The sequence below is a fragment of the uncultured Imperialibacter sp. genome, assembly GCF_963974565.1.
Taxonomy (GTDB): Bacteria; Bacteroidota; Bacteroidia; order Cytophagales; family Cyclobacteriaceae; genus Imperialibacter; species Imperialibacter roseus.
Genome location: NZ_CAXBCJ010000002.1, coordinates 346,030 through 529,119 on the forward strand (window position 1 = coordinate 346,030; position 183,090 = coordinate 529,119).

The following is a 183,090-nucleotide window of genomic DNA, read 5'->3' on the forward strand; positions in this document are numbered from 1 at the left end:
ATGCAGTACAGGTTGAAGAGGCTGGAGGAGTTTATCAATGTTTACATTGACAAACTCTCCGTTCATATCTAACTGTTTTTCACAAAAACCGTCAGTGCCGGAACCCAATATTATCAAGGTAAACAATCCCCTTCGACGGCTTTCCAAACTCAAAACGTATCTCAGTTAGCCCAGCCCAATTCAGCTCAGCATCACTCACGTCTATTTCCACATATTCAAACTGCGGTTCCCAAAAGACGTTGAAGCGATCTTTAGTCATCTTATCCGATTTGAAATAGTGCGATTCTGCCCTGGGTGCCAAAACATGGTAGTCCGCAAGCTGCCTTTCAAATATGTTGCCCACACTGTCTTTGAAAACAATCCTGAAATCAGGAGTCAGCTCCCCCTTGATCGAATCCAGCAAGTCTTTGTCTCCATGCGACAAGTCGAACACAAACCGGCTGGGGTTGAACGCCTCTCCTAAGCCGTTCGGGAAGCTTACTTTATAGGTCGCTGTACTCCCTGACGCTGAGTCAAGCTGCCAGCCAAGCAGGAGTGCATTGTTTTCCTGAAATAGCTTGCCCTTATATTGCATCAGCTCTTCTCTGAACACTTTGAAGCTGTCGGCTTCGGATTTTCCATTACCAAAACTTTCAATGTCAATATCAGATTCGAAGTCTTCCAGCATGGCTATCTGATTGTCCTGATATACAATACTGATATTGTTTTTGGGTAACCACTTGCCGGCAGACCATCTGTTTCTGAACACAGCCCTGTAATCGGCCTGATCAAAAAGCGCTGACTTGAGAAACGCACCGATCATCACTTTTGCGGTTTTCCGCTGTATTTCCCCATCCACCAGCGGGGTTTTGTTGAGCAGGTAGCTATAGGGAGGCCCCGCATCGTTGGCTCCCCAAATGGTGTTGAACTGCCCATGGTTGGCCCCATGAATGAGAACGCCTGCTTTGAAAGTGCTGTCTGTCAATTCCGTCCTTCTGTATTGGCGAAGTCCGTAAAAGCTATCTTCATCGCTGTCCAGCGAGCCTTGAAGCGCCAGGAAATTCACTCCTTTCAACTCCATGCGTCTCTCGTAGCGGTAGTCGGTTTGAGCCAGGGCAATCACCCCCTTAATGCCGAAATGAAAGTCAAAAGCTTCCAGTGCGTTATCGGGAAAGGCGGGAAGCTCATTGAAGGCGGCGGCAATACTTACCGCCTCTCCCCCTCTGCTGTGACCAATCAGAGCCACTCTGTTCAGGTCAACTTTTCCAAACAGCTCATGAGTTTTGTCCTCATTCCATTGTTTCCACTGCTGCAAATGCTTCAACAGCAACCAACCTCGGGCGGGCATTTCCTTGCCGCCGAAGTCTCCATCAGGTGACCCATTCAGGAAGTTTTCGTCTACCGACACCATAATGATGCCGTTAGAGGCCATCCACTCACCCAGGTAGGCATAACCGGGGTCGGAGTACTCCAGCATGGAGTGATTCCCATGCACGGTGAGTACGATAGGGAATGGCCCTGCCCCCTCCGGCATCCAAACGAGTCCGTTTACAGGAAGCTTTTTTGGCCCAAAACCCCAGTATTTTTCTCTACCCTTATGCTTGTCGCCTTTCCAGGCTGGAATGATTCGGGAGCCATCAACGGTAGGGGTAACAAACTTCACCTCCTTAGCAAACTGTTTCCGTCTCTTGCTATCTCCCGACCCATAGCTAAAAGTCTTCACTCCAAAAGTGCCATTCAATGTAGGGTCGGCCAGGGTCAACTGGGTACCCTTCTTCGGTGGAGTGGAAGGCAGCGTTGCCTCCTCCGGACTCCCGACGTAAGTAAGCCAATAGAACCCGACGACGAGAATAAGCGAACCAACCGACCCCAGCATGAACGCAAGATTGAGAAAGGTCTTCGATGATTTCTTTTTAGAAAAAGTGCCCAGCAAAAAGGCTGACAAAGGCAACGCCGTTAGCCATACGCCCACCGCTCCCAACCAGTAGTATTGGGGTGGGAAACGAAAAAAGTTACTCCCGATGAGCCAACAAACCGTTATCGAAGATACAACCAATGCACCCACTGGTGCCTGCCGCTTGTTCACCCAACGATCCAGGTGAAAATACATGAGCCCGAGACCATATTGGGCAGCTATTCCGTAGATAATTCCGAGCACCAGGTTCACCTCCCGGGGATCATAGCTTCGGAAGTAGTAAGCCGCAGTTGCAGCAAAGGCAACATTCGAAATTGCCAAACCAAACAGCACTGATTTCTTTAAACAGTCTTTTCGCTTCTTACTCGTTAAGATTTTTTTCCATGGGTTCAAAAACCCCCAAACCTTAGGTTGATTTGATTTCAAACGTATGCAGTTAAATATGAAGTCATTTATTTAAAAGGATGGGTGCGTTTACTATGCTTTTTATTGAACTGTGTTCATTCTTCAGTCGAGAATATACTTAACTTAGTGCGCTTAAAACAAGCCATAAATGGAAGAAAGGAAATTCTTCGTCATTGATTTTGACAGCACCTTTACAAAAGTTGAAGCCCTGGACGTGTTATGTGAGGTATCTTTAGACGGAAGGCCGGAAAAAGAAGAAGTACTTCAAAAAATCAAGGACATCACAGATTTAGGGATGGAAGGCAGCATCGATTTCAGAGAATCACTGAAACGCAGGCTCGATCTTCTGCAAGCACATAAAAATCACTTGCCACCCCTCATCGAACGCCTGAACAAACTCATCACTAAGTCTGTAAAGCGTAACAAAGACTTTTTTGAGACCTATAGCGACAATATTTTCATCATCAGCAATGGCTTCAAAGAGTTCATCGTCCCTATTGTGACTCCCCATGGGGTAAAGGCTGAAAACGTATTTGCCAATGAGTTCCGTTTTGACGACAAAGGAAACATCATCGGCTTCGACGAAGACAATATCTTATCGAAAAGTAACGGAAAGCCAGCCTTGATTAAGTCTCTGAACCTTGATGGCGAGGTATATGTTATCGGCGATGGATATACCGACTATGAAATAAAAGCGGCAGGCTTTGCCAAGAAATTCTATGCCTTCACCGAAAATGTATCCAGGAAAAAAGTAACTGATAAAGCAGACCATATAACACCATCCTTCGACGAATTTTTGTACATGAACAAGATGAACACCACCCTTTCTTACCCTAAGAATCGAATCAAAGTGCTTTTGCTGGAGAACATCCATCCGAGAGCCATAGAAATACTCAAAGAAGAAGGCTATCAGGTAGAGGTTCACGCAGCCGGCCTCGATGAAGATGAGCTCATCGAGCGCATCAAAGATGTTTCTATTCTTGGTATCAGGTCAAAAACCCAGGTGACTAAAAAGGTACTTGAAAGTGCTCAACGGCTTATTTCCATTGGCGCCTTTTGCATTGGCACCAACCAGATCGACCTGGAAACAGCAGAAAAGAAAGGCGTTGCAGTATTCAATGCACCATTTAGCAATACACGTTCGGTAGTGGAGCTGGCCATTGGTGAAATGATCCTTTTGATCCGCAACCTCCCTGACAAAATTGCCAAAATGCATGACGGCGTATGGAACAAGTCGGCCAACAATAGCTTCGAAATCCGTGGCAAAAACCTGGGCATTATCGGTTACGGAAATATAGGCTCCCAGCTTTCTGTTTTAGCTGAATCGATGGGCATGAAAGTGCATTTCTTTGATGTGGAAGAAAAGCTGGCACTGGGTAATGCGACCAAGTGCAATACTTTGGACGAACTGCTGGCGGTTTCAGACATACTTAGCCTTCATGTGGATGGCAGAAAAACCAACAAGAACATCATTGGCGCCGCTGAGTTCAAGAAAATGAAAGATGGCGTGATCTTCATGAATCTGAGCCGTGGCCATATCGTCGACATCAAAGCGCTGAAAGATGCCATTGTCTCCAAAAAGGTGAGTGGCTGCTCAGTGGATGTATTCCCCCACGAGCCTATCAGCAACAACGAAGAGTTTATCAGTGAGTTGAGAGGGCTGCCCAACACCATCCTCACTCCTCACATTGGCGGTAGCACGCTGGAGGCACAGGAAAACATTGCCACCTACGTACCCAATAAAATGATCGAGTATGTGAACACGGGCTCAACCAGCGGGAGCGTCAACTTCCCGAATGTGACATTACCACTGCTCAAAGAGGCTCACAGGCTTCTGCATATTCATGAGAACATACCTGGCATTATGGCCAAAATCAATCAGGTGTTTGCCAAGCATGAAATCAACGTGGTTGGACAGTACCTGAAAACCAACGAATTGACAGGCTATGTCATCGCCGACATCAACAAAAAGTACGACAAAGAAGTGCTAACCGACCTGAAAGCTATTGAGGGGACGATTAGGTTCAGGGTTTTGTATTAATATAAGGAGCCCTTTTATTAAACATGGGCTCCTTATGCTTTTCTACTTCGTAAATGTAAACTCCACCACATTGTATTCGTCGTTGAATCCTCCATCAGTGAAGGTCAGTTTCATCGTCGACGAAGTAAGCTCTTTCGGGTTAAGAGTGGCAATGCTCAAGGCGGCACCAAGTACTTTACCTTTTGAGTCGTCCATTTCAATGTAGATGCTCTTATCTTCGTCGGCGTCCCATTTGAAGGCGCCCTCGTATGTTTCAGCGGGGTGCTCTCCGCCTAAATAGTCAACTGTACCATAAGTTACCGAAAAGCTGCCTCTGTAGTAGCTGTCGTCACTGTCCTTGTCTTTTTTGAACTCAGTCCAGCCAGCTACGTCGTTGTATTCCCGCTCGTTAGTGGTTTGGGCGTTGTCTGCATTGCCGCCCGGCACAAACAAATCATAAGCCTTTACCGAAGTCAGGTTCCACTTCCCGAGGTATGGCTCTACATATTTAAATGAAGGGTCTTGCAGCTCGTTAAGCTTGTCGCAGCCGCTAAGGCACGCACCCATGATAACAGCGCAAAAGATGATTCTCGATTTCATGCTCTAAGTTTTTCCTCAAAGGTATTTTGAAGAGAGAGCCAAGAACATCACTTCAATCAGGTATTTTCTGGTAGGTGCTGGTGGGTATGGAAAAGTATCAAATGACCGGTATAGCTCTGTGGTCAATCTTTACTCTTGTCCTTCCTTTTCGGGCTTACCTGCAGCATGAACGCAGCCGAGCGGTATCCATATGCAAGCATTTGAGTTTGCTTTTTGAATACCTTCACACCAATTTGTATGGCATCATTGTAGCATAATCCTGCAAAAACATTGGATGTGTTATTAAGACTATTATTGTTTGAATATTGTGCACCAACAAACGCCCATTTGCCAATGTAGGCCGTTGCATTCAAATTCAATATTGCCGACAGTTCACCGGGGAGGGCATAAAGTGCCGATGGCGTCAACTTTAACCATTTGCTTAGCCTGAAATCTTGCTGGATAAATGCAAATAATTTCCTTCGATCTTTAATTTCCGAGAAATCATCGGAAAAATTTTCCCGATAATTGTACGGGTAATTGACAAAGCTCAGACCTGCTTTCGTCCCCTTAAAAAACGAATAGCTCGCTCCAAGGTCGTAACTAAAATAGTTTGACCTCACCACACCGGCAAGGAGAGAAGAACCACCATAAATGCCTAGTTTAGAAAAATCACTTTCTTGTCGGATGTAAAAAAAAGAACTACCCAACGCAAGCTCATTCCCTCCGGAAAATTTCCATCTATAGTTGTACATCAGCGTATACCTCCACCCAGAATGCACCCCTAATGTTTCCCTGCTCATGGCTGCGCCAATGCCACTGTTGATTTTCTTAAGGTGTTGATCGTAAGAAAAAGTTGCACTAGCAGGTGCTCCATCGACACCGCTGGAAGGCAGGTGAGAAATCAGTGTGAGTGTTGGGTCATCACTTTCGCCGGCCATGGCAGGATTGATAAAAAGAGGAGCAGAAAAATAGAAATCCTTAACTGAAAGTGTTTGGCCAGAGGCAACGTTTAACAAAAAAAGAAGCATCAGGGAAAGTGAAATTGTTTTCATCTCTTTTACCAGTTAGTAGAAAACATCATGGTTTTACTGTCTGCGATTTTTTTAATTAATTATTTACTCATGACTAGCACGGCAATATCAATAAGAGATGTAGTCAATTAGTAACCACCTGAAAGACGTATATTTAAAAATAAAATAGCCCACACAAGGCTTCCCCTCCGCTAATTATGGCAAGGTTACTCGTATTACATTTTATTATTAAAACCATATTTGAGCATTACTCCTACGTAGCTATCGCTGTACTGATTTTCCATAGACCACATGTTCAGGCGTGCCCTCATAGCTACCTGAAAAGAGTCAGTAAGATTTAGTCCAGCATATACACTCACTGGCCCGACAGGATAGTCATTGCTATAGCTTTTGTAAGGGCTGAATTTAGCTCCAATAAAGACTTTATTGCTGAACCTCAGAAGTAAATTAACATCCAGGATGCTCTGTGAGGAATAAGTCCTGGGAAGATACAGAACATACATAAGTGTAGGTTCGAGGCTAAATTTTGGCCCGAGGCGAAAAATGGTTTGGGAAAACACATTGACCTGTCTGCTGTTGTAGGCAGATAAGCCGTCTGTGAATTTGGCCTTTGATGCCGCTGCGTTCTGCATACTTAAACCCAGGAGAAATGATTTGTATTTGTAGCTCAAGCCCAGATCAACATCAGCATTGACCCCATTTACATTTCCTTCGGGCAGCTGCCCATAAGGAGTATATTGCCCATCCCAATCCGAAAATAAATAGAAAGCATACTGATTCAAATTAACTCCCATCCCAATCCCTAGTTCAGCGTCAGCTGATACTTTGTGCTGGTAAGCATACATCACTGATTGAGAATAACTGGAGAAAATATCAGAGCTATTGATACCTATTACGACTCCAACAGCGCCACCGATCCCCTCTACCTTACTGTCGCCAGACAGCATGTATCCATTTACAGAAGTAGCGTAACTTGGTTGCATGTCAAAGTCAGCTACCAGCAATAGATTTTGCTTTTCATTAAGTCCAGCGAAAGCTGGATTGGCAATTTTTGGATCAAACAAATAAAAATCAGACCAAGTACGTCCGGTGTTAAATTGAGCTGATAAGGAGCTGGCAAGACAAGATAAAATAAGAATACTAAAAATATTTTTCATAGTCTGCTGTAGTCAGGAAATGTGAAAGCACAGAAATCCTCTTGTAAAATTACCTTAAGTAAGGCAAATTATTCCATCAAACAACAAAGACTTTGAAAAATTTCTGTATGAAATAGGTGTACTTCTCAATTAAATTGCAGCGGTGTTTCTTATCTTGCCCCTACTCCCATCGCCATCATAGCCCCGAGCAACGGAATGATCAATACAAGAGTCAGCTCGATACGAAGAATCATTTTCATCTTCTTTGGAATGTCAATCACTTCTTCTGGATCGCCCTTCCTTTCTTTCAGAAAGTAAAAAGTGGGAATCAGAGAAATAGCTCCTACAATACCAAAAAGAATGAGCTTGGCATAAATAATCCATCCGTTGCTGTAGAAGTCGGCAGGCTTGCCCACTCCAAACCACAAGGTAAAGCCAGCGCCCATTACGAGCAGGGCGCCGATTCCATACACGGCATCGACAATGGAGAGCCTCTGGATAGCTTTGCGGGAAAGCCTGTCTTCCAGGAGCAGGTGCTCCCCTACCAAACTGCTGAATACAGCCAGAATACCCAGGTAGTGAAGGTACTTAACCAAAATATAGCCAGTCATCTTACTATTAGTTAGCCTTTATAGGAATGGTGAACTTTACTTTTTCAAATGCTACGTTGATATCAACGCCGCCATCTGCAGGAGATAGTGTGATGGTGTGTTGTTCTGTCAGAGAGCCATCCGTCACAACTGGAACAGTAGTTTTAAGAATATCGAGGCTATAGTCAGGTTCCATAGCTCCCCATTTTCCCAGCTCCGTGTTTACAATCACTTCAAAAGTGTTGGGGCCTGGCACGGCATATATCTTGTAAGTACCCTTCTGCAGCGGCTTTCCGTTAAAAAGCACGTCACTACTAAAAGTCACTTCTGTCGATTCATTCGCACCCAGCCTCCAGTAAACACCATAAGGCTGCAGCGCTCCTTCTTCCTTAGTTCCAAATACAACTCTATTGCGGACAGATGGGCGGCTGTAAATCAAAGAAACGTTCACCCCACCGTTGGATAGTTCAGCACTACCCGGAGGGCTAAGTGTCCTGTTGCGATTCATCATATAAAGCGTGGCAGCCGCAATCAGCACCACAAACACGCCAACTCCAATTAGTATTTTCTTTCGCATATCAATAACGGTTTATATTTAACCCACAACTTAATCAATTTTGATTGATCTATACGCAAGAGCAACTTTACCTGATGATGAATTTTAGATGCCAATCCTGCTTCGCCAGATCCGGGTTCTCAACAGTTGTATCTTCATCAAAAAGTCGTTGGAGGTTGTTGCCGGCAAGATCCTCAATGGTTGGGTCAACAACCAGCACATAGGAACCTGGCAACCACAGCTTAGCTGGCTTAAAAGTCAGTCCGGTTTCGCTAGCTGTGATTTCAAAAACGCCATCAACTATTTGCCCGTCGCCACTTTCCGTCTTCACACTAAATTTCCCATCCAATGAGCCAAAGTCCATCGGCTCGCCGAATTGAACAGTAAGTGCATCATTGCTGCCAGCAGATGGGGCCACCAGCTTCCATGTCTCAAGGTCGGGCTTCACCCTGTCATCATCACCGGTGGAAAAAGGACGACTAAATCGCTGACCTAATTGATCTCCTTTTTGGCTACTAAAGGCTCCTTTGACTACCAGCGAATATCGCTTGCCGGGTTGTAGTGGAGTGCCGTGCATTCGATTGGGTTGCAAATCCCGTTTGATTTTCCCCGGATCAAACCACAGAGTCAGCATGGTATTATCAGCGTTCCACAAGGCTGGCTGCAATGGCAGTATCGCAACAGGCAGCCTCCGTCCATTTTCGTCTGCCACGTAAATATGTTCGTAGACGCCATCTGCCCTCATGGGCTGATCAAATTTGACATACATCTTTAGCTGATTGGCGGGAACAGTATTTGAGCTTGGGTAAACGGCCAGTACAATGGGGGGTGGCTCGTTGTCGCCCTCAAAACGAAATTGGGAAAGCAACTTCTCCCCCTCCTTAATTACATATTCCTGCCCTTCGGCAAAAGGAATAGCCGCTCTGAAAATAGTTTTGTCCCCTTCTGTTAGAAATTGCCCAAAAATAGGCCTTGGGTTATTCTGGAGGGCAACTGAAAGTCTTTTTAGGTCGCCATTGTAAGTAAACTGAATGGCTACTGCCTTTCCTTTTTCCAAAATAAACTCAGGAGAACGTTGAGCAGTAGCCACATAGTAACTTAAAACCAGCAGGGGTATTAAGTAATATTTCTTCAAGTATGGATGAATTTATAACCAAAAATCATTGCCAGTGATAAGGTTAAGATCACCATTGGCTTCTCTTTTTAACATTACAAAGTTCTTGTCGCCCAATTTATCCAATTGAACAACATTGACCATAGGAAGCGCTATAAAATTAACACCGCCCGTTTTGCCAGGCTCCTCGATCGGCTCTGTAAGGCTACCTTCAAATCCGGCAATGTCAGAGAACCTCACCTTCATTACCGAACGATTACTGTTGGCCATCAAAAGAAAGCTCTCTCCACCTTTGTTAATCACTATCATATCCAGCGGCGTATTGCCAGCACCAAATTCGGCGACCGTGCGGCCTTTGATGTGCTTGCCACCTTTCAACTCATCCATTGGGAAAAGCACCAATGGCGTGCATGTGTAGCTGGCTACCAGGTAGTCTTTGCCGTTGATTGTGCTCGTGGTGAATGTCTTCACTGGTGCGTAGGTCTCAAATCGGCCATGAGCCGCATGATATATTTCAAGAGAAGCGTCGTCCTGGCTGTTTCCAAAAGGAAAGGCCATGGTTCGGAATGTCGAGCTGAACTCGGCATTGCTCAGGCCTGTCACCATTACCTTGCCATTCTTAAACTCAATGTCAGATACTGTCCACACCCGCTGAGCCCTGCCTCTGTCGTCTTTGTAGTCTTCTGCGTAGGCGTTTTCAATCCCTCTTGAAGAATAAGAAACTTTGTCGAGAGGAACCCATTCAATTTTTTCGCCAACAAGCTTCAGTAACACAGGCGTCCCGTCCTGGTTGTGAACAGCAAAATAGGGGACATTGGATATTGGATTCACCGCCATGTCCTGAATAGAAATTTTATCTGCTGTCGTTCCCAGCGCAGCCGCAATAGCCACGTCTACATTTTTCATTTCTATTTTGGCCGGAGCCTCCGTGGCTTTTGCATCTTTTGTATCAAGAGCAACAATTGAGGCCGATTTAGAGTCCCCAATAAAAAGGATGCCTTCCGGGCCAAATGTCATGGCATTGATCGACTTGATATTCGGGTTGCCGTCCTTAAAATTGGCTTTCAGGGATTTCTCTTCTGCCGAAGCGATAAAGAAGAGCATTGAAAATAAGATTGTAAGTAGTTTTTTCATAGCGTTGGGATTTAGTATACTTTGTTAACCATTTCACCACCAATAGGTTAAAAGTTAATTATAAGCGGTTAGAATTGCCAGCATTGGCCCAAAGAAAGTCCTTTAACGGACATGAAACTTAGGCTAGTCGGCATAGATGATAAATCCTTGATTCGTTAGAGCCGGTTATTTCAACCTGAGGAATCATCCGGTTCTTACAAGTGAAAGAAGCGTGCAAACCAGTCTATCCCAATTTTGCTTCGTTCCCAATATTCCGGTTATCACAAAGGTTGATTTTATGTTTTGACTTCAACTTATTAAGTGAGATATTACACTGTTGCCGCCAACAAACAACACTGGTAGCGATTGAACAAATACTGCTACATACCTAACCCTACCTCAAATGAAAAGATTTGAAGCATTGGATATTTTTCGTGGGATGACGATTTGTCTCATGATCATTGTGAACACGCCCGGCGATGGCGCCTCTACTTTCTCTTTGTTGCTTCACGCCGACTGGCATGGGTTCACCCCCACCGACCTTGTTTTTCCTTCCTTCCTTTTTGCAGTGGGCAATGCCCTGGCTTTTGTAATGCCTAAATGGCAAGACTGGGAGTTTAAAGACGTTTTTCTGAAGCTTCTAAAGCGATCCGCCGTCATCTTCCTTCTAGGCTTTATCATGTACTGGTTTCCTTTCTTCAGGCAGGATGCGTCCGGTGCATGGTCATTTATACCGTTTTCAGACACCAGAATACTTGGTGTGCTGCAACGGATTGCCATTTGCTACTTCGCCGGTGCGTTGATGATCCATTTCTTTTCCACCAAAACGCTGTACTGGGTATCCGGAGGGCTTTTGCTTGGCTACTGGGCAATTATGTCGTGGTTTGGTGACCTCTCCATGCTGGGCAATGCTGGACAAACGCTGGATCTCCTGATTTTAGGTGACGGGCACATGTACCACGGCGAGGGTGTCGCTTTTGAACCAGAAGGAATACTTAGTACACTGCCTTCTATTGTCAATGTGATTGGCGGCTATCTGCTGGGGCTGTACGTTAAGGAAGGTATCAGCTACGAAAAACTGGCCAAGGTCATGCTGTATGGTGCCTACATATTGTTGGTCGCCTATTTGTGGAACTTCATCTTCCCTTTCAACAAAAAGCTTTGGACGAGCTCTTTTGTCGTCCTTACTATTGGATTGGACTTCATCATTATTGGCATTATTATCTACCTGACGGAGTTTTCTGCCAAGCCATATAAATTCAGCTTTTTCCAGACCTTCGGAAAGAACCCTCTTTTCATTTATTTGCTTTCCGAATACCTGGCCATCACGATGTATGTGGTCAAAATAGGAGACAGGAGTCTTTTCCGTGTGGCTTATGAGAGCCTTTTCAGTTGGTTGCCCCCCTACATCAACTCGCTGGCCTTCGCCGTTGCGTTTATGATGATTTGCTGGGCTGCCGGCAAATGGCTTGAGAAAAGAAACATTTACATCAAGGTGTAAAAAGCAGAGGGATCCGGCGAAAGATCCCTCTTAGATGAACAAAACCGATGACCGGGTCAATTAACCACCGCCACCAGGTACTTTGAAGATTTCCAAAATTCTTCGGGATTGGTTATTACCAGCGTAGAAAAGTCACCAGTCTCGTCTTCTCTTACTTTGTAAGAGTCGCCAGGGTGATTTGTGACAATGTCCACTTTTTTCCCAGCAAGTAGTATTTCACTTGTTGCGGTGATGTCGATGCGTTCAAATGAATCATTGTTAAAATCAGCGTTTAGCTTCTCTACCTTACCCAATCCTAGAATTCCCCCTTCTTTGGTAACGACCTGCTCCTCCTTCAGCTTCTTATAGGTGCCTGTTGCTACATAGCCAGTGTTTAGCTGCTCCTGCTGAGTAGCCAGTAAGTCATTTTGCTCACTTATTATGGTCTCATTTTCCAGTTTAACCCCATTAAGGGTGTCCACTTTCATGGAGAGTACTGCCACATTGTCCAGGAGCTCTTTATTCGATGTATTCAAAGCCACCAACGTAACCTTCAACTCGTTCACCTCCACGTTTTTTTCTTCTACCCTGGCCTGAAGGTTGTTCACCAACTTATTAAACTCTTTCATCTTAACGGATGAGCCCTGCAGGTTTTGCTGCAATTCAGCAATTCGGGTCTTGTTGGCCGCCAAAAGCGCATTAATTGCTTTTATGTCGGCTACAATAGCCTTCTCAGCTGAGGACGAATTTTCCACTTCTTTGGACGTGGCAAGCCCTATTTTCTCTTCACGCTCCTTTATCTCCGCCAGGTTACTTTCAATCTCATTGAAAGTCTCAAGGTAGCTATTGAGCCTCTCTTCCAGCTTGTCATTCTCGCCCTTAAGCGTTACATTCTCAGTCGTCAAATTCTCCACCTTTTCCTTATTACAGCCAGCCAAAATTATCGGCACGGCCACAAACAATATCAATCTGTAATTTTTCATAGCTAATTGGTTTATGGTAAAAAACTTATCGATGTACCCGTTTTGAGTATAATACTTAAAATACGATAAATTATATAATTTATTGTATTTTACTAAGTAAAATTAGGCCTTGTTACGGGTAGATCGGGCGAAGGATGCCCGTCGTGCGTTTGAACAACGCAAAAGGATTCTTGGGTACTAGAAACTAACTAAGTGGGCGGATTGACCAGAGTAGTCCCACCCACATATAACGCAGTAAAGAACTACCTGCCAGCCGGGGCCTTTCTGCGGACTTCTTCCAGTTGATTGACAGCCGTTTGCAGCTCACGTTTCAGTTTTACCTGCTTTTCATTTGATCTTTGACGAAGTTCTTCTAATTCATCAGTGACCAGGGCCAGGTCTCTCTTAGCTCTGTTTGTGATCGAATGACTGTTTTTGAATGAAACATACATGATGCCCAGCAGCACTAGCAGGCCGCCTACAATTCCCCAAACTACAGTATTATAGAAGGTCTTATTAAGAGACATCCCAAGAAAACTTATCTCACCATTAACTTCCTCGCTTGCCTGAAGCTGCTCATTGACTACGGCCAAGCTATCGTTGGCCGCTTCCAGTGTCTTGTTGATATTCGCTATGGCAATTTTAACATCCGCTATTTCCTCTCGATAACTAACCAAACTATCTTCCACTTCTCCCCAGAAGCTGTTGAGCTGTTGAGTGGCGATTACTTTATATTTTTCATAGGTCTCCGCATCCTCCACCATTTCTTTGTACTTGGCATGCAGCGTTCTATTTTCGTCACTTTGTTTGCCAAATGCCATCCCGGCATTCAGGCCGATCAAAAGGACAAGCACCCCACCCCTCCTGATCTCCGGTAAAATCATTCCTTTCATAGCTAATCTTTTAAAATAAACACTGGTTACTAATTTTCCTTCTTCTTAAAAATGCTCTTAATTTTCGATAAAAAGCCTTTCTTTTTCTCCTCTCCAAAGTCCCTTACTTCCTGTTCCTTTCTGGTAAGCAGGCCTTTGATAAAACCTTCCTTCTCTTTATACGGCTCGCAGTCAACTAAATATAACAAATCATCCGAAAGAGCGGCAAATCTCTCTCGAGTAATGACATTGTAATGACTGTCGTTGTTGAGTTTTTCCAGGAAGAATGCAAATATAGGTAAAGCTGATGATGCTCCCTGCCCTAATATAGTACTTTTAAAGTAAATTTTAGGATTATTTGCGCCAACCCAGGTAACAGTAACCAAATTTGGCAGCATTCCCACGAACCACCCGTCCCGGTTTGACTGAGTAGTGCCGGTTTTGCCTGCCAAAGCGTTGGGGAGGTTGTACCTGGAATGAAGTCGCTTGCCAGTTCCGTCGTTTATCACTGCCTGCATCATGTCGAGCATAATTTTGCTGGTGTTTTCGCTCATGGCCGCTTGCTGCTCGTCGGCAACAAACTCTTCCAATACATTCCCTTCGCCATCCTCCACTCTTAGCAACATTTGAGGTGCAACAGGTATCCCATGATTGAGGAAAGCTGCATAAGCCCCGGCCAGCTCTATTGTCGAAATGTCTGCTGTGCCAAGTGCCAGTGAGGGCACTTCCGGCAATGTGCTCGAGATATTAAGGTTCCTGGCCAACTTTACCGTCGAGGCTATACCTGTTTCTTCCAACACTTTCACCGACACGGTATTGACGGAGTGCGTCAAAGCCCCTTTCATGGTATAGAAGTTATGGGTCTCCGCTTCGGCATTTTCGGGAGCCCAGTTCTCCATGTTTTCGTAAGTAATTTGCTTCGAAGAATAGTAGTCGCATGGTTTCACTCCCTTCTCGAGAGCGCTGGCAAAAACGAAGGGCTTGAATGTAGACCCCACTTGCCTTTTAGTGTTAACGTTTACATGGTCATATTCAAAGTACTGATGGTTAATACCACCAACCCAGGCCCTCACAGCCCCGGTTTTCGGATCCATCGCCACGAAACCGGCCTGTAAAAATTTGAGGTAATGCTGCACGCTGTCGTACACACTTGCCTTTACCTCTTGATTTCCAGCCCATTCAAAAAGCTCCATCATCCTTTCCTTATGTAATGAGTCGGCAATCTCCTTTTCTGTCAGTCCCTTTTTCCGGAGAGACAGATAAACCGGCGTTTGCTTAACTGCATGCTCTATCAGCTCTTTGTTCTTTAGCCATGGAGCGTTACTCCCCCACTCTTTTTCGAAAGCGGTTTGCAGCGCTGCCATATGCTTTTGCATAGCAAGCTCCGCTGCTTGCTGCATACCGGCATCCAGCGTGGTGTATATTTTCAGGCCATCGGTATACAAATTGTAGGGTGATCCGTCGGCTTTGAAATGACTTTTGCACCATTCCAGCAATTGCATCCGCATCTGCTCTCTGAAATACGGTGCAGGCCCTTCATGCAGGGTCATTTTGGTATAGTCCAGCTGTATCGGCAAATCATGGTAGGCATGAAGCTCCAATTCGGTCAGATAGCCGTACTTATTCATCTGCGATAAGACCACATTCCTTCTGCTCAGCGATCTCTCAGGAAACACCCGGGGGTTGTAAGCGTAGTTGCCTTTCAACATGCCAATCAGCACAGCAGCCTGGTCTATCGTTAAGTCATTCACCGACGCATTGTAGAACCGCCTCGAAGCACTTTCCACACCAAATACATGATCGCCGAAAGGAACAGTGTTGAGGTACAGCGCTATGATTTCATTCTTGCTATAGATTTCCTCCAGTTGTTCGGCAATGGCCATTTCCCTGAATTTGTTAACCGGGATGCTCAGAAGTCCGAAATCCTGCCGTGGAAAAAGGTTTTTGGCTAGCTGTTGGGTAATGGTACTGCCGCCACCCGCACTGTTGTCCTGCAAAACGATGGTTTTGAAAAACACCCGCAAAAGACTTTTGTAGTCAATGCCATGGTGTTCGAAAAACCGGGCATCCTCTGTAGCAATCAGCGCATTGACCACGTGAGTTGGAAGGTAGTTGTAATCAACCGATGTTCTATCGTAAAGGTAGTATTTGCCAAGAAGGTCGCCGTTGGAGAAATAGATTTCAGACGCCTGGTTGTTTCTTATGCTCTGAATTTCCGTCGAGTCAGGAATAGCTCCGAACAGTCCCGCCTTCACTCCCCACCAGACAAAGAATGGAGATGCAAACAATATAAATGACAAGGTGAGCAAGCCGTAAACCAGCTTCCTCGTTCGAATAGATCCCATAGCTAAATAAAACAGGTTAACAACGGAAGCCAGTTCCGAAGTTGATTCAATAAAAGGTTACCTTACAATCTGGCTGCAGAGACTTGAAGTCCTCAATTTCCCTTGCCGACACCTTCGTATTAAAGCAGGTAAGGGATTGCAAACCCTTTATGTCTACTAAACGATCTAACCGCCCCACTTTCGTATTAGAAAAATCAATTTCTTTCAGTCTGCCAAACCTTTCAATGCCCTTAAGGTTTTTCAGTTGGGTACCAGCGCAATTGAGCGACTCCAGCTCCCTGAAATATTCTATTTCCCGCAGGTCCGCAACAGCGGTATTGCTCACGTCTAATTTTGTCAGATGAATAAGGCCCTGAATAGGCAGAAGACTGGAAACAGGGTTTTTGGAGACATTTAGTGCTTCAAGGTTGTCGAGCCTCGATAGCTCCGTGAGGGATGACAGACCAATACTGCTTAAATTAAGTGCCTTTATGTCCAGGAAGGCATACAAAGGCGCCAGCGATTTAACAGACGACCCTGCGGCGTCAATACTTGTTTGCGCAATCAATCGGTGCAACTCCATGCTTGTGGGGCTTGGGCTCAACTTTTGATTTTGCCGGAACACCGTTTGCCAATCTACTGATAAGGCCTCCCACCAGGCCATTATTTCTTTAGTTTGAAAAATCACCACCGCCTCAGGGTGTGTACGTATGAAGTTGACCACCGAACCCCTGGAAACAAAGGTGTCGTCCAGGTTTAGGTATTGAAGGCGAGGCAAGCCTTGCAACACCTCCAAATCGTACACTTTGGTGTTGATCAACTCAATCTTTTCAAGGGTAACAATACCTTTTAGCCCTGCAATGTTTTCTATCGGCGTATCATTGGCCTTCAGCACTTTGATGTCGCCCAACCTCGAGAGTGAAATAAGCTCCTCTACCGGGTTTTTACTAATGTCGAGGTAGGTAAGCTTTTTGAATCGCTCCAATGGCAGCAGGTTGGACAGCATCTTGTTTACCAGCACCAATGAATCCATGTTGACCAGCTTTACCAGCTTCTCCTTGGTAGGCTTTTGTCCTTTCGGCACTTGCATCAACGACATCAGTGCAAGGCGCCACTCGCCGGTTAGCCCTGTCCACCAGGCATCCAGCTGTCGGCTGTTCATCACTATCAGCGCCTTTTTCTTTTTACTCATGAAGTCGTCGGCCTGCTTGTCCGAGACAGAGGTATTGTCGCAATAGACCTTTTCCAGAGAAGCTATCCCCAAAAGCGCATCCAGGGATGAAACGGGGCAGTCGTTGACCATTAGGTCTCTGAGGCCACCCAAACCAGATAGCGGACTGAGGTCTGAAATAAATGTACCGTTGGCCTGCAGCACACTCAGTTTGTTTAGTTTTTCCATTCCTTCAAGCGAGGTAATGGCGGTAGAAGAAATATTCAGTTCTTCCAACCTGGTAAGTTTAATGATGGGCTCGGCGGTAGCCAGACTTGTTTGAGAAACATCAAGCCAGCGGAGCTCGCTAAGCAAGCCAATGATGCTAAAGTCAGCTGTGGGAATCCCTTTCAGCAGCAAAACACGCAGGTCGGACAGACCGGCCAGCTCGCTTAAGTCATATACTGGCGTCAAAGAAGCATCCAGCATGTTTAGTTTTTCTGAGTACTTCAAAAAGGTGATGTCCTCCACCTTAGTATTTGAAATGTCAAGGTGCTGAAGATTCGACAAGCTCCTCACCGGACTAAGGTCTGTGATCCGGGTGTTGCTCATTTTCAGGTACACCAGGCCAGGCAGCATTTCAAGCGGATTGACATCTGCCAGGTATCGGTTGTCTGAAATATCGAGACTGTCAATTCTTGCTATCATCTCCAACTGGGCATTGCTTACGCTGTCGGCAGGTATGATGCCTGCTGTTTGCTGTAGCAGCGCCATCCACTCAAATGAAAGTGTATTCCACCAGGCTCTCAGCGCCTTTTCACGGCTTATTTTGGTGGTGTAAATGCTGGCGATTTTCAAGTCGTCCTTCTGGACGTCCAAATTGATCTCAATAAACCTCTTTCGGCTATTGGACACAGCATCGCCTTCAATCCCTGTTCCTTTTATCAATCGATTGGTCTCTACCTTGAAGTACCATTGACCATTGTCTCTTTTGAGTGGCTCTACTTTCAGTATCTCAAATTCGAGGGAAACATGCTTGAAAAAGAAGTCAACGTCTTTGAAGTAGGCCTGCACGTCTTTGTTGATGACTACCTGCCTGTCTGTGAGCAGATCATCTTCAATTTGTACTTTTCCATCCCTGAACACCTTCAGGTAACTTTCAGAAATGATTACCTCCTTGTCTCTGGCGGAAGTTTTCTGATCGCCGACAGTGTTGAGCATAAACTGTAGAAAAGACACCAGGTCTTTGCTCTTTTGCTCGTAAATTTTGAGGTCGTCTTCGTTGAGATTGACAGCTTGAGAAAAAACTCCGGTAATAGAGAACGCCCCAACTAATAAAAATACAATGGCATACCGAAGGCTAGTTCTTCCCATACAAATAGTTCTTGATCGCTTTTTTATTCTCCTCAGAGGTTTTTACAATATTGGAAATCAGCCAGCCTGAGTTATAACCTGACCGATTGAATTGAGACACCTCAAAATACCAGTTGTTGAGCTGAAAGAAATGAAACTTCACCTCTCTGACCGTTTTGAACTTCAAAGTTCCTCTTTTCATCTCGTAAAGAAAAAGCGTGAGATAGCTCGGTGCAAATTCATCTGGTGTATATGACTCTGGGTTTTCACTTTCCTGGAAAGCCTTGCGCAAGTTCATAAAGTCAAGCTCATGGCTCATCGGGTGCAGAAACTTCTTTGTAGCCGTGGTGTCTTTGTGGAAGTATTTTTTGAAGGGCTCAAAGTAGACTTCTTCAATTACCCATTCGTAACCCAGGCGCTGAGGTTGGAGCTTCATAAACAGCGTGACCGGCTGTTCTTTCCCCTGATAGGTAAAGAGGGCATTCACCTCAGCCATCCAATTGCCTGAGTGAAAATCGAGAAACTTCTGCCCGGACTTATCAGTCATCTCCTGGGCAAACTCCTTTTTCAGGGAGGCCGGAATCATCGTATTTTGATTGTCGAAAAGAATCCCAATGTACCTCCTTCGGATGGCCGGGTCATGGAAGTTTTTGTTGCCTTCGTAGTACCGCTCCCCTTTCTCGTCTTCCTCGCCATTAAAGCGGCGGAAAAACTGATTCACCAGCTTCGTAGAGGCATACAGCTTACTTTCGTCCCCCATTTCTTCAATCACCTGAGCGCTGACCTGCCCGGCCGACAAAATGGAGAACGAAAGAAGAAGCGCATAAAACAGCCGCTTCATCCTTATCATGCAGAAGTTTCGGTTACCCGGATATCGCCAAGCATCACATCCCAAAACTCTATGGTGCGACCGGATATTTGGGTTTTCTTTCTTTCTACGTAAATGGTGATGTCCTTTTTGGTGGTATCCTTGTAGGTCATCCCATCGTCCGAAGTACCCTCAAAGCGCTGGTAGATCGTGATTACACCCACATATCGACCGTCAGGCTGTCGCTCCAGGTCACTAATATAGTGAATATCGTACCATTTAATGGACACCTTGTCGTAGTTGAGTGCCATCAAGCGTTCGAAGTACTTTCTTACTTTGTAGTAATTGATGTCGGTGGAGCTAAGCGAAGACACGCCCATTTCGCTGTCAGGGGCAAATAGCTCTTCAGCCCTGTCCATTACCCTTACGGCCTCTGAATAGGCTGTTTTTTTGTCACCAATAATGCTGATGTACTTGCTCAGGTCTTTCACTTTTTCAAGTGCCAGTGAATCAATCGCCTGCTTTCTGCGGGGGCTGATGTCGGCGGTTTGGGCCATGGCTGTGCCCATCATCGCAACAAGCATTACTGAGAACGTATATTTGAATATCTTATGCATGGTTATTTCTTTTTTGGATGGTTATCGTACCTCTACCTTTTTATCAACTCAAGTTCTGTAATCTTTCCTGAGGCATTGGTTTTCATGTCCCGGATATTGTTCAGGTTCTTTTTTTGGTCTTTCAAATAGTTGAGGTATTTCTCCGCTGTGGTAGGCTCATCATAATCGACCTCTCCTGAAGGCGACTCATAAATGATGATAAAAATAGGGACGCCGGGAGATGCAAACAACATCAGCGCTTCGTTGATACTGCTGTTGGCCGAAGCGACCGTTGGCGCAGAAGAAATAGCGGCGAAGTATCCAGATAATTTAGATGATAGCGTAGCCGGAGGGGCAGTCTTTGCCTTGTTGGCATCGTTTTCCATTTCTTTGTTCGCATTGTCATAAGAAAAATCCTTCTCCACCTTTTCCATAGGCTCTTTATTGGATACTTCCCTCATTTTCTTCTTGCTTTTGCAGGAAGAGGCTCCCAATACAATTAATAACACAAGTAGGCCATTTAGGGTACCTGTTTTCATCCACCTGTTTACGTGTTGTAACATGATTTGTCAGTTGTTTAATTTTGCTCAAAAGTTACGGCATAACAACAAGTCATACCAATTGATTTTCATTTTCTATTAAGAGGGTTAATGAAATCATCATACACAAAATGTTTGCCATGATTTCACATAAACGCCTTCTGAGAAAAGAATATTTCTCGGAGAAACCTTAAAGGTTATTTACTTGTGGCTGGTGCATTGGCGTTGACTTCGTCACGGGCCTTTTCAAGCTTTGTAATGGAGGTGTTCACCTCAGTCAAATGCTTGCTGCTGAACGACCTGCCCTGCTCCTCTTTTCCGCCAGAAGCATAGGCTTTCATCATTTTCTCAAGGTCGGTCAGGTACCTGAGTGATTCGTTGATGTAGTAGAGGTCAAACTTGTCCGTTCCCGCCTGCTTTTCGATAAACTGATAGTCACGATCGGCATCACTGTCCAGGGCCCTGGGTAGTTTCATCCCCGACTTGGTCGACACAATACTCAGGTCGAACAACACATCGCCCATAAGGGAGGCCACGTCGTTGGCTGCCAGATAGGTGGTTCTCAACTTGGAATCCTTTCCGGCGAATACTGAGGCATTTTTGATAAACTGGGTTTTGTTCTGCACTTCAACCAGGTAGTTGGCCATTTCTTCTTTGGTACCTGTAAACTTATCCTCGTTGTAAGTAATGGCACCATAGTAGCTATTGCTTTTGCAGCTGGCGAAAAGAATGATAATTAATCCAAAAACTAATTTGGTAGAATTCATGATTTGCTGGTTTAATTGATGGTTAAACTTGTTGCACTACACAATCTTAGGTAATTGTGAAAACTACAAAAAATTATAATTTTTAGTGTATTAATACAATTATTAACGGCTCCGGCGGCAAATTGTTGCGCCAAGAGGGTATTGATTCCAATACTATCGTCCCGCTGGTTCAAACATTGGCTGCACAGAATTGCCGAAAACCCTCCGGCTGTTAATGCATAAGTGCCTATATTTCGACATTCAACAATCTGACTTATGATCCGTATATCCTTTCTCAAAACCTCAGTCTTCTTCGTCATCATTTTGGCTGCCTGCGAAACCAAACCAGTTGTGCCGCCGATGCCTGTTTTTCCTGTGCCTAGCGAAGAGCAGCTTAAGTGGCATGAACTGGAGCAATATGCCTTTATTCACTTTACAACGAATACTTTTACTGACAAGGAATGGGGATTCGGCGATGAGCCGGAAAGCATATTTAACCCAACGGGGCTGGATGTTAGCCAATGGGTAAAAGTGATCAAAGATGCGGGGCTAAAGGCAGTTATTTTAACTGCCAAGCATCATGACGGCTTTTGTCTTTGGCCCAGTATCTATACTGAACATTCCATCAAAAATAGTCCTTATAAAAATGGTAATGGGGATTTAGTGAAAGAACTTTCAGAAGCATGCAGAAAGGAAGGGCTGCTATTTGGCATCTATCTCTCTCCGTGGGACAGGAATCATCCTGAATATGGACGACCAGACTATGTTACTTACTACAGGAATCAACTGCAAGAAATCTTCACCAACTACGGGCCCATCTTTGAAATGTGGTTTGACGGAGCCAATGGCGGCGATGGATACTACGGTGGAGCCAACGAAAAGCGCCGGATTGATGGAAGAACCTACTACGATTGGCCAACTACGATTGAAATGGTGAGAAAGATGGAGCCAAAGGTGCTGTTCTTTAGCGATGCCGGCCCAAACATCCGCTGGGTGGGCAACGAAAGAGGGCTCGCAGGAGAAACCAACTGGAACACCATCAGCAACGATACTTTATACGCTGGGCAAGCTGGCATTACCGACTTGTTGAATACGGGCCACGCTGAAGGGCAACAATGGATTCCAGCCGAAGTAGACGTCAGCATCCGGCCGGGCTGGTTTTACCATGCCAAAGAGGACAGCCTGGTGAAAACACCTGAAAAGCTGTTTGAGATTTACATGACCTCGGTTGGCCGAGGCTCCAATTTGTTGCTCAATATCCCACCTGATCGCCGGGGACTGGTTCATGAAAATGATGTGGCTGCTCTGCAAGGTTGGAAGAAGCTCCTCGAAGAGGCCTTTAGTACTAATCTGGCATTAAATGCCAAAGCTTCAGCGTCAACGGTGAGAGGAGAAGCTGAGATGTACGGAGCCAGTAACCTGACCGACGGAAAAGCTGACACCTACTGGGCAACCGACGATGAGGTGACCACCGGCAGTGTGGAGATTACTTTGCCAGGCACCCCAACCGTTAGTTATGTGACTTTGAAAGAATTCATCAAGCTGGGACAAAGAGTAAAAGCATTTACCGTGGAAGCGAATGTGGATGGGACATGGAAGCAAGTGGCGCAAGGCAGCACTATCGGCTACAAGAGGATATTGAAGCTAGCTGCACCGGTGGAAGCTGAGGCTATTCGGGTGAGTATAACAGAAAGCAAGGCTTGTCCGGTGCTGGCTGAGGTGGAGGTTTATTGATACCTCACCCCTTACAATGCTAAGCATTGCTTTCTCCTCTCCTGTCTGGAGAGGGGAAGAAATCCGAAGGACTTCTAGGGGTGAGGTAAATACCCCATCTCCCTCAAATGCCTTACCCAAATATCATACCCCTGGCGATTGAGGTGCAGGCCGTCTTTGGTGAGATCCGCCGCTAATCGCTGGCGGTCGTCAAGGAACAGCGGAAATAAGTTAACGTAGGTCACTTTGGTATCCAGCGCCACTTTGTAAAGCAGCTGGTTGGTCATCAACACATGGTACTGTTTGTCGTAGTGCTGCGGAAACCTCGGGTACTCAGGGTTGACCGGCAGAATGCTTTGGATATAGATTTCCGTAGCAGGAGTTTCAGCTTTCAGGCGTTCAACAATCTTCCTGACATTGTCAGCGATGACGGCATTGGGAATATCGTTACCAATATCATTGACGCCGATCAGCAGAAACAGCTTCGATGGCTTGCGCTGAATGATCTCGTCTAGTCTGTTGAGGATGCCGTAGCTGAAGTCGCCGCCGATACCGCGGTTAACGACAGTGGGGTCACCAAGCAGCTCGCCCCAGGGGCCGCCTTCAGTAATGCTGTTGCCGAGGAAGAGTATTTTGCCAGTGCTCATGGGTTCTTTTGAAAACTTCTCCAGCCTCCGCTTGTGATGCTCCATGATAAACGGAATGGTGTCGAACACATTCTGGTGGGTGACACTTTGCTGCGCCGTGGCGGGTAAAGAGGGGGCAAACAGAGATAAAAGCAGAATAGACGGAAGGAGGTGTTTTTTCATGGAGATCTTTTAGACGAGGGTACGCAATAGTTAGTGCTAAAACTAGTTAAGGGGACTTCAAAAGTAAAGGACAAATATGTCGTGCCCACAGCCTTAGCTGGTGGCATCACCTCACCTGATCCCAAAAGTCTTCGGAGCAAAAAAAGGCACAATACTTGCTTCATTATTCCAAAACCCTGCGCCATGAAGACTTCTACTACCCTCCTATTGCTGCTGGTTGGCTCAACTGCCTTTGGTCAGCGCCTTGTACCCATCAATTTTTCCAAAGCTTACCAGGATCCATACTATATGGTGCTGGAAGCCGACAGCATCACAGCGGTGCTGGAGCATGTAGAAACGGAAAATAGATTGGTCGTCTTTGACCTTGAAATAGTCAACAAGAGTGGCCTGCCGCTCAAAGTTGACCCTAAGCTGTTTCATTATTACGCAGGGAGCAGCCCTTTTCCTGAGCTTACCGGTGAGGCCGACAATGTCCATCAGGTATCATTCCCCTACAGCCAGGTGCCCGGTTATCTGAGGAAATCGCTGACCAAGAACGTGGTGGAAGACCATTATGAAACACAGATCAAGCAGCAGCAAACATTGGCCATCATCTTCGGTGTCCTCTCAGTAGGCATGATGGTGGCTGATGTTGCAAGCGACTTGAGAGATTCAAAGAAAGAGTTTTATACCCAAAAGGACTGGAACAAATCGCAAACCAGGGATGTCCTCACGGCCACCACACTGATGACAACGGATGCAGTCATCCGCTCTTCGCAAGAAAGAAACTACTATACAAGAGAAGACCTACACTACCTTGATCAGGAAATCATGCAGCCAATGGCCTTACCCGACACATCAGCATTGAGAGGCAAGGTGTATTTTCCCAAAAATGGTTACTACCGGTACTATCGGGTGGTGGTGCCTGTAGAGGGCTACAACTTTGTGTTTGATTTTAGAAAGGCGAGGGTGAGCGATTATTGAGAAAGAATTGTCAAGAACCTGGCACCGGCGAGCTGGTAAACAGTTCCATATGAAGCACCTAGTGGCACCACCATTGCTACATAGGATCCAAGCGGACGCTTGAACCAGTTGTGCGCATCACGACACCTTCCCTCCCACTTTCTCCAGCAATGCCTTCGTTAGCTTGATGCCGTCCTCTTCCGTCGGGTAGTTTCCTTCTACGCCAAACATTTTCATAACGGCTCCCTCTGCTTCAATGCCCATATAGCCTTTGAAACCGGAATCTTTGATGATGGTGAGCATTTTAACAAAGTCCGTTTCTGTATCGTTACCCTTGGCATCAAATCCATGCGTTTTGGCACTTACGCCTTTGGCGTAGGGCATCATGGCTTTCACACTTTCGTACTTGTCAAATGTGGCAATGACTTTGGCGTTTTTGAAAGCTTCAATGGTCATTTCTTCCATGCGTTCCCTGCGAACGAAGTTACCGAAGTCAGGCAGTAGCCCTGCATAAGGGTTGTTTACCTGCTTCATTACCTCCACCAGCCATTTGGCATCGGTCGAGGGACCAAAATGGTTTTCAATGATGACATTGATGCCCGCCTGCTGGCCGAATTCGACCAAACTGCCGTAGCCATCCACACCCGCTTTGGCAATTTCCTCATCGGTGCCTGGCCCGTCCAGGTTCACCCTGATCGCATGGCAGCCAAGCTCTTTGGCAGCTTCCACCCATTTGTAATGATTTTCAACGGCTTGCTTTCGGGTAGCGGCATCAGGATGGCCTAGTTCACCTTCCGAATCTACCATGATGAGCACATTGCGCACGCCAAGGTCGTCGGTGCGGGCTTTTAATTCTTTCACATACTCCTTGTCGCCGCCCTTCCCGTTCCAAAAAGTAGACACATATTCGATATTGGAGATGCCGTAGGTATTTTTTGCGAGGGCGGGAAACTCCATATTGGTTAGCTTCTGGCTAAAGAAAGAGCCCGCCAGGGAGAACTGCGCCAGGGAGATATCGAAGAACAGCTTTTTAGCTGGTGCCTCTGCGAAAAGGTCGAATGGCAAGGTGGCAGCGAGGCCCAAACCGGCAGCCCCTGCTCCGGTCTTTTTAAGAAAATCTCTTCGGGTGTTCATAGTATATAAGAGGAATTAATAGCGTTTAATTCATCAGCGTCCCTTTTCCGGGAACACCGATCATAACGGGCCTCCAGTCGGAGTCAATCTAAGCTAGACAATGAGCTGCGGATGTCAAAACGTTTGCGTGTCTTTTTAACACAATGACAATGACGGCTCACTATTTCAGCTTACCTGCTTTCATTTCTTCAATAGCATGGTTAGCTGCCCTTGCCGCCAGCGCCATGAAAGTGAGCGATGGATTTTGAGAACCTGTGGATGTCATGGCCGCCCCATCTGTTACGTACACATTTCTGGCTAAGTGTAGCTGATTATGCTTGTTCAACAAAGAAGTCTTAGGGTCACTACCCATACGCACACCACCCATCTCATGAATATCTAATCCGGGGGCTTGTTTGGTATCGTAGGCATTGATGTTGACGCATCCTGCTGCTTCGAGCATTTCTTTGCCTTGCTCAAGAAAGTCCTGCAGCATTTTTTCGTCGTTCTCATCGTAATCGATCGAAGTGACCAGCTGAGGTATGCCCCATGCATCCTTATCAGTGTCGCTCAGCCTTACATGATTGTCGTACTTGGGAATCGTCTCGCCCTGCAGCATCATAAAAACATTCCAGATACCGGGCTTTTGCAGCTTCTCTTTGAGCGCTGCCCCGACCTCTGCTTCTCCTCTGTTCCAACCTGATCGCCCGGCGCTGAAGGCGGTAACGTATCGTCCTTTGAAGGCCGGAAACCTTTCGAGCGTGTTTCGGAACGACGGCATAAAAATGCTGGTTGGTCGGCGGCCATAGTAGTAACCATCTTCAAAGCCATCGTATTGCGCTGAAATATTGCCCCTGTAGTTGTGAAAAGCGACATACCTTCCTAATAATCCATTGTCATTGCCAAGGCCGTTGGGAAAACGATTGGATTTTGAGTTGAGCAAAATAAGGTTGGTATTGAGGCATGCGGCGTTGACAAAAATCACTTTGGCGAAATATTCCGTCACCTCCTTCGTGTTGGCGTCAATCACTCTCACGCCCGTTACTTTGCCTGGTTTATCGTCATAAATGATCGATTCGACAACGGCGTGTGTTCGCATGGTAAGATTCCCGGTTTTGGCTGCCCAGGGTAAGGTAGCGGAATTGGAGCTGAAATAGCCACCAAACGGGCAGCCACGATAGCAGAGATGGCGGGCCTGGCACTGGCCTCTGCCCTGCTCCTTATGGATGTCTTGTGGCTCGGTGAGGTGGGCACACCGCCCCATAATCACCGGCCTATCAGCGTACTTCTCGGTGATTTTTTTCTTTATCTCCTCTTCTACGCAGTTAAATTCAAAAGCTGGCTGCACTTCGCTGTCGGGAAAATGCGGGATGCCGTCTCTGTTGCCACTGATGCCTGTAAACTTTTCGACATGAGAATACCAGGGGGCTAGATCTTTGTAGCGGATGGGCCAATCTACCGCATATCCTTCCTTCAAGGGACCCTCAAATTCAAAATCGCTCCACCGCTGCACTTGCCGTGCCCATATCAGCGATTTTCCACCTTCCTGGTAGCCCCGGATCCAATCGAACGGTTTTTCCTGCACATAGGGGTGTTCTTCATCCTTTACAAAAAATTGCTTTGTGGCATCTTCATAGGCATAGCACCTATTAACCACAGGATTTTTCTCCTCGTCTCCCGCCGGGAGTCTACCCCGGTAATCGAAGTCCCAGGGGTCTTTCATGGCTGTGGGGTAGTCTTCAATGTGCTTGACCGGCCGCCCTCTTTCCAGTACCAGGGTCTTAGCTCCTTTCTCGCAAAGCTCTTTGGCAGCCCATCCACCGCTGATGCCTGAGCCGATCACGATGGCATCATACTCATTCTGTTGTTTACTCATCGCATCTTTTAGTTAAGTATTCATGAGACCAGAGAGCCTCGACATCCGCCTCCCGAGTCACTGGACAGCGGCAAACACAACCTCCAATTCTCACCTGATCAGCTTCTTTTCCCCAATCTCAAAAACATGATACCGATTTTTAAGCTCATCGTCAATCCATATTTTCACTTCTTCGGGGTAGCCTTTGGCCCAAAAACGGTTCTCCTCGCTGACTTTCACCGTGCTATGGTGCTGGGGAAAGATATAATCGGGCTGCAGCGTGTTGATGAGGATGGTGGAGCGATCGATATACATATTGTGCTCCGTTGGCGAAAAGAAAAGGACGTCAATGTCTTTGGCGAACAAATGGTCTTCGAGGAGGTAGCTATCGCCAGGCTGCAAAAACCTTTTCCCATTGATATTGAGTACATACCCACAGTCCTGCAGGTTGGCTTCATAATAGATAGCAAAATTTGCATTGCCATGAATAGCCCGGATAGGTTCAACCTTTATTCCTTTTACTTCAAAAGGCTCCCTAGGCTTGGCTACTACTATTCGCTGGTCAGGAATACCCAGCTTTTTGGCAACAGCGAGGCAGCTTTCGGGCATCACAAAAATACAGTTCGATTGTTCGAGCAAAACCTTAGATGTGTATTCGTTAAAATGATCACCGTGAGCATGGGTGACAAAGGAAATATCTATCACTGAGGCCATCTCCTCCGGTGTAATCGGTGCCGGTGCCATGCGACTGCCATTTTCCAACCACAAGTCGGTGGTCAACACGAGCCCTCCGGACTTAATGATCCAGCTATTGTGGCCCGCCCACCACACGGCCATGCCATCGGTGTGGGATTTGATATCGGCTATCATCCGACTGTTTTGAGCAAAGGCAGAAACAGCAAAGCTCAGCAATAGAAAAAAGGAAAATGTCTTTTTCATAATTAGATTGGCAACCCTCTAATCTAGGCAATGATCTCTAAACTATCATGCGAAAATTGAAGAGCGGGTCGATGGCCTCATCAATTTTGCCTTCAATAATTCATGATTTCTCTCTACCTTCCATTTTACCGACACCTACATTAGCAAACTACATGAGTCTCCTTACATGGACAGGTCAGCCTCCAGCTTCAATGCGGGCTCCATTCGTCTTCATTATTCTGGTTTTCCTTTTCGGCTGCCAGTCCGAAAAAATAGAAAATAAGAACTGGCCGGTTTACAAATCGGATGCAGCCAGCAGCAGCTTTTCATCGCTTGATCAAATCAACAGGCAAAATGTAGCTACCCTTGAAGTTGCATGGATTTTCGAACCCAATGACGCCCCGGATGGCGCAAGGGCCGTCAAGTACGAGTGCAATCCAATCATTATTGATGGGGTTATGTACCTCACATCGGCGAGACATGTGGTGTATGCGCTTGAATCGGCTTCGGGCAAAATCATCTGGTCATTCGATCCTTTTGATGGAAAAGGGGGTGCTATCAAAAGAGGCGTGACATACTGGGAAGGGCAGGATGACAAAAGAATACTATTCACTGCCGGAAACCACCTTTTCGCTTTGGACGCAACGACTGGAAAGCAAATTCCTGATTTCGGTGACAACGGAAAAGTAAATCTGAATATTGAGAACTTCTCCGGAGAGGAAGCCTGGGTAGTGCCCACTTCACCCGGCACGATTTTCCAAGACCTGATCATCCTTGGCTCGGAAGTTTCCGAATCCTATGGCGCCGCTCCGGGTTACATCCGGGCGTACGACGTGCGCACGGGGAAGCTGGAATGGACTTTCCACACGATTCCCTGGCCGGGAGAAGTTGGGTACGATACGTGGCCGCCGGACGCCTGGAAGAAGGTAGGCGGTGCTAACAATTGGGGCGGTATGAGTCTCGACGAAAAGAGAGGCATTGTTTATGTGCCGCTGGGCTCGCCCACCTACGACTATTATGGGTCGGATCGGAAGGGGATGAACCTGTTTGGCAATAGCCTTGTGGCTTTGGATGCTGGCACCGGTAAGCTCATCTGGCACTTTCAAACCACCCACCACGACCTGTGGGACTATGATCTACCAGCCCCTCCCAACCTGATCACCGTAACAAAAGACAGCAAGCAAATTGACGCAGTTGCTCAAACAACAAAAACCGGGCTTCTATTTGTTCTTGACAGGCAAACCGGCGAGCCTATTTTTCCTGTAGAAGAACGGCCCGTGCCCACCAGCAATATCCCCGGAGAGGAAACCTGGCCCACGCAGCCATTCCCTACAATGCCCGCACCTTATGCAGGGCAATACCTGACAGAACAGTACCTGGCTGATTTTTCCCCCGACTCACAGCAGAAGGTACTAGATGCCTTCCGCAGCTTCCGGTATGAAGGAATTTACACGCCACCAGACACAAGTGGCACATTGTTGACACCGGGCAGCCGTGGCGGTTCGGAATGGGGTGGTGCCGCCTGGGATCAGGAAACAGGCCTGCTCTACCTCAATGCCAATGAGTCGCCCGAAATTGCCAAAGTAAGCCGGGGCGTAGCCTGGAAAAGCCCGAGAGATCAAAGCATGTACAATGTGGGACGTTCTTTTTACAACACTTACTGCGCCTCTTGTCACGGTATTAACAAACAGGCAACCGATCCCTCTATTCCATCCCTTACCGACGTGGGGAAGCGGCTAAGCAAAAACGATATCCTTAACAGGATTAAAAACGGTAAGGGAAAAATGCCAGCCTTTGGGCAGGTGGCGACAGGCAATGAGGAAGAAATCCTTTCTTACCTGCTGGAGATCAACAGGGACAAGATTTCTCAAAAATCCCAGAACGAGTCTGACACCAGCATGGTTTACCTCAATCTGACGGCTTATGGGTATTTTAGAGACCCGGAAGGACGTCCAGCCATCAAGCCACCCTGGGGTACATTGAACGCCATCAACCTGAATACAGGAGAGTATGCCTGGCGGGTGCCGCTGGGCAATATTCCCGAAATTCAGCAGCCAGGCGATCCACCAACTGGTATCGAGAATTACGGCGGGCCGGTGGTAACGGCCGGAGGGCTGGTGTTTATAGCAGCTACCGGTGACAAGAAGATCCGAGCGTTTGACAAAGAAACAGGTGACGAAATATGGACGGCAGACTTGCCCGGTAATGGGTACGCCAGTCCGGCGATATACGAGGCAAATGGCAAGCAGTATTTAGCAATTGCCGTCACCGGCAACAGAGACAAGCCGGGCGGTTGGCTGGTCGTTTTCGCATTGCCCTGAAAGAAGCAGGAGCACCAAAGGCTTTTGAGGCAACACCGGCAAACACTGATTAGAGGTGGTTCCTCCTATTTCGGTTTCCTTTCGGCATCTATACCCGTACCTTTTTCTTATGAAGACAATCACCCTAACTGCGCTCCTTACCTCTTTCCTTTTTATCAATTGGCAGCCTTCCTCGGTAGCTGACAAAACCATGGCAGACGAGTTTATCGTCGAACCTCCTACCCTGTTGTGCGCTGGCTTCGAATGGAAAATTTTTGGTGACGACAACCGAAACGCCACGGTATCTGTGGAATACCGAAAAAAAGGAGACACGCAATGGAAACAAGGACATCCGTTGCTGAGAATAGGTGATGAAAAGGTGTATGGTCACGACCAGCGGTGGGTGTATACCGTGCCCGATATGTTTGCTGGAAGCATTTTTAATCTGGAGCCAGGCACCAGCTACGAGGGACGGTTCAGTTTGACCGACCCTGATGGTGTGGAAGGCATTTCTGAGAAATTGGTCACCTTCACAACCAGGAAAGAGCCACAGCCCTATGTTGGTGGGCAAACCTACCATGTCTACCCCATGGGCTACGACGGCCCAAAGGAAAGCCCAGCGTTTACTGGTTTGAATGCTGCCTACTATGGCGAAGGCAACCAGGGCGATTGGTGGATGGTACCAGAGCCAAGGGTGCAGCCGGGAGATGTTATTTTGGTTCACGCTGGTCTTTACAAAGGAGATAGAAGAAAATATGCGCATGAGCTGGCACTTGATTTTCACGGCGCTTACGTGCTGACACAAAAAGGCACACCGGAAAAACCTATCACCATTAAGGCAGCTGGCGACGGTGAGGTTATTTTCGATGGAGATGGGGCCTACAGGCTTTTCGATGTAATGGCCGCCGACTACCATTACTTCGAAGGACTGACTATCAGGAATACAGAGGTGGCGTTTTATGCCGGACTAAAAAGAGTGATGGGTGCCAGCGGACTGACCGTGACGCACTGTAAAATGGAAGACATTGGCATGGCTGTGATGACGCACAGTGCCGATTCCAAAGATTTTTATATCGCTGACAACACCCTCATTGGCCGTCATGAGCCCGACACACTTATCGGCTGGTATGGCTTCGAAAAACCTGCCCCGCTTACCTCCTACGTGGCCATCAAGGTTTATGGTCAGGGGCACGTGGTGTGCCACAACAGCATTTCGTTTTTCCACGATGGTGTCAGCGTTGATACGCATGGACTGCCAGAAGAAGGCAAGCCCAAGTGTGCGTCGATCGACTTTTACAGAAACGATATCTTCAACATGGCCGACGACTTTATTGAAGCTGATGGCGGCGTGCACAATATCCGGGTATTTGAAAACCGGGGCTTTAATTCCTACCACGCCTCTCTGAGTGCTCAGCCCATGTTTGGTGGCCCTGTGTACTTTATCCGCAATATTTGCTATAACACCCCGGGCACGGCGCTGAAGTACATGATCCGCCCGGCTGGTATTTACACCTACAACAACACGTTCATTACCGAGGCGGCCATCAGCGTATTTTCCAATGGCCACTTCCGCAACAATATTTTTATGGGGCCTTCCGACAGTCGTCAGGCGCTAAGTGCTACAACCCTCACCACCTACTCCACAATGGACTTTAATGGCTACCGGAAAAAAAGCAATTCCGAAAAACCATACCGACTCCGTTACCCTACCAACAATGCTCAAAACCAGGCAGATGAGAAAGAACTTACCTGGGTGGAAGCTACTACCTTAAAAGAATTGAGCAAACTCACGGGCTTTGAGACTCATGGCGTAGAACTGGATTTCGATGTCTTCGAAAATGTAACTGTACCTGACAAAAGAGGGCATATCTACGCAGTGGAAGGGGTTGACTTTTCCCTGAGAAAAGGCAGTAAGGCGATAGATGCAGGTGTAGCCATTCCCAACATCACAGATGGGTTTGCGGGCAAGGCCCCCGATTTGGGGGCTTTAGAGACGGGAGTGGCTATGCCGGTTTATGGGCCGAGGAATTAGCAGTTGGAGATTCTCATTTGTAGAAACTAAGACTTCGCACAATACGCAAAACCATATTCCCAAATACATTAATCTACTTTCGCATTAGCTGCACATCTCCACACTAGGGAAACCACGCTTTTTCTTTCTATATTGTGTCTAATTCAACAGTAAATTATCTGTGGGTATTGAGAACTAGTCTTCATTTTAAGTTTTATTTTAATTAGAATGATTGTTGGGTGCAAAGCCAAACATTTAGAGTTTTTTTCCATTTACTGGCAAAACAAACAATTTCCCTCCTCACGTCGGAAAATTATTTATTTTGCCTTCCTTAGAAGTAGTTCTCAATACCCGTTATGGGAAATGTGAAGCCAACCATAAGCCCAAAAGCACTAAGTCTGTTCAAGAAAATTATCTTGTCTAGCAAGCTTAAGTACAAATCAGAAAGTCAAATCGTATTCATTTTCGGAGCGAAGAACCAAAACAATGAAATAACCGCAAGGAGCAGTGTTCTAACGTACGCCAAAAAATACCTTCATGAGTTCCAATTCTTCCAAGCGGAAGATTTCTTCTCTTCATTTAAAAATGATCAGCATGATCTCATGTCTCTTGAAGGAGAACTCGCTACTTATTCTGATTGTATATTAATCCTTCTCGAAAGCCCTGGCACATTTGCAGAGCTGGGAGCATTCTCTCATAATGATGAATTAGTCAAAAAAATTTTAGCAGTTAACAAGCTGGAGTTTGTAGGAGAAGATTCATTTATCAATTTAGGGCCATTGAAAAAGATAGAGAGGAAGTCTAAATTCAAACCAGTCATTTACGCAAATTTCAAGAGGATTTTGAATTATATCGATATCATAGAGAATAACTTGAAGGGTAATTTGAGAAAGAATGCAAAGAGTATAAATTTCAAAACCTTTGAATTATTTACCAAGAACAAGAAGTATCGGCTTCAGTTCATCTCGGATATAGTTACGCTTTTTGGGCCGATTACAAAGGAAGAAGTTACCTTAGTGATAAATGAAATTTATAGTCAGACGGTTCACTATAAAGCTGACTTCGACATAAGTCTTTTAGAAAGTTTGAGCTTTATAAGAAGCTTTGATGGCCACTATTTTAGTGCTCCAAATAGGGAGTTCTACTTCTATTCTTACGGGCAGGAGAATATGCTTCGAATGAGATCTAACACGATAAACCATTTTGCGAAACACAATCTTTCAAGGTTGAAAATGTTGACGAAAAATGCCACTGGTTGATGAACTATCTAATACTTTAAGCGTCCCAACAGACGCAATTGAAGATATACTTAGTAAGGCTCCTAATTCTTATAAGAGATATAGTATTAAGAAAAAATCAGGTGGCTTAAGAACAATATTTCAACCCTCTTCGCAGCTAAAATCGATTCAATACGCATTCGTTACCTTATATTTAAATCGTTTCAAAATTCATCCATGTGCAAAGGCATACCGAAAAGGTCTACAATCACCTTTACTGATTAATGCAGAGGCTCATAAGAATTTTAAGTTTTCAATCCGAGTCGATTTACAAGACTTTTTTCCTTCAATTAAGCCCACGGACTTATTTATCGTATTCACCAAGAATAAATGCAACTTTTCGATAGAAGAGGAGAACATTATAACTAAAGTCTTTTTCCCGAATAGTTACATTTCTGCTGGATTGGCCATAGGGTCACCAGCCTCGCCAATTATAAGCAACATTGTCATGTATGAATTGGATGGATTAATTAATTCAATGGCAAAGAAAATCGACAGCTCGTCAGTGTATACGAGATATGCTGACGATATAATCTTTTCGAGCAATAGAAAAAACGCCTGCGAGGACTTTTATAAGCAATTAGACGACTTGCTCAAAAGTGTCAGTTCCCCGTCCCTAATCATTAATCCGAAGAAAACCATTTATATGTCGAAGGCAAATCGACGAATGGTTACTGGCTTGATCATTACACCTGATCAAAAAATTTCCCTTGGACGAAGTAGAAAGAGGTATATCAAGAGTCTAGTCTTTAGATACTCAAAGGGCAATCTGGATCAGAATGAAATCAATAGACTTAAAGGCTATTTGGCTTTCTCTCTAGATTGCGAGCCGACTTTTTTTAACACCCTTGTAATTAAATATGGCTCCATAGTTAACACAATATTGAGGACAGCGTGACAATTGGGTTTACTGACATAATTGGCTCGCATATAACGTTAAGTAAATTCTCTGATTGATGTTAAGGGCTTACACTAACTCATTTTCCAGCAGGCAATTCGCTCCCTACAACACCCTGGTGCTGTCAGGGCTTTTTGGCTTTGTCTGGGCCAGAGAGGCATGGACTACTGGGTTAATCGCCGACAATATCCTTTTTTGGCCTGGCGGCTACTTCCTTTCCCTTTGGATACTTAGCCCCTTAGCACTGTATTTCTTCAAATCGCTGGAAACAAATGGGCGGCGGGCTTTCATCAAACAACATTTGACTATAAGCACAGGCTTTGGGATGCTGCATTTTATCCTAACAGGGTTGGTCATCATTTTATTGGAACGCTTTTTTAAACTGCCCGAGCACTACAATTTTTTCGAGCCTGCGAGCTATATCCGGCAGTCCTGGCCCTATGCGGTTGATGGCATGCTCTGGTATTGGGGTTATATCTTCGTGTTTTTGTACCTACAAACCAGAGAGCGACTAGCCGTCGAAAAGCAGAAATCGGAAGCTATTCAAAAAGAGCTGGCTGCGTCTGACCTTAGCGTACTGCGAACAGAGCTCAACCCACACTTTCTTTTCAATGCTATGAACAGCATTGCCATGAAGGTGAGGCTCAAAGAGAACAAACTGGCCGTAGCCATGATCGCATCGCTCAATGATCTTCTGCGGTCGGTGTTGTCAAGGAAACGTGAAAAAACAGTACCCCTTTCAGAGGAAATTGAGCTGCTGAACAAATACCTGATGATTGAAAAGGTGAGGTTTGGCAACCAGGTAGAAGTAACACAAGATTTCAACGAGGACTTACTCCCGGCCAGCGTGCCACAAATGATTTTACAACCACTGGTTGAAAATGCCTTCAAACATGGGGTGAAAGATAGCCTGCGGCAGCAAAAGATCAGCATCACAGGAACAAAAGAGAATGGCTTCCTTGTGCTCACTGTCTTCAATACTACTGAAGAAGTGCGACGATTCGATACCGCTAACGGATCGGAAGGTATAGGCCTGCCAAATATTATACACCGACTAAGGCGTCACTATGGTACCGACTTTAGCTTCCAAAGCATGACCACAGGCGCTGGCATTGCGTTCAGAATTACTTTACCTTTTCGGTCGATATGAAGATTAAGTGTCTGGTGATTGACGATGAAGAAACAGCCCGCCGAGGATTGGCCGTGCTGCTGGAAGACTACGAAGAGGTGGAGCTCATCGGACTCTGTGTCAATGGCGTGGAAGCCATCGACCAGATCAGGGCCCTGAAACCCGACCTGATATTTCTGGATGTGCAGATGCCGGGTATCAATGGCTTTGAAGTATTGGCGAGCCTTCCGAAGCCCTGGCCGCAAGTTGTTTTCATCACTGCTCACGATCAATTTGCGCTGAAGGCATTTGAGGTCAATGCGGTCGACTATCTATTGAAACCCTTCAGTGACGAAAGATTCGACCAGGCGCTACACCGGGCGAAAGCGAAAATAAAGGCCCAGGAATTAGAAAACGGAGCAGTTAAAAACCTGATAGATCAAACTAAAGCCAGCTTGAAAGGGACGTCGTCACTTGTTCAAAATGATGGTGATCAGCAAAGGTTAGTAATCAAGGCAGACGGCAGCATTCATTTGCTGGAACTTGCCGACATCCGGTATGTGGAAGCATTTGACTACTATGTGAAAATCCATGTGGCAGATCGCTTCTTCCTGCTAAGGGAAACCATGAAAAAAATGGAAGAGCGCCTGCCCGACAGTGGCTTTACACGAATACACAAGTCATACATTGTTAACCACGCTTCTGTTAAGGCGCTGCACAAGCAGGAGAACAATGAATATGAAATAGAATTAGTAGATGGTGCCCAGCTTAAGGTGAGCCGAAACTTCAAGGCACACTTGCTGGAAAGGCTGGGTGCGTAGCCTGTTCCTGCATTCCCCCTACCTCTTGCTGCAAGCTTCAGTCGTGGAATGCCAGCATTCGTTATTTTTGGTGTAACAACTCAAAATACTTGCTCATGCTTCGCAACCACCTCATCTTCGCCATCAGGTTATTTCTGAAAGACAGCGTTTACTCCGTGCTCAACATCCTCGGGCTGGCGCTTGGTATCACCGTAGGCATCATTCTCCTGCTTTTCCTGCAGGGAGAGCTCACCTACGACCAGCATTTTGCCAAACACAAGCAGATTTATCGCTTTACCAACCACCTGAAAGCTGACGGTGCCGATTTTAATACAGCCAATACGGCCAGGGAGCTGGCACCCATCCTCAAAGCCGATCTCCCCGAAGTGCTGGAGTATGTGCGTTTTCTGGGATATGGCGAGTCGATGGTAGAGTACAAAACGCAGGATGGGGTACTTAAACAATTCTACGAGGATAAGATCTGGAGGGCGGACAGCAACATGTTTTCTATGTTTGATCATACTTTCTTTGAAGGTGATCCAAAGTCATGCCTGGAAGGCCCTGGCAAGGTCGTCATTACAAAGACCATCGCTCAAAAATATTTTGGAGACGAGGAGGCTGTTGGCAAACTGCTGATTTTTCCAGAAGGAGACACTCGCAAAGTTACTGCTGTCATTTCTGACCTTCCGGACAATACCCACCTCAAGTACGAAATCCTTTTGTCGCACATCGCCCCCCGAGATTGGATTGAAGAAGGCGATGCCACCCGAAAATCGGAAGGTTTCTGGAACCCTAATGGATACACCTACCTTCTAATGCCCGTTGACTATGACCCCAACACATTCTACGACAAATTCCCGCCCATATTTGACAAAACCTTTGGGCTTTTTGCCAAACGCATCAATGGAACTGTTACACCAAAATTACAGCCCATTGCTGATATTCATTTCAACTCTGACCTTTCCGGCGATGAGCCGGTAGGTAATATCAACTATGTTTACACATTTGCCATAGTAGGCATTTTTATCATCATTTTGGCCTGCATCAACTATATGAACATGGCCACAGCCCGCTCCGTGGTGAGGACAGGTGAAATGGGCATTCGTAAAGTGCTCGGATTCTCAAAAGCAGAACTGTTCCGTAATGTGATGCTGGAAGCCATCCTGATAGCCTTCATCGCCATGTTGATAGCAATTGTGCTTTCGTATGTCGTGCTGGAGCTTACGCCGTTCAATTCATGGATTGATAAGAACCTGTCACTCAACTTTCTCAGCAATCCATTCCTTACCATCGGCATGTTTACCATCACACTGCTGGTGGGTGTGCTTTCCGGGATCTACCCTGCCCTGTACATCCCCTCCGTGCCAGTGGTGCAGGCTCTAAAAGGCACCTTCACAGGTGACAAATCGGGCACTCTCCTAAGAAAAGGCCTCATCGTCTTCCAGTTTGTGATTTCGCTTTTTGTTATCATTTGCACCGTGCTCATGGACAAACAAATCGAGTACATGCAACACAAGGAGCTCGGCTTTGCGAAAGACAACGTGTTAGTGATAGAAGTCAAAGACACCGTTACGGCCAACCACATGGATGCGATAAGAACTGAGCTTAGGAAAAATCCTAACATATTGAGTGCTGCCACAGGCTACGGCACACCCGGTATGGGTTTCGGCGGGCAGGTTTTGTGGGTCGAAAGAGATACCGCTATGGCACAGCAAAGTATGACCATGATTTGGTCGGGGCCGGACTACATTGAAACCATGGGCATAGAACTAGTAGACGGACGTGATTTTAATCCAGATTCTGAGGCAGAGTATGTTATGAAGTTCATCGTCAACGAAACCGGTGCCAGAGAATTGGGATGGGGAGATAATGCGGTGGGCAAAAAAGTGAAGTACTTTCATGGCGAAACCTTTGGTGAGGTTATTGGTGTCGTGAAAGACTTTAATTTCGAGTCGCTGCACAACAAAATTGAACCCTTGTTCATTGTGCTGGATGAAAGTGATGGCGGCCGCATTCATATACGCATCAAAGGAGAAGATATGAAAGCAACAATTGCCGATATTGAGGAGATTTGGACTGGCTTTGATCCCAATCATCCTTTTGAATATACTTTTCTCGATCAGGAATTTGCCAAACAATACCGGGCCGACCAAATTCAACTGAAACTCATTTCAACGTTGTCCTACATCTGTATTATTGTATCAATTCTGGGCCTTATCGGTTTATCGGCTTTCACCGCAAGCCGCAAAGCCAAAGAAATCAGCATAAGAAAAGTGCTGGGGGCCAGCTCGGCCACCATAGTGTTGCTATTTTCAAAAGATTATGTCAAGCTGATACTCATCGCTTTTGTGATCTCGGTACCACTGGCTAACTACATCATCGTGGAATGGACGTCCAAGTTTGCCTACCAGATGTCTATTCAGTGGTTCTACTTTGTGCTACCGGGGGTACTGGTACTTACACTTGGGCTTCTGACTGTTGGAGCCCAATCATTGCGGTCGGCAAGGGCTAATCCGGTAGAGGGTTTAAGGAGAGAGTAGCAGGCTACGAGCTCCATTTTGGTGTATTTATGTCTTCACATCCTGCTGCTGGAAAGGTCGGCATCTGAGGCTAAGACAGAATAAGGAACACATGTGTAGTCAGTCAATCGGCTAACAACGATGACCAGATTTAGCGGTTGATTCGTGATGAAACAAACTGAGGCGACAGAAACAGGAATCCTCTGCATCTAAACTATTTTTGGTTCCCAGGCGTTGTGTATTGTATAATATAAACCGTAAAACTATGGACATAGCAACGAAAGCGAAGGAAGAAATTGAGAGCAGGTTGAAAAGTATTGAGCATTTCATTGAAGAAAAGGGGCTTGGCTCTTCCTACCTAACAAAAGCAAGACGTACCCAGCGCAACGTTAATCTCGCCATTGCTGTGGGTACCCTTATCACAGCGGCTGGCATTAGCATCTGGCTGTTCAGTAACTCTCGCAAAGATTAACTCCCTTGTCTGCAACGACCAGGTTTGTTGACTTAGTCGATTGTCCTTACAAATTTTTTGGTCTTCATAAATCTTACCCGCTGGATACACTCAGTGGATCAAGAAGTTATAACGTTCACCAATAAGAATTTTAAGCAGTTTTCGATTTGCCTGGCTCCATTCCCAAGTGAAGTGTCTTCAGCAGGAAATCAAATCGCTTGCCTCACGGGGTATAGATGATTAGTTGCAAATGCCGTCCATCAAGGGTCTAATTGCACAAATTTTCTTTTCTTTGCCCTATGAAGAAAGTGTATCACCTCTCCACCTGTTCCACTTGCCAGCGCATTATCAAAGAGTTAGGCATCGGCAAAGAGTTTATCTATCAGGACATCAAAAAGGAGGCTATTACCCCCGAACAAATCGACGAAATGAAAGCGATGGCAGGGTCTTATGAGGCCTTGTTTTCGAGAGTGGCCATGAAATACAAAGCCCTTGGGTTAAAGGACAAACAATTGAGCGAGCAGGACTACAGAAATTATATTCTTGAGGAGTATACCTTTCTAAAACGTCCAGTCTTTGTCATTGATGGAAAAATATTCATTGGGAACTCGCCAAAGAACGTGGCGGCGGTAAAAGAAGCCATTTCCTAAGGGTTATTGCTGGCGGGGTCATAATCGTTGGGCAGCATCATGGCCACCCAACCCTGGCTCATGGCGCCTGAAACCAGCAGCTGGTCGGGCTTTTGGTTAAGGCCGGTTTTAGTCACATCTACGTAGCCTTCCTTCACCTCCAGCCACGACACCTCCGCCAATGTGTCGTTGTAAATCGTGTTTTTTGGCACCCCCTGTTCCCTTTTGTAATGCACCTCTACTTTGCCGCTGAGCAATATTCTGTAAAGTCCTGTCCGATATGACGCTCCCACCAGGTTTTCCATTGGGTAGTCAATCAGGATTTCTTTTTTTGTTTTTGCAAGATCGGGGTGCCGCACAATGGGCCCTTCCCTTGGGAACTTCTCCTGAAGCAAGGCAAAGCCTTCCTGCTGCAATTGTCCCTTTTGAATATACTCATAAAGTATAGCCAAAAAGAGATGCCTTGTCGACCCTTTAAAAGCGATGACTCTATTTTTGATCCACTGGCTCTTTTGCTTCTCATCTGCGGGAGTCATTTCTTCAAACCTGGTTTCCCCAGTAAAAAAGAAATAGGTCGAATTGGCCTTGAAAAGCCGCAAATGATAAAATACCTTGTAGCCCAATGCGTGGTTTTCGATTTCCACTGGCCGACTAGCCGTTGCCACCAGCCCGTTGTCCTTGTCTTCTGCAAACTCAAGCACCCAGGGATTCAATATTTTGCAGCCCTTAGAAAATTCTGTCTCACCAAGAAACACTTTGGTGAATTTAGATAGATTTCTTTCCCACTTCTTGTCTTTTTTCGAAGTAACCTCAATGGTGCTCAGCTCTTCCAAAGCCGGTTCAAGCGATATGGCTGTGCTAAGGTTGAAGCTTTCAGTGAAATCAAAATTGAATGTTTGGTGCTTGTAGCCGACAAATGAAACCACCAACTGAACCGCACCAAAAGGTATTCGCTCGATCAGAAACGAGCCATCCAGCGCAGTGGTGGAGCCCATGGTGGTGCTACTGATAAAAACATTAGCAAATGGCAATGGTTCCTCTGTGCCAGCATCTATCACCCGACCCGACAGCGACCCAGTTTGACCCAGGACAGCTAAAGAGCACACAAGAAAAAACAGGGCAAAAAGAATTCGTTTTGATAATAATGTAGAGATCAGTTGCATACAAATACTACTTTTGTGTGTTTTGCAAGCCGAAATAAGTATAACAACCAACAAACGGTCATCGCTTAATTTACACTAAAATATCAACTAACATCATGCAAATAGCCGAGATACACACGAAGAAAGGCGTTATGAAGATCAAGTTCTTCGAAAAAGACGCTCCAAAGGCAGTAGCCAACTTTAAAGAACTGGCCAATCATAATTTCTACGACGGGCTTACCTTCCACAGGGTTATTCCTGATTTCGTTATTCAAGGCGGCTGCCCTAAAGGTACAGGAGCTGGCGGACCTGGCTACACTATTCCCTGCGAACTTGACGGCGAAAACCAATACCACGACCGTGGCGTACTCAGCATGGCGCACGCTGGCAGAAACACTGGCGGTTCACAATTCTTCATTTGCCATAGCCGCAAAAACACAGCCCACCTTGATAGAAACCACACCGTTTTCGGCAAAGTGTTCGAAGGCCTTGATGTGATAGATGCGATCAGAGAGGGTGAAGTGATGGAGAAAGTGGTGATTGTCGAGCAAGAGTAGGGAGAAGATAGAAGCTGGAAGACGGAAGACCGAAGCAGGCGTCGGTACGATGGCGCTGGCATCAGTGGTGGCAATCGTCAGACGCCTGAAAGGCTGGGAGGCAGTCGGAGGTAGACAAGTACTCAAATCTCATTTCTTTCTGTGACAGGTGGTTAATGTTTTTTTGTGACTGAATAGTAAATTTGGTCTGCACAAAAAATCACTGACCACCTGTTTCATTTTAATCCATCCAGCATCATGAAGTTCAAAATTTGCCTTCTTTTCATTCTCACTACGGCTCCGGCCCTACTATTCAGCCAAAAAGGCAAAGCACTCAAGCCATACTTCCCTCCGGCAGATAGCTGGGAAGAACGCACACCGGCCGCTATGGGCGTCGATCCCTCATTGCTGCAAGAAGCAGTAGATTTCGCTATTGCCAGCGAGTCGAAAGCTTCGAGAAACCTAAAGGAGGCTCACTACCTCAGCTTCGGGAAGGAGCCCTTTGGGGACGCCGTTGGCCCGCTGAAAGAAAGAGGCCCGGCTACAGGCATGGTGATCAAAAATGGCTACATCATTGCCAAATGGGGCGATCCTGATCGGGTAGATCAAACGTTTAGCGTTGCAAAAAGCTTTCTTTCCACCACTGTTGGCCTCGCTTACGACAAAGGCATGATCAGAGACGTAAATGACAAGGTTTATCCCTACATCGGCCCGGTGATTCCCTACGAGCCAGCCCGGATGTCGCTCAACAAAGCCGAGTCGTTTGAAGAGCCTGACGTGCTGGAACTATTTGCCTCTGAGCACAACCGAAAAATCACCTGGAACCACATGCTGCGCCAAACCAGCGACTGGGAAGGCACGCTCTGGGGAAAGCCCGACTGGGCCGACCGTCCGCCCCGTGACACCGAGGGCTGGATAGGCAGGGAAAGAAACGAGCCAGGGAGCTTTTACAAATACAACGATACCCGGGTAAACTTGCTGGCACTGTGTATTCTCAACGTTTGGAGAAAACCGCTACCAGAAGTACTTAGAGAAAGTATCATGGATCCTATTGGAGCCTCTCCTACCTGGCGTTGGCTGGGCTACGAAAACTCATGGATTGTGCTCGATGGTAAGCCGGTGCAGTCGGTCAGCGGCGGCTCTCACTGGGGCGGCGGCATGTTCATCAATGCCTACGATCAGGCCCGTTTTGGCTATCTAACGCTACGCAATGGTAACTGGAATGGGCAGCAGCTGATTTCCGAAAAGTGGCTGAGCATGGCCAGAACACCTACGCCTGTGCAGACTACTTATGGCTTTATGAACTTCTTTCTGAATACGGAGCAAATGCCTTTACCAAGCGCACCCGCATCGGCGTTTTATCACTTAGGTGCTGGTGCCAATATGATCTACGTCGACCAGGAAAACGACTTAGTCATCGTAGCCCGCTGGATTGACAGCAGCAGCATGGACGGGATTGTGGAGAGGGTGTTGAAGAGTGTGGGGAAGTGAGGTTCCCATATATCGAGTGAGCCATCGGCCTCCGCCATAGCGCTTTGCCTGAACAAGCAGATTCGGATCCCTTCTCTCGAAGGATACTTTTACCATTCGCTAACGCCTTATGTCAGCCAGGTGCGCACGTGACCTTCAGCCCCCTGACAAGGGATGATACCTGATACAAAAAAGCCCTCTTCTTTCGAAAAGAGCTAGTTACAATTGTTTCGCTTACACGCCTAACTACCTGCCTGCTGAATCTTGGCCCAATCGTCTTTGAGCGTTACGGTTCGATTGAACACCAGTTTGTCAGCCGTTGAGTATTTGGTGTCAACTGTAAAATATCCTTGTCTCTCAAATTGGTAACCAACACCTGCTTCAGCCTTAGCGAGCGATGGCTCCAGCGCAGCGGCCTCAATGATCTCAAGAGAGCCCGGGTTGATGTTCTTTTTCCAGTCCTCTCCCTCTTCTACGTCCGAAGGATCTTCTACATTGAACAAACGGTCGTAAAGACGCACTTCTGTTCTGTAGGCATGCTTAGCCGACACCCAGCTGAGGGTGCTTTTCACTTTTTTACCAGTTTGGTCTTCACCACTTTTGGTTAGTGGATCGTAAGTACAGTACACCTCCAGAATTTCCCCGGTGGCAGGGTCTTTCTTAAAATCAACGCATTCGATGATATAAGCGTACTTTAGTCTCACTTCACGGCCCGGCCCCATCCTGAAAAACTTCTTCGGGGGGTCTTCCATGAAGTCCGACTGCTCAATATAAATCTCTCGTGAAAAAGGCACCTTCCTCGTCCCACTATCAGGATCCTCGGGGTTGTTGGTGGCATCCATCAACTCTTCTTTGTCCTCCGGGTAGTTGGTAATGATGACTTTCAAAGGGCGAAGAACGCCCATTTTCCTAGGAGCAATTTTGTTGAGGTCTTCCCTCACGCTCCATTCGAGCAAGCCAACATCGATGATATTATCCCTTTTGGCCACGCCAATCCTGTCAGCAAAGGTGCGAATAGATGAAGGCGTATATCCTCTTCTTCTCAAGCCCGATATCGTTGGAAGCCGGGGATCGTTCCACCCGTCTACGTACCCCTCCTCCACCAGTTCAAGCAGCTTGCGCTTACTCATCACTGTATAATTGAGGTTAAGCCTGGCAAATTCTATTTGCTGAGGGTGGTAAACGCCCAGCTCGTCAATGAACCAATCGTACAACGGCCTGTGCACCTCAAACTCAAGTGTACACAGGGAATGCGTGATGCCCTCAATACTATCCGAAAGGCCATGTGCAAAGTCGTACATGGGGTAAATATGCCATTTGTCGCCCGTGCGGTGGTGGTGAGCATGCTTGATGCGATACATCGAAGGGTCACGCATGTGCATGTTCGGATGCGCCATGTCTATTTTTGCCCTAACTACATGCGCACCGTCGGGAAACTCCCCCTTGCGCATTCTGTCGAACAAGTCCAGGTTTTCTTCCACCGATCTGTCTCTGAATGGACTGTTCTTACCAGCTTTTGTCGGCGTGCCTTTGTAGTTTTTAGCAAAATCTTCAGAAGAAAGGCTATCCACATAAGCTTTGCCTTTTTTTATCAGCTGTTGGGCGTATTCGTATAGTTGATCAAAATAGTCGGAAGCATGATAACGCCTGTCTTCCCAGTCGAACCCAAGCCATTTTACGTCCTCCATGATGGAGTTCACATACTCGTCGCTTTCCTTGGTTGGGTTGGTATCATCAAACCTCAGGTTACAAAGCCCATTGTATTTTTTGGCTGTTCCAAAATTTAGGCAAATAGACTTGGCATGGCCAATATGCAGGTAACCATTGGGCTCCGGAGGAAAACGGGTGTGCACCTTGCCGGCAAACTTTCCCGTTTTGTTATCATCCTCAATGATTTGATGAATAAAGTTGATCGATTCTTTCTTTTCTTCCGTGTTTTCAGCCATGAGCCCAACCTGTGTTTTAAAAGCTGCAAATTAAAGCAATATTCTGCAACCAAGGTAATTTGCGCTGACTAAGATGCTGTAGAAAAAGAAAAGCCTGAAGCCGTTTGGCGACTGCCTGCACAAGACAGCTTCAGACGAACCACTTGAGGACTTAAAAACTTGTCCTGAGTGAAATAATAAAATTCCTCCCTGCACCAGCCATTCCTGACGAATAGGGCTTATAGCGTTGGTCGGTCAGGTTTTCGATACCACCGGAAATGATAATATCATCGGATATTTTCTGGCTCACCTTAAAGTTAAGTGTATACCACGATGGTGAATAAGGGTTTCCTTCCTTATCTGCCGCATAAATCTCCGTCTTGCCTTTCTCCTCCTCAGGCATGTCGGCAAAGCCAACACCCCCACTGTATTGAGCGTAAAAGTCCAGTTTCAGGTTTTTCACACCATACATAAAATGGCTGACGCCAAAAGCCGGAGCGGCATGCCTGGAAGGGCTTTTCGATCCATCATCCAACTCCTCCTCCCCAACTTGCACATTGTAGCGAGACGACAGTGTGAAACCCTCAGGCAATTTAACTTCAAGACCCGCCTGAAAACCATAAACGGTGGCCCTGGCAGCGTTTTGAATGGCCTGTACCTGGCTCAGCTCGCCGTCGTATACGATACTATCAAGACCGTTTAGCGTAAAGTCCCTGCGCACGAGGGCATTCGAAAGCACTGTGTAGAAGGCGGTAGCATCCAGCTTGAGGAAGTCACCAAATACCTTTGCCATACCCACCTCAGCATTGTAAGCATACTCTGCTTCAAGATCAGGGTTAGGCACGACCACCGCCCCGGGCTCTGAGTCGAACACCTTGCCCACGTCATCCACATTGGGCGAACGAAAGCCAGTGGAAAGGTTGGCACTGATTGACAGCTTCTCACCTGGCGTCAGCACTACGCCTGCACTTCCCGTCAAAGCACCATTCTTCAAGTCAGCCGTTGAAAACGGAAATGGGTAAAATGAATTATCGAACGTAGCATTCAGTCCAAAGCTATTGAAGCGGGCACCAGCTTGCACAAGGAGCAGGTCACTCAATCGATTCTGGTAAGTGGCATAAGCCGCATAGGACGACCAATCGGACTGTGGGTACCTTGCAGGACCAACGGCTTTCTCTCCAGTCGAAATATTCTCGTCCATTCCTTCAGAGTCCACTTTGTCGTAAATCATCTCCAGGCCATAAAAGAGTTTTTGTCCGGCTAAGAGCGATTTGGAAAAATCGAGATTGGCAGAATAGGCGTTTACATTTTCGATACGGATGGCCCGAGTCGATCCATTAATATCCCGGTCAATCCGGCTTTCTTCAAAAAACTGATGCGCCAACCTAAGTGTGACCTGGTCAAATAACCCCGTATTGGTGGTATAGGAGGTAGTCAGGTTGTTCATCATCCACTTCTGCGGGCCGTACGACCATTCCCCGTACCTGGGCAGTCCCTTTTTATAACGGATATGCCTGTCGTAACGGGCGTAGTCAGAAGTTTCAGAGTAGTGAAATGCGTAAACCACGTCCCACCTTTTGTTAGGAGCAAAACGCAGCTTCTGCATCATGTTGGTTTGCTGGTAGCCGCTTGGCCGCTGCACAAGTGGATTATCGTTGGTCACTACCCGATCGACACTATCGATTCGCTGCACGTAAAAGGGTCTGAGGTAGTCGTCGGGCCCTTTGGTACCCATTCGCAGGTCACCGTAGCCGTTGTAAGAAAAGCTGGTCACCGACGACCACTTCTTCCATCCGACATTGAAGTCCAAATGGGCCGTTTTTTCACTATTGGCAGATGAAAACCTGCTGGCAGCACTTCCTTTTGTCAGCGTTTCGTCGGTAAGGCTAAGGTGCGGGGTAAGGGTTGTGAAACTCATCACACCACCAATGGCGTCACTTCCATATATCACCGACCCGGGGCCAAAGAATACCTCAGTATTTTCAGTGGCAAAAGGATCCAGCGAAATAACGTTTTGCAAGTTTCCACCTCTGAAAATGGCGGTATTCATGCGTACGCCATCCACTGTGAGCAAAAGCCTGTTGGTGGCAAAACCCCGGATCATAGGGCTTCCTCCACCCTGCTGGCTTTTTTGGATAAAAACCTGGCCAGAGCCTCCGAGCAAATCAGCTGCAGTTTGCGGATTGAGCAGCGCAGCATCCTTGGGCGTAATGGTAGCAATGTGCACAGGCACATCCCTTGTCGACTGGCTCCATTTGCTGGCAGAAACCACAACCTGATCCAGCGAAATATTGGAAGGCTCCATCACCAAAACCCGATCACCAGCCGCCAGCTCAGCATAAGAGCTAACAATCCGATTGTAGCCTACCAGCCTGACTTCTATTTTATCAGCTCCCTCAAACTCAGAAATGTCGGCCATTCCTGACGAGTTGGTCATGGCAGTAGCCCTTGGCGCTTCACTGTACAGTGTCACCAGATCTAAAGGTTCATTGTTCTCTTTGTCTTTTATTGTTAAAATCTGCGCATAGCTCACCAGCACCCGTGTTGTGAGCAGGCATGACAGTATCAGTCTTCTCATCTTATGATAGTCAGTTTAATCGAAATACAAATAAGCGCTGGCACCAATTCTTCAGAAGAGGCCGGGCCTTGACTAAAATGTAGAAATCAAACTGATTTGGGTGGTGGATTCGGAGGGCTAAAGTACACTGACCTGTACAAGCAGATGGCTTCTGCCATATTCTTTTCTTCCTTAATTCTACTGATCGCTGCCCATTTGAATGAGTTAATTCTGTAAGGGGTTTTTATTAGGTCGACAAAATGGTCAGAAGCGTCATCACTCTCAGCTTCATGATTAAGCTCTTCGAAAAGAATCCCTTCAAAAACCTCACTTATAAAAGTTTCCTCTTTGTCCCAGTAGCAAACAAAGTAAACGGAATCAGGTAACTGTTCTGACTCAATAACATCATAAAACTGGCCTTTGTAGCGAAACTCTCTGTGTTCCTCCCATATAATTTCACGGTCGGCCTCATAGCGAGATAATTTGATTGTAACCTTCTCACTATCATCCACTCCCTCCATGATTTTTTGCATCACCTCTGACCTAATCATTATTCTATTAACATAGAATACCGAATAGTTCAGCCAAAAGGGAGCTGAAACACAAAGAAGAAGAAATATGGACAGTAACCTTTTCAATATACAGTGTGCGAATTCCCGTTCGGCCGGAGCGCCAACGGTGATGCAGGCAATGTAATTGGGTTTACTATCAAATCAAATACACATTATTTCAAGTGCTTTGCTTGATTATCAAAGGTAAAATTGAGTTTATTGAATGAGGGTTTGAATACCCAAGAATGTTTTATGCCATTATAGAGGAAACTCTAAAACTTATTTAATTTCGAGGGGTTTGTACTTTGGTCCTGGTTTTACACCTGTTAAGCATTGAATGAAGCATCTACTACTTTTGGTTTTCTCTGGTTTGACACTGCTTTTAGTTGCCCCAACCAGCTCACAAGCCCAATCAAGAGTCATTACCGGCCAGGTAACTGACATTGACAATTTCTCACTTCCGGGGGTAAACATCTATATCAAAGGAACCACCACGGGAACCATCACCGACATTGAAGGAAACTACAGACTAGAGGTAGGCGGCAACAATGATGTGCTTGTTTTTTCATACATAGGCTACCTGACGAAGGAAATGCCCGTGACCGCAGCAGCCACAATTGATGTGAAGCTGGAAGAAGACGCCCGTCAGCTCAACGAAGTCATTGTGACAGGCTATTCTTATGTAAAGAAAAGAGATATTATCGGGGCCATAGCGTCGGTTTCAGCTGAAGACATCAAAAACCTTCCGGTGGTGAGTTTAGATCAGGCTCTCCAGGGCAAAGCGGCCGGAGTGCAGGTGACACAGTCATCGGGAACGCCCGGCGGCGGTATCACTGTGCGGGTGAGAGGGAACACCTCCATTTCCGCTTCGAACAGGCCGTTGTTTATTATTGATGGTGTGCCAGTAGAAGATGGGGCACTGGCCCTGAGAAGTTTCGGAGGGCAGAACGACAATGCGCTCTCTACGCTGAACCCTAACGATATTGAGTCATTTCAAGTATTAAAGGATGCGTCGGCCAAGGCTATCTATGGCAGCAGAGCAGCTAACGGCGTGGTGTTAATTACCACAAAACGAGGTAGCAAAGGTGCCAAGACCTCCGTGACCTTTGATGTGCAAAGGGGTGTTATCGACCTCACCAACAAGCTCGACTTACTCTCATCAGAAGAGTTGGTGACTCTTCAGCGGGAGGCCATCACCAATGCGGGGCAGAACCCTGACGAGTCTGGGATTATTAAAGGTGTGACGGATGCCGTGAATACAGACTGGATTGACCAGGTGACCCGCCAGGCGATCATGGAGCAATACCAAATGAGTATCAGTGGTGGCGATGAGCAGACTAGCTTCTACTCAAGTTTCAACTACCGGGGCGAAGAAGGCGTCATTCTGAACAACCAGTTCCTAAGGTTTGCCGGCACGCTTAACATCGACCACAAAGTGACCGATAAACTCAAGTTTGGCAACAACCTCACCATTTCCAAGACCCGAAATGATCGAATCAAAGGTGACAACTTCCTTGATGGTGTTTATTCAGGTGCCGTCAAGAGTCTCCCATATTACTTTCCGTTTGACGAAAAGGGGAATATCATCGGGCCTGGCAATTCCAACTACGCCGGTTTCCCTAATTTCAACCCTGTGGGACAGGCAGTGTTGCCCCGATTCCAAACGAATACCCTGAAGGTGCTTGTTGGTGTATTCAGCGAGTATCAGTTCAACGAACATTTCAGAGCCAGAGCTAAATTCAGTGTAGACTATAACGACGTGGCCGAAGATCAATTTGAGCCATCGAGCACTGCCATTGGTGGCTTTCTGGCTTCAGTAGGTGGCCTGGGCTACGGTGTTAACTCCACCGGCACTTACGTTACCTATATCAACACCAACACTGTTACATACAATCAGACTTTTGGTGACCACGTCATCAACGCAACAGCCGGCACAGAGTTCCTACAGCGGACGGAGACCTCCAACTTTGTTCAGGGAAGGCTTTTTCCCAGCGATGACTTTACCTATATCACCTCTGCTGGTATTGTGGATGCCGGAAGTTCAGACAAAGTGAACAGCGGGCTTAACTCCTATTTTGCAGAAGCCCGCTACGACTACAAAGAAAAATATTTTGCCAGCGTCACCACTCGATACGATGGTTCCTCAAGGTTCGGCACCAACAACCGATTTGGTCTCTTCCCTTCGGTTTCGGCTGGGTACCGGATCACCAACGAAGCCTTTTTTCCTAAAAACACCATTGTTGATGACCTGAAAGTCCGGGGTAGCTATGGCTTTACCGGCAACGAAAGAATAGGCGACTTTGCCTTCTTGGGCACCTTCGCCTCCACCACTTACAATGGGGTGACAGGAACAGCTCCCGCCAACCTGGAAAACCCCGACCTCCAGTGGGAAGTGACCCGAGAAGCCAACGTTGGCATTGACCTCTCCCTTTTTAGCGGCCGCCTGCAAACAAGCGTGGATGGCTACAGCAACCTGACCAGCAAACTACTGTTCAGCCAGCCAATACCACTGACGACAGGCTTTGGAAGCATTCAGGGAAACATTGGAGAAGTGTCGAACCTCGGAGTGGAGCTATCGGTTAACAGCATCAACTTTGATGGCGACTTTCGCTGGTCGACCAACCTCAATATTGCCAAAAACGACAACCTCGTAAAATCTCTGGCCGACACCTTGCCCCTGTTTCGTGGTTACACTGCCAATGGCGCCGGCAATACCAATATTGTAAAGCCAGGGTATCCTCTCGGCACGTTTTGGGGTCTCAACTTCCTTGGTGTTGACCCAGCCACTGGCGATGCCATTTATGAGGACATTAACGGAGATGGACAAATCAGCCCGGATGATGGGCAGGTCATTGGCACGGCACAGCCCGATTTCGTTGGGGGAATAACCAACAACCTCTCGTACCGGGGATTCGATTTGAGTGTTTTCATTCAGTTTAGTTATGGAAATGAACTACTTAACTTCAGCAACTCTGCCCTGCTGAACTCTGGGGAGGACATCAATAACAATCAGGTTCGAAAGGCCCTCGACAGATGGCAAAAGCCGGGCGACATCACCGATGTGCCACGGTACGAACTGGGAAACACGCAGAACAACTGGCACAGCAACCGGTTTCTTGAAGACGGCTCATTTCTCAGGGTAAAAAACATCTCGCTTGGCTATAATCTTCCGATACGCTACGTAGAAAAAATAAAGGCGCAGAGCATAAGGATCTACGGCTCGGCCACCAACGTGTTTACATGGACAAATTATACGGGCAACGATCCTGAGGTGAGCACACTTGACGGCTCCACCACAGCGCAGGGAATCGACTTCTTTACTTTGCCGCAGGTAAAAACAATGATGCTGGGTATTAACGTGAAATTTTAGGAGCTAAGAAAATGAAAAAAGCAACATTGATCATATTGTTCCTGGTTACAGGCTTTGGCTGTACCAATTTTCTTGATCCTGAGCCCGTCGCTCTTTTGATAGACGACCTGGCGCTCAATGAGGCCAAAGATGTATCTTCTGTCGAAATTGGGCTTTACGGTGCCTTCAGAAGCATTGCAGCGCCCAAAGTTATTGCCGGCGATATGACTGCCGACATGCTGACTCATATTGGCACATTCAATCAGTACCGGGAGTTCTCCAATAAGCAGATTACGTCAACCAATGCTTCAGCCGCTGCGCTGTGGGGAAGCATCTACCGCACCATCTATGTCGCCAATTTCATCCTCGAAAAACTGCCGGGAGTGCCGGGTGTAACTGAAGCCGAGCGAAACGAAGTCACAGCCACCGCACGTTTCCTGAGAGGCTACGCCTATTTCGTTGGTGTGTTCACTTTTGGGGCAATGCCCATCACCACTACCTCAGACCTGGAGTCTAACAGAAATGTGCCCAGGTCAAGCGTTGAGGATTTGCTCGCATTTATTGAAGCGGACTATGCGGCTGCCTCCGGCGACGCTCTTCCGGAAAGCCCGGTAAATGCAGGCTTTGTTAGCCAAAGTGCCGTGGTGGCAGCAAGGGCCAGGCTTGCCCTTTATCAGCAAAACTGGGCCGAAGCTGAGGCGCTGACTTCTCAAATCATCGATAGCGAGAACTACACGCTTGTTGACGACTACAGCGACATTGTGCTCAGCGACTTTACCGACGAGGCAATACTTGAAGTTGGCTACACGGTGAACGACGACCCCGGCACAGATGCCAACTATGGGCTTAACGACCTCTTCAGAGGAAGGAGAGAAATCATTCCAAGCAATCAAACGGTGGTTGCACTGAACAATGATGAGGCCGGCGACCGGTTCAGTAATATTTCATTTGATCTTTCCGAACTGGGCGGCGTTGACAATGGCTGGTCTGTCGCCAAATACGGCACAGCCGATGAAGATAATAACAACATCATCATATTCCGCCTGGGTGAAATGTATCTGATAAGGGCCGAAGCAAGGGCACAGCAAAACAAGCTTTTCGGAAGCGGTAGTGCGCTTGAAGATGTTAACGTACTGAGAAACCGGGCCAATGGCGCTCCGGCTGTAGCCAATTCAAAAGAGCAGGTGCTTCAGGTGATTGAGAGAGAAAGACTGTACGAGCTGGCCTACGAAGGCCACCGCTGGTACGATCTGGTAAGAACAGGAAGGGCAAAAGTGGTGATGACAGCCTTCAACACCAACTGGCAGGACAAGTTTGAGTTGTGGCCTATTCCACTAAGAGAAATTCAGTATAACCCAGCGCTTCAGGGCGCACAAAACCCAGGCTACTGATACCTATGAGCAAATTGAAAACATACAGATGGGTGATAGCGGCCGCTTTTATGTGGTGTTTGGCCGGGTGTGAGCCTGAGAGGTTAATTTTCAAGGGGCCGTATCATGTTAGGTTCACAGAGGAAACTGCTTCAGAGCTTGAAAGCTACAGCGAGGACATAGCGCTCTCGGTGCATCTGGTAGGCCCGCAACGAAGCGAAAAAATACAGATGAGCTACTCAATTGCCGGGGATGCCCGGGAGGGCATTGACTACGAGGTTTTGAGCGAAAAGGGCATCGTGGAAATTCCAGCCAACGAAAGTTTTGGTTATATCACCATTCGTCTGATCAATAACGCCAACAACATCCTGGAATCGCAGGACATCATATTTACCCTGGAGGGTGTTTCTCCCGTCGATTTAGCCATCGGGCAAGGCGACAGTGAAATCGGCAGAACATTGACATTTACCATTTTTGATGATTGTATTCTTGGAGGCTATTACACAGGGTACGGCCCTTCTAATACAGTTCCTATCGAAGACATTCGCATCACCAGTGCGGACTGTAATGAATACTTTCTTTCCAACTGGGATATTAATCTGCCTATTTTCAATTCCAGCACAGAAAGAGACCTCATTTTCAACGACAACTTCGACAATACCCTCACTATACCGGAACAGGAAGAACAAACGCTGGTAGAGGACCAGGCTACCATACGTGGGTCGGGTATAGTTAATCCATTGACGGGTGAGATCACCCTCACTATAGAATTTGTGGACGTGGAGGATATTGAGCCTCAAACGGTAACATTTAAACGACAATAGGTGATGAAAAGAATTCGACTATCTGCATATATCACTTGCTTGCTTCTGCCTGCCCTTTTTTCATGCAGAGAGCAATTTGAGCCGGAACCTTTCACCTACTCGCAACTCCTTACAGGCAAGGTGTCCAAAACCTGGAGATTGACAGGTATTTCCATTCTCGAGGATGGCGCACCAACGCAAAATATTCCCGTACAAGACAATGACTGCGCTTTTGACGACAGGTATGTATTTTATGCGAATGAAGAAAAGAAGTTCGAGGTACAGAATGGCGCTACCAAATGTGATGAATCGGAGGGAGATATAGTAGTGACTGATATTTGGGCTTTTTCCAATGCCAATGCCACCCTGGAAATGATATTACCTATCCTTTCAATCGACACCCGGCTTCCCTTCATTGTAAAAAGCCTCAAAGACGACCGGCTTTCCATGGAAATTTTCTTTGATGGCGGCAGCTATCGTTTCGTACTTCAGGCAGTAAAAACCCAAGACTAAGACAAAATGAGGTTTTCAATATCTATCGTCGCTTGCATAGCCTTGTTGCTCACCGGGTTTTCCGACAATGTGTACCAGGTTCAGCAAGAAACTGAGCCCAACCCTCCCATGCGAACCTGCGAAACGATGGAGCAGGACAGCCTGAATCAGCTCAAATATGCTGACATGCGCAACAGGCTTGACTTTGAAACAAGGATTCAGCAAAAGACGAAAGAAATAGAGCTGCAGCAAGCTAGCGGCAGGGGCTTTGCAGGCATTATTACACTTCCCGTTGTGGTACATGTTGTCCACAATGGAGAGCAAGTTGGGCAGGGTCGGAACATTAGTGCAGCGCAAGTGGCCTCTCAACTTGAGGTACTGAACGAAGATTTCAGAAGGGCGACCGGCACCAATGGTTTCAATAATAATCCGGTAGGTGCCGATATCGAAATTGAATTTTGTCTGGCATCGCTTGGCCCCAACGGTGTTGAGCTGTCTGAGGCGGGTATTCACCGATACAATGGCAATAAAGCCGCCTGGACTCGCACCGACATCGAGGGTTTCCTCAAGCCGAATACCATCTGGAATCCCAACGACTATCTCAATATTTGGACGGTGGACTTTGAAGGGGAAAGTGAGCTATTACTGGGATATGCGCAGTTCCCCAGCGAATCAGCACTTACAGGCCTTCCAACAAGCGGCGGATCAGCTTCCACTGATGGTGTGGTGGTCAGATATTCCAGCTTTGGATCTTCAGAAAAAGGCAGTTTTTCGGTGATGTCGCCTCCCTACAACAAAGGCCGGACATTAACACATGAAGTCGGTCACTGGTTAGGTCTGCGCCACATTTGGGGCGACGGGCCATGTGGATCCGACGATTTTGTGACTGACACTCCCGAAGCTGCCGAACCTACCAGAGGGTGCCCGGCAGGCAAAACTTCTTGTGGTTCTGTGGATATGGTGCAAAACTATATGGACTATTCTGACGATGCCTGTATGAATATCTTTACCAAGGGGCAGAAGTCGAGAATTCTTGCGGTGATGGAACTTAGCCCACGGCGAAAGTCGCTGATAAACTCGCAGGTCTGTGGCGAGGTGGTAGCGGAAGCCCCCGTTCCCGACTTCACGGCAGACAAGCAGCTTTCGCTCCGTGACGGCGGCATCCGCTTTACAGACCTCTCGTCCAATTTCCCAACAAAGTGGTCGTGGATTTTTGAAGGAGGCACTCCTACTCTGTCAAGCGAGAAAAACCCTTTTATCAAATACACCGCCGAGGGTAGCTATTCTGTGAAGCTAGTGGTGTCCAACGAATATGGCATTGCCGACACTTTGACAAGAGAAAACTACATCGTCGTTTCCAGCGAAGGAGTTTGCAGTTCGCTCGACAATTTTGGAACATCAACACCAACCATCCAGCCCCTGCCAACGATTTATAAAGACAATCCACTGTCCAACCCGAAGGGTTACCTGTCGGGGCACAATAGTATCAGAACCTCGGCGATCTCGGAGTTTTTTGAGAACAAGCCTGGCTACGAAAACCTTAGCGGTGTGTCTATTCATTTTGGGAAAGCCGTCTTTGCCGATCCCGAAGCCACAGCACGTGTAGTAGTGTGGAATGCCAGGGGCCCGCAAAGCAGCCCCGGGGCCATTCTGGAACAGCGGGAAATCTTGATCAGGGAAATTGCTGATGACATTGCCGCCAACAAACCAACCAGTATTGTTTTTGGACGACGAGTACCCTTGTTCGGTGTTGGCTTCCATGTAGGCATTGAGCTAGATTATGGAGGAGGCGATACTTTGGCATTGATAAGCTCCAGAGACAGCGAGGTGGCTATACCAACGGCATGGGAAAAAGACAGTGATGGAAACTGGAGTCCGTTCAGTACTTCGTGGGGACTCACGATGAGCCACCAAATGGTGCCCAAAGTGGGGATGGACGCCTCGGTGCAGCTGAAAACAAATAAGTTGATTGTGAACCCAGGAGAGCCCGTTACCCTGAGCGCCACCGGCGCCTCCATATTTCAGTGGGAGTCTACAGAGGGCAGCCTGACCACAACGCTAGGTCCAACAGTAATAGGCAAGCCCACGAAGACGGCGACTTACAAAGTACTGGCCAGCGGTGGCGATCTCTGCGTTTCTGAAGCAGAAATCACGATCTACGTGCGTGACGTCACCTCCGTTCCACAACCGGAGACTACTGAACTGACGATTTACCCTAACCCTGCAGTGGATGGAGCCGTTACACTCGCATTCTCCAATGCACATATTGGACAGGTGAGTGCTACTGTATACAATGTGCTGGGTCAGAAACTTTTCTCTCGCCAATGGATGAAGTCAGGTACGGCATTTCAGGAAAAATTGGAACTGCCTGGGGTGAGAGGTGCGGTAATTATGGAGATTAGGGCAGGAACCGAGCTTCACAGAAAGAAGCTGATTGTGAGGTAAACAAATGAGAGCATGCTGTTAACATGCCCTCATTTCATCTCATTCTAAATCTATTTTACGGACCAATTTGTCCCTATTAAAGGTATCCGATCCGCTGGAAAGCTAATATCTACTTTGCAAAAACGTAGTTGAGCGTAATATTCACCGGAACAAACAGCGCATCAAATTCAGCGTCAGTCAAACTGTCAACATATGCCTGAGTCAGAGTGTCAGCAACAGCATCTTTGATTAGTCTTAGCGAAACCGCCTCACTCCAAATCAGTTCTACTTCATCAACATTTTCAATATTGTATTCTTCCTCAATCGCACCGGAGTCATTCGATGTAATTGTCAGCGTTTCACCGTCTTTCGCCCATACACCGTCGTCGGTTGAATCGGCTCCAGGCAAAAATATTCTTCTCTTAAACGTATTGTCAGCCAAAAACTCAATCTGATAATTTTCCCAGGTAACCAGTTGTCCCAACGGAAGCACCGCTCCCTCCCAGGAAGTGAACTCTACAGGCGCATTGGTCAGCTGAAACTCTGACAGCAGCCATTTGCCCTCTAATGGATCTGGAACCCTTGGCTCGTCGTCCTTTCCGCAAGATGCCAGCAACACCAAGCCAGCGAGTCCCATTAATAGTAGTCTTCTTTTCATATAGTTGAATTTAATTTCCTCACGATTTCGTTCTCTATTTTTAGAGGTATAACAAACACCCGGGCAAACGCCTCTATTTATTAAATTTAAAAATTATTTTGGGAGTCGTTTATGAGTAGCGCCAATTATATCGCCCTTTGTATCCTCGTCTTTCTCAGGCCAATTACAGTGTCTGCTCAAACCAATCCTGTGCAAAATAGAAAACAGTCAGAAGAAATTGCTAATAAATTCTACCAAAGTGGTCTGCAACTTCAACGAAGCGGTCATTTTGTTGAATCTACCTCTGCTTTTGACTCTTCTGTCCACTACAATCCGCAAGTGGCCGATGTGTATTTTTCCCAGGGAAGCAGCTACGAAGCAATAGATGATTTTGCCAGGGCACTTTATGCTTACGAAAAAGCCATCGATCTTCAACCTGTTTTTGAAGGCGCCCTGTTTCGGAGGGCGGTTTGTCTCTACAAACTCAACCTTCACGAAGACTGCATTGCGCAACTCAATAGTTTGATTGCAAGCAATGGTTCGTCCGAAGAAACAAAGGCAATCTTCTATCGCTACTCTCCTTCCGGCGAGGTAAATATCACCGCCGACAATCAACTCAACGCTGAGTACTATCTCTACAGAGGGCTGGCCTTCGCTGCTTTGCAACAAGAGCAGGCTGGCATGAGGGATCTTGACAGTGCCGTCAGTATATCCGGCGGGGCGTCCGACTACCTGGTCAATCGGGGATTGGCACTTCAGAAGCTGGGCAGGGAATCTCAGGCCATTGCTGACTACGAGGCTGCTTTGGTGAAGAACCCTGATACCCAAACAGCTCTGATCAACTTGTTTACACTCGACGCTGCCAGAGCCAGGAAATACCTGAAAGAAAACGAAAACATCGTCACTGAAATCATGGTTCCGGAGCTGCTGGCGCAAATGGGGTTTGACGCCCACAACAGAGAGCAATATGACGAAGCGATAAATTACTATTCCAGAGCCCTGGAGATCGTTCCTTCTGACCCCGACTGGTTGATGAACAGGGCTATTTGCTATGGAAAAGTGGGATTACTGGAAAAAGCTGAAGATGAGTTGTTACGGGTGGTGTCCTTGTCTGGGTTTTCCGAAAAAGCCTATTTACACCTGGCCAACATACTTTTTCTGGAAGAAAAGTATGAAGACGCTATTTCGTTCTACAACCTTTATCTGGCCATCGACATCAACTACGGCACTGCTTATTTCAATCGTGGTATTGCACTGAGCAAAACAGGCGAAACCGATGAGGCTTGCAAGGACTTGATGAAAGCTGGACGCTTGGGTGTGAAAGAAGCCGTGAAACCGATCGAATCAATTTGCAACAACTAAACAGGGCCGCATCAAAATTGCTTTTGGTACATCAGGTGCAGTCCCTTTAATGTGAGGTGAGGATCTGTTTGGTCGAACACCTCCTTCAGCGGCTCCAGCACAAGTGATAGCCCACCAGTGGCAATCACCTTAAATGATTCACCAGGCTCCTGCTCTTTGATTTTATTGATCACCTCTTTGACCAAACCCACATAGCCCACAAGGATGCCAGCCTGAATCGCCTGAACCGTATCTCTGCCAATAAACGTTGTTGGGTACTCAAGGGGGATTATCGGTAGCTGTGCCGTTTCCTGAAAAAGAGACTTCATGGCAGTCTTGATCCCCGGAGCGATGTTTACTCCCAGTATTTCTCCTTTTGCTGACACAACCGTAAATGACAAAGCGGTGCCAAAGTCGACGACAATAGCTGCCGACTGGTGATAGGTAAAGGCGGCCGTAGCATTGGCTACCAGATCAGAACCTATCTCATAGGGATTCTTTATTTTCAGGCTAAGGCCCTTGTAAATGGCCGGACCAGCAAGCAACGGTTGCACAGAAAATAACCTCTCCACCACTTCCTCCATCACAGGTGTGAGGTTGGGAACTACGCTGCTAATTATTATTCCACTAATATCAGAATAGCTAAGTGCGTTTTCGAGAAACCAGGCCCTGATTCTCTTTTCGTACTCGGAAGCAGGCAGGTCACGTTGTGACGGGGTTCTGAAAACAAGCCGGGGCTCTTCCTGTGTAAACAAACCAAAAACAACATCTGAATTACCTATGTCTACAACCAGTTCCATTATGCTACCGTTATCACCACCTTGCCTGTTGTTTTTCCACTTTGAAAAAGGGCAATCGCTTCCTTCATTTCATCGAAACCAAAGGTATGACCAACCATGGGCGGCCCAATCTCCAGCTTCTCCAGCTCACCAAGCGAATATTGCAAAATCTCCTTTTTCTCATACAGCCAGATCAAATTAAAGCCCATCACCGATTTGTTGTCGCTAATGAGCTTGAGCGGGTCTATTTTTGGCCTGCGCAAAAACTTCAAAGCAAGCTTTATTGGATTGAGCTTGCTACCGGTTTCAGCGAAATGGGCTGACCCATAGATAATCATTCTGCCCTGAGCGGCCATGGCTTTGTAGCTCATGTCCAGCACCTTCCCTCCTATGCATTCCAGCACCATATTGAACGGACGTTCTTTTGCCGTCGCTTCCAGTTTGGTTTCAAAAGATTCGTCTCTCACCAGCACCTCGTCGTAACCCTCGCTGATAAGAAGGTCTTTCTTGCCAGGTGTCCCAATCGTTCCAACAGTGTACGCATTCATCTTTTTTGCGATGCGGTTCGCCAGTATACCTACACCCCCAGCCGCACTATGAATCAGAATTTTGTAGCCTTTTTGAATATCGCCCAATGAAAAAAGTGAGTAGTAGGCGGTTAAAGCCTGCACCAAATATGCAGCCCCTTCTTCGAACGACCACCCTTTTGGAATTGGGCTGAGGTAGTCAGGGGACTGTACAATATGCGTTGTGTAAGCACCGAAGCGAGTCACTCCCATCACCCTGTCGCCTGCTTTGAATTTGGTCACATTTTTACCCACTCGAAGTATTTCGCCCGAAAACTCCAGCCCGGGTACGAAAGTCCCTTTAGGAGTGGCGCTGTAAATACCCAGCATGGCAAAAATGTCGGCAAAGTTTAAGCCTATCGCCTTAACGGCCACCAACACACTGCTATCATCCGGCTCGGCTATCGTCGTTTCCACCTTTAGCAGCCTGTCCATACTTCCGGCTTTGACCATTTGCCAGGCCCTTCCACCAGCCTCTCGTTGTTCGTTCATGGCTGCAAAATATGCCTAAATTTAAATTTTAAGCTACTTGTCGAAAAAATTATCGAAAATGCTTGACAAATAGTGGTGTAAACGATTTATAATTACATCAAAATTCAAAAGCCCGTACTGTTTATTTCAAATGGACAAAAAGAGAGTAATCAAAAGTTATGAGAAGCTGGATCAGGCGATGAAGGACCTGCTTCTGGAGGCCTACCCTTCTGGATTTACCGGCAATGTGATCAGGCTCACAAACGCACAAAATGAAACCTATTTTGCTGTACCTCTGGAAACTGAGGAAGCCAACTACCTTATTAAGGTACCGCTTGAATCGATGAAGAGTAAAGCCACACCTGCCGACGACGATGACGATGATGGGTTTGATGCGGGCGCAGACGACGTAGATGAAGTTGCCGGGGCGGACGATGCTGACGATGCAGATGACTCTTCAAGCGACCCGTCTTACAACCAGGGTTTTGACGACGATATCGATTAAAAAATAATTATATCCACCATTGCATTAAGTGAAATAACTTACTCATACATTTGCGTCCTAAATCAAAACCTAATATGAAAAAGACGCTTATGTTGCTGGCTATGACCAGTTTCATTGCAATTAGTTCTTGTCAATCAACCAAAACGGAAACCGCTGAAGCAGCAGCTGACTCCACAGCCCTTGAAACCTCTACTGTGGTGATGGAGGAAATTTCACCGGCTGACAGCACGCTGGCATCGGATTCAACCGAAATTGTTCAGACTGACTCTATCCAGTAATAAGAAAGGCCCTAAACGGGCCTTTTTACTTGTATCTTAACCAGCTCTTCTAGCTTGCTCTCCGCCCCCTAAACTGGTAGTAAAATAAAACCATTTCAACAGCCTTTCTGATAGCCGTGTTGACAGGATAAAACTTGCTACCCAGCTCCCAGTCTATCCCCATCAGCTGTGACTGATAGTCGGACATCATTGGCACAGCCATGGTTCCGTCACTGATGGCTCCCACCGTTGTTTGATACGGTACTGGCTGATCAGCTTTGATCAATTGGCATGTAACAAGCTTCTTCTGTCCATTTTTATCCCGGGAAGCCGCATAGCCAAACAGTCGGCAAATGAGGCCCCGGTATTTATAGTTGCCACAAAAGCCTGAACCAGCACCAACCACCAATGGATTGAACAAATGACAAACAGTCGATTCGCTTTCTTCATCCATTTTAGCAAGCATATCCTCGGCTTTGTCGGTTTTGTAGAGGTGATAGGCCAATGGGAGAAACTCCAGAATTGTGGCGGTAAGATCAGACTTGGTACAGCACTTTCCGCAGCCGGTAAGGCATTTTAAGGATGATTGTGCCTGGAAGGCGCTAATCTCTTTTTGCAGGCCGTCGAAAACCCTTTCAACAGCGGCAACTTTCTTATATATTGACAAATAATTGCTATATAGTTGCAAAACTACGCATTGAATCAATCGGTTGTGCGTATTGCGATAAATAAAGTATAAGCAGAAGCCAAAGAGCCTACTCTGTCCAATTTCGTCTCAAAACTTCAGGCCATGCCGCTCGATCAAATTCAAAACCATATTTCCTCCGGAGCGAATGAACAATTAGCTGTTGCACTAAAACAAAGCCCGGAAAAAGCTCGCCTCACCACTTCCATGGGCGTGTCGTTGGTCACATTTGCTGCCTATTACAGAAACCTGGAAGCCATAAGAACAATACGGGCATATCTTGACGATGTCACTATTCACGAAGCCTGCTGCATTGGAGAATTAGAGACTGTGAAAGAGCAGCTTCATAAAGCACCAGAGGTGTTGAACTCCTTTTCCGCAGATGGATTTACGCCGCTTGGGCTTGCCTGTTTCTTTGGGCACGTAAATCTGGCCGCCTATCTGATAGAAACTGGCGCTGATACGAACATTGCTGCCAACAACGACTTTCGGGTGGCACCCATTCACTCGGCCTGCGCCATTTGGAGTGTGCCCATTGTAAATCTGCTGATAGCTGCTGGTGCCAACGTGAACCTCTCCCAGCAAAAAGGCATTCGTCCCATTCATTCAGCCTCCCACAACGGAAGCCTGGAAATCGTCAGAATACTTATAGCTTCCGGAGCTGACCATAAAATAGCAGATGACAGCGGGAAAACCCCAACCGATTATGCGCTGGAGAAAAACTACGATGAGTTGGTAGCCTATCTTAAGACATTGAGTTAGCCGGTTACCCAACCTTCTTTACCATAGCCTTATAGCTATTTAAAATCAATTTCAGAATATCCTCAGGCCATTGATGACCGCCGGCAATGTAGAACTTCTGATTGACCTCCAATTCTATCCCAGTGTAGGACGAGCTGTCGAATTCTTTCCTTAAGAAGGTGGTAAAGCCATCGGACTTGCCCAGGTAGGGCTCGTTAAACTTCACTGCAAACATATCACTGAGTGATTTCATTTCACTCTTCCATTGACCACAAAACTCTTTCTCAGGTTTCTTTTTCGGATCGAAAAGCAGCCCGATGTCAACCTTTCTTTCCTTCCCTTCAAATATTGGGGTGAAGGTGTGCACCGAAATATGCACCACCCTATTGCCCTTGCTTACCCATTTGTATATCTGAGCATAAACGGTGTTTCGGTAAGGTGTATAATACTTGGTCAAAATATGCCGCCTGACTATTTTTTGTAGCGGTTTGGTGTATTCAGAAAACAACGACTTATGATTGCGTGACCGGTTGAGCTCGACAAGCAGCCGTGAGGTGGTTGAGAAATAAGAACTATCGGCCTTTATCGCTTTCAACTGCTCGAATAATGCCAAAGCACCAATATCAAGCCCTCTGTGGGTCTTCAGCACCTCCGGTGTTTTGTTGAACAGGTACTCATACTCCTCGGGAATTTCATTGCCGCCATGCTCGCAGGTCAATATGAATTTTACCTTACTCATCTTTTGGCCGACGGCAAAAACATTGTGTTGTTTTCGAGACAGCCTGCCAGCTCTTCGTAAAGACCAAGTAAGGCTTCATGACTAAAGCTCTGTCCCAGGTGCTTAATCATTCGTTCCGACAGGTTTCCCTGTGCTATGATAGCTCTTACGATGGCATTCGATTGATCCTTGTCGGCCATGTTAACTAAATGCTCCCAACATTTGGCAGCAGTAGCCGCCTTTTGCTCCATCCCAAAAAGCTTCAGGTATTGTCTATTGGTGATGGTATAGTTGCTCCCCTCTTTCACAACACTCAAAAAAATGGCAGCCAAATCGTCTTCATGCCAGCTCTTTTGCTCTTCGAAGCTACATAGCGTTTCGTTCACGAGTTCCTTTAGCAGGGCCACAATGACTTGCAGCACAGCGATATCTGCTGCCGGGCATTCCTGTATATCTATAATTCGGATTTCAATGGCACCACGGTCGAACCTCGCAATAGCCCCTCTTGAATTCAGGAAATATTGATCCAAAATGCCGTCGGTATCGTAGCTGTTGATATCTCCTCTGATTCGCTGAAAAATTTGCTTGTCGTATTCGGCTTGAGTGAACAATTGTTCCGGCACTACTTTCCCGGCAATAGACGGCACCTTCTCCTGATTGTGGCGGTAGGTCTCCAGCCTCGTGTCGACGAAGCCGCTCAGTTTACCATCCAATATGGGCGACGATGCAGTTAATACCGGAATGATGGGCAGCAACACCCTGATGGCGGCATGCAGCCTGGCAAACTCCTCATCCCCCTGAAAAGGCAGGTTGATATGGGTGCTTTGCAAATTGCTCCATCCGTGCCCACGGCAGTCGAAGATGCGGTTGTAAAGCTCGTAGATATCGTTGTTCTCGTGTGGCCAGATAACCGTTTCCTTGTACGGATCCATCCAGGGATGTGCACCGCCGGGAAGCAGCATGGCATCGAAAGGTGCCAAAAGCCTGTTGATTTCCTGGATGTTTTCGTGAAATGGCTTGTCGAGGCCGTTGAGTGTGGCTGCTGGTCCATTGGTCTTGATCTCGATTACGTGAGATACCAATTCGTTAGACCAGGCTATGGCCCCCCGATACACATCTGCAACAAACTCCCCAGTCACTTGCTTGAAAAGCTTGTCAGCTATTGGCAGGACATTCAGACCCTTTCTGGAAACGATCATATACTCCATTTCCACCCCAAACCCGTCGAACAAGTGTAAGTTTCGCTTCTGCTCTGCCATAGACTTAGAGGGTTTTCTTTTGCTCTATTCTCCGTAAAAGGGAACCCAGCACTTTCCTGTAAAGCTCATCCTTCAAACAGTAGTCTTCTATGCCATGATCAAGGCTCGGGTTGTCATTCACTTCGATGATATAAACGCTATTCCCTTTCTGCTTGATATCCACGCCGTACAGTCCACTTCCTATCAGGTTGGCGGCTTTTAAAGAAGTCTCGAGAACAATTTCCGGCACTTTTTCAACAGGCATTGTTTCTGCATTGCCGTACTGATCGTCAGTTTTCGATTTCGTCCAATTGTATATCTGCCAATGATCCTTCGCCATATAATACTTACAAGCGTACAATGGCTTGTTATCCAAAATGCCAATACGCCAGTCATAGTCGGTCGGTAGAAACTCCTGAGCGATCACCAGATCCGAGTCGCTGAGCATTTTGTCGAGTATCTCGTCCAGGCTCTTTCGGTCAACTGCCTTCATCACTCCCACAGAAAAGGCGCTGTCCGGCTGCTTGAGCACAATAGGAAAGCCCAGCATCGCCTCCAGATCATTTCGGTTGTCTTTGTGTACAATGACTGTCCTTGGTGTCGAAATTTTAGCTTTGCCCAATGTTTCTGCTAAAAACACCTTATTGGTGCATCGCATAATCGAGATGGGGTCGTCGATCACCGGTATGCCGTCTGCAAAAGCCCGCCTGGCAAAGCGGTAGGTGTGGTGATTGACAGCGGTAGTCTCTCTGATGAACAGCGCATCATACTCAGAGACCCTGCTATAGTCCTCCTTGGTGATAAGATCAGCATAAAAGCCCAATTCCTCCCCTATGTCGATAAATTTTTGGATAGCCTTTTTGTCCGAAGGTGGTGCCTTTTCATTTGGATTGACCAAAATTGCCAAATCGTAGATGGTTTTGGAGCTACGTTTTCCATCATAGCGCTTTTTCTTAAAGTATTCGTTAGCAGACTCCTCGAGAAACGGCTTGTGGCTTTCCGGTATTTCCTTTACTGAAATGGGGCTTATGCCCTGTAATACCCATTTTTTCTGAAACTGAAATTGAGCCCTGAGAATTGGTGCCTGAAACAGGTTGTACAGCGCTTTACTTAGTGTATCGTATTGAGGGCTGAGATTCTTGCCAAAGTAAATACTCAGGGCAAACTGGTTCGATTTGATCTTGGATAGGCTCTTCTGAATCAATTCATCAATTTCGTCGGTGATCACCCTCACGATGGTGCTTGACTTCAAATCCTGAATCGTTGTTACACTGGGGATCACTTTCTGCCCCCTGGCCTCAGCCAGCAGTGAGACGTAATATCCCGCCGATTGGTACCAGTAGTTTCGGGCCAGATTGAAAATTCTAACGTTCTTTATGTCAGCGTATTGAGGGTTGGTAAGGTAAGATCTAACTGCCACCACCTCTACTCCTTCAATGTTAAGCTGCCAGTCTTTAGGGTTGTTGATAACAACAATTTTTCTCATTCTTTATCTGTCGGTTCTAAAATCAACAAGTTAGCATCATAGGTCACAATACCCAACAAAATGGAGTTGATAAGCCTGTGCACGTCGACTTTATATTCGTTCTCTCCCGAAAGTGGGTTTTCCTGATAGGGATCGGACACCGAAACAATTCCGTTTTCGTCGATGGCAGTAAGCACCACGAAATGCCCCATGGGGTATCCTTTCAGGTCGTCGTATACCGAGCGACCCTCGTCGTTGGCGTATTCTCTTTTGCAATCGTACAGGTAAGTAGCGCTCAAGCCCGTGAGGATAGGGCGTCTTCTGTCGAGGTACTTCCTGATTAAGTCCACCGTTAAATCCTCAAAAGCAATTTCACCGCCTCTGGTCAGAAACTCGATATATGAGTGGGTAGCATTTTCAAATTTCTTACCTCTTTTATACTTGAGCTGGGCTTTTAGCTTCTCAATCAGCTCATCGTGCGTCAGCGTGGACCAAACAGGGTCAAAAACATTGAGGTTATAAGAATGCATTTTCGCCTTATACCCCCTTTTCAGCGCATGAATGCCTAATAGGTTACCCAAGGTGCCACCTTCTTCCAAAAATGTTACCTCATCTATTACCTGCTGCAGATTGATAAAATCGTGATAATAGTTGTAAACCGCATGCAGACTGGTTGGGCCGCATGTTTCGTCATCTGGCTGGTTCAGTATTTTGAAATAAGAAATTTTTGAGTGCATACGTTCATGGGTTCGCACATCAAAGATTACTTAAACTAGTCAGATTTTAATGTGAACAAACGCTAATTATTTTACTGAAAGGGTAACTTTACCCCCAACACAAAGAAGTTATGAAATTAGCACTGATAGCACACGACGGCAAAAAACCAGAAATGGTTGCTTTTCTGCTTGGCAACAAGGAGTTACTCGGAGGGATTGAGTTGATTGCCACGGGCACCACGGGCGGGCATATTGAAAATGCCGGCCTGCAAGTTCACAAAATGTTATCGGGCCCGCTTGGGGGTGATGCTCAAATTGCAGCCATGGCAGCGGAAAAAAACCTGGATATGGTGATCTTTTTCAGAGACCCACTCGACAAGCACCCACACGAGCCCGATGTTCAGATGCTGATGAGGATTTGTGATGTTCACAACATCCCTTTGGCCACCAATCCAGCGGCCGCTAACCTTTTTCTCAAGGCAATCAAGAAGGCCTGATCGCCCTTTACGGATCAAAAAAGATTGAGTACCCCTTTGCGCCGGAAGCGACTGAAATCGTAGTCCGGCATTTTTTTGTCCTTGAAATACTTGTCCTGCATTTTTGAAAACATGGCATGAATACTCTCTGCCAGTGGCCCTTCTCCCCTCATTCTGCGACCAAACTCGCTGTCATTCACCTGACCGTCATGAATCGAACAGATTTGGTTCCACACCTTGGCAGCCCTGTCGGGAAAATGAGTTTCCAGCCACTCCCTGAATAGAGTACCCAGCTGACCATTGAGCCTAACCAGGGTGAAAGTGGATGTCAGCGCTCCGTACTCTGACGAAAGCTTCAGTACCCTTGGAATCTCCGTATTGTTGAGGCCGGGTATAATTGGCCCCATCATCACCCCACAGGGAATACCCCTCTGAGTCAACTTCTCCATCACCTTCAGTTTCTTCAGCGGATGCGAAGTTCTCGGCTCTAACACCCTTCTTAATTCCTCATCCAGCGACGTAATCGTGAAAATCACGTGAACAAGGTGCTCCGAGGCAAGGTCCGACAGCACGTCCAAATCCCTTTCGATCAGTGCGTTCTTGGTAATAATGCCCAGCGGATTCCCATATTTTTGAAAGACCTTTAATAATTCTCTCGTAATGCCGTATTTCTTTTCCGCTGGTTGATAGCAATCGGTGTTGCCTGAAAGCATTACTACCTGGGGCTTCCATGAAGGGCTTAGGAAAGATTTTTCCAGTAGCCTGGGAGCGTCGGGCTTCACCACGATTTTTCGTTCGAAGTCCAATCCCATATTATATCCCCAGTATTCATGCGAATTGCGGGCATAGCAGTAAATGCAACCATGCTCGCAACCCTGATACGGGTTAATGGAATAGGTAAAAGGAATATCAGGGCTTTCGTTCTTACTCATCACAGTCTTAGGGTGCTCGACTATGTATTCGGTGGGCACTCTTTCCTGAAGCAACTGTTCATCAATTCCCTCTTCGTGGTAATTGCCTCTCTCCTGACTGGCAAACCTGTTGTTAGGCTGCAAACCTGTTCCTCTTCCTTTCATTTACTAATTTTATTAGCCCAATATAATTAGTATCTTAAGTTAAACCTGCATCTGCTACTAAATATTTTACACCCGAAGAAAAATTTACTTTGCGTTAGAATGGTTAAGCTCAGTCCTTTATTTTTGAGCCCTGAAATCAAAAAAGCAGAATGATCGACTTTATAGAAGAGCTTAAGTGGAGAGGCATGTTGAACGACATGATGCCCGGAACAGAAGACCAGCTGAAAAAGGAAATGACCTCGGCTTATATAGGCTTTGATCCAACTGCAGCATCACTCCACATAGGTAACCTGGCTACCATCATGCTGCTTGTGCACCTCCAAAGAGCTGGGCACAAACCTTATGCGCTAGTGGGTGGCGCCACCGGTATGATAGGCGACCCCTCGGGCAAGTCGGAAGAGCGAAACCTGTTGGATGAAGGGACACTTCGCAAAAACCAGGAAGGCATTAAGGTGCAACTGGAGAAGTTCCTCGCTTTTGATAGCGGCAAGAATGCGGCGGTGATGGTCAACAATTACGACTGGTTCAAAAAATTCGGTTTTCTGGAGTTTTTGAGAGATGCCGGCAAACACATCACGGTGAATTATATGATGGCCAAGGATTCGGTGAAAAACCGTTTGGAAACAGGCCTTTCCTTTACTGAGTTTTCCTACCAGCTGCTGCAAGGCTACGATTTTTATCATTTGTATACCGAGCACCAGGTAAAGCTGCAAATGGGTGGCAGCGACCAGTGGGGTAATATTACCACCGGCACAGAGTTTATCCGCAGAAAGGCCAGCGGCGAAGCCTATGCGCTCACCACGCCCCTGGTGACCAAGGCCGACGGTACTAAGTTCGGCAAAAGTGAAGGCGGCAACGTATGGCTCGATCCGGAGATGACAAGCCCGTACAAATTTTACCAGTTCTGGCTCAATTGCTCCGACGACGACAGCCACCGGCTGATCAGGGTGTTTACGCTGCTTGGCAAGGACGAAATAGAAAAACTAGAGAAAGAACATGCCGAAGCGCCTCATTTGAGGATTATGCAGCAGGCCATTGCCAAAGATGTAACAACCAGGGTGCACTCAGAAGCTGATTACAATATGGCAGTGAAGGCCTCAGGTATTCTTTTTGGCAAAGATGTAACGGCCGAGTTGGAAGAAATAGACGAAAAAACCCTGCTACAAGTGTTTGAGGGTGTGCCGATGGTAGAGATCAGCCGGACAACCCTGGACAGTGCCGCTACCATAACGGATTTGCTTTCGACAGAAACGAACAGCGAAATTTTTCCATCGAAAGGCGAAGCACGCAAAATGATCCAGCAGGGTGGTGTGAGCATCAACAAGCTAAAAGCAACCGACCCCAACGAGAAGCCAGCTTACAAGCTGCTCCAGGGCAAATACCTGCTTTGCCAGAAGGGAAAGAAGAATTACTATTTGATCAAAGTTGGGTCATAAGGATCGATAAATGGCAAATTTCCTGCATGGCGTTTATTTTCTGCTTTTTGAACAAAAAAAACCGTGGCGCTCACCACGGTTTTCTGTTTTTAGGCTAATTGCTATTGACTATTTTTCTTCTTCTTTGCTGGCAACCGCTTTGTCCTCACCTCCCATTTTCTGTACTGCTTCTCCATCTTTCAGTCTTTTGGAAACAGCCAGGAATGGCCCGGAAATGACTTCATCCCCTTCTTTTACCCCGCTCAGCACTTCAATGTTCTCAAAGTCGCTGATGCCGGTTTTTACCTCTACCATTTTGGCCACGCCATTATCGTTAAGGAACACCACCTGCAACACTTCGTCTTTCTCGCCAGTAGCTGGAGTGCTTGCTTCAATGTTCTCTCCCTCCTTGCCTTCGCCGGCTTTCTCATCCTTGCTGCTTCTGGTAGTAACAGCCGCCAGCGGAACAGACAACACATTGTCTTTTCTCTCCGTGATAATATCAACGCTGGCAGTCATCCCTGGTCTCAGTGGATTCTTGATGCCCTTCTCATTTATCAAATCTTTGTAGGAGCTGTTAAGTACCCTGATGCGCACTTCAAATTCGGTAACTGCATCGGCAGATGCTTTATCATTGGCTGTGTTGGCAATCTGTGTCACAACACCCTTAAACTCCTTTTCAAGGTAAGTGTAGCTGTCAACCTGAATTAGAGCCGTATCACCTACAGCAATTCTGATGATGTCATTCTCGTTCACATTCACCCTTACTTCCATCTTGTTCAGGTCGGCAATGCGAAGCATCTCTGTACCGGCCATCTGCTGAGTACCAACCACACGTTCTCCCTTTTCTACGCTAAGCTTCGATACCGTTCCATTCATAGGCGACAGCACTGTTGTCAGGCGAAGGTTCTCTTTTGCTTCATTCACCGAGGCCTGAGAGCTTTTTACGATGTACTCGGCCGCATTTACATTCTCTTCGGCAGAAGAAAGATCCGTTTGCGCCACCTTGTAGTTAGAGTCGGCCAGCTCCCAGTCTGCATCAGAAATTACTTTCTCCTCGTACAGCTTCTTCTGGCGGTTGTACTCCAGCTTCGCTCTGTCAAAGTTAGCCCTGGCCCTTTCCAGTCTCGCTCTTGCATCTGCCTCATTGGCTTTTTGCTGGTTAAGATTGGCGAGACTTCTGTCCACAGCTGACTGCCAGTTGTCGGGACGTATCTTTATCAGGCGATCACCGATCATCACAGAGTCTCCCTCTTCCACATTCAGTTCAATGATTTCGCCAGCAACGTCTGGGGTCATCTTTACTTCTATTTCAGGCTGTATGGCCCCAGAAGCACTAACTTTTTCGACAATAGTTTTCTTGGCGACATTGCTAAATTCTACTTCCATGGATTGCTTTTTGCCAATCCAGCCCTGCGATTTTCCAACCAGCACCACTACGATCAGTACAGCAACAACCCCGAGAAGAATGTATATTAACTTATTTGATTTCTTTTTCTTAGCCATGATTTAGAAGGTTAATTCTTTTCCCTGATAGAATTCTAATATTTTTAAACGAAACAAATAGGTGTATTTAGCTCTCACCAAACCAGAGCGTGCCCTGAACAGGTTGTTGCTGGCTACCTGGTACTCAACAAAGTTGACAGCACCCAATGAGTAGCGATTTTCAGTGTTTTTAAAAGACTGCTCCAATGCGCTTACCTGCCGCTCGGAAGCGTTGTATGACTTCAAGGCAGCATTTGCATTGTTGTAGGCAGTTTCAATATTTTGTCTCAGCGTGTTTCTGGTTTCAAGTGCTGAAATCTCAGCTGTTTTCTGGGTAATAATGGCCCGTTGCACATTGGAACGGGTCGTGAACCTATTGAAAATTGGGACGGAAAGGTTTAAATTGATCTGCTTGCTCAGGTATTCCGAAAATTGATCAAAAACCGGAAAGTCGGGTTCCGTTCTCACAACATTGGGTACCTGTTGGCGAGTGTACACAAGCTGCGACCTGTCGTTTTCAAGAAACCCAATCGGAAACTCAGCGAAAGTTGTGCCGTCATATATTTCCCGCTCTCTATCTGCAATTTCGGAGTAGTTGGTATTAAAACTAGCGCCCAAGCTTAAGGTAGGCATGATGCCGCCTTGCGCTACTCTCAAACCCACTTCGGCCGATTGGACATTCAGATCCGCACTCTTTATCTCAGGCATGGCCTCTAATGCAGTTCTGTAAATGCCTTCCACGTCATCGTCAATATTCAATTCGTCAGGAACGTCCACCTCAGGCACAATCAGTTCTACTTCCGTTGTGCTGGGCAGTAGCAAAGCCTGCTTTAGGCTAAGCAGCGACAAAGCAAGATCGTTTTCAGCGTTGATCAGATCCAGTTCATTGCTCGCCAGCTGCGATTCCAGGTCAAGCTGGTTTGTGATAGGCAGCGATCCGGCATCAACCAGCTTCACGGTTCTGTCCAGTTGGTTCCTGGTTGACTCCGCCTGCAGCCTGGCCGTCTCTACCAACTCCTGGTTAAGAATGACGTTCAGATAGGATGTAACAACGGTAACGATCACATCATTTTTTGACTTTTCAAGGTCAAATTCGTTAGCGTTTTTGGTCAGCTCGTTGCGCTTCACTGTGTTATGGAGCTGCATGCCGTTGAACAAAGTAATGTTGCTACTTCCCTGCACACCAGCGAAATAGAGTGGAAGCGTAATGAACTGATTGGTTGTAGGGTCGACTGATCTACCCCAGTTTCTACCGGCTCCCACTCCCACATTGGCATTGGGAAGCCTGTTCATTTTCGACTGCGTCAGATTCACCTCCGCTCCTCTCAATGTCAATTCACTCCTTTTAATGTTCAGGTTTCGCTCCAGGGCTATGTCCACCGTCTGTCGCAAATCCAACACCATCTTTCCTCCGTCGATGGCAGGGGTATTCGATTGACCGTAAAGGAAATGAGAGGTAATAATTAGTCCTAAAAAAAGTAATCTTCTCATTGTTGACCTTTTTATTTATTTATCAATATCTGGTATGTATATGACTTCTTTTATCCAGTCGAGGTTTCTCAGGTACTCAAGAGAAATAGCTTTCAGACCTGAGTCCATTTCAATAATCAGGCAAGCCAAATCGTTTTTCCCTTTTCGGGAAACCGTCATAGTAGCTATATTGCAGTCGTCGTGAGACAGAATATTGGCTATATAAGCGATGCTTCCCTTTGTGTCGGTGGCAGTGATAATAATTGTGTGAAGGTTGGCCGTAAAGCCAGACGAAAATCCGTTCACCTCGGTGATTTTGATCAAACCACCTCCCCTGCTTTCACCGATCACCTGAACCGCCTTTTCTCCCGCTTTCAGGTCGAGCTTAACCGTGTTTGGGTGTCGTGTCAGGGCGTTACCCACCGACTTGAAGTTGTATGTCAGTCCTTCTTTGGCAGCATGTTCAAATGCCTCCTTAATTCTCTTATCATCTGTTTTGTAGTCGAGCAAGCCCGCCACAATGGCTCTGTCGCTGCCGTGGCCTTCGTAGGTGCGGGCAAAGGAATTAAAGAAGGTAATGGTCGCTTCCTCCGGCTGCTTCCCTAAAATCTTTCTGGCGGTACGGCCAATGCGTACCACGCCAGCTGTGTGCGAGCTGGATGGCCCTATCATCACTGGGCCTATCATGTCAAACACACTGCTTCTTTCTACCATTTGTTTAAGTTCGATTCAGTAAATTTTTAAACCCTGCCCAATTTTCTGATCGAAATCATACTGCAACCGGCGCCTTTATCCCGGGATAAGGCTCGTAGTTCAACAGTTTAAAATCTTCGTATTGGAAATCAAAAATTGATTTCACGTCCTTATTCAACTCCATCGTTGGCAGCGGCAATGGCTCCCGTGAAAGCTGAAGCTCAGCCTGCTCCAAATGGTTGGAATAAAGATGAGCGTCTCCAAGTGTGTGCACAAAGTCACCGTAACCAAGCCCGCATACCTGCGCCACCATCATGGTAAGCAGCGCATACGAAGCAATATTGAACGGTACACCCAAAAACACGTCGGCACTGCGCTGGTAGAGCTGGCAACTCAACTTGCCGTCTGCCACATAAAACTGAAAAATAGTGTGGCAAGGAGGCAAACCGGACTTCGCCATTACCGGAATCTCCTTCGGATTCCAGGCAGACACCATCAGTCTTCTGGAGTCGGGCTTACTCTTAATGTCGTTAATCACGTCCGTGATTTGATCGACACCTTCAAAATCTCTCCACTGCTTGCCATATACGGGCCCCAATTCGCCGTATTTCTTAGCGAATGCAGCATCCGTCTTAATTGTCTCAATAAACTCTTTCAGTTTTTCCTTCCACTCGTCACTGTACTTTGGGTAGGTCTCTTCCTGCCCCGTTTGCTTCAGATAACTTTGAAATGGCCATTCATTCCAAATGCCAACACCATTCTTCACCAGGTATTCAATATTGGTGTCGCCCTGCAAAAACCACAACAGCTCATAAATGATAGACCTCAGGTGCACCTTTTTGGTTGTCACCAGAGGAAATCCCTCTGACAGGTCGAACCGCATCTGATGGCCGAAAATACTGATCGTACCGGTGCCGGTTCTGTCTGTCTTTTTGGTTCCTTTTTCAAGGATCAACCGCATAAGGTCATGGTATTGCTTCATGTTTTTTGCTTGTTTCTTTGGTCTTTCAAAGCTACTAAGCCACAGGTAATTGAGCTAAAGTTTTTTATCTAATTCGGCCTTACAGAGGGTGCTCCATAGTGAAGCACCTGAAAGGTAGTATCCTGCCCGATATTAACGAGATAAAGAAAGTCGTACTGCCAATCTTCCAGGTTTTCGAATTGGCCGCTGTCAATCAGCTGATTTACCATAGCAGGAACAGTGTTTGAGTGCCCGGAAACCAGCAGGTTCCCTCCTCTGTTCTTATTCACCTCCACCGACAGAAACTCTTTGTTCCCCGGATCATACGCAGTCACTGCCAGGTTGTTTTCTCTTGCAATGGCTTCGACTGTTTCATTTGTTCTTTTGTAAGGTGTGCTGTAAACGCCTGTCAACTGAACGTCGGCCAGCGTCTGCATCAAAGCAACAGCTCTCTGCATTCCCAAACTGTCTAAAGACGGATCATTAGTGCCATCATCAGCTTTTTCAGCATGCCTGACCAACACGATAGTGGTTGGTTCAATTTCGGCGACCGTTTTCACAGGAGCCTGACAACCAGCGAACACAAAGCCTATTGCCAAAAAAAGAACTAAAAACCTTTTCATTTCCTTCATTAAGATTCGGGCTAAACCCTTTCTTTGCATTAGTAGTTAAACATTTTGAATTATTACAATCAGATAAAAAAATATGGCACAAAGCAAGGAGATGCTGAAGGTAGGAGACAAAATACCCTCGTTTGAATTGCCTGACCAAAACGGTAAATTGATCAGCATCGACAGCCTCCTGGTAAGCAAAAACCTCGTTATCTACTTTTACCCCAAAGACTATACCTCCGGCTGCACAGCCGAAGCATGCAGCTTTCGTGACCACTATGAGGTCTTCAAAGAATACGATGCAGAAGTAATAGGCATAAGCACTGACGGCGCCAACCGGCACAATGCCTTTGCGAAGTCCTACCAGCTTGGCTTTATACTACTCAGCGACAAGGGCAAGAAAGTAGAAAAGCTCTTCGGCGTTCCCAGGGCACTTTTCGGACTTATGACTGGTCGGGTTACTTTTGTTGTGGACAAGAAAGGACTCATTCGCCACGTCTTTCGGTCGCAAACGCAGGCGACTAAGCACGTGGATGAAGCTCTTCAAATCGTGAAATCGTTAAAATGAAAGAACAGGAAATAGAACTGCTTACATCATTTCGAAAAGAACTGCATCGGCATCCGGAGCTTTCGGGAGAAGAGACTGAAACCGCCAATAAGGTAATTTCCTTTTTGAGGCATACCCATCCTACCTCTTTACACACAAATATTGGTGGAAGTGGCTTAGTAGCCGTGTATGACAGCGATCAACCGGGCCCATCTATCGGGTTTCGATGCGAACTGGATGCTTTGCCTATTGTCGAAAGAAATTCATTTGACCACAAGTCTGAAAATACCGGCACCAGCCATAAATGCGGGCACGACGGGCACATGGCTATAGTAGCTGGCGTGGGGCTGTATTGCAAGGAAAACCCTGTGCGTCGGGGAAAGTTAACACTCATTTTTCAGCCTGCTGAAGAAACCGGCTATGGGGCTCAATCGATGTTGAATGACCCAATTCTAAAAAGCTTTTTGCCCAAACAACTCTTTGCCTTGCACAATGTGCCTGGCTTTGAAACGGGTGCAGTAATCTGTAAAAAAGACGTTGCTTGTCCGGCGTCCGAAGGCTTGGTTTTTTCACTGGAAGGCAAGACATCCCATGCTGGTCAGCCGGAAAAAGGAAACAACCCCGCTCCTGTGATGGCAGCCATCCAGCTGAAAGCTCAGCAACTGCATGACGAACGCTGGCAAAATCAAAACCGCACAAAGATCACAACGGTGATGATGGATTTGGGTGGCAGGGCCTTTGGAGTAAACCCTGGCAAAGGTTCAGTGGCTTTCACGCTGCGCTCCGATAGCAACGAAGAGTTGGCTGTTGTAAAAAGTGAGCTGATCAAGTTTGCAAAAGAGAAATGTGAAATGGCCGGGTTGGCTTTGTCACTCGAAGAAAGCGATCCCTTCAAAGCGGTGGTCAACGATCCTGAAGCGTTCACTGCGATTCAATGGGCCGCCGTGGCCAAAGGTCTGGCTTTTGAGGTGGCGGAAACACCTTTTCCCTGGTCGGAGGATTTCGGTCGTTTTAGTGAGGTGACCTCCACGGGCTTCTTCGGTCTTGGCGCAGGCCTGGCTTCCCCTGAGCTCCATCACGATATTTACGACTTTCCCGATGAGCTGATTCCAGTTGGAATAGGGATGTTTTTGGAGCTTGGCAAAGCGCTTTGGGCATAAAAAAGGTAAGCACTTCGCTTACCTTCTTCTTTATTTTGAGCTGTTGACTTTTAAAACCCTCCGATCTTCAATGTCAGGAAATAGTTAATTCCGTTGAAGTCTTTCTCCGTCGTTTCGGCGAGGTCAAGATCCTGGGTGAAGCGCTTGGAAACCCCAAGGTCAAGCCTGAAATTCCTGGCGATGTTAACCTCGAGGTCAACGCCCGGTTCGACATACCAGAAAACATCGTTGTCCTGAGAAATATTAGAGCCTCTATTGGTGCCATTGTAGTCCTCCCAGTCGAGTACATAACCCAGCCAGCCTGCACCAGCGGAAACGGGGAAAGTAATATGCACCACCTGATTGCTAAAGAAAATTGGCTCCAGAAAGAACCCTCCGTAGCCACCCACAGCTACTACCCTGTTCTGCGGGTCTATGTCGTCGAACTTGGCTGTTGGCACAATGCCATGCCCCTCAAGACCTATGCCGAGGGAGCGATTCACAATCCAGCCTCCCCTCACACCTCCGAGCACCATTGGCTGTCCACGGAACTCGGTCGCCCGAAAGGAAAGGGCGCCAAAGCCACCGCTGTGGTTTAAGCTGCCAGAAAGTGTTTTGATATCACTTCTGGAGCGAGAACGAGATTTTACATAATAGTGCCTTTCCGGCTCATCACGATTGTCACTATCCGACGGCAGTGTTTCGTAATACTTAATGGTTCTGTTGCCGTCCACTTTTTCTTCAGGTTGTGTGGCAGGGATGGTATCGGCTTTAACTGTCGTGTCGGCCTTGTATGTGATGGTTTGTGCGTTGGCCACCGAACAAAAGGCTGCTGAAAGTGAAAGCAAGCTTAAAAAAGGGATCAGTTTCATTGATTATTCTAAGTTAAATTCTGAAGCAAGGACGAGGCTGGGCGAAAGAGGTTTCCAAGTTCGTGAAAAAAATAATTAAGTGCGGAATTCCCTCTATGCGGTCTTTCCGCCTTTGCGTAAATACAACACCCCAAATTAAACTCACCTTTCCTTTCACAAAATCCACTCATTTCTAACGGTAATCATTAATTTTGCCAGCTAATTGAAAAACCCCTGGTAATGGCTGAGTACAACTTCAGAGAGATTGAGCAGAAATGGCAGAAAAACTGGAAAGAGAAACAGGTATTCAAAACCGGCTCCGACACCTCCAAACCTAAGTTCTATGCGCTCGACATGTTCCCCTATCCTTCTGGCGCCGGACTACACGTCGGTCACCCGCTGGGCTACATCGCTTCCGACATCGTAAGCCGGTACAAAAGAATGCAGGGATTCAACGTGCTTCACCCGATGGGTTTCGACTCTTTCGGCTTGCCTGCCGAGCAGTATGCCATTCAAACGGGGCAGCATCCATCCATTACTACCGACACCAATATCAAGCGGTACAAAGAGCAGTTGGAAAACATCGGCTTCTCCTATGACTGGGAAAGAGAAGTGCGCACAAGTGATCCGTCGTTCTACAAGTGGACACAGTGGATCTTTAAGCAGTTGTTCAATAGTTGGTACAACAAAGACAGCGACAAGGCGGAACCCATCGCCGGGCTGATTGCCAAATTTGAAACCGAAGGCAACGGCAAAGTAAACGCCGTTTGCGATGATGATACAGCGCTATTTACGGCTACAGACTGGAAAGCCATGTCGGAAGCTGACCAGCAAAGAACATTGCTAAAGTACAGGCTGACGTACATCAACGAAACCACCGTGAACTGGTGCCCTGCATTGGGTACTGTGCTTTCCAACGACGAAGTGAAAGACGGCTTCTCCGAAAGAGGTGGCCACCCGGTGATCAAAAAGAAGATGCCGCAGTGGAGTATGCGCATCACGGCCTATGCCGAGCGTTTGCTGGAAGGCCTGGACAGAATCGATTGGCCGGAGCCCATCAAGGAAATGCAGCGCAACTGGATTGGCAAGTCCATTGGCGCTGAGGTTGACTTTAAAATTGAAAATTCGGAAAAGAACATTAGGGTTTTCACCACCCGTATTGACACCATATACGGTGTCACCTTTATGGTGCTGGCACCAGAAGCAGAGATTGTAAAAGAACTGACCACTCAGGAGCAAAAAGCTGAAGTGGAGCAATACGTAGAAGTGGCCAAAAACCGCTCAGAGCGGGACCGTATGGCCGATGTGAAGACTGTTTCAGGCGTTTTCACGGGTTCTTACGTGATCAATCCTTTCTCGGGTGAAAGGGTGCCTATCTATATCGCCGACTACGTACTGGCCGGCTATGGTACGGGTGCCGTAATGGCCGTGCCGAGTGGCGACCAGCGTGACTTCAACTTTGCGAAGCATTTCGGCTTACCCATTACACAGATCATCGACGAGCAAAAAATAACCGACACCGAAGCCGACCCTACCAAGCAGGGTAAAATGGTCAATTCGGGCATGCTGAACGGATTGACCCCGCTGGAAGCGATTGAGAAAGCCGGGCAATATGTAGAAGAAAAAGGCATTGGCGTTCGTAAAGTGAATTTCCGTATGCGTGATGCCATTTTTGGTCGTCAGCGCTACTGGGGCGAGCCTTTGCCGGTTTATTTCAAGGACGGCATCCCCTACCTGTTACAAGATAACGAATTACCATTGGAGCTTCCTGATGTAGACAAATTCCTTCCTACCGAAGATGGAGAGCCACCACTTGGCCGGGCGAAAGACTTCAAAAGCAAACAAGGTTATCCTTACGAGCTGACTACCATGCCGGGCTGGGCAGGATCAAGCTGGTATTTCTTCCGTTACATGGATCCGCACAACGAAAAGGAGTTCTGCAGCAAAGCGGCACAAGCTTATTGGAAGTCCGTCGACCTTTACATTGGTGGATCCGAGCACGCCACCGGGCATTTGCTGTACTCAAGGTTCTGGACGAAGTTTCTCTATGACCTTGGACTGGTCACCGTCGACGAATATGCAACCAAGTTGGTGAACCAGGGAATGATTCAGGGACGATCAAACTTCGTTTACCGGGTGAAGGGTGAGAATAAATTTGTAACGCACGGACTAAAGGGCCAGTATGACACGGTGGCCTTGCATGTGGATGTCAACATTGTGACCAACGATGTGCTTGACCTGGAGGCTTACAAAATATTCAACAAGGATGCGGCCACAGCAGAATTTGTACTCGAAAACGGTAAATATGTTTGCGGCTGGGAGGTCGAAAAGATGTCAAAGTCGAAGTACAATGTGGTCAATCCCGACGACATGATCGAGAAGTATGGTGCCGACACGCTGCGCCTATATGAAATGTTCCTCGGGCCGCTGGAGCAGTTCAAGCCCTGGAACACCCACGGCATCGACGGTGTGTTCAAGTTCTTGCGAAAAACCTGGAGGCTATTCCACGACGACAAAGGTGAATTGAGCATTTCTACCGAAAAACCAACAGCTGATGAGCTGAAAGTACTTCACAAAACCATCAAAAAGATGGCGGATGATGTGGACAAGCTATCGTTCAACACCAGCGTGAGCAGCTTCATGATTTGTGTGAATGAGCTGACTGACCTGAAATGCAACAAGAAAGAGATTCTTGGGCCATTGACACAGATCATTGCGCCATATGCTCCTCACATCACCGAAGAACTTTGGGAGAAGTTGGGTAATACTGAGAGTATCACTTATTCGAAGTTCCCTGAGTTCAATCCTGAGTTCGTGAAGGAAGACGCCTTCGAATACCCAATTAGTATCAACGGAAAGATGCGCCACAAAATGAGTTTCTCTGCTGATGCCTCACCTGCTGAAGTTGAAAAGGCTGTGCTTGCCGACGAGGCTGTGCAGAAATGGATTGAGGGAAAGGCACCGAAGAAGGTAATTGTGGTGCCAAAGAGGATTGTGAATATTGTTCTTTAAAAAGAGTTAGTTGGAGAGGAATGAGTGTGAGAGTAAACTAAATTTACTCTCACACTCTCCTATTACTAACTCTTCATCGTTTGTTATTTCGGCATTAACCGGATAATCTGCCCCGGCCCTTCCGTTGAAACATAAAGGTAGCCATCAGGCCCCTGAGCTACGTCACGGATACGGCCCACACCATTCAACAGACGCTCTTCTTTCAACACCTTGCCGTCTTTTATTTCGAGCCTTGCTAGGGTTTGTCCCGCCAAAGCACCCACAAACAGGTTGCCTTTCCATTCAGGATATTTGTCGCTCGTCACGAAATCCATACCGCAAGGAGCAATAGATGGCACCCAGTAATGAATAGGCTGCTCCATGCCGTCTTTTGCCTTGTCGTTGCTGATGATGCTGCCATCATAGTCGATGCCGTAAGTAATTCTTGGCCAGCCGTAGTTTTTTGCCTTGCGAACGATGTTTACTTCGTCACCGCCTCTCGGGCCATGTTCGTGCTCAAACAGTTCGCCTGTGGTCGGGTGAAATTTTAGTCCCTGAGGATTCCTGTGGCCATAGCTCCAAATGGTAGTTTTGGCATCAGGTATCCGCACATAGGGGTTGTCTTCCGGCACTCTTCCATCATCAAAAATTCTGTGGATCTTGCCACAATCATTGGTAAGCGTCTGCGCATTTTCCATTTCGCCTCTCTCTCCTACTGAAAAGAAAAGGTAGCCATCCTTATCAAACGCCATCCGTGCGCCAAAATGCTGTCCTTTCTCCGTCAAGGGACCTGCCTTAAATATTGTCTCCTGACTTGTCAGTTCGTTGCCTGAAAGCTTCCCTCTAATGATGACGGTATTGGCTCCGCCTTCACCTGGCCCGGCGTAGCTGATGTATATCCATCCCGTACTTGCATAGTTAGGGTGAAGTTCTACATCAAACAGACCACCCTGGCCTTTAGTAGACACAGCAGGAATGCCTTTGATTTCGGTTTTCTCTTTGCTGCCTTTGGCGATCTTCCAAAGCTTGCCCGGCTTATCGGCCACCAGCATATCGCCGTTGGGCAGCCAGGCCATCGACCAGGCACTTTCAAAGCCTTTGGCAAACACTTCTGTTTCAAAAGCAAAAGGTGCCTTTTCTTTTGTCTCAGCGCTGTTGCTCAGCCTTCGGCTAAATCCGGTGATAATTAGTAGTGATGCCAGGAAGGCAAGGGCGTAGATATTTTTTTTCTTCATGTTTATTAAAGGTCTCGCAGTTTAACTGGGATAAGCACTCAATTGTTACATTTCAGGAGTCAGGAGTCCTAGCTGTGATGAAAAAATCTCTTGACTGATCGTGGGCCGGCACTCCTAAGAAATGTCAGCTTTTGTAAAAATAGGACAATTCTGGCTGAGATTGGTCTGCTTTGGATAATTTTACATTTTATGACAATTTTAAATGAGTTAAAGACTTCACTTTGAGAAGTAAATGACCGTCATGATTCTTACCAAAAGCCAACCTATGCAACGTACCATTTGGAAGTACACCCAGCTATTATTCTTAGCCCTGCTTTTTGCTTGTCAGCCCAGCGACCAGTCGTCAAATGTTGACGTCAATGCCTACTACAGCCCCAATGAAGACCTGGGAGTGCTTTTTCACGACGTACAAATGGCGCAAATTTTTTCTGACTCAAAAACATTTGTGGACAGTGACCCCTTGCGGCCAGCCGGCGAAATTGTGGCTGAGTACATGGAGAAAAAAGATCAACCCGGCTTTAGCCTTGGCGAGTTTGTAAGCGCCAATTTCAGAAAGCCGAAGCCAAGAGGCGCTGATTACGTACCCGACACCACAAAAACCTTTACCGAAATACTCACGGAAAAATGGGATTACCTCACCCGCTCCCCAGATGAAAAGAGTTATAGCTCGCTGATTCCCCTGCCCTACAAATACGTGGTGCCTGGCGGACGCTTTGGCGAAATCTACTATTGGGACAGCTATTTCACCATGCTGGGCCTTCAGGTGTCCGGTCGGGAAGACCTGATGGAGAACATGCTGGACAACTTTGCCTACCTGATCGACTCCATCGGCTTTATTCCCAACGGCAACCGCACTTACTTTCTCAGCCGCTCCCAGCCGCCTTTCTTCGCTGCTATGGTGAACCTGCTGGCTGACTCAAAAGGTGATTCAGCAGTGGTGAAGTACCTGCCAGCTCTTGAGAAAGAGTATGCTTTCTGGATGGATGGCAAAGAGACCCTCAACCAGGGCAACCCTGCCTACCGCAGGGTGGTGATGGTAGATAACGGCCTCATAATGAACCGCTATTTCGATGACAGACCGGAGCCAAGACCCGAATCGTACAGAGAAGACGTAGAGCTGGCCGAGGGGCTTAGCGAAAATCAGAAGGTAGAACTGTACACTAACCTACGGGCAGGCTGCGAATCGGGCTGGGACTTCAGCACCCGCTGGTTTGCCATTGCTGGTGATTTCAAAACGATCGTTACCACAGAAATCCTGCCGGTGGACCTGAATAGTCTCATGTACAACCTGGAGTCAACCATTTCCAGGCTGAAGGCTTTTGCTGGAGATGAGGATGGAGCACAACAGTTTGATCAACTGGCCAGCGATCGAAAGTCGCTCATCCTCCAGTACTTCTGGAATGACGAAAAAAACTACTTTGTTGATTATCACTGGCCGTCTGCGGCGCAAAGAAACTTTATCACTCCTGCAGGCATGTATCCTCTTTATTTCGGACTGGCAGACAACACCCAGGCTCAAAAAGTTGAGGGGGCAGTAAGGCGCAGTCTGCTGAAGCCAGGTGGAATTACCACGACCAACATTATCTCAGGTCAGCAATGGGACGCCCCGAATGGCTGGGCTCCTTTGCAATGGATGACCATCTATGGTTTTCGCAGGTATGGCAACGACCTGCTAGCAGATCAGATAAGCGAAAGGTGGCTTACATTGAACTCACGTGTGTTTGACAAGACTGGCAAGATGATGGAGAAATACAACGTGCTCGACCTGAGCCTCGATGCAGGAGGCGGAGAATATCCTACGCAGGATGGATTTGGATGGAGCAACGGCGTTGTGTTGCGCCTGCTTCACGACGAAAGAATCGACAACAACAGGTAAGCTTTTCAATATCCTTTTTAGTTTTGCCGTCAAAGCATTAACCCTACATAGAATGAAGAATATAGCAGTGATTGGATCAGGCACCATGGGCAACGGCATCGCTCATGTTTTTGCATTGAAAGGCTTTAAAGTGGCACTTGTCGACGTATCGGCGGCGGCCCTTGAGAAAGCAAAAGCCACCATAGCAAAGAACCTCGATCGCCAGGTAAGCAAGGAGCTGATCAGTGAGACCGAGAAAGCAACGGCGCTCTCCAACATTACCACCTTCACTGAAACTGCCAAAGGTGTTGCGCAAGCTGACCTTGTAGTGGAAGCAGCCACAGAGAAAATGGACATCAAGCTGGAGATTTTCCGGCAACTGGATCAACTCACCCCGGCAAGCTGCCTGTTGGCCTCCAACACTTCTTCGATTTCCATTACTAAAATCGCTTCGGTCACTTCAAGGCCCGATAAAGTGATAGGCATGCATTTCATGAACCCTGTGCCTGTAATGAAGCTGGTCGAGGTTATTCGTGGCTATGCCACCAGCGATGAAGTGACAAAGCAAGTGTTGGAGCTGTCACGGACTCTAGACAAGATCCCGACTGAGGTAAACGACTATCCAGGCTTTGTGGCCAACCGAATTCTGATGCCAATGATCAACGAGGCCATCTATTCTTTGTACGAAGGCGTGGCTGGTGTGGAAGAGATAGACACCGTAATGAAGCTGGGCATGGCTCACCCAATGGGCCCACTACAACTGGCTGACTTCATTGGACTGGATGTGTGTCTTTCTATCCTCAAGGTGATGTACGATGGCTTCGGCAACCAAAAATATGCCCCCTGCCCTTTGCTTGTCAACATGGTGACTGCTGGCAAGCTGGGGGTCAAAGCTGGAGAAGGGTTTTATCAGTATACAGCTGGGTCGAAGGAATTGGTGGTGGCGGGGAGGTTTAGGTAGCACTTAATTCAAACGCAACTTCAATTGCGTCAATAGTTTTTTGCTTTTCCGAAGAAATAAGATCATTATTGAGTTAGCCTTAATTTCTTCCATTTAAACTAGATGAAAAGAGCCCTTTTTACATTATGTATTCTGATACTTAGTCGGCTAGCAATTTCTCAGTCAAATGGATATATAGTTAAAGGCGATACTGCTTTTATTGGCGGAAAGATAAAATTTGATAGAAACAGCCCCAACAAAGTCCTATTTTACACAGCTAACAAGAAATCTCCTATAATATACAATGCTGACAGTCTTTCCGAATTCGGCTACAAGGACAGCACCAGGTTTGTAGCCAAAGAAACAAGGGATAGCGATAAAATTACTAGGGTCTTTTTAGAAGTTCTTGAAGAAGGAGAGCTAACACTCTATAAGAATGGAGCGATGTTTTTCTTCGAAGATCAAAACCAGTTGACAAGTCTTTCAAAAAACGACTATCTCAACTATTTAGCGGACAAATCGATTCGCTGCGCTAAATGGGTTGATCAACACAGACTTGTCAAGTATAATACAAAATCACTTTCACATTTTGCCAGACTTTACAACCAGAATAGTTGCCTAAACATTCCGAGCACAAGTTATGGTTTTATAGCAGGATTTGGGGCGTCTAGCTTGTTCCTTGGTGAAACTGCATATCCGGAAAATACTTTCGGAGGGTATAAAATCAATTGCAAAACTTTATCGCTTGGCGTTTTCTACGAATTACCTTTCTGGCACTCGAAACGACTATCATTTTTCAACCAACTACAGGTTGCCCAAGAAACTTTCATCATAGAACTTTTTTCCAGCACAGTCAATCAGGATGTTAAAGTTGAGCTTGTCAATTTGCAGTTGATAGTAGCTCCAAAATATGAAATCAATATAAATAGACTTACTCCTTTTGCTTATTTTGGGCCTACGGGAATGTTCAATGTGAAATCAAAAAGCGAAGTGTTTCAGGCACGAGTTCAGGAAAAATTCATTGAGTTTGAGAAGTATAATGATTCCATCAATATTCAAAAGTCTTTATTCGGTTATTGCTTTGGCGTGGGTTCAGAGTTCCATTTTTCAACATCAAACTATGTTTCGTTTGAAATCAATAATTCTATGGTCTACGCAACTCGGGAAACAAATCTGAGAAACTTGACACTCACGCTTAAAGCCAATCTTTGATACGCCATTTTCAATATATGGTAATGAATGCCATACTAATATGCTTCAATGGCTGTTCTAGTGAAGTAGAATTCCCACTGAAAAAAGATTATTTGGTCTTAGAAACTCTTCCCTACGAGGCTTTAGATAAGAGGGGAGTAACTCTTAACGCAAAATTAGTCGGAGAGCACACAGGTAATATTTCTGAAGTGGGATTTATTTGGGGGGATGTTGAGACAAGTTTTAAGTATCCAACTATTCTGGAAAAAAACGCCTTTAGCCTGCGACTAGAGAGTGACCTATCAAACGGAAAAGATTATGGCTACCAAGCCTATGTAAAAATTGACAGCCTTCTATTATTGGGCAACCGTTTAATTTTTAGCAGCTTGGGCACAATCGACCCTACCATTGGTGATTTCTACCCTAAGTCTGGCTTTGTTGGAGATACAGTAACAATACATGGAAATTACTTTTCTCTCAATCGGGAAAGGATAGAAGTGACTCTGAACGACTATGTTTGCCAAATTGTCTCTGCGGATGTTAAACACATTTCCGTCATCGTTCCTTACAATATCGTTTACCATTCAGGTCAACTACCTCTAAAAGTACAAAGTGGCAATACCCAAATTATGGCCAAGGAGTCATTTCTTATCGAGGGCTTCCAGATTACAGAAGTCAATCCTGACCATGGTATTGTCGGCGAAACCCTCATCGACATTAGTGGAATAACTATTGAAACGATGCCGAATTCAATTGAAGTTTACTTCGGAAACCACAAAGCAGAAGAAGTGACAAGAATAGGAAATACAATTAGAGCACGTCTTCCTTATCAGATGTCGAGCGGCTCTTATCAAGTGTCTGTCAAGCTCGATAGCACACAAGTAATTTCAAACTCTACAATTGAAGTGCTTTCTCGCTGGCAAAAAATTAACGACTTTCCAAGTGACGGTCGAGTCCTTGGGAATTTGATTCCTGTAGGAAATGTCGCCTATTACCTTTTTGGTTCTACCAGCTTAAATAGCGACATATACTTCAATGAAATTTGGAGGTATTCTTTTGATTCAGACGAGTGGGCTCTTCAGGGCAACTTTCCGGGTCAGGCAAGGGGTGGTGCAATAACGTTCAACATCAATGGAATTATATACTACGGCTTGGGTGTTACTGGTGCCAATGGATTTTTTAATGATTTTTGGAAATACAACCCCGCTGTTAACCAGTGGACACGACTTAAGAATTTTACTGGCCCGCCGAAAGTGAAATCCCAATTCTTATCAATGTCAGGAAATGGCTATGTCATTGGATCGAGCTACTACGACGGTGGCATAAAAGAAATATGGCGCTATGATCCAGCTTTGGATCAGTGGGACATGCTAGGTGAAATTGGCATTGCCAATGGGATAAATAATCAGGACGCAACCTTCACTTACAAAGGAGAAATCTATGTCGTCGACATTAGTAACCCGAAAAGCCGCCCCGTAAAGGTCTTTAAGTTTTCTCCCGGTACTCCTAGTATTTTTGAGGAAATAGCCACTTTGCCATTTGGCCCACCAGCTATCCAAACAATGCCAATAGTATTTGTATTGAATAATAAACTTTACTTGGAAAACACGTCACGATTTCAAACTAAAACAGGCTGGCAAACCGAGACGCAAATGTTCACCCTCAATCTTGAAAGTATTGAATGGGCCAGAATCGAGAACTTCCCTGAAGCACTTTCTGCCTACCAGAACTCCTTTTCGTATAATAATTATGGGTATGTTGGATTTATCAGTCCAACCGGGGCCGACGTAACAAAAAAAATCTGGAGATACGACGCAACAATACAGTAACTATTTATCAGTAAATATGATTAATTCGCTATAAATCAGGATGTAAAACTATAATTAAACTTGATGAAGAATTTATATTTCCTTCTTTTTTTATTTGCTCTTCTGGCGAACCACAACCTACTTTCACAAGACTTCAATTCGGTTTCAGGCTATATAGTCAAAGTAACCGGTGACACTATCAATGGATCGATAAAGCGAAGAAGTGATCTCAACGAGCAAGTGGCATTTCGGGCTTCGGGGAGCCAGCAATATACTGATCTCACACCCAGTGAATTACAGAGTTATTACTTTGACGGAGGCTACTTTTATGAAACAATGACAATCCCAAGCCTTGGCAAACGATTTGCCCTTCGTTTATTCAACGGAGAAATCAGCCTTTTTCAAATTGAAGAAAAACTATATGTAAGAAAAAAAGGTAGCGAAGAGGTCATTGAACTGTTACATGAAGAAGATAAAAAACAGGACTTCAAACTAATCGAAGACAAACGTTATATAAGGACGCTACTTTTTTTAACATCTGATTGCCCCTCAGTTAAAGGAAAAATAGAGACTGTGTCATATAACGCAAGTAACATTTCAAAGGTGCTGGCGTCCTATCAGAACTGCATTGCGCCCAATTCTCAGAAAAGCGATAAAGACATTAGCAAAACAAAGCTATTTTTTGGGGTAAGGGCAGGAGCTGCCATAAACCGACTGGCCTACTTTGTAGACAGCAAGAACAATTTGTATTATGATCATCGTTTCGATTCAAAAATCGGCTTCCTAATAGGGCCATTTTTAAACATGGTCCTTACTGATAAGTTGTCGGTGCAAACAGAAATTATTCTTGCAACAAAGGCTTCCTACCTTTCCGATGTGTTATTTGTTTACTCAGGCCAACCTTGGTATGATGAAACGAATGTGGCAGTATCGTACATTGAATTGCCTATAAGTTTTAAGTATACCCTTCCAACTCAAAACATTAAGCCTTACATTCTGGCAGGAGGAAGTTTCGGTTTTAAGGTTGCAGATAGCTCCACGAGAATATATCATGAAATTGAAAGGGAAGTTGAAATTAGCCAAGACATGCTTGGTCTTCAGTTTGGTGTCGGCCTTAGCAAGAACCTAAAGAGTGGACGAAAAATAGATTTTGGATACAGATTCTGCCCTACCCTGATCAATCGTTCTTACTTCGATTACAAGGCCAGATGGATAGCACAACAGATTGGCGTAAGCTATGCCTTCCCACTAAACAATTAAGTAATTTGCGACCGATTGATAAGTCAAATCTGAACTACTAGCGGCTTATTTCCCTCGCAGCTACCCACCCCCCTGACCACGCATTCTGAAAATTAAAGCCACCGGTAATGCCATCAATATCAAGTACCTCGCCAGCGAAGTAGAGGCCGGGAACGATTCTGCTCTCCATGGTAGTGGGGTTTACTTCATCCAGGCTCACACCTCCACAGGTAACAAATTCTTCTTTGAAAGTTGTTTTGCCATCCATATCGAATGCGCAGCGTATCAGCATCTCGCACAGCCTGTTCTTATCTTTTTTGGATAAATCCAGCCACCGCCTTTCTGGCGCAATCCCGGCTCTTTCAACTATTTTTTCCCACAAGCGACCTGGCAAACCGTACATTGGGTTTCCAAAAACTACCTTTTTGGGGCTCTGCGCAGCATGTGATTCTATCTCACCCCGCAAGGCTTCTTCTTTCTTGTCGCCCAACCAGTTCACCAGAAACAGTGACTTATAGCCAATTTCCGCCAGATCCCTGGCGCCCCACGCTGAAAGGCGCAAAACAGCTGGGCCGCTGAAGCCCCAGTGCGTGATCAGCAGCGGGCCTGTTGCCGCCAGCCCACGGCCAGCCACCTTTACTTCCGCAGATGGCACCGCCACTCCGGAAAGCTCTTTCAGCCCACCTTCCGGCACATTGAATGTAAAAAGAGACGGAACGGGCGGCACAATAGTGTGCCCGAGTGCCTTGACCCAGCTAAACCCATCTTCTTTGGGCTGCCCACCGATGGTGACCAATATTTTAACGGCCTCAAGCGTTGCGGTTTCACTTTTCACGAGGAAACTTCCCGAAGTCCTTTCCAATGCCTTTACAGCAAAATGAGGGATAAGCTCGACCTTATACTTTTCCGCCTCCTTCAACAAGCAATCAATAACTGTCTGCGACGAGTTGGTCACCGGAAACATTCGTCCGTCAGCTTCCACTTTCAATGGCACCCCTCTTTCTTCAAACCATTTCACTGTGTCCCGGGCATCGAACTGATCAAATACCTTTTTAAGGAACTTACCACCTCTTGGATAATACTTTACAAGTTGCGAGGCATACTGGCAGTCGTGAGTCACATTGCAGCGACCGCCGCCCGACACTTTTACCTTCCCGAGCCACTTACTGGTCTTTTCTACCACTGCGACATTCAAGCCGGGATTTTGTATGCAGGCATTCACCGCACCGAAAATCCCAGCTGCACCTCCTCCTACTACTACCAGATCGTACCTGACTGCCATTTGCAAATTTCCTTGTAAGAAGGCACGAAAATACGGGATTCATTCAAACAGATAAATTAGATTTGTCTTTAGAGATCAAAAAGCACCAATGGCTAAGAAAAAAGCTCCTGCGAAAAAAAGAACCACCCGTAAATCGTCTAAAGACTCAGGAAGCAATTCGGGGCTCATACTCGCAATTGTGATGATCCTGGTAATAGGACTGGCATGGTATTTAAAAAATAATGATGGCCTGCCTGACTTTCTTCAGACAGGGCGCAAGCAGCAACAGACCGAAGAATCCCCTAAAAAGCCCTCCAAACCGGTTGAGAAAAAGGAGTCTGCCAAAAAGCAGTCAACTCAAAAGCCTGCAAAACGGGAGTCAAATGAGGAGAAGTCATCAGCCAACAAACCAGCTGAGGAGGCGGGAAAACCCACCGATTACAACCATTACTACTACACCACCTCCTTTGATTTCGCCTGGCCAGCTTACAGCCAGGACGACCTCATTGTAGAACACGAAGGGTACACCCTTGCTTACGACGAGGATATCGAACAGCCCAAGTGGGTGGCGTACCGTCTGACGGCAGAAAACATTAGCAAAAATGTGGCTCAACGAAAGGATAACTTTAGGCCGGACAAGGACGTGCGGACTGAGTCTGCAACCTTAGCAGACTATAAAGGGTCTGGGTATGACAGAGGGCATCTGGCGCCAGCCGCCGATTTTAGCTGGTCACAGTCTGCTATGGATGGCACCTTCTTTCTTAGCAACATGAGCCCTCAGGACCCTTCTTTCAATCGGGGAATTTGGAAACAGTTGGAGGAAAAGGTCAGGGGTTGGGGAATGAGAGACAAAGAGCTTTTTGTAGTGGTGGGCCCAATCGTAGAAGGTGGAGCCAAGAAAATAGGCAAGAACAAAGTGGCTGTTCCTCAAAAGTTTTACAAAATTGTTCTGGATATTTCTGAACCCGAGCTGAAGGCAATTGGTTTTGTGATGGAGAATAAGGCCTCAACCCTCGGAATAATGGAATATACAGTGACTATTGACTCCATCGAAAAGATCACGGGGCTGGATTTCTTCCCGATGATTCCTGATGATCTGGAAAAGAAATTGGAGAGCACAATTAATAAAAACCTCTGGAAATGAGAAGTTGGACAATGAAAAGCGTGGTATTCTGCCTATTGATCATCTCATCGTATAGTGGGTGGGCTCAAACTAGTCAGGGCCGTGCCAAAGCATTGCTCGAAGAGGCCAAGGGTTATATGGCCAAAGAAGATTATCGGGCTGCTGACAAAAAGTTTCGCCAGATTCTCTCTCTCAACGAAGTAGTGCCCACTGAGGCGTTGTACTTTTTCGCTTTCACGTTAGAAAAAAACCACCAACTTCAAAGCAGCCGCAATTTCCTTAATAAGTACACAGACCTTACCGGAAAGTCCGGTGAGTATTTCAATGAAGCCAAAATGCTGCAAAACAGGCTTGATGTGCTTGCAAGGGAGATTGAAGCCTGTGAATATTGTGACAATGATGGATTCAGACTGATCACCTGCAGCCAGTGCGATGGTTCGGGGCACATCGATGACAAGTGCCCGCTATGTCACGGTTTTGGAGAGATCACCTGCCACAAATGCCTGGGTGAAGGCGTTCAAATTTCCAAAAATCAGTTTGGAGATAATGTTTATAAAACGTGCGATGTCTGTGCAGGCAAAGGCAAAGAAACCTGTACCCAATGCCATGGTGAAAAGCATGTGGTGCAGGACTGCCCTCGTTGCAACGGGCTGGGAAGGAGTGGATCGGACTTGCTTTGTAACCACAAAGAACACTTCATAATCCCTTCAATGACTCAAATCAAAAACTAAAGGTTTCTTACTTGCAATACTGAGAAAGTGCCTCGTCTGCATCTTTCACGCCCAGTGACTTTGCCGTCTTAAAATCATTGCAGGCATTGCTCCCCTGCTTAAGATTGATTTTCAAAGCTCCCCTGTACAAGTAGGCCTCTCCAAGGTTATTATTAAGGCTAATGGCATTATTGTAACCTCCCATCGCCTCCTTCATCATGCCTTGCAGGTGATAGCTCCGTCCAAGAAGAAAATAAGCCTGTGAATTGGACTCGTCGATTTCAACAGCTTTTCCGAAATTAAAGGCTGCATTGTCATACTGCCCGTCTCTGTAATAGTATTGTCCAATGCTCAGGAGCGCTGCCACATTCTTGCCGTCAAGCTCAAGGGCTTTTCTGAAGGCCTCAAGCGCCTTATTATACTGCCCCAACTCCTCATAAGATCGCCCCTTGTTGTATACCGATTTTACGTGCGTTGGATTGAGTGACAAATACTGGTCGTAGGCCTCAATGGCTTCCTTGTATTGTCCTTTTTCAAAAAGCAGGTCTCCCTTCACCACAGCTTCGTCTTTGCACGAAACCAGAAACACCATGACTACTAAAAATCCCTTCAGGAAATTTCTATTCAAACTCATCTGACAACTTTGAGATAATAAAATTGGTTGCACCCTTCCAAAATGAAGGTGCAAATAAAGTGAAAATAATTAAGTAGGCAGAATTGATTGTATGTTACACAGCAACGTCGTTCTCACGCAAAGCACTATTCAGCGACGTCTTTTTATCTGTGCTTTCTTTTCTCTTTCCTATAATCAACGCACAGGGCACCTGAAACGTGCCGGCTGGGAACTTCTTGGGAATTGTTCCTGGTATTACTACCGAACGCTCAGGTACATACCCTTTATACTCCATTGGCTCACTACCAGAAACGTCAATGATTTTGGAGCTTCCGGTCAGCACCACGTTAGCACCAAGCACAGCCTCTTTGCCAATCCTGATACCCTCTACGATGATGCACCGTGAACCAATAAATGCATTGTCCTCCACGATAACAGGGGCCGCCTGAACAGGCTCCAGCACGCCGCCAATTCCGACTCCTCCACTTAGGTGAACGTTCTTCCCGATCTGCGCACAACTCCCCACCGTTGCCCAGGTGTCCACCATCGTGCCCTCATCTACATAGGCACCAATGTTCACATAGCTTGGCATCATTACCACGCCTGCGCTCAAGTAAGAACCGTAGCGAGCCACGGCATTTGGCACCACCCTCACACCCAATTTATCGTAGCCAGTCTTTAGCTTGATCTTGTCGTGATACGAGAACGGTCCTACCTCAATGGCCTGCATTTTCATCAGAGGAAAATAGAGAATTACTGCCTTCTTGATCCACTCATTCACGACCCACTCATCTCCTACTTTTTCAGCCACACGACGGATCCCTTTGTCAAGATCGTCGACAATTGTTTTGATGGCAATTGCCGTTTCCTTGTCTTGCAAAGTTGCCCGGTCGTCCCACGCATTCTCTATTAATTCTCTTAATTCCATTCAGTAGAAATTCTATTAAATTATCTTCGGCCGAAGGAATCGGATTTCCTTAGCGCCATGTTAAAAAAACAAATTGTGATTGGTTCGGTATTGAAACCTGTGGATGACATACGTCACTATCACAAGCTTGCCCTATCAATGACGAAAACAAATAAATATGGTTTTAATATCATAGGATTCAATTCGAAAAATCACTCCACCCACCCCGATATTATATTTATCCCTCTCTTTCACTTTAAAAGAATCTCGTTAGGGAGACTATTCGCTCCTCTCAGATTTCTCTTGAAATTGATTAAACTAAAACCTGAAGCAATAATAGTTAATACATCTGAATTACTGCCTGTTAGTATTCTATACCAAATAATATTTGGTACCCGAATTGTGTATGATATTCAGGAAAATTATCAACTGAACATCAAATACCTTTCTCCTCTTCCCTCCTTTCTAAAACCTCTTGCAGCCGCATGGGTCAGAGGGGTTGAAACAATGAGCGCCCCATTTGTCAGGCATTTCATTCTGGCAGAAAACAGCTACACTTCACTACCCTTTATCGGTCACCGGTGGACTCTACTGCAAAACAAAGCGCTGCCCCTTCCTGCTCCTGCCGCCGGAAAGGGAGACCTCAACGCCCCGGTATTTCTTGTGTCGGGCACGCTGTCTCTCACCTATGGAATTCGGGAGGCCATCGACGCTTTTCTGAAAATTCACGAAACTATTCCCGGAAGCCAGCTGCACCTGTGTGGCAAGGTGCCCGATAAAAAGTCGATTCAATATGTTACTAAAACGACGAGCAATCACCCCTCGATCACGCTGACCGGAGGAGCCGATGGAGTGCCTTACGAGGCCATACAATCTGCCATTGCTCAAGCCGACTTTGGACTTGTCTTTTATCGTGACAACCCAGCCATCAACGAGTGCTTTCCTACCAGGATTTGGGAGTACATGTCCTATCGGCTGCCGATGATCATTCAGGAAGAAAGGATGTGGACCAACTACTGTCTGGAAAAAAAAGCAGCTGTTATTTTTAAATCCGGGCAAGCTTCGACTGGCGATTTTTTATCCATACTTGATAGCACCTTCTATCCTGCCACTATCGACTACAGCGACATCTACTGGACAGCTGAGGAACACAAGCTTACCGAGTTGGTTAACACGCTTACGTTGGATCGGTAACCACATGTTCAGGCCTCTTTGACCAAGGCGTGAACGTCTCTTCCTGTTTTTGCGTTACGATATCGGTTGAAAAATATTTTTAGATAACTCTAAAATATTTTTACCTTTGGATAAAAATAATTTGTAATGCTAAGCTTTGCCGAAGAAAACTACCTGAAAGCCATATTTCATTTGTCTGACAGCGGTGCTACTGAGGTGTCTACCAATGCTATTTCTGACCACATGAGCACGAAGCCTGCGTCGGTCAGCGACATGATCAGGAAGCTGGACGAAAAAGGGATGGTGACTTACAAAAAGTACTATGGGGTCAATATTTCCAAGAAAGGAAAAATGATGGCTTTGCAAGTCATTCGCAAGCACCGGCTTTGGGAAGTGTTTCTGGTTGATAAATTAAAATTCAATTGGGACGAAGTGCATGAAGTGGCCGAACAGCTGGAGCATATCAGGTCGGGGCTCCTTATCCAGCGCCTGGATGAGTTCCTCGATTACCCCAAAGTAGACCCTCATGGAGATCCTATTCCTGACGAAAACGGTGAGATGGCGGTTGCAAAAAAAACACCTCTGGACAAGGTTGAGGTGGGAGTCAAAGGGAAAATTGTAGCGGTTAATGACGAAGGCTCGTCCTTTTTACAATACCTCGATAAAATCGGTATCTACCTTGGTGCCAGACTGGAGGTAACCGGGCGGGTCGACTTTGATGGTTCCATGGAGATACTGATAGATAACAAACAAAAGGTGTTCATATCCAGAGAAGTGTCTCAAAACATTTTGATTACAGATTAAATATGAAAAAATTGATATTGAGAATAACCCTGTCAGTTGCAATCATCAACATACTGTTCTTTGGCTGCACCCAAACCAGCCAAAAAAGGCAGAAAGATGCGAAGCTCAAAGTGCTGGCGACTACGGGAATGATTTACGATGCCGTACTGAATATCGCAAAAGACTCCGTTGAAGCGGATGCCCTAATGGGGCCCGGCGTTGATCCTCACCTTTACAAAGCCACCCAGGGAGACCTCCAGCGACTATCAGCGGCCAACGTTGTTTTTTATAACGGCCTTCACCTTGAAGGGAAAATGGGTGAAGTGCTGGAGAAGCTGGGGCGGCTGAAGCCAGTCGTGGCAGTTTCGGAAGAAATACCAAAGAAAAGGCTTAGGGACACGCCTGTTTTCGCAGGAAACTATGACCCTCATATTTGGTTCAATGTTGACCTGTGGAAAAACGCCGTGCTGGAAGTTGGCAAGACGCTGAAAGAAAAAGACCCGGACAACGCCGCTTACTACCAGCAAAACCTGGACATCTATTTGAAAAAGCTTGATTCGCTTCATAGTTGGGTAAAGACAGAAATAGCCACCATTCCCGAAACCCAGAGGATTCTGGTTACTGCACATGATGCATTCGGCTACTTTGGCGATGCTTACAATATTGAAGTAAACGGGCTTCAGGGTATCTCCACACAATCAGAATTTGGCCTCAAAGACGTAGCCGACCTGGTGAACCTTATTGTTGACAGAAACGTCAAAGCTGTTTTTGTTGAGACTTCGGTATCTGAAAGAGCCATTAATGCGGTGGTAGACGGCTGCAGGCAGCGTGGACATAATGTAGTGATTGGTGGCAAGCTCTATTCCGACGCAATGGGCGAATTTGGCACACAAGACGGCACCTATATAGGTATGGTTACGGCGAATGTAAACACAATAGTATCCTCGTTAAAATAATCTGGTAAGATGAACATACATGCAGAAGATCCGATCATCGAAGTTCACGACCTCACAGTCAGCTACAGTCAAAAGCCTGTGCTGTGGGGAATTGATCTCTCTCTTCCCAAAGGCAGCCTGGTAGGGATTGTGGGGCCCAACGGCGCCGGTAAGTCAACCCTTATCAAGGCCATTATGGATCTCGTGCCGCTTAGCAGCGGTTATGTGAAGCTGTTTGACACACAACTTGACAACGTAAGAGAAAAGATCAGCTACGTGCCTCAGCGGGAGTCTGTCGACTGGGACTTTCCAGCATCGGTTAATGATGTAGTCATGATGGGCCGTTACGGAAAGCTGGGGCTTTTCAAAAGGCCACGTCAAGCCGACAGGGAGGTGGTGCAGGAGAGCATGCGTTTGGTCGGAATGGAAGCCTTTAAAAACAGGCAAATATCACAGCTGTCGGGTGGACAACAGCAGCGGGTGTTTCTGGCCCGGGCACTGGCGCAGCAGGCAGAGGTCTATTTTATGGATGAGCCATTTGCCGGTGTAGATGCGGCCACTGAAAAAGCAATTGTAGAGCTGCTGAGGAGAATGTCGAAAGAAGGTAAAACGGTAGTCGTGGTGCACCACGACTTGCAGTCCGTAGCCAAGTATTTCGACTGGCTCATTTTGCTGAACATGCGACTGGTGGCTTCCGGGCCAACGGTCGATGTGTTTAAAGAAGAGCTTTTGCAGGAAGCGTATGGAGGCAAGCTCACCATTCTGTCGGAAGTGGGAGACTTGCTTACGAAAGGGCGCTTCCCCAGCAGAGAGAAAACAGTGTAGGCAAACCAGGCGACCCTTATTATGGAAGACTTTCTCTATTTCTTTTCTTTTCAGGATCCCAACATCAGGTACGTGGTGGTGGGTTCGGTTCTACTGGCTATTAGTGCGGCCATTGTGGGTTGTTTTACCTTTCTCAAAAAAAGAGCCCTCATTGGAGACGCCGTTGCACATTCGGTTCTTCCCGGTGTATGTCTGGCCTTTGTTGTCACAGGAACCAAGAACCCCATTTACCTGATTATTGGAGCGTTCATCACAGGCTGGCTCTCTCTCCGGTTCATTGACATGATCGTCAGGTATTCCAAACTAAAAGAAGACACCGCCATCGGCCTCACCCTGTCGGTTTTTTTCGGCCTCGGCATTCTGATCCTTACGGCTATCCAGCATTCCGGTAACGCCAATCAAAGCGGACTGGATCAATTCCTGTTTGGCAAAGCAGCCTCTCTTGTTGGCCAGGACCTGATCGTGTTCGGGTCGGTCAGTATTATTTTGCTGCTGGTTGTCGGCCTCCTTTTCAAAGAGCTGACTCTTCTTGCCTTTGACGAACAGTTTGGCAAAGCCATTGGCATGCCTGTGAAAGGGCTGGAGCTCGTTTTGACAACCCTCACCGTGCTGGCCGTAGTTACCGGCATTCAGGCTGTGGGCGTGGTGCTAATGGCTGCCATGCTCATCACGCCCGCAGCGGCGGCCCGGTTCTGGACCGACAAGCTGACCACAATGGTGTTCCTGGCAGCACTCTTTGGGGCAGTTTCGGGTATTTCTGGCGCCTACATCTCTTTCGTGGCTCCTGCTATGCCTACAGGACCGTGGATTGTCCTGGTGATTTCCTTCATCGCCATGAGCTCGTTCTTCATTGCGCCTAGAAAGGGCATCCTGTACAAGCAATACCAGCAAAGAAAGTATCAAAAGCAGATCCTGGAGGAAAACATCCTCAAGGCATTTTTCCACCTGGGTGAGGCCGATGAACAATACTATGGCCACCGAAAGATAAGCGACCTGATCTCCCAACGACGTTTCGTAATGGGGCGGTTAAAAGGCGGCCTCCAAAAACTAGTGAGAAGCGGTTTCCTGAAGCAGGATCGGGAAGGCTGGGTACTTACCGAAGAGGGTAAAAACAAAGGGCAACGCATAGTGAAGCTTCACCGGCTTTGGGAGCTTTACCTGACCGAGTATTTGCGAATTGCGCCCGACCATGTGCACGATGAGGCCGAAACCATCGAGCATATCATAACGCCGGAAATAGAAGCCCGGCTGGAGAAGAAACTGAACTATCCGTCGGTTGATCCGCACAACGAAACCATACCTTACAGATAAGCCATGGAAGCGATATATATCATCTTAGCAGGTTCTTTGGTGGCCGTTTCGTGCGGCCTGGTGGGGAGCTACCTCATCCTTCGAAAAATGGCCATGGTAGCTGATGCCATTTCTCATGCTGTGTTGCCGGGTATTGTAATAGCATTTTTCATTTCTGGCAGCCGGGACTCCCTGCCCATGCTTTTGGGAGCCGGTGCGCTGGGCATCATCACCACTTTTCTCATCGAATTCTTCCACAAAAAGGGCAATCTCCAAACCGACGCCTCCATTGGTGTCACCTTCACCTGGCTGTTTGCCCTGGGCGTTATTTTGATTTCTACTTTCGCTGGCAAGGTTGACCTCGACCAGGACTGCGTACTTTACGGTGAAATTGCTTACGTGCCCATTGACCTTTGGATCACCGACACCGGCACCATCATGGGGCCAAGGGTACTGTACATCTCCGGATCTGTGCTGCTGGTGGTCATTGCTTTCATCTTCATCGGATACAAAGAGCTCTTTCTCACCACCTTCGACCCCTCCTACGCCGCCATCATTGGCATCAACACCACGCTTTGGCACTATTTGCTCATGGGAGCTGTGTCGCTTACAACGGTGGCATCTTTCGAATCCGTTGGGGCAATTTTGGTGGTGGCTTTGCTTATTGCCCCACCAGCAACAGCCTACCTGCTCACGGAGGATTTCAAGAAAATGCTTATTTTCACTTGTATCATCGGCATAATTGTCTCCGTGCTGGGCTATTATCTTGCGTCTTATATTGACGGATCCATCGCCGGTGCTATGTCGACGGTGGCGGGTTTAATCTTTTTGGTTGTATTTTTGTTCTCTCCTACGCAAGGAGTAGTGTTCAGAAATAGAAGATCGAAACTTTCCATGACTTTAAAAGAGGAACCGATATGAAGCAATTGATTGGACTACTGTCCGTAGCCATGCTGGCCATTGTGGTCACGGCGGCGGCACCGGCTGAGCCAACCACCACGGAATGGACATCTATTGACCAGCTGGCTGAAAAGCTGAAAAAGGAGCCAAGACCGGTGATTGTGGAGATGTATGCCAACTGGTGTGGCTGGTGTAAGAAGATGGATAAAACCACTTTTGCTGATCCTGAGGTTGTCTCTCTTTTGAACGAATCCGTTTATGTCGTCAAAATAAATGGTGAAACAACCGATAAGTTTACCTTTCTGGGGAAGGAAACAAGCGGCAGGGACATGGTAAAGGCACTGGGGATTCAAGGGTATCCTACCTTCATTTTGGTAGACAACGACCAGGACAGACTTGAAATAGTTTCAGGATACAAAACTTCGCCGCAGCTCAAGAGGATCATCACTAAGCTAGCCAAAAAATAGACCTAAGCCACAAACAACAAGCAACAAAACGCAAAATAAGCTCCAATCACCTAAAATTCACACTCGAAACGGTTTAGTGCCTCGATGTTGTATTTTTGTGATTCCTTGAATTTTGTTGCTTGTCTTTTGTTATTTCAATCGAGTCTTTCATTCTAACAAACAGTTCATAACCGTTGGGTGCTCTCTCCTACTCTCAGTTCGACGATACCATTGTGGCACTTGCTACCCCTCAGGGCATTGGCGCCATTGCCGTTGTTCGCCTTTCCGGGCCTCAGGCCATCAGTATTGCCAATGCGGTCTTTCATGGTAAAAATCTCGACGCAGCCGATTCACACACCATCCATTTTGGTACTATCAGAGAAGGCAAAGAGATCATCGATGAGGTGTTGATGTCGGTCTTCATTGCTCCCAGGTCGTTCACCAAAGAAAATGTGGTGGAGATCTCCTGTCATGGCTCGTCGTATATCATCAAGCGCATCATTAACCTCCTCGTGAGCAAGGGAGCCAGGTTGGCCAAGCCGGGAGAATTCACCAAAAGGGCATTTCTCAACGGGCAATTCGATCTGGCCCAGGCCGAGGCAGTAGCCGATGTGATCAGCTCCGACTCGGAGGCAGCCCACCAGGCCGCTATGTCGCAGATGCGGGGAGGCTTTTCGAAGGACATCAAACAACTGCGGGAGCAGCTCATCCACTTTGCCAGCATGATTGAGCTGGAGCTGGACTTCGGTGAAGAGGATGTGGAATTTGCCGACCGCCACGACCTGGCAAAGCTGGTGACTGACCTGAAAACGATCATCAACCAGCTGATCAAGAGTTTCGACCTGGGCAACGTGATCAAAAACGGCGTGCCTACTGTGATTGCGGGGAAACCTAATGCAGGCAAGTCTACCCTGCTCAATGCTTTGCTCAAAGAAGAAAAGGCCATTGTATCGGACATTGCCGGCACCACCCGTGACTCCATCGAAGATGAAATCAATATTGAAGGCGTGGCTTTCAGGTTCATTGACACGGCCGGCATCAGAGAAACAACCGATGTAATCGAAGCACTCGGTGTGGAAAGAACGCACAGCAAAATGAAAGAGGCCTCGCTGATCCTTTACCTTTTTGACCTGGTGAACGACAACATCACCGACATCAACAAAGAGATCAACAAGCTTGAGAACCTGGGCAAGCCGTTCATTCCTATCGGGAACAAGATAGACAAAGCGCCCGCTGGTCTGGTGGCTCAGCTAAAAGAAGATGACCGGTTCATCTTTATTTCTGCCTCTCAGCAGCAATACCTGGAAGAGCTGAAAGACAAAATCCTCGATCAGGTCAACCTGAAGAACATCCGCAGCAGCGACACCATAGTCACCAACGCCCGGCACTTTGAAAGCCTGCTGAAGACCAGCCAAGCACTCGATGACGTGCTCACGGGCATCGGCTCCAACGTCACCGGCGACTTCCTGGCTCTGGACATCCGCCAAGCCCTCCATCACCTCGGTGAGATTACGGGTGAGGTAACGAATGACGATTTGCTGGCGAATATTTTTAGTAAGTTTTGTATCGGAAAATAAGCGACAAGTAATGGCTATACATCTTTATCAATCAAAGAGAGCCAAGCGCAATATAGGTATGCAGGTTTACAACGACTACGCCTGGCATGAGTCACAGGTAGATGCACTTACTATCTGGTACGCTGATGTATTCTTTATAAATAGGAAGCCAACCCTGGTCATTGCCAACCCATTGACCAAATTTACATTTTTTGTTTTTAGATATTCCCGAAGAGAAAGTACTGATTTTCTTCAAAAATTCAGAGAAAAGCTGTCCTATACCATGACCTGCGCCGGTATTGATCCCAAAAAGTACCTCGAACAATGCGACTGGTTGGTGGAATACGAAAAGAGCGACAAATCGGCTTCGGCACACTTGTCCAGAACCAAAATGGAGTATGAGTATATGATTAAGTCACAACACCACAACGTGGATGCGGCAGACGATGAAGCGTTTTACAATAGAATGATCGCCGATAACCTGGTCTCCTATCACAAGAAAGACTTTGATCGGCCTTCAAAGAGGCTCTACCATGAAATGCTCCTGAGGCGATGGGACTGATACTTCGTCCGTCACCGCCCCCTCAAATTAGCTTTACTCACACTCTCAACTATTTAACCTCGATGCAATGGCTATAAGCGCAGGATTGAAATTGTAAACTAAAGACCAGGGAATAACAAAACTTTTCTATCTTCGTAACATGTTATAATATAACATATCAATTATGAATATATCTGTCTATTTACCAGATGCGCTCAAGACCCGATTTGATTCCTATGTCAAAAACAAAGGAATGACCACCAATGGTGCTATTCGGGAGGCCGTTGAACTGTTATTAAAAACTGAATCTAGCAAGAAATGGGGAGATTGGATTAACCAATTAGAACCCGACCATGACTTTCCATGCATAGAAGACCTGAGAAAAGATTTGAAGGCTCCAAAAGAGGATATCTTTTAGTATGACTTATCTGTTAGACACTTGTGTCATTATCGACCTTGTTAAAGGAGATCCTGGTACCATTGATGCCATGAAGTCAAAATCTCCTGATCAGGTAAACATATCTGCGATTACAGAATTTGAATTGATGTATGGTCTGGCACAGACTTCAAAACTTAAGAGTAAATCCAAAAGTATCGTTGAGGCGATGCTATCAGAAATCAATATTCTAGATTTTGCCTCCAAAGAAGCTGCAACAGCAGCAGAAATCAGGAACCACCTGAGAGCCCTGGGAACACCGATTGGTCCGTATGACTTTCTTATTGCCGCCACAGCATTAGCCAATGATTTGGTATTGGTCACATCAAATGAAAAGGAATTTGCGAGGGTCGAGAACTTGCAGATTGAGAACTGGAGGCAGCATTCTTAATCAATCAGACAAGCTTACTACCACACATCCATTTTCTTTTTCGAACTAGTAGCGAATCGCTTATCTTAAAGTTTTATAAGATCAAGATATGCGTCGTAGAAAATTCATTCAGGCCTCAGCCATGGCGGCGGCAGTTGCAGCCAGCCCGTCATTTCCTCTATTTTCTGCTCCTAAAGCACAGAGAAAGTTCAAGCTGGCCCTCAACCCGGGGATTATTGGAGTGAAGGCCAATTTTGCTCAAACTTTGGATTACGCCATCCAGTATGGTTATGAAGCTATTAGTCCGTTTACTCAGGAGGTGATGAAAGACTATTCGTCAGCACAGCTGAACGAAATTATGGCGAAGATGAAAGCGAACAAGATCACCTACGACTCCACCAATATACCTGTGGAGTTTCGCCATGACGAAGCCAAGTTCAAAGAGGACGTGAAGGAACTGCCAAAGTTCTGCGAGGCCATGCAAAAACAAGGTGCCACACGGATCAACACCTGGATCATCTCCTCCCACCCCACCCTTACCTACAATGAAAACATGCGCCAGCATGCCGCCAGGCTTGGGGAATGCGCCAAAATAATGAATGAATATGGCATCAGGCTTGGCCTTGAGTACCTGGGCATGCGAACGCTTGTGGCCGGGAATCGCTATACATTTATCAGCTCCATGAAGGAAGGGAAAGAACTCATTGCTGCCATAGGAACTGGAAATGTTGGGTTTGTGCTGGACAGCTTCCACTGGTATTGCGCCAACGATACTCTGGAGGACATCAAAACCCTCACCCCTTCCGATATCATCACCGCCGACATCAACGACGCCAGAGCAGGCTTCAAACGAGAAGAGCAACAGGACGGAAAACGAGAGCTGCCACTTGCCACCGGTGTGATCAACATGAAAGACTTTCTGCAGGGTTTGATCGACATCGGGTACGACGGGCCGGTAAGGACGGAACCGTTCAACCAGGCACTTAACGAGCTTGAGAATGACGAGGCACTGGCCACCAATATGACCGCAATGAAAAAAGCACTGGCTTTGGTTGGAATGTAGGCCGGTGTCCTTGCCTATTTCGCATTAATCTGATGTTACCTTACCCCGGCAAAGTACATTTTCTCATGTGCTGTTCAGAATCTCCGCTCAACACCATAGCACTGAAATCAACTACCCATCTGAGGTACATTTTTTGAACGTTTACACATTGTGAGTGCGCTGGATTTACCTCAAATAAGCATTTGGTTGAGTATAAAAATAATACAATTTTTAATTGCAAAAATACATTTACGGAACTTGTGCATTTGACAGGTTTGATAGGCTGGAGGGGTTCGTTTAAGCCTCTCTAAAATGAAAAAAAGCTTGCATTTCACTGTTGAAATGCCCTTTTTCGTCCGTAGATTAGCGGAGGTTTGATCAATTTTTTCTCTGTACCTATGTCAAAATATCACTGGGTCCTTTTTTTAATCTTGTTCGGCTACGATGGTTTTTCCAGAGCCACAGCCCCCATCATCAAAAGCTTTTCTCCTACCTCTGCCAGAGTTGGGGAGCAGGTCATCATTACCGGCGAAAACTTTGATGACAAATTCAACACCATGCTGGTGTTTGTTGGGGGTGTACCCGCTACAATTAAGGATGGAAGTACAACTGAACTGTCGGTTACTGTTCCGCTGGAAGCCAAAATGGGACCTATCATTGTCATCTCTGTGTCTGGCTTGCTGGCAACTTCCAATGTGAATTTTATTCCGACCTATGCGAATGGCGTCTCAACGATCGACACGAATGCTTTCGGTGCTGAAAATAAAATAACAACGGAAGACAATCCTGAACGATTGGAAAGCGCTGATTTTGATAAGGATGGGCTTATTGACCTTCTTTTGACACATTCGGGTGGCGCTATCAGCATTTACCAAAACACCACTAAAAGCATTCCTTCGTTCGACGTCTCAAAATTTGCCGTCAATGTCCCTAGCGGTTTCGGGCCAAAAATCCATGATCTTGATGGTGATGGTTTACTTGATATCGTTTTCTGGGGATCAAGTGCAGTTGCAGGTACCTATTTGGCTTATATGGTCAATAAGAGTACCCCCGGAAAAATAACTTTTGAGGCTGGCTCAACATTCCCTATCGAAGGTACACCCAGTATAGGACTCGTACTGTCTGACCTCGATCAGGATGGAAGAGTTGATGTGGCGGCCATGACAAGCAGTACAATCAGTATTTACCTGAACACAAGTTCAATAGGCAAAATAAGCTTTTCCGGCCCAACAACACTACCTACAGGTGGCGGAGACCTTACAGCAGGTGACTTGAATGATGACGGCCTCCCGGAATTGATACATGCCGCAGGAGCCAATTTGGAGGTTATCACGAACACCAGTACCCAAGGGAAGCTGACTTTCGATCGGACTGATACTTTTAAACCTAACTCATCGGTTGCCATAGTAAAAGCGGCAGATATGGATCAGGATGGCTTTCTGGATATTATTGTGGGCTCTCAGACGCAAACGGCCATTGAAATATTCAGAAATGCTTACGCCGGCGATGGGAAAATCACCCTGGATGCCCCAAAAGGGTATGACACAGGCTCTGGCTCATCAAGCAATGGCGACTTCTTTGATCTCGGCGATATCAATGGAGACAAGCTGCCCGATATTGCCGTACCTTCAGTGACTGAAGACAGGGTGTTTGTATATGGCAATAAAAGCGAGCCAGGCACGATTGCAATGAACGAAGTCGTCGTTTTTGCCACCTCGACAGCGCCATTTGCCGATCAGTTGGATGATATCGACGGCGACGAAAAGCCTGACCTGATCTACACCAATCGACAGGCTGAAGGGAAAGGAACGCTGAGCATCAGACTTAATCAGACGGAAGCGCCACAACCCGAAATCAATGTTTACAATGGTGCCGACGATACAAAGCCGTCTATTGCAGACGCACAGTCCACCGCTATCAACTTTGGCAGTGCGCTACAGGGAAACAATATCACCCGAACGTTCGCTATCAAGAATACCGGAACAAGCTCACTCACTGTCAGCAGCATTACTGTTTCCGGCACAGCCTTCAGCGTGAACAGTTCAATTACCTCCATTGCAGTGGGTGCCACCCAAACGTTCACTGTTCAGTTGTCTGGCGCAAACGCCGGAACCTTCAGCGCCACCGTCACTATCAACAACAATGACGCTGACGAAAATCCATTTACATTTCCCGTAACAGGCACTATCCTGGCGCCAGAAATCAATGTGTACAACGGGGCTACGGACGCTTCTCCTGCGATCACTGATGCACAAGTCGCCGTCATCAACTTTGGCAGTGACGTACAGGGCAACAACATCACAAGGACTTTTGCCATCAAAAATACCGGAACGAGCGTACTCAATGTCAGCAGCATTACTGTCTCCGGCACGGCCTACGCTGTCAGCAGTGGGATCACCACAGTGGCTGTAAGTGCTACGCAGACCTTTACTGTGACTCTTTCCGGTACGAACACAGGCACATTCAATGAAACAGTGACTATTGCCAGTAACGATGCCGACGAAAACCCCTTTACATTCCCTGTAAGGGGCACCATCACCTTTCCCGAAATCAATGTTTACAATGGCGCCACGGACGCCTCCCCTGTAATCACTGATGCACAAGTAGCCGTCATCAACTTTGGCAGTGCGGTACAGGGCAACAACATCACCAGAACCTTTGCGATTAAAAATACTGGGACGAGTGTACTCAATGTCAGCAGCATTACCGTCTCCGGTACGGCCTACGCTGTCAGCAGTGCCATCACCACAGTGGCCGTGAACGCTACCCAGACCTTCACTGTGACTCTTTCTGGCTCCAACACAGGCACATTCAATGAAACAGTGACTATTGCCAGTGACGACGCAGACGAAAACCCTTTCACCTTTCCTGTAAGAGGCACCATCACCTTTCCCGAAATCAACGTTTACGACGGTGCCACGGATGCCTCTCCTGTAATCACCGATGCACAAGTCACGTCTATCAACTTTGGCAGTGCGCTACAGGGAAACAATATTACAAGGACTTTCGCTATCAAGAATACCGGGACGAGCGTGCTCAATGTCAGCAGCGTTACTGTTTCGGGCACTGCCTACAGTGTGGTCAGCGTCATCGCATCTGTTGCCGTGAATGCTACGCAAACTTTTACCCTGACCCTGTCGGGCACCAACCCAGGCAGCTTCAGTGAAACAGTGACTATTGCTAGTAACGACGCAGACGAAAACCCGTTCACCTTCCCGGTAACAGGCACAATCACCGCCCCTGAAATTAACGTCTACAACGGCCCTAACGACGCCTCGCCAGCGATCATCGATGCACAAATCACACCGATCAGTTTTGGTGGCGCACTGCAAGGAAACGACATTACAAAGACGTTTGCCGTTAAAAACTCCGGGACGAGCACGCTAACTATCAGCAGTATAATTGTCACAGGGTCGGACTATACTGTCAACAGTTCAATCGGAGCGTTGAGTGCCGGCACTACTCAAACTTTTACAATTACCTTATCAGGGACAATTACAGGCACCTTTGATGCGACGGTCACAATTTCGAGCGACGATACCGACGAAAATCCTTTTACGTTCTCCATCACGGGCGGTATATCTGAGCCAGAGCTAGACGTTTTCTATGGAAGTAGCAATGCTGGTATTCCCATCATGGACGGGCAGTTGTCAGCTATCGATTTAGGATCCGTTCTGCAGGGAAATGATATTACACAAACATTTGCTATAGAAAACACCGGGTCATTGCCTCTGGAGGTAAGCGGCATTAGTGTTTCGGGCACAGACTTTATCGTTACCAGTTCAATCTCGACAGTTGCGGTCGGCATCACAGAGACATTTACTATCACCCTTTCTGGCGCAACCATGGGCACCTTTAATGCTACCGTGACCATCACCAGCAACGACACCAATGAAAACCCATTCACCTTCCCGGTAACAGGTACCATCACCTTGCCTGAAATCGATGTGTACGACGGTGCCACTGATGCCTCACCGGAGATTACCGATGCGCAAGTGACTGCAATCAACTTTGGTAGTGCAGTACAAGGGAACGACATCATAAGAACCTTTGCCATTAAGAATTCGGGGACGAGCGTACTCAATGTCAGCGGCGTCACCGTTTCAGGCACCGACTACAGCGTAAACAGCGCCATCTCGGCGGTCGCTGCGAATGCAACGGAAACCTTCACTGTCAGCCTTTCAGGTACCAACACAGGCGACTTCAGTGCTACCGTAACCATCACAAGCGACGATGCTGATGAAGGCGATTTCACGTTCCCCGTGACTGGCACAATCACCTTCCCTGAGATCAACGTCTTCGATGGCGCCACGGACGTCTCGCCAGCAATTACCGATGCGCAAGTGACTGCAATCAACTTTGGTAGTGCGGTACAAGGAAGCGAGATCATAAGAACATTTGCAATAAAGAATTCGGGGACGAGCGTACTCAATGTCAGCAGCATTACCGTTTCCGGCGCAGCCTTCAGCGTTGCCAGTTCCATTACGACTATTGCAGGCGGCGGAACCCAAACTTTCAGTATTACACTGTCAGGCGTAAATACTGGTAATTTCAACGCCACGGTTACGATCATTAGCGACGACGCTAATGAAAACCCGTTCACCTTTCCGGTGACTGGCACAATCACCTTCCCTGAGATCAACGTCTTCGATGGTGCCACAGACGTCTCACCAGCAATTACCGATGCACAAGTGACCGCCATCAACTTTGGTAGTGCGGTACAAGGAAGCGAGATCATAAGAACCTTTGCCATTAAGAATTCGGGAACGAGCGTACTTAATGTCAGCGGCGTCACCGTTTCAGGCACCGACTACAGCGTAAACAGCACCATCTCAACGGTTGCTGCGAATGCAACGGAAACCTTCACTGTCAGCCTCTCAGGCGCCAACACAGGCAACTTCAGTGCCACCGTAACCATCACAAGCGACGATGCAGATGAAAATCCCTTTACCTTTCCGATAACTGGCACCATCACCTACCCGGAAATAAACGTGTTTGCTGGTAATGACAACACGGCGTCAGCTATTTCCGATGACCAAACAGAACCAATTAGTTTTGAACCCACCGTTAAAGGGATTGACGTGTCCAGAACTTTCACTATTGAGAATACCGGCACCAGTGCTCTTAACATAAGTAGTGTGACTGTTTCCGGGTCAGATTTCAGTGTTTCAAGTGCCATTACTTCCGTCGCAACAAATGCATCAGCCAACTTTAGCATAACCCTTTCAGGGGCAAATGCGGGCACCTTCAATGCCACAGTCACGATTGCGTCTGACGATGCGGATGAAAATCCATTCACCTTCCCCATCACCGGAACGGTCACATATCCTGAGATCAATGTCTTCGCCGGCACGGACAATTCGGCCACCATGATCACAGATGGTCAAACCTCTGCTGTAGAGTTTGGTAGTGCAGTGCAGGGCAATCCGATTACCCGTACTTTTGCCATACAAAATGCCGGCACCAGTGTACTCACCGTTAGCGGTATAAACTTGTCCGGTACTGATTTCAGCGTTTCCAATACCGTTACCAGCGTTGCTGCTGGCGCTACGGAGACATTCACCGTCACACTGTCGGGGGACAACACCGGAAACTTTAGCGCCGATGTGACCATCGGCAGCGACAATAGTGGCGACAATTCATTTACCTTCCCGATTACTGGCTCTATCACCTATCCCAACATTGAAGTGTTTGCCGGAGAGGACAATTCGGCAGAAGCAATATCTGATGAACAAGCCACTCCGGTTAGCTTCGGAAGTGCTGTGCAGGGAAATAATATCGCCAGAACGTTTGCCATTGAAAATACAGGTACCAGTACACTAACCATCAGCGAGGTCACCGTTTCAGGTACTGGTTACAGCGTGACCAATGCTATTACTGCTATTGCCGCTGGAGCTACCGAGACGTTCACCGTTATGCTTTCGGGAACGGATACCGGCACTTTTGATGGGGTCGTAACGATTACAAGCGATGATGCAGATGAAAGCCCGTTCACTTTCCCGGTAAGCGGAACTATCACCTTCCCTGAAATCAACGTCTTTGCAGGGACGGGCAACACAGCTCCTGCTATTCTCAACGGTCAGTCGACGCCTGTAGACTTCGGCAGCGGAGCAGAGGGGAGCGAGATTTCTCAGGCTTTTGCCATTGAAAATACCGGCACCAGCAACCTCAACATCAGCGCCATTACCGTCGACGGCACAGATTTCAGTGTCAGCAGCACCATCGCCAGTATCTCACCAGGAAATACCGAAATATTTACAGTGACCCTTTCGGGCACCAATGCAGGCTTGTTCAATGCCTCTGTTACTATCATCAGCGACGACCTGGATGAAAGCTCTTTTACATTCCCCATAACCGGCGAAATATTATCTGGAGTGCCGCTGGTGCCCGAAATAGAAATATTTGTGGGAAGCAGCGACACCGGCACAAGCATAACTGATGGACAATCCACCGCTATTGAAATGGGAATTACCGAACAAGGTGTCGACCTATCAGCGGTCTTTACGATCAAAAACACAGGAAATTCTGCGCTCGAAATCACGGGCATCACCTCCTCAAGTGAAGTATTCAGTATTTCTTCATCTGTAACTAGCATACTGCCTGGAACAACCGGGCAGTTTACGGTGGTAATGGACGCCTCGGCGGGGGGAAATTTCACTACAACTATTTCCATCACCAGCAATGATGAAGACGAAGCAGCTTTTGAGTTCTCGATCAATGGAAAAGTTGAATTTGAAGAGATGCAGGTAATAGAGGAAAGCAACAACAAGCTGATCACTTCCAACACGACAGTAAACCTGGGTACCACTCAGTTTGGAGATCCTATTTCCAAAGTATTTTTTATCACCAACCCGTCAGAAAGTGAAACCTTGATTATTCACTCCGTTGAAATCACGGGTGACGAATTTGAGGTGGCGCAGGTGCCAGAAACCGTTGAGATTGGCGAAACAGGCCTGCTTGAGGTGGTGCTTCGGGCAACTGCCGAGGGAAGGTTTTCGGGTACGGTGACAATCAAAAGCAACTTCGCAGATTTCGTTTTTGACGTGTCGGGTGAGGTTGGACCGAGAAACAAAACCATTCATGTCTTTAACGTGCTTACCCCCAATGGCGATGGAAAACATGACTTCCTGAAGATTGAGCGAATTACCGAATACGCAAATAATTCAGTATCCATTTTCACCAAGGCAGGTAAACTAGTGTATCAGGCTGACAGGTATGACAACATAGACATCAAATTTGAAGGCAATGGAAATGTTGGCAGCAACCAGGCCCTGGATGCTGGCACTTATTATTACCTGATCAAACTGGAGCGTGGTAAAAATGAATCCGGGTTCATTCAGCTACTAAGAGATTAAATATGAACAGATACTTCTACTTATTTTTAATCTTACTTGTAGCGGGGCGTTGTTTTGGACAGAATGTTGTACCGTATAGCCTGTATCTGATGAATCAATCGGCTCTGAACCCCGCTTATATTGGCGTGAACAACCTGGCCAATGTTACAGCGGTGTCGAGGAAACAATGGCTTGGTATCGATGGGTCTCCCCTCACCACTACGTTAATGGGATCGAGCACCATTTCCATGCATAGTGCCGCCGGCTTGCGGCTGATGAGTGATAGTTATGGTATTAATACCGACACTGAAGTGATCGCCAACTATGCCTATCATATCAATTTCGACGATGACCATAACCTCTCGTTTGGTCTTCAGGGTGGTTTCCTTTCCTCCACCATTAACTATTCTAAGTTAGATGTCGACGTCTTTGACGACCCGTCGGTAGGCACTGGCAAGCAGTCAGAGTTTACGCCAAGTTTTGGCTTTGGTGCCATGTACAAGTCAGACTTCTTCTATCTGGGCGTGGCTGTTCCTCAGGTAACTAACTCTAATCTGCAAACCAACGGCGTCCAAACACGGAACCTGTATCAAAGTTATAACGTAACCGGCGGGTTCATCATCACCACTGTCCGAACCGTAAAAATTAAACCCTCTTTTCTGGTCAGCTATTCTCACAACGACCTCCTGGTGGATTTGAACGGCCAGGTGCTCATCGACGAAAAGATATGGCTGGGTGCCTCCATCAGAAACTTTGGTGCTGGTGGAGTGAATATCCTATTCACAGAAAACAATATGTTTCACTTTGGCTACTCCTTCCAATTTCCGTTCAACGAACTGGCTACTGTAGGGTATGGAACACATGAAGTGATTATCTCTGCTGACCTCAAGCTTGGCAAAAGACATGACCTTTCCGGTCGGTATTTCTGATTAATGGATGTGTTGGCTGTTGTGCCAAAACCATGTAGAAGAACCGAACGTCGTCCGTTTGTCCACCAGGACTGGCGCCAAGCCAAATTCAGTTTTATAGTTTCGGAGCAATCGAAAAATCTCCTTGTCATGCAAATTTGTATGCTATCGTGCACCTGAGACATAATGGCTTTCTAGTCAATTAGCTTTACTTTTAGTGTCCGCCCGTCATCTGGCGACGCCGATGTTTAACCAAAAAAGAAATTCAGGACAAGACAAATAGAGACATGGACGAAACTGATCCCCGAACGCTGCCTATCTTCAAAAAAGGACAAGAAATACTCGAAACGGTCCGACTTATCGGAAATCTGATTCCTGAGGACAACGAGGTGTTGCAGGACATCAAGGGCCATATGCTGTCGGATGCGGCTTTGCTCACAGTGAAAGTAGCTGGGGCGGAAGCAGGCGACCTTTACGACATCAGAATGGAAGCAGCGGCCATTATCCGAAAAGCAGCCAGAGACTTAATGGTGCAAAACCACAGTCTCGACATGTATGGGTTCAAAGAAGTGCGGTATTACCAACTGGTGCGGGACCTGATTGAAGAATACCGGCTGCTTTTCATCGATTGGGTTGCCGGGTTTGACACCAGCAATTATATCATCGACCAATGGGGCTTGTTCAATCCTCCCGGGAAGGGGCCTTTTGACGAAGATGATGATTAATCGCTACTGCTGGTTCTTTCATTCTTATATCCTCAAAAAAAGACGCTCCAAACCAATAGCCATCACCATGGCGTAATCCCGAATAATCAATTAAATTGAGAGGATAAACCTAAACCCATGAAACGACTACCCCTCATTTTTCTGGCAGGAATTCTCCTCACCTGCCAGCCCCTCCAGGATCCGGCTTCCTCTGCGCTTACTATTGGCATCCCGAAGGCTGCCGGGTTCTCCCCCACCCGCCTGGCCAGGATCGACACCTCTCTGCAAGAATGGGTAGACAAAGGCTGGATAAATGGTGCCGTTGGCTTGATCGCACGAAATGGCAAAATTGTTTACTTTAAGGGCGTTGGCTACGACGATCTCGAAACTAAAGAGGCGTTGGATAGAGAAGGCATTTTCAGAATTGCCTCGCAAACGAAAGCTATCACAAGTGTGGCTGCCATGATGCTGTACGAGGAAGGAAAATTTCTGCTGGATGACCCGGTGGCGAACTACATTTCCTCCTTCAAAAACGCTCAGGTTTTGGACACGTTCAGCCCGGAAGACACCACTTACACCACCGTTCCGGCGAACAGGGCGATTACCATACGAGACCTGCTTACACACACCTCCGGTATAGACTATGCACAAATAGGCAGCCAGGAGGCGCAGGCAATTTACGCTAAAAACAATATCACTGCCGGGTTGGATGTATACGAGGGAACCCTGGGCGACGCAATGGTCAGGTTGGGAAGCCTGCCTCTCACACATCAGCCCGGTGAGCGATGGACATATGGGCTCAATACCGACTTAATAGGCCGCCTTGTCGAGATCTGGTCAGGGATGACGTTGGAAGAATTCTTCAACGCCCGCATTTTCAAACCACTGGGCATGGAAGACACCTATTTCAATATCCCGGAAGCAAAGGCTGACCGTTTGGTGAACTTCTTTTTGGAGGACTCCACCGGTTTGAAAAAAAGTGAAAACGCCCTGGGTGGTGATATGAACTTCCCCCTTCGGAAAAAAAGCTATTTCTCCGGTGGCGGTGGATTGTCGTCCACCATTTACGATTACGCTATTTTTCTTCAGATGCTATTGAATGGTGGGGAGTATGATGGAGTGCGCCTGCTGTCACGTAACACGGTGCGGATGATGACCATGAACCAAATTGGTGACCTGAAATTTGGGGTGAACAAATTCGGATTAGGATTCGAGGTCGTTTCAGCAGCAGGAAGTGGCAAATTCCCCTCCAATGAGGGCACCTACAGTTGGGGTGGTGCATTCTCCACCAGTTATTGGGTTGACCCCAAAGAAAAAATGGTGATCCTTTTCTATCAGCAAATGTGGGGTTCTCATACCAACACGACTGGCAACACCTTTAAAGTGCTGGCCTACCAGGCACTGGTTGACTGACAAGAATAAGGGAATATGCGATCGTGGAGAGAGCTCCTTTGACAAAAGGTCATAAAAAAGACTTATTGACCGCAAATTTGTTATCTTCACATACCGGCGAATTTTTATACGTCACTACTGCTCTAGAGTTTAATATTTCAGTATTGATCAAGTTTTTGATTATTTGAAGGAAATGTAACTCTCAAAAGGCTGAAGATGGCTGAAATAAAAGTGCTTGTTGTCGATAGTTTCGAACTTGCCAGGTATGGGCTCAGGGAAATCCTCCAATCCGATCCAGATTTTAACTGTCTCGCTACTTTGTCCAGTGGAAAAGAAGCGCTCGTTTTTTGCGAGACGCACCAGGTCGACGTTATTCTTATTGACATCGCCCCACCCCAGGTTGACGGTATAGAAATAACCAGAGAGATTTTAGGCCATGGAAGGTCAGAGAAAGTAATAGGGCTCATCTCCAATCACAAACTTGAATACTTGCAGGGCATGATTCGTGCGGGAGCCAACGGCTACCTTCTTAAAACTGCCCACAAAGACCAAATCGGAGATGCTATTCACAAAGTGCACCGGGGTGAAGTTTACTTTTGCGAAGACGTACAAAAAGACCTGGCAGAAATCATCCGGAGGCACTTACACTTTTCTCCCAACGGTGAGCTACTGAAAGATCTAACCCGGCAGGAAAAAAAGGTTTTGAAGTACGTATCACGTGATTTCACCAACAAGGAAATTGCTCAAGAACTTTTCATAAGTCCCAGAACTGTAGAAACCCACAAGCGTAATTTGATCAGCAAGTTGGGCTTAAAAGACGCCAGAGACCTGCGTCGCTATTCATTGAGAGTAGCCCAAGAGCAACAAAACTCGTAGAAAACACGCATAAAACGCTTACGTGTCTTCACTTAAATTGTACTTATATAAGATTTTTTTTAAAACAATTGTCTTAGTTTTTAGTTGGCAGTAATTTTTATCCTTACTTCTGTGAATGACTAAGCCCCGGTAACCTATGAGCTACTCGCATCTGGTGACAAAACTGCAACCTGGCTTCTCGCTCGATGACATGGAAGCGCTTCAGGCATTTCATAGCTTTTACCTAAAATATCAAACCCAGGTAACACAGGATTTACGGCATACCCTGTCACACCACCCCATCTTCGGGCCAATTTTAAAAAACCAGGATCTTGACACCCAGCTAAAAGAGGAACGGCTATCCAGCGAACTACAGGAGAGTGCCATTATGAAAGGTGAGTGGGAGCCCTATACCCGCCACCTCATGAGGCAGGGGACAGCTTATGGTCAAATGGGACTTGAGTTTCATGATTGGTATAGTGTAGTCAAACTCTTCAGAGAAAAACTGCAACCGTACCTGGTTGAGGAGTATCACGGTAATGTGGATCATCTATTAAGAGTATGGAACGGCGCTGACAAACTCCTGGATTATACCATGTCGTCGATAGCTGCCGCTTATATGGGAGCCAAGAACAATCGGATATTAGAAGAAAAAACCAGGGCTCAGACGGCGCTTGAGGAATTACAATCGATACAAGAACGGTTCCGGCTTGCCATTGAAGGTTCAAGTGCAGGTATTTGGGATTGGGACATCCGCACCAACGAAGTGTTTTATGCACCCAGGTTTAAAGCGCTGCTGGGCTACGAAGAGCATGAATTTGCCGATCAATTTGATTCCTTTGCAAATGCTCTTCACCCGAGAGACAAAAAATACGTTTTTGAGAAAATAAATGCCACACTGGAAAATGATGTTCCTTATGATGTAATCTACCGCCTTAAGACGAAAAAGCGTGGATACCGCTGGTTTCTCACAAGAGGTAAAGTACTCCGGGACGAACTGGGAATTGCCTACCGAATGGCTGGATCCATTTCGGACATCACAAATGCTAAAAAAGCGGAAGAGGAAGTCAAAAAGCTAAATGCTACGCTGGAGCAAAAAGTGAAGGAAAGAACCACCGATCTACAGGAGACCAACAAAGAACTTGAGAGTTTCAGCTATACCGTTTCACATGACCTTCGGGCGCCGCTCCGAGCGATAGATGGCTTTTCCAAAGTTTTGGTTTCCAGCCTCGGCGGAAAAATAGAACCCGATGCATTGCACTACCTTGAAGTCATCATTGAGAATGTAGGAAAAATGGGGCACCTGATTGATGACCTTCTCGCATTTTCAAGAATGAGCAGGCGAGAAAAAAGAGAGGTTACTTTTGACACATGTCAGCTTGTTAATGAAGTTTTCAACGACCTCATGCAGATAGAAGACGGGAAAAAAACCACGCTAAAACTAGACAAGCACCTTCCTCCAATGTTTGCAGACAGGGAAATGATGAAGCATGTGTTTGCTAATTTACTAGGCAACGCCATTAAGTTTAGCGGATCCCGCCAAAAACCACTGGTTGAAGTCGGCTACCAAACAAGTCAGTATGAACTAGTCTACTTTGTTCGGGACAACGGCGTAGGTTTTGATATGAAATATGCAAAAAAGCTATTTGGTATCTTCCAGCGCCTTCACAGCGAAGATGAATTTGAAGGTACTGGCGTAGGGCTTGCCATCGTGCAACGCATCATTCACCGACACGGAGGAAAGATTTGGGTCGATTCAGAAGAAGAAAAGGGGGCCACGTTTTATTTTTCGCTTTCCACAAATGAAAAACAAAATGACAAAGGATAATATTGTTGAAATCCTGCTCGTTGAAGACAACAAGCACGACGCCGAACTGGCGATACTGGCGCTCAAGGAAGCCAAGCTTTTTAACAACGTAGTTTGGCTGAAAGACGGAAAGGAAGCTCTCGACTTCCTGTTTGGTGATGGGCAATTCAAAGGACGAGACATCAACCATCACCCAAAGGTAATTCTTCTTGACCTGAAGATGCCTAAGGTAGACGGCTTAGAGGTACTGCGTGAAATAAGGGCACATAAAAACACAAGAAAAATTCCGGTGGTAATTCTTACGTCTTCGAGAGAAGACCAGGATATCGTTATAAGCTACGAGCTTGGAGTCAATAGCTTTATTGTGAAGCCTGTCGATTTTGATCAATTCACCAGGTGTGTAAAAGAAATTGGTTACTATTGGGCGCTCATCAACCAGTATTCTGGATAGTATATCTGGAAAAAAATATTGATAATGAATCAGATCCGCAGGGTACGGTATGCAACACAAACCTTTAAAAGTACTTATTGTCGAGGATTTCAGCAGCGATGCGGAGCTAGTCAAACTGAGCCTCACGAATTTCGACTTCCAGTGCCACTTTGAGGTCTGCGCCTCAAAAAGGCAGTATTCGAAATTGATTGTGGATTTCAAGCCAGACATAGTTTTATCCGATTTTAATCTACCCGGATTTAATGGATTGACTGCACTTTCTCAATTACGGGAACATGATGAATTGACTCCATTTATCTTTGTAACAGGCACCCTCACTGAAGACAACGCTGTGGAAGCCATGCGCCAGGGGGTAACTGATTTTATTCTCAAAAAAGATCTTGGCCATTTGCCCGCCGCTGTGCTTCGGGCGATGCGTGAAAAAAAACACAAGATGGACAAGCAGGAAGTGTTGAACCGCCTGGAAGCAAGTGAAAAGCGTTTTGCAGCACTTGTTCAGGAAGGATCCGACCTCATAGGTGTACTCGATATCGAAGCCAACTACCTGTTTGTCAGCAAGTCGTCCGAAAGAGTTTTGGGGATAAAACCAGATGTCTTTATTGGAAAAAGTGCATTTGATTTTATCCACCCCGACGACGAAGCCTGGGTTCGCCAAAAATTCAGCACGCTAACAGCAAATAAACGGGTGCTGATTGGGCCTTTTCGTTTCAAAAATAGCAAGGGTGATTGGCGGTGGATCGAAACTATCGCCACCAACACCTTAGAAGATACAGCAATCAAGGGCATCATCGTGAACTCCAGGGATATCACAGATAAGATTCACCGGGAAGAAGCGCTTAAGCTAAGCAATGAAAGGTACCGCCTGGCATCGCTGGCCACCAAGGACATCATTTACGATTGGGAGCTGGATAGTAACCACGTCACCAGAATGGGGGACGGCATCAACAGGTTGTTTGGCTATACACAAAACGACCTGCAATCCGACGCCAGGTTTTGGGAGCAGCACGTGCACCCCGACGATAAAGATCTAGCATATAAAAAGCTGCAAACTGCCCTTGGCACACCTTCAGAGCGCTATTGTGAACATGAATATCGCTTTCAGAAAGCCGATGGAAGCTTCGCATGGGTGTACGACAAAGGTTATATTATCAGGGATAAGACTGGCAAGGCGATCCGGCTGGTCGGCGCCCTCAGGGATGTGACGGAGCAAAAAAACCAGTTGGCCCAACAGGAGCTTGTTGCTTTCCTACGAAGAGAAATTGGCACCCCAGGCCCGTTTAAGCAAGCGGCCATCAATCTGCTTAAGCTTATTACCGACTACGCTGGCGTAGAGGTCGGCGAATTATGGTTGACCGCAGTCGATGACACACAGCTAAATCTGGTGGCTCACTTTGGACGATCAAAGAAATCCGAAGCGCTGTACCCAATAGCTCATCAAAATCACTTTTTTGAACGGGGAAAGGGCCTTCCCGGCAAAGTATGGGTCGGTAAAAAAATTGTAGTTTGGCGAAACCTGGACTCGAACACTGATTTTCAACGACGAAAAGAAGCAACAGAAGCCGGGCTATCTATTGCCTACGGAGCACCTATTCTTTACGGTCAAAAAGTAATTGGCGTTTTTGTATTTTTCGATCAGCGTGAGCATCATAGTTTTACAGATCTGTCCAATGTGCTATCGGCCATTGGAACACAACTGGGCCCCGATATTCAAAGAAAGAAGTTGGAAGAAGAACTCAATAGCTTTTTTGATCTGTCGACCGACATTTTGGCAATAGCAGGGACAGATGGTTTCTACAAAAAAGTAAACCCGGCATTTTCCAGAATACTTGGCTACTCTCAGGAAGAAATTTTGAAGATACCTTATCTGAAATTTATTCATCCTGAAGACAGAAAAAAAACCGTTTCTGAATTGACAACCCTTGAATCGGGCATGTCAACTCACAATTTTGAAATCAGGTATACCACTAAAGACAATAAAGAAATTTGGCTTTCGTGGTCGTCAACTCCCCTTCCTGAGCAAAATCTTATGTACGCAGTGGGCAAGGACGTTACTGAAAAAAAGAAGACCGAAAAGGCCTTGCAAGAATCTCTTGGTCAACTCAAGACAGCGCCACAAATTGCTAAACTCGGCTACTGGACACATGACTTCAAAACTAATGAGCCAAAGTGGGCAGAGGAAATGTTTATGATCTGGGAGCAGAATCCTGCAAAATGGAAGCCCACATTCGAGAACCTGAAAAAGACCGTACATCGTGAGGACCAAAAGAAGCTACTTGGGCTTAATTTGACAAAACTGGAAGGTCTTCAAAGAAATAGCAAAGAGTACCGGATTGAAACCCCCTCGGGGGAAATAAAATGGATTTCCGAAATCATTACTGTTTATAACGACGAAAACGGGCAGCCGGAAAGAATGGATGGTGTGGCCCAGGATATTACCGAAAGAAAGAAATTAGAGCTTCTATATCGGGAAATTGGGCAGCTGGCAAAAGTAGGTGCCTGGGAACTTGATTTAGTGAAACAAAATCTCTTTTGGTCGTCGATCACGAAAGAAATTCATGAAGTGGCCTACGATTTTACACCCGAGCTGGATAGGGCCATCGATTTTTACAAGGCCGGAAAAAGCAGGGATACTATTACCAGACAAGTAAATATGGCCATAGAGAGCGGAATGGCTTTTGATGTTGAACTCCAGATTGTCACTGCCAAAGGCAATGAGAGGTGGATCAGAACAACAGGAAAACCCGAATTTATCAACAACAAGTGTGTGAGACTTGTAGGAAGCTTTCAGGACATCCACGCCCGAAAAGTAGCTGAAGAAGAACGTAAGGAAATATTGGAGAGTATCACGGATGGTTTTTTTGCTGTTGACAAAACATGGAAGGTTATCTTCTGGAATACGGCAGCTTCCCAAATGCTTGGTGTATCAAAGGCAGAAGAAATTGTGGGCCAGGAATTGTGGGCCGAGGTGCCCATTCTGAAGAAGTCGAAATTTTACCCACAGGCACACCATGCGCTTGAAAGACAGCAGCCTTTTGTTGCTGTAGAAGAGTTTAAGGTACGAAAACGCTGGTTCGAAATTTCACTTTTCCCCAAATCCGGCGGATTGTCAGTCTATTTCAAAGACATAACTAAAGAAACTGAACAGCAGCAGCAAATCCTTGAAATCAAGAACAATCTGGACGCCACCATCAACAGTACCAATGACCTGATCTTTTCTATAGATCGTAATATGCGCCTCATATCGGCCAACAGAGCATTTCGTGATCGCCTAAGAACAGACCTGAACGTAGAACTGAAAGAAGGGCAGCCAATTGAGGCACCAGATGCAGGAGGAGAAACAAGCAATAAGTGGGCGGCGCACCTGACCAGGGCATTGACAGGAGAGCAATTCAGCATCACTGAAGAGGATGTTTTGGGTGATAGAACCATGTATTCGCTCGTTTCTTTCAACCCCTTTATGGAGGATGGCGCATGCGTTGGAGCTGCTTGTTTCATCAAAGACATCACGGAAAGGACGCTTCAATTGAAAGCCATTGAAGAACAAAATAAAAGATTGAGCGAGATCGCCTGGATGCAGTCGCACGTTGTACGTGCACCCGTAGCACGAATCATGGGGTTGATTGAATTGATCTCATCGGCCCATTCCAAGGAGGAAGACAAAGCTCAGTTGCTCGAGTATGTAGATTTGTCGGCAAAGCAGCTCGACGGAATCATCAGAGACATCACCGCCAAAACAGCGAAAATTGATCCGTTAAACCACAGTGATCGAAATCGCTCTGAGCAAAGTTGATTGATTTGACAAAACGTGGTACTCGGAAACGTACGGATCGTAGAAAAACACGGCCTTCTCACGGGGCGGCCCATCCAACCTCCTTTCGATATCTTATAAATATCGAGTCTCCACGCCCACCTGCTGAAGATTTTAGGGCTACTCCGAAGGCTTAAAGAAGATGAAGATTTGGATAATGAGCCCGATCACAATAAGCGCTCCTATTTCAAGCTTTGCTATGAGGTTGCTATTTTCGATCGCCCGGTTTGAGTAGTGTATTTGCCTTTTCCCCTCTGCCAACTGCACCTCTGATAAAACGTCGAGGTTGCTGCTGATTCTGGTAAAATAGGTCTCCGCTTTCTCAATGGCAGCCACCTGATCTGAAGAAGAGTTGCTGTACAATTGCTTTTCAAGCTGAAAGAGCTTGTCCAGATTATTCTCAAGCGACTCAAAATACTGTGCCTCCTTTGGAGTAAGCTCTGTAGCGGCATATTTCGCCACCAGGGTCTGAATGGAGTCATTGGCTTTTTGATTCGCTTTGGCCATTTGCTCGTGGTCGCTGGTGTATAGCAGCTTGTTCTTGAGATGTATTTGACGGGAAATTTTGTAGATATAGTCTTTGGCAACAAGGCGATCGTCCAAAACAGTCTCCAGCGACTGCTGTACAATGTCGAAATGATTATTGTCCATGATGTTCGTGGCCAGCACGAGCAAAAACACGACCAGCGAAGCCGCAGCAATCTTGATCTTTTGAAAATGGGTCAGTTTACGCATCATATTGGGTCAGTTTCTCACATTCACTACGGGAACTTCCACCGGGGGTTAACATTGTTTGACGAGCTCCAAAGTTTATCCTTTGAATGGTGTTGCAGGGCTATCTTTCCTGCTTTGTTCAACTAAATATAGATAGAAAACCTTCCGGGCCAGGCGGCACGTCTATATTCGCTAAGTAGAATCGCCAACCAACTCCTACTTTACATACACGGTCTTCACGTTTACAAACTCCATCATGCCGTTTTTGGCCAACTCACGGCCATAGCCAGAACTTTTAGTTCCGCCGAAGGGCAATCGTGGATCCGACTTCACCAACTCGTTGACAAAATAAGCACCGTCGCTGATGTCGGCTGCAAAGCTTAGCGCTTTCTCAATATTCGTCGTGCATACCGTGGTTCCCAATCCAAATTTCGATTGTTCAGCCAAAGCCAGGGCATGCTTTTCATCTTTGGCTTTGATCATTGGCGCCAGCGGTCCAAATGTTTCCTCGTCAAAGGCAGGCATGCCCGGAGTAACATTCGTTAAAATGGTAGGCTCGTGAAAGCATTCGTTTTGCTTTCCGCCGAGCAAGAGCTTCGCCCCAGCTTTGATCGACTCCTGCACCTGCCGCTGAAGCTGATCTGCCAAATCCCTTCGAGCCAGCGTGCCTATCTGAGTGGCGTCATCCATGGTGTCTCCAGCCTTCAGCTTTCCAACTGCCTCAACATACTTTGTCACAAACTCATCGAAAACACCTTCGACGATGATAAAGCGCTTAGCCGCAATGCAGCTCTGCCCGCAATTCATCATTCTTGCCGTGAGCGCTGTCTGAATAGTTTTTTCCATATCGGCATCCTCCAGTACGATAAATCCGTTGCTCCCTCCCAGCTCAAGCACAGCCTTCTTCAAGTACTTTCCAGCTGTTTGAGCCACCGATTTACCTGCTCCCTCGCTGCCGGTGAGCGTTACTGCCTTTACAGTATCATGAGCGATAACGTCCTCAATTTTGGTGTGGTGAATAATAAGGTTTTGGAATACTCCTTCAGGAAAACCTGCTTTTTGAAACACGCCAGCTATCTGCTCTGCGCAGCCAAAGACATTGGGGGCATGTTTGAGCAAGGCAACGTTGCCGGCAGTAAGAGAAGGTGCAGCGAACCGGAAGACCTGCCAGAAAGGGAAATTCCAGGGCATGATGGCCAGAATGCTTCCCATGGGGTCATGCCGCACGAAGCTTTTTTGCGCTTCCGTCTTTATCACTTCATCAGCCAGGAAATCAGCGGCATTTTCAGCGTAGTAATCGCATACCCAGGCACACTTGTTCACTTCTCCTCTTGACTCAGAAATTGGCTTACCCATCTCCTGAGTAATCATTTTGGCATACTCCTCCACATTATCACGAAGTACAGCGCCTGCTTTTGCCATCAAACGGGCTCGCTCAGCCACGGGTACCTTTCGCCAACTTTGGAAAGCCTTTTGGGCTTTTTCAATCTTCAAGTCGACTTCCGCCGACGTTTGCTCTTTATAAATTCCTATAACCTGTCCGTTATATGGATTAATGCTCTTGAATTCCATTCATCTCAATTTAATGACTAATGTAGTCAGTAACTACCGACTCTCTGTAATTGATTCTACGATACAACAACAATGCATTTTCAGCATTCACTAATAACATTTCCGCCCTCTGCAAATGATGATATTTGCTGGTTTAATCCATCATTATCGTCCTTGCACTTAAAAATACAAATCGATGATCTTGAAAGCTTCTGATGATTGAATAATTTGTCGTTTGATATCAAAACCGAAGCAGACCATGTTCCTACAACCAGACACCGGCAACCACCCTCTAAGCTTTACAAAGACAGAAGAATTGCTTGCCCGTAGAAAAAAAGTGGTGGCCAACGGCGTAAGCATTTTTGTGCCTTCCTCGGCCATGGAGGCGCATGGAGCCACCATCGTTGATGCCAATGGAAACGAGTTGATCGATTTTGCCGGAGGAATTGGCGTAACCAACGCTGGCCATTGCCCACAGCCAGTGGTGAAGGCAATTCAGCAACAGGCGGAAAAGCTGATCCATGCCTGCTTTAATATTTCCACCTACGAGCCCTACCTTGAATTAAGCGAAAAACTGGCCTCGCTTTTCCCCCACGGCGACAGCACGAAAGTGATGCTGACGAACACGGGGGCCGAGTCGGTTGAAAATGCTATTAAAATTGCTCGCCAGGCAACCAAACGGCCTGCTGTGCTGTGTTTCAGCGAAGCATTTCATGGTCGCACAATGATGGCCATGACGCTCACTTCGAAAATTGGCTACAAAACTGACTGCGGCCCCTTTGCACCCGAAGTGTACCGCCTGCCATTCCCAAATTTTTACCACGATGGGCGTGGACTCCAGGAAGATGATTTTGCGGAACAGGAACTTCAAAAGCTTTATGATTCCACCCATACGCTTGTTGATCCTGAAAGTGTGGCCGCTATTATTATCGAGCTGGTACAGGGCGAAGGTGGCTTTAATATAGCCCCGAAAACCTATGTAGAGGGCTTACGTGCATTCTGCGATGAATATGGCATCATGCTGATATTCGACGAAGTGCAGAGTGGTTTTGGGAGAACCGGAAAATGGGGCGCTTACGAGCACTACGGCGTTACGCCGGACATTTCAACGTGGGCAAAGTCAATGGGGTCAGGCATGCCCATCGGCGCTGTCATTGGCCGGCAAGAAGTGATGGACGCAGCCGCCGTTGGAACAATCGGAGGCACGTATTTGGGCAACCCCGTTTGCTGCGCCGCCGCTATTGCTACCATCAAGTACATGGAAGAAATCAATTTGAACCAGAAAGCCGAGGAAGTGGCTAAAATTGTGAATGATCGCTTTCTGAAGCTAAAAGCAAAGTGCCCGGCTATCGGAGACGTGAGAGGACTTGGTGCCATGCAGGCCATTGAATTTGTGGAAAACGGCGACCCCAATCGGCCGGATGCTGCTACCGCTGCAGACCTCACCAGGGCATGTCTGAAAAGGGGCCTCATTCTATTGACGGCTGGCACAAACAAAAATGTAGTGCGTGTACTCAGCCCGCTTGTTATTTCCCATGAGCAGCTGAATCAGGGGCTGGACATTATCGAAGAAGAACTACTAAAATTAACCAATTAAATATGACGCCATTCCCAATAGCAGGCATACAAATGGTTGTTTGAGCAAGCTGTTGTAACCCTCAAAGCGCCGAATTGGAGGTGCATTGGCCAGGTGTGTGCAAAAAGCAGTCTTTCGACGACTTCAGGGAAGAACGTGTAGAGCCTTTTTCATTTCAAGGGGGTTAGTAAAGGAAGTAGAATAGGGATAAGGATAGGGAATACTTGCCGAATACCGCACTATCTCTGAGCTTGTTGGCCTGGCGTTAATTGGTTGGTGAAATACTCAATATTGACCTCTACCTCGTTCTCAACTGGCACCCCAAAATCAGGCTTTCCTTCCTTCCAGGAAAAAGGTTGAATCCTCACCTGCCGACTAGCCCAGCCGCCTCCTTTCACCGGCATGGCATGATACACAATATAATCCTGTCCGCCGGAAATAATAAAAGAAGCATGGCCTGGACTGATCACTTGCTCTGTTCCGGAAAACACCGGCCTTTCGCTCTTCTCCCACAAGTCAGGGAGCATAGGATCGCCTCCTTTCAGTTCAAGCAAACCCAAACAATAATCGTTGGACCAGCTGCCGCTGGCAGAATAGACAATAAACGTGCGACCACCCTTCTGCAAAACTTCGGGGCCTTCGTTGATGGCAGGCAAGTTGTCGCTTGAGCCTCTCTTTTCCCATTCAAACTCCGGGCTGGATATTTTCACCCTTTCCGAACTTATCTGCGTCGGGCCGCTCATCTCAGCTATGAAGAGGTGCTGAGCCTCGTTCACTTCAGCTTCCCAGCCTGACCAAACAAAGTACATTTTACCATTAAGTGTAAACACAGTGCCATCAATGGCCCACCTGTCCGTATCATCACTTACCTTGCCGGCATAAGAGAAGCCGGAATGTGGCATATCGGAGGAAGATGACAATACATGCATTCTGTGATTTTTGTTCTCGCCATCGTCAGCCGCAAAGTAGACATACCACTTACTGTCGATCTTGTGTAGCTCTGGTGCCCATACTTCCCGGGAATATGAGCCAGTATCGGGTGCTTGCCAAACCACGTGTTCTTCGGCGCCATTCAAGTTGGAGAACTTCTGAACCGATTTCACATAAATGCCTCCTCCTTTGGCATAGCAATAGTGAAACGTGCTGCCCTGCCGGATGATCCATGGATCAGCTCCGGAGTCGACAATGGGGTTGGTTATAATTTCGCTAAGCGAGGTAGTTTTTTGTGTCTTCTTTTGGTTACAACCATAAAAAAGCAACATGAAAAAGAAGGCATAGGGAATTCTGATCATTGGCACGAGTAGTTACTTCCTGAATGAAAGTAACCACTTAATCCGATACTTTTACCGCAGGCACCGAAACATTCAGTCATTTGAGATTGCCTGCATCTAACAGGCTACCTTTTTCCCATGAGGGCCCACCCAACCTTTGACGCCTTCTGGTGAGAATAAAATAAGAAACCCCGGCTCCTTAGAGACCGGGGTTAATCTGCGTTGAGTCAATTGTTGTGGTATGCCTCTGCTTTAAAGTTTAATGAGCTTCAATACTTGCCCATCGCTCTTTAGTAAATAAATTCCAGGTTTCAATCCCGAAAAATCGAGTCTTTCTCCCACCCTGTCTACCGACTGCAACCTGCCTTCCATGTCATATATAGCCATGTTTTTGTTAGCCAGATTCTTAATGGTCAGGTAATCAGCTACTGGGTTCGGATAGACACTCAGCAATGCTTCAGCCTCGACACCCAGAGGGCTCGATTCTGTCAGGGTAAAAATAGCTACCTGCTCACCTGCATAATTTATTTCATCAATCGTTACTTTCGCCTCATAAGTCCCTGCGACGATGGGGGCATCTGCTAATCCATCATAAGTGATTGTGAAGTTCAGGTTGGACGGTGTTGTGGTCACCACTGGTTCTTTGGCTGATCCATCTGCCTCCTGCTCTAAATTTGTTATCGTAATACCTGCCTGAGCCTTGTCGATGACAAGTAGCCCGTCTTGATAGTTAAAAACATAATTGTCTGATACTGCACCATCAGCGAATATGCCGTAACTACCCGCATCACTATCTTGAGTTGCTTCTGTACTCACGGCGGGAGCTGTGGTCAATGCAGACTCATCTTCACCTGTCGTAAAGCCAGTAATGGTATAAGTCAGCTCCGGCATTGGATGACCATAGACAATCCGCTTATCTTCCGCCAATACGTCAAGAGTCTTGGGAAGCACCTCGAAAGTCTGGCTTACCGAAGCCGCAGCCTCGTAAGAATCGTCTCCCTCCTGGCTTGCTTCGATGGCAACGGTTCCTATCCCGGTAAACTTCACTTCTCCATCTGATATTACTGCTCCTCCGCTGACCACCTCATAGTTGACAGTAAGACCACTGGACGAGGTAGCTGATAGCTGGATTGTATTTCCGTAGGTCTGATCTTCGATGGAAGCAAAAGTGATGGTTTGAGGCACTTTGACGCTCTCCTCATTCACTAAAAAGCTTTGACTAACAGGCTCGGCAGCATTGAAATTGCCATTACCAGGCTGTGAAGCTGTTACGGTAAAGGTTCCTGCTGAACGGAAGGTTAGCACGTTGTCATTGATGGCACCATCGCCGTTTTCCAGTGCATAAACAACAGGCAGCCCTGAAGAAGCCGTTGCCCGCAGTGAAAGAGTTCCGACTGAAAAATGCTGATCATCAATTTCATCGAAGGTGATGACCTGGCTCGCCTGACTGACAGAAAGGGTTTGCTCAACATCAGCCGCAGGATGATAATTGCCATTTCCAGATTGAGACGCAGTGATAGTAACGCTACCCACTCCCACTATCGTCACACTGCTCCCCGAGACAGTGGCTACCGACTCGTCTGAGCTACTGTAGCTAACACCCAATCCCGACGTGGCAACGGCTGCCAGGTCAAAATCAGCATCTCCATAGGTTTTCTCCTCTAATGCTTCGAAAGTGATCGATTGGCTCGCCTGACTGACAGTAAGGGTTTGCTCAACATCAGCCGCAGGATGATAATTGCCATTTCCAGATTGAGAGGCAGTGATAGTAACGCTACCCACTCTCACTATCGTCACACTGCTCCCCGAGATAGTAGCCACCGACTCGTCTGAGCTACTGTAGCTAACACCCAATCCCGACGTGGCAATGGCTGCCAGGTCAAAATCAGCGTCTCCATAGGTTTTCTCCTCTAATGCTTCGAAAGTGATCGATTGAGTTATTTTGGAGCTCGGAACCGTGAAATCTATCGAGACAACATCGTTTTGCAAGTTCTCATCATCATCAGCTGCCAGCAACACCAATTGATAGGAAGATTCCTCTGCCAGGCTGATAGCAACAGTAAGATCGTTAGCTCCGGCTGTTAAACTTTTACTTCCCTGATCTGCTACATTGGCCACTGAACCTGTAGATAGTTCACCAGTGGATGGCAGCGGGTCACTCGCACCGATCACGGCATAAAATAAAGAACCAGACTCGTCAACATCTACCTGCAGATCGAAGCCTTCAGCAGAAATGTTAGTAATCTGGGGAGTAGACCCAAATGAAGGAGCTGTGAGGTCTACCGTTGAGAACGTCGCTGAAAATGTACTTTCACTGATGTTAGGGATTTCATTTTCATCTTCGGCTACAAAATAAATTTCATACTCCTGATCGGCCAACAGTCCGGTAACCTCAAATTGATAGGCCTGATCCGCTATGGTAACATCTACTGATCCTGAGTGTATTGAGGCCGCCCCAGCTTCTGTTTGGCCGTTCGATACCTGAGTGGGTGATGGTGATGTTGCAATGTCAGTGTCGACTACCCAATAGAATGAACCTGGCTCGTCCAATGAAAAACTAAAGGTTGCACTGGTCTCATCAACACTTTCCAATGTAAGAGTCTGAGGAGAAATATCGGGTGCCTTCAGGTCGCTAGTGGTTGCATTTAGGTTCACAGGAGCGCCACTCTCGTTACCAAAGTCATCTTCAGCCACTACATAAAAATCGTATCCCACCTGAGAGGTCAGCCCGGAAAGTGCCAAGCCAGCCGCTTGATTTTTATCCACCCTTACCGAGTTAGCACTGATCGCCGTTGCACCACTGCTGTTTTGGCCATTCTGTACCTGTGCAAACGACGGAGCACTCTCTCCGGCAAGTTGGGCAATGGCATAGACAGTTCCCGCCTCATTTATCTTCACATCAATTTCTACGTCAGTCTCATCAACTGTAGCAATGGATGGATAACCCGCACCGAATTCAGGCGCTATATCATCAATGGTCGTAAAATCCAATTTGGTGGCAGCAGTCTGCAAGTTCTCAGCCACATCTTCAGCCACCAGCCACACATCATATGCCGTTGCCTCGCTTAGCCCGGTCAGGACAAAGCTAGCATCGCTAGCAGACACAGAACCCTCGTCGACGGCCCCATAATTGCTCCCGGCCTTCAAATTGGCAGGGAATTTTGTAGCACCGCTACTTGCGAATACAGCGTAGTACACTGTTCCGTCCCCCTCATTAAGGTCAATTTCCACCTCGGCAGACAGGGAGTTTATGGTACCCATTACGGGGTAGCCGGGCTCCCATTCAGGTTTTGAATAATCACCAGTCTCAACTGATAACTGATAGACAACAGTGCTCAATGCATAACTTTCATCAGAAATGGTCAAAAAAATCTCATAGGAGGTTACTTCTTCCAGCTCCAAGATCTGGGCCAAATTATATTCATTGTTGGCTGCCAAAGAATAGGCCGATCCGCTTTTGAATGCTGGTGCACCCGAGGCATCCTGGCCGTTTTCGATTTGTGCCGGTGTGGGTTCGTCTGCACCTTCAGCAGTAACCACATAGTATACATTTCCATTCTGAGTCAACTCCAACAAAAGGCGATATGCACCATTCAGATAGTATTCAAATTGCGGGTACCCTTCGGTAAAAGCAATGGTCACACCCTCAGAAACGGTCAACGTGCGGGTCACGTCAGGTGCGGACTCATAAGTTCCGTTACCGGGTTGCGAGGCAACGATATCTGCCGTGCCCACTCCAACAATTGCAACGATGTTGTCATCAATAGTAGCTACGGCAGTATTAGAGCTTTCATACTCAACATCCAAACCTGAGCTTGCTGTAGCATCCAGTTCAAACGAAGGATCAACAGTCGTCTTTTCAGGTATGGGGTCAAATGATATGGTTTGCGAAAGCTTATTGATGGTCAGTGTCTGATTCACCGGGTCCGCAGCGTTGTAATTGTCATTGCCCAATTGTGTAGCGGTAATGGTGGCTGTTCCTGCTCCAACTATTTCAATAAGGCTGCCCAAGACCCTTGCCACCCCTTCATCATCACTTTCCAAAGAGGGGGTCAGGCCTGAAGAAATATCCAGGAAGTCACTCCATAGAAAATCATCATCGGTAACCAACTTATCCGGAAATTCATCAAGGGTGAGGTGCTGGTTTGTTTTCAGAATTGTAAGCGTCTGACTGACCGGGTCGGCGGTATTCCAATTATCATCTCCCGTCAAGGTAGCAGTGATCTCCACAGCACCTGGCTTTTTGACTACAACAGCCCCCAGGGATGAAACCGAAACGTAAGCATTATCTACCTCAGTCCACGAAATATTCCTTCCACTTTTGGTAGAGGCCAGATCATCTAAATCGAAGTTTTCCGCATTCCAAAACACATCATCCAATTCCCCAAACGTAATCTCGTCGTCGCCTTTATTGATGGAAAAAGTCTGCTGAACAGGATTTGCTTCATTCCATTCGAAATTACCAGCTTGTGTCGCCGTGACGGTTGCTGTACCCGCATAAAGTGGCGTAATCATTCCATTATTGATGTCGAGTATATCGAATGGCTCGATATCATAGGCAACATCCAGACCAGACGAAGCCATTGCCCCAAGCGCTATTGGGTCATCCCCCATTTGGATATCAGCTGGTTGATCAAATGCGATCGTTTGGTCTTTCGTTACAGTGACTTGTTTTGATATCGCAGAGGTCTGATCTCCGGTACATGGATTGACAATCTTCACAGAAATACTTCCACTTGCAGCTCCTTCATTGATCCTTGTCTTGATAAGCGTACCCTGGTAGTCAATGATGTCCCAGCCTTCCGGCACTTCCCACTGAAAGAAGGAAAGCAGTTCCTGATCGCTTGTTTTACGGGTATTTGTTTCTGGGTTCACAATCAAGAATGATGAAATCTCACCCTCTCCCACTACATCATTACCGTCATTGATTGCAACGGTGGCCAGGTAGGTATCCAAGGCTTCCATATCATAGCAATTACAAGGTTGGAGAGCCAGCTGATAACCAGGGTACGACCGGTTCTCAGCTGCATCCTCTGCATAACCGCCGAACAATTGCAAGCCAGCATGAATGGACGTTGTGATATCTATATAATCGTTTGCGTTTCCTGAAGAACTGCTGCTAAACTCCTCCCAGTCACCAGGAAATACTCCACAGCTACCGATGTAGAACTTCTGGTCAATCCCGTATTCCACCACCTCAGCAATGGTCTTGTCCCAGGTAAACCGAAAAACGGGAGCAGCGCCGTTCATGCCAACTATTTCCGGCTGTGGCAAACCCGGAGCAGGCACCCTGAAAGTAACCTGTATCTCGTCAGTAAATGAGCACCCATTGGCATTAGTAACGGTAACAGAAATGTTTTTCACCTCACGATACCCTGAGACATCGATAGACTTCACCCCTGTTTGCCCCGTGCTCCATTCTATAGTTTCCCAGTTGGCCTCATTGGCCGGGCTTGAGCCTATTGATAGCGTGACAGTCTCCAGCTCCGTGTTAATGTCAGCACCAAGATTAATACCAACAGGGCCATTGCACAGGGTGAATAGCTTGATCTGACTGCCTGGAGAGGTCGCAAAAATGAAATTGCCATCCGAATCGGCGAGGGCTTTGTCAAGTGTTTCACCACCGGTTGAGCTGTGGTACCATTTATCTGAAACACCATAAAAATCAAATTCTAAGGCACCAAAATACCGGGTATTGTTTTCAACCACAGACCCAAGCACGTAGCCCTCAGGCGTAATAAGATTTCCAATAGTTTGCGGATCGTCCAACTCGTATTCAAGGGTATAAGAACCGCCGGCAAAATCATACTCCCTCCTTACGGCATTTCCATAAAAATCACCTGTCACCACCACATTGCCACTGGATCTTGAAAAGTCGCCAACGAAGCCTGGCTCTCCGGTAAATACAGCTTTTGTTACATTACTTGAAGACCTTTCATAAAGATCAACTGTTCCATTTCCCAATTCGAGCTTAAAATAGCGATAGCTACTGATCTGCTTATAAGCAATGTTGTCAATGGATTCAGTTACTACGATAGACCCTGCTTCTGAAAAAGAATCGGAAACCCCGAAATTGTAGGGTATAGACAATGCCGCTATCTCAGAGGTTCCTTTTTGAAACTGAACGGTAACTGTGCTTCCTGTATCAATGGCAAATGCTACATCATCCTCATCGCTCTCATAATTTTTTGCATACTCATACACAAGGCCATCCGACAACCTGTACAGCCCTAGCAGCAATCCTTTGCCTGGGTTCTGGTTTTTACTGGCAGTAAAATAAACCCTATTCTGGCTTTCATAGAAGGCCACTTTCTGGGGTACGTATCCCAATGAACCAACACTTTCGTAGCTATTGACAACAGTACCTGAGGGTGAATATTTTCTCAGCAAAAAGCCATTTGGGTTGGTATTACCAGCGTTCTCAGGGTCAATACTAAAAAGTACATAGATGTTTCCATTATCATCAACATCGACGTCGACCCCATAGTCATTCGTTTCGGAATCATACCCGTAGGATTTTGACCACTGGAACACACCACTCTTGCTGTATTTGAGTACCAGACCATCGTAAACCGGCCCGCCGGACTGCCTCTGGTTGGCAAGAATGATCACATTATCATCAGCATCATGAATCATCTTTACGATCTCCACCGTTCCGGTAGCAGAAAATGTCGTTTCCCAGCTCTCTACAAAGTTTTGGGCCCAAAGAAGGTGCGTGAAAAATAAAAGTGCAGCAGAAAGAAAAAATTTCATAAGTCGTTTTTTGTCTATGAAATTGACCGCTGACTACTTCAAATGATAGTGAGATTTAGTGAAGGAAAGGAAATTTTTAGTCGATGGCGGGATTTTTAAAGGCGTCAGAGCAGGGAAAGCGACTCCATGAACTGCTTTCTGTACGACTTGCCAATCATGACCTGATGGCCTTTCAGGTACACATAGTTCTCAGAGATGCTGTCCACCGCATCAAAATTGATCAGGTAAGAACGGTGTATCCTCAGGAAGCCCAAAGGTTCTAGTTTTTCCGAAATACTTTTCAGCGTGTGGCTGATCATGTATTTCTCTTTTTCCGTGTACAACGTTGAATAATTATCGTACGCTTCCACGTACACAATGTCCGAAGTGGAGACGGAAACGATCTCCTGATCCTTTTTGACAAAAAACTTCTCGTTTGCAGGCGACTTGCTCCTGGTCGGCTTTCTGCCACGGGCTATGGCGATCTCCAGATTCACGATAAGGTCTCTCTCATTAAAAGGCTTTACGATATAACCCGACGGATTCACCAATTTGGCCCGATCAAGCGTCTTTTGATCATAAAAAGAGGTGAGAAAAATGATCGGCATGGATAGCTGCGCAGCAAGGGCAATTCCATCAACAGGCCCTTCTATCTGAATATCCAAAAGAGCAACATCGGGATGGCAAGTCTTGCAAACTTCCAACGCATCGCTTGCCTCGTCTACAATGCCGACAACCTCATAGCCGTTGGCTTCGAGGGTCTCAGCAATATCATCAGCAATAAGCGGCTCATCTTCAACTACCAATACAGAGGCTTTTTTCATACCACCAATTTATAACGTGACAAGTACAAGTTCACCTCGGTTCCACCATCATTCCGGATATCTATCTCAGCTTTGACTTTACGACTGAGCGACCGAATCATCTTCCATCCAAAAGAATTAGACTGCTCCAGAGTGGCTGCGTCCATTCCTTTGCCATTGTCCTTAACCGTTACGTTCAGTTTCTCATCTGCTTCCCACATTTTTATGCTTATTCGTCCGCCCGGCTTGTCAAATGCATACTTAAGGCTGTTCGAAATCAGCTCATTAAGAATCAGCCCCAGGGGGATCACCGAATCAATATCGAGCTTCAGCTCGTTAGTTTCTATCTCCACATCTACTTCATTTTTCCCAAAAGCCGTGAGAAGTTCTCCTGTCAGGTTTTCAAGATACGTGTCAATGCTAACTCCCCGTATGTCCTCCGCACTGTATAATTTTTGATGAATCAATGCCATAGACCTGACCCTGTTTTGGCCTTCCATCACCGCATCCACAGCCGCTTCGTCTTTCAAGCTACCAGCCTGAAGTTTGAGCAAACTAGAAATCACCTGCAGGTTGTTCTTTACTCTATGATGAATCTCTTTGAGTAGGATTTCTCTCTCATCCAGCGCTTCCGATATTTGGAGGTTCTTCTGCTTCAATACTTTGGAAGTCCTTTGTTTTTCTCTGTACCGGTGCCCGGCAAACCCTGCCAGAATAAGAAAAATGACGGCCACCAAAATCAATATATTTCGCTGGTTAATCGACTTCGCCAGCACCAGGTCGGTGGTCTTTTTTTCCAGCTCAAGCCCCGTAATTTTGAGTTCCTGCTGTTCGGACTGATACTTTCGCTCAAGCTCAGTTATCTGCTGCTGAACAGATTGAGATAAGTATTTGTCCTTGACTTGCACAAAAGCCTCTAAAAGTGCCAGCGCCTCGGCATGACTACCGCTGGCCTTTTTCAACTCATACGACAGCTGGTAGTACGCCATTTGCTTTTCCAAAAAGGCTTCGGACTGCATGTAGACACTCATTTTGTCCAGGTACGATTGCGCCAATTCATAATTATCCTGGTCCCGATACAGCCTGGCCAGGTTATAGTACAATTCCATTCTGAATTCCGAATCACCGGGATATCCAACAAATTTTTCTGCCGCCTTGAAAGCCCTTAGAGCTGCATCGGCATTGCCCACACCCTTTTGAGACAGGGCTATATTTAACCATGCACCGGCTATTTCGCTGGTATCCTGCAGGATGAGTGCAATTTTTAACGTTTCCTGTGAATACAAGAGCGCCGTATCAAAGCTTTCTGTGGAAACGTACAAGCTCGACAAATTGAAGTAGGCGTTCAAAATGCCCACTGTATCTTTCAATTGCTTTTTAATCGCCAGCGATCTAGCGTACGCACTGGCGGCCTGTTCATATTTGCCCGACCTTTTGTAAACCTGTCCAAGATTATTCAGGCTGTAGGATAAATATTTCTTTTCGTCCAGGCTTTCAAAGATCGGGCGAGCTATCTCGTAATAGAAGGCAGCTGAGTCAAGGAAGCCTCTGTAAAACAAATTCACGCCAATATTCAAGTAGGACTTCCCCATCCCCAGGCTGTCGTCGTTGGCAAGACTTACGTTGAGCGATTTACGATAATAGACTAGAGCCGAATCAAATTCATTCAAAAACCCATAGGCCAGCCCCTGCTTGATGAGAGCCTCCCTGGTAGCTTTTGGGTCGTTAACTTCCTGGGCAATCGCCAATAGTTTGGAGGCATAGGTAAAAGCCGAATCCGCCCTCACGCCCAACCATTTTTGAAATTTCGCTTCGTATGCCGTAGCGTCGGTCTGGCCTTTTGCGCAGAAATGAAAGAAGAAGAAGATAATAGCCGCTGCGAGGCTCCAAACTTTGCTCTTGACCATGAATCATTTCCAGTGTATCGCTAAGATAACCGTCATGAGCTATTAACCGAAGAAATGTCTTCAATATACAGGTCATCTTATGGTCGGCGGTTGCAGCGGGCTTCCTATGGCGATGAAACGCCAACTAAGGCTTTGCGGCGGGGAAACGGTGGGCTAATGCTATCATAAACTCAGGTAGACACATCGTCACTCAGCGTTATTTGCCTGTGATTTTCAGAACTTTATACGATTCCTTTCCGCCAGGTGGTGGATGCGAAGCGGCTGTTTTTGGTTCGGCAGCTATTTAGGGTTGCTTTGCTTAGTATCCTCACCTCCTCTCGAGCCCTTGTCAAATTCTTTTAAATAGCAGCTATGAGTTATCAGGAAAAACGGAATACCTGTAGTATCTCAGCATCAACAAGGTTCAGGCAGCCCGCTGCCAACATTTCACCTCCTCAACTCCTCCATGTCAGCCAGCATTTCTTGCAGCCTGCTCATCACATGCCCATAAACCAGCTTAAGCTCAAACTTATAAAGGCGGCCACCGAAAAAAGCGAGAAAACAGGCCACAAGCATCACACCTATGATACCAACGAGGGGAAGCCCGCCAACCAAATAGGTTTGAGGATAATGGATCATTAGCTTATTCATTAGTGCCTCACCCAGCGTCCTTCCTTCAACGTCAAAAAACCAAAAACCAGCCAGAAGAGAAAGAAACGCCCAGGGGTAGTTGAATGCCGACATTTTTGTGTTGATGGAAATTTGCTTCTGCATCCAGGCATCGAACGCTTTGAGGTATTGATAGCTGCTTACGCTTTTATCAATTTTATTTAATCCATTCGAAAGCCGTTTGTTAACGACTGCCACCGCATTGAGAAGCAAAAACATGGGTACTCCCATATAAGCCATGCCGAACAAAAAACTTACCGGCAACAACACGACAGAAAAAATGAGGATGGCGATCAGATTAATCTCAAACATCCTTTTAAACTTATCGACAATATGCTTCGACTTTTGGCTGTATAACTGATTGATCTTCGGTGCCACCAAAGCATCGCTTACCAAAAACCCTTCCTTCCAAATAGCTTCAATTGACCTTTCCATCCAATATTACTTTTAGTCGATCCTTGATTCGTTTAATCCGCACACCAATATTATTGGCATTGGTGCCGGTTATCTCGGCGATTTCCTGATAGCTCTTTTCGTCGAGGTAGAGCAAAACCACTCCTCTGTCAACCTCAGAAAGCTGTTTGATAGCAGCGTATAACTCGTTGAGCGACTCGTTGGCAAATGCCCGGCTGTCTTCGGTAGCCTCATCCGGCAGGTAGTCGGACGCAAAGTGCTGCGGGTCGTTTTTCCTTTTCTTCAATAAGGTAAGGCAAACATTCAGGGCCACCCGATACACCCAGGTCGACCACTGCGACTCCTCTCTGAAATTGGCATGACTCCTCCAAATCTGCAGGCATACCTCCTGATAGTAATCTTCAAAATCTTCCTGGGTATTGGTGTATGCCCGGCAAATCTTGATGATGATGCCCGAAAACGGCAAAATCATGGACGTATAAAAGTCGCTGCTCAAATCTTTTACCTTGGTTGGTGGCCAAAGTTGGGGATTATTACACCCGGGGCATTCCCTTTTTGATATTTTTTGAGGAGCGGAGGTGGAATCAACTGTTACTGATCACAGCGGCGACAAAAGGCGTTTGCGCTCAGTTATTTAAATTCAACATTTAACACCCTATCTTGTGCTTCCGCCTGAGCGTCGAGATAGCGCCCAACTACCAAACCAAAAGCGATTCCAAAACTAATCCCGAGAGAGCTCCCGAGGGTTTTGTCAATCATCATTCCAAACATGCCACCAAAGGCCACCCCAAAGGCAATTCCCAGTGCTGTATAGTGGCCTTTTGGAATAAGCGAAAACTTGTTTTTCAAAAACTGCTGAAACTTAGCTAGCTTCCTTCTAAGGTGTCTTTTTCTGTTTTCCTGGTAGGCATCCAATTCCATGACGTCCAGTTCGCTTTCTACTGCGGCTAGATCCTCTGAGGACAACTGTCGGGTTTGCAAGTCCAGCAGTATACCAATCATGTTTTGTAAAATCTTGATCTCAGATTTTTTCTCGGCCCTGGCTTTTTCTGTCTTGAGCAGTTCAATGGCTTCATCAATTTTCATAAGCGTTTTCTCTGGTTAGTGGCAGAAAGAAAAAAAACTTACACCCTGTCCAAAGAAATTTGAATAAACGCAGACAGGTCAGTGCACCGGGGCTGTCTTTGTCATTGCTACCACAAGATTTTTGCTAAATGATGTCCATAATTTGCAGTCTTTATTCCTTCCCTTTCTTTTTTAGCAGTACTTCCAGGCTGCTCAGGTGTTGTTTCCAGAATTTCTCGAAGTGATTTATCCAACTTTGAATCTCTTCGAAACCCTGAGAGTTAAGGCTACAAAGACGCTCTCTTCCCCTTTCTTCTATCGTGATGAAGCCGGTATCCACCAGCACTTTGATATGTTTGGACACAGCCGGCCTGCTGATTTTAAAAGACTCCGCCAGGGTATTGATGCTACTTTTTTCTTTGGTGAGTAGCATCAAAATCTCCCGACGGTTTTTGTCGGCGAGCGCCAGAAAGCTATCGTATTGTGTGTGCGTCATGATATGTTTCGTTAAGCACGGTGGCAAGGCGCTTGCCAAAGAATTTACCCCAGCCTTTTTCCATGATAAAGGCAGTGAAGGCTCCTTTAAGCCCCTGAAACCCTGTATGTGAAAGATGAAGCTCTGTGCCCCCGTTCTTCTCTACCAACGTGTAGGTAACCACAGTATCTAATGAAAGCTCACCGGGTCGTGGCCCACCCTTCAGAGCATAGGCCAGTTTCTTTTTTGGTACTACCTCCAGCACTTCCATATACATGATGCCGTCCCAGCCCCGGCGGGCCTTTTGCCTCGATATCCACTGAAAGCCTGGCTCGGCCTGAAAAGGCTCGTCTCTATGAATGGTGCTCCACTGTTTAAGCAAATCTGCATCGGTCAGGTAATCCCAAATAGTATCTATAGGATACGAATAGAACCATTTTAAGTGTATTTCCTTTTTCATTATACTAAGCGTTTTTTTGGTTCAAGCTCCATGTGTTGCCGTCGGGGTCTTCGATAGAAGCAAACTTACCCCAGGGGGTATCATCAATCTTACCAACCTCGATGCAATTGGCAGTCAACTTTTTAATGTCTCCAGCGATATCGTCGGTGTTGATCACTGCTGCCTGTAGACTCCCGGCTGGCATTTTAGGGAACCATGTCACCAATGTGATGGTCGTTTCGCCTTTGGGAAAACCCATCTGTATCCACAACTGGTCTCCCTGAAAAGGCGCTTCTACCACTATATGAAGCCCCATTTTCAAATAAAATTCTTTTGCTCGCTGCTGGTCTGAAACCGGCACTGATAGTACGTCGATCCTGTTCATACTGCTATGTGTTTTATGTTATGTGAATCAAAAGTTACACAATTATATATGTAACTTTTGATTCACGCAATTTTTACAACATTTTTTCTGTGTAGTAATTATTGTGGCTTTACTTATCGTCTTCTTGAGAAACTTTGAGGCAGAAAATTTTCAATTACTTACGCCTCGCTTCCTCGGCGGCTAACAATTTTATAATTTTCTTGTCGCTGGCACTTAGCTGATCGTCCACGTTATCGTAGCGTGGCTCGTACCAACTGGTATTAGCGAAGTAAGCCCTGACGCTATCGGTCTTAAACCTGTAGCCATACCTGGCGAAAATAAGGTTTCTGGAATAAGACAAATCGTGTTTATCAAGTTCTGCTAAAGGAGTGATTTGGTCGTTCAGCAAAACGAACAGCACCTGTTCAACGGTTGGCGGTGCGCTGGTCCTTTTCTGCACGTCTGACTCACCGTCCTCTTCATACTCCCAATGCTCCGTTTCGGCCAGAAAGAACTTTTGTTGAAAGAAACCAAAAGTAATACCCTCTTCACGGTTCATTAGGAAAGTATACCGGCTGATCAAAGTTTCCCCTCCTATCACCACCATAATTATCATGTGCTGGCAGGTAATAGGATCGCAGGCAATATTGTAATGCATGGCCAAAGCATAGGCGTCCGGACCAACATTTTCAGCCCCCATAAGAGTGATCATTTCCTTACCCTCATCTACTCCGAAAAAGCTGTTAAAGTTTGTGGGGACGTAAACACCCTCCCGGTCGGCCAGACTGACCAGATAACTTAGGGAGGTGGTGTTTTCTTCGCTACTCTCATTCTCCTGTACAATGGGTGTTTCGGTGGCCACTGCCGTGGTATCCACATTGGAATTGGGCTTATCGGCCGTACCACACGAAAAGATGGCCAACGATAAAGCAACCGGTAGAAAATACTTGGTCATAGAAAGTTTAGTTAGGAATAAAGTCACGTTAAAAGAGTCCGATCAATCTAGATATTTCCTGCAAATTCTAACTCTCCCGCACTGCTTCTACACAAACTTTTTGGCACTATTCACAAACAATTTGAGGCCATCAATCAAGTGAATAATTCTCGTCAATTCGCCCGGCTTAGTTCAAATGGCTTTCACCGACTTCGGAGGAGCTCTCATGTATCACCGAAAACCAAAGCAATGCTGGCCAATCCAATCATCACAAAACTGATGGCTAGTGGCAAAACACCAACCGTCATCAGGTGGCTGATTACGGCACCAAGCGAGGCCCCGGTGAAAAAGAAAATGGTGCCGTACACAGCCGAGGCCAGCCCTGCTGTCTCGCCCATTGGCTCCATTGCCAGGGCGCTGCTGTTTGGTTCAATCGCCAGGTTGATCGACATCAAAAGCGCTATTGCCGTAAAGAACGGGATCATGGCAGGTGGATCGGTGGTGATTAGGGTTATGGCCAGTAAACCTGCCGCCACCAGGGTGTACAGCAGCACGAGCCCCCTGATCGTTCGTTTGGCACCAAACCTGAAAGTAAGTCTGGAGTTCATCAGACTGGAAAACGACATCAGGAGCCCTGTTCCCGCAAAAATCCATGCAAATAGTTCAGGTCGGCCGAATATTTCACCTACTATGCGATCGGCACTGGCTACCCAGGAGCTGAGTGCTGAAAACAGCAATGTGGTTGCCAATGTGTACCTTAGAAAGACCCGGTTCCTAATTACTCCCTTCACAGACCGCCGGATAGTTGGCCAGTCTATCAATGGTCTTTTCTCCTGGGGAAGAGACTCTTCCAAACGCAGCGACCATATGAACACAAACACGGCAAAAACAGGCGGAGCAAGGAATACAGCCTGCCACGAGGCTACAGAAAGTATGGCAAGCCCAAGAAATGGCGCCAACACTGGAGTAAAGAGGAAGATAGTAAAAATCAACGACATGGTGTGAGCCATCTTGTCGCCGACAAACCTATCCCGAACGCCGGCAATGGTGGTCATAAAAACAGCTGAGGCTCCCACGCCAGCCACAAATCTGGCCGCCAGCATCAGCTCGAGACTTGGGGAAAAAACTGCCGCAATTCCACCTGCAAAATAAAGAGGAAAGCCAATCCTCAGTGTGAACAAGCGTCCGAACCGATCCGACAGGATACCGAACACGATCTGCGCCATTTGCCCGAGAAAAAAGAACGTAATAACGTTAGATGTTGCCGTTGATGATGCTGGCAATCCAAAATGAGCCCGCAGGTCACCAAGCGCCGGTAACATAACATCGATGCCCAGGGCTGTCAGCATCATAGTACAGGCCGATAAGGCAATAAATTCTCCAGTTTTCATGTCCATATGACAAAATCCAATGACGATTCCGTACAGCTTACTATCATTTTTTATTGCTATGTGTGACCAGAATCAAAAGTATTTGAAAATACTGGCAATGTTCCATTCACACGGATTCGATTAAGCTCCGGAGTAACAGTACAAACAGCTACCCATTCCCCAAATTCGGCTTGCAATGGTGGCTTCCAGCAAACTTATTGATACCTTTGCGGCCTAATTCAGTAAATTATGATCTCAGTTGATGCGGTGGGTGTGGAATTTAGCGGCACCACCCTTTTTAGCAATATCACTTTCAATATCAACCCCACCGACCGCATTGCCCTCATGGGGAAAAACGGTGCTGGCAAGTCCACCCTCCTCAAAATCATCGCCGGAGAAAGCAAACCCACGCTGGGCAAAGTAACGGCACCAAAAGAGGCAGTCATCGCTTACCTGCCGCAGCACCTGCTCACTGCCGACGAATGCACGGTGTTTGAAGAAACATCAAAAGCGTTTTCCAAAATCCTGGACATGAAAAACAGGATGGAAGAGCTGAATCACCAGTTGGAAACCCGCACCGACTACGAGTCGGATGCTTACAGCAAGATCATAGAAGAGGTATCGGAGCTGAGCGAAAAGTATTACAGCATCGAAGAGATCAATATTGATGCGGAAGTAGAAAAGACATTACTGGGGCTCGGCTTCCTACGGAGTGATTTCACCCGCTCTACCAGCGAATTCAGCGGAGGCTGGCGTATGCGCATTGAACTGGCCAAAATTCTGCTACAAAAGCCCGATCTCATCCTTCTCGATGAGCCTACTAACCACCTTGATATCGAGTCGGTGCAGTGGCTGGAGGAATTTCTGAAGAACAGCACCGGCGGAGTAATGGTGATCAGTCACGACAAAGCCTTTGTCGATAATCTCACCAACCGCACCATCGAGATCACCCGTGGCCGAATTTACGATTACAAAACGAACTATTCCCACTACCTGGAGCTGCGCAAAGAACGCCGTGAGCAGCAGCAGCGCCAGTTCGACGATCAGGCAAAACAGATTGCCGAGATTCAGCAGTTCATCGACAGGTTCAAAGGCACCTACTCTAAGACTTTGCAGGTGCAGTCCCGGGTGAAAATGCTGGAGAAGATTGAGATAGTGGAGGTAGATGAAGTGGATACGTCTGCGCTGAACATCAAGTTCCCTCCCGCCCCACGGTCAGGAAATTATCCGGTGATCGCCACCGATCTTGGCAAGTCATATGGCGACCATGTCGTATTCAAAGACGTCACACTGACCATTGCCCGTGGAGAAAAGGTCGCCTTTGTAGGTAAAAACGGTCAAGGAAAGTCGACCCTGGTGAAGGCCATTATGGGCGAAATTCCGGTCGATGGCACACTACAGGTGGGACACAACAGTGAGATTGGCTACTTCGCTCAAAACCAGGCTTCGCTGCTCGATGAAAAGCTGACCGTGTTCGAAACGGTGGATGAAATAGCCAAAGGCGATATCCGGTCACGCATCAAAGACCTACTGGGCGCCTTTATGTTCAGCGGCGACACGATCGACAAGAAGGTGAAGGTGCTCTCTGGCGGTGAGCGCACCCGACTGGCCATGATCAAGCTGCTGCTGCAGCCCGTGAACCTGCTCATTCTCGATGAGCCTACCAACCACCTCGACATCAAAACCAAGGACATCCTGAAAGATGCACTGAAAGCGTTCGAAGGCACGCTTATCCTCGTTTCTCACGACCGTGACTTCCTTGATGGCTTAGCGGCGAAAGTGTTTGAGTTTGGCAACAAGCGGGTAAAAGAGCACTTCGAAGACATCAACGGCTTCCTGCGGAACAAGAAAATGGAGAATTTGAAGGAGATTGAGAGGGCAACGAAGTAGAAATTAAAGAGGTTACTCTGTGCGGAACTGCACAAAGTAACCTCTTTGATCTTAGCCACCAGGGCTGATAGATTTTTTCAATTATTTCTTTTAAGGTACACTGATCCTCCTAACACCGAGGCCGGAGAGAACAAAAAGATAGCTGCCAACTGTGTGAAATGATTGCCTTCACTTTTAAACATAGAAAAAGCCGCAAATGCAGCCATTAGCCCTGCCAGAAAATAGTTAACAGTCAATTTGCCTGAGCCTGAAATAGGCTGCGCCAATAAACCTCCCAGAAAGGAGAACACCAACCCGTACCCAATAGTCAGTGCAATAATACCTGGCGACGGATCATTATGAGGGTCAATTCCTGACATTTGAAACAGCAATACTGCGCTGACAGCAAAAACCAGGTAGCCTATGACAACAGCAAGAATATTTCGAAAGACTTTCATTTTTCAATAGCCATTTAACACAATAGGTAGAACCAATAAGCTGGCAATCTAGCCGATTTTTTTCTGGTTTGAAAAACGAACGCTACAACCAGACTATGGAACAATTCTATCGTTCAAAAATAAAACAGCACTAATTCAAAATCTCTACAAAATCAGGTCGTAAATTGACGAAAGAATTTTCCTCGTTTCCCCGTATGCTCCTGCGCATTTATCAGGTTATTGCCACCCTCTTCGCCATTTCGGTGCTGCCTCTCTCTGCACAAAAAGTAGAGAAAGCCAGCTGGGAGCTTGTTAGTGCCGAAAACGACCTGAACATTTACACCCGAACCTCTGAGGGGTCACCAATCAAGGAAATCCAGATCACCACGACCATAGAAAGCACCATGCAGCGGGTGACCGACCTGCTCAGTGACGTGCCCAACTACAAGTTGTGGGTGTACAAATGCAATGACGCTAAAAGGATCAAAACTACATCCTCCAACGACTTTCACTACTACGTAGAAACCGCCCTGCCCTACCCGTTCAGCAACAGGGACTTGTCGGTGCACTCCGTTCAATGGTGGAACAGGGAAACTGGTGTCTATCACTCTCATTCAGTTGCCGCTGCCAACGCTGTTCCGCAGAAAAAAGGAATTGTACGAATCACAGAATTTGAGTCGAAATGGGAAATAAAGCCAGGAAACGATGGCAGGGTAGATATTGTATACACTGCCCGGGCCAACCCCGGCGGAGAAATACCTGTTTGGCTAGTTAATATGCTCATTACCAAAGGGCCACTGGAAACCATGCAAAAGTTTACCGAGCTGGCCAGGGTGTTTGAAAGCAGTGAGGATTGACCACCACCTCTTTTAGCTTCTGTAGTCTGGTAGTATTTGACTCAATAGTGTTTATGGCAACGCTCGTTTCCGGTTTTTTAATTCGGATAAATTTATCCGAATTAAAAAATTATTTTATATCTTTGACACAAACAAAAAACAGTGTTCTCAAAAGCTTGTGAATATGGAATCAGAGCCACCTTGCACATCGCCCTTTTGTCGATGGATGGGGTGAGGGTAAGCCTGAAGGATATCGCCAGAGACATCGACTCTCCGGTCGCCTTCACAGCCAAGATTTTGCAACAACTGGCCCGCAACAACATTATCGATTCCGTGAAAGGGCCTGTTGGTGGTTTTGAAATCCAGAAGGATAAAATAGCGTCTATCAAACTGAGCCAAATTGTATTTGCGATAGATGGTGACAGCATTTATCGGGGGTGCGGCTTGGGGCTCAAAGAGTGTAATGCACTGGAGCCCTGCCCTTTGCACGAAAAATTTGTACTGATACGTAACGATTTGAAGGAAATGCTGGAAACAACCAGCCTGTATGAACTAACAAAAGGCCTTGATGTGGGTCTCACTTTTCTGAAACGGTAAAAAAATTTGATCCTTAATGAGATAAAAAGGTCTTAAATTCCTAATAATGAAATTCAAGCAGCTATCATTACCCCTATTCATTTGTCTTGCTTCCAGCACTCCGCTGGCAGCACAATCGGTAACAACCGACAACTGGTACATGAGTCCCGGCATCATCGGCACATTCGTCCTGATTACCATCGTCCTTTTCATTGCTGTGATCATATTAACCGCCCGGCTGAATGACTATGTTGGCACGCTGAAAAAAAGAAAGCAGGCCAGGCAGCGACTGGCGTTTGCTGAGGAGCTCATTGGCCTGGAAGCTGGAGAAATAGATGTGATCCTTCAAAAACGAAAAGCTGCCCTGCAATACCATCTTGAGGGAAATGAACTTGGCAGCGATCTGGACGCAGAAGACAGCCACGGGCTGATCGACAAAGTTACCAGCGAGCCGGAAAATCCATTTTTTGACGAAAAAAAAAAGACGCCGATAAGCCTTGAAACACCCTGGGAGCTCAAGAAGATTATCATTTACTACCTGGGCGCTGCTGTTTGCTGGCTGCTGGTGGGCACGCTGGTCGGCCAGTATGCAGGTATGAAGTTTGTGTGGCCAGACATGGACCACACTTCGTGGCTCTCGTTTGGGCGACTGAGGCCTGTGCATACCAACACGGTGTTTTGGGGATGGGCCTCCATGGCCATGATAGGGCTGGCCTACTTCGTAATAGCACGGACATCTAACACCACCATTCATAGCTATAATAAGGCCTGGATCGCCTGGGGGTTGTTCAACCTATCGGTGCTGCTTGGCAATATTTGCCTGATGGCTGGCATCAACAATGGTGGCGGGGAATACCGAGAGTTCATTTGGCCTGTCATGTTGCTATTCGCTGCCGGGCTGTTCATTACTTTCCGAAACTTTTACTTTACCGTGGCTCACCGCAAAATATCGGAGATCTACATTTCCAACTGGTTCATTCTGGCCTCTCTCACCTGGACGATCATATTGGTGCTGATAGCCTACCTGCCGTTCTATCAAAATGGCCTGGGGGAAACCATCATACAGGGCTATTACATGCACCAGGGGGTGGGCATGTGGTTCATGACCTTCTCGCTGGGGCTTGTCTACTACTACCTTCCCTCCTCTTTGAACAAACCCATCTACTCCTACTCTCTGGGTGTGCTGGCTTTCTGGACGCAGATGCTATTTTACACCCTCATCGGCACGCACCACTTCGTCTTCAGCCCGCTGCCATGGTGGTTGCAAACTGTAGCCATTGTGTTTAGCGCAGGCATGTTTATTCCGGTGGTAACGGGCACCACCAACTTCCTGATGACCATGAAAGGAAGCTGGAACCACATCTCCAAAAGCTACGTGCTGCCCTTCTTTCTTGTCGGTGTAATCTTCTACTTTGTGGGCTCTACCCAGGGGAGCCTGCAGGCATTCCGATTCACCAATTTTGTCTGGCACTTCACCGATTTCAACGTGGCACATTCGCACATGACCATGTATGGCATCATCACCTTTATACTGTGGGGCTGCATTTACCACATCTTACCGAAGCTAACAGACAAGGAGCCTCCTCAAATATTGGTTGGCGCTCATTTCTGGATGGCCTTCATCGGTCTGTTTGCCTACATGGTTTCTCTGATGGCCGGTGGCACGCTGAAAGGGCTAAGCTGGATCGACGGGCCTCCCTTTATCGAGTCAGTGATTTTGATGAAACCCTTTTGGTTATGGCGAGCTATTGGTGGCTCCCTCATGTTTGTGTCGCACATCATCTTCGCCTTCAATTTTTACTATATGGTAAAGAAAGAAGCCCCTGTGGAGCTGCCAGTCTCCAATCACCTGAAGAAAATAGTAGCCTAAAACGACGCACCCATGTTCAATTTTCATAAAGACCATAGAACACTTATCAACACAGCACTGGCTGGCTTTCTGCTCCTCAGCCTCGGTATAGCGGTGCTGCCTGCCTACCAGATGCAGGACGTGGAACCCCTTCCCAGCCAACCGCTGTTGACGGAGCAGCAGCTGAAGGGACTCAGCATTTACATATCGGAGGGCTGCGTAGCCTGCCACACACAGCAGGTTCGCAGTATAGAAATGGACAAGATGTGGGGTGACCGGCCATCCATGCCCTCCGACTACTACTTCAGCAAACAGAGGATGGACATCTGGAGACAATCGCCCTCGCTGCTCGGCAGTGAGCGCACCGGCCCCGACCTGACTAATATCGGTAAACGACAGCCTGCAGAGCAATGGCATTTGCTGCACCTGTACAACCCCAGAACTGTAGTGAGCGAATCGGTGATGCCTGCATATCCATGGCTTTTTGAAACAAAGGATGCTTCGGAAGTTTCGGATAATGATGTGACAGTCCCCGTTGGTAAGGAGTTTTTTAACGACGCCAGCCAGCAAATAGTAGCCACAGAAGACGCCCTTGCATTGATCGCTTATCTACAGTCGCTGAAGCAAGCAGAACTACCTGGTGGCACTACTCCGGCCTTTATCGCATCCGCAAAGAAGGCACCTGCGAATGCGACTGCGGAGCAGGCACTTGACCTGCCCGACGGAGCCAGCCTGTACACCCAAACTTGTGCAGCCTGCCATCAGGCCACGGGCAAGGGGCTGGCGGGCGCCTTCCCTCCCTTGGCTGGTAGCAGCATTGTGAATGATGCCAACTATGAGCTTCTGGTCAAGATCATCCTGCAGGGGTACGACGCCCGGAGTGAGTTCGGTCAAATGCCAGCCTTTGCCAGCCAGCTTACCAACGAGCAAATAGCGGCCATTGCCAACCATGAGCGAAACAGCTGGGGAAACAGTGCCGCAAAAATTTCGGCAGAAGATGTGAAGAAAATAAGAGAGATGGTAACACCCGCAAATGACTGAGATATGGTAAGAAAGAAGTTTTTTACACTGTTAATTGTATTCAATATACTTGGTTGGTCAGCAGCTAAAGCTTGCGAACTATGCAAAGAAAACCAGCCCGCAGGTTTGGAGAATGTTACTCATGGGGCAGGGCCCACCGGCACCATCGACTACATCATCACCTGGACGGCAGTCAGCATCGTGGCTGTTACGCTATTCCTCAGTTTCAAGTACCTGATTTGGCCAAAGGAATCTGCACCCGATCATATCAAAAACATCGTGCTGAACTAACCGAATAAAGAAATGAAGGACAATAGATTGATAAAACTTTTCATGGACGACGGTCCCCGACCCTTTGCAGAATTTGCCCCACCGGTGAAATTTGTATTGGACACCACCAAAATCCCCGATGGAAAACACCAGCTGAAGATCGTAGCCAGGTCGTCATCAGGCGTAGAAGGTGTGAAAAAGATTGCCTTTGAAGTGCGCAACGGCCCGGAGATTTCCGTGCTTGGTTTAAAGGAAAACGAGGTGGTGGATGCGCAAATTCCGATCACCATCAATGCCTATGGTAGCGAGACAAAGGACGAATTTGTCATCAGGGGCTCGGAAACGCCAAAAGCCATTCCCGCCTGGATATGGGCACTGGTCATCTCTTTTGTAGGCTTTGCCCTCTTCTACTTTATCATGTATTGGGGGCCTGAACTTTACAAATCTTCATTCTGATGAACAACGACATTCAAAACATAGATGACATCAAACTGCTGGTCAACGACTTCTACTCAAAAGTAAGGGAGGATGAATTGCTCAAAGACATCTTCAATGGCGTGATACAAGACAGATGGCCTGTGCACCTGGAAAAGATGTACAAATTCTGGCAAACCGTCCTTTTGGAAGAGCACACCTACTATGGCAGCCCCTTCGCACCTCACGCACATTTACCTGTAAACAAAGCTCACTTCGAGAGATGGATCGAGTTATTCCATCAAACCCTTGATAAGCATTTCGAAGGAGAAAGAGCCATAGAGGCCAAATGGAGGTCGGAGAAAATGGCTGAAATGTTCCTTTACAAAATTGACTACTTCAAAACCAGTGGAACAAAGCCCTTAGTATGAATTTAAACTTCAATTATCATGAATAATCTTTTAGACAAAACAATCGGAGAAATAGTAGCCGAAGACTACCGCACAGCAGAGGTATTCGGGAACCATGGCATTGACTTCTGCTGCAAAGGCAACCGCAGCATTCAGGAAGCTTGCACCAAAGCCAATATTGATCAGGTAAAACTCACTGCGGAGGTTGAAGCCATCTTGAACAAAGGCGAAACCGCATCCTGCGACTACCAGTCGTGGCCACTGGATAAGCTGGCCGATCATATAGAGCAAAAGCATCACCGCTATGTTGAGGAGAAAATGCCTGTTCTCAAACAATACCTGGAGAAGCTGTGCCAGGTGCATGGAAAAAGTCACCCTGAACTATTTGAGATAACCAGGCTGTTCACTGCCTCCGCAGGAGAACTGGCCATGCACATGAAAAAGGAAGAATTTATCCTGTTTCCTTTTGTACGCAAAATGGAAAGAGTGAAAAAAAGTGGCGAAAAGATAACCTTTGCCCAATTTGATACGGTGCAAAGTCCTGTCAGGATGATGATGGAGGAGCATGAAACTGAGGGAGATCGCTTCCAGCAAATCAGCGAGTTGAGCAATCACTACTCGCTGCCGGACGATGCCTGCAACACCTACCGGGTCACCTATGCCATGTTAAAGGAGTTTGAGGAAGATTTACACCTTCACATTCATCTGGAGAACAATATATTGTTTCCTAAATCCATAGCATTGGAGAAGCAGCTCAGTTGAACAGGTAAATGCACTGATTCTATAAAAAACAGCTCACGATCAGGTGAAAATGTGTTCGTGAGCTGCCTATCTTACACCCGAAACGGTGAAACACACCATAACTCAAAACTGTCATCCATGAAAGAGCGCACGCCCATAAAAAGAGCAAAGCAGCTTCAGCCCCTGAGCCGTGACCATCATCATACCTTGCTGTTGTGTTGGAAGATTAGAAAAGGCTTCGCTAAGGAAATAGCACCTGAGCGCATTAAAAAATACGCTGACTGGTTCTTCGAAAATCACATTCTACCGCATTTCGTTGCCGAAGAGAGTTATATCTTTCCGATACTTGGCAGTGAAAACGAGCTGGTAAAAAAGGCATTAATGGAGCATCGAAGGCTTACCAGGCTATTCAATGACGACGAGGCTGAAAGATCCCTGAGTTTGATCGAAGAAGAGCTGGAAAAACATATCCGGTTTGAAGAAAGGGTTCTTTTCAACGAAATCCAGCAAAAGGCATCGTCGGAGCAACTTGCACTAATCAGCTCCCTTCATGAAGAACATAGTTTTGTTGACCTGAAGGATGATGAATTCTGGAAGTAAAGAGGATAAAAACCTCATTACTTGCCAACGGAACATGCCCCAGCTCTACCCGGAATTATCCACAAGGTCACTTCAACACCTGGAGGTACCTCGCCATCCAATACGGCAACAAATATTCGTCGCCGGCTAATACCGAGTTGCCCTCACTCCCACCATCCAACTCAAAGGGATTGGCGTTGTGCCGGTGCGTCCGGCGCTCGCCGGGGGTTAGCAGCACCTTTGTTGTTTGGCCACGAAAGTTGGGTTCAAGTAGCTCCAGGTCTTTGCGATGTGAGTTCTTTACTACATACGACATCTGATCGAGGCCAAACTCCTGCAAATGCCAGCGCACATCTTCCAAATTGATATCACCAGCTGTTCCGTAAGTTAGCAGATTCCAAAGTGCATTCCTCTCTGGCAATTCAATCTTCCAGTGGTCGGTGATAATGTCGGCATAATGCTGTTTCAGGGTATCATTGAGTGCATAATGATAAAGAGGCCAGTAAGTGAGAAAGGCCATTTCATCGTCGGAATGGTTCCAACCGTCGCCCATGGTGTGTCCATCGTACATCACAATGTGTTCTTTCATGTCGTACATGCTGGGAAGCATGTTTTTGAAATAGCCAAACTTGTCCATCACTTTGAACATCTCGGTTTTGTAGCTCTCCTTTTTGGTGAGAGAAAAGGCCAGTTGCAGGCCCGCAACCAGGTGGATACTGTTTAGCTTTCTATCGTACACCTCCGCCGGATACATGTTCACATATTCAGGATTCCAACGCCCCCATGTCGTGGGTTTACCGTCCAGGTCAACAAAGTAGTAGTCATTATCAAGAATATGGGTCATAATGGCATCTATGAAGTCGGCTACCCTTTTCTTTTCCTCCGGAGCCTTAGCAATGAACTGATCCATGAGCGATGCTACAAACAGATAGGCGATGTATTCATCGGAGCTGGTTGTGCCCTTCCACTCCCAGCCTTCCTCTGGTGACTTCCGCCACCTGTCAGGATCATGTACCCTGTACCCCTCCCGTTCGAATGTTCGTGACGGAAAGCCCCTTAACTGGTTGACCGTCAAAAGCCGTTCGAAAGCCTCAAACGATTCCCAAACATATCGTTTAGCCACTTCTTCACCAGTTACGGCATATCGAAACACCTGACTGCCCAGGTAAAAGGACGTCCACAGACCATCGTTGTCATGGTCAATGATTTCCTCAGAGGTTAAATCGTAAACTACAGGCAACTGTGGCGCACAGACGAAACCATACCGCATGTGGTACTTGCGAATGCGGTCCTGAAAGAATTCCGTCTTTTCAGCGAGCGTAAAAGGCATTTGTTCAATCATATTGAGCCCGGTGGGTGTGAGCAGATAGATATTGCCGCTGGCATCCGCCGCCATGTCAATCACTTCGTTAACATCCAGCCATCGTTTAGAGGCAAAGTATCGATACCTGTCAGTCTCTTTTCTAAAAGCTCCGTCGGCAGTTGAAAACCAAAGCTCGTCGTTTCCGGTCAGCAACATCTTTCTTATCGCTGGCACCGGCAGTCTTGACTCGGTGTCTGTCGCCCTTTTTCCCTGGCCATCGATTGTGTAGTAGCCATTTTTTGTCCCGACAGTGATTTTACTTTCACTAAACACCAAAGACGTCATGTCAAGCCCTTCATGCATCACCTTCCAGGCCTTGCCTTCGAGTTTGTAAATAGCTTTGGCTGTGAGTGCTAAGAATTGTCCCTTAGCAACATAGATGTCAATTACTGCCTCTTTCGGTACTGTCAAGTCTCCTATTTTCTTATTTCCATCAAAAAGAGCGGCCTTCTTCTCACCCACCAGCAACACTTTCAGGTCTTTGCCAACGCTAATGCGGCTGTACAGCCCTGGCTCAAGCTTTGTATCCAGCGTACCTGCGTATCCATTGGTGAGAAACTTGTCTTTGTACAGATAGAAAAGGATGCCAGTGCTCTCTTGCGTGGTGATGTCAACCGGTACCTTATCGGCCAGCGACCGGTAGGTGTGATCAGGAGCCAGCTGGTAGTCAGGGAAGTCCCGGAAGAGCCCCTTATCGGTGAGAACATGCACTATGCTGTTGTAGTCGACTACGACCTTTTTGGGTCGGGCTTCACCAAAACCACCAGCCGCATCATAATGATGCCCAACCAACTGGATATAGGGCTCGTCTGCCATTTGTGCGGCTGCCGGCCAGGTGCTGAAAGTCGCCACCAGCAAGTAAAAAAAGCATCTATGCTTCATAACAATAGTATTAACAGGGTGTTAGCGCTAGTTACTCAGTCCTTTCCGGAGTATTGGGAATCTTGTTGATCAGTACATTTGGCTTACCGGCTTTCTTCACCAAATCAAAGGCATCATACAACTCTCCCTTCGCTGTGAACGCATTGTACGACGCTGTGTCTGCTCCCACTTTTATCACCTGAAACAGCTGCGTATTGGCAGCCTTTCGCTCCATCCATTTATCATCGCTGATGTCATACATCTTGGGGCCACTTACCGACACTACGTACATCGTACCCGAGCGATCTTCCCTCAAGCCTGCACCTGTGGGCACATTGCTGACCATTCCCCGTCCGTAGGCATGATCATGCCCTTGTAGCACCAGGTCTACACGGTGTTTATCAAACAAAGGCTTAAAACTTTCTCTGAGTGTCAAATTGTCCCGATTAGGTTTGGTGGAAAAGACGGGATAGTGAAAAGTGATCACCGTCCACTTTTTTGGGTTATTGGTAAGTATAGAATCCAGCCATTGCACCTGCAGCGTTCTGAAGTGTTCCGATTCGTCGATCTGTTCGGCATCGAGAGAAACTACCTTCATCTGCGGAAAATCAATTACATAACAGGTTTCCTCAAGGCCGGCGGGGCCATTTTTTGGCAGGTTAAACTGGGGGCGCCATTGCGGCGAAAGCACCACGTCTTTATACTCGTGGTTGCCGGGCGTCATCACCGCCGGCACCATAGCATGAATAAAACCGCCGGCATGAAACCACTCCCCCCATTCAACATCTCTGTTGTGCCTGTTGATCAGGTCTCCGGCGTGGAGCATGAAATCCACTTTTGGCATGGTTTGGTAAGCCTCCCTTATCACCCTCGACCACATTGACTTTACATCGTTTTGCGCATCACCGAAATAAATAAAAGAAACCGGGCCATTTTCTTGCGGCATCTCGATCTGGTACCATTCTGACCAATAAGGCTCGGAGCCCACCCTGTATACATATTTCCCTCCCGGCAGCAACTCATTAATAACTGCTGAATGGTAATTGGCTGATATTTCGGGTTCTTCTTCCCGTGCGACTGTCAGAGGTTCTGTAGCGGCTGCGATGGTTCTAATACTGTCTTTGAACTCGGGGCCACCAGAAGCAACAGCCACCTCCACAGTACCTCGGGCGATTTTGGTGGAGGTGCGCCAATTAACAGCTACCGAATGAATAGGATCTTCGGTCAGATTAAGAATGACCCGGTCCGGTTCGTTGCCAGGAAAAAGCAGCTTCGCATTCGGGAGGCTGTCGGCTGGGCTGTGTTGATGACTATGCTCATGGCCGTGGTGGTCTTCAGCGCTGTTTTGTTGGCAGCTAAAAAGCCCAAACACAGCTACAAGCGTCATAATGCTGAGTGAGCCGAACCGAATCAATTTACTTATGATCATTGCGATGTCGTTAGTTGAAGATAATTTCTCTGCCTTTTACCTGTTCTAAAGTAATTATTTTTTCTTCCTGCGAAGATGAAGATTTGTTAACAGGAACAGAAGCTGTAGAAATTGCCGTAAGAAATTTCAGAATAAATGGCTAAGTTTTGCCATTCCTTTAACCGACACCTCTCAAAAAATGACGTCGAAATATTCACTCTTTGCCCTTTTGCTGCTATTCGCTGTTGGGTTGTCCATTTCGATAGTTGCCCAGAGCAACCTTACTGCGGACAATGCCCTGGAGAGTTATTTAAACAACGGCGACCAAACCTATGAATGGGTGGTCACCGACACCTTCGAAACTGACGGAGTGAGGGGATACCAACTCATTTTAACATCTCAAAAATGGAGGGAGTACACATGGAAGCATCAGTTGACAGTATTTGTTCCGGATCAGATGACCCAAACTGAAAGCCTCCTGTTTATCTCCGGCGGTTCAAACAAAGACAGCCAGCCCAACCTGAGAAGCAATCAAGACGATCTCTCCAAGACCATGGCCCATATTGCAGCTACCAATAGCGCCATCGTGTCTCTTATCCGGCAGGTGCCTAATCAGCCGCTGTACGGTGACAAGACCGAGGACGTGTTGATCTCCTACACCCTGCACAACTTCACCGAGACAGGTGATTATACATGGCCCCTGTTGTTTCCCATGGTAAAGAGTGTGGTAAAAGGAATGCAGGCAGTACAGGAGTTTTCGAACGAACAACTGCATCAACCAGTGAACGAATTTGTGCTATCGGGCCTTTCCAAACGTGGCTGGACAACCTGGCTCACCGGTGCCAACGACGACCGGGTAATTGCCATCGCTCCTATGGTGATTGACGTGCTTAATATGCCGGTAAGCCTGCAATACCATCTGGAGGCGTGGAATGAGTACAGTCCCGAAATAAATGACTACGTGAGCCTGGGTATTCCACAGGCTTCGGCTACCGAGTCAGGGCAAAAAATCAATGCGATGGTTGATCCGTACTCCTACCGGGCAAAGCTCAACAAGCCCAAGATGATCTTCATTGGCACCAACGACCCCTATTGGCCAGTGGATGCTATCAAGCACTATATCGACAACATTCCCGGTCAAAATTTCATCCACTATGTGCCCAATGCCGGCCACGACATTGACGATCACCCACAGACTTTTAAAGCATTAAACGCATTTTTCGGCTTCACTGCCCATGGGAAAGCTTATCCGGCATGCGATTGGGACATCGACATTGAGGGAAAAGAAATTGTGCTGACAATCACTCCTTCACCAAAAAAGCTAGTCGATGCCACCCTTTGGCAGGCAATATCCGATGATCGGGACTTCAGGGATGAAGTATGGGTGGGGAAAAGCCTGAATGCATCAAAGGCAAAGGCGGTAATAGTGAAAGAAAGCTATCCGTCCACAGGCTTCAAAGCATTTTATGTCGACCTGAAGTACATCGACCTGACGGGCAACGAATTCACCGAGAGCACACGAATGTTTGTTGCCAACCCTAAAAAGGTGTTTGTCGACTGACGCCTGCAGGATCCCAGACTAACACTCTTCGCAAGAGCAACCTGGTATTTACACCAAAGGTTCTCCCCTCTCTGTGGGCTTTTAGTAATATTACTTACTTAAAAGACTCAACCATGACCAAGCGAAGTCTCCGTCCGGCAGTGCTGTTCGTTTCCTCCTTACTTTGGTACGGATGTGCCAGCACCACTGACACGCCGCCAGTTGTCGAAACCGGCGTATCGCTCGAACTGGCCAACTATCGAAAAACGGTTATCAGCGCACTTGGCTACCAGCTATCATTCGACATCCCGGAAGGCAAATCAGAACACATCCCTGCCTCAGAGGTTATCACTTTCAACTTAAGTAAGAACGACGCTGACCTCCAGATAGACTTCAAAGAAGATTCCGATCATATTTTAGAGGTAGTTGTTAACAGCACGACTATTCCTGTAGACCACCGGGAGGAGCATATCATCGTTCCAAAAAGCGCATTGAGGCCAGGCTCCAATAGCATCAAAATCACGTTCGTTGCAGGCAACCTCTCCCTCAACCGCAACGACGAATATCTTTACACACTGTTAGTGCCGGACAGAGCCCGCACAGTCTTCCCCTGCTTCGATCAACCCAACCTGAAGGCTTCTTATCAACTGAGTCTCACCATGCCTGGCCAATGGCAGGCACTTTCCAACGGCCCACTGGCCGATTCGGTGATTTCCGGCGAGCGAAAGACATTTAACTTTATGCCTTCTGATACCATTAGCACCTACTTGTTTGCCTTTGCGGCAGGTAAATTTCAAAAGGTAACCCGAACCGTCGATGGCCGCACCATGAGACTTTTTCACCGTGAAACCGACGAGGAAAAGATTTCCGAAAGCATTGACACAATATTTTACCTGCACGGCAAAGCCCTCGATTTTCTCGAAGAGTATACGGCCATCCCCTACCCGTTCAAAAAGTTCGACTTTGTTGCCATTCCCGACTTTCAGTATGGTGGAATGGAGCATGTGGGAGCCATTCAGTACCGTGCTTCGTCTCTTTTCCTGGATAAAACCGCCACCCAGAGCCGCAAAATTGGCAGAGCCAACCTCATTGCGCACGAAACGGCTCACATGTGGTTTGGAGACCTGGTCACCATGGACTGGTTCAACGATGTGTGGATGAAAGAGGTGTTTGCCAACTTCATGGCCGACAAGGTCTCGGAGGTAACGTTCCCAGATACAGGTAGCGACCTCAAATTTCTGCTGGCTCACTACCCCGCAGCCTATGCAGTGGACCGTACGCCCGGTGCTAACCCAGTGCGGCAGCAGCTTGATAACCTGAAGGACGCTGGCAGCATGTACGGAGCCATCATCTATCATAAGGCCCCCATTGTGATGAAACAGCTGGAAATGCTGATGGGAAAACAGGAGTTCCAACGAGGTCTGCAGCAGTACTTGTCTGAGTTTGCCTTTTCAAATGCGACCTGGACTGACTTGATCAATATACTGGATCAACTAACCGATGAAGACCTGCTGGCATGGAATAAAGTGTGGGTAGAAGAGCCATTCAGGCCCGTTTTTAGTTATGACATGAAGACCAATGAAGGCTTGATAACGGCCTTAACCATCTCTCAAAAGGAAGAAAAAACGAATACGCCATCCTCCAGTGATAAAGTCTGGTCGCAATACTTCAAAGTCGGCCTGAGCTATAGCGACAGCCTCATTCAGGTGCCTGCGCTTAACTACCGTGCGGTAGCAGACGTCAGCCAGGCAACAGGCAGGCCTAAGCCAAATTATATTGTTTTCAACACCTCTGGCGAAGGATACGGTGTGTTCCCAATCGACTCGGCCATGCTTCCTTACATCAGCACATGGAACGACCCGGTTGCCAGGGCATCGGCCTATATCAACAATTACGAAAACATGCTCAATGGCGACGGCATTACGCCCACCGAGCTGCTAGCACTGAATACTGCCCTGCTTTCTCAGGAAACGGAGGAGCTTTCGGTTCGGCAACTTACCGGCCAGTTAAGTGCGACCTATTGGCGGTTTATTACCCCATCAAACAGGAAGCTGATCAGCCAATCATTGGAAAGCGACGTTTGGACAGCAATGGAACAAGCTCCTTCGGCCAGCATTAAGAAGATGCTATTCGGAACATTCCAGGAGATAGCCACCTCAGAAAAAGCAATGGAAAAGCTGTATAGCATTTGGAAGTCGGAAGCGCCGCCAAAGGAGGTTAGGCTATCTGAGGACGACTACACCGGCCTGGCAGCCACGCTCAGCCTGCTGAGTCACCCAAAATCTGTCGAAATTCAACAGCAACAGCTTACAAGAATTAATAATGGTGATCGGAAAAAACGTTGGGAATTTCTTCTTCCCGCACTATCAAGCGACACCGCAACCCGCAATGCTTTTTTTGAAAGCTTGAAACTAGCCGAAAACAGGGAAAAAGAATCGTGGGTGAGCACCGCAGTATCTTACCTGCATCATCCGGAAAGGCAGGATGTCTCTATCGGCTACTTGAAGGAGAGCCTTGAGCTGCTTTCTGACATACAGGCTACTGGTGATATATTTTTCCCGACCGCCTGGCTAAGCGCTACTTTCGGAGCCTACCAAAGTGACGAAGCCGCATCGATCGTCAACACCTTTCTTTTGGCCCACCCCAATTATCCCATGAAACTGAAAGGAAAGATATTGCAAGCAACCGACGACCTGAAAAGGGCCAGCAGGCTGCTGAAGAGTCAATCAAATCTCTGATCTTAATTAAGATGAAAGGGCTGATTGCTCTTTCTTTGCACTGTTCTTGTTGTTAATAGAATCACGTGAACAAGTAAGCTGAGCACAATAGCCACTCCTACCTCTAAAAATGTGAGCATATGAACACTTGCTTTAATATGGTGAGAGTCGTTGAGTAACTCTCGGCCATTGTTCGATTGAATTTCTGTTAGTAGATGCAGGTCACTCAGCATAGCATTGAAGCGATCCCCTCCTTCGTTTTCCAGCGCTGCCAGTGCCTGCCTTGAATCATTTGCGTACGCCAGGTTTATCACCTTGTTCTCGAGTTGGTCGTAAGCCTCCCTTCTTTCCTTAAACTCACTTAAAAGGCTGGCCTCATCCAGTACAAAATAGGTTTTTTCTATTTCAGTCACCAGTGAGTCAATTCTACTATCATAGCTATCGAGCTTCTCGGTCAAATCCGCTTTCTCAATGCTTATTTCCAATACGTTCTTTTCAAGAATCAACCGCTTTTGATAAAGAGTTTCTGTGATATAGAAAAATTCAGTTGCCGACATAAGCCTGTCATTATAAATGGAGGTGAATGACCTGTCCATGCTGTCTATGTCTCTTTGCATTACCAGGTTGCTTATCACAAGCAAGGCAACTATTATTGCTAATATGACCGAAATCCGCATTTGGTTACCTATTTTGAAAGCCCACCTCATCTCATAGTTTTTTAAAATGCTATTAACATGAATACACCTGATCCCAGCATCCTGTCCGACATAGTTAAGACAAAAATGCCGTTCGGCAAATACAAGAATGTTTTAATATGTGACCTACCCGAAAACTACCTTGAGTGGTTCAAGAGCGTCGGCTTTCCGCAAGGGAGGCTTGGAATGATGCTTTCTACTATGTATGAAATTCGGCTCAATGGGCTGACCGACCTGCTCAGTCAACTAAAAAAAATCCACAGAAACCCATAGGTTACTGAAGCCGTTAAACCCCCAAACGGCGCCGTTGCACTTATTAAATACAAAAACAACCAAGATTTCTTATATTTACAATGTCAATTGGCTTAATAATTGCGTTAGGTGTGTAAATTATTTTTGTGTATGAAATTAAGAATTGTTCAATTAACCCTGATATCAATTCTTGCATGTAGTTGTGTTACTAATCTGTCGGCGCAGTCGTCTGACAGTGTAAGCATAGTCAAGAAATTTGATCAATTGGTTCTACAGTGGGATTTGCTATCTCTTGAACTGGGCAAATACGAAGGTCTGGACAAATATTGCACTGACAAGCCCTACCAGGACAATGTAATCAAGACACTCGAAGAAATTCACCACTATGACACATTGCTCTACCAAACGCTTGCAAAGAAAGCACGGTACGACAAGAGTTCAGAGCTCAAAAAGACCCTCAAGCAAATAGAAGAGTTTGAAACTGAGTACAAAGGCCCCAGCTTTCTGAAGAAACTTCACGATGAATGTGTCGGCCGCAGAGAAATTGAGAAAGACTACAAAGAAACCAGAAATGATATTGGCATGAACTCTTACGATGGGCAAGTGCTTGTTCTGGAAGCTGATCTTAACAGGTATGTCGAACACATTACCAAGTTAATGGATCATATTGAGGAGCATATCCACCATTTGCATCTTGAATAGCCGCCATGTGGCAAATACGTAATTTCTAAAATCCGCCCCTTTTTCGGTTAACCTGGCGCCCTGCCTGTCGTATATTTGAATATTCCTGCACCCTACCAACCGAGGCCTGTTCTAGTTAATTCACCTGGCGAATCCATGGCTGTTTTAAAACTAGATATAGATGAAAAAATATTTGCTTGTCCTAATTGCTGCGGCCGCTCCGCTACTACCGTTGCAGGCAAACGACGGTGAAAACGGAATTTTCAAAGACTTTAAAGAACTAACCCACAAGTGGTATTTTGTCTCAGATAAGCTTGTAACCTACAGAGGTTTGTCAAAATACTGCGGCGATCCCACCTTTCAAGATGAAGTGAAAAGCGTATTAAAAGAGATCCACGCCTACGATAGCGCTCTTTATATTCGTGTTTCTTCGATGATGAAGGAAGACCCAAGCAAAGAATTGAAAAAGACATTGAGACAAATCGGCCATTTGGAGCACAAGCTAAATGCCCTCTCGCTGTCGAAGACATTGTACAGCGAGTGCCACAACCAAAGACAGCTCGAAAGAGAGTACAAAAAGGTAAAAAACTATTTTGGCGCTCACTCCTTCGACAATCAGGTTGTAGTTACCGAAGTCTTCTTAAAAAAGCACGTTGACCGGATCAACAAAATCATGGAAAACATAGAAGATCATTTCCATCACCTCGACGCAGATTGAGTGGGCCAGGAATCCGATGTGGAAAATACGTAATTTTCCAAAATTGTCAGCTCGCCAATATTTGAGCACCAATTCCGTTCCCTACATTTGTTGTATTCCTGCAACACTACCACATGTTCTGTATTAGTTTGTTTACAAAGGCATTGCCATTGCCACAACTAAACATATACTATGCTCAGACGTCTCGCTCTTGCCGTTTCCTGCCTCTTTTTGGCGGGAAGTACATACGCCACTGGTGACCAAAATGAAAGTGCCCTTCTGGTCAGTAAATTCAACGACCTTACTAAACAATGGGCTTTGATCTCTTACGACCTCAGGACGTACGACGGACTTAAAAAGTATTGCACAGACCACTCCTTCAGGAGCAATGTAGCAGAGACCCTCAACGGCATCCACCATTACGATAGCCTTTTGTATGAAAGACTAGCTGTAAAGGCCAGGTTCAGCAACAACCATGAAATTAAGAAAGTAATTCATCAAATTGAGGCATTTGAAACGACGTACAAAGCCGCCAACTTTTCAAAAACACTGTCGGAGGAATGCTCTGATCAACGGTCTCTTGAGAGGAATTCAGATGAGCTAAGAAACGACATCGGCATGAACTCGTACGACAGTCAGGTAATTTTGCTGGAGGCTACTCTCGACAAGTATGTAAAAAATATTACGAAACTAATGGATCATATTAATGATCACATCCACCACTTGCACATTGATTGAGTAGTCCTTCCTCTATCGCTTCACAAACGCTAATACCTGTGGCAGCTCTGGGCTAACTAGTACCCTACCTTCAATGTCGACTACCGGCAATGAGATGTTTCCCATGAATCTGGCTGCTTCAAGCTTTCTCAGCATCTCATCTGCCTTATCCTGATCGGCATCCACATCATAAAAAGTATATTTTATGTTGAGGGAATCCATCTTCTTTCGGAAATTAATACAGTGATCACATGTATTAACTCCATAAACAATCATTTGCTTTTGATTGGCACTTTCAGCTGCCTTGTTTTCAGAAGTATCCTTCGTAACTGGTCCGCACGAAAGCAATAAGACAAATACCGAAAGGATGGAAATCGCTGTAATGTTATTTTTCATAGCCCAATCTTACGGATTTTTTATCTTTATCCATACTGCTTTTGTACATAGTAAGAAGAGCTTTACACGATGGGTTGCAACTCGTTTTGGCCAACACGTGTCATCATTTCATTATTCATTTGCAATGCCCGGTAAAAGCCTTGTATATTAACGCTGACGATACAATCAAAATGATGCAAAAGATCAGTCTGTTTCTTTTACTATCTGCCATTTACTTTGGCTGTTCGGTAAAGGTGGTGTCTTTCGAGAACCCCAGAACAAACTTTGGAAAATTTGAGGAGTACACTCTTAAGCGGCCAATGGCCGATAACAAGGACCTGACACCTGAAGGCAAGCAATTCATCGCCAGCTTCGAAAACGCCATTAATTCCGAGATGAAAAAGAGAGGCTATGACCTCACCTATTCTCCTGACCTGGAGGTAAGCTACGATATCGTTTCAAGCCGACAACGGGATACAAATGTAAATAGAAGCCCTTACTACTATAATCCGTGGTACTATGGAAACTATTACAATGTGTCGCAGACCAACTACACCGAAAGCATTGTTATTGTGGAGATGAAGGACGCCGCCACAGGCAAAACCGTGTGGCAGGGCAGCCTCGACCTTCGCTACACACGTAATTCCAAAAAGAAAGACAGCATCATACCTGATGCTGTCGAACGAATCTTCAGCGACTACCCCTACCTGGCCGGCAGTAATAAAAAAGTAGAGGTCGAAGGAAAAAAGAAGAAAAGGTGATAATAAAGTATCATGGTGCAAGTGTTTAGTTAAATACTATTCTTTCCCTACCTTTGCGGCTTCAATTGCAAAAATTCCATTTATGATTTCTGTTTCTAACGTCTCTCTCCAGTTCGGAAAGCGTGTATTATTTGATGAGGTCAATATCAAGTTCGTTCAGGGCAACTGTTATGGTGTGATCGGTGCCAATGGCGCTGGCAAATCCACTTTTCTTAAAATTCTATCCGGTGAAATGGCCGCAAATGCCGGGCATGTAAGCATGGAGCCTGGCAAAAGAATGGCTGTTTTGAATCAGAATCACTTCGAGTTTGACGAGGTACCCGTCATTGAAACGGTGATGATGGGGCACAAAAAGCTTTGGACAATCATAAAGGAAAAAGACGCCATTTATGCAAAGCCTGATTTTTCAGAGGAAGATGGCATCAAAGCTTCCGAGCTGGAGGCGGAGTTTGCAGAAATGGATGGCTGGAACGCAGAATCGGACGCTGCTGCCATGCTCAGTGGCCTTGGCATCGTAGAAGCCGACCACTACAAGCTGATGAAGGAATTGCCCGGCAACCTGAAGGTAAGGGTGTTGCTTGCCCAAGCCCTGTTCGGTAATCCCGACGTGCTTATTCTTGACGAACCTACCAACGACCTCGACATCCGCACCGTGTCGTGGCTGGAGGACTTTCTTCTGGAATTCAAGAACACAGTCATCGTGGTTTCTCACGACAGACACTTTTTGGACACCGTGTGTACTCATGTGGTTGACATTGACTTTAGCCAGGTGAAGCTATACACTGGTAACTATAGCTTCTGGTACGAATCCAGCCAGCTAGCCCTTCAGCAGCGAGGGTCTGCCAACAAAAAGGCTGAAGAGAAGAAGAAAGAATTGCAGGATTTCATCGCCCGTTTTAGTGCCAATGCTTCCAAGTCGAAGCAGGCCACCAGTCGGAGGAAACTGCTCGAAAAAATCAATATCGACGACATTCAGCCCTCCACCAGGCGATACCCAGCCATTATATTCAATCAAAGCCGCCAAGCTGGTGACCAAATTCTGGAGGTGAAAAACCTTGGCTATTCTGCCGACGGAGTCAATTTCTTCTCCGGGCTGGATTTGTTTGTTAATAAGGGGGATAAAATAGCGGTCCTTAGCAAGGACAGTATGGCCATTTCAGCATTCTTTAAAGTGCTTATGGGGGAACTGAAGCCTACCAAAGGCGAGTTCAAGTTTGGCCAAACCATTACAACGGCCTATCTGCCTAATGAAAACGACAAGTTCTTTAATACAAGTGACAACCTGATCGATTGGCTGCGCCAGTTTTCAGAGGGAGAAAAAGACGAGGTATTCATCAGAGGCTTCCTCGGAAAGATGCTTTTCTCCGGCGAAGAAGTCTTTAAAAAAGCAAGTGTGCTTTCCGGTGGCGAAAAGGTGCGTTGTATGATCAGCAAAATGATGCTGGCCCAGGGCAATGTGCTGATCCTGGACGAACCCACCAATCACCTTGATTTGGAATCCATTCAAGCATTCAACAACGCCCTGGCAGATTTTCCGGGCACGGTGCTTTTCACCTCGCATGACCATCAGTTTACGCAAACAATTGCCAATAGGATCATAGAGCTAACGCCAAATGGTTGCCTTGATAAGCTAATGACTTACGATGAGTACGTGGAAAACGAAAAGATTACTGCGCAGAGAGAAGAACTCTATGCCTGATCGGCTATAACCAGGGCCAGTGTTTTGAAGAGCTTTCCGTCTGAGACGAGGTGACCATTGCTCATCATGAGGAAAAGCTCCTCTTCACGTACTGTGTTGTAATGCTTTTCGGAGGTGAATAGCTCAATATCCGACGGGGGACTGGCCAACGCTTTTTGCAAAAAAGCCGGATCGGTAAAATCGGCCGCCTCGCCCCCTTGCATTCCGCAAAGAACAATTTTCTCCTGGAGACATTGATAGGTCATTACGTGAGACCTTGTTCTGATTTCCAAAAACTCAGTTTTTCTCAATACGTCTTCGAAAACCACGTCGCTGAACAAATCCACTATTTTGTCGGCCTTGGCGGGAGTTTCCTTCTTCAACTTCTCCCAGTCGTCAGCGGCAATGCCATTGACGATCAAATAGTCAATAAACTCCTTTTCAAGTGCTGTCAGTTCTTCCCTTGTCAGGGTACGGTACTTTGCCATAGGTGGCAAAGATAAGGCTCAAAATCGTTTCTTATCGCAAAAAAAATAGCACTAGAAATTAGTTGGTTCAATTTCCATGCAGCAACGTTATCACAATTACGTTCTGTGCTGCTAACATTGAGATCAGGTTGTCGGCTTGCTTATCAATGTGCACAGGAAAAGCCGCAACTAAGCTTTATATCAACTACCTTTGTGCTCAAGAATCTCAAAATGATCGATCAATACTTAAGCAATCTGGGCATTTCTAAGCTCAACGAAATGCAGGAGGCTACAATAAAGGCCGCTGGAAAAGAAAAAGAGCTCATCTTGCTTTCTCCCACGGGCTCTGGCAAAACCCTGGCTTTCCTACTTTCCCTTCTCCCACGTCTGGTAAAGGATCAGCAGGGGATGCAAGCACTAATCATCGCACCTTCGAGGGAGCTTGCTATCCAAATCGAACAGGTAGCCAGGGGAATGGGTAGCGGCTTCCGTGTCAATAGTTTCTATGGAGGCCATTCACTCAGAACAGAGCTGAACAACCTCAGCAACCCCCCAGCCATTGCTATCGGCACGCCCGGGCGGCTGCTCGACTTGATCACTAAAGAGGCTTTCGAAACAAAGAGCATTAAGCACCTTATCCTGGATGAGTTCGACAAGTCACTCGAAATGGGTTTCGGTGGTGAAATGTCAAGCATACTTGAACATCTCACCAACCTTAGAACAAGGTTTCTAACTTCTGCCACGCAGGCTGTCAAAATCCCTTCTTTTCTTAAAATGTCGGCACCATACACGCTGGACTTTACCACCAGGTATGAGAATAAGGAAAGTAAATTGGATCAAAAAATGGTAGTGGCCGAGGGCAACGACAAGCTTGATGCCCTCTTCAAACTCCTATGCCTTCTGGGCAGCAAGAAAAGTTTGATCTTTTGTAACCACAGAGAAGCTGTTGACAGGATCGGTGAGTTGTTATCTGTAAAGGGCGTTGAACACAGAACTTATCATGGAAAGCTGGAGCAGGATGCCCGTGAAAAGGTATTGGCGCAGTTTCGCAACGGCAGTGTCAACGTGTTGCTCGCTACAGATTTGGCGGCCAGAGGGCTTGACATCGCCGAAATCGAAAACGTGATACACTACCAGCTTCCTCAAACGCAGGAAGCCTTCATCCACCGGAATGGCAGAACAGCCAGAATGAATGCTTCGGGCAGCTCTTACCTCTTGCTGCTTCAGTCGGAGAAGCCACCAAAGTACCTGGTCAAAAAGCCCCAACTAGTAAATTTGCCGGAAACGCTGCTTACTCCTCCAGCCCCCGCCTGGTCAACACTTGAGTTCTCAGCCGGTAAAAAGGATAAAATCAATAAAGTAGATATTGTTGGTCTGCTCTTCAAAAAAGGTCTTTTGGAAAAGGGAGACATCGGCTTGATAGACGTAACCGACAAGGCTGCCTATGCCGCTGTAAATAGAGAGAAAGCTGTAAAAACAGCCATCAAAGTGAGTGGAGAAAAAATAAAGAAGGTAAAGGTCAGGGTCACGGTACTTTAGAAAAAGTACGAAACCGAAAACAGTGAATAAAAACAGAAAGGCCCGCTTCGCAGCGGGCCTTTCTTTTGCAGATATAATGAATATGACTTAAGCAGCTGCCTTTTTGGCGTCGGCAAGTGATACCGCCTTGTGAGGTTTGATCTCTATTACACCCATTTTATCAAGCAGCTTGATAATATAGTAAGTTGGATCTATTTCATGCCAGCGAATGCCACCAAAATTTGCACGATTACCATATTTATGATGGTTATTGTGATAGCTTTCGCCCATCATGAGGAAGTCTACAGGCAAGAAATTCCGGGAGGTATCACCAACCTCGAAATTTCTGTATCCGTATTTATGAGCAAACCAGTTGATAATCGCTCCATGAATAGGCGACAGAATGAACTGCAGTGGCAGAAACAGCCACAACCACCATGCATCAGCATACAAATAGTACACTCCTACATACAATGCACCCCAAAACACTCTTGAGTACCATGAACGAGCGAATTTATCAAAGGCATCCCATTTTGCAACTCCTTCAGTGAATCTCTTCTCGGGCACTACTCTTCCACTGGCAATATCAGAGTAAATGGTTTTTGTTTTCCACATCATCTTGAAAATGGTCTCATCATACTTTGGAGAGTGAGGATCATTTTCTGTGTCGGCAAAAGCGTGGTGCATCCTGTGCATTACGCCATAGCCGTAAGGGCTCAAGTAATTTGACCCCTGAAATATCCAGGTAAGTACAAAGAATACTTTCTCTGTGAACTTACTCATCGTAAACGCACCGTGCGCTGCATACCGATGTAGAAAGAACGTTTGAAAGAACAATGACAAGTACCACTGGGCAATAAAAAAGGGTATGATAACTTCCATCTTGTTAGTAGTATTTTTTTACGGTTTAGATTTGACCTGTTTATGATCTATTCCCTTAAGACAAAGTCAAATTTAATTTGTGACAGAATTAATAAAATATTTTTTTTCGTAATGGCAACACAGCCATTTACCCGGCCAGCTAAGCCTTTTGGCTGATCTCAAGCCTCAAATCCTCAATGAGCTCTTTGGGCTCCCCAAATGAGCAGGCCTTCTTGAAGCTTTCGATAAGCTGGGCTGAGTTTACCATATCGAAACTTATCTTGCTGGTATCTATTGCCAGCTTCTCCTTAGCTCTTGAAAACAACTGGCGACAGTTCTCTTTCTTTTTATTGACAATCTGCTGAAGTTCGTCGTACTCAATATTGAACACCTCCCTCAACAGGTACACTGCTCTCTCGACAGGCTCCAGCTTTTTATGCAACATTGCTAAAGCAGTAGAAATTTCGTGCTCTATGTCGATATGAGAAAGATCCAGCTTCTCAACAAATTCCTTTGGATTAATGGCATCAAGGTATTCGTTCTTCTTTCGTTTGATTGAATTAAGATGATTGATGCAGCTATTGGTTACCGACTTAATCAAATAGGCCTTTGTGTTTTTTATCTTCTCCTGATCGAGTGTCAACCACTTCAAAAAGGTGTCCTGAACAATGTCCTCGGCATCTTGCCATGAGCCTACCATCTTCAAGGCGAGCCTGTGAAGCAAGGGTTGATAAAGCGTTATCGTTTGAGTCTGATTCACTATAATTCTCAAATTGTATACAAAGGTAAAGTCAATACCTTTAGTTCGCACTATTTGTTTTCGATTATTTAACCTTTAAACAATCGAAGGACCAATAAAGTGCAATTTCGCACGGTATCTGATCAGATTGGATTAATGTGCGCTGGAGAAAATGGATCAATCTGTATTTCTGGAGATTGAATGTTTCGTTTGTGGTTAAATAAAAAAACAAAACTGGTTCAATGCGTCTCGCCCAGCCGGGTTAGGCTTGGACCTTTTGCTTTTTTATGACCACTCGGGATATTGGGTTTAAAGGGTAGTCCCCAAATTTTACAGCTTGCCGGCGTGGTATCGATGCAATGCTTTAAAAAAGCCGCAAACTCTTTGGTCATGCGTGTTCCCTTTGCTACTAACTCCCAGTCTCTGGAGACTATCTTGTTGGTGTCTTCATTCAACCACCTGCGTCGTTTCACCTTTAAAAAACAAGCCTTACCTCGTATAGGAAAGTCTTTTACCAAGATGGCATCGGTTTACCCCTTAGAACTTAATCTCTGACCAGAGAACTCATAAGGGTGCAGATTCTTCTCTTCTAAGCTTATCGTATAGCCTTCGTCAGTCTTTTCAACTGAACCAACATCAAAATACTCAAGGATACCTTCAGGTAACAACAGTTCTAGGATAGATTTTTCCAAGGGAGCTTTTTACCTCAAAATTATACTCTTTCACGATACTCCCCAGATTTTCCGCTTGATCCCTGTTTTTGAGCCCCCTGCAGGGATTGAACGGGGACGCCCAGTCCAGCGACCGGTCGCTGGACAACAAAAAAGCACCGATAGCGAACTATCAGTGCTTTCAAAAGAGCCCCCTGCCGGGATCGAACCAGCGACCTACTGATTACAAGTCAGTTGCTCTACCAGCTGAGCTAAGGAGGCTTCTCTCCATTTGTGTTTCCTTATTTCACTGCGACCCTCCGATTACAAGCAGTTGCTCTATCGGAACGCCGAACCGCAGCTAAGCTAAGGAGGCTTCTCTCCATTTGTGTTTCCTTATTTCACTGCGACCCTCCGATTACAAGCAGTTGCTCTATCGGAACGCCGAACCGCAGCTAAGCTAAGGAGGCCTACTATTGCTAGTATTTTGCGATTTCCCTTGCGATTATTCCGTTTGGGACTGCAAAACTAATCGGCTGATTAATTATTGCAAACACTTATTGTGATTTTTTTAAGAGGTTTCGTGAATCACCTTAAGTTGCTCCTTCAAGCCATCCAATTCCTCTTCGGCCTTAACGATTTTTTCGTCAAAGTCGGCCTTCAGCTTGTCAGCTTTTCTGGATGACGCCAGGAACTCCAGGTTGTTTCTCCAAACGGCTATGTCATTTTCCAACGTAGCAATTTGGCGCCTTACCTGTCCCTCTTTTTGGTAGATTTTGCGTTCGCCATGTGGCTCGCTCTTGATCTTACCCACCTGCATGGCCGTCTTGAACTTACGCTGTTCATCCTCGGGCAGTGACTCCGCCGCCTTGTTGAGGGCGTCGATGGCCTCCTGATATTTTTTCTGGATGGTCTTCATTGCATTTCTTGGCACGAAACCAATCTGGCTGTACTTTTCCTGAAAGCCACTAATGATATCCAGATCGAGGCTTTTCTCACCTGCCAGTTTTAGCAACTGCTCGCAAATGTCCTCTTTCTTTTTCAGGTTGTCATAGTACTCCTTCTCTGCTCCCTTGCTTTGCGAACGCTTCCTTTCAAAGAAATGATCACATGCAGCCTTGAACTTGTGGAAGATCTCCTCCTTTACTTTTTCGGGTACAGGCCCTACCTCTCTCCACTGCTGCTGCAATTGCTTGAGTTGATTGGCAGCAGAATCCCATTCCTCACTATCTTTGAGAGCATCCGCCTTTGCTACCAGTTCTTCCTTTAACTTCAGGTTTTCATGTCGCTTTCCTTCCAGCGTCTTAAAGAACCCGCTCTTGTTGCTGAAGAACGTTTTGAACGCTCCCCAGAATCTCTTATTTATCTTCTTGGCGCTTTCCTTTGGCACACCACCAACAGCTTCCCATCTCTTTTGAAGCTCCAGCACTTCCTTCGTCTTCTTATTCCACTCATTGATCTTGTCAGAAGTGAACGACACAAATGTCTCGGCCTCCTCACAAAGCTTTATCTTCACCTCCATGTTGGCTTTCAGCTCCACCTTGAGTTCATCCACCATCTCACGGCGCTTGGAATAAATGAGATCAGAAGCGGCCTTAAAACGTTGCCAAATTTCTTCCTGAGATTCTTTTGGCACCGGCCCCAGGTGTTTGAACTCTTCGTGAAGAACATTCAACTCCTTTACCGCATGTTTGATATTCTCTTCTTTAGTAAGCGCTTCGGCTTTATCACAAAGCTCAAGTTTTGATTCGAGGTTTTTCTTTCTATCGAGTTCCTTGAGTTCAAAATAAATGCTTCGGTTATCGTAGAAGCGATCGATGAGGGCATTGTAGTTGGCCCAAAGCGTTTTTGCGTACTTGCCAGGCACCTGGCCAATCACCTTCCACTCATCCTGTATCTTCTTCAGTGCGGTAATGGAGGTCGTATTCTCCTCGCCATCTACCAAATGGCGAAGCTTTTCCAAAACATCTATCTTCTTCTTGTAATTATCTTCTTTTTGCTGCTCCAGATTCTGAAAAAGCTTGTGCTTTTTCTCACGGAACAATTTATAGTTCTCTTCGAAACGATAGGCGAAATCATTTAACCTAAACTCAAACGAGTCTTCTTCTCCCCCATCTGCCAGGTATTTTTTCAGCGCTTCTTCCCTGTCATGAGCAACCATCTCGTCGTGAACAGCCTTTAGCTCCCTTACTATCCGATCTGCTTTGCGCACGTCGTCCCAGTGAAGCACCTCAGTAAACTTATCTACCAACTGCTCAGGCGAGTAATGGCTATAGTCCTCTGCTTCTTCGTGCTCCTCGCTATCCTCCTCCTCTTCCGCCTCGTCATCGCCTAAAGCATCAGACGCCTCGGCTACTACCTTAGGCTCTTCTTTCTTCTCTTTTTTGTCATCAGAGGCTTCTTCGCCAGCAACAGCTTCCTGTTTTGATTCAGGCGTTAGCTCTTTGCTTTGTGTTCCTGCTTCCGCTTGCGCCGGTGCTTCGGCCTCCGTCGCATCCTTTGCGGTTTCCTCCGCCTTCACTTCTTCCACAGCGGCAACTTCGAGCTTCGGCTGGCTTTCTTCTGTGTCAGGCGCCACCGCTGCATCGGTGCCAGCCAACTCTGGTGTAGCCTCCGGAACGGCGTCTGCAGGAATTTGCTCAGATTCATCCGATTCTACCGGTACTTCGGCAGCAGGTGTTTCAGCTTCTGTTTCTTTCTTTCCGTCTTCATCACGGACATCTACCGAGGGTTGAGAGTCGTCATTGCCAACACTATCACCGGAGTTAACTTCCTCCGAAGCAGTTTTGCTCAACTTCTCATCACCTTCAGACACTTCTTTCTCATTGTTCATCGTGCGCTCCTTGATCAGGTTCTATAGTCTCTGCAATTTAATAATATTAATTCATGTGTCTAATATTTGATTCTATTGCATTGACGATTGGATTTGGACAAAACTACGTTGTGGATATCATTTAAACGTGATTTTGCTCTATTGGACAATTTTGACTCTCAATATTGGATTCCTGTGTTAGGTCTAATTAAGCCTTGGATCCGCAGGGAAATTGGAAAACGCTCTGAATTTACCGCCCATATCTTTGAGCACCTGCCTCCATAGTTCCTCATGTGAATACTCAAAAATATACTGCGGTGCCGTTTTCTTATTTACAATCCAGCTATTGGTATCCAACTCTTCCGAAAGCTGCCCTGCTCCCCAGCCTGAATAGCCAATGAAAAATCTTACTTCATCAGCAGTAACCAACCCTGCACTCATCAGTTCCATCAGCTTCTCAAAATCACCACCCCAATAAATTCCTTTGGCAATTTCCCGCCCCTCTTCCATCAAATGCGGCGAACAATGTACAAAATGAAGCGTATCCTGCTGGACTGGCCCCCCAATAAACAGTGGAATTTCATCATCAGGCGCATCCTCAATCACCTCTGCGAGCGATAGTTCAGAAAGCCTGTTAAGTACAAAACCAATTGAACCATTGACGTCATGCTCACATAGCAAGATCACCGATCTCTCAAAATTCGGGTCTGAGAGGTAGGGCTCTGAGATGAGTAAGTCTCCTTTGTTGGGATTTACCCGTTTAAATGCGTCGAAATGCTCCATTCGGTTTATTCAAAGTCCTTTTGACTACTCCTTTTTTTAAGAGACAACAACTAACTGCTATACACCTAAGAACTGTTCAAATTGAGAACAACTTAGACCCGTTGTTGCCTTACTTAGCTGCAAGACCACATTGCATATATAACATTAATAATAGTCAAATTGTAAGGGCTATTCATAAATTTGAGTCGGATTTGAAAAATACTAAGAAAATGAATATCGCAGATCTGAGAGAAGAATATTCCAGCCAGGTTCTCAACGAGGCGGCTGTAGAGAAAGACCCGCTGCTTCAATTCAACAAGTGGTTTCAGGAAGCGCTTGAAGTAAAAGTGAAAGAACCTAATGCCATGACCTTGTCCACCGTTTCTCCCGATGGACAACCACATGGCAGAATCGTGCTTCTGAAAGGACTGGAAGATGGTGCTTTTCAATTCTTCACTAACTACGAAAGCCACAAGGGCAAAGAACTTGCGCAAAACAACCGAGCTTCTCTGACATTTTTTTGGGCCGACCTTGAAAGACAAGTGCGTATTGAGGGAAGCGTGACGAAGCTAACCGAGGCAGCGTCCTCCAGGTATTATCACTCCCGGCCTTTGGGTAGCCAAATCGGTGCCTGGGTAAGCTTGCAGAGCGAATCGATACCGGACAGGGCATTTTTAGAAAAGAAAACAGAAGATTTCAAGATGAAATTTAGTGGGCTGGCAGAAATACCAAAACCGGACTACTGGGGTGGCTATGGACTGGTGCCAGTGTTGGTTGAATTCTGGCAGGGACGACCAAGCAGGCTGCATGACAGGATCGTGTTCAAAAAAGGCGCAGACGGCTCCTGGCGAATTGAGCGCCTTTCTCCCTGATGGAGGCTAAAAGTGACTTACTATTGTAAGTGAAACAGGTCTTTTACTCCTAAATGCCGCTCAACGGTAAATCCCTCCCCATAGGCAGCACCAATTGAGTGTCCAAGCTCCTTTCCCCTACTTTCCAGCATCTTCATAAACTCCGGAGAGGAAATAAATGTGCTCGGCTCTTTGCTGGCAGGATCATAAAATTGCGATTTAAAGCATTTGATCGCCTGCATTTTCTTTTCCCAAGCAGCTGATACATCAACGATGAAATCGGGCATAATGAAGTTGCTTTGGATATAGTGATACACATTTTTCGCCCTCCAAGGTTGCTGAGGGTTGCCATCAATACTGGTTTCGACCATTCTAAGACCCGACACAAAACTTGCTTCTGACACCAGGCTGGAGGCCCTGCCATGGTCAGGATGGCGGTCACGGATGGCGTTTGCTAAAATGATCTCGGGTTGATACTTCCGTATCATTTTCACCACCTCAAGCTTGTGATGTTCATCTTCGGTAAAAAACCCGTCACGAAACCCCAGGTTCTCCCTAACATGAATACCCATCACTTTACTCGCTTCGGTGGCTTCGGCGGCTCTTACTTCAGGCGTGCCTCTAGTGCCAAGCTCCCCTCTGGTAAGGTCAACAATGCCGACTTTTTTGCCCATCTCAATGTGAGATATGAGTGTTCCTGCGCAGGCAAGTTCGGCGTCGTCGGGGTGCGCCGTAAAAACAAGTACATCAAGTTTCATGAATATAAAACTTATTTTTTATCGGCCTCACGGAATTCGCATGCACGCCCATTTCTGTTATGTAACGAGCTTAGCCTAAGCATGCTCATTTCATGTGTATAAATTTTGATTTTCAGCGGCCACATGGAATAGCCAATAGCATTTCGGAAGTGATAGTCGACTGTTCTCCGACTTTATTCATTTCCGCTAGGTATGGCTCTCCTTATGGCTATTTCATCTAATTAATTCGCAACCTCTGGCCTACTCTGATTACCGAATTTCTTGAAATGCCGTTGAGCCTGCAAAGCTTTGTAACCGACACACCATACCTGTTGCCGATGCCGCTAAGGGTGTCACCACTCCTCACTCGGTGTACGATCACCTTATTGGCCTCTTCAAGGTAAGCGAAGGATGCTCTTGTGAGTGTGTACTTCTGATCTATCAGGCAATTAGTATCAAAATCAAAAAACTCTTTTGGGTCGATGGCATTGCCCTGATACCTCACCTCGAAGTGAAGGTGTGGGCCGCTGCTTCTTCCGGTACTTCCACCCCAGCCTACCAAATCTCCAGCCTTGATTTCGTCACCAACATTCACCAGGCGCTTTGATAAATGTCCATAGAGGGTTTCCACACCATTGTAGTGCCTCACAAGCACATAGTTGCCGTAGCCAGGTCTGTCATAGTTCGCCATTCTTACTACACCATCGAAAGCCACTTTCACAGAGTCGCCTGTTGTAAGTCGCAAATCGACACCATAATGCCAGCGATACCTGCGCAAGCCGAAATCAGACGTAATCACCGACTTTTTCAAGGGATTCTCCCAAACTAACCCTACCTCCGGGTAAAATAATGTCAGCTCAGTAGTGTCTTTGTAATCCAAACCGTTGAATTTGTAAGGGTTGACTCTCTGCGAGTCCCAAATATTGTAGTAGTCTTCAGCGGAAAGCCATACCGAGTCAAGGGACAGCTTGTCGGAAACAGCCACCTCATGGCCATAAGAAAGTATCAATGGCGGTGTAGCCGGACCTCCTTCGGCAGGTGGAGCCATCGCTTCCAGTTCTGCTGTAATGAGGCTATCGAGAAAATCAAAATCAACCGCAAAGGCGTCGTTGGAAACCACAAATAGCGGTGCGGGAGGTATTGGGGCCGGGGTTTCTCTCTTCTTAAAAGAGAAAAAGCTTTTGACCCACGATTTGCTTTCCTGCGCTCGTGATTCAAAAGCTAATAATATTACTACCCAGGCCGCTAGTAGTAAACTTTTCTTGATCATGGCTGCTAAGATACTGCCAATTCTTTCTCCGCCAAAAATCTTTCTGCATCCAATGCACCCATACATCCGCTGCCGGCTGCCGTCACGGCCTGCCTGTAAATATGATCCTGAGCATCTCCGGTGGCAAAAACCCCTTCTATATTTGTTTTGGACGAGCCCGGAATCGTCTTTATATAGCCGTTTTCGTCCATATCAAGCCATTCCTTGAAAATGTCCGTATTGGGTTTGTGTCCAATAGCCACGAAAAATCCTCCAACTTTAAGCTCCCTCTTCTCTCCCGTTTGAGTATTTACCACCCTTACGGCATTTACTTCCTTGTCGCCAAGCACCTCTTCAGTCTCGGTATTCCAGAGAATTTCTATGTTTTTGGCATTTTTCACCCTTTGCTGCATGATCACAGAAGCCCGCATTTCGTCTCTTCTCACAATCATGTACACCTTGCTACATATCTTCGACAGGTAGCTGGCTTCTTCAGCAGCTGTGTCTCCAGCTCCGACAATTGCTACGTCCTGGCCACGGAAAAAGAAACCATCACATACAGCGCAAGCAGACACGCCATGGCCGTTTAGCCTTTGCTCCGACGGAAGGTTCAGCCATTTGGCTGATGCACCCGTTGACACAATCACAGCCTCGGCAGTGATCTCATGTGTTTCATCTACAGTTACTTTGTGTGGATAGGAAGAGAAATCGACAGATGTAGCCAGTCCATAGCGGATATCCGTTCCAAATCGCTCTGCTTGCTTTTGAAAGTCGGTCATCATCTGAGGCCCCATGATCCCTTCAGGGTAGCCAGGATAGTTTTCTACGTCCGTTGTAATGGTTAGCTGACCGCCGGGCTGGCCGCCAGTATACAAAACCGGCTTCAGACCAGCACGAGCAGCGTATATAGCTGCAGTGTATCCTGCGGGCCCAGAACCGATAATCAACACTTTAACTTCTTCTTTTGTCATCTCGAAATATTATTTGCTGTCAACTGTAACACCAATTTAAACGCAAAAGATCGTTTGGTGTCAACGAAAAAAGGTCTCTTTTGAGACCTTTGCTAAATTTTTTGAGTCTTACTACCCCAAGTACGGCTTAAGGGCCTTACTGCGGGATGTATGCCTCAGTCTTCTGATGGCTTTCTCCTTGATCTGGCGAACCCTTTCCCTGGTCAGATTAAACTTCTCACCTATCTCCTCGAGGGTCATTGCATGCTCTCCGTTAAGTCCAAAGTAAAGTGAAATAACGTCGGCTTCTCTGGTTGTAAGCGTAGAAAGTGCCCTCTGTACTTCTTTGCGAAGGGAGTCGTTGATAAGGCCCGAATCCGGAGTCTCCTCCATGTCGTTTTCCAGTACATCCAGCAAGCTGTTCTCTTCGCCCTGAACAAACGGTGCATCCATCGAAACATGACGACCAGAAATCTTCATGGTGTCCACAACCTCACTGGTAGACACCTCCAATACTTCGGCAAGTTCATCCGGAGATGGCTCACGTTCATATTTTTGCTCAAGCTCAGAAAAGGTTTTTGAAATCTTATTTAACGACCCCACCCTGTTCAAGGGAAGGCGCACAATTCTTGATTGCTCGGCCAATGCCTGAAGAATCGACTGGCGAATCCACCAAACTGCATAAGAGATAAACTTAAAACCTCTGGTTTCGTCGAATCGCTGAGCTGCCTTAATAAGGCCCAGGTTTCCTTCATTGATCAAATCACCCAGCGAAAGCCCCTGGTTTTGGTATTGTTTGGCTACTGACACCACAAATCGAAGGTTGGCTTTGGTCAGTTTCTCCAAAGCCATTTGGTCTCCTTCTCTTATTCGTTTAGCTAGTGTTACTTCTTCATCGGGGGTAAGCAGGTCTACTTTACCTATTTCCTGGAGATACTTGTCAAGCGACTGACTCTCACGATTGGTAATCTGCTTACTTATCTTTAACTGTCTCATTCAATATCTGACTTTTTAAAGCCTAATAGACTAAACAATAATATAAAAAGGTAAAGTTCCTTTCTCTAATGTTCCCGCTTTTTTTTTGACAAATGTTAGTTGCTTGTTTCCTGGTTTCGCTCAGGCCGAGGTATCAAAACCTTTCTTGACAGTCTATATTTACCGGTTTTCTTGTCTACTTCAGTCAATTTTACCTTAATTTCCTCACCTACCTCGAGAATACCGTCTAGTTTTTCGATTTTCTCCCACTTGATTTCGGAGATATGTAGAAGGCCATCTTTGCCCGGCATAAACTCAACAAATGCACCAAATGGCATAATTGACTTCACTTTTCCATCGTACACTTCACCAACCACTGGCACGGCAACAATAGCGTTTACACGCTTCACAGCCTTGTCCATCGACTCCTGGTCATTGGCAAAAATACTCACAACACCTCCAGTAGCAATTTCTTCAATGATAACAGTGGCCCCAGTTTCCTTTTGGATTTCCTGAACAATTTTTCCTCCAGGCCCAATCACCGCACCGATCATTTCCCGTTCGATATTAATCCTCACGGACCTTGGCGCATGAGGTTTCAAATCTGCATTAGGAACGGACAATGTCTTTTCAATTTCGTCCATGATGTGCAAACGACCAGCTTTTGCCTGATTAAGTGCCTCTTCAAGCACCTGATAGGAAAGTCCGTCAACCTTGATGTCCATCTGGCAGGCAGTGATGCCATTGCGGGTTCCAGTCACTTTGAAGTCCATGTCGCCCAGGTGATCCTCGTCGCCAAGGATATCGGAAAGAATGGCATATTTGCCAGTTTTGCTATCAGAGATCATCCCCATAGCAATACCTGTAACCGGCGCTTTGATTTTGATACCAGCGTCCATCAGGGCCAGCGTGCCTGCACAAACGGTTGCCATTGACGAAGAACCGTTCGATTCCAGCACGTCAGACACAATGCGAATAGTGTAAGGGTTTTCTTCTTCAGGGGGCAAAACCTGCTTGAGGGCTCTCATGGCCAGGTTACCATGACCAACTTCTCTACGTCCGGGGCCTCTGTTAGGCTTTACTTCGCCAGTTGAAAACGCCGGGAAATTGTAGTGGAGTATAAACTTATTGAAGCCCTTCATCAAAGCGCTGTCAATCATCTGTTCATCCAGCTTGGTACCAAGTGTGACTGACGCAAGGGCCTGCGTTTCACCTCTTGTGAAAATAGCTGAACCGTGGGCTCCGGGCAGGTAGTTTACCTCACTCCAGATATATCTTATTTCGTCAAGATTACGTCCATCCAAGCGCTTTCTTGAGTCGAGAACAAAGTTACGAACAGCTTCCTTCTCAATGTCGTGATAGTATCTTTTGACAAGATCCTTGTCAATAGTTTCTTTCTGCTCCTCGGTAAACGATTCTACATACTCGTCGACAATGGCAGCAAACTGCTCTTTGCGATCAGACTTAGAAGGCATCTGCTTGGCAGCAACTTTATAACATTTGTCATAAAGTTTTTCGTGCATGTCCTTTTTTAGGGCCTCATCGTTGTTTTCGTGATTGTAGGTGCGCTTCACAGTTTTTCCGGCAGCTGCTTCCAGCTCCTTCTGCACCTGGCAATGTATTTTAATTGTGTCGTGCGCAATTTTCAACGCTTCAAGCATTTCTGCCTCAGACACTTCCTTCGACTCGCCTTCCACCATCAGGATATTGTCGTAAGATGCTGCGACAACAAGGTCGAGTGTAGCAGTCTTAGCTTGTGCCGCTGTAGGGCTAATCACATACTGACCGTCAATTTTGGCTACCCTTACTTCAGAGATTGGTCCGCCAAAAGGAATATCGGAAACAGCCAGCGCCGATGAGGCGGCAAGAGCTGCCAAAGCATCGGGCATTACATCGTCACCTGCCGAAATCAATGAAATAGCGATTTGCGTTTCTGCGTGGTAATCGTCAGGGAAAAGTGGACGAATGGCCCTGTCTACAAGTCTTGAAATGAGTATTTCGTAGTCTGACAGTCTACCTTCTCTTTTTAGAAAGCCGCCGGGTATTTTACCTGCCGCTGCAAATTTCTCCTGGTAGTCTACAGACATCGGAAGGAAATCCACTCCTTCTTTTGCGTCTTTGTTGGAAACTACTGTGGCCAGTAGCATTGTGTTGCCCATTTTGACCACCACTGAACCATCCGCTTGCTTAGCTAATTTTCCAGTCTCAATTGTAATCTCTCTGCCGTCAGCAAGGGTTATGGTTTTTGTAATGACGCTTGGATACATAAATATTAGTTAACGTATAAAAAGTAAATCAAATTTTAATTTCGATTGTTTCAGATAAGGGGAAAATAAAAAGAGGGAATCCGTTTTATGAATCCCCTCCCTGAACTTTTTACTTTCTGAGATTCAGTTCAGCTACAATTGCTCTATACCTCGTAATGTCTACCTTAACCAGGTAATCCAATAATCTTCTTCTTTTACCTACCAGCTTCAACAGCCCCAAACGAGAAGAGTGATCCTTCTTGTTGATTTTGAGGTGTTCTGTAAGGTGATTGATGCGGAAGGTGAATAATGAAATCTGAGACTCCGGTGAACCGGTATCTGTCTTAGATTTTAACCGACCATGATTCTCGAAGAGCTCTTGCTTCTTGTCTGTTGATAAATACATGCTTAGCTAAAATAAATTGTATGAATTGAAATTAATGTGCAAAGGTAGAGAGAAGCTTATTGAAATACAAAACTCTGTATAAAATATCCTGACAGGATTATTCTCCTTCCGATTGATCTGATAAGGCTTTTTCTGTTGGCGAACCCTGGCGCTTCTTCTGCACAAAGTCGGCCCATTTCTTCTTTAACCGATCAATGAACATAAGGTAAACATCGGCATCGAAAAGCCGTGAATCGTTGCGGGCCTGCCGGAGGAAAAATGCTCCGAAGGGCAACAGCACCATATTGGGCATCCAGGCGGCGACAGCGCCATCGAGCAAGCCTTCCCTGGCGTACTTTTCGCTCATGATGCTCACTACGTAGAATATAATGAAAAACCCAATGGACAGAATCACTGGCAAGCCAAAACCTCCTTTTTTGATGATGGAGCCTAATGGAGCCCCAATGAAAAACATGACCAGGCAGCTAAAGGCCAGAGCTACCTTTTTGTGCTTTTCGATAATGTGGCGATAAATTTCCGAGTTGAGGTTTTCTATTCTGGTAGCCTGATTAGCGAGGTTAGTCTTTATGTACCTGGCCTTTACCAGGGCGTCATTGACTGCCCGGGTTCTTCTGCTATTGTCGGCAAAATATTTTTCGAAAGTAATTGTATCTCTTGCTGCCTTTTTTCTTTGTAATACCAATTCCTTGGCTGCTCTAATACTATCTGCCTTCGCCTGCTCGTTAGTTTTGGCCTGAGTCTTCGCCAGCGCTTCAACGGCGGACTCTCTCGTAATGCGGGGGGCAGCCGGGGTATTCCCTGTGTTTGGAGATAAAATACTGTCTTCTACAGTGATCTTTACCTCCCCCTGCGACACCGCTACGGCCTCCCTTTCCTTGCTCGTGGCAGCCCTGATAGAGTCAATTTTCCTTTGTCTTCTTTCCTTCAGGTGGTAGTCGTACATTCCATCGGCATTATTGAGCAGATTGAGCCTGACTTCGCTGACCACGCCCTGCATAGAGTCGATGTCATGGGCGAGCTCGCCCATGTCCTTCATGAGTCTGTTGCCGGCAAAAAGCTCCTGTTTAGTACGGTTGAGGTCAAATGAAGCCAGACTGAGCACCATTTTCATTTGACTGAACTCGTTTCTTGCCAGGTCGTTCACCCCACCAAAACTGGCTGTTCTGTTAAATTCATTTTGCCTTGATTCCTGGTAAGAATTGCCATCATAGAGCTCAAAAACGAGGTAGCGGTCATTCAAGATGGTATACATTCTGCATGAATCAGCCACAGTGACGCTATTATTGCCCATTTCTCTGGTGTGATCGTAAATGATCACGTCTTTCATCGACACACCATCAGGAAACTTCTGATTGACTTTGATGCTATAGTTGGGAATGCCGTTATAAAACTGGCCTTCCCGGATGTCCAGCGAGGGCTTTTTCTGCCTGATGTCATAAAGCAGGCTGTAGGCATTGATATTGGCTTCAGGCACAATGAAGTTGTTGTTCATGAAGGCCAAAACCACTAAAAATAAGACAGCGATAAAAAGTGGCCTGAGGGTTCGAACCAGCGAAATACCTGCTGACTTGATGGCGGTTAGCTCGAAATGCTCTCCCAGGTTTCCAAAGGTCATAAGAGACGAGAGCAGTATCGCTAACGGCAAAGCCACCTGTGACATATTGATGCTGAAGTAAAAGATAAGCTCGGCAAAAACGCTAAAACCGAGATCCTTTCCCACGAAATCGTCGAAGTACTTGAGCATATATTGCACAAGCAAAATAAACACCACCACCAAAAAGGTGAGGAAGAAGGGGCCGAAAAATGATTTTAGTATAAGCTTATCAAGTTTCTTCATGCCTGCGGAAAAGTGCTTTGCTGATTAAGGTGCGAGCAACACCTGTTAATTAACCGCAAAAGTAGGCAAAAAGTATTCCTTAACCACCGACTATTTCTTTTAGCGTGTGGATCATTGATTCCCAAAGATCTTCCAATTCTTCAAGATCATCCATGTCAGAATAGTCGGTGATCTTGAGGTAGGTTGACTGCGTCATTTCGTTTTCCTCGAGCTTCAGCTCTACGTAATTGGGGTCGTCATTGTCTTCAGTGCCTTCAAAAACGAACTTAACAAGGCTATTGGCTCGGTGTGAAGTCATCTTAGCTTTGTTTTTCTCCCCGTCCCAAATGAATATGTAGTCCTTGTCTTCGTTGATGTTTACATCGTCGGCAAACCACTGCGCCAACCCACTCGCTGAACTCACATATGGAAAAAGCATTTTTTTCGATGCCCTGAATTCAAACTCTGCTATATACTTGTAGTTACCCATATCGAACTTCTTCAAAAGTGCCTTAATGTATTAAAAATAAAATTGAAGTGAACATAATTTATTTTTTAATAGCCAAATGAGGTGCTTAAGTACTGCGATTCGAACCAACCAGAGGGTCTTTCAATCTTATCGATATGTTCTTCCCCAATAAAAGTTGAAGATTATGGTTGGCAATTAGAAAACAATCTTCATACATTTGCACTCCCATTTTTGGGAGATTAATGGCGGGGTAGCTCAGATGGTTAGAGCGCAGGATTCATAACCCTGAGGTCGGCAGTTCGATCCTGCTCCCCGCTACAGTAAGAAAGCAGCTCAAAAGGCTGCTTTTCCTTTTTCGACTATGTTCACCGTTTACGCACTACATAGCGCCAAATTCAATAAGATTTATATCGGCTACTCATCCGATATGGAGAATCGACTAGACGCCCACAACATCTATCAAACCAAAGGCTATACTTTCCGGTATCGTCCATGGGTTGTAGTTTATACAGAATCCTACCCGACAAAAAAAGAGGCGATGATCAGGGAGAGACAACTTAAGTCGGCGAAAGGAAGAGAATTCATTTGGAACTTAATCAACTACAGGCAAGATGATTAGAGTGCAGGGTTCATATCCGCCGGTTGGCGGACGGCCAGTGAATCCTGCTCCCCGCTACAGTAAGAAAGCAGCTCAAAAGGCTGCTTTTCCTTTTTCGACTATGTTCACCGTTTACGCACTACATAGCGCCAAATTCAATAAGATTTATATCGGCTACTCATCCGATATGGAGAATCGACTAGACGCCCACAACATCTATCAAACCAAAGGCTATACTTTCCGGTATCGTCCATGGGTTGTAGTTTATACAGAATCCTACCCGACAAAAAAAGAGGCGATGATCAGGGAGAGACAACTTAAGTCGGCGAAAGGAAGAGAGTTCAATTGGAACTTAATCAACTACAGGCAAGATGATTAGAGTGCAGGGTTCCTTCCGCCAGTAGTCGGACAAATGATCCGCCGGTTGGCGGACGGCCAGTGAATCCTGCTCCCCGCTACAGTAAGAAAGC

The 183,090-nt window shown here is 46.5% G+C and carries 154 protein-coding genes and 2 tRNA genes (1 of these 156 only partly in view); 80 read left to right on the forward strand and 76 right to left on the reverse strand.

Translation table 11 applies throughout. From position 1 onward, the window contains the following. Window positions 1-72, forward strand: partial view of a uracil-DNA glycosylase family protein gene (locus AAC052_RS04230; protein ID WP_339811216.1) — the end only. It extends 630 nt beyond the left edge of the window; the window shows 72 of its 702 coding nt (coding positions 631-702); its start codon lies off the left edge, out of view; the stop codon is at window positions 70-72. 19 nt (window positions 73-91) lie between these two features. Here AAC052_RS04230 and AAC052_RS04235 read toward each other — a convergent pair whose 3' ends face one another. After that, entirely contained in the window at window positions 92-2,215 is a 2,124-nt protein-coding gene (locus AAC052_RS04235) for a hypothetical protein (RefSeq protein ID WP_339811218.1), read from the reverse strand. Window positions 2,216-2,447: 232 nt separating this feature from the next. On the opposite strand from AAC052_RS04235, the gene serA reads away from it, so the two are divergent. Further along, window positions 2,448-4,340 carry a phosphoglycerate dehydrogenase gene (gene serA, locus AAC052_RS04240; RefSeq protein WP_317491516.1) on the forward strand — a complete coding sequence of 631 codons (1,893 nt, stop codon included), beginning with the start codon at window positions 2,448-2,450 and terminating at the stop codon, window positions 4,338-4,340. Between the two features lie 42 nt (window positions 4,341-4,382). Here serA and AAC052_RS04245 read toward each other — a convergent pair whose 3' ends face one another. The 7 genes from AAC052_RS04245 to AAC052_RS04275 form a co-directional block, all read right to left on the reverse strand. After that, window positions 4,383-4,919 (reverse strand): hypothetical protein, encoded by a 537-nt coding sequence (locus AAC052_RS04245; protein WP_339811220.1) that lies wholly within the window; start codon window positions 4,917-4,919, stop codon window positions 4,383-4,385. 122 nt (window positions 4,920-5,041) lie between these two features. After that, entirely contained in the window at window positions 5,042-5,953 is a 912-nt protein-coding gene (locus AAC052_RS04250) for a PorP/SprF family type IX secretion system membrane protein (protein ID WP_339811222.1), read from the reverse strand. A 194-nt stretch (window positions 5,954-6,147) separates the two neighbouring features. Further along, window positions 6,148-7,089, reverse strand: a complete 942-nt coding sequence (locus tag AAC052_RS04255) for a type IX secretion system membrane protein PorP/SprF (protein ID WP_339811224.1) — start codon at window positions 7,087-7,089, stop codon at window positions 6,148-6,150. Between the two features lie 149 nt (window positions 7,090-7,238). Further along, window positions 7,239-7,679 (reverse strand): DUF2214 family protein, encoded by a 441-nt coding sequence (locus tag AAC052_RS04260; RefSeq protein WP_339811226.1) that lies wholly within the window; start codon window positions 7,677-7,679, stop codon window positions 7,239-7,241. A 7-nt stretch (window positions 7,680-7,686) separates the two neighbouring features. Continuing rightward, a complete protein-coding gene (locus tag AAC052_RS04265; RefSeq protein WP_339811228.1) occupies window positions 7,687-8,235 on the reverse strand; it encodes a DUF2911 domain-containing protein in 549 nt (182 codons plus the stop codon). A 67-nt stretch (window positions 8,236-8,302) separates the two neighbouring features. Beyond that, on the reverse strand, window positions 8,303-9,349 hold the full coding sequence (locus AAC052_RS04270; protein ID WP_339811230.1) for an Ig-like domain-containing protein: 1,047 nt from the start codon (window positions 9,347-9,349) through the stop codon (window positions 8,303-8,305). A gap of 12 nt (window positions 9,350-9,361) precedes the next feature. Next, window positions 9,362-10,462, reverse strand: coding sequence for a hypothetical protein (locus tag AAC052_RS04275; protein ID WP_339811232.1), 1,101 nt, complete (start codon window positions 10,460-10,462; stop codon window positions 9,362-9,364). A 382-nt stretch (window positions 10,463-10,844) separates the two neighbouring features. On the opposite strand from AAC052_RS04275, the gene AAC052_RS04280 reads away from it, so the two are divergent. Next, window positions 10,845-11,942, forward strand: a complete 1,098-nt coding sequence (locus AAC052_RS04280) for a DUF5009 domain-containing protein (protein ID WP_339811234.1) — start codon at window positions 10,845-10,847, stop codon at window positions 11,940-11,942. Between the two features lie 56 nt (window positions 11,943-11,998). On the opposite strand, the gene AAC052_RS04285 is transcribed toward AAC052_RS04280, so the two are convergent. The 8 genes from AAC052_RS04285 to AAC052_RS04320 all read right to left on the reverse strand — a co-directional run bounded on the left by AAC052_RS04285 (window position 11,999) and on the right by AAC052_RS04320 (window position 21,292). Continuing rightward, window positions 11,999-12,904, reverse strand: a complete 906-nt coding sequence (locus AAC052_RS04285; protein WP_317491508.1) for a hypothetical protein — start codon at window positions 12,902-12,904, stop codon at window positions 11,999-12,001. Between the two features lie 242 nt (window positions 12,905-13,146). Next, entirely contained in the window at window positions 13,147-13,776 is a 630-nt protein-coding gene (locus AAC052_RS04290) for a hypothetical protein (protein WP_317491507.1), read from the reverse strand. 29 nt (window positions 13,777-13,805) lie between these two features. After that, window positions 13,806-16,100 (reverse strand): transglycosylase domain-containing protein, encoded by a 2,295-nt coding sequence (locus tag AAC052_RS04295; RefSeq protein WP_339811238.1) that lies wholly within the window; start codon window positions 16,098-16,100, stop codon window positions 13,806-13,808. A 46-nt stretch (window positions 16,101-16,146) separates the two neighbouring features. Then, window positions 16,147-18,603: a leucine-rich repeat domain-containing protein gene (locus AAC052_RS04300; protein ID WP_339811240.1), complete on the reverse strand. Its 2,457-nt coding sequence runs from the start codon at window positions 18,601-18,603 to the stop codon at window positions 16,147-16,149. Next, entirely contained in the window at window positions 18,590-19,423 is an 834-nt protein-coding gene (locus AAC052_RS04305) for a hypothetical protein (RefSeq protein WP_339811243.1), read from the reverse strand. Before AAC052_RS04305 ends, AAC052_RS04300 begins: the two co-directional genes overlap by 14 nt. A gap of 5 nt (window positions 19,424-19,428) precedes the next feature. Further along, window positions 19,429-19,974, reverse strand: coding sequence for a hypothetical protein (locus tag AAC052_RS04310; protein WP_151998706.1), 546 nt, complete (start codon window positions 19,972-19,974; stop codon window positions 19,429-19,431). Between the two features lie 65 nt (window positions 19,975-20,039). After that, entirely contained in the window at window positions 20,040-20,549 is a 510-nt protein-coding gene (locus AAC052_RS04315) for a nucleoid-structuring protein H-NS (protein ID WP_317491503.1), read from the reverse strand. 173 nt (window positions 20,550-20,722) lie between these two features. Further along, window positions 20,723-21,292: a hypothetical protein gene (locus AAC052_RS04320; protein WP_151998633.1), complete on the reverse strand. Its 570-nt coding sequence runs from the start codon at window positions 21,290-21,292 to the stop codon at window positions 20,723-20,725. Window positions 21,293-21,547: 255 nt separating this feature from the next. Here AAC052_RS04320 and AAC052_RS04325 point away from each other — a divergent pair, with 255 nt between their 5' ends. Continuing rightward, window positions 21,548-23,005 (forward strand): alpha-L-fucosidase, encoded by a 1,458-nt coding sequence (locus AAC052_RS04325; protein ID WP_339811247.1) that lies wholly within the window; start codon window positions 21,548-21,550, stop codon window positions 23,003-23,005. A 74-nt stretch (window positions 23,006-23,079) separates the two neighbouring features. Here AAC052_RS04325 and AAC052_RS04330 read toward each other — a convergent pair whose 3' ends face one another. Then, a complete protein-coding gene (locus AAC052_RS04330) occupies window positions 23,080-23,793 on the reverse strand; it encodes a GDSL-type esterase/lipase family protein (protein ID WP_317491500.1) in 714 nt (237 codons plus the stop codon). Window positions 23,794-23,976: 183 nt separating this feature from the next. Between AAC052_RS04330 and AAC052_RS04335 the strand changes: the two genes are divergently transcribed. Next, window positions 23,977-24,756, forward strand: coding sequence for a hypothetical protein (locus tag AAC052_RS04335; protein WP_339811249.1), 780 nt, complete (start codon window positions 23,977-23,979; stop codon window positions 24,754-24,756). Window positions 24,757-24,873: 117 nt separating this feature from the next. Here AAC052_RS04335 and AAC052_RS04340 read toward each other — a convergent pair whose 3' ends face one another. The 3 genes from AAC052_RS04340 to AAC052_RS04350 form a co-directional block, all read right to left on the reverse strand. After that, the gene (locus tag AAC052_RS04340; RefSeq protein WP_339811252.1) at window positions 24,874-25,869 is read right to left on the reverse strand and encodes a sugar phosphate isomerase/epimerase family protein; all 996 of its coding nucleotides are present in this window, start codon (window positions 25,867-25,869) and stop codon (window positions 24,874-24,876) included. Between the two features lie 160 nt (window positions 25,870-26,029). Continuing rightward, complete coding sequence (locus tag AAC052_RS04345) at window positions 26,030-27,724, reverse strand: GMC family oxidoreductase (protein WP_339811254.1); 1,695 nt, start codon at window positions 27,722-27,724, stop codon at window positions 26,030-26,032. Window positions 27,725-27,814: 90 nt separating this feature from the next. Continuing rightward, window positions 27,815-28,642: an MBL fold metallo-hydrolase gene (locus tag AAC052_RS04350; RefSeq protein ID WP_339811256.1), complete on the reverse strand. Its 828-nt coding sequence runs from the start codon at window positions 28,640-28,642 to the stop codon at window positions 27,815-27,817. 152 nt (window positions 28,643-28,794) lie between these two features. Between AAC052_RS04350 and AAC052_RS04355 the strand changes: the two genes are divergently transcribed. The 8 genes from AAC052_RS04355 to AAC052_RS04390 all read left to right on the forward strand — a co-directional run bounded on the left by AAC052_RS04355 (window position 28,795) and on the right by AAC052_RS04390 (window position 40,635). Continuing rightward, complete coding sequence (locus AAC052_RS04355; RefSeq protein WP_339811258.1) at window positions 28,795-30,942, forward strand: PQQ-binding-like beta-propeller repeat protein; 2,148 nt, start codon at window positions 28,795-28,797, stop codon at window positions 30,940-30,942. 109 nt (window positions 30,943-31,051) lie between these two features. Next, window positions 31,052-32,953, forward strand: a complete 1,902-nt coding sequence (locus tag AAC052_RS04360) for a hypothetical protein (protein ID WP_339811261.1) — start codon at window positions 31,052-31,054, stop codon at window positions 32,951-32,953. A gap of 335 nt (window positions 32,954-33,288) precedes the next feature. Next, a complete protein-coding gene (locus tag AAC052_RS04365; protein WP_339811262.1) occupies window positions 33,289-34,191 on the forward strand; it encodes a retron St85 family effector protein in 903 nt (300 codons plus the stop codon). A 974-nt stretch (window positions 34,192-35,165) separates the two neighbouring features. Next, window positions 35,166-36,257, forward strand: coding sequence for a histidine kinase (locus AAC052_RS04370; RefSeq protein ID WP_339811264.1), 1,092 nt, complete (start codon window positions 35,166-35,168; stop codon window positions 36,255-36,257). Further along, window positions 36,254-37,036: a LytTR family DNA-binding domain-containing protein gene (locus AAC052_RS04375; RefSeq protein WP_339811265.1), complete on the forward strand. Its 783-nt coding sequence runs from the start codon at window positions 36,254-36,256 to the stop codon at window positions 37,034-37,036. The genes AAC052_RS04370 and AAC052_RS04375 overlap by 4 nt, the downstream gene beginning before the upstream one ends. A 95-nt stretch (window positions 37,037-37,131) precedes the next feature. Then, the gene (locus AAC052_RS04380) at window positions 37,132-39,555 is read left to right on the forward strand and encodes an FtsX-like permease family protein (RefSeq protein WP_339811267.1); all 2,424 of its coding nucleotides are present in this window, start codon (window positions 37,132-37,134) and stop codon (window positions 39,553-39,555) included. A 244-nt stretch (window positions 39,556-39,799) separates the two neighbouring features. Then, complete coding sequence (locus AAC052_RS04385; RefSeq protein WP_317491490.1) at window positions 39,800-40,006, forward strand: hypothetical protein; 207 nt, start codon at window positions 39,800-39,802, stop codon at window positions 40,004-40,006. A gap of 278 nt (window positions 40,007-40,284) precedes the next feature. After that, entirely contained in the window at window positions 40,285-40,635 is a 351-nt protein-coding gene (locus tag AAC052_RS04390; protein ID WP_339811269.1) for an ArsC/Spx/MgsR family protein, read from the forward strand. Here the strand turns inward: AAC052_RS04390 and AAC052_RS04395 are convergent. After that, a complete protein-coding gene (locus tag AAC052_RS04395; protein WP_339811270.1) occupies window positions 40,632-41,777 on the reverse strand; it encodes a carboxypeptidase-like regulatory domain-containing protein in 1,146 nt (381 codons plus the stop codon). The genes AAC052_RS04390 and AAC052_RS04395 overlap by 4 nt on opposite strands. Window positions 41,778-41,872: 95 nt before the next feature. On the opposite strand from AAC052_RS04395, the gene AAC052_RS04400 reads away from it, so the two are divergent. Together AAC052_RS04400 and AAC052_RS04405 are read left to right on the forward strand one after the other, a co-directional pair. After that, a complete protein-coding gene (locus AAC052_RS04400) occupies window positions 41,873-42,313 on the forward strand; it encodes a peptidylprolyl isomerase (RefSeq protein WP_317491487.1) in 441 nt (146 codons plus the stop codon). A gap of 237 nt (window positions 42,314-42,550) precedes the next feature. Further along, window positions 42,551-43,783, forward strand: coding sequence for a serine hydrolase (locus AAC052_RS04405; protein WP_339811271.1), 1,233 nt, complete (start codon window positions 42,551-42,553; stop codon window positions 43,781-43,783). Window positions 43,784-44,004: 221 nt separating this feature from the next. Here the strand turns inward: AAC052_RS04405 and AAC052_RS04410 are convergent, their stop codons facing one another. The 3 genes from AAC052_RS04410 to AAC052_RS04420 all read right to left on the reverse strand — a co-directional run bounded on the left by AAC052_RS04410 (window position 44,005) and on the right by AAC052_RS04420 (window position 48,795). Then, entirely contained in the window at window positions 44,005-45,708 is a 1,704-nt protein-coding gene (locus AAC052_RS04410; protein WP_339811272.1) for a glutamine--tRNA ligase/YqeY domain fusion protein, read from the reverse strand. Window positions 45,709-45,859: 151 nt separating this feature from the next. Next, window positions 45,860-48,265, reverse strand: a complete 2,406-nt coding sequence (locus AAC052_RS04415) for a TonB-dependent receptor (protein ID WP_339811273.1) — start codon at window positions 48,263-48,265, stop codon at window positions 45,860-45,862. An 86-nt stretch (window positions 48,266-48,351) separates the two neighbouring features. Next, entirely contained in the window at window positions 48,352-48,795 is a 444-nt protein-coding gene (locus AAC052_RS04420; protein WP_339811275.1) for a hypothetical protein, read from the reverse strand. Between the two features lie 337 nt (window positions 48,796-49,132). Between AAC052_RS04420 and AAC052_RS04425 the strand changes: the two genes are divergently transcribed. From AAC052_RS04425 to AAC052_RS04445, 5 genes are read left to right on the forward strand one after another with little or no spacing between them, the layout of a single operon-like run. After that, entirely contained in the window at window positions 49,133-52,165 is a 3,033-nt protein-coding gene (locus AAC052_RS04425; protein ID WP_339811277.1) for a TonB-dependent receptor, read from the forward strand. Window positions 52,166-52,176: 11 nt separating this feature from the next. Then, complete coding sequence (locus tag AAC052_RS04430) at window positions 52,177-53,535, forward strand: RagB/SusD family nutrient uptake outer membrane protein (protein WP_339811279.1); 1,359 nt, start codon at window positions 52,177-52,179, stop codon at window positions 53,533-53,535. 5 nt (window positions 53,536-53,540) lie between these two features. Next, entirely contained in the window at window positions 53,541-54,338 is a 798-nt protein-coding gene (locus AAC052_RS04435; RefSeq protein ID WP_339811281.1) for a hypothetical protein, read from the forward strand. Between the two features lie 3 nt (window positions 54,339-54,341). Beyond that, window positions 54,342-54,830: a hypothetical protein gene (locus AAC052_RS04440; RefSeq protein WP_317491935.1), complete on the forward strand. Its 489-nt coding sequence runs from the start codon at window positions 54,342-54,344 to the stop codon at window positions 54,828-54,830. A gap of 6 nt (window positions 54,831-54,836) precedes the next feature. After that, window positions 54,837-57,254, forward strand: coding sequence for a M43 family zinc metalloprotease (locus tag AAC052_RS04445; protein ID WP_339811283.1), 2,418 nt, complete (start codon window positions 54,837-54,839; stop codon window positions 57,252-57,254). Window positions 57,255-57,363: 109 nt separating this feature from the next. Here the strand turns inward: AAC052_RS04445 and AAC052_RS04450 are convergent, their stop codons facing one another. Beyond that, a complete protein-coding gene (locus AAC052_RS04450) occupies window positions 57,364-57,891 on the reverse strand; it encodes a hypothetical protein (protein WP_317491937.1) in 528 nt (175 codons plus the stop codon). Between the two features lie 189 nt (window positions 57,892-58,080). On the opposite strand from AAC052_RS04450, the gene AAC052_RS04455 reads away from it, so the two are divergent. Next, window positions 58,081-59,232, forward strand: a complete 1,152-nt coding sequence (locus AAC052_RS04455; protein ID WP_339811286.1) for a tetratricopeptide repeat protein — start codon at window positions 58,081-58,083, stop codon at window positions 59,230-59,232. 11 nt (window positions 59,233-59,243) lie between these two features. Here AAC052_RS04455 and AAC052_RS04460 read toward each other — a convergent pair whose 3' ends face one another. Both AAC052_RS04460 and AAC052_RS04465 read right to left on the reverse strand, forming a co-directional pair. Next, complete coding sequence (locus AAC052_RS04460) at window positions 59,244-60,011, reverse strand: type III pantothenate kinase (RefSeq protein WP_317491939.1); 768 nt, start codon at window positions 60,009-60,011, stop codon at window positions 59,244-59,246. After that, the gene (locus AAC052_RS04465) at window positions 60,011-61,048 is read right to left on the reverse strand and encodes a zinc-binding dehydrogenase (RefSeq protein WP_339811288.1); all 1,038 of its coding nucleotides are present in this window, start codon (window positions 61,046-61,048) and stop codon (window positions 60,011-60,013) included. The genes AAC052_RS04460 and AAC052_RS04465 overlap by 1 nt, the downstream gene beginning before the upstream one ends. A 130-nt stretch (window positions 61,049-61,178) precedes the next feature. Here AAC052_RS04465 and AAC052_RS04470 point away from each other — a divergent pair, with 130 nt between their 5' ends. Both AAC052_RS04470 and AAC052_RS04475 read left to right on the forward strand, forming a co-directional pair. Beyond that, the gene (locus AAC052_RS04470) at window positions 61,179-61,532 is read left to right on the forward strand and encodes a hypothetical protein (RefSeq protein WP_317491941.1); all 354 of its coding nucleotides are present in this window, start codon (window positions 61,179-61,181) and stop codon (window positions 61,530-61,532) included. Between the two features lie 74 nt (window positions 61,533-61,606). Further along, the gene (locus AAC052_RS04475; protein ID WP_339811290.1) at window positions 61,607-61,810 is read left to right on the forward strand and encodes a hypothetical protein; all 204 of its coding nucleotides are present in this window, start codon (window positions 61,607-61,609) and stop codon (window positions 61,808-61,810) included. A gap of 49 nt (window positions 61,811-61,859) precedes the next feature. Here AAC052_RS04475 and AAC052_RS04480 read toward each other — a convergent pair whose 3' ends face one another. Next, window positions 61,860-62,456: a YkgJ family cysteine cluster protein gene (locus AAC052_RS04480; RefSeq protein WP_339811292.1), complete on the reverse strand. Its 597-nt coding sequence runs from the start codon at window positions 62,454-62,456 to the stop codon at window positions 61,860-61,862. A 123-nt stretch (window positions 62,457-62,579) separates the two neighbouring features. Between AAC052_RS04480 and AAC052_RS04485 the strand changes: the two genes are divergently transcribed. Beyond that, window positions 62,580-63,236 (forward strand): ankyrin repeat domain-containing protein, encoded by a 657-nt coding sequence (locus AAC052_RS04485; RefSeq protein WP_339811295.1) that lies wholly within the window; start codon window positions 62,580-62,582, stop codon window positions 63,234-63,236. 4 nt (window positions 63,237-63,240) lie between these two features. Here AAC052_RS04485 and AAC052_RS04490 read toward each other — a convergent pair whose 3' ends face one another. From AAC052_RS04490 to AAC052_RS04505, 4 genes are read right to left on the reverse strand one after another with little or no spacing between them, the layout of a single operon-like run. Then, a complete protein-coding gene (locus AAC052_RS04490; protein WP_317491945.1) occupies window positions 63,241-63,954 on the reverse strand; it encodes an N-formylglutamate amidohydrolase in 714 nt (237 codons plus the stop codon). Next, complete coding sequence (locus tag AAC052_RS04495; protein ID WP_339811297.1) at window positions 63,951-65,192, reverse strand: glutamate-cysteine ligase family protein; 1,242 nt, start codon at window positions 65,190-65,192, stop codon at window positions 63,951-63,953. Before AAC052_RS04495 ends, AAC052_RS04490 begins: the two co-directional genes overlap by 4 nt. A gap of 4 nt (window positions 65,193-65,196) precedes the next feature. Beyond that, entirely contained in the window at window positions 65,197-66,657 is a 1,461-nt protein-coding gene (locus tag AAC052_RS04500; RefSeq protein WP_317491947.1) for a RimK family protein, read from the reverse strand. Then, window positions 66,654-67,373, reverse strand: a complete 720-nt coding sequence (locus AAC052_RS04505) for a C39 family peptidase (protein WP_317491948.1) — start codon at window positions 67,371-67,373, stop codon at window positions 66,654-66,656. Before AAC052_RS04505 ends, AAC052_RS04500 begins: the two co-directional genes overlap by 4 nt. Before the next feature lie 110 nt (window positions 67,374-67,483). On the opposite strand from AAC052_RS04505, the gene AAC052_RS04510 reads away from it, so the two are divergent. Next, window positions 67,484-67,849, forward strand: coding sequence for a methylglyoxal synthase (locus AAC052_RS04510; RefSeq protein ID WP_339789099.1), 366 nt, complete (start codon window positions 67,484-67,486; stop codon window positions 67,847-67,849). 14 nt (window positions 67,850-67,863) lie between these two features. Here AAC052_RS04510 and AAC052_RS04515 read toward each other — a convergent pair whose 3' ends face one another. Next, on the reverse strand, window positions 67,864-68,904 hold the full coding sequence (locus tag AAC052_RS04515; RefSeq protein ID WP_339811301.1) for a PA0069 family radical SAM protein: 1,041 nt from the start codon (window positions 68,902-68,904) through the stop codon (window positions 67,864-67,866). Window positions 68,905-69,053: 149 nt separating this feature from the next. On the opposite strand from AAC052_RS04515, the gene tyrS reads away from it, so the two are divergent. After that, on the forward strand, window positions 69,054-70,340 hold the full coding sequence (tyrS, locus tag AAC052_RS04520) for a tyrosine--tRNA ligase (RefSeq protein ID WP_339811302.1): 1,287 nt from the start codon (window positions 69,054-69,056) through the stop codon (window positions 70,338-70,340). A gap of 108 nt (window positions 70,341-70,448) precedes the next feature. On the opposite strand, the gene AAC052_RS04525 is transcribed toward tyrS, so the two are convergent. The 5 genes from AAC052_RS04525 to AAC052_RS04545 form a co-directional block, all read right to left on the reverse strand. Continuing rightward, window positions 70,449-71,825, reverse strand: a complete 1,377-nt coding sequence (locus AAC052_RS04525) for an efflux RND transporter periplasmic adaptor subunit (protein ID WP_339811303.1) — start codon at window positions 71,823-71,825, stop codon at window positions 70,449-70,451. Window positions 71,826-71,828: 3 nt separating this feature from the next. Then, window positions 71,829-73,295 (reverse strand): TolC family protein, encoded by a 1,467-nt coding sequence (locus AAC052_RS04530; protein WP_317491953.1) that lies wholly within the window; start codon window positions 73,293-73,295, stop codon window positions 71,829-71,831. A gap of 15 nt (window positions 73,296-73,310) precedes the next feature. Further along, window positions 73,311-73,988: an L-serine ammonia-lyase, iron-sulfur-dependent subunit beta gene (gene sdaAB / locus AAC052_RS04535; protein ID WP_339811305.1), complete on the reverse strand. Its 678-nt coding sequence runs from the start codon at window positions 73,986-73,988 to the stop codon at window positions 73,311-73,313. Window positions 73,989-74,043: 55 nt separating this feature from the next. Continuing rightward, entirely contained in the window at window positions 74,044-74,949 is a 906-nt protein-coding gene (gene thyA, locus AAC052_RS04540) for a thymidylate synthase (protein WP_339811307.1), read from the reverse strand. 68 nt (window positions 74,950-75,017) lie between these two features. Further along, on the reverse strand, window positions 75,018-75,551 hold the full coding sequence (locus tag AAC052_RS04545) for a phosphoglycerate mutase family protein (protein ID WP_339811309.1): 534 nt from the start codon (window positions 75,549-75,551) through the stop codon (window positions 75,018-75,020). Window positions 75,552-75,633: 82 nt separating this feature from the next. Here AAC052_RS04545 and AAC052_RS04550 point away from each other — a divergent pair, with 82 nt between their 5' ends. Both AAC052_RS04550 and AAC052_RS04555 read left to right on the forward strand, forming a co-directional pair. Then, a complete protein-coding gene (locus tag AAC052_RS04550) occupies window positions 75,634-76,107 on the forward strand; it encodes a peroxiredoxin (protein WP_339811312.1) in 474 nt (157 codons plus the stop codon). Beyond that, on the forward strand, window positions 76,104-77,246 hold the full coding sequence (locus AAC052_RS04555; protein ID WP_339811313.1) for an amidohydrolase: 1,143 nt from the start codon (window positions 76,104-76,106) through the stop codon (window positions 77,244-77,246). Before AAC052_RS04550 ends, AAC052_RS04555 begins: the two co-directional genes overlap by 4 nt. Window positions 77,247-77,296: 50 nt before the next feature. Here the strand turns inward: AAC052_RS04555 and AAC052_RS04560 are convergent, their stop codons facing one another. Then, window positions 77,297-78,097 carry a hypothetical protein gene (locus AAC052_RS04560; protein WP_339811314.1) on the reverse strand — a complete coding sequence of 267 codons (801 nt, stop codon included), beginning with the start codon at window positions 78,095-78,097 and terminating at the stop codon, window positions 77,297-77,299. A gap of 219 nt (window positions 78,098-78,316) precedes the next feature. Between AAC052_RS04560 and leuS the strand changes: the two genes are divergently transcribed. Beyond that, entirely contained in the window at window positions 78,317-81,088 is a 2,772-nt protein-coding gene (leuS, locus tag AAC052_RS04565) for a leucine--tRNA ligase (RefSeq protein ID WP_339811316.1), read from the forward strand. Window positions 81,089-81,171: 83 nt separating this feature from the next. On the opposite strand, the gene AAC052_RS04570 is transcribed toward leuS, so the two are convergent. After that, window positions 81,172-82,302: a PQQ-dependent sugar dehydrogenase gene (locus AAC052_RS04570; protein WP_339811317.1), complete on the reverse strand. Its 1,131-nt coding sequence runs from the start codon at window positions 82,300-82,302 to the stop codon at window positions 81,172-81,174. Window positions 82,303-82,567: 265 nt separating this feature from the next. On the opposite strand from AAC052_RS04570, the gene treF reads away from it, so the two are divergent. The 5 genes from treF to AAC052_RS04595 all read left to right on the forward strand — a co-directional run bounded on the left by treF (window position 82,568) and on the right by AAC052_RS04595 (window position 89,356). Next, window positions 82,568-84,178 carry an alpha,alpha-trehalase TreF gene (treF, locus tag AAC052_RS04575; protein WP_339811319.1) on the forward strand — a complete coding sequence of 537 codons (1,611 nt, stop codon included), beginning with the start codon at window positions 82,568-82,570 and terminating at the stop codon, window positions 84,176-84,178. Window positions 84,179-84,230: 52 nt separating this feature from the next. Further along, window positions 84,231-85,118: a 3-hydroxybutyryl-CoA dehydrogenase gene (locus AAC052_RS04580; protein WP_339811320.1), complete on the forward strand. Its 888-nt coding sequence runs from the start codon at window positions 84,231-84,233 to the stop codon at window positions 85,116-85,118. Between the two features lie 102 nt (window positions 85,119-85,220). Next, window positions 85,221-86,309, forward strand: coding sequence for a hypothetical protein (locus tag AAC052_RS04585; RefSeq protein WP_339811321.1), 1,089 nt, complete (start codon window positions 85,221-85,223; stop codon window positions 86,307-86,309). Window positions 86,310-86,332: 23 nt separating this feature from the next. Beyond that, complete coding sequence (locus AAC052_RS04590; protein WP_339811322.1) at window positions 86,333-88,117, forward strand: IPT/TIG domain-containing protein; 1,785 nt, start codon at window positions 86,333-86,335, stop codon at window positions 88,115-88,117. A gap of 63 nt (window positions 88,118-88,180) precedes the next feature. Next, a complete protein-coding gene (locus AAC052_RS04595) occupies window positions 88,181-89,356 on the forward strand; it encodes a porin family protein (RefSeq protein WP_339811325.1) in 1,176 nt (391 codons plus the stop codon). A gap of 37 nt (window positions 89,357-89,393) precedes the next feature. Here AAC052_RS04595 and AAC052_RS04600 read toward each other — a convergent pair whose 3' ends face one another. Further along, window positions 89,394-90,617 (reverse strand): NAD(P)/FAD-dependent oxidoreductase, encoded by a 1,224-nt coding sequence (locus AAC052_RS04600; protein WP_339811327.1) that lies wholly within the window; start codon window positions 90,615-90,617, stop codon window positions 89,394-89,396. Between the two features lie 88 nt (window positions 90,618-90,705). Here AAC052_RS04600 and AAC052_RS04605 point away from each other — a divergent pair, with 88 nt between their 5' ends. Both AAC052_RS04605 and AAC052_RS04610 read left to right on the forward strand, forming a co-directional pair. Continuing rightward, window positions 90,706-91,740, forward strand: coding sequence for a DNA/RNA non-specific endonuclease (locus AAC052_RS04605; RefSeq protein ID WP_339811329.1), 1,035 nt, complete (start codon window positions 90,706-90,708; stop codon window positions 91,738-91,740). Continuing rightward, entirely contained in the window at window positions 91,737-92,450 is a 714-nt protein-coding gene (locus AAC052_RS04610; protein WP_317491966.1) for a hypothetical protein, read from the forward strand. Before AAC052_RS04605 ends, AAC052_RS04610 begins: the two co-directional genes overlap by 4 nt. A 7-nt stretch (window positions 92,451-92,457) precedes the next feature. Here the strand turns inward: AAC052_RS04610 and AAC052_RS04615 are convergent, their stop codons facing one another. Together AAC052_RS04615 and AAC052_RS04620 are read right to left on the reverse strand one after the other, a co-directional pair. Continuing rightward, window positions 92,458-93,063: a tetratricopeptide repeat protein gene (locus AAC052_RS04615; protein ID WP_339811331.1), complete on the reverse strand. Its 606-nt coding sequence runs from the start codon at window positions 93,061-93,063 to the stop codon at window positions 92,458-92,460. Between the two features lie 94 nt (window positions 93,064-93,157). Continuing rightward, a complete protein-coding gene (locus AAC052_RS04620) occupies window positions 93,158-93,970 on the reverse strand; it encodes a 2,3,4,5-tetrahydropyridine-2,6-dicarboxylate N-succinyltransferase (protein ID WP_339811333.1) in 813 nt (270 codons plus the stop codon). A gap of 486 nt (window positions 93,971-94,456) precedes the next feature. Between AAC052_RS04620 and AAC052_RS04625 the strand changes: the two genes are divergently transcribed. The 20 genes from AAC052_RS04625 to AAC052_RS04720 all read left to right on the forward strand — a co-directional run bounded on the left by AAC052_RS04625 (window position 94,457) and on the right by AAC052_RS04720 (window position 121,487). Further along, complete coding sequence (locus tag AAC052_RS04625) at window positions 94,457-95,143, forward strand: glycosyltransferase (RefSeq protein WP_339811334.1); 687 nt, start codon at window positions 94,457-94,459, stop codon at window positions 95,141-95,143. Between the two features lie 126 nt (window positions 95,144-95,269). After that, on the forward strand, window positions 95,270-95,926 hold the full coding sequence (locus AAC052_RS04630) for a metal-dependent transcriptional regulator (RefSeq protein ID WP_317491970.1): 657 nt from the start codon (window positions 95,270-95,272) through the stop codon (window positions 95,924-95,926). Between the two features lie 2 nt (window positions 95,927-95,928). Next, complete coding sequence (locus AAC052_RS04635; protein ID WP_339811336.1) at window positions 95,929-96,861, forward strand: zinc ABC transporter substrate-binding protein; 933 nt, start codon at window positions 95,929-95,931, stop codon at window positions 96,859-96,861. A 9-nt stretch (window positions 96,862-96,870) separates the two neighbouring features. Next, entirely contained in the window at window positions 96,871-97,665 is a 795-nt protein-coding gene (locus AAC052_RS04640; RefSeq protein WP_339811337.1) for a metal ABC transporter ATP-binding protein, read from the forward strand. A 21-nt stretch (window positions 97,666-97,686) separates the two neighbouring features. Then, window positions 97,687-98,976, forward strand: a complete 1,290-nt coding sequence (locus tag AAC052_RS04645; RefSeq protein ID WP_339811340.1) for an iron chelate uptake ABC transporter family permease subunit — start codon at window positions 97,687-97,689, stop codon at window positions 98,974-98,976. Window positions 98,977-98,979: 3 nt separating this feature from the next. Further along, entirely contained in the window at window positions 98,980-99,876 is an 897-nt protein-coding gene (locus tag AAC052_RS04650) for a metal ABC transporter permease (RefSeq protein WP_317491974.1), read from the forward strand. Continuing rightward, window positions 99,873-100,322 carry a thioredoxin fold domain-containing protein gene (locus AAC052_RS04655; RefSeq protein ID WP_339811341.1) on the forward strand — a complete coding sequence of 150 codons (450 nt, stop codon included), beginning with the start codon at window positions 99,873-99,875 and terminating at the stop codon, window positions 100,320-100,322. Before AAC052_RS04650 ends, AAC052_RS04655 begins: the two co-directional genes overlap by 4 nt. A gap of 173 nt (window positions 100,323-100,495) precedes the next feature. Continuing rightward, window positions 100,496-101,878 (forward strand): tRNA uridine-5-carboxymethylaminomethyl(34) synthesis GTPase MnmE, encoded by a 1,383-nt coding sequence (gene mnmE, locus AAC052_RS04660; RefSeq protein ID WP_339811344.1) that lies wholly within the window; start codon window positions 100,496-100,498, stop codon window positions 101,876-101,878. Between the two features lie 10 nt (window positions 101,879-101,888). Then, window positions 101,889-102,419 carry a hypothetical protein gene (locus AAC052_RS04665; RefSeq protein ID WP_339811346.1) on the forward strand — a complete coding sequence of 177 codons (531 nt, stop codon included), beginning with the start codon at window positions 101,889-101,891 and terminating at the stop codon, window positions 102,417-102,419. Window positions 102,420-102,582: 163 nt separating this feature from the next. After that, window positions 102,583-102,816, forward strand: a complete 234-nt coding sequence (locus tag AAC052_RS04670) for a ribbon-helix-helix domain-containing protein (protein ID WP_339811347.1) — start codon at window positions 102,583-102,585, stop codon at window positions 102,814-102,816. A gap of 1 nt (window position 102,817) precedes the next feature. Continuing rightward, window positions 102,818-103,225, forward strand: a complete 408-nt coding sequence (locus AAC052_RS04675) for a PIN domain-containing protein (protein WP_339811349.1) — start codon at window positions 102,818-102,820, stop codon at window positions 103,223-103,225. Window positions 103,226-103,313: 88 nt separating this feature from the next. Beyond that, entirely contained in the window at window positions 103,314-104,267 is a 954-nt protein-coding gene (locus AAC052_RS04680; RefSeq protein WP_339811352.1) for a sugar phosphate isomerase/epimerase family protein, read from the forward strand. A 377-nt stretch (window positions 104,268-104,644) separates the two neighbouring features. Further along, the gene (locus tag AAC052_RS04685; protein ID WP_339811353.1) at window positions 104,645-111,601 is read left to right on the forward strand and encodes a choice-of-anchor D domain-containing protein; all 6,957 of its coding nucleotides are present in this window, start codon (window positions 104,645-104,647) and stop codon (window positions 111,599-111,601) included. 2 nt (window positions 111,602-111,603) lie between these two features. Further along, complete coding sequence (locus AAC052_RS04690) at window positions 111,604-112,509, forward strand: PorP/SprF family type IX secretion system membrane protein (RefSeq protein WP_339811354.1); 906 nt, start codon at window positions 111,604-111,606, stop codon at window positions 112,507-112,509. A gap of 266 nt (window positions 112,510-112,775) precedes the next feature. Beyond that, window positions 112,776-113,213, forward strand: coding sequence for a hypothetical protein (locus AAC052_RS04695; RefSeq protein ID WP_317491991.1), 438 nt, complete (start codon window positions 112,776-112,778; stop codon window positions 113,211-113,213). A gap of 117 nt (window positions 113,214-113,330) precedes the next feature. Then, window positions 113,331-114,605, forward strand: coding sequence for a serine hydrolase (locus AAC052_RS04700; protein WP_339811356.1), 1,275 nt, complete (start codon window positions 113,331-113,333; stop codon window positions 114,603-114,605). Between the two features lie 195 nt (window positions 114,606-114,800). Beyond that, the gene (locus AAC052_RS04705) at window positions 114,801-115,460 is read left to right on the forward strand and encodes a response regulator transcription factor (RefSeq protein WP_317491993.1); all 660 of its coding nucleotides are present in this window, start codon (window positions 114,801-114,803) and stop codon (window positions 115,458-115,460) included. Between the two features lie 136 nt (window positions 115,461-115,596). After that, a complete protein-coding gene (locus AAC052_RS04710) occupies window positions 115,597-117,267 on the forward strand; it encodes an ATP-binding protein (protein WP_317491994.1) in 1,671 nt (556 codons plus the stop codon). After that, window positions 117,254-117,697: a response regulator gene (locus tag AAC052_RS04715; protein ID WP_317491995.1), complete on the forward strand. Its 444-nt coding sequence runs from the start codon at window positions 117,254-117,256 to the stop codon at window positions 117,695-117,697. Before AAC052_RS04710 ends, AAC052_RS04715 begins: the two co-directional genes overlap by 14 nt. Before the next feature lie 49 nt (window positions 117,698-117,746). Beyond that, window positions 117,747-121,487 carry a PAS domain S-box protein gene (locus AAC052_RS04720; protein ID WP_339811359.1) on the forward strand — a complete coding sequence of 1,247 codons (3,741 nt, stop codon included), beginning with the start codon at window positions 117,747-117,749 and terminating at the stop codon, window positions 121,485-121,487. Between the two features lie 138 nt (window positions 121,488-121,625). On the opposite strand, the gene AAC052_RS04725 is transcribed toward AAC052_RS04720, so the two are convergent. Further along, window positions 121,626-122,243: an MCP four helix bundle domain-containing protein gene (locus AAC052_RS04725; RefSeq protein WP_317491997.1), complete on the reverse strand. Its 618-nt coding sequence runs from the start codon at window positions 122,241-122,243 to the stop codon at window positions 121,626-121,628. A gap of 192 nt (window positions 122,244-122,435) precedes the next feature. Then, entirely contained in the window at window positions 122,436-123,791 is a 1,356-nt protein-coding gene (locus AAC052_RS04730) for an NAD-dependent succinate-semialdehyde dehydrogenase (RefSeq protein ID WP_339811361.1), read from the reverse strand. A gap of 238 nt (window positions 123,792-124,029) precedes the next feature. Here AAC052_RS04730 and AAC052_RS04735 point away from each other — a divergent pair, with 238 nt between their 5' ends. Next, window positions 124,030-125,367, forward strand: coding sequence for an aspartate aminotransferase family protein (locus AAC052_RS04735; RefSeq protein ID WP_339811363.1), 1,338 nt, complete (start codon window positions 124,030-124,032; stop codon window positions 125,365-125,367). Between the two features lie 218 nt (window positions 125,368-125,585). Here AAC052_RS04735 and AAC052_RS04740 read toward each other — a convergent pair whose 3' ends face one another. From AAC052_RS04740 to AAC052_RS04795, 12 genes are all read right to left on the reverse strand, one after another. After that, window positions 125,586-126,638: a glycoside hydrolase family 43 protein gene (locus AAC052_RS04740; RefSeq protein ID WP_339811364.1), complete on the reverse strand. Its 1,053-nt coding sequence runs from the start codon at window positions 126,636-126,638 to the stop codon at window positions 125,586-125,588. A 231-nt stretch (window positions 126,639-126,869) separates the two neighbouring features. Continuing rightward, entirely contained in the window at window positions 126,870-133,370 is a 6,501-nt protein-coding gene (locus tag AAC052_RS04745) for an MBG domain-containing protein (RefSeq protein ID WP_339811366.1), read from the reverse strand. A gap of 104 nt (window positions 133,371-133,474) precedes the next feature. Further along, window positions 133,475-134,173: a LytTR family transcriptional regulator DNA-binding domain-containing protein gene (locus AAC052_RS04750; RefSeq protein WP_317492002.1), complete on the reverse strand. Its 699-nt coding sequence runs from the start codon at window positions 134,171-134,173 to the stop codon at window positions 133,475-133,477. Continuing rightward, window positions 134,170-136,059, reverse strand: a complete 1,890-nt coding sequence (locus AAC052_RS04755; RefSeq protein WP_339811371.1) for a histidine kinase dimerization/phosphoacceptor domain -containing protein — start codon at window positions 136,057-136,059, stop codon at window positions 134,170-134,172. Before AAC052_RS04755 ends, AAC052_RS04750 begins: the two co-directional genes overlap by 4 nt. A 426-nt stretch (window positions 136,060-136,485) precedes the next feature. After that, a complete protein-coding gene (locus tag AAC052_RS04760) occupies window positions 136,486-137,142 on the reverse strand; it encodes a hypothetical protein (protein WP_339811374.1) in 657 nt (218 codons plus the stop codon). Continuing rightward, the gene (locus tag AAC052_RS04765) at window positions 137,126-137,617 is read right to left on the reverse strand and encodes a sigma-70 family RNA polymerase sigma factor (protein WP_317492005.1); all 492 of its coding nucleotides are present in this window, start codon (window positions 137,615-137,617) and stop codon (window positions 137,126-137,128) included. The genes AAC052_RS04760 and AAC052_RS04765 overlap by 17 nt, the downstream gene beginning before the upstream one ends. A gap of 134 nt (window positions 137,618-137,751) precedes the next feature. Continuing rightward, the gene (locus tag AAC052_RS04770) at window positions 137,752-138,207 is read right to left on the reverse strand and encodes a hypothetical protein (RefSeq protein WP_339811376.1); all 456 of its coding nucleotides are present in this window, start codon (window positions 138,205-138,207) and stop codon (window positions 137,752-137,754) included. Between the two features lie 151 nt (window positions 138,208-138,358). Then, on the reverse strand, window positions 138,359-138,682 hold the full coding sequence (locus AAC052_RS04775) for a metalloregulator ArsR/SmtB family transcription factor (protein ID WP_317492007.1): 324 nt from the start codon (window positions 138,680-138,682) through the stop codon (window positions 138,359-138,361). Next, the gene (locus AAC052_RS04780; RefSeq protein WP_317492008.1) at window positions 138,660-139,121 is read right to left on the reverse strand and encodes an SRPBCC domain-containing protein; all 462 of its coding nucleotides are present in this window, start codon (window positions 139,119-139,121) and stop codon (window positions 138,660-138,662) included. The genes AAC052_RS04775 and AAC052_RS04780 overlap by 23 nt, the downstream gene beginning before the upstream one ends. Window positions 139,122-139,125: 4 nt before the next feature. After that, window positions 139,126-139,485, reverse strand: a complete 360-nt coding sequence (locus AAC052_RS04785) for a VOC family protein (RefSeq protein WP_339811379.1) — start codon at window positions 139,483-139,485, stop codon at window positions 139,126-139,128. 154 nt (window positions 139,486-139,639) lie between these two features. Next, window positions 139,640-140,419 carry a YARHG domain-containing protein gene (locus tag AAC052_RS04790; protein ID WP_339811380.1) on the reverse strand — a complete coding sequence of 260 codons (780 nt, stop codon included), beginning with the start codon at window positions 140,417-140,419 and terminating at the stop codon, window positions 139,640-139,642. Between the two features lie 203 nt (window positions 140,420-140,622). Further along, entirely contained in the window at window positions 140,623-141,789 is a 1,167-nt protein-coding gene (locus AAC052_RS04795; protein WP_339811382.1) for an MFS transporter, read from the reverse strand. A 228-nt stretch (window positions 141,790-142,017) separates the two neighbouring features. Here AAC052_RS04795 and AAC052_RS04800 point away from each other — a divergent pair, with 228 nt between their 5' ends. Then, the gene (locus AAC052_RS04800; RefSeq protein WP_339811385.1) at window positions 142,018-143,658 is read left to right on the forward strand and encodes an ABC-F family ATP-binding cassette domain-containing protein; all 1,641 of its coding nucleotides are present in this window, start codon (window positions 142,018-142,020) and stop codon (window positions 143,656-143,658) included. Window positions 143,659-143,735: 77 nt separating this feature from the next. Here AAC052_RS04800 and AAC052_RS04805 read toward each other — a convergent pair whose 3' ends face one another. Beyond that, window positions 143,736-144,095: a hypothetical protein gene (locus tag AAC052_RS04805; protein WP_339811387.1), complete on the reverse strand. Its 360-nt coding sequence runs from the start codon at window positions 144,093-144,095 to the stop codon at window positions 143,736-143,738. Window positions 144,096-144,259: 164 nt separating this feature from the next. Here AAC052_RS04805 and AAC052_RS04810 point away from each other — a divergent pair, with 164 nt between their 5' ends. The 9 genes from AAC052_RS04810 to AAC052_RS04850 all read left to right on the forward strand — a co-directional run bounded on the left by AAC052_RS04810 (window position 144,260) and on the right by AAC052_RS04850 (window position 150,790). Beyond that, on the forward strand, window positions 144,260-144,931 hold the full coding sequence (locus AAC052_RS04810; RefSeq protein ID WP_339811389.1) for an START domain-containing protein: 672 nt from the start codon (window positions 144,260-144,262) through the stop codon (window positions 144,929-144,931). A 141-nt stretch (window positions 144,932-145,072) separates the two neighbouring features. Continuing rightward, window positions 145,073-145,507: an Rrf2 family transcriptional regulator gene (locus AAC052_RS04815; RefSeq protein WP_317492016.1), complete on the forward strand. Its 435-nt coding sequence runs from the start codon at window positions 145,073-145,075 to the stop codon at window positions 145,505-145,507. Window positions 145,508-145,553: 46 nt separating this feature from the next. Next, window positions 145,554-147,356 (forward strand): cbb3-type cytochrome c oxidase subunit I, encoded by a 1,803-nt coding sequence (locus AAC052_RS04820; RefSeq protein ID WP_339811392.1) that lies wholly within the window; start codon window positions 145,554-145,556, stop codon window positions 147,354-147,356. Between the two features lie 12 nt (window positions 147,357-147,368). Beyond that, window positions 147,369-148,376 carry a cbb3-type cytochrome c oxidase subunit II gene (locus AAC052_RS04825; RefSeq protein WP_339811393.1) on the forward strand — a complete coding sequence of 336 codons (1,008 nt, stop codon included), beginning with the start codon at window positions 147,369-147,371 and terminating at the stop codon, window positions 148,374-148,376. Window positions 148,377-148,379: 3 nt separating this feature from the next. After that, window positions 148,380-148,646, forward strand: coding sequence for a hypothetical protein (locus AAC052_RS04830; RefSeq protein WP_339811396.1), 267 nt, complete (start codon window positions 148,380-148,382; stop codon window positions 148,644-148,646). Window positions 148,647-148,658: 12 nt separating this feature from the next. Beyond that, window positions 148,659-149,081, forward strand: coding sequence for a cytochrome C (locus AAC052_RS04835; protein ID WP_339811399.1), 423 nt, complete (start codon window positions 148,659-148,661; stop codon window positions 149,079-149,081). Next, a complete protein-coding gene (locus AAC052_RS04840) occupies window positions 149,081-149,470 on the forward strand; it encodes a group III truncated hemoglobin (RefSeq protein ID WP_339811402.1) in 390 nt (129 codons plus the stop codon). The genes AAC052_RS04835 and AAC052_RS04840 overlap by 1 nt, the downstream gene beginning before the upstream one ends. An 18-nt stretch (window positions 149,471-149,488) precedes the next feature. After that, complete coding sequence (ric, locus tag AAC052_RS04845) at window positions 149,489-150,211, forward strand: iron-sulfur cluster repair di-iron protein (RefSeq protein WP_339811404.1); 723 nt, start codon at window positions 149,489-149,491, stop codon at window positions 150,209-150,211. A gap of 117 nt (window positions 150,212-150,328) precedes the next feature. After that, window positions 150,329-150,790, forward strand: a complete 462-nt coding sequence (locus tag AAC052_RS04850) for a hemerythrin domain-containing protein (RefSeq protein WP_151996876.1) — start codon at window positions 150,329-150,331, stop codon at window positions 150,788-150,790. Window positions 150,791-150,857: 67 nt separating this feature from the next. On the opposite strand, the gene AAC052_RS04855 is transcribed toward AAC052_RS04850, so the two are convergent. Both AAC052_RS04855 and AAC052_RS04860 read right to left on the reverse strand, forming a co-directional pair. Then, window positions 150,858-153,014 carry a hypothetical protein gene (locus tag AAC052_RS04855; RefSeq protein ID WP_339811406.1) on the reverse strand — a complete coding sequence of 719 codons (2,157 nt, stop codon included), beginning with the start codon at window positions 153,012-153,014 and terminating at the stop codon, window positions 150,858-150,860. Window positions 153,015-153,045: 31 nt separating this feature from the next. Further along, on the reverse strand, window positions 153,046-154,422 hold the full coding sequence (locus AAC052_RS04860) for a metallophosphoesterase family protein (protein ID WP_339811408.1): 1,377 nt from the start codon (window positions 154,420-154,422) through the stop codon (window positions 153,046-153,048). Window positions 154,423-154,600: 178 nt separating this feature from the next. On the opposite strand from AAC052_RS04860, the gene AAC052_RS04865 reads away from it, so the two are divergent. Next, on the forward strand, window positions 154,601-155,962 hold the full coding sequence (locus AAC052_RS04865) for a PhoPQ-activated protein PqaA family protein (protein ID WP_339811411.1): 1,362 nt from the start codon (window positions 154,601-154,603) through the stop codon (window positions 155,960-155,962). 113 nt (window positions 155,963-156,075) lie between these two features. Next, window positions 156,076-158,679, forward strand: coding sequence for a M1 family aminopeptidase (locus tag AAC052_RS04870; protein WP_339811413.1), 2,604 nt, complete (start codon window positions 156,076-156,078; stop codon window positions 158,677-158,679). 2 nt (window positions 158,680-158,681) lie between these two features. On the opposite strand, the gene AAC052_RS04875 is transcribed toward AAC052_RS04870, so the two are convergent. Then, window positions 158,682-159,365 (reverse strand): MCP four helix bundle domain-containing protein, encoded by a 684-nt coding sequence (locus AAC052_RS04875; protein ID WP_317492025.1) that lies wholly within the window; start codon window positions 159,363-159,365, stop codon window positions 158,682-158,684. Window positions 159,366-159,392: 27 nt separating this feature from the next. On the opposite strand from AAC052_RS04875, the gene AAC052_RS04880 reads away from it, so the two are divergent. The 4 genes from AAC052_RS04880 (at window position 159,393) to AAC052_RS04895 (ending at window position 161,721) form a co-directional block, all read left to right on the forward strand. Next, the gene (locus AAC052_RS04880; RefSeq protein ID WP_317492026.1) at window positions 159,393-159,626 is read left to right on the forward strand and encodes a DUF3820 family protein; all 234 of its coding nucleotides are present in this window, start codon (window positions 159,393-159,395) and stop codon (window positions 159,624-159,626) included. 129 nt (window positions 159,627-159,755) lie between these two features. Next, window positions 159,756-160,307: a hypothetical protein gene (locus AAC052_RS04885; RefSeq protein WP_317492027.1), complete on the forward strand. Its 552-nt coding sequence runs from the start codon at window positions 159,756-159,758 to the stop codon at window positions 160,305-160,307. 160 nt (window positions 160,308-160,467) lie between these two features. Then, window positions 160,468-161,004, forward strand: coding sequence for a hypothetical protein (locus tag AAC052_RS04890; RefSeq protein ID WP_317492028.1), 537 nt, complete (start codon window positions 160,468-160,470; stop codon window positions 161,002-161,004). Window positions 161,005-161,175: 171 nt separating this feature from the next. Continuing rightward, window positions 161,176-161,721, forward strand: a complete 546-nt coding sequence (locus AAC052_RS04895; RefSeq protein WP_317492029.1) for a hypothetical protein — start codon at window positions 161,176-161,178, stop codon at window positions 161,719-161,721. A gap of 12 nt (window positions 161,722-161,733) precedes the next feature. Here the strand turns inward: AAC052_RS04895 and AAC052_RS04900 are convergent, their stop codons facing one another. Beyond that, complete coding sequence (locus AAC052_RS04900; RefSeq protein ID WP_317492030.1) at window positions 161,734-162,096, reverse strand: glutaredoxin family protein; 363 nt, start codon at window positions 162,094-162,096, stop codon at window positions 161,734-161,736. 170 nt (window positions 162,097-162,266) lie between these two features. Between AAC052_RS04900 and AAC052_RS04905 the strand changes: the two genes are divergently transcribed. Beyond that, window positions 162,267-162,836, forward strand: a complete 570-nt coding sequence (locus AAC052_RS04905; protein WP_339811415.1) for a DUF4136 domain-containing protein — start codon at window positions 162,267-162,269, stop codon at window positions 162,834-162,836. A gap of 82 nt (window positions 162,837-162,918) precedes the next feature. After that, window positions 162,919-164,535, forward strand: coding sequence for an ATP-binding cassette domain-containing protein (locus tag AAC052_RS04910; RefSeq protein ID WP_317492032.1), 1,617 nt, complete (start codon window positions 162,919-162,921; stop codon window positions 164,533-164,535). Here the strand turns inward: AAC052_RS04910 and AAC052_RS04915 are convergent. Next, the gene (locus AAC052_RS04915; RefSeq protein ID WP_317492033.1) at window positions 164,526-165,002 is read right to left on the reverse strand and encodes a DUF6495 family protein; all 477 of its coding nucleotides are present in this window, start codon (window positions 165,000-165,002) and stop codon (window positions 164,526-164,528) included. The two genes, AAC052_RS04910 and AAC052_RS04915, sit on opposite strands and share 10 nt — an antisense overlap. Window positions 165,003-165,212: 210 nt before the next feature. Between AAC052_RS04915 and AAC052_RS04920 the strand changes: the two genes are divergently transcribed. Beyond that, a complete protein-coding gene (locus tag AAC052_RS04920; RefSeq protein ID WP_339811419.1) occupies window positions 165,213-166,520 on the forward strand; it encodes a DEAD/DEAH box helicase in 1,308 nt (435 codons plus the stop codon). Between the two features lie 87 nt (window positions 166,521-166,607). On the opposite strand, the gene AAC052_RS04925 is transcribed toward AAC052_RS04920, so the two are convergent. The 5 genes from AAC052_RS04925 to AAC052_RS04945 form a co-directional block, all read right to left on the reverse strand. Next, complete coding sequence (locus tag AAC052_RS04925; protein ID WP_317492035.1) at window positions 166,608-167,381, reverse strand: acyl-CoA desaturase; 774 nt, start codon at window positions 167,379-167,381, stop codon at window positions 166,608-166,610. Window positions 167,382-167,520: 139 nt separating this feature from the next. Then, entirely contained in the window at window positions 167,521-168,120 is a 600-nt protein-coding gene (locus AAC052_RS04930; protein ID WP_317492036.1) for a sigma-70 family RNA polymerase sigma factor, read from the reverse strand. An 838-nt stretch (window positions 168,121-168,958) separates the two neighbouring features. After that, a tRNA-Thr gene (locus tag AAC052_RS04935) sits at window positions 168,959-169,031 on the reverse strand. Between the two features lie 289 nt (window positions 169,032-169,320). Next, complete coding sequence (locus AAC052_RS04940; RefSeq protein ID WP_339811421.1) at window positions 169,321-171,582, reverse strand: DUF349 domain-containing protein; 2,262 nt, start codon at window positions 171,580-171,582, stop codon at window positions 169,321-169,323. Window positions 171,583-171,765: 183 nt separating this feature from the next. Further along, on the reverse strand, window positions 171,766-172,344 hold the full coding sequence (locus AAC052_RS04945; protein WP_339811424.1) for a YqgE/AlgH family protein: 579 nt from the start codon (window positions 172,342-172,344) through the stop codon (window positions 171,766-171,768). A 209-nt stretch (window positions 172,345-172,553) separates the two neighbouring features. Here AAC052_RS04945 and pdxH point away from each other — a divergent pair, with 209 nt between their 5' ends. Next, complete coding sequence (gene pdxH, locus AAC052_RS04950; protein WP_317492115.1) at window positions 172,554-173,195, forward strand: pyridoxamine 5'-phosphate oxidase; 642 nt, start codon at window positions 172,554-172,556, stop codon at window positions 173,193-173,195. 20 nt (window positions 173,196-173,215) lie between these two features. Here pdxH and bshB1 read toward each other — a convergent pair whose 3' ends face one another. From bshB1 to AAC052_RS04990, 8 genes are all read right to left on the reverse strand, one after another. Continuing rightward, complete coding sequence (bshB1, locus tag AAC052_RS04955; protein ID WP_339811428.1) at window positions 173,216-173,932, reverse strand: bacillithiol biosynthesis deacetylase BshB1; 717 nt, start codon at window positions 173,930-173,932, stop codon at window positions 173,216-173,218. A 217-nt stretch (window positions 173,933-174,149) separates the two neighbouring features. Beyond that, window positions 174,150-175,181 carry a peptidoglycan DD-metalloendopeptidase family protein gene (locus AAC052_RS04960; RefSeq protein WP_317492117.1) on the reverse strand — a complete coding sequence of 344 codons (1,032 nt, stop codon included), beginning with the start codon at window positions 175,179-175,181 and terminating at the stop codon, window positions 174,150-174,152. Between the two features lie 5 nt (window positions 175,182-175,186). Further along, on the reverse strand, window positions 175,187-176,131 hold the full coding sequence (gene trxB / locus AAC052_RS04965; RefSeq protein ID WP_339811432.1) for a thioredoxin-disulfide reductase: 945 nt from the start codon (window positions 176,129-176,131) through the stop codon (window positions 175,187-175,189). 111 nt (window positions 176,132-176,242) lie between these two features. After that, a complete protein-coding gene (locus AAC052_RS04970) occupies window positions 176,243-177,106 on the reverse strand; it encodes a sigma-70 family RNA polymerase sigma factor (protein WP_151996975.1) in 864 nt (287 codons plus the stop codon). 95 nt (window positions 177,107-177,201) lie between these two features. After that, window positions 177,202-179,352: a polyribonucleotide nucleotidyltransferase gene (gene pnp / locus AAC052_RS04975; RefSeq protein ID WP_317492119.1), complete on the reverse strand. Its 2,151-nt coding sequence runs from the start codon at window positions 179,350-179,352 to the stop codon at window positions 177,202-177,204. A gap of 109 nt (window positions 179,353-179,461) precedes the next feature. Further along, window positions 179,462-179,737, reverse strand: coding sequence for a 30S ribosomal protein S15 (gene rpsO / locus AAC052_RS04980; RefSeq protein ID WP_151996977.1), 276 nt, complete (start codon window positions 179,735-179,737; stop codon window positions 179,462-179,464). A 97-nt stretch (window positions 179,738-179,834) separates the two neighbouring features. After that, window positions 179,835-181,574, reverse strand: a complete 1,740-nt coding sequence (locus AAC052_RS04985; protein ID WP_339811434.1) for an LptF/LptG family permease — start codon at window positions 181,572-181,574, stop codon at window positions 179,835-179,837. A gap of 79 nt (window positions 181,575-181,653) precedes the next feature. Continuing rightward, complete coding sequence (locus AAC052_RS04990) at window positions 181,654-182,058, reverse strand: START-like domain-containing protein (protein ID WP_317492121.1); 405 nt, start codon at window positions 182,056-182,058, stop codon at window positions 181,654-181,656. A 208-nt stretch (window positions 182,059-182,266) separates the two neighbouring features. Here AAC052_RS04990 and AAC052_RS04995 point away from each other — a divergent pair. The 3 genes from AAC052_RS04995 (at window position 182,267) to AAC052_RS05005 (ending at window position 182,999) form a co-directional block, all read left to right on the forward strand. Further along, window positions 182,267-182,340: transfer RNA gene (locus tag AAC052_RS04995), tRNA-Met, on the forward strand. 43 nt (window positions 182,341-182,383) lie between these two features. Next, window positions 182,384-182,641: a GIY-YIG nuclease family protein gene (locus AAC052_RS05000; protein WP_317492122.1), complete on the forward strand. Its 258-nt coding sequence runs from the start codon at window positions 182,384-182,386 to the stop codon at window positions 182,639-182,641. Then, window positions 182,634-182,999 (forward strand): GIY-YIG nuclease family protein, encoded by a 366-nt coding sequence (locus AAC052_RS05005; protein WP_339811438.1) that lies wholly within the window; start codon window positions 182,634-182,636, stop codon window positions 182,997-182,999. Before AAC052_RS05000 ends, AAC052_RS05005 begins: the two co-directional genes overlap by 8 nt. Window positions 183,000-183,090 lie beyond the last annotated feature (91 nt).

Coding starts and splice junctions, on each gene's coding strand:
- AAC052_RS04805 (WP_339811387.1), bottom strand. CDS start 144,095: ATGAAAGTCTTTCGAAATATTCTTGCTGTTGTCATAGGCTACCTGGTT.
- AAC052_RS04825 (WP_339811393.1), top strand. CDS start 147,369: ATGTTCAATTTTCATAAAGACCATAGAACACTTATCAACACAGCACTG.
- AAC052_RS04255 (WP_339811224.1), bottom strand. CDS start 7,089: ATGAAAAATATTTTTAGTATTCTTATTTTATCTTGTCTTGCCAGCTCC.
- AAC052_RS04590 (WP_339811322.1), top strand. CDS start 86,333: ATGAATGCCATACTAATATGCTTCAATGGCTGTTCTAGTGAAGTAGAA.
- AAC052_RS04685 (WP_339811353.1), top strand. CDS start 104,645: ATGTCAAAATATCACTGGGTCCTTTTTTTAATCTTGTTCGGCTACGAT.
- AAC052_RS04820 (WP_339811392.1), top strand. CDS start 145,554: ATGAAATTCAAGCAGCTATCATTACCCCTATTCATTTGTCTTGCTTCC.
- tyrS (WP_339811302.1), top strand. CDS start 69,054: ATGATCGACTTTATAGAAGAGCTTAAGTGGAGAGGCATGTTGAACGAC.
- AAC052_RS04670 (WP_339811347.1), top strand. CDS start 102,583: ATGAATATATCTGTCTATTTACCAGATGCGCTCAAGACCCGATTTGAT.
- AAC052_RS04725 (WP_317491997.1), bottom strand. CDS start 122,243: ATGATGCGTAAACTGACCCATTTTCAAAAGATCAAGATTGCTGCGGCT.
- thyA (WP_339811307.1), bottom strand. CDS start 74,949: ATGAAGCAATACCATGACCTTATGCGGTTGATCCTTGAAAAAGGAACC.
- AAC052_RS04870 (WP_339811413.1), top strand. CDS start 156,076: ATGACCAAGCGAAGTCTCCGTCCGGCAGTGCTGTTCGTTTCCTCCTTA.
- AAC052_RS04485 (WP_339811295.1), top strand. CDS start 62,580: ATGCCGCTCGATCAAATTCAAAACCATATTTCCTCCGGAGCGAATGAA.
- AAC052_RS04330 (WP_317491500.1), bottom strand. CDS start 23,793: ATGAAAAAACACCTCCTTCCGTCTATTCTGCTTTTATCTCTGTTTGCC.
- AAC052_RS04620 (WP_339811333.1), bottom strand. CDS start 93,970: ATGGAATTAAGAGAATTAATAGAGAATGCGTGGGACGACCGGGCAACT.
- AAC052_RS04740 (WP_339811364.1), bottom strand. CDS start 126,638: ATGATCAGAATTCCCTATGCCTTCTTTTTCATGTTGCTTTTTTATGGT.
- AAC052_RS04855 (WP_339811406.1), bottom strand. CDS start 153,014: ATGAAGCATAGATGCTTTTTTTACTTGCTGGTGGCGACTTTCAGCACC.
- AAC052_RS04615 (WP_339811331.1), bottom strand. CDS start 93,063: ATGAGTTTGAATAGAAATTTCCTGAAGGGATTTTTAGTAGTCATGGTG.
- AAC052_RS04410 (WP_339811272.1), bottom strand. CDS start 45,708: ATGGCTGAAAACACGGAAGAAAAGAAAGAATCGATCAACTTTATTCAT.
- AAC052_RS04370 (WP_339811264.1), top strand. CDS start 35,166: ATGTTAAGGGCTTACACTAACTCATTTTCCAGCAGGCAATTCGCTCCC.
- AAC052_RS04360 (WP_339811261.1), top strand. CDS start 31,052: ATGAAGACAATCACCCTAACTGCGCTCCTTACCTCTTTCCTTTTTATC.
- AAC052_RS04605 (WP_339811329.1), top strand. CDS start 90,706: ATGGCTAAGAAAAAAGCTCCTGCGAAAAAAAGAACCACCCGTAAATCG.
- AAC052_RS04310 (WP_151998706.1), bottom strand. CDS start 19,974: ATGCTTGTTGCGATGATGGGCACAGCCATGGCCCAAACCGCCGACATC.
- AAC052_RS04515 (WP_339811301.1), bottom strand. CDS start 68,904: ATGAAAGGAAGAGGAACAGGTTTGCAGCCTAACAACAGGTTTGCCAGT.
- bshB1 (WP_339811428.1), bottom strand. CDS start 173,932: ATGAAACTTGATGTACTTGTTTTTACGGCGCACCCCGACGACGCCGAA.
- AAC052_RS04910 (WP_317492032.1), top strand. CDS start 162,919: ATGATTTCTGTTTCTAACGTCTCTCTCCAGTTCGGAAAGCGTGTATTA.
- AAC052_RS04560 (WP_339811314.1), bottom strand. CDS start 78,097: ATGAAACTGATCCCTTTTTTAAGCTTGCTTTCACTTTCAGCAGCCTTT.
- AAC052_RS04925 (WP_317492035.1), bottom strand. CDS start 167,381: ATGGAAGTTATCATACCCTTTTTTATTGCCCAGTGGTACTTGTCATTG.
- AAC052_RS04445 (WP_339811283.1), top strand. CDS start 54,837: ATGAGGTTTTCAATATCTATCGTCGCTTGCATAGCCTTGTTGCTCACC.
- AAC052_RS04460 (WP_317491939.1), bottom strand. CDS start 60,011: ATGGAACTGGTTGTAGACATAGGTAATTCAGATGTTGTTTTTGGTTTG.
- treF (WP_339811319.1), top strand. CDS start 82,568: ATGCAACGTACCATTTGGAAGTACACCCAGCTATTATTCTTAGCCCTG.
- AAC052_RS04425 (WP_339811277.1), top strand. CDS start 49,133: ATGAAGCATCTACTACTTTTGGTTTTCTCTGGTTTGACACTGCTTTTA.
- AAC052_RS04650 (WP_317491974.1), top strand. CDS start 98,980: ATGGAAGCGATATATATCATCTTAGCAGGTTCTTTGGTGGCCGTTTCG.
- AAC052_RS04345 (WP_339811254.1), bottom strand. CDS start 27,724: ATGAGTAAACAACAGAATGAGTATGATGCCATCGTGATCGGCTCAGGC.
- AAC052_RS04265 (WP_339811228.1), bottom strand. CDS start 8,235: ATGCGAAAGAAAATACTAATTGGAGTTGGCGTGTTTGTGGTGCTGATT.
- AAC052_RS04580 (WP_339811320.1), top strand. CDS start 84,231: ATGAAGAATATAGCAGTGATTGGATCAGGCACCATGGGCAACGGCATC.
- leuS (WP_339811316.1), top strand. CDS start 78,317: ATGGCTGAGTACAACTTCAGAGAGATTGAGCAGAAATGGCAGAAAAAC.
- AAC052_RS04710 (WP_317491994.1), top strand. CDS start 115,597: ATGAGCTACTCGCATCTGGTGACAAAACTGCAACCTGGCTTCTCGCTC.
- AAC052_RS04665 (WP_339811346.1), top strand. CDS start 101,889: ATGGCTATACATCTTTATCAATCAAAGAGAGCCAAGCGCAATATAGGT.
- AAC052_RS04705 (WP_317491993.1), top strand. CDS start 114,801: ATGGCTGAAATAAAAGTGCTTGTTGTCGATAGTTTCGAACTTGCCAGG.
- AAC052_RS04555 (WP_339811313.1), top strand. CDS start 76,104: ATGAAAGAACAGGAAATAGAACTGCTTACATCATTTCGAAAAGAACTG.
- AAC052_RS04640 (WP_339811337.1), top strand. CDS start 96,871: ATGAACATACATGCAGAAGATCCGATCATCGAAGTTCACGACCTCACA.
- AAC052_RS04315 (WP_317491503.1), bottom strand. CDS start 20,549: ATGTTACAACACGTAAACAGGTGGATGAAAACAGGTACCCTAAATGGC.
- AAC052_RS04750 (WP_317492002.1), bottom strand. CDS start 134,173: ATGAAAAAAGCCTCTGTATTGGTAGTTGAAGATGAGCCGCTTATTGCT.
- AAC052_RS04245 (WP_339811220.1), bottom strand. CDS start 4,919: ATGAAATCGAGAATCATCTTTTGCGCTGTTATCATGGGTGCGTGCCTT.
- AAC052_RS04380 (WP_339811267.1), top strand. CDS start 37,132: ATGCTTCGCAACCACCTCATCTTCGCCATCAGGTTATTTCTGAAAGAC.
- AAC052_RS04890 (WP_317492028.1), top strand. CDS start 160,468: ATGAAAAAATATTTGCTTGTCCTAATTGCTGCGGCCGCTCCGCTACTA.
- AAC052_RS04940 (WP_339811421.1), bottom strand. CDS start 171,582: ATGAACAATGAGAAAGAAGTGTCTGAAGGTGATGAGAAGTTGAGCAAA.
- AAC052_RS04530 (WP_317491953.1), bottom strand. CDS start 73,295: ATGAGAAGATTACTTTTTTTAGGACTAATTATTACCTCTCATTTCCTT.
- AAC052_RS04340 (WP_339811252.1), bottom strand. CDS start 25,869: ATGAACACCCGAAGAGATTTTCTTAAAAAGACCGGAGCAGGGGCTGCC.
- AAC052_RS04675 (WP_339811349.1), top strand. CDS start 102,818: ATGACTTATCTGTTAGACACTTGTGTCATTATCGACCTTGTTAAAGGA.
- rpsO (WP_151996977.1), bottom strand. CDS start 179,737: ATGTATTTATCAACAGACAAGAAGCAAGAGCTCTTCGAGAATCATGGT.
- AAC052_RS04260 (WP_339811226.1), bottom strand. CDS start 7,679: ATGACTGGCTATATTTTGGTTAAGTACCTTCACTACCTGGGTATTCTG.
- pnp (WP_317492119.1), bottom strand. CDS start 179,352: ATGTATCCAAGCGTCATTACAAAAACCATAACCCTTGCTGACGGCAGA.
- serA (WP_317491516.1), top strand. CDS start 2,448: ATGGAAGAAAGGAAATTCTTCGTCATTGATTTTGACAGCACCTTTACA.
- AAC052_RS04800 (WP_339811385.1), top strand. CDS start 142,018: ATGATCTCAGTTGATGCGGTGGGTGTGGAATTTAGCGGCACCACCCTT.
- AAC052_RS04610 (WP_317491966.1), top strand. CDS start 91,737: ATGAGAAGTTGGACAATGAAAAGCGTGGTATTCTGCCTATTGATCATC.
- AAC052_RS04435 (WP_339811281.1), top strand. CDS start 53,541: ATGAGCAAATTGAAAACATACAGATGGGTGATAGCGGCCGCTTTTATG.
- AAC052_RS04495 (WP_339811297.1), bottom strand. CDS start 65,192: ATGGCAGAGCAGAAGCGAAACTTACACTTGTTCGACGGGTTTGGGGTG.
- AAC052_RS04305 (WP_339811243.1), bottom strand. CDS start 19,423: ATGAAGCGGCTGTTTTATGCGCTTCTTCTTTCGTTCTCCATTTTGTCG.
- trxB (WP_339811432.1), bottom strand. CDS start 176,131: ATGACAAAAGAAGAAGTTAAAGTGTTGATTATCGGTTCTGGGCCCGCA.
- AAC052_RS04390 (WP_339811269.1), top strand. CDS start 40,285: ATGAAGAAAGTGTATCACCTCTCCACCTGTTCCACTTGCCAGCGCATT.
- AAC052_RS04275 (WP_339811232.1), bottom strand. CDS start 10,462: ATGAAAAAACTACTTACAATCTTATTTTCAATGCTCTTCTTTATCGCT.
- AAC052_RS04450 (WP_317491937.1), bottom strand. CDS start 57,891: ATGAAAAGAAGACTACTATTAATGGGACTCGCTGGCTTGGTGTTGCTG.
- AAC052_RS04720 (WP_339811359.1), top strand. CDS start 117,747: ATGCAACACAAACCTTTAAAAGTACTTATTGTCGAGGATTTCAGCAGC.
- AAC052_RS04335 (WP_339811249.1), top strand. CDS start 23,977: ATGAAGACTTCTACTACCCTCCTATTGCTGCTGGTTGGCTCAACTGCC.
- AAC052_RS04395 (WP_339811270.1), bottom strand. CDS start 41,777: ATGCAACTGATCTCTACATTATTATCAAAACGAATTCTTTTTGCCCTG.
- AAC052_RS04595 (WP_339811325.1), top strand. CDS start 88,181: ATGAAGAATTTATATTTCCTTCTTTTTTTATTTGCTCTTCTGGCGAAC.
- AAC052_RS04430 (WP_339811279.1), top strand. CDS start 52,177: ATGAAAAAAGCAACATTGATCATATTGTTCCTGGTTACAGGCTTTGGC.
- AAC052_RS04440 (WP_317491935.1), top strand. CDS start 54,342: ATGAAAAGAATTCGACTATCTGCATATATCACTTGCTTGCTTCTGCCT.
- AAC052_RS04250 (WP_339811222.1), bottom strand. CDS start 5,953: ATGAAAACAATTTCACTTTCCCTGATGCTTCTTTTTTTGTTAAACGTT.
- AAC052_RS04795 (WP_339811382.1), bottom strand. CDS start 141,789: ATGAAAACTGGAGAATTTATTGCCTTATCGGCCTGTACTATGATGCTG.
- AAC052_RS04735 (WP_339811363.1), top strand. CDS start 124,030: ATGTTCCTACAACCAGACACCGGCAACCACCCTCTAAGCTTTACAAAG.
- AAC052_RS04295 (WP_339811238.1), bottom strand. CDS start 16,100: ATGGGATCTATTCGAACGAGGAAGCTGGTTTACGGCTTGCTCACCTTG.
- AAC052_RS04320 (WP_151998633.1), bottom strand. CDS start 21,292: ATGAATTCTACCAAATTAGTTTTTGGATTAATTATCATTCTTTTCGCC.
- AAC052_RS04780 (WP_317492008.1), bottom strand. CDS start 139,121: ATGAAAAAGGAAATACACTTAAAATGGTTCTATTCGTATCCTATAGAT.
- AAC052_RS04960 (WP_317492117.1), bottom strand. CDS start 175,181: ATGATCAAGAAAAGTTTACTACTAGCGGCCTGGGTAGTAATATTATTA.
- AAC052_RS05000 (WP_317492122.1), top strand. CDS start 182,384: ATGTTCACCGTTTACGCACTACATAGCGCCAAATTCAATAAGATTTAT.
- AAC052_RS04400 (WP_317491487.1), top strand. CDS start 41,873: ATGCAAATAGCCGAGATACACACGAAGAAAGGCGTTATGAAGATCAAG.
- AAC052_RS04420 (WP_339811275.1), bottom strand. CDS start 48,795: ATGATTAGGTCAGAGGTGATGCAAAAAATCATGGAGGGAGTGGATGAT.
- AAC052_RS04350 (WP_339811256.1), bottom strand. CDS start 28,642: ATGAAAAAGACATTTTCCTTTTTTCTATTGCTGAGCTTTGCTGTTTCT.
- AAC052_RS04600 (WP_339811327.1), bottom strand. CDS start 90,617: ATGGCAGTCAGGTACGATCTGGTAGTAGTAGGAGGAGGTGCAGCTGGG.
- AAC052_RS04755 (WP_339811371.1), bottom strand. CDS start 136,059: ATGGTCAAGAGCAAAGTTTGGAGCCTCGCAGCGGCTATTATCTTCTTC.
- AAC052_RS04920 (WP_339811419.1), top strand. CDS start 165,213: ATGATCGATCAATACTTAAGCAATCTGGGCATTTCTAAGCTCAACGAA.
- AAC052_RS04715 (WP_317491995.1), top strand. CDS start 117,254: ATGACAAAGGATAATATTGTTGAAATCCTGCTCGTTGAAGACAACAAG.
- ric (WP_339811404.1), top strand. CDS start 149,489: ATGAATAATCTTTTAGACAAAACAATCGGAGAAATAGTAGCCGAAGAC.
- AAC052_RS04385 (WP_317491490.1), top strand. CDS start 39,800: ATGGACATAGCAACGAAAGCGAAGGAAGAAATTGAGAGCAGGTTGAAA.
- AAC052_RS04475 (WP_339811290.1), top strand. CDS start 61,607: ATGAAAAAGACGCTTATGTTGCTGGCTATGACCAGTTTCATTGCAATT.
- AAC052_RS04655 (WP_339811341.1), top strand. CDS start 99,873: ATGAAGCAATTGATTGGACTACTGTCCGTAGCCATGCTGGCCATTGTG.
- AAC052_RS04625 (WP_339811334.1), top strand. CDS start 94,457: ATGAGCGCCCCATTTGTCAGGCATTTCATTCTGGCAGAAAACAGCTAC.
- AAC052_RS04785 (WP_339811379.1), bottom strand. CDS start 139,485: ATGAACAGGATCGACGTACTATCAGTGCCGGTTTCAGACCAGCAGCGA.
- AAC052_RS04500 (WP_317491947.1), bottom strand. CDS start 66,657: ATGAGAAAAATTGTTGTTATCAACAACCCTAAAGACTGGCAGCTTAAC.
- AAC052_RS04850 (WP_151996876.1), top strand. CDS start 150,329: ATGAAAGAGCGCACGCCCATAAAAAGAGCAAAGCAGCTTCAGCCCCTG.
- AAC052_RS04885 (WP_317492027.1), top strand. CDS start 159,756: ATGAAATTAAGAATTGTTCAATTAACCCTGATATCAATTCTTGCATGT.
- AAC052_RS04550 (WP_339811312.1), top strand. CDS start 75,634: ATGGCACAAAGCAAGGAGATGCTGAAGGTAGGAGACAAAATACCCTCG.
- AAC052_RS04415 (WP_339811273.1), bottom strand. CDS start 48,265: ATGAGAAGACTGATACTGTCATGCCTGCTCACAACACGGGTGCTGGTG.
- AAC052_RS04630 (WP_317491970.1), top strand. CDS start 95,270: ATGCTAAGCTTTGCCGAAGAAAACTACCTGAAAGCCATATTTCATTTG.
- AAC052_RS04840 (WP_339811402.1), top strand. CDS start 149,081: ATGAACAACGACATTCAAAACATAGATGACATCAAACTGCTGGTCAAC.
- pdxH (WP_317492115.1), top strand. CDS start 172,554: ATGAATATCGCAGATCTGAGAGAAGAATATTCCAGCCAGGTTCTCAAC.
- AAC052_RS04875 (WP_317492025.1), bottom strand. CDS start 159,365: ATGAGGTGGGCTTTCAAAATAGGTAACCAAATGCGGATTTCGGTCATA.
- AAC052_RS04470 (WP_317491941.1), top strand. CDS start 61,179: ATGGACAAAAAGAGAGTAATCAAAAGTTATGAGAAGCTGGATCAGGCG.
- AAC052_RS04285 (WP_317491508.1), bottom strand. CDS start 12,904: ATGAAAAATTACAGATTGATATTGTTTGTGGCCGTGCCGATAATTTTG.
- AAC052_RS04880 (WP_317492026.1), top strand. CDS start 159,393: ATGAATACACCTGATCCCAGCATCCTGTCCGACATAGTTAAGACAAAA.
- AAC052_RS04835 (WP_339811399.1), top strand. CDS start 148,659: ATGAAGGACAATAGATTGATAAAACTTTTCATGGACGACGGTCCCCGA.
- AAC052_RS05005 (WP_339811438.1), top strand. CDS start 182,634: ATGATTAGAGTGCAGGGTTCATATCCGCCGGTTGGCGGACGGCCAGTG.
- AAC052_RS04860 (WP_339811408.1), bottom strand. CDS start 154,422: ATGATCATAAGTAAATTGATTCGGTTCGGCTCACTCAGCATTATGACG.
- AAC052_RS04290 (WP_317491507.1), bottom strand. CDS start 13,776: ATGAAAGGAATGATTTTACCGGAGATCAGGAGGGGTGGGGTGCTTGTC.
- AAC052_RS04365 (WP_339811262.1), top strand. CDS start 33,289: ATGGGAAATGTGAAGCCAACCATAAGCCCAAAAGCACTAAGTCTGTTC.
- AAC052_RS04490 (WP_317491945.1), bottom strand. CDS start 63,954: ATGAGTAAGGTAAAATTCATATTGACCTGCGAGCATGGCGGCAATGAA.
- AAC052_RS04730 (WP_339811361.1), bottom strand. CDS start 123,791: ATGGAATTCAAGAGCATTAATCCATATAACGGACAGGTTATAGGAATT.
- AAC052_RS04775 (WP_317492007.1), bottom strand. CDS start 138,682: ATGACGCACACACAATACGATAGCTTTCTGGCGCTCGCCGACAAAAAC.
- AAC052_RS04895 (WP_317492029.1), top strand. CDS start 161,176: ATGCTCAGACGTCTCGCTCTTGCCGTTTCCTGCCTCTTTTTGGCGGGA.
- AAC052_RS04510 (WP_339789099.1), top strand. CDS start 67,484: ATGAAATTAGCACTGATAGCACACGACGGCAAAAAACCAGAAATGGTT.
- AAC052_RS04680 (WP_339811352.1), top strand. CDS start 103,314: ATGCGTCGTAGAAAATTCATTCAGGCCTCAGCCATGGCGGCGGCAGTT.
- AAC052_RS04325 (WP_339811247.1), top strand. CDS start 21,548: ATGATCCGTATATCCTTTCTCAAAACCTCAGTCTTCTTCGTCATCATT.
- AAC052_RS04970 (WP_151996975.1), bottom strand. CDS start 177,106: ATGAGACAGTTAAAGATAAGTAAGCAGATTACCAATCGTGAGAGTCAG.
- AAC052_RS04695 (WP_317491991.1), top strand. CDS start 112,776: ATGGACGAAACTGATCCCCGAACGCTGCCTATCTTCAAAAAAGGACAA.
- AAC052_RS04865 (WP_339811411.1), top strand. CDS start 154,601: ATGACGTCGAAATATTCACTCTTTGCCCTTTTGCTGCTATTCGCTGTT.
- AAC052_RS04905 (WP_339811415.1), top strand. CDS start 162,267: ATGATGCAAAAGATCAGTCTGTTTCTTTTACTATCTGCCATTTACTTT.
- AAC052_RS04355 (WP_339811258.1), top strand. CDS start 28,795: ATGAGTCTCCTTACATGGACAGGTCAGCCTCCAGCTTCAATGCGGGCT.
- AAC052_RS04945 (WP_339811424.1), bottom strand. CDS start 172,344: ATGGAGCATTTCGACGCATTTAAACGGGTAAATCCCAACAAAGGAGAC.
- AAC052_RS04280 (WP_339811234.1), top strand. CDS start 10,845: ATGAAAAGATTTGAAGCATTGGATATTTTTCGTGGGATGACGATTTGT.
- AAC052_RS04505 (WP_317491948.1), bottom strand. CDS start 67,373: ATGCACTCAAAAATTTCTTATTTCAAAATACTGAACCAGCCAGATGAC.
- AAC052_RS04700 (WP_339811356.1), top strand. CDS start 113,331: ATGAAACGACTACCCCTCATTTTTCTGGCAGGAATTCTCCTCACCTGC.
- AAC052_RS04770 (WP_339811376.1), bottom strand. CDS start 138,207: ATGAAAATTGATGAAGCCATTGAACTGCTCAAGACAGAAAAAGCCAGG.
- AAC052_RS04915 (WP_317492033.1), bottom strand. CDS start 165,002: ATGGCAAAGTACCGTACCCTGACAAGGGAAGAACTGACAGCACTTGAA.
- AAC052_RS04830 (WP_339811396.1), top strand. CDS start 148,380: ATGGTAAGAAAGAAGTTTTTTACACTGTTAATTGTATTCAATATACTT.
- AAC052_RS04525 (WP_339811303.1), bottom strand. CDS start 71,825: ATGGCTAAGAAAAAGAAATCAAATAAGTTAATATACATTCTTCTCGGG.
- AAC052_RS04405 (WP_339811271.1), top strand. CDS start 42,551: ATGAAGTTCAAAATTTGCCTTCTTTTCATTCTCACTACGGCTCCGGCC.
- AAC052_RS04545 (WP_339811309.1), bottom strand. CDS start 75,551: ATGAAAAGGTTTTTAGTTCTTTTTTTGGCAATAGGCTTTGTGTTCGCT.
- AAC052_RS04985 (WP_339811434.1), bottom strand. CDS start 181,574: ATGAAGAAACTTGATAAGCTTATACTAAAATCATTTTTCGGCCCCTTC.
- AAC052_RS04645 (WP_339811340.1), top strand. CDS start 97,687: ATGGAAGACTTTCTCTATTTCTTTTCTTTTCAGGATCCCAACATCAGG.
- AAC052_RS04900 (WP_317492030.1), bottom strand. CDS start 162,096: ATGAAAAATAACATTACAGCGATTTCCATCCTTTCGGTATTTGTCTTA.
- AAC052_RS04760 (WP_339811374.1), bottom strand. CDS start 137,142: ATGGAAAGGTCAATTGAAGCTATTTGGAAGGAAGGGTTTTTGGTAAGC.
- AAC052_RS04300 (WP_339811240.1), bottom strand. CDS start 18,603: ATGGGAAGAACTAGCCTTCGGTATGCCATTGTATTTTTATTAGTTGGG.
- AAC052_RS04375 (WP_339811265.1), top strand. CDS start 36,254: ATGAAGATTAAGTGTCTGGTGATTGACGATGAAGAAACAGCCCGCCGA.
- AAC052_RS04690 (WP_339811354.1), top strand. CDS start 111,604: ATGAACAGATACTTCTACTTATTTTTAATCTTACTTGTAGCGGGGCGT.
- AAC052_RS04570 (WP_339811317.1), bottom strand. CDS start 82,302: ATGAAGAAAAAAAATATCTACGCCCTTGCCTTCCTGGCATCACTACTA.
- AAC052_RS04585 (WP_339811321.1), top strand. CDS start 85,221: ATGAAAAGAGCCCTTTTTACATTATGTATTCTGATACTTAGTCGGCTA.
- AAC052_RS04745 (WP_339811366.1), bottom strand. CDS start 133,370: ATGAAATTTTTTCTTTCTGCTGCACTTTTATTTTTCACGCACCTTCTT.
- AAC052_RS04465 (WP_339811288.1), bottom strand. CDS start 61,048: ATGAACGAACAACGAGAGGCTGGTGGAAGGGCCTGGCAAATGGTCAAA.
- AAC052_RS04635 (WP_339811336.1), top strand. CDS start 95,929: ATGAAAAAATTGATATTGAGAATAACCCTGTCAGTTGCAATCATCAAC.
- sdaAB (WP_339811305.1), bottom strand. CDS start 73,988: ATGGTAGAAAGAAGCAGTGTGTTTGACATGATAGGCCCAGTGATGATA.
- AAC052_RS04790 (WP_339811380.1), bottom strand. CDS start 140,419: ATGACCAAGTATTTTCTACCGGTTGCTTTATCGTTGGCCATCTTTTCG.